The following is a 230,686-nucleotide window of genomic DNA, read 5'->3' as shown; positions in this document are numbered from 1 at the left end:
AGGTGACAAATTGCTCGGCGGCCTGCGTTTCCTCTTCGGTCTGGCCGGTAGTGATCGTCAAAGAAGTGATCATGCCGTACACGGCTGATGATTTTTCCGTCGGGACAACGAACCCCAGGTTGGCCGGATTGCCATCTTTGAAGACCGCGGGCAGGATATAGGTAGAGTAAACGGCCATAGGCGCAGAACCGTTCATGAAGGCGTCTTTGATCTCCATGACATCATTCGAGCCCGGCATGGTGTTCGCGGCCAGTGCCCTATAAAACTCCAGCGCTTTCGACATCTCAGGGGTATCGATTTTCACGCTGCCGTTTGCATCAAAGACGTTGGCCCCTCCTGACAAAGCAAATTGCGAGAAAGCCTGCTCCGTCATGACGCTTTCTGCGGTTGGAAGCGCGATACCGTAATGTTTTTTAGCCGGATCGTTGAGCGCCTGACTGGCTTTCAGCAGTTGCTCCCAGTTGTGCGGCTCTTCAATACCCGCTGCCGCGAGCGCATCTTTGTGATACCAGACGCCGGACAGCCAGGCGCTAACCGGCACCCCCGTCCATGCGTTGCCATCTTCCGTGCGAACCACGCGTAAAATGCCGTCGTAAAATGTCTCCTCGCCCACCGCCTTGACGGCGCGGCCGATGGCGTCACGATCCAGCAACTGCTCTTTATCCATGACTTTGGCGTAGTCATGACTGATCTCTATCACCTCCGGTAGCGCACCGGTACGGGCCAGAGTAATAACCTTGGTGTTATAGGCATCTTCCTCAACGGGTACCTGTTTCACCGTTATAGTCGGGTTCTCTTGTTCGAATTTTTCAATCAATTTCGTGATAACGGCCTGACGCTCCTGTTCTACCGACGAGTGCATAAACTCAATGGTGACCTGAGATGCTTTATCGTCCTTACAGCCTGATAACAGGGCGCACGAAACCAGTGCTGATAACAGCACAATTTTTGGCATTTTTATTTTAGGGTCCTTTTTAGTTTTCTTTAATCCACATTACCTGCCATGGATTGAGGATCAGCTCCGTACCGCTAATATCCTGTCCTGATAATAACTCCTTACCAGAAAGCGTTTGTTCATAAACGGTCTGCATTTTATTGCTAAAATTAAATAATGCTGTAATTCGCTCGCCATTTTCAGCAACACGAATAATTTTAAGAATTTGTTTACCCACTGCGTCGAAAGCAGCCTGACTATCCGGATGGAACGCCCTCTCACCGCGACGAATAGCGATAAACTCACTCAAACGAGAATAAATTTGATAACGAATACTCTTCTTATTATTCAGTTCGCTATCAAGCTGCCCCGCCGTGTATTTTTTCCGGTTAATCGCGCGGTTATATCCGAGGCGTTCGACGCCTTCATAATCGTTCCGCGAACCAAGAATGCTCTGAATATAAACAGCCGGGACGCCTGGGAAACTTAACAACACAGCATGCGCGAGGAGGAACCGTGCAATACGTTCCTCATCTGAACTGTCTTGTAAACTTAACGCATCAAGATAGGTGACATTAATTTCATAAGGGCTTCGCGTTCCGTCAGGATTATTTTTCCAGTTGACCAGCGCGCCTTCCTGCTGAAGATTTTCGACCAACGAGAGGATCTCTGATTCCGGAAGAATACCGCGCAGCGGATTCAAACCGATACCATCATGCGAGGCCAGGAAATTAAACCATGTAGTGTGTGAAGAAGGCAGTGCCAGCGACCCCGCCCATTGGCAAAGTGCTTTCACATCCTGACGATGAACGGCATGCAGCACCAGCGGAGGTAAGGAAAACTGATAGACCATCTGGGCTTCGTTTTCACCATCACCGAAGTAAGAGATGTTGTCTTTGTGCGGAACATTTGTCTCAGTAATGATCACCGTTCCAGGTGCCACGGCGTCCGTAATGGCGCGGAACAGCTGAATAAGGCAATGGGTTTGTTCCAGATGGATGCAGGTTGTTCCCGGGATTTTCCACATAAACCCGACCGCATCCAGACGGATATAACGCGCCCCTTCCATGAGGTAATGGAGCAGAACGTCAACCATTGCAATCAGCACCTGCGGCGAGGCGAAATTGAGATCGATCTGGTCATCGCTGAATGTAGTCCATAAATGACGAACGCTGCCATCATTAAGCGTAAACGGCGTCAACAGCGGTAGAGCGCGTGGGCGCGTCACCGCGGATAAATCGGTTTCCGGGTCGACAGAAATAAAGAAATCTTCATAACCAGGCTTCTGCGCAAGATAATTCGCAAACCATTCGCTTTTCGCTGACATATGATTGCAAACGAAATCAAACATTAAGCTGGCTGACTGTTTTAATTCCGCGACATCGCGCCAGTTTCCCGTTTCAGGTGCAACGGTATGATAATCAATAACGGAAAAACCATCATCTGATGACCAAGGATAGAAAGGTAAAAGATGGACATGAGAAAAAGTACGAGAAAGCCACTCATTATAGAACCGGGTAAATACCGGCAATGCTTTCTCCCCTTTCGCGGAGATCTGATCGGCATAGGTAATCAGAACAACATCTTTTTCATCCCAGCCTGACTTACGCTTCTCCGTAATATTAACCGCCGCCTGTTGAAGCTTAGTTAATAACACGTCAAGGTGTGCATCTGAAAATGATTCACCGTAAATATGATTGATAAGGTATTTAATTTTTGCGTTCACATTATTTTCCATGGTAGCGGTCCCACGGAGTGGCAATCTACTCCCATGAAAAATATCTGTCAACGGACCTGGGGGCTGAAAAAGGCATTCTCAAAGCAGCGCAACGCAGTAATGTGAGCTGCCGCAAAGAAAGAGAAAAAGCAGAGGGGGAATTCATGCCCTCTCTCAGCGCGAGAAAGGGCTTATATGAGCGGGATTAGCGTGAAAAGTAGCGACGTGAAACGCGTTTTGCCAGTTTTTGTAACAGCGGCTCCAGGGCGACCGCCAGCAACATTCTGACCGGCTTACGGGCAACAGACTTGATCGCCCAGCCCGCCACACCAGCCGGACCATAACGTAACGCCGTCATCAGAACCAGTTTACCTGCGATTTTCAGGCCGGGTTTTACCTTCTGACCGGCCTGTTGCCAGTTTTGTTTCATGTAAGTTCTCTCTTAAAGCTGACGGAAACGACTTCTCAGCGTAAAGGTATCGGAGGTGACATAACGTTCCATCTCGCGCAATCGCTTCTCCCCTGCGCTCAGCTGTTCATCCACCGCGTTAAGAAGATCGCTGCTGGTTGGCGTGTTTTCCGCATCCAGCTCACCTTCCGGCATCGGATCAAGTACAAACGACAGAATGATGTAAGCCACCAGTGTAATAAAGGCCAGGCCAAAGAAAATCGACAATACGGTGACCACACGTACCAGTTTTACCGGGACATCCAGATAGTGTGCCAGCCCGGCGCAAACGCCCCGAACCATGCCCTGCTGCGGGATGCGCCACAGTTTTTTATTCAGATTTAGTCCAGCCATTAACGCTCCCTCCAGTTCGGGTGTTCCGCATCCAGGATGGCTTCCAGCGCCTGAATACGTTCGCGCATTTTGTTTGCCTCAGAAGAGAGCTGCGCCAGCCGCTGTTGCTCGCTTTGCGACAGCTCCCCGCGAGAAGAGCGGTTGCTGTAGTGCAGCCATAACCAGATGGGCAGAACAAACAGCACGAAAATTGTCAGGGGTATTGCCAGAAAAAGCGCGCTCATGTGTACTCCTTGTCTTGCGATGCGGCACGCTCAGGTGCCGCAGGATTTATTATTGGTTGTCTTGCTTCATTTTGGCTTTCAGCGCCGCCAGCTGCTCGCTAATTTCATCATCGGCTTTCAGGTCAGCAAACTGCTGATCCAGGGTTTTCTGCTTACCGATGCTGTGGCTTTCGGCTTCCGCTTCCATGTGGTCGATACGACGTTCGAACGATTCGAAACGCGCCATCGCTTCATCCAGTTTACCGCTGTCCAGCTGGCGACGCACGTCGCGGGACGAACTTGCAGCCTGGTGGCGCAGCGCCAGCGCCTGTTGACGTGCACGGGTTTCGCTGAGTTTGTTTTCAAGCTCACCAATCTCTTTCTTCATACGCGTCAGAGTATCATCCACCAGCGTCACTTCATGTTCCAGCGTGGCAACCATATCGGTCAGCTTCTGCTTCTCAATCAGCGCAGCGCGGGCCAGATCTTCTTTATCTTTGCGCAGCGCCAGTTCAGCTTTTTCCTGCCACTCGTTAAGCTGGGCAGTCGCCTGCTCGATACGACGCGTTAACTGCTTCTTCTCTGCCAGCGCGCGGGCGGAGGTGGAGCGTACTTCAACAAGCGTGTCTTCCATCTCCTGAATCATCAGGCGCACCAGCTTCTGCGGATCTTCTGCTTTCTCCAGCAGCGAGTTGATGTTGGCGTTCACGATGTCGGCAAAACGAGAAAAAATACCCATAATTCAATCCTCATAGTTCTGTTATCGGGCGATGCCCTGCTGAGTAGTTAATACAAATCCCATGCCAACTTTTTATCTTATTGATTTTACTGAGTGTGATTGATATTTATCCATCCAGCGGCTATTCTCACCTGGTGAATATCACTAAGGAGTGGTTAATTTCATCATGGCTGAATATAAAGACAATTTGCTTGGCGAGGCAAACAGCTTCCTGGAAGTGCTTGAGCAGGTATCGCGCCTGGCGCCGCTGAATAAACCGGTGCTCATTATCGGTGAGCGCGGAACGGGTAAAGAACTTATCGCTAACCGTCTGCACTTTCTGTCTGGCCGCTGGGACGGGCCTTTTATTTCGCTTAACTGCGCGGCGCTGAATGAAAATCTGCTCGACACGGAGCTTTTCGGTCATGAAGCCGGCGCGTTTACTGGCGCACAAAAACGGCACCCCGGTCGTTTTGAACGTGCCGACGGCGGAACGCTCTTTCTCGACGAGCTGGCGACCGCGCCAATGCTGGTGCAGGAAAAGCTGCTGCGCGTCATTGAGTATGGCGAACTGGAACGCGTTGGCGGAAGTCAGCCGCTTCAGGTTAACGTTCGCCTGGTGTGCGCCACTAACGCCGATCTGCCCGCGATGGTGGCAGAAGATAAATTCCGCGCCGACCTGCTGGACCGGCTGGCTTTCGATGTCGTCCAGTTGCCGCCGCTGCGTGAGCGGCGCAGCGATATCATGCTGCTGGCCAATCAATTTGCCATTCAGATGTGCCGGGAACTGGGCCTGCCGCTCTTTCCGGGCTTCAGCGAACAGGCCACCGAGACCCTGCTCGGTTACCACTGGCCGGGGAATATCCGTGAACTGAAAAACGTGGTGGAACGGTCTGTTTACCGTCATGGCAGCAGCGAGACCGAACTGGACAACATTATTCTCGATCCGTTTCGGCGCGAGGTTAAACAGCCCCTTGCTCCGGCGGCGCGCCAGCATGATCCGGCGTTGCCGCTCGATTTACGCCAGTTCCAGCATCAGCAGGAGCAGCAACTGCTGGAACGGAGCCTGAAAGAGGCGAAATATAACCAGAAACGGGCAGCTGAACTGCTGGGTCTGACCTACCATCAGTTAAGGGCATTGCTCAAAAAACATCAAATGCGCTGACATTATCAGCACTTACCCCCAGACATTTTTACGAAGCAGGCGTAAGTGCGATACACTTTGCAGATCGAATCTAAAAACCTTAAAAACTATGCGCCTGGTTTTATCATCCCTTTTTGCACTCGGTCTATTCAGCAATCTGGCCTTTGCTGCGCCCGATCGTACTGCGCCTCCTGATATTCGTGATAGTGGTTTCGTCTATTGCGTCAGCGGGCAAGTTGATACCTTTAACCCGCAAAAGGCGGGGAGCGGCGTGATTGTTGATACGCTGGCCGCACAGATTTACGATCGCCTGCTCGACGTCGATCCTTATACCTATCGGCTGGTTCCAGAGCTTGCTGAAAGTTGGGAAGTGCTTGATAACGGCGCCACGTACCGCTTCCGTCTACGCGATGATGTGGCTTTTCAGCACACCCCGTGGTTTACCCCAACCCGAAAGCTCAACGCGGATGACGTGGTTTTCACCTTCCAGCGCATCTTTAACCGCAACCATCCGTGGCATAACGTCAACGGCGGAAACTTCCCCTACTTCGACAGTCTGCAATTCGCGGACACGGTCAAAAGCGTTCGTAAGCTGGATAACCGCACGGTTGAGTTTCGCCTGACGCGCCCGGACGCCTCATTCCTCTGGCACCTGGCGACGCACTACGCGTCCGTCATGTCAGCCGAATACGCGGATCAGCTGACGATAAAGGATCGTCAGGAACGTCTCGATCGTGAGCCTGTGGGCACAGGACCCTTCCAGTTAGCTGAGTACCGCGCCGGACAATACATTCGCCTGCAACGACACGATCATTTCTGGCGCGGCAAACCGCTGATGCCGCAGGTTATTGTCGATCTGGGTTCAGGTGGAACAGGTCGCCTCTCCAAACTGCTGACCGGTGAGTGCGACGTTCTTGCGTGGCCTGCGGCCAGCCAGTTGACTATTTTGCGCGACGACCCCCGCCTGCGCCTGACCCTACGCCCGGGAATGAACATCGCCTATCTGGCGTTTAACACCGATAAGCCACCGCTGAATAATCCGGCCGTGCGCCATGCGCTGGCGTTAGCGATCAACAATCAGCGTCTGATGCAGTCGATTTATTACGGCACCGCGGAAACCGCCGCCTCTATTCTGCCCCGCGCCTCCTGGGCCTATGACGGCGAGGCGAAGATCACGGAATATAATCCGGCGAAAGCGCGCGAACAGCTTAAAGCACTGGGGGCAGAAAACCTGACGCTTCAGCTGTGGGTACCCACCAGCTCTCAGGCGTGGAACCCTAGCCCGCTGAAAACCGCCGAACTGTTGCAGGCAGATATGGCCCAGGTGGGCGTGAAGGTGATCATCGTTCCTGTCGAAGGCCGTTTCCAGGAGGCGCGTCTGATGGACATGAATCACGACTTAACGCTGGCTGGCTGGTCTACCGACAGTAACGACCCGGACAGCTTCTTCCGTCCGCTGCTGAGCTGTGCGGCGATCAACTCCCAGACCAACTACGCGCACTGGTGTAACCGGGAATTTGATGCTGTGCTGCAAAAAGCCCTCTCATCTCAACAGCTTGCTTCACGCATTGAGGCCTACGATGAAGCGCAAAATATTCTGGCCAGAGAGCTTCCCGTGTTGCCGCTTGCCTCTTCCCTGCGCCTTCAGGCCTACCGTTACGATATAAAAGGGCTGGTACTCAGCCCGTTTGGTAACGCCTCCTTCGCGGGCGTGACTCGTGAGAAAGAACAAGAGGTGAAAAAACCATGATTATATTTACCTTGCGGCGGCTGCTGTTACTGCTGGTCACCCTGTTCTTCCTGACCTTTGTCGGCTTTAGCCTTAGCTACTTTACGCCGCACGCCCCGCTTCAGGGCTCATCCCTCTGGGACGCCTGGCTGTTCTGGTTTAACGGCCTGTTGCACTGGGATTTTGGCGTGTCCAGCATCAACGGACAGCTCATCTCTGAGCAGCTGAAGATGGTTTTCCCGGCCACCATGGAGCTGTGTATACTCGCCTTTGGCTTTGCACTCATGGTGGGGATCCCGGTGGGGATGCTGGCGGGAATTTATCGCAATAAATGGCAGGATAAATTCATCAGCGCGCTTGCCTTAATTGGCTTTTCCATCCCTGTTTTCTGGCTGGCGCTGCTGCTTACCCTTTTCTTCTCACTGACGTTAGGCTGGCTTCCGGTGTCTGGCCGTTTCGACCTGCTATATAACGTGCAAACGGTGAGCGGCTTCGCCATCGTTGACGCCTGGCTTTCCGATTCAGTCTGGCGCGACGAAATGATCGTGAGCGCCCTGCGCCATATGGTGCTGCCAGTGCTCACGCTGGCCGTCGCACCGACGACCGAAGTGATCCGCCTGATGCGCATCAGCACTATCGAAGTCTTCGATCAAAACTATGTGAAAGCCGCCGCCACACGCGGACTGTCTCGCCTGACGATTCTACGTCGCCATGTGCTGCACAATGCGTTGCCGCCGGTAATCCCACGGCTTGGGCTGCAATTCTCAACCATGCTGACGCTGGCGATGATCACCGAGATGGTTTTCAGCTGGCCGGGCCTTGGACGCTGGATGATCAACGCCATTCGCCAACAGGATTACGCTGCGATCTCCGCCGGAGTGATGGTGATTGGCTCGCTGGTTATTATTGTTAACGTTGTTTCCGATATTTTGGGTGCCATGGCCAACCCGTTGAAGCATAAGGAATGGTATGCCTTACGATAACGTCTACAGCGAAAAGCGCACGCCTGGTGCGCTACGCACCGTGTGGCGTAATTTCTACGGCGACACCACGGCGATGATCGGCTTTTACGGCTGCATTGGCCTCGTGTTGCTGTGTGTTTTTGGTTCGTGGTTTGCCCCGTATGGCATCGATCAGCAGTTCCTTGGTTATCAGCTTTTACCGCCATCGTGGTCGCGTTACGGGGAGGTTTCGTTCTTCCTGGGGACTGATGATCTCGGACGCGACGTGCTAAGTCGTTTACTGAGCGGCGCCGCACCTACGGTAGGCGGCGCGTTCGTGGTCACCCTTGCCGCCGCGATATGCGGCCTTGCGCTGGGCATTTTTGCCGGCTCTACCCACGGGCTGCGGTCTGCCGTGCTTAACCATATTCTTGATACCTTGCTCTCGATTCCTTCGCTGTTGCTGGCGATTATCGTCGTGGCCTTCGCGGGGCCGCACCTCACACATGCGATGTTCGCCGTCTGGCTGGCCATTCTGCCGCGCATGGTGCGATCGGTTTACAGCCTGGTTCACGACGAACTGGAGAAAGAATATGTCGTCGCCGCCCGTCTGGACGGTGCCACCACGTTTAATATTTTGTGGTTTGCCGTGCTGCCTAACATTGCCGCCGGGCTGGTGACGGAGATCACCCGCGCCCTGTCGATGGCGATTCTTGATATCGCAGCGCTGGGCTTCCTGGACCTGGGCGCACAGCTCCCCTCCCCGGAATGGGGCGCAATGCTCGGCGATGCGCTGGAGCTGATTTACGTTGCGCCGTGGACGGTCATGCTGCCGGGCGCGGCCATTATGGTGAGCGTTCTGCTCGTTAACCTGCTTGGCGACGGGATCCGCCGCGCAATCAATGCGGGGGTGCAATAATGCCGTTACTTGATATCCGCAACCTCACGATCGAAATTAAAACGGGCGAAGGCTGGGTTAAAGCGGTGGATCGCATCAGTATTACGCTCGCTGAGGGCGAAATACGCGGGCTGGTGGGCGAATCGGGTTCCGGTAAGAGTCTAATCGCCAAAGCCATTTGCGGCGTGGCAAAGGACAACTGGCGGGTGACCGCCGACCGTATGCGTTTCGACGACATCGATCTGTTGCGTCTCTCCCCGCGCGAACGCCGTAAACTGGTGGGCCATAACGTCTCGATGATTTTTCAGGAGCCGCAATCCTGTCTCGATCCGTCCGAGCGCGTCGGGAAACAGCTGATGCAGAATATCCCCGGCTGGACCTATAAAGGCCGCTGGTGGCAGCGTTTCGGCTGGCGTAAACGCCGTGCCATTGAGCTATTGCACCGTGTGGGGATCAAAGACCATAAAGACGCGATGCGCAGTTTCCCCTACGAACTGACCGACGGTGAATGCCAGAAAGTGATGATTGCTATCGCCCTGGCCAATCAGCCGCGTCTGCTGATTGCGGACGAACCGACGAACGCGATGGAGCCAACGACTCAGGCGCAGATTTTCCGCCTGCTCACGCGTCTGAACCAGAATAACAACACCACCATTTTGCTGATCAGCCATGACCTGCAAATGTTGAGCAAGTGGGCGGATAAAATTGACGTGATGTATTGCGGACAAACGGTAGAAACCGCGCCAAGTGAAGACCTGGTGACGACGCCGCATCATCCCTACACGCAGGCGCTGATCAGGGCGATCCCTGATTTCGGCAGCGCAATGCCACACAAGAGCCGTCTGAATACTCTGCCTGGCGCGATTCCGCTGCTGGAATCGCTGCCCATTGGCTGCCGTCTGGGTCCACGTTGCCCGTATGCTCAGCGTAAATGCATTGAAACACCGCGCCTGACAGGGCCGAAAAATCATCTGTTTGCCTGTCATTTCCCGCTGAACATGGAGAGAGAGTGAAATGGTCGAAACCTTACTGGAAGTACGTAACCTGAGTAAGACCTTTCGCTATCGCACCGGCCTGTTTCACCGTCAGACCGTCGAGGCTGTTAAACCCCTGAGCTTTACGCTGCGCGAAAAGCAGACGCTGGCGATTATCGGTGAAAACGGCTCGGGCAAATCGACCTTGGCAAAAATGCTCGCGGGTATGGTCGAGCCGAGCGGCGGTGAAATACTGATTGACGATCATCCTCTGGAATTTGGGGACTACTCTTTTCGCAGCCAGCGCATTCGGATGATTTTTCAGGATCCGTCGACGTCCCTGAACCCGCGCCAGCGTATTTCCCAGATCCTGGATTTCCCGCTGCGGTTGAATACCGACCTGGAGCCGGAAGCGCGTCGCAAACGGATTGTCGAAACCCTGCGTCTGGTAGGCCTCCTGCCCGACCATGTCAGCTATTACCCGCACATGCTGGCCCCTGGCCAAAAACAGCGTCTCGGACTGGCCCGCGCGCTGATCCTGCGCCCGAAGGTCATTATCGCCGACGAAGCGCTGGCGTCGCTGGACATGTCGATGCGTTCGCAACTCATCAACCTGATGCTGGAGCTACAGGAAAAGCAGGGGATATCGTATATCTACGTGACTCAGCACCTGGGCATGATGAAGCACATCAGCGACCAGGTGCTGGTGATGCACCAGGGAGAAGTCGTTGAGCGCGGCAGTACCGCTGACGTGCTGGCCTCCCCGCTCCACGACCTGACAAAACGCCTGATTGCCGGACACTTTGGTGAAGCATTGACGGCCGATGCGTGGCGGAAAGATCGTTAGCCGTTGCGTAACCCGCTTGCCAGCAGAGTAAACACCTCAATGGCATGCGGCAGCGTCTTCTGCGGCTCATCACTCGCGGCAATCATCAAGGCAGCATTCAGCGCAACGCCGTTCAACAGATGGGCTGCGACTTTCGCATCCATTTTTTTAAGCACGTTGCGTTCGATTAATTTTTCGATGGTCTGGCGGGTCGACTCAAGACAACTGTTCTGGCTGGGCCATTGCGCCGGATCGCCCAGAACGGCCGGACCGTCAAGAAGCACGATACGCTGAACTTCCGGAACGAGCGCCATGTTGATGTAGGCGATACCTTCCGCCAGCAGTCGCTCCCAATCATCGTCTGTGGCCGCGGCAACGGCTTTCGCGTTGCCCGCCATTTCGCTGTCTATCTGCGCGACCACCGCCGCCAGTAACCCTTTCTTATCTCTGAAATTATGATACAGCGCACCGCGCGTTAACCCCACGCTTGCCGTCAGTTCATCCATCGACGCTGCAGCAAAGCCTTTCTCAGCAAACGCCTTTCGCGCCGCATGAATCAATTTTTCGCGATTTTCCTGAGCTGTTTCAGCACGACGTTTTGTAGCCATAGAACTTCCTATAAAAGCGATATTTTTAATTTGACATACGAGGCGTATGTGAATTACATTTTTTCACATACATTGCGTATGTTACTTCTCTTAAGTAACCACAACAACGTCTCTGACAGAAAAGGAAATGCCATGCATCCACGTAATCCTGTCTTCCCTGCCAATCGACATGCCCTTTATGAGGAGCATGGCTATTCGGCTGCTATTCGCTCTGGCGATCTGTTATTTGTTTCCGGTCAGGTCGGCAGCCGCAGCGATGGCACGCCTGAACCTGATTTCGCCGCTCAGGTGCAGTTGGCATTCGATAATTTACAGGCGACTTTGGCCGCCGCAGGATGCACTTTTGACGATCTAATTGATGTCACGACGTTTCATACCGATCCAGAAAACCAGTTCCCCGTCATCATGGAGGTGAAGAAACTGGTGTTTCCACAGCCACCTTACCCAAACTGGACGGCTATCGGCGTTAACTGGCTGGCCGGATTTGATTTTGAAATTAAGGTTATTGCCCGAATCCCCTCGCCAGCGAATTAATATCCGGCCGTCTTAGCGTGAAGCTTCTGGCCAACCTCTGGTTGGATGAGGCGAACCCAGCACCTGGTGATATACTGCTGGAATACACACGAAATAGCCTGATAAAGAGTCAGTTCAACGTCTTTCGTGCGCCCAGTCACGGCACGTGAGCGAGAAATATCGTGACACAAGGGGCTGTGAGTGGGCTATAATTTCGAGCTAATTTCGAATGATTTTGAAATACTGCCTGTAACGCTATGAATTACAAGGCAAAATAAGCAATGAATATAAGGATTAAAGCTATGGGTTTTCTTTCCGGTAAGCGCATTCTGGTAACTGGCGTTGCCAGCAAACTGTCCATCGCATACGGCATCGCACAGGCTATGCATCGCGAAGGCGCTGAGCTGGCGTTCACCTACCAGAACGACAAGCTGAAAGGCCGTGTTGAAGAATTTGCCGCGCAGCTGGGTTCCAGCATTGTTCTGGAATGTGACGTTGCACAAGACGAAAGCATTGATGGCATGTTTGCTGAACTGGCAAAAGCATGGCCGAAATTCGACGGTTTCGTTCACTCCATCGGCTTCGCTCCGGGCGATCAGCTGGACGGCGACTACGTGAACGCGGTTACCCGTGATGGCTTCAAAATCGCTCATGACATCAGCTCCTACAGCTTCGTTGCGATGGCAAAATCCTGCCGCGCGATGCTGAACCCGGGCGCAGCCCTGCTGACCCTGTCCTACCTGGGCGCAGAACGCGCTATCCCTAACTACAACGTTATGGGTCTGGCGAAAGCGTCTCTGGAAGCCAACGTGCGCTATATGGCGAACGCAATGGGTCCTGAAGGCGTGCGTGTTAACGCAATTTCTGCGGGTCCAATCCGTACTCTGGCCGCTTCCGGGATCAAAGATTTCCGTAAAATGCTGGCACATTGCGAAGCGGTTACCCCGATTCGTCGTACTGTTACCATCGAAGATGTGGGTAACTCTGCGGCATTCCTGTGCTCTGACCTTTCCGCGGGTATCTCCGGCGAAGTGGTTCACGTGGACGGCGGCTTCAACATCGCTGCCATGAACGAGCTGGAAATCAAATAAGTCTGTTACTCTCTTCCCGCCTGGGAAGAGAGTTTTCTCCCCTCCCCGCGCTTCGTTATTCCGTTCTGCTATTTGTTATCACCTAACAATATTTTTCCCCTCATCCGCCTTACGCCAGGATATTGATCGCCATTTTGAGATCAAGGAACGCCCATGGAACAACGCCGTTTTTCCGGCAAAGGCCACTGGTATCACGAAACCCAGTCGAATCATTCGCAGACGGACGTTCTGCCGCTGGTGCCTGAAGCCGCTAACGTCGACGATCGTTTTTTGCTCGATTTAGCCCTGCCTGACGACATTGCCGCAAGCTGTTGTGGGTGGCTTACGCCAGCCCGAACCTTGTGCCGCCTCTTATTCCCGCTCGATACTCCCGTAAACCGTCTGCACACGCTTAGCGCCTACGACAGACTGAGCACGGCGTTGACGGTTTCCCAGGCGTGTGGCGTCCAGCGGCTCTGTAACCACTACGCGGCGCTCCTCGCCCCCCTTCCGGGCCCCGACTCTTCCCGGGAAAGCAATCGACGCCTTGCAGAAATCACTCAGTATGCCCGCCAGCTGGCGAGCTCCCCGGACGTCATTGACGATAAAGCGCAAACCCAGCTTGATGAGGTGGGACTGACAACGTATGACATTGTGCTTATCAACCAGATCATTGGCTTTACTGGTTTTCAGGCGCGGGCGGTTGCAGTGTTTCAGGCGCTGCTTGGCCATCCGGTACGCTGGCTACCGGGACACCACATTCAGCCCCATACACTACCGCTGAGCTTTACCCGATGGACAGCCACCCAGCCCGTAGTCGAACTAAAATATGCCAGTGCGGTTCAACTTGAGGCGCTCTCACGCTGGCAGGCCGAACCTGCGCTTTCAGCGCTCACGCCGGTTCTCTGCCATGAGCCGATGCTGCTGAATCTGACGGGCGAGATACTGGTTAACCACCCACAAAGCGAAGCCCAGCCATCTGCATCGCTCTCAGCCGCCCATACGCTGCTGCTTACGTCTCCCGATCGTTTTAGCGCCGCCCAGTTAACGCCTCTCACGGAGGCCGGTATCCCACCGGGCAAGGCAATTAACCTGTTAACCCACGGCGCTTTTAATGGCTGGCTGGACCGTCTTCGCGTGGCGCTTGGCAAAGAGGAATAACCACACGCTTTACCTAAAGAGCGCTTGCTGTAGCAGTGAGAATCGCGTAAAACTGTCAGCCGCTCAATGGCTACGAAAATAGAACATTATGTTTCAGGACAACCCGCTGCTAGCGCAGCTTAAACAGCAACTACATTCCCAGACGCCCCGTGCAGAAGGGGTCGTAAAAGCCACGGAAAAGGGCTTTGGCTTTCTTGAAGTTGACGGACAGAAGAGCTACTTCATTCCGCCTCCTCAGATGAAGAAAGTGATGCATGGCGACCGCATTTCGGCCGTTATTCAAACCGAAAAGGAACGAGAGTCTGCCGAGCCGGAAGCACTGATCGAACCTTTCCTGACCCGCTTTGTCGGGAAAGTGCATAAAAAAGACGATCGTCTTTCTATCGTACCGGATCATCCTCTCCTGAAAGATGCCATCCCTTGCCGCGCTGCGCGTGGCGTTGAGCATGACTTTGTCGAGGGTGACTGGGCGGTTGCCGAAATGCGCCGTCATCCTTTAAAAGGCGATCGCGGTTTCTACGCCGAGCTGACCCAGTTCATCACCTATGGCGACGACCATTTCGTCCCATGGTGGGTGACGCTGGCGCGCCACAACCTCGAAAAAGAAGCGCCGGATGGCGTAGCGACCAAAATGCAGGACGAAGGTCTTGAGCGTCGCGATCTGACAGCGCTGGACTTTGTCACCATCGACAGCGCCAGCACCGAGGATATGGACGATGCGCTGTATGCCGAAGAGGCAGCGGATGGCAAAATGCATCTGACCGTCGCCATCGCCGACCCTACCGCATGGATTGTCGAAGGCAGCAAGCTGGACGAAATGGCCAAAGTGCGTTCGTTCACCAACTACCTGCCGGGCTTCAACATCCCGATGCTGCCGCGCGAGCTTTCCGACGATCTCTGCTCCCTGCGTCCCCATGAAGTGCGTCCGGTACTGGCCTGCCGCATGACCATCGCGGCTGACGGTACCATTGAAGAAGATATCGAATTCTTCGCCGCCACCATCGAATCCAAAGCCAAACTGGCTTATGACAACGTGTCCGACTGGCTGGAAAATACCGGCAGCTGGAAGCCTGAATCCGATAATATCGCTGCGCAAATTCGTCTGCTGCATCGCGTCTGCCAGAGCCGCAGTGAGTGGCGCCAGACCCACGCCCTGGTATTTAAGGACCGCCCGGACTACCGCTTTGTGCTGGGGGAAAAAGGCGAAGTGCTCAACATCGTCGCCGAGCCACGCCGTATTGCCAACCGTATCGTTGAAGAAGCGATGATCTCCGCCAACATTTGCGCCGCACGCGTGCTGCGCGACAAGTTAGGCTTTGGCATTTACAACGTGCACACCGGCTTTGACCCGGCTAACACCGAAGCGCTGGCCGCCCTGCTCAAGACCCATGACGTCCACGTCGATCCGGAAGAGGTGCTGACCCTGCCAGGCTTCTGCAAGCTGCGCCGCGAGCTGGACGCACAGCCGTCAGGTTTCCTTGACAGCCGCATTCGCCGCTTCCAGTCCTTTGCGGAAATCAGCACGGAGCCAGGCCCGCACTTCGGTCTCGGTCTTGAGGCTTACGCCACCTGGACCTCCCCGATCCGTAAGTACGGCGACATGGTTAACCATCGTCTGCTGAAAGCGATCATCAAAGGGGAATCTGTTGCCCGGCCACAGGATGAGACTACGTTGCAGATGGCAGAGCGTCGCCGTCTGAACCGTATGGCGGAGCGTGATGTAGGCGACTGGTTGTACGCGCGTTTCCTGAATGATAAGGCAGGGACTGACACCCGTTTCCCGGCTGAAATCATTGACATCAGCCGCGGCGGTATGCGCGTGCGTCTGGTGGATAATGGCGCCGTTGCCTTTATTCCTGCCCCGTTCCTGCATGCCGTTCGCGACGAACTGGTTTGTAGCCAGGAAAACGGGACCGTGCAAATTAAAGGCGAAACGGTTTACAAAGTCACTGACGTGATTGATGTAAACATCGCTGAAGTCCGCATGGAAACCCGCAGCATTATCGCGCGCCCTGTCGCCTGATAACCGCGTAGACTCCCGGCCGTTCCGTTCAGGGATGGCCGGGAGTTCTCCTAAGCATTATCTCTCGCAAAATCATCGTTTTTTCTCACACTTTTCTGTTTCCTACCGCCACATTTCGCCAGAATTATCTACAGTAAAAAGAGCCGTCATAGTCGACTGCAAATGAATAATTTGTGCGCTACTCAGCAGCCGCGGGAGAAAACGGGATGGACGATCTGGAGCAGAATTTGCTGTTTCGTTACATGGGTACGCATAGCCCCTGGTGGCGACTAACAGCAGACAGCAATGCTCTGCATCTTGCTGCCAGTGAAAGCGCTGACATCGTTCAGGTGGTTGCGCTGGACGATGAGCAGGCTGCTCTGATTCGCCAGCTCACCGTTATCACCGCCAGCATTGCCATGACCCTTCCCTTGTATGGTTTGGACGTTCCCGTCCATCTTGTCGGTCGTAAAATTAACAAAAATGAGTGGGCGGGAACGGCATCAGCATGGAACGACACGCCTTCCGTGGCGCGCGATCTGGCGCAGGGACTCTCCTTCGCCGAACAGGTGGTGTCCGAAGCTAACTCCGTAATTGTCATCCTCGACCAGAACGGGAATATTCAGCGCTTCAACCGTTTAAGTGAAGAATATACGGGCCTGAAGGAACAGGAAGTCATCGGGCAAAACGTGTTTAAACTGTTCATGAGCCGCAGCGAAGCCGCGGCCTCAAAACGCAACATCACCGGTTTTTTTCGTAACGGCAGCTCCTACGAAGTCGAACGCTGGATCAAGACCCGCAAGGGGCAACGCCTGTTTCTCTTCAGAAATAAATTCGTTCACAGCGGCAGCGGGAAAAATGAAATTTTCCTCATCTGTTCGGGTACCGACATCACGGAAGAGCGTCGGGCCCAGGAGCGCCTGCGCGTTCTCGCCAATACGGATACGATTACCGGTTTGCCTAACCGAAATGCCATCCATGAGCTGATCTCCGACGCCATCACCTCCCGGGGTGAAACGCAGGTGGGCGTGGTTTATCTCGATCTGGATAACTTTAAAAAAGTGAACGATGCCTATGGGCATATGTTTGGCGACCAGCTGCTACAGGCCGTTGCGCTGGCGATCCTGAGTTGCCTGGACGACGGACAAACCCTGGCGCGCCTGGGTGGGGATGAGTTTATCGTGATGGCCACCGATACCTCGCAGGGCGCGCTGGAAGCTATGGCGTCGCGCATTCTGACCCGACTGCGGCAGCCTTTCCGCATCGGGCTGATTGAGGTTTACACCGGCTGCTCGCTTGGTATCGCGCTTGCGCCCCAGCACGGTAACGATCGGGAAAGCGTCATTCGCAATGCCGACACCGCCATGTACACCGCCAAGGAAAATGGCCGGGGTAAATTCTGCGTCTTCTCGCCAGAGATGAACCAGCGCGTATTTGAATATCTGTGGCTGGATACCAACCTGCGTAAAGCGCTGGATAACGATCAGCTGTTAATTCACTACCAGCCAAAAATGACCTGGCGCGGCGAAGTCAGAAGTCTGGAGGCGCTGGTGCGCTGGCAGTCGCCGGAGCGTGGCCTGATCCCGCCGATGGAATTTATCTCCTATGCGGAAGAGTCAGGGCTGATAGTGCCCCTTGGCCGCTGGGTTATGCTCGATGTGGTGCGCCAGGTGGCAAAATGGCGCGACAAAGGGATCAACCTGCGCGTCGCGGTCAACGTTTCCGCCCGTCAGCTGGCGGATCAGACCATCTTCAGTGACCTGAAGCAGGCGCTGAAAGACCTGAATTTTGAATACTGCCCGATTGACGTGGAATTGACCGAAAGCTGTCTCATCGAAAATGAAGAGCTGGCCCTGTCAGTGATCCAGCAATTTAGCCGCCTGGGGGCGCAAATTCACCTTGATGACTTTGGTACGGGGTACTCTTCCCTGTCGCAGCTGGCGCGCTTCCCTATCGACGCCATCAAGCTTGACCAGTCCTTCGTCCGGGATATCCATAAGCAGTCCATTTCACAGTCGCTGGTGCGCGCGATAGTCGCCGTGGCACAGGCGTTGAATCTGCAGGTCATTGCTGAAGGGGTGGAGAGTGCAAAAGAAGACGCCTTTCTGACGAAGAATGGCGTCAACGAACGGCAGGGTTATCTTTTTGCTAAGCCCATGCCCGCAGCCGCATTCGAGCGATGGCTAAAGCGCTATCAGGCCAGGAATGTCCGTTAGCTGGCTTTGCGTAAGCCCGTCGCCTGATGGCGATTTTGCAGCATAACCAGCCGCTCCATGTAGGCGATATCCTTCGGTTCAAGGCAGAAGGCGGCATCCACCCAATCCTCTGTAATGTCCATCAACTCGCTTCGCGGAAGTGGCAGAACACGCGTACGCGCGCGCAGCATGGCCCTTACGCCGTTCAGCTTCGGCTGTAGCGTGTCGATAAACGTCCGTACCGAAACATAGCTCTGTAACGGCTCGAATAAGAGATCCACAAGACCGTGCTGTTCATACCATTCCGCCGTATGCGACTCACCTTTATAGATCAGCGCCTCTGCCATTTTCATGCCGGCACGACGCGCCACCAGTGAATAACCGCCCATGCCCGGGAACAGATTGAACGCGATTTCCGGAAAGCCTAATCGGGCATCGCGCTGGGCCAGAATGAAATGATGCGCGAGCGCGGCTTCAAACCCGCCCCCTAACGCGCTTCCTTCCACCATCGCCAGCGTGACAGCACCGGTATCGAACCCTCGTGAGGCGGCATGAACGCAGTCCACACAGGCCCGGGCATAGGCGCGTAACGCTTCGCGTCGGTTGTTTTTGATGCACTCAACGAAGAATTGTAAATCACCGCCGGTATTGTAGATGTCAGGGACCAGCGATCCGGTGACCCAAAAATCAACGACATATCCGGACTGGCGAACCAGCCAGGAGAGATTCATGATCTCCTCGATCAGCGCATGATTGAAGCAAGGCCGTGGCGTGGCACGTAACATCATCCACACCGTGCGCCGTTCGGCCTCATAATAAGCCGCCAGTTGAGTGAATCGTTCAGCATCAGTAAACAATGTGCAGGTTGTCTGGTTGATAACTGTCATAGTCGAATTCCTCTTATAAAAAAGCGCGTTGCGCGCAGTTTTAGACTAATCCACCCCTACAACCCGCAGCATACGGGGGTTAAATTTGTCACTTTCATTTATGAACTTTGGTTATTGCATTTTTTACCTTCTCTTTTGAATCAATTTTCTGCATCATTGATAATATTAACTTTTCGCTTCAGGGTGAGCTTATGTCTAACATTGATGCAACAGCCGTGGCACAGCGTATTGATACTGTGCTGGATATTCTTGTCGCGGGCGATTATCACTCTGCTATCCGTAATCTTGAGATCCTCAAGTCTGAACTGCTGGCTGAGAACGGCACTGATAACGCATCAGAATCCACTCAACCAAAAGCCCCGTGGGAAGTGTAACCACGTCGTTTTCGCCCTTGCCTTTTAAATGGATGCTATGAATTCCCGACAACAAATCATTTTGCAGATGGTGATCGATCAGGGACGCGTAAGCGTAGTCGATCTCGCTAAAGCTACCGGCGTTTCTGAAGTCACCATTCGTCAGGATCTGAATCTTCTGGAAAAACAGAGCTACCTGCGGCGTGCGCACGGATATGCCGTTCCACTGGACAGCGACGACGTTGAAACCCGCATGATGAACAATTTTGCGCTCAAGCGGGAACTGGCGGAGTTTGCTGCATCCTTAGTGAATAACGGTGAGACCGTCTTTATTGAAAATGGCAGCAGTAACGCCCTTCTGGCGCGCACGCTTGCCGATCAAAAAGACGTTACCATCATTACCGTAAGCAGCTATATCGCCCATCTGTTGAAGGAAACTCGCTGCGAGGTCATTTTGCTGGGCGGCATTTACCAGAAGAAAAGCGAAAGCATGGTGGGGCCATTAACGCGTCAATATGTTCAGCAGGTTCACTTCAGTAAGGCATTCATTGGCATTGACGGCTGGCAGCCCGACACCGGCTTTACCGGTCGCGACATGATGCGTTCAGACGTGGTGAACGCCGTACTCGCCAAAGAGTGTGAAGCGATTGTGCTGACCGATAGCTCTAAGTTTGGCGCCGTACACCCTTATACGATGGGTCCGGCTTCGCGCTTCAGCCGTGTGATCACGGATGAGCGTTTACGCGAAGAATATCGCCAGCAATTAGAACAAGACGGCCTGACTGTCGATATTGTGAAAAAAACGGCCTGATTATCCTGCTGCGCCCGAATAATGGGCGCACTTAAACCTTTCTCTGAGAGTATTCCGACCCTTCCTTTAAGAGTTTTTACCTGTTGAAACTGTTCTAAACACGTAAAATTAATATTAGCGATATAACAGGAAGTGACTATCACCTGCGTGATGATGTAACGCCTGCGCGACCAGCTTTCACGGGAACAGAATTTAAGTATGGATATTGTCTATACTTAAAGTGCATTCCTTTCCGTGAATCGATAATTCAGGAGAAAGTATTATGACCTTTACCAGCAAAAAATTAGCCGCCGCTGTTCTGGCAATCACTGTAGCAATGTCTCTGAGCGCTTGCTCTAACTGGTCTAAACGTGACCGTAACACCGCGATTGGTGCCGGTGCTGGTGCGCTTGGTGGTGCAGTATTAACGGATGGTAGTACGCTGGGTACATTAGGTGGTGCTGCCGTAGGTGGTATTATCGGTCACCAGGTGGGCAAATAATCACCATAACGGCTCTCACCGGTATAATAATATATTTTGTATTTTCAGGTCTGACTTACGCACGTAAAAAAAAGAGCCACGGCAATGTCCGTGGCTCATTTATTTTAACCGCCCGCCAGTTTGACTTTCATACCTTTGGCTTCCAGGAGCGTTTTAATTAAATCCCGCTTATCGCCCTGAATCTCAATTATGCCGTCTTTTACTGCCCCACCGCATCCGCACTTCTTTTTAAGCTCAGCGGCGAGCTTTACCAGCTCTGCATCATCCAGATCAATGCCGGTGATAAGGCAAACGCCTTTCCCTTTTCTGCCACTGGTCTGGCGCTGAATACGTACGATTCCATCGCCTTTCGGACGTTCAGCTTTCTCTTTTGGCTCTTCAATGCGCCCGGTATCTGTTGAATAGACCAGACGAGTGTTGGCATCACGCATTATGCCCCCTTTTTCAGTGATGCATTAATCGCTTTCAGAGTCTCTGCCGGATGAGCGGATTGCGTCACCGGGCGACCAATTACCATATAGTCTACCCCCGCGCTCAGCGCCTGCTCTGGCGTCATGATGCGTCGCTGATCCCCTGACTCGCTGCCTGCCGGACGGATACCTGGCGTCACCAGTTTAAATTCGCGGCCTAACTCAGATTTGAAGCGAACCGCCTCCTGAGCTGAACAGACCACGCCATCAAGCCCACACTGTTGTGTGAGGCGCGCCAGACGCTCCGCATGTTCGGCAGGTGACAACGTCACACCCAGGTCACGAAGGTCAGATTCATCCATACTGGTCAGCACGGTGACGGCGATAAGAAGCGGAGCGTCATTGCCAAACGGCACCAGCGCTTCGCGCGCAGCCGTCATCATACGTGCCCCACCGGAGGCATGAACGTTAACCATCCACACACCCAGTTCAGCCGCCGCAGCAACGGCGTGGGCAGTGGTATTCGGAATATCGTGGAATTTCAGGTCGAGGAAAACGTCGAAACCACGCTGGTGCAGATCGCGGACGATTTGCGGACCGAACAGCGTAAACATCTCTTTGCCTACTTTAAGACGGCAATCCCGGGGATCAATACCATCAACAAAGGCCAGTGCGGCGTCACGGTTATTGTAATCCAGAGCAACAACTACAGGAGAATCGGTAACTACGCGGGAAGTGGAGGAAGTAACAGACGTCATGACCAGCCCTTTTCGTCTATGGGCGCGCAGCGGCGCGGAACAGATAAACGGCGTGCATTCTACCTGCCCTCGGGGTAAATGAACAGAATCGAATGCTTTTCCTGCTGAACCACAGACCGCACGGTGCTGAAAGAAATAATGCACTCTTTAGTATGTTGTAACTAAAATGGAGTGTTTTAAAAAATCACTGCCCGTCCAGACCACGAATTGGCTTGATGGTGGACCAGGCCCGGCAGGAAGGGCAATGCCAGTAGAGCGAATAGGCGGTGAAGCCGCATTTCTGGCAGCGATAGCGCGGCTTGCTCCGCACCTGTTCACCGACCATGTCTCGCAGCACCATCAGGCTCTCTTTAGCGCGCCCTTCTTCTGCATCGTTAAGATGATAATCCATCAGCTTGTGGAAGACGCGCATCGTCGGATGGCGCTGCAACTGACGGGTAATGTATACCTGGGCGGTATCACTCCCTTCGTGCTCTTCGACGACATCCGACAGCATCAGCTCGGCTGTGGCACCGGTGTTTTCTTCAACACAGCGGCGCAGGAATGCAACCCACTCGTCCTGCTTACCTAACTGCTGATAGCAGGTTTGCAGCATTTCCAGCGTTTCGCTGACCAGCTCTTTGTCCTGATCGATAACGCGAAGCAGGCTTTCCACGGCTTTGGCGTAATCACCATTAGCCATAAAGACCCGCCCCATCATTATCGAGATGCGGGCGCTGTTGCGATCGGCCGCGGCGCCTTTTTTTAGCAATGCCATGGCCTTATCCATGTCATCGCTACCCATTTGCTGAAGGGCCAGCTCGCAGTAAAAATGGGCAATTTCGACGCGCTGTTTATCTTTGCCGAGTTTGACCAGCCGTTCGGCGGTATCAATCGCTTTTTGCCAGTCGCTGGTTGCCTGGTAGATTTGCAGAAGTTGCTGAAGCGCACCGATACGGAAATCGGTCTCATCCACCAGCTGAGAGAACATATCTTCTGCGCGATCGTACAGGCCCGCCGCCATGTAATCTCTGCCCAACTGCTGCACGGCCAGCAACCGTTGCTCATAGGTCAACGATGCGCTTTCCATCAGGGTCTGGTGGATACGGATGGCACGGTCAACCTCTCCGCGCGAGCGGAACAGGTTTCCCAGGGTGAGATGCGCCTCTACGGTGCCGGTATCCTCTTTGAGCATGTCGAGGAACAGATCGACCGCTTTATCCTGCTGATTGCTCAGCAGGAAGTTCACCCCCGCAACGTAGTCACGGGAGAGTCGGTTTGCTTCATCCTGTTTTGTTTGTTGCGCGCTTCTGCGGCCCATATACCAGCCATAGGCTGCGGCGACAGGCAAAAGCAGAAACAACAACTCCAGCATATTCGATTATTCCTTGACTACCGGCACACCAGAGCTCGCCGGAATGTCAGTCGCAGGCGTAAGTTGATGTTCAAGTCGTTTAATTTTACGTTCAGCGCGAACAAGGGAAACACGAACCTTAAGCCAGAACAGGCCACATACAAGCCAGCCGATGACAAAACCCGCTGCGAATAACACAGCCAGCAGGCTCGACACCCGGTACTCGCCCTGCGCCAGCAGATAGTTGAAACTTACCTGTTGATCGTTTTGCGCGCCCAATGTGACTGAAATGACAAAAATCGCCAACACCAGTAAGAAAATGAGTAAATATTTCACATGACTTCCCGTTATGTGGTTCGAGCGTATAAAGCGTGTTCAACTCACTGCAATTAGCCTTATAAGCTACCATTTTAGTGGCGGGCGCGAAACGGAAAAAGTAATGCGCCCTTCATGGATTTATGGTCAAAATGCGGAATATCAAGCTTCAGGTTCCGCCTGACTCCCTTTCGGCTATTTCTTCCTTCTCTTCCTGCGGTGGCGTCAGAGGCCCACAGAAACGTTGTGCAAGCCAGGTCGCCAGCGTAACCAGTACCCACGAAATCAGCGTAGCCACCACCAAATCACGCGGCCAGTGCATCCCCAGCAGCATCCGGCTGCCCATTACGCCTGTCGCCCAGACCAGCAAAATCGCAATCGTGAGGGTACGTCGACGTGGCCAAAGCAGCCCCACGCCGAGTAGCGCCCAGCTGGCAGCAAACATCGTATGTCCGGAAGGAAACGCAAAGCCGGTCTCTTTTTGCCAGTGTTTGCGTAAAAATGTCGGGATATCCTGCTGTTCCGCAAGCTGTTCTTTCACCAACGCCCCGCGATCCTTACGCTTTAAAGTGTAGAACTCATCTACCGGAATATGGTGCGTTTTTTCCAGCCAGATAACAAAGGGACGGGGTTCCTGCACGCGATCTTTCACCCACGACTTCACCCCCTGCCCGACAAGAATGGCGCCTCCGAGAATGGCAAATAATACCAGCGCCGCGCGAAGACGAAAGCGCAGGCACCACAGGAACCAGGCACAGAGCAGCACGTGCGTAATAATCCCCCAGGGCTGGGTGACCGTCTCAGTTATCCAGTATAAGGCTTTCAGCCACGTCTCGTTTTGTCCGGGCTTCCACATCCAGCCGGAGAACCAAACGATCAGGGGTATAACAAGCAATACGGCGGCGCCTGCGGCCGTGCGTCTGGCAATTGAAAGCATGTCCTCTCCTTTTTCACTAAGCACCACAATCATAACTGAATTTCCACCTTCTGGTGGATATGTCGGATCGTGCGTTTAACGTCCGTATAGCGTGGTGGTGATTAGGTGAAGTAGCCGGGCTTGTGGCAAAATAGTCCAATACAGAAAGCAAAATGGGGCAAAGGCACGAAACGTGTCAGCCTGATATGGAGAATCACATGCAGCTTAAACGTGTGGCAGAAGCCAAACTGCCAACCCCATGGGGCGATTTCCTGATGGTGGGTTTTGAAGAACTGGCAACCGGACAAGATCACGTCGCCCTGGTATACGGTGACATTTCGGGGCAGACGCCGGTACTGTCCCGCGTTCATTCTGAGTGTCTGACCGGTGACGCGCTCTTCAGCCTGCGCTGTGACTGCGGTTTCCAGCTCGAAGCCGCTCTTTCTCATATCGCAGAGGAAGGACGTGGCGTGCTGCTGTATCACCGCCAGGAAGGACGCAATATCGGTCTGCTGAATAAAATCCGCGCCTACGCGTTGCAGGATCAGGGCTATGATACCGTCGAAGCAAACCATCAGCTCGGCTTTGCTGCTGACGAGCGCGATTTCACCCTCTGCGCAGATATGTTCAAGCTGCTGGGCGTGGACGAAGTGCGTCTGTTGACCAATAACCCGAAAAAAGTGGAGATCCTCACTGAAGCGGGCATCAATATCGTTGAACGCGTGCCGCTGATTGTTGGCCGCAATCCGAAAAACGCGCACTACCTCGATACCAAAGCTGCAAAGATGGGGCACCTGCTGAGCGAGTAAACGCAAAACGCCCGGCACTTCTGCCGGGCGAGTTTTATCAGTCCAGCATCTTTCGAATCACATAATGTAAAATGCCGTCGTTCTGGTAATAGGTTAGCTCTGTTGCCGTATCAATACGACACCGACAATCCAGCACTTCTGTTGTACCATCTGCCCGCGTTAACTTCACCGGAACGGTTTTACCCGGTTGCAGATTTTGCAGACCGCTGATATCAATCTGCTCTTCCCCGGTCAGACCCAGCGTTTTACGCGTTATGCCCTGCGGGAACTCCAGCGGCAGGATCCCCATCCCGATCAGGTTTGAGCGGTGGATACGTTCAAAGGATTCGGCAATCACCACGCGAACCCCGAGCAGACGTGGACCTTTAGCCGCCCAGTCGCGACTGGAACCAGAGCCGTACTCTTTACCGGCAATAACGGCCAGCGGCGTACCCTCCTGCTGATACTTCATGGCTGCGTCATAAATTGAAATGACCTCTGTATCTGGCAGGTGGCGCGTCATGCCCCCTTCCACGCCCGGGACCATTTCATTACGAATGCGGATGTTGGCAAATGTCCCGCGCATCATCACTTCGTGGTTACCGCGGCGCGAACCGTAGGAGTTAAAATCGCGACGTTCCACGCCACGGCTTTGCAGATACCGACCTGCCGGACTGTCCGCTTTGATGCTCCCCGCTGGTGAGATATGGTCAGTGGTGACGGAATCGCCCAGCATCGCCAGAATGCGCGCGCCGTGAATATCTTTCAGCGGTGCAGGCTCCGCCAGCATCTCATCGAAGAAGGGCGACAGGCGAATATAGGTGGAATCATCCTGCCAGTCATAGGTATCGGAACCCACCACGTCGATCGCTTTCCATTCCGCTGTACCTTCGAACACTTCCGCATACTCTTTGCGGAACATCTCGGTGGAAACTTTCTCTACCGCGCGCGCAATTTCACGCGATGATGGCCAGATGTCTTTCAGATAGACAGGTTCATTTTTGCGATCGTGACCAATCGGATCGGTCGCCAGGTTAATGTTCATGTTTCCGGCCAGAGCATAGGCTACAACCAGCGGCGGCGAGGCCAGCCAGTTGGTTTTCACCAGCGGATGAATACGCCCCTCAAAGTTTCGGTTACCGGAAAGTACCGCGCCAACGGTCAAATCACCCTGCTTGATCGCCACTTCAATAGGCTCAGGCAGTGGACCAGAGTTACCGATGCAGGTCGTACAGCCGTAACCCACCAGATTAAAGCCCAACTCGTCGAGGTACGGCGTGAGTCTGGCCTGCGCCAGGTAATCGGAAACCACTTTCGAACCAGGCGCCAGGGACGCCTTAACCCACGGCTGTGGCTTGAGTCCCAGTTCTACCGCTTTTTTCGCCAGCAGCCCGGCAGCCATCAACACACTCGGGTTGGACGTGTTGGTACAGGAGGTGATAGCGGCGATCACCACGGCGCCGTCAGGGAGCTGATACTGATGCCCGTTCAGAACATAGTCCACCGGACGGTGATCTTTTTGCGCGGCGTTAACCTCCAGCTCATTGCTGGCGGCAAAGGCTTTCGGAACGTTGCTCAGGGCAACGCGGTCCTGCGGTCGTTTCGGCCCTGCGAGGCTTGCCTCAACGGTGCCCATATCCAGTTCCAGCGTGCTGGTAAATACCGGCTCGTCACCCGGGTTACGCCACATGCCCTGCGCTTTGGTGTAGGCCTCTACGAGCGCCACCTGCTCCTCGCTGCGACCACTGAGGCGCATATACTCAAGCGTAACGCTATCAATCGGGAAAAAGCCGCAGGTCGCACCATATTCCGGCGCCATGTTGGCGATGGTGGCCCGGTCCGCCAGCGGCAGTGAATCCAGACCATCACCATAAAATTCAACGAATTTACCCACCACGCCATGCTTACGCAGCATCTGGGTGACCGTCAGAACCAGATCCGTGGCGGTAATGCCTTCGGACAATTTACCGGTCAGCTTAAAGCCCACCACATCGGGAATGAGCATCGATACCGGCTGGCCGAGCATGGCCGCTTCCGCTTCAATACCACCGACGCCCCAGCCCAGAACGCCAAGGCCGTTAATCATGGTCGTGTGTGAATCGGTGCCCACCAGCGTATCCGGGTAAGCCACCCACTCTTTATCCTGCAATTCACTCCAGACGGCTTTGCCGAGATATTCCAGGTTGACCTGGTGACAAATGCCGGTGCCTGGTGGAACAACGCTGAAGCGGCTGAACGCCTGCTGACCCCATTTGAGGAAGACATAGCGTTCATGGTTACGTTCCATCTCCAGACGGACGTTTTCACCGAAAGCATCGTCGTCACCAAAGTGATCGACGGTGACGGAGTGGTCGATGACGAGGTCTACCGGTGAGAGCGGGTTCACCTTAGCCGTATCGCCCCCGAGACGCTTAACAGCTTCACGCATGGCGGCCAAGTCCACAACCGCCGGCACGCCGGTGAAATCCTGCATCAATACCCTGGCCGGGCGGTAGGCAATTTCTTTGTCTGCGTGAGCATTTTTCAGCCACCCTGCCAGAGCCTGGATATCCTCCTCGGTAACCGAGTCGCCATCTTGCCAGCGCAAGAGGTTTTCCAGTAGTACTTTCAACGACTTGGGTAACCGCGAAATGTCCCCAAGCGTCCTGGCAGCCAGCGGTAAGCTGTAGTAGCGCCAGGTTTTATTTTCCGCCTGTAATGTGTCCTTACTGGCTTCGCGTAGGGTTAACGACATAAGCTCCTCCTTAAAAACAGGGATGTCCTGACAATCATCAGGGCTGTAATTAAAGATAACACAAAGATGTCGTAACGTTTTGATAACAACCCAAATTGATAAATTTAGGAATGGTCCAACGCGAGGGATTAAACAAAAAACCCCGCCGTGGCGAGGTTTTACGATTTAGTGTAAGGCCAGCCAGAGGAGCTGACACCAGAAGAGGATCGACGCTGAGAATACGCCGAGCCATGACCAGTATTTTACGGTTGTCATGTTATTCATCATAGGGACACCAGACTTTAATTATTTAAGGATGCGAGGTCTGCCCTCGTTCTATATTGCTGATGTGTATTTATTAAGGAGTACAAAAGTGCACAGTCTTTATTCAGACTATTTGCATCATTACGCAAAAATCAAAATTATTGTTTTTTGGGTTCGTCTTCTGCGAACACATCAATAAAGGCCTGCTGCTGTGGCGTCAGTTGCCAGGAGGCTGGCACGCTGGTTCCTGGCGCCTTACGCGCTTTGTGAGCATTGTCACGAAGCTGACACATCTCTTTTCTCGCGTCAGTACGCACCGTCATGACCATATTCAACCCCAATATTTCCAGACGAGAAGAGCAACAACCACCCAGAACAGGGCAGAGCCGAGAAAGACCGCCAGCCAGGCTTTACGCTTAAGCGCGGGATCCCTTTGCGGTTCTTCACTTCCTGACGGCATTGCTAACCTCATACAATCGATATCGCTTATCATTTAGAGACCAAACAATTGGCACAAGTAATCATCTGATGAGATAAATCCTAAAGAAACTTTAGCCGAAAAGCCAGTGAATTTACGAATCTGAGCCTGGGAAAATTCAATCTTTTGACCAGAAATAAATAATTGAAAAGAATAATTTGCACACCTGTAAATTAGTTTCTACTTTTGTCGCAAATTTGCGACAGTAAAACCCTATTCATCAAATGGGTTATGACGATATATGACAGTAGGCGCAGATGAGGTTAATTCTAATTTAGATTTAAAGGGGGAAACCGGTATCTTTCCAGAAGAGAAAGATACCGGGTGTAATTATTTGGCAGGAAGTTTGATGTCTTTAAACATCTCTTCGATGTCTTCATTGGAGCGTAACGCCACGGCCGTGTCGACCACGTCACGTGTTAAATGCGGTGCGAAGCGCTGAATAAAATCATACATATAGCTGCGAAGGAACGTGCTGCGACGAAAACCTATCTTGGTGGTGCTGTGGCTGAAGATATCATGAGCGTCCAGACGCACCAGATCCGGGTCTGATCCAGGATCCACCGCCATGCTGGCAATAACGCCTACGCCCAGACCCAGACGCACGTACGTTTTAATGACGTCCGCATCCGTTGCAGTGAAGACGATCCGTGGCGTTAATCCGGCGCGGTTAAAGGCGGTGTCTAGCTCAGAACGGCCCGTAAATCCGAACGTATAGGTAACCAGCGGGTATTGCGCCAGCTCTTCGATTGTCACTTCGCCCTTCCCCGCCAGCGGATGATCGGGGGTCACGACAATAGAGCGGTTCCAGTGGTAGCACGGGAGCATGACCAGATCATCGTACAGATGAAGAGCTTCCGTCGCGATGGCAAAATCAGCATTGCCTTTAGACACGGCCTCTGCGATTTGCGTCGGTGAGCCCTGATGCATATGCAGGGAAACGCGGGGATAGCGTTCGATGAAACCTTTGATCACCCCGGGAAGCGCATAACGCGCCTGCGTGTGCGTGGTGGCAATATAAAGGGAGCCTTTATCCGGCCAGGTATGTTCCCCGGCGACGGATTTAATGGCGTCGACTTTGGAAAGCACTTCTCGTGCGATGCGAATGATTTCCTGCCCTGCCGGCGTGACCTGAGTCAGGTGCTTACCGCTGCGGGCAAATATCTGAATACCTAATTCATCCTCCAGCATACGCACCTGCTTACTGATGCCAGGCTGCGAGGTATAAAGACCTTCTGCGGTGGAAGAGACATTGAGGTTATGATTGACGACCTCAACGATATAGCGAAGCTGCTGTAATTTCATGCCAGACCATCCGATTTAGCGCATGCGTCAATCGCTTAATACGATTTGATAATAAGAAACGGGTTAACTATAACCACTATATCATTTATAGCCAGGCTGTATAGTACGGAACAAAAAATAATAACAACGTAATAAAAAAGGGCCGGAATTCCGGCCCTTTCAAAGGTAAGTTACGGTAAGTGAAGATTATTTTTTACCTTCAACCCATTTCCCGTCGACAAAGAAGGCTGACCAACCGGTCGCTTTACCCTCTTTCTCTGCCGCCACGTACTGCTGCTTCGTTTTACGGCTAAAGCGCACCACGGTTTTGTTGCCTTCCGGATCCTGCTGTGGCGCATCGGCCAGGTAACGCAGTTTCTCCGGCAGACGGTCGCGGAAGCGGTACAGCTCTTCTACCAGCGGCGCACGGGTTTCGCGCGATTTCGGGAAGGTGTTGGCCGCCAGGAATACCCCGGCAGCGCCGTCACGCAGCACGAAATACGCATCTGACTTCTCGCACGGCAGCTCAGGAAGCGGAACCGGATCTTCCTTCGGCGGCGCAACTTCACCGTTACGCAGGATCTTACGCGTGTTTTTACAGTCGTCGTTGGTACATGCCATGTACTTACCGAAGCGTCCCATTTTCAGGTGCATTTCGGAACCACATTTCTCACACTCAACGATCGGACCGTCATAGCCCTTAATGCGGAACTCACCTTCTTCGATCTCATAACCGTCGCAGGTTGGGTTATTACCGCAAACGTGCAGTTTACGTTTTGGATCGATCAGGTAGCTGTCCATCGCCGTGCCGCATTTCTTACAGCGGCGCTTGGCGCGCAGTGCGTTGGTCTCCGCATCGTCACCTTCCAGCACGTTGAGAACTTCGTTCTCCGGCACGAGGTTGATGGTGGTTTTGCAACGCTCTTTCGGCGACAGCGCATAACCAGAACAGCCGAGGAACACGCCCGTGGTTGCGGTACGGATCCCCATTTTACGGCCACAGGTTGGGCAGTCGATGCTGGTCAGTACCATCTGGTTAGGCAGCATGCCGCCTTCTTCAGGATCTTTCTCAGCTTTCTCAAGCTGGTTGGTAAAATCGCTGAAGAAGCTGTCGAGAACTTTCTTCCACTCGGCCTTATGGCTGGCAACCTCATCGAGACTGTCCTCCATCTGCGCGGTGAAGTCATAGTTCATCAACTCACGGAAGTTAGCTTCCAGACGGTCGGTAACAATCTCACCCATTTTTTCAGCATAGAAACGACGGTTCTCAACGCGAACGTATCCACGATCCTGAATGGTCGAAATGATTGACGCATAGGTAGACGGGCGACCGATGCCGCGTTTTTCCAGCTCTTTTACCAGCGACGCTTCGCTGAAACGCGCAGGCGGCTTGGTGAAGTGCTGGGCCGGTACCAGATCAACCAGCGACAGCTCGTCGCCTTTGTTGACGGAAGGCAGCGTTCTGTCTTCATCACCTTTACGCAGCGCAGGCATCACTTTTGTCCAGCCGTCGAAACGCAGAATGCGGCCGCGCGCTTTCAGGCGGAAATCACCCGCGCCAACGGTCAGGGTAGTGGAGTCGTATTTCGCTGGCGTCATCTGGCAGGCCACGAACTGGCGCCAGATCAGCTGATACAGCTTCTGGGCGTCCGCTTCCATATCTTTAAGAGATTCCGCCAGAACGGAAACATCAGAAGGACGGATCGCTTCGTGCGCTTCCTGAGAATTCTCTTTGCTGGCGTACTGATTAGGACTGTCCGGCAGGTATTTCTTACCAAAGTTGTCCTCGATATAGCCACGCACCATGCTGACAGCGTCCTGGCTCAGGTTGGTGGAGTCAGTACGCATGTAGGTGATGTAACCCGCTTCATACAAACGCTGGGCCATCATCATGGTTTTCTTCACGCCGTAACCCAGACGCGTACTTGCCGCCTGCTGAAGCGTTGACGTGATAAACGGTGCGCCAGGCTTGCTGCTGGTCGGTTTGTCTTCACGATCCAGCACCTGATAACGCGCTTTTTCCAGCAGCGCTACGGCGGCCATGGTCTGATCGCGATTTTCAGGACGGAACGGTTTGTCGTTGTGGTGGCTCACCTGCAACGGCAGCGCATCGCCGCCCGGCGTGGTGACATTCGCATCCACTTCCCAGAACTCTTCCGGGACAAACGCTTTGATCTCGCGTTCACGTTCGACAACAAGACGAACAGCCACAGACTGCACACGCCCCGCAGACAGGCCGCGAGCGACCTTTTTCCACAGCAACGGCGAAACCATGTAGCCTACAACGCGGTCCATAAAGCGACGCGCCTGCTGAGCGTTAACACGGTCGATATTCAGTTCACCCGGCTTTTCAAACGCCTGACGAATCGCATTCTTTGTAATTTCGTTAAACACTACACGGCTGTAGCGTTTGTCATCACCCCCAATCACTTCCCGCAGGTGCCATGCGATGGCCTCCCCTTCGCGGTCAAGGTCGGTTGCGAGATAAATGTGGTCTGCTTTTTCAGCAAGCTGTTTCAGCTCGTTAACGACTTTTTCTTTGCCTGGCAGCACTTCGTATTGTGCATCCCAGTTGTGCCATGGGTTAACACCCATGCGGTTGACAAGCGCGCTACGTTCATCCTTTTTAGGCTTTTTAGCCCCTTTGGTGGAGGTAGAGTCTGCGCTCTTTTTGCTGGCTGAGCCACTTGTCGGCAAATCGCGAATGTGACCAACGCTGGACTTAACCACGTAGTCATTGCCCAGATATTTATTGATCGTTTTGGCTTTTGCCGGGGACTCAACGATGACGAGAGCTTTACCCATATTCACCTTTACCTAATTTAATTCTTCCAGGAATACGCCGCACGTTGATTTCCCTTCCGCTGACGACGAGCCATTGATATTGCGACGTCGTCAGGGGATATCAACCCCTTTGTCTTACCGAACGTCAGTATGGCGACATCCAGGTCATTGAGTTTTCGGGTATTTTTCTCACATCAAAGTTCATTCGTGACGAATTCCCGGTCGAATGTCAAGCAATTCTGTTGCCAGAATGACGAAAGCGCACACTGTACCTGATAAAATTCGTTACGCAACTTTATTAGCATGCAAAAGCAAATCCCGCCAGCCAGCCCCTGTTCCTTATACCCGTGGATAGCAGGGAAAATTTGCCCCCGAAGCGACCCAGGCGTAGACTATTGTCACTGTTTAAGGAGTGGAATATGCAGAATACGACCCAACCCATTGACCGAGCTTCACTGCTTATCGAAGCAAACAAACTCATTCGCGACCATGAAGACACCCTGGCGGGGATTGAAGCGACTGGCGTGGAACAACGTAATGGCGTGCTGGTGTTCAGCGGTGAATACTTCCTTGATGAACAAGGGTTACCAACCCCGAAAAGCACCGCCGTGTTTAACATGTTTAAATACCTGGCGCATACCCTCTCAGAGAAGTACCACCTGGTCGATTAAAACGAAAACGCGAGGCATCTGCCTCGCGTTTTTCTTTACAGCAGCGGCTTTTGTCCGCGCTGCAACCAGCGTATCAGCAGGCGATCCGCGCTTTCTGCCGCACTATTGGTTAAACGGTCGAGCAGGCGCTTACGTCGGGTGAAGCGCACCCCCACCAGCTCACGACCTTCCATCAGGTTGAGCAGGAGGTCGTCGCTGGTACCCACTTCATCCACCAGCCCTTTCTCCTGCGCCTGCGTGCCGTACCAGTGTTCGCCCGTAGCCACCTGCTCAATGTCCAGCGTTGGGCGCATGCGGTGCACGAAATCCTTGAACAGATGGTGGGTTTCGTTCAGATCTTCCCGGAACTTCTGCCGTCCCTCTTCGGTATTTTCGCCGAGCAGCGTCAGCGTACGTTTGTACTGACCCGCCGTATGCAATTCGATGTCGATCTCTTTATTTTTCAGGAAACGATTGAAGTTAGGGATCTGCGCAACCACCCCAATCGAGCCGATAATGGAGAACGGTGCTGCGACGATTTTATCCGCCACGCACGCCATCATATAGCCGCCACTCGCCGCGACCTTATCTACCGCCACGGTGAGCGGGATCTGTTTATCCCGCAGACGTTGTAACTGCGAAGCCGCCAGTCCATACCCATGCACTACGCCGCCCGGGCTTTCAAGGCGTACCACCACCTGATCCTGGGCTTTCGCCACGGCCAGCACCGCTGTCACTTCCTCACGCAGAGAGGAGACTTCATGCGCATCCATGCTACCTTTAAAATCGAGCACATAGACGCGCGGTTTTGCGTCAGCCTGTGGCGTGGCGAGCTTAGCTTTCGCCTTCGCGGCTTTGGCGTCCTGCTTATGTTTTTTCTTCTGGGCTTTTAGCCACAGCTTCTGTTGATGATCGTCAAGCAGCGCCAGAGACATCTCTTCCCGCATCTCTTTATACTGCTCGCTCAGGCGGGTAATGCGTAACTCACCACGCTGACGCTTACGCTGCGTCAGGTTGACAATCAGGACGGCAATCACCGCGACAGCAATAACCACCGTAGCGATTTTGGCCAAAAACAACCCATACTGAGAAAGTAATTCCACGCGTTCCACCTTGATTTAACCACGAATCTTTCACGCCAGTGTACAACAGCCCTGCGCAGGCGTCTCGCTCTGGACATTAGCTCTGCGAGGCGGCTTCAGGAATCCCCCGTTTTTGGTTTAAATCTTTGCAAATTGTTAATTTCCCAGCGTTCTGTCCTGTAGACTGATTGAATTCTGACGCGGTTTCGGGCATAAAGCCGAAAAGTCATAAATAAAGGTGCAAGTCACGCCCAATGCGCCTGAGGAGCCACCGTGCATTATCAGCCACAAAAAAACCTTCTACAGAACCGCATCATTCTGGTTACCGGTGCCAGCGACGGGATTGGTCGCGAAGCGGCGCTGACTTATTCTGAATACGGTGCGAGCCTTATTCTGCTGGGACGTAATGAAGAAAAGCTCAAAGCCGTTGCCCGTGAAATCGAAAACGCCGGCGGTACCCCCACGCCCTGGTATACGCTCGATCTGCTGACCTGTACGTCAGCGTCATGTCAGGCCCTTGCCCAGCGCATTAGTACGCATTATTCGCGTCTGGACGGCGTACTGCACAACGCGGGGTTACTGGGCGAAGTGCGCCCGATGGATGAACAGGATCCGGAGATTTGGCAGCAGGTGATGCAGGTTAACGTCAACGGGACGTTTTTCCTGACCCAGGCCTTGCTTCCTTTATTACTTAACTCAGATTCCGGTTCGCTGGTGTTTACCTCCTCCAGCGTGGGGCGTCAGGGTCGTGCGAACTGGGGGGCTTACGCCGCCTCAAAATTTGCCACCGAAGGAATGATGCAGGTGCTGGCCGAAGAGTATCAAAACCGCCATCTGCGGGTTAACTGTATTAACCCTGGCGGTACGCGCACTAAAATGCGTGCCAGCGCGTTCCCGACAGAAGATCCGCAAAAGCTAAAAACCCCGGCCGATATTATGCCTCTTTACCTGTGGCTAATGGGTGACGACAGCCGTCGTAAAACCGGAATGACATTCGATGCTCAGCCAGGCCGCAAACCGGGGATATCGCAATGAGTGAAGACCGTCATCAGCAGCGCCAGCAGCGTCTGAAAGAACAGGTTGATGCACGCGTGGCGGCCGCTCAGGACGAGCGCGGGATCCTCATCGTGTTCACCGGCAACGGCAAAGGCAAAACCACCGCCGCATTCGGTACCGCCACCCGCGCAGTCGGGCACGGTCAGAAAGTGGGCGTGATCCAGTTTATCAAGGGTGAATGGCCCAACGGCGAGCGTAATCTGCTCGAACCGCAAGGTGTTGAGTTTCAGGTGATGGCGACCGGTTTTACCTGGGATACCCAGAACCGGGAAACAGATACCGCAGCCTGCCTCGCCGTCTGGGAGCATGCCAAAAGAATGCTCTCTGACCCGTCGCTGAACATGGTGTTGCTGGATGAGATCACCTATATGGTGGCCTATGACTACCTGCCGCTGGAAGCCGTGCTGGAGGCCCTCAGGAACCGCCCTGCACACCAGACGGCGATCGTCACGGGGCGCGGGTGTCATCGGGACATTCTGGAGCTGGCCGATACCGTCAGCGAACTGCGTCCGGTTAAGCATGCGTTCGATGCGGGTATCAAAGCGCAAATAGGGATTGATTACTGAAGAAAAAAGCCCGGTATATTCACCGGGCTTTTAGATTAACCATTGTTATTACGGCTGCCAGAGCGGCGATTGCTGCTAACCTGGCTGTGACGTTTAACCGCACGGCGGATCTGGTTCGCCTTCATACGACGACGATCTTTCTCTACCGCCACTTTCGATGTGGTTTCTGGCGTCAGGCCAACCAGATCGCGCAGGTAGTTAGTTTGCGTCAGATCCAGCTCGGTATAGCCGCCACGTGGCAGGCCTTTCGGCAGCAGGATGTCGCCATAGCGGACACGAATCAAACGGCTTACCTGGACACCGACCGCTTCCCACAGACGACGCACCTCGCGGTTACGTCCCTCTGTCAGGGTAACGTTGTACCACTGGTTAATGCCTTCACCACCGGTAAACTTGATGGTTTTGAACGCCGCTGGGCCGTCTTCCAGCTGAACGCCACGCGACAGATCGCGCAGTTTGTTCTCATCAACCTGGCCGAAAACACGAACGGCGTATTCACGCTCCACTTCACGACTCGGGTGCATCAGGCGGTTTGCCAGTTCACCATCGGTGGTGAACAGCAGCAGGCCACAGGTATTCACGTCCAGACGCCCTACGGCAATCCAGCGGGCGCCACGCAGTTTTGGCAGACGGTCGAACACCGTCGGGCGGCCTTCCGGATCGTTGCGGGTACACAGTTCGCCTTCCGGCTTGTAGTAAGCCAGTACGCGGCAGATCTGTTCAGCAGACTCTTTCACGGAGATAAGATGGCCGTCAATGCGGATCTTCAGCCCCGGTACGATTTCAACGCGGTCACCGAGCGTGGCGATTTTACCGTCCACACTCACGCGGCCTGCTTCAATAATGGCTTCGATTTCACGGCGCGAACCGTGGCCGGCACGCGCCAGCACTTTCTGTAACTTCTCGCTCATTGAGCTTCCTCAGGTGTCGCCTTCACAGGCGTCGAATCAGGTCAAAAACAGGGCGGCGCCCTGCTTTGATGGCCGCGTAGTATATCTGCTTACACCCTTACAAGAAAGGCTTAACATCGCCCACGCCTTCACGAATCACTTCTGGCGCGTCTTCGGTGAGATCCACCACGGTGGTCGGTTGCTGGCCTAGATAGCCGCCATGAATAATCAGCTCCACCACTTTCTCCAGACGATCTTTGATCTCTTCCGGGTCGGACTCGGTAAACTCACTGCCCGGCAGCATCAGCGAGGTAGACAGCATCGGCTCGCCGAGGGTTTCCAGCAGCGCCTGGGCAATCGGGTTCGACGGCACGCGCATGCCGATGGTTTTACGTTTTTCCTGCAACAGACGACGCGGCACCTCTTTTGTCCCTTTCAGAATGAAGGTGTAGTTTCCCGGCGTGTTGTTTTTGATCAGGCGAAAGGCCACGTTGTCGACATACGCATAGGTCGACAGCTCAGAGAGATCGCGACACATTAGGGTGAAGTTGTGGCCGTCCGGCAGCTGGCGGATGCGACAGATGCGCTCCATCGCCCCTTTATCCTCGATTTTACAGCCCAGCGCGTAGCCAGAATCGGTTGGGTAGACAATAACGCCACCTTTACGGACGATTTCCACAGCCTGATTAATCAGACGTGGCTGTGGGTTATCCGGATGGATATAGAAAAACTGACTCATACTTCCCTCTCTTCAATTTGCTGTGGCTGTTCCCAGAGCTGCCAGACGGGCTCAACGCCAGCGGGTAACCAGAGCTTGCGCCCCAGTTCAATCCACGCGCAGGGCTGATGGAAATCTGAACCCTGTGACCCAAGCAGGCCAAACTGACGGGCGTAGGTCGCGAGCTGCGAACGCTCATTGGGTGCCTGCTGACACTGGGCAACTTCCATCGCCTCACCGCCGGATTCGGCAAAGTGGGCCAGCAGCCTTTTCAGCCATTTAGCAGAAAGATTATACCGCCCCGGATGGGCCAATACGGCCTTACCACCAGAATGATGAATCACATCAATAGCTTGTTTTATTGTACACCACTGGGGAGGAACGTATCCGGTTTTCCCGCGAGCCAGATACTTTTTAAACACATTCGCCATGGTCGTCGCTTTACCGGCGTCAACCAGAAAACGGGCGAAATGGCCGCGCGTGACCGCCCCACCGTTCGCCAGCTTGCGCGCGCCTTCCAGCGCACCGGGGATATGCGCCTTCTCAAGACGTTCGCCTATCAACTCCGCGCGTTGATTGCGTCGTGCTTTTTGTTCTTGCAAAAATGCGCACATTGCCGGATGTTCTGTATCAATATTCAGGCCAACGATATGAATTTCGTGGTTTTCCCAGAGCGTGGAGATCTCGACCCCGGGCACCAGATTTAGCGCCAGCCCGCTTCGGGCAATCTCGGCGCGCGCGGCGGGGATGGCGTCTGTTGTGTCGTGATCGGTTATTGCCAGCGTGCCGACACGCATTTCAACGGCGCGATGGACCAGGGCTTCGGGCGTCAGCAAGCCATCTGAAGCCTGCGTATGGCTGTGTAAATCATAAATTACGGCGTAGGTGGTATCGCTCAAAGCACTTCCCATAACAGTCTGGAGACATCCGAAGCACCTATGATACCGACTTACCGCGAAATACTGAAATCAGGGGTTGACAACACGCCATCGAACTAGTTAACTAGTACGCAAGTTCACACGAGAAAGGTATCTGAAAATGACAGCACATTTCGCTCTGCACGGTTGGTGGCGTACTTCCTGATCTTCGGGCAGTGTCACGCGTCTGCGAAAAGCAAACAGATACCCGGCCCGCTCCCAAGCGGGCTTTTTTTTGAACAGAATATGAGAATAACAACATGCAAACAGCCAAACCCCACCTCGAACTGCTGACCTGCGAGGCGGCCTATCGCCATAACCCTACCGCGCTCTTTCATCAGGTGTGCGGTGCACGTCCTGCGACGCTGCTGCTGGAATCTGCTGATATCGACAGCAAGGACGATCTCAAAAGCCTGCTGCTGGTTGACAGCGCGCTGCGCATTACCGCATCGGGTGACACTGTCACTATTAAGGCGTTATCCGAGAATGGCGCGTCGCTGCTGCCGCTGCTGGATGCGGCTCTGCCTTCAGGTATTGAAAATGAGCGTCATCCGGACCTGCGAATTCTGCATTTCCCGCCGGTAAGCCAGTTGCTGGATGAAGATGCCCGCCTCTGCTCACTCTCCGTTTTCGACGCCTTCCGCCTGCTGCAAAATCTGGTCAAAGTGCCGGAAGATGAGCGCGAAGCAATGTTCTTTGGCGGGCTGTTTGCTTACGACCTGGTTGCTGGCTTTGAAGATTTACCGGAAACCGAGCAGGGTAACCGCTGCCCGGACTACTGCTTCTACCTGGCCGAAACCCTGATGGTGATCGACCATCAGAAAAAATACACCCGCATTCAGGCCAGCCTGTTCACGCCATCTGTGTCTGAGAAAAATCGCCTCGCGCAGCGCATCGGCCAACTGCAACAGCAGATGTCAGAAGCACCGCCCGCGCTCCCGGTGCAGCGTGTTGAAAAGATGACCTGCGAGGTGAGTCAGACCGACGATCAGTACGGCGCGGTGGTGCGTCAGATGCAAAAAGCGATTCGTGCCGGGGAGATTTTCCAGGTGGTGCCGTCCCGTCGCTTTTCACTGCCCTGCCCGTCGCCGCTGGCGGCTTACGATGTGCTGAAAAAGAGCAACCCAAGCCCGTACATGTTCTTTATGCAGGACAATGATTTCACCCTGTTCGGCGCGTCACCGGAAAGCTCCCTCAAGTACGACGCCACCAGCCGCCAGATTGAGATCTACCCGATAGCGGGCACCCGTCCACGCGGCCGTCGTGCCGATGGCTCCCTGGACCGCGATCTCGACAGCCGCATCGAACTGGAAATGCGTACCGACCACAAAGAGCTCTCCGAACACCTGATGCTGGTTGACCTGGCACGTAACGACCTGGCGCGTATTTGTACGCCGGGCAGCCGCTATGTGGCAGACCTGACCAAAGTCGACCGCTACTCCTTCGTCATGCATCTGGTATCCCGCGTGGTGGGTGAGCTGCGCCACGACCTCGACGTCCTGCACGCCTACCGCGCCTGCATGAACATGGGCACGTTGAGCGGCGCGCCGAAAGTCCGCGCCATGCAGCTGATTGCCGAAGCTGAAGGCCGCCGTCGCGGCAGCTACGGTGGCGCGGTGGGCTATTTCACCGCTCACGGTGACCTCGATACCTGCATCGTGATTCGCTCCGCCTACGTTGAGGACGGCATTGCTACCGTCCAGGCCGGGGCCGGGATTGTGCTGGATTCTGTTCCGCAGTCGGAAGCCGACGAAACCCGCAGTAAAGCGCGCGCGGTACTGCGCGCCATTGCTACCGCACACCATGCACAGGAGATTTTCTGATGGCTGACATTCTGCTGCTCGATAATATCGACTCCTTTACCTACAACCTGGCAGATCAGCTGCGTGCGAATGGGCACAACGTCGTCATCTATCGCAACCACGTTCCGGCCCAGACGCTGATTGACCGTCTGGCGACCATGCAAAACCCGGTGCTGATGCTCTCCCCGGGGCCAGGCGCACCGAGCGAAGCGGGCTGTATGCCTGAGCTGTTGACCCGTATGCGCGGCAAGCTGCCGATTATCGGCATCTGCCTCGGCCATCAGGCGATTGTCGAAGCCTACGGTGGTTACGTGGGTCAGGCGGGGGAGATCCTGCATGGTAAAGCGTCAAGCATTGAACATGACGGTCAGGCGATGTTTGCCGGTCTGCCGAACCCGCTTCCGGTGGCGCGTTACCACTCACTGGTCGGCAGCAATATTCCGGCCGGGCTGACGATTAACGCCTCGTTTGAAGGGATGGTGATGGCGGTGCGTCACGATGCGGATCGCGTCTGCGGGATGCAGTTCCACCCGGAATCTATCCTGACGTCTAACGGCGCGCGCCTGCTGGAGCAAACGCTCAACTGGGCGCTGCAAAAGCTGGAGCAGACCAACACCCTGCAACCGATTCTGGAAAAACTGTATCAGGCCCAGACCCTGAGCCAGCAGGAGAGCCACCAGCTTTTCTCCGCCGTCGTGCGCGGCGAGCTGAAGCCTGAGCAGCTGGCCGCTGCGCTGGTGAGCATGAAAGTGCGCGGCGAAAGCCCGCAGGAGATCGCCGGTGCGGCAACCGCGCTGCTGGAAAATGCCGCCCCGTTCCCGCGCCCGGACTATCCGTTTGCCGATATCGTTGGGACCGGTGGCGACGGCAGCAACAGCATCAATATTTCGACCGCCAGCGCCTTTGTGGCGGCGGCATGCGGACTGAAAGTGGCGAAGCACGGCAACCGCAGCGTGTCCAGCCGTTCCGGATCGTCCGACCTGCTGGCGGCTTTCGGTATCAACCTGGACATGAACGCCGAGCGTTCCCGTGAAGCGCTGGATGACCTGGGCGTCTGTTTCCTGTTTGCGCCGAAGTATCACACCGGTTTCCGCCACGCGATGCCCGTTCGCCAGCAGCTTAAAACCCGGACGCTGTTTAATGTGCTCGGTCCACTCATTAACCCGGCGCACCCGCCGCTGGCGCTGATTGGCGTTTACAGTCCGGAGCTGGTCCTGCCGATTGCGGAGACGCTGCGCGTCCTCGGTTACCAACGCGCCGCCGTGGTACACAGCGGCGGGATGGATGAAGTTTCCCTGCATGCGCCCACGCTGGTGGCCGAACTGAATAACGGCGAAGTGCTGAACTATCAGCTTGAGGCCGCTGATTTCGGGTTGACCCCGTACCATCAGGACGCCCTGGCGGGCGGCACGCCGGAAGAAAACCGTGACATTCTCACGCGCTTATTACAAGGTAAAGGTGAGGCCGCCCATGAGGCCGCCGTGGCGGCCAACGTAGCCATGCTGATGCGTTTACATGGCGAGGAAGATCTGAAAGCCAACGCCCAAAAAGTTCTGGACGTACTGCGCTCCGGTGCAGCTTACGATCGCGTTACCGCACTTGCGGCAAGAGGGTAAATAATGCAGACCGTTTTAGCGAAAATCGTCGCCGATAAGGCCATCTGGGTGGAAGCCCGTAAGCAACAGCAGCCGCTCGCCAGTTTTCAGAATGACGTCGTTCCGAGCAGCCGTCGTTTCTATGATGCCCTCCAGGGCGCGCGTACCGCGTTTATTCTGGAGTGTAAAAAAGCGTCTCCGTCCAAAGGCGTGATCCGTGACGATTTCGACCCGGCGCGTATTGCCGGTATCTACAAGCATCATGCGTCTGCCATTTCTGTGCTGACGGATGAGAAATATTTCCAGGGCAGCTTCGATTTTCTGCCCGTAGTCAGCGGCATCGCGCCGCAGCCGATTCTGTGCAAAGACTTTATTATCGACCCGTATCAGATCTGGCTGGCGCGCTTTTACCAGGCCGATGCCTGCCTGCTGATGCTCTCCGTGCTGGATGACGAACAGTATCGCCAGCTCTCCGCCGTCGCGCACAGCCTGAATATGGGCGTGCTTACCGAAGTGAGCAACGAAGAGGAGCTGGAGCGCGCCATCGCGCTGGAAGCCAAAGTGGTCGGCATTAACAACCGCGACCTGCGCGACCTGTCGATTGACCTCAACCGTACGCGCCAGCTTGCGCCGCGTCTGGGTGCGGGCGTCACGGTGATCAGCGAATCCGGAATCAACAGCTACGCTCAGGTGCGCGAACTCAGCCACTTTGCCAACGGTTTCCTGATCGGTTCCGCGATGATGGAACACGACGATCTTAATGCGGCCGTGCGCCGCGTGCTGCTGGGTGAGAACAAAGTTTGCGGCCTGACCCGTGAACAGGATGCGCAGGCGGCGTATGAGGCGGGCGCAATCTATGGTGGTCTGATCTTTGTTGAGTCCTCTCCTCGCGCCGTTAATGAAGAACAGGCGCGCAAGGTGATTGCGGCTGCGCCACTGAGCTACGTGGGCGTGTTCCGCAATGCGGATATTAACGACGTTGCGGCGAAAGCGGACGCGTTATCCCTGAGCGCGGTTCAGCTACATGGCGATGAAGATCAGACATACATCGATGCACTGCGACATGTTCTGGCACCTCAGGTTCAGATCTGGAAAGCGCAAAGCGTTGGCGCCATCCTGCCCGCGCGTAACCTTACGCATGTTGATAAATACGTGCTCGACAACGGCCAGGGCGGTACGGGGCAGCGTTTCGACTGGTCACTGCTGCGTGGTGAAGTGCTGGACAATGTCCTGCTGGCGGGGGGATTAAGCCCCGATAACTGTGTGGAAGCAGCCAAAACCGGCTGCGCCGGCCTCGATTTCAATTCAGGCGTAGAGTCCCAACCGGGCATAAAAGACGCCAGCAAGCTGGCATCGGTATTTAAAACTCTGCGTGCATATTAAGGAAGAGAAGATGACGACATTACTTAACCCGTATTTTGGTGAGTTTGGTGGGATGTACGTCCCACAAATCCTGATGCCCGCGCTGCGCCAGCTGGAAGAAGCGTTCGTGAGCGCGCAGAAAGATCCGGCGTTTCAGGCGGAGTTTACTGACCTGCTGAAAAACTACGCCGGTCGTCCGACGGCGCTGACAAAGTGCCGCAACCTGACCGAAGGCACTAAAACTACGCTGTATCTTAAGCGTGAAGATTTGCTGCACGGTGGCGCGCATAAAACTAACCAGGTGCTGGGCCAGGCGCTGCTCGCGAAGCGGATGGGTAAAACCGAAATCATCGCCGAAACCGGCGCGGGGCAGCACGGTGTGGCCTCAGCGCTCGCCAGCGCCCTGCTCGGCCTGAAATGCCGCATTTACATGGGGGCGAAGGACGTTGAGCGCCAGTCGCCAAACGTGTTCCGTATGCGTCTGATGGGGGCGGAAGTGATCCCGGTGCACAGCGGTTCTGCCACGCTGAAAGATGCCTGTAATGAAGCGCTGCGCGACTGGTCTGGCAGCTACGAAACCGCCCACTATATGCTCGGTACCGCGGCAGGCCCGCACCCGTTCCCGACCATCGTGCGTGAATTCCAGCGCATGATCGGTGAAGAGACTAAAGCGCAGATCCTCGAAAAAGAGGGTCGCCTGCCGGATGCGGTGATCGCCTGCGTTGGCGGCGGATCTAACGCCATCGGCATGTTTGCCGATTTTATCGACGAAACCAGCGTTGGGCTGATTGGCGTTGAGCCTGCCGGCCACGGCATTGAAACGGGTGAGCACGGTGCGCCGCTGAAGCATGGCCGCGTGGGGATCTATTTCGGCATGAAGGCCCCGATGATGCAGACCGATGAAGGGCAGATTGAGGAGTCTTACTCAATTTCAGCCGGGCTGGATTTCCCGTCCGTAGGGCCGCAGCACGCGTTCCTCAACAGCACCGGCCGCGCGGATTATGTCTCCATCACTGATGACGAAGCGCTGGAGGCCTTCAAAACCCTGTGCCGCAATGAAGGGATCATCCCGGCGCTGGAGTCTTCCCACGCGCTGGCACACGCGCTGAAAATGATGAAGGAAAACCCGGAAAAAGAGCAACTGCTGGTGGTAAACCTTTCCGGTCGCGGTGACAAAGATATTTTCACCGTTCACGATATTCTGAAAGCACGAGGGGAAATCTGATGGAACGCTACGACAACGCATTTGCACAACTGAAAGCCCGCCAGGAAGGCGCTTTCGTTCCCTTCGTGACGCTGGGCGACCCCGGTCCGGAGCTGTCGCTGAAGATTATCGATACCCTGATTGACGCCGGTGCCGACGCGCTGGAATTGGGGATTCCGTTCTCCGATCCGCTGGCGGATGGCCCGACCATCCAGAACGCGACGCTTCGCGCGTTTGCTGCGGGCGTGACGCCGGGCCAGTGCTTCGAAATGCTGGCGGCGATCCGCCAGAAGCACCCGACCATTCCGATCGGCCTGCTGATGTACGCCAACCTGGTGTTCAGCCGCGGTATTGATGCGTTTTACGCAGAGTGCGCCCGCGTGGGCGTTGACTCCGTGCTGGTGGCTGACGTGCCCGTTGAAGAGTCTGCGCCGTTCCGTCAGGCGGCGATGCGCCACAACGTCGCGCCGATTTTCATCTGTCCACCGAATGCCGATGACGATCTGTTGCGCCAGATTGCCTCTTACGGACGGGGTTACACCTACCTGCTCTCCCGTGCGGGCGTCACCGGTGCGGAAAACAAAGCCGCGCTGCCGCTGCATCATCTGGTGGAGAAGCTGGCAGAATACCATGCTGCACCGCCGCTTCAGGGCTTTGGGATTTCCTCTCCGGATCAGGTTACTGCGGCGATTGACGCGAAAGCCGCCGGGGCCATTTCCGGTTCGGCTATCGTGAAAATCATCGAGAAGAATGTGGATAAGCCAGAGCAGATGCTGGCTGAGTTACACGCATTCGTCACATCCATGAAAGCGGCCACACACAAGGCGTAACCGTTAACACCGTCTGGCCCCGGCGTCAGGCGGTTTTCCCTTATCTCTTCCTGAAAGAAGCAGGTCAAAATTGATCCTGTCGATATTTTCGGTGTGAATGACTTTTCAAACTTTCGCGTAAGCGTATGATCTGGGCTCTTTTTAGCGTTACCCTTCTGAGTTCAGAGGTTATTCATGTCCTGGCATTCCTTCAAACAGACTTACCTGGTTAAGTTCTGGTCACCTGTTCCGGCCGTTATCGCGGCAGGCATTCATGCCGAAGAGTGGGGTTACTTCAAACTGATCCATCTTGAGGGCACACCGCTGACCCGCATCGACGGGATGATGATCATTGGCATGTTTGGCGGATGTTTTGCGGCCGCGCTGTGGGCCAACAACGTTAAGTTGCGCATGCCGAAAAGCCGCATCCGCATTATGCAGGCCGTAGTCGGCGGTATCATTGCCGGGTTTGGCGCCCGCCTGGCGATGGGCTGTAATCTGGCCGCGTTCTTTACCGGTATTCCGCAGTTTTCGCTGCATGCCTGGTTCTTTGCCGTCGCCACCGCCATAGGCTCATATTTCGGTGCAAAGTTCACCCTGCTGCCACTGTTCCGCATTCCGGTGAAAATGACGAAAGTTAGCGCTGCATCTCCGTTAACGCAAAAACCCGATCAGGCGCGTCGTCGCTTCCGCCTCGGTATGCTGGTCTTTTTTGCTATGGTTGCCTGGGCGATTTGCACGGCGATGAATCAGCCCAAACTCGGTCTGGCCATGCTGTTCGGCGTCGGCTTTGGTCTGCTGATTGAACGCGCGCAGATCTGCTTTACCTCCGCGTTTCGCGATATGTGGATCACCGGACGTACCATGATGGCGAAAGCCATTATTGCCGGGATGGCCGTGAGCGCGATCGGGATCTTTAGCTATGTTCAGCTCGGCGTTGAGCCGAAAATCATGTGGGCCGGTCCTAATGCGGTCATTGGCGGGCTGCTGTTTGGTTTTGGCATCGTACTGGCGGGCGGGTGCGAAACTGGCTGGATGTATCGCGCCGTGGAAGGCCAGGTGCATTACTGGTGGGTTGGTCTGGGTAACGTGATTGGCTCAACCCTCCTGGCGTACTACTGGGATGACGTCTCTCCAGTACTGGCAACCAACTGGGACAGGGTCAATTTGCTGAATACCTTTGGTCCACTCGGGGGGCTCATGGTGACCTACGCCCTGCTGCTTATCGCCTTCTTACTGGTTATTGCGCAAGAAAAGCGCTTCTTCCGGCGTGCCACCGTCAAAACTGAAACTCAGGAGAATGCCGCATGAAAGAGATCGTGCCTGATTATCGTCTCGATATGGTGGGTGAACCCTGCCCTTACCCGGCCGTTGCCACGCTTGAGGCGTTACCGCAGCTTAAGAAAGGTGAAATTCTGGAAGTGGTGAGCGATTGCCCCCAGTCGATCAATAACATTCCGCTTGATGCCAAAAATCACGGCTATACCGTGCTGGATATCCAGCAGGACGGACCAACGATTCGTTATTTAATTCAGAAGTGATTTCACGGTCGAAAAAGGCCTCTCAGAGGCCTTATCTAGTTTACTGGCTTTGGCCACCGTCGTCGTCTGAGTTTCGGCAGGCATGAATGAGTGGTGAGACGTGTTCCGCAAACGGAACAGATAGCACCGTGAGGTAGGCTATGTGCTGGGCTGAACGTCGTGAACTGAAACTGTTTACCTGCACAAACAGGACACTCAAATTTGATGTTGGGGATATCCCCTCCAGCCAGGTATGTGGAACAACCACCATACAGCAATCCCCGGCTGACCGGGGATATATCTTCTGTCAGAAACGGTAACCCGCTGAGAACATAAATACCCACGGATCCAGACGGGTACTGATACTCTGCTGCTCACCGCTAGCTTTAAAGCGCACATCCGTATCAATGTCCATATACCAGACCGAGGCGTTGATCAGCCAGTCACGGTTAATCAGATAATCCAGACCAACCTGCCCCGCTATGCCCCACGAGTCTTTCAGGCTGAGATCGGATAGCCCAGCCTCTTTACCGGTATCGTTAAATTTCTCATCAAAGAAGGTGGTGTAGTTAACGCCTGCACCAATATAAGGGCGTAACTTGCTGCTGGAATCGCCGAAGTACCACTGCGCCATCAGGGTTGGTGGTAAATGGTGCACCGTAGCAATGTCCCCGGTCGGCCCTAAACCGACGCGGTGACGGAATGGCGTGGCGGCCAGAAGCTCAACGCCAATGTTATCCGTAGCCATATACGTGAATGTCAGGCCTAACTGGGTGTTATTGCTAACGTTAAACCCGCCCATACCCAGTACATTGTCGGAACCTTCCGTTGGACGCACCGTTGCCGAACCGGCACGAATAAAGAATTCACCTGCTTCATGCGCGTACGCGCCGCCAGAGAGACTGCTTAAGATAAGGGCTGCCACCGCTAATTTTTTCATATCCGCTCCATCGTTGTGGTTTTAATTGCGGAGGAGAATATACTCACAAATGAGTAATAAGTGATCTAACACAGATCACATTAAAACCAGTAAGTTAACATTCATTGATCTAGGTTAATTTTTGGTGACGCCTCATAAAGCAATAAGTTGTTACCGCGTCAATTTTTGGCATTTCATAGTTAAAAAATTTTCTGTTTTTCCTCTCTTGCGCTTCCTGTAGCGGCTGGATAATTTATCGCTCTCACAATCTGATTTGATGCGTTCTACTTTTGCAGGTGTGCCATGAGTGATCATAACCCGTGCATGACGTGCGGAGCCTGTTGTGCGTATTTTCGAGTCTCTTTCTACTGGGCTGAAGCCAGCGATGGCGGCGGCACCGTTCCGGTTGATCTCACTGAACCCTTGACCCCTTTCCTGCGTTGCATGCGCGGCACCAACCAAAAACAGAGCCGCTGTGTGGCACTGCAAGGTGAACCTGGGGTATCCACCCGCTGTTCCATTTACGCGGATCGCCCCAGCCCGTGCCGCACTTTCGCGATGTCAGGAGAGGATGGACAGGTCAATGAGGCATGCAATCGCGCCCGCGCCCGCTATGGATTACCGCCGCTTTACAAAGATATGCTTTTCCATACAAGCCTTGATGCTGCCACCAGCGTGTTATCCGGTGTACAATTGCCGGCTAATTAACACCTGCAATACTCAAGGAGAGTGCATGTCTATCACGGCGAAGTCTGTCTACCGTGACACGGGAAATTTTTTCCGCAATCAGTTCGTTACTTTTTTACTGATCGCGTTGTTGTGCGCCTTCATTACGGTGGTGCTGGGTCATGCGTTCTCACCCAGTGATGAACAGATTGCCTCGCTGAGCCAGGGGGATCATCTTGCAGGCAGCGCAGGGTTATTTGACCTTGTGCAGAATATGACGCCAGAGCAACAGCAAATCTTGCTGCGTGCATCTGCGGCATCTACCTTCTCGGGGCTAATCGGCAACGCCATTCTGGCAGGTGGCGTGTTGCTGATGATCCAGCTGGTGTCTGCCGGCCAACGCGTCAGCGCGTTACGTGCCATCGGGGCCAGTGCTCCGGTGCTGCCGAAACTGTTTATCCTCATCTTCCTGACCACGCTGCTGGTCCAGATGGGGATAATGTTGGTTGTCGTTCCGGGCGTGCTGCTGGCTATCGTGCTTTCATTTGCGCCAGTAATGGTTGTGCAGGACAAAATGGGTATTTTCACCGCCATGCGCAGCAGTATAAGGCTCGCGTGGGCGAATATGCGTCTGGTCGCCCCGGCCGTTATCAGCTGGTTGCTGGCCAAGACTCTACTGTTGCTGTTTGCGCCGAATTTTGCGGTATTAACGCCAAACGTCGGCGCGGTTGTCGCCAATACGCTGAGCAATCTGATTTCAGCTGTACTGCTGGTCTATTTGTTCCGCCTGTACATGTTAATTCGTCAGTAACCGGGATCGCAGAATGAAGCAGTTTCTTGATTTTTTACCGCTGATCGTATTTTTCGCTTTTTATAAGTTGTACGACATCTATGCCGGCACGCTGGCGTTGATTGTGGCAACGGCTGTGGTGCTGATTTACAGCTGGGTTCGCTATCGCAAAGTTGAAAAGATGGCGCTCATCACTTTCCTGATGGTGGCGGTGTTTGGTGGTCTGACGTTGTTCTTCCACAATGATGAATTTATCAAATGGAAGGTCACAGTGATTTACGGCCTGTTTGCGGGCGCGCTGCTCATCAGCCAGTGGGTGATGAAGAAGCCGCTGATCCAGCGCATGCTGGGGAAAGAACTGACGCTGCCGCAGGCTGTGTGGGGGCGTCTGAATATCGCCTGGGCGCTATTTTTTATTCTGTGTGGTCTGGCGAATATCTATATCGCATTCTGGCTGCCGCAGAATATCTGGGTCAACTTCAAGGTGTTTGGCCTGACGGCGCTGACCCTTATCTTCACCCTGCTCAGCGGCGTTTATATTTATCGCCACATGCCGCAGGATGACAAGCACTGATCCTTCTGGCCAGATCGTCACGCGGTCTGGCCTCTTTTCCCGCCTTCCCTTTTCTCCACAACCTTCCTGCGAAAATGTCTGAATCATGAAGATTTTATGGAGATTGCTGTCGCTTTATTGTAATGAGAATCACTATCATTAATATTCTTCATCGCATTTTTAACAAATGGAAATGAGTTGATGAATAACATAATAAGATTTGCCCCGGCTACACTTACGCTCGCCATTTTTTCAACGCTATACCAGAGCGCGCACGCAGCGGAAGATCCTCTCGCCGATGGTGAAACAATGGTCGTTCAGGCAACCGCTGAAGAGGCCCTAAAGCAACAGCCGGGGGTTTCCATCATCACGGCAAAGGACATAGAAAAGGATCCACCGGTTAACGATCTTTCGGAAATTATTCGCAAAATGCCCGGGGTTACCTCACCGGAAACAGCGCGACAGGCAGTCGTGGTAACAACCGTCAGATCGACATCCGCGGTATGGGGCCAGAGAACACGCTGATTCTGATTGACGGTGTGCCGGTGACGTCACGTAACTCGGTGCGCTACAGCTGGCGCGGGGAGCGCGACACCCGCGGGGACACCAACTGGGTTCCGCCAGAGATGGTTGAGCGTATTGAAGTGCTCCGGGGACCAGCTGCCGCCCGCTATGGTTCGGGGGCTGCCGGCGGCGTCGTCAACATCATTACCAAACGCCCGTCCAACGACTGGCACGGCTCCCTCTCCCTGTACACTAACCAGCCTGAAAATGATAAAGAGGGGGCGACGAAACGCGCTAATTTTGATCTGAGCGGCCCCCTCGCGGGCGATGCGTTAACGATGCGCCTGTACGGGAACATCAACAAAACCGACGCAGATGCTCAGGACATCAACACCGCGCAAAACGGCTCTTACGCCGCTGGGCGAGAGGGCGTACGTAACAAGGACATTAATGCCCTGCTCTCCTGGAAACTCACGCCACAGCAGATTATCGATTTCGACTACAGCTACAGCCGCCAGGGCAATATCTACGCGGGTGATACTCAATACAGCAACAGCAACGTCAGCCCTGACGGTCTGGTGTCGTCCCTGTATGGACACGAAACCAACCGAATGTACCGCCAGTCTTATGGCATTACGCACAACGGCATCTGGGACTGGGGTCAGTCAAAGTTCGGGGTTTATTATGAAAAGACCAACAACACCCGACTGGAAGAAGGCTCTACGGGCAAAGTTGAAGGGATGATCAATAGCGATAAATACGATACCAGCCGGCTGGAGTCATACCGTTCAACGGGTGAACTGAACATTCCTTTCTTCTGGCTGGTCGAACAGACGCTAACCGTGGGTGCAGAATGGAACCGTGATGAACTGAACGATCCGGCCTCAATGCAGTCGACAAATGTGTCGGGAGAAGTGATTAACGGCGTTCCCGGCACGGCTTCTGAGCGCAACAGCAAAAACAGCGCTGACCTCACCGGCATCTATCTTGAGGACAATATTGAAGCGCGTCAGGGCACCAACCTGATCCCAGGGCTCCGCTTTGATTATCACAATCAGTTTGGCAGCAACTGGAGTCCGAGCCTGAACCTCTCTCAGGATTTGGGTGACATGTTCAAGGTTAAAGCGGGTATCGCTCGGGTATTTAAAGCGCCAAACTTGTATCAATCCAGCGAAGGCTATCTGCTTTCCACCCGCGGTAATGGCTGCCCGAATAACGTTTCCGAAGGAAGCTGTTATCTGTTAGGTAACCCGGATCTGGATCCGGAAATCAGCGTGAACAAAGAGATCGGCCTGGCCTTTGCCCTGGAAGGCTACGAGGCTGGAATTACCTGGTTCCGCAATGATTACAAAAACAAGATCGTTTCAGGAACGGATGTGCTGGGGCAGACAAGCAGCGGCGCAAATATCCTGCAATGGGAGAACGGCGGTAAGGCCGTTGTTGAAGGTCTGGAAGGCAACCTCACCGTCCCTGTTATTCGCGACACGCTAACCTGGCGTACTAATGCGACGTATATGATTCAGTCTGAAAGTAAAGACACCGGTAATCCGCTGTCGATTATCCCCAAATATACCGTCAACACCATGCTGGACTGGGAGGTTAACAGCAAGCTTTCAGCCAACGTAAGCTGGACGATGTACGGCCGCCAGAAGCCCAGAGAAAACGCTGAAATCCGCAAAGAGGAAAATGCGATGTCCAACAGAGAGATCGGCGCGTATTCCATCGTGGGTATCGGCAGTAACTATCAGCTGACCAAAAACCTGCGCCTGAATGCCGGCATCAGCAACCTCTTTGACAAGCAGATTTACCGTGAAAATGACGGTGCATCTACCTATAACGAACCGGGCCGCGCCTATTACGCTGGCGTAACCATGTCCTTCTGACCTTCAGGCGCCCGCGCTGCGGGCGCTAACCCTATTCTCTCCAGCCAGAAATCATAGTAGCATCCCGCCTGAAGTCTTCAGTTACGAGTTTAAAAACAATGACAACAAATGACGCCCCACAGGGCGAACTGGTTTTACGCACACTGGCAATGCCTGCGGATACGAATGCCAATGGCGATATTTTTGGCGGCTGGTTAATGTCGCAGATGGATATGGGCGGTGCAATCCTGGCAAAAGAGATTGCACACGGGCGCGTGGTAACCGTCCGGGTCGATGGCATGACCTTCCTGCGCCCCGTCGCGGTGGGGGACGTGGTGTGCTGTTACGCACGCTGCGTAAAACGCGGCAATACGTCTATCTCCATTAACATTGAAGTATGGGTGAAAAAAGTCTCTTCTGAACCGATTGGTCAGCGCTATAAGGCGACGGAGGCCCTGTTCATCTACGTGGCAGTGGATAGCGACGGTAAGCCCCGCCAGCTCCCACGGAGCTGATCCTCAGGTAAAAAAAAGCCTCCTTGCGGAGGCTTCTTTTATTCCATCTGTGCCCCGCCGTTCAGGCGGAAGACAATGTTCACAATCAACCCATTGCCGGGTTTACCGGCTTCATAGCGCCACCTGCGCATGGCCGATTTAACTTCACGTTCAAACATATTCGCCGGCTGTGCGGACAGGATTTCCACGTTATCGACACGTCCATCGGCCGTAACGTCGAATTTCACCCGTACACGCCCTTCAATACGTAACGCCTGAGCACGTGCCGGGTACTGCGGCTGGTTACGGCTCAGCGCGCGCGGCCCTGCTGGCGCCGTTACCGTCGGTTTTGTCGCGGTCGTGGTGTTATTCATCAGCGGACGTGACGGGGCGGCATTTTCAACCGGCTGCGTGGCGCGTGGCTCAACCGGACGCACTTCGCGTTTCGGCCGCTCTTCCACCTTTTTGACCGGCTTGGGTTTTGGCTTCGGCTTAGGTTTCGGCTCCGGCTTATGGATCACCACCGGCGCTTCTTTCGGCGGTTCAGGAACCGGCTCTGGCTCTGGCTCGGGTTCAACAACGGGCTGTGGCGGCGGCGGCGCAACCTGCGGCGGCTCAAGATCCGCAGGCGATACCATGGTCACAGAAATTGGCTGCGCTGGCGCTGGCATTTCAATAACCTGATGAACCGAGGTATAGAGCAGACCCGCCACGACAGCACCGTGAATAACGACGGAAAGCAGCGTCGGCCATGGAAAGCGGCGAGGTAAATCAAGGGTCATTGTATTTGAGCTATTCGGCATAGTAGCATAAGACATACGTTTAATAGGCTTTTAGCTAATTGATAATCATTTGCGTCAGAGTGTACCACCATGCGCCAAGTAATAACATACCTTCGATTCAGCAGTAAGCCACAAGAGCGTGGTGATTCTATACGCCGCCAAGAAGAACTTTTCGACCGCTGGTTAAAAAGCAATCCAGATGCAACAATCGCAGATAAGTTTATGGATGAAGGGCAATCGGCCTATCACGGAAAACATCTAAAAGGCGATTTTGGTCGAATGCTACAAAGCATTCAGGATGGCAAATACCCATCAGGCCAAACAGTTTTGCTGGTCGAATCTGAAAATCGTCTTAATCGCCAATCAGCACGGAAAACGGAAAACCTCGTAGACCTCATAACGGGTAAAGGCGTTGATGTGATTTGTCTGGAATCAGGCAAGGTGTACAACTCAACCAATATTGATGACCTTGATACTTCTATACAATTAAAAATCGCTGCTCATATCGCCCATCAGCAATCCAAAGAAAAATCAATCAAGGTAAGTGCAGCATGGGAAAACAGGGCAAAACTTGCGCTTTCCGGTGAACAGCAGTTAACAAAGATGGTTCCTGGATGGATTGACCCTGATACCCGTAAACTCAACGAACACGCGCAGACGATAAAGACAATTTTCTCGCTTCTGCTTGCAGGTGAATCCCTTCACAATATCGCTCGTTACTTACAGGCACACAAAATAAAGTCCTTCTCTCGTCGTAAGGACGCTAACGGATTCAGTGTCCACTCAGTGCGAACAATACTGACCTCAGAATCAACTGTAGGCACACTGGCGGCGTCTAAACATAACGACCGCCCTGCTATACCCAGCTATTACGAGGCCGCTGTAGATATCGCCACGTTTAATCAGGCTCAGGAAATACTTTCGAAGAACAGGAAAGGCCGAACCCCTGCCAGTGATAACCCTGTCACCATAAACTTGTTCAAAGGGCTTATGCGCTGTAAGTGTGGGGCATCAGTGCATCCAACTGGAGTCAAAAACACGTATCAAGGGGTATATCGTTGTAATAATACCGTAGATGGTCGCTGTAAGGTTCCCACTATGAAACGTAAGCCATTCGACAGATGGATGATTGAGAACATTGTGGGGCTTCTTGAGCGCTCTGGTGATAACGACACTGCAAAGCACATAGCAGAACTCAAATACCAGATTGAAATGCTGACCAAGCGGATTAAAAAGGCTGCAAACCTCTTACTTGAACTGGACGACGTGCCAGAACTGAAAGAGCAAGCAAAAGAATTGAGCCACCAGCGCCAGCAGAAACAATCCGAACTCGACTCACTTTCACATCACGAGTCCTTGAGTGATAAAGCCTTGCCACAGCTTGCAGAGATTGACCTGACTTCAAAGACCGGACGTGTCGAAGTTCAACTAATACTGTCAAAGTACATTCAGACAATCGAAGTACAGCATGAAATGATTGTCATCACCCTTCGCAATGGCAATGTCATTGGCTGTTCACGTTCACTGGAACCTGTCATGAGCAAAAAATTAGTCAAAGAAGTTATGAAGAATACGACAGTCGATATTATTGATGTCGTTAGTTCTGACAAGGACTTTCGGCATTCAGGAAGGAGTGTTACAAAACGAGCTTAACTCACCTATCTATTCTTAACAGCGATACGAAAACTTTTTGCACTCCCACTTAATGTGTGCGCGAAATCACTCAAAATCCATCAGATATTCAAGAGGCCAAAACTCTCAAAACCCCCTATTTACTAAGTTCGTAAAGCGAACGCTGCACATTTCACTAAACCCAGCAATACCAAGGCTCTCAGCCATTCCAATCATTTAAAAGTGGGACAAAAAGTAGGACAAACAGTGTTTTTGTGAAGCATTTTGTTTAGCTGGTGGGTAGCTCATGGAACAGTGATTCCGATAAGGGAGCGAGCGACCGCCCAAGGAGGAGCCGAGGAAGCGACGACACAGTAGAGAAAATAGCCTTAACACATATCACCTCAAAACGCCAATGAATTATTGACTAAATGTTACAAAAGTTATACAATAAGTGTATGAAAAGTTATTAAGGAATCCTATGAATGCCTCGTTGTCCCCATTGTGGCAATGAGTTCTCAGGACGTGCTCGATACTGCTCGGAACGCTGCAAGAAAGCAGCAGCACGAGAGGCAAAATCCGCAGCAACCCTAACACATATCCGCCACTGCCCACTTGTTGATACCATTGTTCGTCACGCTCTAAGAGATGGCGTTAACACAATGTCAATCGTCGCTGGCGTGAAACTCGAAGAACTCAACTACCACTTAACCCATATCCGTAATCAGCGCTACGCTACCGGATGCAAGCTCCAGTTATCACATTTCATCAGTGCAATCGACCAAGGTCAGCTATCACCCGACAATCTCGGATTATGGCCTGATTGGTTAAACCAAAAGCTGGGTAAGCGCTCATTGCAAATTGGCGTAAAAGTACCAGACAAACACTGGAACAATGCCAACCTCCAGTGCTACACAGCAGACGAAGCCTACAACCTTCTCGACAAGATGCACGGTAAAACCCTGCGAAAATTAGCCCTCAGTGGTGAGCTTCAAGCGCCGTATCGAATGGATAGCTACAACCACCTTGTGAACCGAGGATACGCAGGCTCTTTCACTACCGTTCACCGTCTGCGTGCAGAAGATTTTGAAGCGCTATGTCTTCGCTACAACATCAAACCACCAGCAGTAAATGAGCTGAAACCAGATACGTTTGCCCTGCGTGAGCTACTCAAACATGAGCTTGTACGACAAGCCAGGCTCTACCCCAAGATTTACCCAAAGTTAAAGCCATTCTTACACGGTCTCAGTGATTTTCACGATGTAGTAGCCGTCGATATTTTGGCACTTGCAACGATTCACGACTTCACAGAGGCGAAGCGATTAATGAACAACTACAACCCACACGAGCATGACCTACAGTCACCAAGTGACGACCAGCCCTACGCAGTAGAAACGGTACGCTGGAAAGATACAGACGGCAGATGGAACACCACAGAGATTCCTCACCCTGATTTTTACAATTACAACCCTATGGACTTTTGATAATGAACGCTGACACATACCCATTACAGCCCACCCCGAACGTGTGCCACTTTATCAAGGCCGTTCGAGCCGGGACACATCCTCGTGACGCTGCAAAACAGAATGGTTTCTCCGTACCGGAAGCAAACCTTATCCGCAAACTTGCAGGTCTACCGATTACTCGCCATGCACCAGATATTGCCGAACAGGTGATTGCCCTGCGTGCAACGGGTATCACGTACCGCCAGATTGCAGAACAGCTAAACATTTCTCAACCATATGTTAACCACATCCTCCACCAGCACAGAGGAACCATCCAGTGATTGAGAAGCCATGCGCACTTACAACGACAACGCGGTAAATATCATCGCAAATACTACCCATCTCACCATGTTAATAAAAAGAAATTCTTATTTCTGGCAAAGGCATATCCGAAAGGCACTAAAAATGACTACTGAATCAACAACAGCAACAACAACCGACACACCCGAAGTTATCCAGTCAGAAGCAATTGACTACCTTCGAGCAGTCCTGACACGTGATACCAAAACTCTCCGCACAAAGTACGGTGTACCTGATACGGAGTCGGCAGCCATCTCCCTTGCAGAACAAACTCAGGTCGCCTGTAAACTTCTGGCAGCCCATAACGCAATTGTGACGAGCAAGAGCAAACGTCAGCCCGCAACCGGGGCTGAACCCGTAGCAACATCACCAGTAATTCCTGTTAAGCGCCCACAGTTTCACACGACGATTAAATCAGCACACAGCGCAATCACTCAAAACAATGCGGCGTAATTCAACCGACAATCACCTCAATGTCCGTTCGAAATGCCTTACTAAATCGAATACCCAAAACTTCTTATTAATCCATTCGATTTGCCTTGCCTTTAGCTTTAACGAACGATACTATCACCACTACAAATCGAACGAGGTAAATAGAACGAAATGGCACACATCGGTTACATTAGAACATCAACCACGCAGCAGCAGACAGACCGCCAATTGGCAAACGTTACTCTGGACAAAACATTCACGGAGCAGATAAGCGGCAAGGACACCAATCGCCCACAATTGCAGGAAATGCTCTCCTATGTTCGCGAGGGAGACACCATCCACGTTCACGACTTATCACGCTTAAGCCGCTCGACTCTCGATACGCTGGCGCTGGTGGGTGAACTAAACAATAAAGGCATTAAAGTTCATTTCCACAAAGAGGGCATCATTACAGGTGACAATTCACCAATGGCTGAAATGATGTTGACCATCATCGCAGCAGTAGCGACAGCAGAGCGCAAATTGTTACTTGAGCGACAGGCGGAAGGTTACGCCGCAGCAAAAGCAGCAGGACGTATAACGGGGCGTGGGAACAGTAAGAGCATTAATCGCACAGCAATTCATGCAGATTTTACTCATGGCTTATCAATCAATGCTATAGCGAAGAAGTACAGTATCAGCACCAGTACAGCAAAGAGAATCAAGGATACAATGTGACTATCATTGCCAGTTCACCTGTTTCCAATGACGGGCTAACATCTTCACTATCTGCGCAGATATTTTGACTGCTTTTGCCAAGTACCTGACCCCGCTTCTCGCATCACCTTAAGCAGATTGCCAGATACTTTCCAAAAACAGACATGTCCATTTACCGACTGCGACTGCATTTTTTTCAAAAAAAAATAATATTTACATGTTCGAGCCAAAGCGAAGTCAATGGAGCAAGGCATATGAGCATCAACTGCCCAAATACGCGGTGATTAGCTTAGCCAGTAGACCTACCGCTACTGCCCCACCAACTTTCAGGCCTCCTTGCATAGCTTTAACAGAGACCTTACCTACCCACTCCGAAATCTTTGGACTGAACCCAGTACTTGTTAACGGTTGTTCGCTGGAATCGATGGCTTCATGCAGTTCATCTACCTCTCCATCAGTAACGCCAATCTTCTTTAACTCGTTTCTAAGTTCGTCAAACGAGCCAATCGACATCGTATTTTCCTGCGCAACATCTCCCGTAGAAGAACCGAGCACACCATTGTTATTGATTACCGCGCCGTTAAAATCATTTTTAAATACCATACCTGCTAATTCCCTCTCTCTTAAAGAAAAAGTAACTCCTTCACCAAGAATCCCTTGCTTCTCTAAATCCAGCGACCAATTGAGAATCCGACCTCTGACAGTAGAAAGGATACTGCTTAGTGATACCGCGCTAAACCGCCAAGAGACTTTAAAATTCGCTGGCGCAGTACTCCCCGCATACAGCATTTCTCTAAGCATTTCTGGCATACGAATTTCTAATCTACCGGAATCTGCCACATGTTTTTCAACATTGGCGATAGACTCCTGGACGTAGATTGTTGTGAATTCATACAAAAGATTGTCTGGCGTATCGCCAAAGCTAATTGGAATCCAACCAACATATGGATTGAATGCTTGTGGTTGATTAGAGAATCTCCTGTAAGGCGGAACTTCTGCACGGGACGGGTACCCGCCAAGCTCAAATTCAATCCACTCAGTTAGGTCTTCAAGCCCAAGTTTTGACGCAACCAGTTTTGCCTTCATCAGCAAGCCGCTAATGCTGGAAGAGTCATCAATTGCTTCAGCCTGAAGTTGATACACAAGCGATGTTGTCACTTGAAATTACTCATTAATAATGACAGAAGACATTATGATACAGCCTTTTCCCTACATTATTTAATGATAGATGCCACAAGTTATGAAGAGGTGAACAGAATGAACATCTGAACCGAATAGACTGCATACAATAGTCATCGAAGTCATAATCATCAACGTTAAAAAACCGAACCTCGATTTTAAATGCAAATAGCAATCATATTCAATAAGACACTTTGTCCTGGCGCAATTTAAGCGTATAAGAGGGCAAAAAAGGGGCATCCAGATCAGGGTTTTAACATTGTTATTATCTTTACATTGCAGTCATTTGTGCTTTCACATAACGTAAATGTCACTTTTACCGGTTAAGGAGCTTTGCCGTGCTTTATGTGATTTACGCTGAAGATGTACCTGATTCTCTGGAAAAACGTCTTTCCGTTCGCCCTGCCCATCTGGCGCGTTTACAGCTGCTACAGGATGAAGGTCGGTTGCTGACCGCAGGCCCGATGCCTGCCGTTGACAGCAACGATCCGGGAGCAGCGGGTTTTACCGGCTCCACGGTGATTGCCGAGTTTGAATCTCTGGAAGCCGCGCAGGCCTGGGCAGAAGCAGACCCGTACGTCGCAGCCGGCGTGTACGAGAAAGTCACGGTTCGCCCGTATAAAAAAGTGTTCTGAAATGAAAGGCTCCCTCGGGAGCCTTTTCTTCATTCAGTGCAGCGACGCCAGCCTCGCCGCAAATCCAACAAACAGCAGGCCTATCAACCCGTTCCCCAGCTTCGCCAGTTTCTTTTTGGTTTTCAGGTAACGCGTGACAAACGCGCCTGAGAAAATCAGGAAGCTCATGTACATGAAGCTGATCAGCTCAAGCGTTGTGGCGAGGATCAGGAACGACGTGCCGGTATTCTTCGCATTGACATCAATGAACTGCACGAAGAACGAAACGTAAAAGAGAATCGCTTTCGGGTTCGTCAGGCTCAGCACCAGCGAACGCTTAAGGATCGCGCTTGCCGGTTCGGCGCTACTTACGTGCGCATTTTTTTGACGTGTCATAACGGACCAGAGCATTTTTCCGCCGAGCCACAGCAGATAAAACGCCCCAAGATAGCGGACAATATTAAATAATACCGGAGTGGTCTGGATCAACGCGGCGACGCCCGCCCAGGCCAGAAACATCAGCACGGCATCACCAATAAACACACCGGTGGCTGCCAGATAGCCTTTCTTAACGCCGTGGCCAATCCCTGTTTTCAGCACAAACAAGGTGTTCGGTCCTGGAACCAGCACGATAAAAAATGCGCCGACAACATAGGTCCAGAAATTCAGTACACCAAACTCCGCAAACACGTCTCACTCCTTTTGCTCAAAAACAGCGGGGATACCGGTAATAACGGTATCCCCTGAATCAGTTGCGCTATTGTACGCCGTTATAGCCATCAAGATAAGTCGCGGCCAGTTCGTTACCAAATAATATGGCGTCTTTACTGTCCATGTCCGAAGACCATTTATCCTTCGCGTTGCCTGCGTACAATTCCTGCGACTTCGCATTTTCTTTCAGCTGATCGCGAATGCTTTGCGCGTATTCACTGGCTTCAGCCTGAGTCCGCCCTTCCGCACGGTCAGCTTTGCCCCGGGCATAAAGCTCGCGGAACTGCGCTACGTTCAGGTGATAATTTTTCTGCACGCTGGAGGTGTAATTGCCGCCAGTAAAGCTGGACTGATGCGACACGAAATAAAACGCGTGCCGTTCGGGTGAGGTTTTGCTACTGGCACAACCGCTTAATACTGCAATCCCGAAGAGTGCTGCCATCACTTTTACGTTCATCCTTTTTTCCTTTAATAAAGCCAATGTATTCCCCACGCAAAAACATAATCTGCCAATGAGGAAAATGACGAAAGTCCTAAACCTTCCCTGAGCGCATCCAGCGCCAAAAGTGCAATAAAAATCCAGAGATAAGGATTCATCTTTTAATATCATGACGTTATGGGGACGTAGTATATCGTGGAAAGCAGACGGGAGGAGACTGCAAAAATTGATAGTCTGGATGTTTAATGGGCACCTTTACGGTGCCCCTCATGCTTTTCAGATATCCTGGACCGCGAACAGCAGCGCGTTACGGTGTCTGTTCAGGCCACATTTTCTGATGGCGTGGATACGCATATTGCGGCGGGATTGTGCTTCCAGCCAACGAGCCTTACGACGACTCACCTGTCGCAACATGCGCCAGCGCCCTACTTCAGTTCTACTGCGCTTCATGTCTACAACTCTTTCTCTAACAGAGATGCCATTATATGCTTAAGCAGGCGGCAAACCAGCGCTTTTATCTGCCGTTTTTATTTGCCAGATGAATCCTGATGCGTAAACTCATAACAATACGCTTTCAAAAGGATTTTTTATTTATGACAACCTTCTACACCGTGGTGAGTTGGCTGGTCATTTTAGGATACTGGCTGTTAATTGCCGGGGTGACGTTGCGCATTCTGATGAAACGCAGAGCGGTACCTTCCGCCATGGCCTGGCTTCTGATTATCTACATTCTGCCGCTGGTGGGCATCATCGCCTATCTCTCTTTCGGTGAACTTCATCTGGGTAAACGCCGGGCCGAACGCGCCCGTGCCATGTGGCCCTCCACGGCAAAATGGCTTGCCGACCTTAAAGCCTGCAAGCATATCTTCGCCGAAGAGAACAGCAGCGTGGCCGCATCTTTGTTCAAGCTGTGCGAACGCCGCCAGGGCATTGCTGGGGTAAAAGGCAATCAGCTGCAACTGATGACCTCTTCCGATGACGTGATGCAGGCGCTGATCCGTGATATCCAGCTCGCCCGGCATAATATCGAGATGGTGTTTTATATCTGGCAGCCGGGCGGCATGGCGGACCAGGTCGCCGAATCGCTGATGGCCGCTGCACGTCGCGGTATCCACTGCCGCCTGATGCTGGACTCCGCCGGCAGCGTGGCCTTTTTCCGTAGCCCGTGGGCAGGCATGATGCGCAACGCCGGTATCGAGGTGGTCGAGGCGCTGAAAGTGAATCTTATGCGCGTCTTTCTGCGCCGCATGGATCTTCGTCAGCACCGGAAAATGGTCCTGATCGATAACTATATCGCCTACACCGGCAGCATGAACATGGTCGACCCCCGCTTCTTTAAACAGGATTCCGGCGTGGGGCAATGGATCGATTTGATGGCTCGCATGGAAGGCCCGGTGGCAACCTCTATGGGCATCGTCTATTCGTGCGACTGGGAAATTGAAACCGGTAAACGCATTCTTCCCCCGCCGCCGGATGGCAATATCATGCCGTTTGAGGAAGCCAGCGGGCACACTATCCACACTATCGCCTCCGGTCCTGGCTTCCCGGAAGATCTGATCCATCAGGCACTGCTTACTGCCGCGTACTCAGCGCGGGAATATCTGATCATGACCACGCCCTATTTCGTCCCCAGCGACGACCTTCTGCACGCCATCTGTACAGCGGCACAGCGCGGAGTGGATGTGAGCATTATTATGCCGCGCAAGAACGATTCGCTGCTGGTCGGGTGGGCAAGTCGCGCGTTCTTTAGTGAGCTGCTGGCCGCGGGCGTTAAAATCTATCAGTTCGAAGGCGGTCTGTTACACACCAAGAGCGTGCTGGTAGACGGAGAGCTGAGCCTGGTGGGTACCGTCAACCTCGATATGCGCAGTCTGTGGCTGAATTTTGAAATAACGCTGGTCATTGATGACGCCGGTTTCGGCGGCGATCTGGCGGCGGTTCAGGATGATTATATCTCCCGCTCACGCCTGCTGGACGCCAGACTGTGGGCGAAACGTCCGCTGTGGCAGCGAATTGCCGAACGACTGTTTTACTTCTTTAGTCCGTTGCTGTAAAACGTGCCCAACGATGTTTAACAGGTAGTCATCATGGAAATGGATCTGAACAATCGCCTGACCGAAGACGAAACGCTCGAACAGGCCTACGATATTTTTCTCGAGCTGGCGGTCGATAATCTCGACCCTGCTGACGTCATTCTTTTCAACCTGCAATTTGAAGAGCGTGGCGGTGCTGAGCTGTTCGATCCGTCTGAAGACTGGGCCGAACACGTCGATTTTGATCTCAACCCGGACTTCTTCGCTGAGGTGGTAATTGGCCTGGCAGATGAAGACGGCGGAGAAATTAACGACATCTTTGCCCGCGTCCTGCTGTGCCGCGAGAAAGACCATAAGCTGTGCCATATTCTCTGGCGCGAATAATAAAAAAGGCTGCCCGCGCAGCCTTTTTTATTTAATCCGGCAAGGCATTTCCACAGCGGTGACAAAACCGCGCCCCGGGTTCATGATTTCCCTGCTGACAATTCGGACATTTGCGTTGCTGCTTGCTGTTCTGGAAGGCGCTGCTCATATGGGTGGTAATTAGCCCCGTCGGTATCGCTATCACCGAATAACCGATCAGGATAAGAACCGATGCCACAATACGTCCGAGCGGCGTATGCGGGGTAATATCGCCATAGCCCACGGTGGTCACCGTGACGATAGCCCAGTAAACCGACGCATTAAGCGTGGTAAACCCGTATTTTGGCCCTTCGATTAAATACATCAGGGAGCCAAAAACGATCATCACGATAGCAATAAATGAATAGAAGAGAATAAGCTGGTGGCGGGCGCTGACAATGGCGACCCAAAAAACCCTCAGCGACGGCATAAAGCGCAGCAGCTTCAGAATTCGTAACACACGAATCGCCCGCATTGCGCGCCAGGCAAACACATAATTCAGGCTGATCTCAGGCCACAGCCACATGACATACAGCGGCAGGATAGTGGCTAAATCAATAAATCCCCAGAAGCTGAAAACGTATTTCGCCGGATTTGGCCAGCTAATGACCCTCAGCACATACTCTGCGGTAAACACCAGCGTGACGATCAATTCCAGCCAGACAAAAACGTGCCACTCCTCATACGTCATGTGGTACTGCGTTCCGGCACCGGATTCGATAAAGATAATAATGACGCTAATCAGCGCAAATAAGCCACACAGACCCTCGAAACGGCGACCGGAAACCGTTTCTGGATCAAATAAAAGGTGATAAAGCCGCTGACGGGCCGACGTGAATAATCGCGACACATTAACCTCGAAAAAATAAGGGCTGACATCATGTCAGCCCTTGCGATTATAACGGGTCTACTTTCAGGCAGGAAACCGCATGTCGGAAACTGCCCTCCAGAACCGGCCGTGTTTTTGCACATTCCGGCCCGGCTATTGGGCATCGCGTACGGAATACGCAGCCTGAAGGCGGGTTGATTGGCGAAGGCAGTTCACCTTCCAGAAGCTGAATGGTTTTATTTTTTTCCAGATCGGGATCCGGAACGGGAACCGCAGACATCAGCGCTTTGGTATAAGGGTGCAGCGGATTATGGTACACCTCATCATACGTGCCCAGTTCCACGGCGTGGCCCAGATACATGACCAGCACACGGTCTGAAATGTGTTTTACCACCGCCAGATCGTGGGCGATGAAGATCAGCGACAGCCCCATTTCCCGTTGCAGTTTCTGTAGCAGGTTAACCACCTGAGCCTGGATGGAAACGTCCAGCGCCGAAACCGGCTCATCACAGATAATCAGTTTCGGTTCAAGGATCAACGCGCGTGCGATACCGATACGCTGGCACTGACCGCCGGAAAACTCGTGAGGGTAGCGGTTGATGAGGTTAGGCAACAGACCCACCTTCAGCATCATCGCTTTCACCCGATCGCGAACTTCCTGGCGAGGCATCTTCGGATGATAGGTGCGCAGCGGCTCGGCAATGATTTCGCCAATGGTCATACGCGGGTTCAGGGACGCCAGAGGATCCTGGAAAATCATCTGGATATCACTGCGCACATTGCGCCATTCATCCGGCTTCATCCCCAGCAGATCTTTGCCAAGCCAGGCCACTTTCCCGTCGGTGGCTTTCACCAGGCCGATGATCGCACGCGCAAACGTCGACTTGCCGCAGCCGGATTCGCCCACCACGCCCAGGGTCTCCCCTTCGTACAGGCGTAGCGTGACGCCATCCACCGCTTTCAGGGTTTTGGCAGGCTGCCAGAACCACTGTTTACCGTCTTTGATATCGAAATGGACCTTCAGGTCAGCGATTTCGAGCAGCACATTTCTTTTTTCGTCGATTGCGTTCATACCAGCTCCTCCAGCGGCTTAAAGCAGGCGCGTAGACGGCCTGGGGCAAACGCTTCCAGCGGCGGTGCGCTGTTACAGATTTCCATCGCATGCGGACAGCGTGGCTGGAACGGGCAGCCTTTTGGCAAACGCAGCAGGTTTGGCGGGTTACCCGGGATAGTCAGCAGCGACTCCCCTTCCGCATCAAGACGCGGAACGGCATTCAGCAGCCCGATAGAGTACGGATGGGCTGGCTGGTAGAACACATCGCGAGCATTACCGTATTCCATCGTGCGGCCTGCATACATGACTAACACTTTGTCGCAGATCCCGGCAACGACGCCTAAATCGTGGGTGATCATAATGATGGCGGTGTTGAACTCGCGCTTCAGCTCGTTCAGCAACGTCATGATCTGCGCCTGAACGGTCACGTCCAGGGCGGTGGTTGGTTCATCAGCGATCAGCAGTTTTGGCCGACAAAGCAATGCCATCGCGATCATGACGCGCTGGCGCATACCGCCGGAGAATTCGTGCGGATACATGCGCATGCGCTTGCGTGCCTCAGGCATTTTCACCGCATCCAGCATTTTGACGGACTCTTCAAACGCTTCGGCTTTGCCCAGCCCCTTGTGGAGCATCAGCACTTCCATCAGCTGTTCACCCACCCGCATATAGGGGTTTAGGGAGGTCATCGGATCCTGGAAAATCATTGAAATCTGCTCGGCGCGCAGCTTGTTCAGCTCATGTTCCGGCAAATTCAGGATCTCTTTCCCGTTAAACGTCGCCGAACCCCCTATCACGCCGTTTGACGCCAGCAGGCCCATCAGTGCGAATGCGGTCTGGGATTTACCGGAACCGGATTCGCCCACAATGCCCAGCGTTTCACCGGCACGCAAGTCGAAGTTGAGATCGTTAACGGCAGTCACATCACCGTCGGGGGTTTTAAACGTCACGCGGAGGTCTTTAACGTCCAGCAGTGCGCTGGTCCGCTGTTGCGCCTGTGGCGCGGTTGCCGTTTCAATAATGGTCATGACGGCGCTCCTTAACGGTCTTTCGGGTCGAGGGCATCACGCAGGCCATCGCCGATAAAGTTGAAACAGAACAGGGTGACGACCAGGAAGCCCGCCGGATACAGCAGTAACCACGGTGACACTTCCATGGAGTTTGCGCCGTCACTTAACAGAGCGCCCCAGCTACTCAACGGCTCTTGCGTACCTAATCCCAGGAAGCTCAGGAAAGATTCAAACAAGATCATACTTGGCACCAGCAGGGAGGCGTACACCACCACCACGCCCAGCACGTTAGGAACGATATGACGCACCACAATATTGGCGGTAGAAACGCCGCCAACCTGTGCGGCTTCGATAAACTCCTTACGTTTGAGGCTCAGCGTCTGGCCGCGCACAATACGCGCCATATCCAGCCAGGACACCATCCCGATCGCCACGAAGATCAGCAGGATATTTTGACCAAAGAAGGTCACCAGCAGAATGACGAAGAACATGAACGGGAAGGAGTTCAGGATTTCTAGCAGACGCATCATCACGGAGTCCACTTTCCCGCCGAGGTAACCGGAAAGCGAACCGTAAAGCGTGCCGACGATCACCGCCACCAGCGCCGCCGCGATGCCAACCATCAGGGAGATACGGCCGCCAATCGCCACACGCACCAGCAAATCACGCCCGGAGGAGTCGGTACCGAAATAGTGCCCGGATTCCATATCCGGCGCGCTGGACATCATGCCCCAGTCCGTATCGAAATAGGTGAACTGAGAGAGCATTGGTGCCAGGGTTACGAACAGCGCGATAAGCACCAGCACGACCAGGCTGGCAACGGCGGCACGGTTATGCATAAAACGACGGCGGGCGTCTTGCCAAAGGCTACGACCTTCGACCTCCAGCTTTTCACTGAAGTTTTCCAGCGCCTCGCTGTTTTTCTTACTCAACATCATGGCGTGCTCCAGTTAGTAACGGATTTTCGGATCGATAACGGCATACAGCACATCGACAACGGCATTAAACAGAATGGTCAGCGCGCCCACGAGGATCGTCAGGCTCAGCACCAGCGAATAGTCACGGTTAAGCGCCCCGTTAACAAACAACTGCCCGATGCCCGGCAGGCCATAAATGGTTTCAATCACCATTGAACCCGTAATAATGCCGACGAATGCAGGACCCATATAGGAGAGCACCGGTAACAGTGCAGGCTTGAGAGCGTGACGGAAAATAATCCGGCGCATCGGCAACCCTTTCGCTCGGGCGGTACGGATAAAGTTCGAGTGCAGGACTTCAATCATTGAACCACGCGTAATACGGGCGATACTGGCAATGTAGGCCAGAGATAATGCCACCATCGGCAATATCATGAACTTCAGCGCCCCGCCATTCCAGCCGCCCCCGGGCAGCCATTTAAGGGTTATCGCGAATATCATGACCAGCAACGGCGCGACAACGAAGCTGGGGATAACCACCCCGGTCATTGCGACCCCCATTACGGCGTAATCCCATCGGGTATTTTGTTTTAGTGCGGCGATAACGCCCGCAGTGACACCGAGAACAACGGCCAGGATAAATGCAGCAGCCCCTAATTTAGCCGATACCGGGAAGCTGGACGCCACCAGGTCGTTAACGGAATAGTCTTTATATTTGAATGACGGACCAAAATCACCGTGTGCAAGTTGCTTCAGATAGTTGAAGTACTGCGTGGTGATAGGATCGTTTAAATGGTATTTCGCTTCGATGTTGGCCATAACTTCTGGCGGAAGCGTGCGTTCACCGGTAAAAGGACTGCCCGGCGCAAGACGCATCATAAAGAAGGAAATTGTAATTAGAATAAATAACGTTGGAATCGCTTCAAGACAGCGACGCAGGATAAATTTCAACATTGCCCGTACCTTCTGGCGTGTGCCTGATGAATGTTACAAAATAGACACAGTGGGGCAAGCTCGCTCGCCCCACGTATTGCCATTAATGCTTGATAATATAAAGATTCTTAACGGAAATATTATCCAACGGGTCTTTACCGGTATAACCCCCTACCCATGGTTTCACGAGGCGGGCGTTAACGTAGTAGTAAACCGGAACGATCGCAGAGTCTTTATCGAGCTGTTGTTCTGATTTCGCGTACAGATCGGCGCGCTGGGCGTCATCTGCCACTTTCAGGGTATCGCCAATCAGCTTATCAAACGCCGGGCTCTTATAGTGTGCGGTATTGTTCGAACTGTCGCTGAGCATGGTGTTCAGGAATGAGGTCGGTTCGTTATAGTCCGCACACCATCCTGCACGTGCCACGTCAAAGGTTCCCTGATGGCGCGTATCGAGGAAGGTTTTCCATTCCTGATTTTCCAGCTTCACGTTCACGCCGAGATTTTTCTTCCAGATTGACGCGACGGCAATAGCCAGTTTTTTATGCAGATCGGAGGTGTTGTACAGCAGACTAAACGTTAGCGGCTTGTCGGCGGTATAGCCCGCTTCAGCCAGCAGCTTTTTCGCTTCTTCATTACGTTTTTCCTGGGACCATTTGAACCATTCAGGTTCAACCAGCTTCATACCGTCGGTGTAAGGCGGGGTGTAGCTGTAAGCCGGCAGGTCGCCCTGATTCTTCACTTTATTCACGATAATGTCGCGATCCAGAGCCAGCTTCAGTGCGGTACGAACACGTACGTCGGTGAACGGTGCTTTCTGGTTGTTAATTTCATAATAGTAGGTGCACAGATACGGATCGACGTGAACTTCTTTCGGGATCTCTTTTTTCAGCTTCTGGAACAGTTCAATCGGCATGTTGTTATAGGTCATGTCGATTTCGCCGCTGCGGTAGCGGTTTACGTCCGTTACCTCAGAAGAGATTGGCAGGTAGGTGACCTGATTGATAACCGTCTTGGCATTATCCCAATACTGCGGGTTGCGCTCCAGCACCATACGCTCGTTAACGACCCAGTCCTTCAGCTTATATGCACCGTTGGTCACGATATTCGCAGGCTGCGTCCATTTTTCACCAAATTTTTCTACCGCGGATTTTGGTACCGGAGAAACGGACGGGTGAACCAGCAACTTATAGAAGTACGGAACAGGTTCGCTCAACGTCACTTCAAAAGTGTTGGCATCGATGGCTTTTACGCCCAGGTCGGTTACGGGCTTTTTACCCGTGATGATGTCATCAATATTGGCGATATGGCCATACTGGAGGTAACTCGCGTACGGGGAGGCGGTATTCGGATCCGCCAGACGCTGCCAGCTATAGACGAAATCTTCGGCGGTAACCGGCGTACCGTCAGACCATTTGGCATCTTTACGCAGATGGAAGGTCCAGACTTTAAAATCTTTGTTGTCCCATTTTTCCGCCACGCCCGGAGCCGGGTGGCCGTCTACGTCAGTCACCAGCAGACCTTCAAACAGATCGCGGTTAACGTTAGACTCTGGAACACCTTCAATTTTGTGCGGATCAAGAGACTGCACTTCCGCACCGTTATTACGTACCAGCGTTTGCTTCTCAGCCAGCTGAACACCAGCAGGAACGTCCGCAGCCATTGCAGCGTTGCCCGCGATTAGCGCAGTTAAAATCCCCGCCGCTACCAGACTTTTTTTTGTGATGATGGACATTGTGTTGATACTCCACTCATTATTATGACTGGCCTTCGCCAGTTGTGTAATCCCCTGTTGGGGCCTGTACAGCGCAGGAGTTTTTTTTGCTGCTGTCAGGTTCTTTTTTTACTTCTTGCTATCATCGACTTCATTATTACTGACCGCTCGTACGGCGATCTTGCGTCGATTCTTTACACCTCTCCCCTGTCAGTGAGGTGTGCTGGAAAGCTTAAGTGAGGTCTATATGAAAATAGTTCTCATCAACTTGTTTAATGCCGCAAAATATAAGGCCGGAAAGTACCAAATGGTGCCAACTCTCGCCAATACATTTTGCAAATTTGTTAAGCATTTCTCTTTTACGGAGTCAGGCGTAGCTATGCCGCCGACCACCTTTCACGCCAAAAACAAGTAAAACCCTTACAATACATTCAGTTGTAGAGTTCTCTCGTGACTGGTGCGATGACATGACAAATTCGAACGATTTTTCACGAAAATTTAACATCTGGTTATTATTTAGCACATTCGTCTGGGTCAGCGTCGAAATTACTAATATCATTTCGGTTATCTGTCAGCAAGCCCCAGAGTATCATGTGAGTAAAATAACAGAGCGTTTGAAGGATTTATGGGCAGAGAAGCAAACTGAAAATAAACAACCTCTTGAAAATCAACAAAAGAGGGTTATTAGTAGAACTTATTATGGCTGGTGCGTATTTCAACTTTATTTATATGATTTGCTGATATTCACGTAAAAAAACGGAGCCGCTGGCTCCGCTCTTTCAAACGAAAGTCAGTGTACTAATCCGGGGAATATACTTTTTATACCGGTAACGATAAATTCGATGCCTAACGCCATTAATAACAGACCCATGATACGGGTAATCACGTTGATGCCCGTTTGTCCCAGCAAGCGAACCAGCCATGGCGCCATACGAAATACGCCCCAGCAGCAAAGTGCGAACAGGGCAATGGCGACAGAGAAGCCAATCAGGTGCATCAGGCTGTGATAGCGTGTTCCCCATACAATGGTAGAGCTGATTGCCCCCGGGCCCGCCATCAGCGGCAGTGCCAGTGGCACCACGCCGATGCTCTCGCGGATAGCTGTCTCTGATTTTTCCTGCTTATTCTGTTTATCCTCCCCCAGCTTGCCGCTGATCATCGACATGGCAATCGTCACCACCAGGATCCCGCCTGCTATTCGGAACGAATCAATCGAGATGCCGAAGACCTGAAGAATGGCGTCCCCCAGATAAAGAGACGTAAGCAAGATAATCGCCACCGACAGGTTTGCCGTCAGGTTGGTTTTATTTCGCGCGGCAGCTGTCTGATAACTGGTCATACTGATGAAGACAGGGATAATCCCTACCGGGTTGACCAGGGCAAACAAGCCAATAAAAAACTTGAAATATGTAGGGAAATCAAAGAGCGTTTGAATCACATTAAGCTCCGCAATTGAGCATGGTCAGGGAGAGACAGCGTGTAATGATAAATCCGCGCTGAAGATACGCTTTTTAGCCGCACACTTCACCAGAAATCTGTTCTAAAACGTTATCAATTCATGATGTTAAACATTTGTATAATCAATGATAGCGCCACTTCCAATAGTTACTTAATTATTTAACACTGGAATAATTAGCACAAAATAACCCTGCTGAAAGGTATCAGCTTAGGACAAAATTGATCTCGATCATAATTTTCGTACTCAGAAGTGAGTAATCTTGGTTACGCCGCCAGGGAGATCACCTATCAAAAAGGTATGATGCTAAGGTAAGGCTCTTTTAGTAAATTAGTGAGCGGAAGCAGTGAGTAATCCTTTGTTTTACTGTGTGTTACGCAAGTGGGATCGGCTCTGACTATACTGTCAGACGTATCGAGCGCTGGTTTACTAAAAGAGTTTAAACATTATCAGGAGAGCATTATGGCTGTTACCAATATCGCTGAACTGAACGCCCTCGTCGAGCGCGTGAAAAAAGCCCAGCGTGAATATGCCAATTTCACCCAAGAACAGGTTGATAAAATCTTCCGCGCGGCCGCTCTGGCTGCTGCAGATGCTCGAATCCCTCTCGCTAAAATGGCCGTTGCCGAATCCGGTATGGGTATCGTTGAAGATAAAGTGATCAAAAACCACTTTGCTTCAGAGTATATCTACAACGCCTATAAAGATGAGAAAACCTGCGGTGTGCTGTCAGAAGACGACACTTTTGGCACCATCACTATCGCTGAACCCATCGGCATTATTTGCGGTATCGTTCCAACCACTAACCCAACCTCTACCGCCATCTTCAAATCTCTTATCAGTCTGAAAACACGTAACGCAATCATTTTCTCCCCGCACCCACGTGCGAAAGACGCCACCAACAAAGCAGCGGATATCGTGCTTCAGGCTGCCATTGCTGCGGGTGCGCCAAAAGATCTGATCGGTTGGATCGACCAGCCTTCTGTTGAACTGTCCAACGCCCTGATGCATCACCCGGACATTAACTTAATCCTGGCGACCGGCGGTCCTGGTATGGTTAAAGCAGCATACAGCTCCGGTAAACCAGCCATCGGCGTAGGCGCAGGTAATACCCCTGTTGTGATCGACGAAACGGCAGATATCAAGCGTGCAGTTGCCTCTGTGCTGATGTCGAAAACCTTCGATAACGGCGTTATCTGTGCATCTGAACAGTCTGTTGTCGTGGTTGATTCGGTATACGACGCCGTTCGTGAACGTTTCGCCAGCCACGGCGGCTACCTGTTGCAAGGTAAAGAACTGAAAGCCGTTCAGGACGTGATTCTGAAAAATGGTGCACTGAACGCAGCTATCGTAGGTCAGCCAGCGTATAAAATCGCTGAACTCGCCGGCTTTAGCGTCCCTGCTACCACCAAGATTCTGATTGGTGAAGTGAAAGTCGTTGATGAAAGTGAGCCGTTTGCTCACGAAAAACTGTCCCCGACACTGGCAATGTACCGTGCGAAAGATTTCGATGACGCGGTAGAAAAAGCAGAGAAGCTGGTGGCGATGGGCGGTATCGGCCACACCTCTTGCCTGTACACCGACCAGGATAACCAGCCAGAGCGTGTTGCTTACTTCGGTCAGAAGATGAAGACGGCACGTATCCTGATCAACACCCCTGCTTCTCAGGGTGGTATCGGTGACCTGTATAACTTCAAACTCGCACCTTCCCTGACTCTGGGTTGTGGTTCCTGGGGTGGTAACTCCATCTCTGAAAACGTTGGTCCAAAACACCTGATCAACAAGAAAACCGTTGCTAAGCGAGCTGAAAACATGTTGTGGCACAAACTTCCGAAATCTATCTACTTCCGCCGCGGCTCTCTGCCAATCGCGCTGGACGAAGTGATTACTGATGGCCACAAACGTGCGCTCATCGTGACTGACCGTTTCCTGTTCAACAATGGCTATGCAGACCAGATCACCTCTGTTCTGAAAGCTTCTGGCGTCGAAACTGAAGTCTTCTTTGAAGTTGAAGCTGACCCAACCCTGAGCGTTGTACGTAAAGGCGCTGAACTGGCTAACTCCTTCAAACCTGATGTGATCATCGCACTGGGTGGCGGTTCCCCAATGGACGCCGCGAAAATTATGTGGGTCATGTACGAGCATCCGGAAACCCACTTCGAAGAACTGGCGCTGCGCTTTATGGATATCCGTAAACGTATCTACAAGTTCCCGAAAATGGGCGTGAAAGCGAAAATGATCGCCGTCACCACCACTTCCGGTACCGGTTCAGAAGTGACGCCATTTGCTGTTGTGACTGATGACGCAACGGGTCAGAAATATCCGCTGGCTGACTACGCACTGACGCCAGATATGGCTATCGTTGACGCCAACCTGGTCATGGAAATGCCGAAATCACTGTGTGCGTTCGGTGGTCTGGATGCGGTAACTCACGCCCTGGAAGCTTACGTTTCCGTACTGGCTTCTGAGTTCTCTGACGGTCAGGCTTTACAGGCACTGAAACTGCTGAAAGAAAACCTGCCAGCTTCTTACAACGAAGGTTCGAAAAACCCTGTAGCTCGTGAACGTGTACACAGTGCGGCAACCATCGCGGGCATTGCATTTGCTAACGCCTTCCTGGGTGTCTGTCACTCCATGGCGCACAAGCTGGGTTCACAGTTCCACATTCCTCACGGTCTGGCGAACGCCCTGTTGATCAGCAACGTTATCCGCTATAACGCCAACGACAACCCAACCAAGCAGACTGCATTCAGCCAGTACGACCGTCCGCAAGCTCGTCGTCGCTACGCTGAAATCGCAGACCACCTGGGTCTGAGCGCACCGGGCGACCGTACTGCAGCGAAGATCGAGAAACTGCTGGCATGGCTGGAAAGCCTGAAGGCTGAACTGGGTATTCCTAAATCTATCCGCGAAGCAGGCGTTCAGGAAGCTGACTTCCTCGCTCACGTAGATAAGCTGTCTGAAGATGCATTCGATGACCAGTGTACTGGTGCTAACCCGCGCTACCCACTGATTTCCGAACTGAAACAGATCCTGCTGGATACCTATTACGGTCGTAACTTCACTGAAAGCGATGTCGCTGCCGTAAAAGTTGACATCCCCGCAGTTGTAAAGGCTGACAAGAAAGCGAAGAAAAATGCTTGATTGACAGTGTGAAAAAAAACCCGCCGCTGGCGGGTTTTTTTATATCTGAGGATCCGTAAGACATTTTTTTTATTTGCGATTGTCGCCCTGTAACGCCGTCAGCGAGCCTACAGCCAGCGCCTCTTTATAATGCTTGCGGCAGACCGAGACATAACGTTCATTGCCCCCTATCACCACCTGCTCGCCATCAGCATAAGGCTTACCCGACTGGTCCAGGCGAAGAACCATACTTGCCTTGCGGCCACAAAAGCAGATAGTTTTCAGCTCAACCAGCTTATCCGACCAGGCGAGCAGATACTGGCTACCGGCAAATAACTCACCGCGAAAGTCAGTGCGTAATCCATAGCAAAGAACGGGAATATCCAGCTCATCAACGACCTCTGAAAGCGCATGGACCTGCTCGCGGGTCAGGAACTGGCTTTCATCTACCAGCACGCAATGGACAGGCTTAGAGGCATGCTGGGCACGAATGTCCTCAAGCAGGTCCGTTTCAGGGTTAAACAGCCTTGCAGGCGACGAGAGCCCTATTCTTGAGCTTACCTTCCCTGCCCCAAAGCGATCGTCGATTTCGGCGGTATAAACAACGGTACGCATCCCCCGCTCCTGATAATTGTATGAGGATTGCAGTAACGCCGTCGATTTCCCTGCATTCATTGCCGAATAGTAGAAATAAAGTTGTGCCATTGGCCGAAGAACCCTAATCAATGTGTAATATTCCCGATGGATCATTGTACCATATTTTGTATTGTCATCAGCGGCGGGCTGCGTGCTCCAGGCTGTTCTGCACCAATAAACTCTTCGTTGATAGCGCAAAATAATGCGTTAAAACAGACAGTAAAGGCTTTTAGCACGGACAATAAGGCGAGCTCGACACCGGAGATAACACTTCTTTTTATAGTGGCTTCTGCAATCTTTAAAATTCACTATTTATTAACTATTCTTCTGTTCGCTGCGCTTAGCCGGAGTAATACGAAAGGCTGATATTTATCAACCGCAACTATAATTCCTGAGGTAAAAGTCACAAAACAAACATGCAAATGACGCGCTTTTGCCGTTTGAAACGATATCTCATCGCCCCAGCAAACAATGAAATTTAAGTTAGCGTAATTAATAATAGCGTCATTAATTTTGTATTTTTTGAATTCCTTACATTCCAACCTATTGCACAAGTGAAATTAACGCTCTATTATTAGGACAACAAACCCACCCCCATTATAAGTTTGAGATTACTACAATGAGCGAAGCACTTAAAATTCTGAACAACATCCGTACTCTTCGTGCGCAGGCAAGAGAATGTACCCTCGAAACGCTTGAAGAGATGCTCGAAAAATTAGAAGTTGTCGTTAACGAACGTCGTGAAGAAGAAAGCGCAGCAGCGGCTGAAATCGAAGAACGTACACGTAAACTGCAACAGTATCGCGAAATGCTGATTGCCGATGGTATCGATCCAAACGAATTGCTGAACAGCATGGCTGCGGCTAAAACCGGTACCAAAGCAAAACGCGCAGCACGTCCTGCTAAATATAGCTACATCGACGAGAACGGCGAAGAGAAAACCTGGACCGGCCAGGGTCGTACTCCTGCTGTAATCAAGAAAGCTATGGACGAACAAGGTAAACAACTGGATGACTTCCTGATCAAGGATTAATCTGGAAAGATTCTGAAAAATCCCGCTTAATGCGGGATTTTTTATGCCCATAATATTCCCCAAACATCTCCTTACATTCTGTCATATTGCCTGGCTCACTATTTAACGTCCTTGACAATCTCCAGCCAATTACGGATCGACAGGCATAAAAAAACCGGTGGGCATCGCCACACCGGTCTTGTTCACTGGTCCGTGAGTTTATTACTTAATACCCACGCTACCTTTGAGCCAGGCTTTAAATTCTTCACCCAGGCTGTTATGGCGAATGCCATATTCGACGAATGCCTGCATATAACCGAGCTTATTACCGCAGTCATGGCTCTTACCTTTCATATGGTAGGCTTCCACGGTCTCTTTCTCGATCAGCATATCGATAGCATCCGTCAGCTGGATTTCATCGCCCGCACCCGGAGGCGTTTTGGCCAGCAGCGCCCAGATTTCAGCACTCAGTACGTAACGGCCAACGACAGCAAGATTAGACGGCGCGACGTCCGCTTTAGGTTTTTCAACAACGCCAACCATTGGTACGCTTTCACCAGGTTGCAGGGCAACACCTTTGCAGTCAACCACACCGTAAGCAGTCACATCGTCGACTGGCTCAACCATAATCTGGCTGCTGCCGGTTTCGTCGAAGCGTTTAATCATTTCCGCCAGGTTTTCCTGGGAAAGATCGGACTCATACTCATCAAGGATCACGTCTGGCAGAATAACCGCGACCGGCTCATCACCCACTACCGGATGTGCACACAATACTGCGTGCCCCAGGCCCTTCGCCAGGCCCTGACGAACCTGCATAATGGTAACGTGTGGAGGGCAAATAGACTGCACTTCCTCCAGCAGCTGGCGCTTTACGCGTTTTTCCAGCATTGCTTCGAGTTCGAAACTGGTATCGAAATGGTTTTCGATAGAGTTTTTAGATGAATGCGTCACCAGTACAATTTCGGTGATACCTGCCGCAATACACTCATTCACGACATACTGGATTAATGGCTTATCAACCAGAGGCAGCATCTCTTTTGGGATTGCCTTCGTCGCTGGCAACATCCTGGTACCCAATCCCGCCACCGGGATAACGGCCTTTCTGACTTTCGAATTTAGGGCAGCCATTGAAATTCTCCTGAACTGTTCAAGTTTTGAACTTTTATGCATTGAATAACGCGTTGAGTATACAGTCTCAGCCACTAATACGGGTCTGAAAAGAACGCGTTGCCGATCAATTAAGACAAATACGCATGAAACTTGCAGCGATAGTAGCACTGTCAGCAAAAACACAGGTAAAGCAATCTGGAAAAAAAAATCTGACTGCTTACTCCGTGGACAACATTAAGCGTAACCGCCCACCGGCACCCCAAATTTGGCACTGCCAGGAGGTGCAGCGATGGCTAATTTGATTAAGGTAAGTATTACCCAACGTTCCCAACGGCACACCGTTACTCACCTGTATATGGTGTTCGCCGGTATTCAGCGTGGCATTTAATCCAGCAGAGACCAGAATAAGGTTATTCAACCCGCTGTGATAATAGCCAACCAGAAGCGGGAACTGCCCCGGCAAATTGGCCTGGCGAAAAAGTTGGTTGACCTGTTTTAGTAAACTGCCTAACTCAGGAAGTCGTTGCCCCTGATGGGATAATTGTTCCTGTAGCAATCCATTAAACAGCGCACGGAGTAATAAGGCCGCCAGAACGCCGTTATCTCCCGCTCGGGTAACATCCAGGCAATAAAAAGCGAGGTCGGAATCTGATAGCGGCGCAATATCCAGCACCAGTCCAGGCTGGTCAGCCGCTACCAGCTGGCGATAATTTACTCTGCAATGAGAGATATTTTGCTGCACCGGCGGCTGAAGTTCCTGAAGCAGCTTCGCGGCCGCGAGCGGATTACTGACTAAAGCATCCCAGTCCTGGAAAAGACGTTCTTCTTCTTCCACCCGGGAATTAAACATATTGGGATACAGGCAGGCCAACACCGTTTCACGCAGTCGGTTTAAATCTTTAACCGGTTTGAGCAGGATATCCTGCACACCCAAACGCAACGCCTTAGCAATATCCGCCATATTTTCGGTTGCCGAGATCACCAGTATCGGTGTCTGATAACCTTCGTTACGCAGATTTTCCACCAGCATTAATCCGTCCATGCGCGGCATCTCGAGATCGCAGATCATCAGATCAGGCGCCATGCTGGCCATTTTTTCCAGTGCCTCGACGCCATCTTCGGCAAGGGACGTGGTTGCACCCAGTGAGGATAACCACGAATCCAGTAGCGATCGGAAAACGGGCTCGTCTTCTACTATCAAAATATGTTTTCCGGCCAATGGCTGTGTCATGGTTCCTCCCCTGGCTGACAGTTACTCAATAGTGGCATGCTATTGGTACTATCGCCTGTCAGATTTTGCTGAAGTAATCAAAAAAGTGCTTAACGTGCTGTACGCACAAAAGGCAACAGTTCATCTATTTTCTTTTCGACGGCTAACGAGCCCGCTGCTATGGCGGCCTCAGCCCGGTGGAAATCAAGGGTAGAGATTTGTGGACAATAGGGCTGAATAAGAATATCCGGAGGATCGCCAGCCATACGGTTTCGCTTCAGGCGATTCTCAAGAATTTGAATGGAGGTCGTCATGATTTCAATGGCGTTCGGCGCGGTCACCGTGCGACGGGCAGTCAGGCGCCCTATTCTGCCGCGTAAACGCGCATGCCAGGCAAGTTTCTCTTCTTCCGCATCATCGCTCTGAAGATTAACCGGCATCAAATCCTGCTGCATAAGGTGAGCGTCGTGCTGTAAATCCACTGCAATGACGATATCTGCCCCCATGGCGCGCGTCAGAGAGATGGGCACAGGATTCACCACACCGCCATCAACGAGCCAGTAGCCATTATGAGGCACAGGCGCCATTAACCCAGGCATGCTACAGGATGCGCGAACGGCGAGATGAATATCCCCTTCGGTGAGCCATAACTCCCTGCCCGTACTGAGGTTGGTTGCAACGGCGCCGAAAGGCATTTGGCAGTGGCTGAAGTCAGCGAGGGGCATTATCTTACGAAACTGATTGAATACGCGTTCGCCGCGCAGCAGGCCGCCACGCTGCCAGGAGAGATCCATCAGGCGCAGTACATCCCAGTAACTAAAGGAGCGCACCCAGCTTTCAAGCTGCGGGAGCTTACCGCAGGCGTACGCGGATCCGACCAGCGACCCGATAGAACATCCTGCGACAATATCAACGTCAATCCCCATCTGGTTTAAGGTATTGATAACGCCAATATGTGACCAACCCCGGGCTGCACCTGAGCCCAACGCCAGTCCAATTTTTACCTTTCTCATTAGCCCTGTTTTACTTCCCCTGGATTCCCGACATAGCGTCAACGCACCTGCTCAGTTAACATATTGCTACCTTAAGCGTTTAACGCCTTATTTTTTGTTCCAGGAAGAGAATCGTGTCTCAACTCTGCCCCTGTGGTAGCGCTCTGGAGTATAGCCTATGTTGCCAGCGATATCTTTCTGGCGAGCAGGTTGCACCAGACCCGTCACACCTTATGCGCTCGCGGTATACTGCTTTTGTGATCAAAAACGCAGACTACCTGATTAAAACCTGGCATCCGTCCTGTGATGCTGCCGATTTTCGGCAAGAGATTGAAGCCGGATTTGCCAACACCGTCTGGCTGGGCCTTACCGTCTTTGATGCCGCTCCCGGCCGCGATGCCAACGAGGGCTATGTCAGTTTTGTCGCCCGCTTTAGCGAACAAAACAAACCCGGCGCCATCATTGAACGCTCACGGTTCTTAAAGGACAGCGGGCAATGGTATTATATTGACGGCACACGTCCGCAATTCGGTCGTAACGATCCCTGCCCCTGTGGTTCAGGAAAAAAATTTAAAAAGTGTTGCGGCAGTAATGCCTGACAACTCAGATTTCGCAAATACATAAACAGGATTTCCCGGCGATGCAATCATTACAACGTAAAGTTCTGCGCACTATCTGTCCCGATCAAAAAGGACTGATCGCACGAATTACCAACATTTGCTACAAGCATGAACTGAATATCGTGCAGAACAACGAGTTCGTTGACCACCGTACCGGTCGCTTCTTTATGCGTACCGAGCTGGAAGGTATTTTCAACGACACAACCCTGCTTGCCGATCTGGACAGCGCCCTGCCGGAAGGCTCGGTGCGCGAGCTAAACCCGGCGGGTCGTCGCCGCATTGTCATTCTGGTCACCAAAGAGGCGCACTGCCTGGGCGATCTGCTGATGAAAGCCAACTACGGTGGCCTGGACGTCGAAATTGCCGCCGTCATTGGCAACCACGAGACGCTGCGTACGCTGGTTGAACGTTTCGACATTCCGTTTGAACTGGTCAGCCATGAAGGTCATACCCGCGAAGAGCACGACAACCTGATGGCTGCTGCGATTGAAGCGCATAACCCGGACTACGTGGTGCTGGCAAAATACATGCGCGTGCTGACGCCATCCTTCGTGGCGCGCTTCCCGAACAAAATTATCAACATCCACCACTCCTTCCTGCCAGCCTTTATTGGCGCGCGTCCGTACCACCAGGCGTACGAGCGTGGGGTGAAGATCATTGGCGCAACCGCGCACTACGTGAATGATAATCTGGACGAAGGCCCAATCATCATGCAGGACGTGATCCACGTGGATCACACCTACACGGCAGAAGATATGATGCGAGCTGGCCGTGACGTTGAGAAGAACGTACTGAGCCGTGCGCTTTATCAGGTACTTGCTCAGCGCGTCTTTGTGTACGGCAACAGAACGATTATTCTTTAATCCTTCGGAAAATGAATTGATTAGCTTTACGCCTTTACGGATAAAAAGCAGGCAAACAGCTTCATTTTCCTAAAGGAATGCTTTACAGGGGCGTCTCATTTGATATGATGCGCCCCGCTTCCAACAGGAAGCAGGCCAGTTAAAAGCATTACCCCGTGGTGGGGTTCCCGAGCGGCCAAAGGGAGCAGACTGTAAATCTGCCGTCATCGACTTCGAAGGTTCGAATCCTTCCCCCACCACCATCTCCAGCTTTACCTCAAAATATGAATTACCCCTGGTGGGGTTCCCGAGCGGCCAAAGGGAGCAGACTGTAAATCTGCCGTCATCGACTTCGAAGGTTCGAATCCTTCCCCCACCACCATCACTTCCAGATTCTTTAGCACTCTCCAAAAGCACAATGCCCTATGGTTCTCCCATGCGGGGAAAGATGAGAAGCTTCGACCAGGGTTCGATCCGAGCATAGTGAATTCCGTAGGCCGGGTAAGGCGCAGCCGCCACCCGGCATCCGCACGAAACCCTGGTTCCAGGACAAAAAAAACCCCGCAAATGCGGGGTTGTATCAATACAGCGAATCAGCGACGAGTACGCACGATCTGATATTTGCGCGTCAGGTACTCCACCGGCGCACTCCAGATGTGCACCAGGCGAGAGAACGGGAACAGCACAAACAGGGTCATACCCAGCACCAGGTGAACGCGGAAGATGAACGCCACGCCGTCCAGATGCTCAGAGGCACCACCGCGGAAGGTCACGACAGACTGCGCCCATCCCACCAGCTTCATCATCTCGCTGCCGTCCATATGCTGCGCAGAGAATGGAATGGTCAGCAGACCCAGCGCACACTGCACCATCAGCAGGGAGAGGATCAGGATGTCCGCTCCGGTCGTGGTAGCCCGCACGCGTGGGCTGAACAGACGGCGTTTCAGCAGCAGCAGCCCACCCACCAGGGTCATCACGCCGCAGGCGCCACCGGCGAGCATCGCCATCTTCTGCTTCACTTCAATCGGCAGCCACGCTTCGTACATCCAGTGCGGCGTCAGCATCCCCAGGAAATGACCGGCGAAAATACCCAAAATCCCGATGTGGAACAGGTTTGACGCCAGGTTCATCCCTTTACGATCCAGCATCTGGCTGGAGGCAGCACGCCAGGTGTACTGGCCATAGTCATAACGCAGCCAGCTTCCCACCAGGAACACGGTGCCCGCGATATACGGGTAAATGTCAAAGAAGAACATATTCAGGAAGTGCATTAGTGCTGTCCTCCGTTAGAGATATTCAAATATTGCGGAGCCACCGCTCCGGCAAAACGACGCTGATGCGCGGAGATTTCAGATTCGCCACAGCTCTGGTCAGCAAAGAATTTCACCTGTTCTTCTTCCCAGACGGCATCCAGTGCTTGTGGGGTGTCGTCACGGGCTTCATCCGCAATTTTTTCCGCCACTTTTTGACTATCAACCGAGGCGTTAGCCAGTTTCACCAGCAGATCGAACAGGACTGCATAGCTGCTCTCACGTTGCTGGAGACGCGCGCCGAGCAACGCCAGAATAGGAGCAATGTCCTGCAACCCGCCCAGCGCTTCCTCTTTCGGCAGCTGCGCCAGATATTCCAGGTACAGAGGCAGGTGATCCGGCAGCTCGCGGCTGTCGAGTTGCAAACCGTGCTGCTCGTACTGGGCCATCAGATCCACCATCGCCTGACCACGGTCGCGGGATTCTCCGTGAACGTGTTCGAACAGCAATAGAGACGTGGCACGACCACGGTCAAACAGCTGGCTGTAGTCCGCCTGCGCATCAAGAAGATCGCGCGCCAGCAGGTCGCGGAGGAAAATGCCCAGCGTCTGGGCATCCTCTTTATCCAGGTTTTCAGATGACGCGAGTGCATCAAAGAGTTCCTGCTGATGCTGCACAAGCGCAGCATCAGGGTACTCGAGCAGACGCGAAACAATGACGAGTTCAATCATTGGTGCGGCTCCGTTTTGCTGGTCACATCCATCGCGTCGATGCGGCGGCTGTTGAACAGGTTGAATTTGCTGTCTGACCCGTGGCAACCGTCGCCAAAGGTAAAGCCACACCCACTTTTCTCCGGGAAGGCCTCGCGAGCCAGCTCGCGGTGACTGCTCGGCACCACGAAACGATCTTCGTAGTTAGCGATTGCCAGATAGCGGTACATCTCCTGCGCCTGCGCTTCGGTCAGGCCGACCTCTTCCAGCGCGCGGGTATCGTTAACGCCGTCAACGGTTTCCGCACGTTTGAAGTGACGCATCGCCAGCATACGTTTCAGCGCCAGCAGCACCGGCTGGGTATCCCCTGCGGTGAGCAGGTTGGCCAGATACTGAACCGGAATACGCAGGCTTTCCACGTCCGGCAGAATGCCGTTGCTGCCCAGTTCACCTGCGTCAGCCGCAGACTGAATCGGAGACAGCGGCGGCACGTACCAGACCATCGGCAACGTGCGGTATTCCGGGTGCAGCGGCAGCGCCAGCTTCCAGTCCATCGCCATTTTGTACACCGGGGACTGCTGTGCGGCGTCAATCACGCTCTGCGGAATACCGTCTTTCAGCGCCTGCTCGATCACCTTCGGATCGTTCGGATCGAGGAAGACGTCCAGCTGACGCTGATACAGATCTTTCTCGTTCTCGGTGCTTGCGGCATTTTCAATCGCATCCGCGTCGTACAGCAGCACGCCGAGGTAGCGGATACGCCCTACGCAGCTCTCAGAGCAGACGGTCGGCATACCGGCTTCGATGCGCGGATAGCAGAAGATGCACTTCTCTGACTTACCGCTCTTCCAGTTGAAGTAGATTTTTTTGTACGGGCAGCCGGTGATGCACATACGCCAGCCGCGGCACTTGTCCTGGTCGATCAGCACAATGCCATCTTCTTCACGCTTGTAGATGGCGCCGCTTGGGCAGGTCGCCACGCACGCCGGGTTAAGGCAGTGTTCGCACAGGCGCGGCAGATACATCATGAAAGTGTTTTCGAACTGGCCGTACATCGCCTTCTGCATGTTCTCGAAGTTCTGGTCTTTGGCGCGTTTTTCGAACTCGCCGCCCAGAATTTCCTCCCAGTTTGGACCGCTGGTAATTTTGTCCATGCGCTTACCGGTGATCAGCGAGCGAGGACGGGCGATCGGCTGGTGTTTGCTTTCCGGCGCGTTGTGCAGGTTCTGATAGTCGTAATCAAACGGCTCGTAGTAATCGTCGATGCCCGGCAGATGCGGGTTAGCAAAGATTTTACCGAGCAGCATCGCACGGTTACCCATGCGCGGTTGCAGTTTGCCGTTGATTTTACGGATCCAGCCGCCCTTCCACTTCTCCTGGTTTTCCCAGTCGGTCGGGAAGCCGGTGCCCGGCTTACTTTCCACGTTGTTGAACCAGGCGTACTCCATACCTTCACGGCTGGTCCAGACGTTTTTACAGGTGACTGAGCAGGTATGACAGCCGATGCATTTATCCAGATTCAGCACCATGCCGACTTGTGAACGAATTTTCATTTTACGCTCTCCTGTACCTGGTCATTACCTTCGCCATCTAACCAGTTAATATTCTTCATCTTACGTACCACCACGAACTCATCGCGGTTTGATCCTACAGTGCCGTAGTAGTTAAAGCCGTAGGCCAGCTGGGCATAGCCGCCGATCATATGCGTCGGTTTCGGCGTAATACGGGTCACAGAGTTGTGAATACCGCCGCGCTGCTCGGTGATCTCTGAACCCGGCAGGTTAACGATACGTTCCTGCGCGTGGTACATCATGGTCATCCCGGCTGGTACACGCTGGCTCACCACCGCACGTGCCGTCAGGGCTCCGTTGCTGTTAAACACTTCGATCCAGTCGTTATCTTCGATACCCAGATCTTTGGCGTCCGCTTCGCTCATCCAGACGATCGGCCCCCCGCGCGACAGCGTCAGCATCAGCAGGTTGTCGCTGTAGGTGGAGTGGATACCCCACTTCTGGTGCGGCGTCAGGAAGTTCAGCGCCTTCTCAGGGTTACCGTTTGATTTCGCCCCCATCACCGCTTTCACGGAGCGGGTATCGATTGGCGGCCGGTAAACCAGCAGGCTTTCACCGAAGTCACGCATCCACTGGTGATCCTGATACAGAGACTGACGGCCAGAGAGCGTGCGCCATGGGATCAGCTCGTGAACGTTGGTGTATCCGGCGTTATAGGACACATGTTCATCTTCGAGGCCAGACCAGGTCGGGCTGGAGATAATCTTGCGCGGCTGAGCCTGAATATCGCGGAAGCGGATTTTCTCTTCTTCTTTATTCTTCGCCAGATGCGTATGGTCACGGCCGGTAAATTCACTCAGAGCCGCCCACGCTTTCACCGCCACGTGGCCATTGGTTTCCGGTGCCAGGGTCAGGATCATTTCCGCTGCATCAATTGCCGTGTTCAGCATTGGCTGGCCTTTGGCCGGGCCGTCTGCTTTGGTGTAATTGAGCTTGCGCAGCAGGTCCATTTCGCTCTGGGTGTTCCAGGCGATGCCTTTACCGCCGTTACCGATCTTCTCCATCAGCGGACCGATAGAGGTAAAGCGCTCGTACGTTGCCGGGTAATCACGTTCAACCGGAATAATGTGCGGCGCGGTCACGCCCGGGATCAGATCGCATTCGCCTTTTTTCCAGTCCTTAACGTCAAGCGGCTGCGCCAGTTCGGCAGCGGAGTCGTGCTGGATTGGCAGCGTCACCACGTCGGTCTCTTTGCCCAGGTGCCCTACACAGACTTCGGAGAATTTCTTCGCGATGTCTTTATAGATTTCCCAGTCGCTTTTTGATTCCCACGCCGGGTCAACGGCCGCAGACAGCGGATGAATAAACGGATGCATATCCGACGTATTCATGTCGTCTTTTTCGTACCAGGTGGCGGTAGGCAGCACGATATCGGAGTACAGGCAGGTACTGGACAGACGGAAGTCCAGCGTTACCACCAGATCCAGCTTGCCGTCCAGACCGTTGTCTTTCCATTCAACTTCTTCTGGCTTCACGCCGCCCTGCTTGCCGAGATCCTTACCCTGAATACCGTTTTCGGTACCGAGCAGGTATTTCAGCATGTACTCATGGCCTTTACCGGACGAACCCAGCAGGTTGGAGCGCCAGATGAACAGGTTACGCGGATGGTTTTTGCCGTTCTCAGGCTGTTCTGCCGCAAAACGGATTGAGCCATCCTTCAGCGATTTCACGGCGTAGTCCACCGGTGACATGCCCGCTTTCTTCGCCGCTTCCGCAATGCGCAGCGGGTTAGTGCCCAACTGTGGTGCAGACGGCAGCCAGCCCATGCGTTCAGCGCGCACGTTGAAGTCAATCAGGTGGCCGCTGTAGCGGGATTTATCCGCCATCGGCGACAGCAGCTCCTGCGCGGTCACCGTCTCGTAGCGCCACTGGCTGGAGTGGTTATAGAAGTAGGAGGTGCTGTTCATGTGACGAGCCGGACGCTGCCAGTCAAGGGCAAACGCCAGCGGCTGCCAGCCGGTCTGCGGACGCAGTTTTTCCTGGCCCACGTAGTGCGCCCAGCCGCCGCCGCTCTGCCCGACGCAGCCGCAGAAGATCAGCATGTTGATCAGGCCGCGATAGTTCATATCGAGGTGATACCAGTGGTTCAGACCGGCACCGACGATGATCATGGAGCGACCGTGAGTTTTGTCTGCGTTTTCCGCAAATTCGCGGGCGATACGGGTGATTTGGGCGCGTGGGACACCGGTGATCTGCTCCGCCCAGGCTGGTGTATAAGCCTTCACGTCGTCATAGCTGGTCGCGCAGTTTTCGTCGTTCAGACCGCGCTCCAGGCCATAGTTCGCCATGGTCAGATCGTAGACCGTAGTGACCAGAGCGGTAGAACCGTCCGCCAGTTGCAAGCGCTTAACCGGCAGTTTGTGCATCAGAACGTTTTGCAGCTCAACCTTGTTGAAGTGCTCGGAACCTTCACCACCAAAGTACGGGAAGCCGACATCGGCGATTTCGTCCTGGCTGCCCAGCATGCTGAGGCGAAGTTCTGTCTCTTCACCCGTGGTGCCGTTACGCTGTTCCAGGTTCCATTTGCCTTTTTCGCCCCAGCGGAAGCCGATAGAACCGTTTGGCGCCACCAGCTCGCCGTTGCTGTTGCAGGCGACCGTTTTCCACTCCGGGTTGTTTTCCTGACCCAGCGCATCCACAAGATCCGCAGCACGCAGCATACGGCCAGCGGCGTAATAGCCGTCACGCTCTTCAAGCATCACCAGCATTGGCATGTCGGTGTAGCGACGCACGTAATCGGTGAAATACTGGCTTGGCTTGTCGAGGTGGAATTCACGCAACATGACGTGGCCCATCGCCAGCGCCATGGCGGCATCAGTACCCTGTTTCGGTGCCAGCCACAGGTCGCACAGTTTGGCGATTTCGGCGTAGTCCGGGGTCACGGCAACGGTTTTGGTCCCTTTGTAACGTACTTCGGTAAAGAAGTGCGCATCAGGGGTACGGGTCTGCGGAACGTTAGAGCCCCAGGCGATGATGTAGCTGGAGTTGTACCAGTCAGCGGACTCCGGCACGTCGGTCTGTTCGCCCCAGGTCTGCGGCGACGCTGGCGGCAGGTCGCAGTACCAGTCGTAGAAGCTCAGACAGGTACCGCCGATAAGTGAAAGGTAGCGCGCGCCGGAGGCGTAAGAGACCATCGACATTGCCGGGATTGGCGAGAAGCCTGCCACGCGGTCAGGACCGTAAGTTTTCACGGTATAGACGTTGGAGGCCGCAATCAGCTCGTTCACCTCTTTCCAGGAAGAACGAACGAAACCACCGCGACCACGCGCCTGTTTGAAGCTTTTCGCTTTGTCGGCGTCCTCGATGATGGATGCCCAGGCATCAACCGGATCGCTGTGCTGCACTTTCGCTTCACGCCACATTTTCATCAGGCGTTTACGCATCAGCGGGTATTTCAGACGGTTGGCGCTGTAGAGATACCAGGAGTAGCTGGCCCCACGCGGGCAGCCGCGCGGTTCATGGTTCGGCATATCCGGACGGGTACGCGGATAGTCGGTCTGCTGCATTTCCCAGGTCACCAGACCGTTTTTAACGAAAATCTTCCAGCTACATGAGCCAGTGCAGTTTACACCGTGGGTAGAACGGACAACTTTGTCATGCTGCCAGCGTTGACGGTAACCGTCTTCCCAGTCCCGGTTGGTATCCAGAACCTGGCCGTGCCCATCGGCAAAAGTTTCACCCTTCTGTTTGAAGTAGCGAAACCGGTCCAAAAATTTGCTCATCGGGTATCTCCTGTGTGGAGCCTGTGGCTCTCTAAATCGACATTGCTGATTTGCAGCGAAGGTAACGCTATGAAAGATGGTGAGAATTGATAACGATCAAGACGGAGGGGGTCTCTGAGGGGGGGTATTAGATCAAATACCACCAAAGCGGTAGCTGTTAATATTTTTTAACTTAATGATTTATATGGATATATTTTATTTATCGTACAATAAGCGGAGCAAAATTTAACATCTTAGGTATTAAGGGGTAGAGACACCTGTAAAGCGATGGCGATCACAGCGTTACCTGTGTGCGACTACGGGAAACGCTATTAGTATGTTGTAACTATTAAGCGATTAAAAAAAGCGCGGCACTCAGGCCGCGCAAACGGATAATCAAGCTTACTTGTTTTTCTTGGTATTACGGCCATATACCAGCCAGGTGATGACCACACAGGCGATATAGAAGACGAGGAATACCTTCATCGCACCCGCCGGAGAGCCGGTCAGATCCAGTGAGATACCGAACGCTTTTGGAATAAAGAAGCCGCCAATCGCGCCAATCGCAGAGATAAACCCAAGCGCCGCAGCGGTATCGGTGGCGGCTTCACGCATCGCCTGCTCGTCGCTCCCGCCCTGCGCTTTCACGCGGTCCATGGTCAGCTTGCGGAAGATGACAGAGATCATCTGGAAAGTAGACGCACTGCCCAGCCCGGCGGTCAGGAACAGCACCATGAAGACGCCGAAGAAGGCAAAGAAGTTACCTCCCTCACCACCCGCAGGCAGCGTCAGGAACAGTAGCGCACAGAAGATGGCCATCAATACAAAGTTCACCAGCGTAACGCGCGTTCCACCCAGACGGTCGGAGATCATCCCGCCCAGCGAACGTGCCAGCGCACCAATAAACGGACCGAAGAAGGCAAACTGAAGGATCTGTACGTCCGGGAACTGGGTTTTCGACAGCATGGCAAAGCCTGCGGAGAAACCGATGAACGAGCCGAAGGTCGCCAGATACAGCAGTGCCATTACCCACAGGTGGCCACGTTTCAGAACCGGCAGCTGCTCGCTCAGGGACGCTTTGGACGCGGACAGGTCGTTCATGAAGAACCATGCCGCCAGGGTAAAGACCACCAGGAACGGTACCCAAATCCAGGAGGCATTTTGCAGGAACAGCACTGAACCGTCGGGCTGCGTCACACCGCCGCCGCCAAACGCCGCGAAGATGGAGACCGAGATCGCCAGCGGAGCAATCAGCTGCATCACGCTCACGCCCATGTTACCCAGACCGCCGTTAATGCCCAGCGCACCACCCTGCTTCGCTTTCGGGAAGAAGAAGCTGATGTTTGCCATACTGGACGCAAAGTTCGCCCCCGCAAAGCCGCACAGCAGAGAGATAATCACGAACACGCTAAACGGTGTAGAGGTATCCTGCACCGCAAAACCGAGCCACACGCACGGCACGATCATGATCCCGGTACTGAAAGCCGTCCAGCGACGACCACCAAAGACCGGCACCATAAACGCGTAAGGAACGCGCAGCAGTGCGCCTGAAAGCGACGGCAACGCAGTCAACATAAACAGCTGATCGGTGGTAAAGGTAAAGCCCACTTTTGGCAGGTTAACCGCAACCGCACTGAACAACATCCAGACGCAAAACGCCAGTAACAGACATGGCACGGAAATCCACAGATTACGACTTGCTATACGGTGGCCGCGCTGTTGCCAGAACGCCGGATCCTCTGGACGCCAGTCTGTAATAACGGCACCAGTTTCCCTTTCGGGAGCGGAAGAGTGACTCATAGACACCTCTGATTCTCGAATGATGCTGCAAACATTAGGGCTTTAGGGCGGCGGTAAGTTGATATAAATCAAAGGAAAAGTGGGAGGTTTTGCGGCGAAAAAAAAGCCATCACTCTTAATGAGTAGATGCAAAACGTAAAAAAGGTGTGGTTTTTCACGGTGCTGACGCATCCCTGCTTCGTCCACCCACTAACCGTTACCTCTCTGGCAATTTAGAGGTAATCCTTTATTGGTATGGGTATACTCCAGGGTATGCACCAGAATAGCGCCATTCCTGCAATCAGGTCACGTCAGGAGCCCGGCAACTCTATGTTAAAAAGATGTTTATCTCCGCTGACGCTGGTTAACCAGCTGGCGCTTATTGTTCTGCTGTCCACCGCTATCGGTGTGACCGGCATGGCTATTTCTGGCTGGCTGGTACAGGGTGTGCAGGGTAATGCGCATGCCATCAACGAGGCAGGCTCGCTACGTATGCAGAGTTACCGGCTGCTGGCGTCGGTGCCGCTGACGCAGGCTGACCAACCGCTTATCGACGAAATGGAGCGTACCGCATTCAGCCATGAACTGGAAAGAGCCGCCATTCGTGACGGCCAGCAATCTCAGCTTAAGGCGCTTCAGGGCTACTGGCATACCCAGCTGGAGCCCGGGTTAAAGCGGGCGGAAGACCGGGAAACGGTCGCCCAGGATGTCGCCGGGTTTGTGTCACGCATCGATCATCTCGTCTCCTCGTTCGATCGCACCACAGAGTTACGCATTGACCGCGTGGTGATGGTTCACCGCGCAATGGCGCTGTTTATGGGTTTGCTGCTGATTTTCACGGTTATCTGGCTGCGTGCGCGGTTGCTTAACCCCTGGAAGCAACTCCTGGCGATGGCCCGCGCCGTCACACAGCGCGATTTTACCCAACGCACGCACATCAGCGGGCGCAACGAAATGGCGATGCTCGGCGAGGCGCTCAACACCATGTCGGCGGAACTATCTGAAAGCTACGCGGTACTGGAAAAACGCGTCCAGGAGAAAACCGCCGGGCTTGAGCAGAAAAACGAGATCCTCTCTTTCCTCTGGCAGGCGAACCGTCGCCTGCATATGCAGGTACCGCTTTGCGAGCGTCTCTCGCCGGTACTGAACGGCCTGCAAAACCTGACTCTGCTCCACGATCTTGAGCTACGGGTTTATGACGTTGAAGATGAGGAAAACCATCAGGAATTTACCTGTCAGTCGGACGTCTCCTGCGACGATAAAGGGTGTCATCTGTGCCCGCGCGGCTTGCCGCCGCTTACCACCAGCGGCACGACCCTCAAGTGGCGGCTGATGGACAGCCATACCCAGTACGGTATTTTGCTGGCCACCCTGCCCGCCGGACGTCACCTGAGCCACGACCAGCAGCAGCTGGTCGATACTCTTGTAGAGCAGCTCACGGCCACGCTGGCGCTCGACCGTCACCAGGAAAAACAGCAGCAGCTGATCGTGATGGAGGAGCGCGCCACCATCGCTCGCGAGCTGCACGACTCCATCGCCCAGTCCCTCTCCTGCATGAAGATGCAGGTGAGTTGCCTGCAAATGCAGGACGAAGGCATGCCCGAGAGCAGCAAACAGCTGCTCAGCCAGATCCGCAACGAGCTTAACACCTCGTGGATTCAGCTTCGCGAGCTGCTGACCACCTTCCGTTTACAGCTCACCGAGCCGGGGCTACGCCCTGCGCTGGAGTCCAGCTGTCAGGAATTTAGTGCCAGGCTGGGCTTCCCGGTGAAGCTGGATTACCAGTTGCCACCGCGTTTTGTCCCCTCTCACCAGGCGATCCATTTGCTGCAAATTGCCCGTGAAGCCCTGAGCAACGTGCTCAAGCATGCCGAGGCGACGGCCGTCACGGTCACCGTCAGCTGCCAGGATAATCAGGTGAAGCTCAGGGTTCAGGATAACGGCCGCGGCGTGCCGGAAAATGCCGAACGAACGAACCATTATGGTTTAATCATCATGCGAGACCGCGCGCAAAGCCTGCGCGGTGATTGCCAGGTTCGCCGGGGAGAGTCAGGTGGCACCGAAGTCGTGGTCACCTTTATACCCGAAAAGCCCCTCATAACTGCTCAAGGAGAAAACCATGACTAATCAGGAACCGGCATCTATCCTGTTGATTGACGATCATCCGATGCTGCGCACTGGCGTTAAACAGCTTGTCAGCATGGCGCCCGATATCACCGTCGTCGGGGAAGCCAGCAACGGCGAACAGGGTATTGAACTTGCCGAATCGCTCGATCCTGATTTGATCTTGCTCGATCTCAACATGCCGGGCATGAATGGCCTGGAAACCCTCGACAAGCTGCGGGAGAAATCCCTCTCTGGCCGGGTGGTGGTCTTCAGCGTCTCAAACCATGAAGAAGACGTGGTCACCGCCCTCAAGCGGGGGGCAGACGGCTATCTGCTGAAAGATATGGAGCCGGAAGATCTGCTCAAGGCGCTGCAACAGGCTGCCGCAGGCGAGATGGTGCTGAGTGAAGCGTTAACGCCGGTACTGGCCGCCAGCCTGCGTGCGAACCGCGCCACGTCTGACCGTGACGTCAGCCAGTTGACCCCGCGCGAGCGCGACATTCTGAAGCTGATTGCTCAGGGTCTGCCGAACAAAATGATAGCCCGCCGTCTGGACATCACCGAGAGCACGGTCAAAGTGCATGTCAAACACATGCTGAAGAAAATGAAGTTAAAATCCCGCGTCGAAGCCGCCGTCTGGGTGCATCAGGAGCGCATTTTTTAACTTACTCATCCGGCAGCAACTTCCACCGTGGATCGTCGGCAGGCATTGCGACGAGCGGTTGCACCACGGAAAGCGTGATCTCATTGGAGGAGACACGCTGCCCATCCTTATCTTCCACCACGGCCGTAAGCCGCCATTCGTTTTTCGCCCCTTCCGCGTCGTTCCAGGCGGGCATGATTATGCTCCAGCCATCGCTGCTGTTGCTGTTTGCCGGTGAGGTCAGGCTGAGCGCCTGGGTATCACCCAGCCAGTGGATCTGACGGATACCGTGCGTGCTGCGAATTTGCAGCTTCAGCATCACAGTTTCGCCTGGCTTAAGATCCCACGGCGGCGTGGCCAGATAGACCGAGAGGGTTTTACGCTGACGGAATTCCATCACGGGCAGATTATCACGCTCAGGTGAATCATAGCGGCTGCCCCGCAGCGAGCGCGTCGCCGCCACTTCCCCGGCGGCAAGCTGTTTCGCCAGCGGCACGCCAAAGCGATAGTTGAGCTTCAGCCCGAGGTTATTCTGGCTAACGCCGCTCTCCCCCTGCTTATGGGCAGCCGTCAGGGTGACCAGCGGAACGGGGGTATAATTCAGCCCCAGGTTGACCGCAACCGGGTTGTGATACCCCGTACCGCTGTTAAACAGATCGACGTTATCGCCAAAATACTGTTCAAAGCTGACGCTGGTGTTCAGGTGATGAAACCAGGGAAGCCAGGCTTTGGCCGTTACGTCGTACCCGCGCGCCATGCGCTGCTCCCGGATGTCGGAACGCGGCTGCCAGCCAGCGAACGGCTGGTAGTAATTGGCCGACAGGCGAAGGTTTTCGCCCCACGCCTCTGCGCCCAGTCCGGCACGTTGCAGGTTGTCTTCCAGCAGGTTGTCGTAAAAGGTGTTGTAGCCCAGCAGCCAGTTTCCGGCAACCCAGCGCTGCCCGATCCCGACGTTGCTCACCAGCCCGTCTGTCTGCTGCGTCAGGCCAAGCTGGCTCCAGCTCAGATAGCGGGTGTTGTCGCTCCAGGGGATAAACCAGCTTCCGCTGCTGCCGTTAAAGTTACCGTCGTCATCCACCAGTACATTGACATTGGCGTTACCCCAGGGGGAAAGCCAGGATTCAATCTGCTCGTTGACTTCCCCGCTGACGGCATCCCGCACCTTGCCAAACGCGAACTGTCGCGCCTGCTGCCCGGCCGTCAGGCCGTTATCGATCATACTGGCTTCACCGAAGGCCTTTGCCATTTCAGCCAGGTGCTTTTCGCCTTCGGTAGTCGGTTGCGCCATACCGAGATCCGGCAGACTATCGCCGTTGTTATCAAACGGATTTTGCGCCTGCTGCACAAAGGATTTCGGCGCACCGTGAACGGCTCCAGCCGTAAAAAGGGGGAGTAACAGCAAAAAACGGATGCGGGACGATACAGCCTTCAACGTCGTCAATCAGAACCTGTGTTTATGAACAAACACTTATTATGTTAACGCCATAAGCACTGAAAACCAGTCTTAACAGAAATTTCAGGAATATCCTGAACAGAATTGTCGGGTGGCGGCTTCGCCTTACCCGGCCTACAAATTCGTGCCGGTGCGAAGCCGCCACCTGACGCCTTTACACTATTATCCCAACAACCCTTTCAGCTCCGGCAGGCAGGAGCCGCAGTTCGTACCGCAACGCAGCTTCACGCCCAGCGCTGCGGCAGAATTACAGCCTCCGGCTATCGCCTTACGTATCGTATTTTCACCCACGCTAAAGCAGCTACAGATAATTCGCCCGGGATCGGCATCTTCGCCCGGCCGTTGTCCGTGCAGCAGCGCGTGGCGTTCAGCGAGTTGTACGGGCGCAGCAGCAAAGGCTTCTTCAATAAACGCATGCGCCAGCGCCGGCAGCGTATGGCCCTCCCAGTAGCCCAGCATCAGCTCGCCGTGATGCCAGGCGAGCACGCTGCTGCGTTCTCCCGTCTGTGCCACCTGTAACTGCCAGCCCCGACCGCTGGCGTACGCCATGACCCACGACAGCAACGGCTGCTCCCCCGCCACCGTCAGACGTGAGGCTTTACGCCACCAGCATACCGACGGCGGCAGCGCTGGCAACTCGCGGGCATACAGCTCCCCCTGCCAGGCGGGTAGCCAGGGCAGGATCCTCACCGCGGTTTGTTTACTCTCCGGCTGGCCGGACCAGGCATCAACCCGCCCTTCCACCAGCGCGTTGACCTTCCCCTGCCGGGCAAACTGCGCGTTCCAGTGCATCGGCGCAAACAGCTCGCCCGCACGCTGTGCGGTAGAGATACGTACTCTGGCAACCATGACCCCGCGCGGGGAACTTATCCGCGCCAGCTGGCCGTCAGTCAGCCCCGCGCGCGCCGCATCGGTTGCGTTCATCTCAATAAAAAGCTCATCGATATGCTGCATCAGGCGCGGAACATACCCCGTGCGCGTCATGGTGTGCCACTGATCGCGGATCCGCCCGGTATTCAGTATCAAGGGGTACAATTCGTCGACGCCTGCCCCATGCGAGGAAGGATCAACCGGTACAAGATTTCTTTGCGGGAAATCACCGGCATGCCACTGATAAGGCGCCAGCTCGTCCCACGCCTCTCGCGACAGCGACGCCAGTTCGCGCAGGTTTAGCGCCCGTTCGCCGTTATTTTCAAACGCCGTCAGCGCCGCATGTTCACAAAATATCTCATGAGGGTGTTCCCAGGCGAAGGCATCGCCATAACCGAGCTGCTCTGCGATCCGGGCGATGATCCACCAGTCCGGTCTGGCCTCGCCCGGCGCAGGCAGAAACGCGCGCTGGCGCGAAATACGCCGCTCGGAATTGGTCACCGTTCCGTCTTTTTCGCCCCAGCCCAGGGCGGGAAAACGGATATGAGCAAACCGGCTGGTGTCCGTCTCCTGCATCACCTCAGATACTATGACCAGCGGGCAGGCTGCCAGGGCCTGGCACACCGCGTGGCTGTCGGGAAGTGACACGGCAGGATTGGTGCCCATGATCCACACCGCCTTCACCTCGCCGCGGGCAATCGCGTCAAACAGCTCTACCGCCATCAGCCCCGGCGTTTGTGCCAGCCGCTCGGTTCCCCAGAAACGCGCCACGCGCGAAAGATCGTCCGGCTCGAAGTTCATGTGCGCCGCCAGCTGGTTCGCCAGCCCACCCACTTCCCGCCCGCCCATGGCGTTTGGCTGTCCGGTCAGCGAAAACGGGCCGCAGCCCGAACGGTTGAACTTCCCGCTGGCAAGATGCACGTTAATGATGGCGTTACACTTGTCGCTGCCGCTGGAGGACTGGTTGATCCCCATGGTGTAGAGCGTGATCGCGCGTGGCGCAGTGACAAACCAGTCGTAGAAGGTGCCAATCTCGTCTGAAGGCAGATCGCAAAACGCGGCCACGTGAGGAATCGGCCACTCGCCGCTCCCCTGAATCAGATTGAGCAACCCCACAAACAGCCCGGCATCGCTGCCGGGCTTAAGCGCCAGATGCAGGTCAGCGACATCGCAGGTGGCGGTTTTGCGCGGATCGATCACGACCACTTTCATCTGCGGGTTGCTGCGTTTTGCCTGCACCAGCCGCTGATACAGCACCGGATGCGTCCAGGCCGCGTTTGAGCCAACGAGTACCACCAGATCGCTGTTTTCCACGTCCTCGTAGCTGCACGGCACAATGTCTTCACCGAAGGCGCGTTTGTAGCCCACCACCGCTGACGACATGCACAGCCGCGAGTTGGTATCAATGTTCGCCGCCCCGATAAAGCCTTTCATCAGCTTGTTGGCCGCATAGTAATCCTCGGTCAACAGCTGGCCGGAGGCATAAAACGCCACCGCCTGCGGCCCCCATTCGTTGATGATCTTCCGTAGCCGCTCGCCCGCTTCACCCAGCGCCTGCGGCCATGCCACCTCCATGCCGTCAACAACCGGGCGCAGCAGACGTCCCTGCAACCCCGTCGTTTCCCCAAGGGCAGATCCTTTTACGCACAGGCGACCAAAGTTCGCCGGATGAGTTTCATCCCCACGAATGCTTACCGCGCCATCTTCCACACTGGCGACCACGCCGCAGCCCACCCCGCAGTAAGGGCACGTTGTACGGGTTTCCGTCATGAGGCCTCCGCACGCATCACCAGCTCTTGGCTTCCAACCCAAACCTTGCCGTTTTCAATTTTTACCGGCCAGGCGCGCACCACGGGTTCGCCGTTCTCCACCTGACATCCATCGCGCAGACGTATGCGCTGCTTGTAAAGCGGGGAAATCACCACCGGCTCGCCCGCTGCATCGCCAAGGATGCCGCGCGAAAGCACGTTCGCGCTGCTGCCCGGCTCCAGGTCGTCCAGGGCATAAACGGACGTTCCAAAGCGGAACAGCGCAATCGGTTTTCGGCCAAGCCGCGCGCCGATGCCCGCCTGCTCGGGGATATCATCGATGCCGCAAATTTCCTGCCAGCGCTTGCTCTCCGCCGCGGCAGGGACATTCACCGCGGTGCGGAACAGCGCCAGGCGATCAGGATCGTTGAGGGTGGTTTGCCATTCGCACTGATAGGTCTCCACCACCCGGGCCATCTCCTGCTCCAGCTCGTGGGCGATCCCAAGGCTGTCGTTCAGGATCACCTCGCGCAGATAGTCGAGGCCGCCTTCCAGGTTATCCATCCAGGTACTGGTGCGTTGCAGACGATCTGCCGTGCGAATGTAGAACATCAGGAAACGGTCAACGGTGCGGATCAGCGTTTCGTCGTCCAGATCGCTGGCAAAGAGATCCGCGTGGCGCGGCTTCATCCCGCCGTTGCCGCACAGATAAAGGTTCCAGCCCTTGTCCGTGGCAATCACCCCCACGTCTTTGCTCTGCGCCTCTGCGCACTCACGGGTACAGCCGGAGACCGCCATTTTGATTTTGTGCGGCGCACGTAACCCCTTGTAGCGATGCTCCAGTTTGACCGCAAGGCCGGTGGAGTCCTGCACGCCATAGCGACACCAGGTCGACCCGACGCAGGATTTCACCGTGCGCAGGGATTTACCGTACGCATGACCGGTCTCAAACCCGGCCTCCACCAGCGCCTGCCAGATTTCCGGCAACTGTTCGAGCGTGGCGCCAAACAGGTCAATACGCTGTCCGCCGGTGATTTTGCTGTAAAGGCTATAGCGTTTCGCAATCTGGCCGATGGCGATCAGCCCGTCGGCCGTCACTTCCCCGGCAGGCATGCGCGGCACGATGGAATACGTTCCGTCCTTCTGAATATTGGCAAAGTAGCGGTCGTTGGTGTCCTGCAGCGGCAGATGCGCCGGTTTCAGCAGGTATTCGTTCCAGCAGGAGGCCAGCACTGATCCCACCAGCGGTTTACAGATCTCACAGCCGTGCCCTTGTCCGTAACGGCTGATAAGCTGGTCGAAGGTCCGGATATGGTTGACGCGCACCAGGTGGTATATCTCCTGACGCGAGTACGGGAAGTGCTCACAGATATCTTTTTTCACCTCCACGCCCTGCTCCGCAAGCTGGAACTCCATCACCTGCTTCACCAGCGCGCTACAGCCTCCGCAGCCGGTCGCCGCTTTGGTGCACTGCTTAATGGCGCCGATATCCGTTGCGCCCGCGCTTACCGCCTGGCAGATATCCCCTTTGCTGACGTTATGACACGAACAGATCTGCGCGCTTTCCGGCAGCGCCGCCACGCCCAGCGCTTTCGGCGTGCAGCCTGACGACGCGGGTAAGATCAGCGTTTCCGGCTCTTTTGGCAGACTGATGCCGTTAAGCATCATCTGCACCAGCGTGGCGTATTCGCTGGCATCGCCCACCAGCACGCCACCCAGCAGGGTTTTGCTGTCGTGACTGACCACAATTTTTTTGTAGATTTGCTGCGGCCCGTGCGTCCACTGGTAGCTCAGCGCCCCCGGCGTGCGCCCGTGGGCATCGCCAAACGACGCCACATCCACACCCAGCAACTTGAGTTTGGTACTCATATCCGCGCCGGTGAAGCGCTTCTCCTCACCCGCCAGCACAGCGGCAGTCACGCGCGCCATCTGGTAGCCCGGTGCCACCAGGCCAAAGATTTTCCCCTCCCACAGCGCGCATTCCCCGATGGCAAGCACGTCCGGATCGGAGGTCCGGCAGCCGTCGTCAATACAGATCCCGCCGCGCTCGCCAATAGCCAGCCCGCTGCTGCGTGCCAGCGCGTCCTGCGGACGAATACCGGCAGAGAAGACGACCATGTCCGTTTCCAGCTGTTCACCATCGGCAAAACGCAGCACCAGCCCGTCGTCTGCGGTGGCAATCTCCGTCGTCGATTTACTGGTGTGTACCCCTACGCCCAGCGCCTCAATTTTCCTGCGCAGCATTGCCGCACCGTCGCTGTCGAGCTGCACCGCCATCAGGTTCGGCGCAAACTCCACCACGTGGGTTTCCAGCCCTAGCTGCTTAAGCGCATTCGCCGCCTCCAGCCCCAGCAGGCCGCCGCCAATTACCACGCCGCGGCGAGAGCCTGCCGCATGGGCCGCAATGTTGTCCAGATCGTCGAGGGTGCGGTAGACAAAACAACCCGGCAGATCGCTGCCCGGAACGGGCGGTACGAACGGGTACGAGCCGGTCGCCAGCACCAGCTTATCCCAGTGGGTTTCATGGCCGCTGGCGGTACGCACAACGTGTGCATCACGATCGATAGCGACAATCTGCTGCGAGAGGCGCAGTTCAATGCCGTTATCGGCAAAGAACTCCCCCGCCACCAGCGAGAGCGAGTCCGCGCTGCGTCCGCCAAAATATTCCGACAGATGCACGCGGTCATAGGCCGCATAGCGCTCTTCGCCAAAAACAATAATCTGATACTGCTGATGCAAATTGCGGTTAACGCAGTCTTCGAGGAAATGATGGCCGACCATACCGTGCCCAACCACCACCAGAGTAGGTTTTGTCATAGCGTTCTGTCCTGCAACCTGCGGTTGCGTTGTGAAACGATCGAACAGCCAGTCCGCGTGGGCGGGCGCAGCCGTTGCCAGTAAATCGGTAAAGGTTGCCGCGCTGCGGCAGTCACCCAGCAGCAGCACGCCAGCCAGCGTCCCCTGATGGATCAGTAAACGTCGATAGTGACGGGTCAGCGGATCCCATGAACTCCATACCACATCGTCCGCCTGCGCCGTCGCGCGTCCGAGGCTGAACAGCTCCACGCCGGTCACCTTAAGACGCACGCCGTTGTCGGTCCGGGTAAACGGCGCGGTGATCTCCCCGGCCAGCCGCGCGGCGAGAATATCCGCCTGCGCCAGACAAGGGGCGACCAGGCCAAATGTCTGGCCGTCAATTTCACAGCACTCGCCGATGGCGTAGATATTCGGCACGGAGGTTTGCATCTGGTGATCCACCACGATGCCGCGCGCGCAGTGAATGCCGCTGGCTTTTGCCAGCGCAACGTTGGGTTGTACACCCGTGGCCAGCACCACGCGCGCGGCGGTGACGCTGTGCCCGTTGAGTAGCGTCACGCTCTTGCCGTTAATCGCCGCGATGCCAGAGGCGAATTCACAGCTAACACCCCGCGCCGCCAGCGCCTCTTCAAGCAGCAGTCCCGCCTGCTGATCCAGCTGCTGTTCCATCAGCCAGGGACCACGATGGATAAGCGTGACGTTGTCACCGTTGCGCGCCAGCGCTGCCGCTGCTTCCACGCCAAGTACGCCACCGCCCAGCACTACCGCCGGACCGGAGAGGTTCTGGATGGCGCGGGTCTCTGCCAGGGTGCGAAAGGTGAACACATGCGGCGCATCGCCGCCGGGGATCGGCGGCACTACAGGGGTAGACCCGGTGGCAAACACCAGCGCATCCCAGCCCAGCGTGCGAGCAGAGGTACGCACTTTACGCGCGTTAACGTCTACTGCGAGCACCGTTTCTCCTCGCAGCACCGTCACGCCTCGTGCCGTGTACCAGTCTTCATCGTGCAGACAGATGTGCTCCGCCTGCTTTTCACCACTCAGCACCGGCGAAAGCTGGATGCGGTTGTACGCCTGCTCCGGCTCGTCACCGATGACGGTGATAGCAAAACGACCGGGCACACGCCCGGTGAGCGATGCAATCAGCCGGGTTGCCGCCATACCATTACCGATAATGACCAGTCGCATCGTGCCCCCTCATTACGCCGCTTTCGGCTGTTTTTCGTAGAGGAAATGGAGGATCTGCTGGCGCATGTGGTGATAGCGGCTATCGTCCGCCAGCTGCACCCGGTTGCGCGGGCGCGGCAGATCGACGCGCAGGATCTCACCCACGGTGGCCGCCGGGCCGTTGGTCATCATCAGTACGCGGTCAGAGAGCAGTACCGCCTCGTCCACATCGTGGGTGATGAGCACGATGGTGGTGTTCAGCGCCTGCTGGATCTGCATCACCGAGTCCTGAAGATGGGCACGCGTCAGCGCATCGAGCGCGCCAAACGGCTCATCCATAAGCAGCACTTTCGGCTTCATTGCCAGCGCCCGGGCAATACCGACGCGCTGCTTCATACCGCCGGAGATCTCCCCGGGGCGCTTATGCAGCGCGTGGCCCATCTGCACCCGGTCGAGATTGTGCTCAATCCACTCTTTGCGCTCGGCCTTACTCATGGTGCGACGGAAGACCTGATCCACCGCCAGCGCCACGTTGTCGAAGCAGGTTAACCACGGCAGCAGCGAATGATTCTGAAACACTACCGCACGCTCAGGCCCCGGCCCGGCGATTTCGCGGTTGTCGCAAATCAGCCCGCCTTCCGTCGGCAGCGTGATCCCGGCGATCAGGTTTAACAGCGTCGACTTGCCGCAGCCGGAGTGACCAATCAGACTGACGGTTTCGCCCTCGTGGATATCAAAAGAGACGTTTTGCAGCGCCAGAAACTCGCCGCTGGCGGTGGAAAAACGCTGGCTCACGGCCTGGACCTGAATTAAAGGTTTCATCTTCACTCCTTATTTTTCCTGCCAGCTAAAGCGACGGGCGATCAGCATCAGCCCCTGCTCCAGCAGCAACCCGACCACGCCAATGATGACGATGGCGATGAGAATGTTTTCAACGTTGAGGTTGTTCCATTCATTCCAGATCCAGAAGCCAATGCCTAAACCTCCGGTGAGCATCTCGGCGGCGACAATCACCAGCCAGGCAATGCCAATGGAGAGACGTACCCCGGTCAACACCGCAGGCAGCACGGCGGGGAAAAGAATGCGGCGCATGATGGTCCACTCTGAGAGTTGCAGCACCCGGGCCACGTTGAGGTAGTCCTGCGGAATACGGCGCACCCCTTCGGCGGTGTTAATGACCATCGGCCAGATGGAGCAGATGAAAATGGTCCAGCTCGACGCGGGCTCCGCTTTCTGGAACAGCAGCAGGCCGATAGGCAGCCAGGCCAGCGGGCTGACCGGACGCAGGAGCGCGATCAGCGGGTTGAACATGCGGGAGAAAAAGGTGAAGCGCCCAATCAAAAAGCCCAGCGGAATGCCCGCCAGCGCCGCCAGACCGAAGCCGATGGCGACGCGTTGCAACGACGCCAGCACGTTCCAGCCAATGCCCATATCGTTTGGCCCGTCGCGATAAAACGGATCGGCAAACAGGGTCATGGCCGAATCGAGCGTGCTGAGCGGCGTCGGGAAACCTTTACTGTTTATCGCCGCCAGCTGCCAGAGCACCACCAGCAGACCGAGACCGAGCAGCGCCGGGATGACGCGCTGTAAAAACTCATTCATCCGACGCGTAAACGCTGGCGCACGACGGCGAACCTGTAGCGGAGGCAGGACAATCACTTCCCCGCTCTCTGACTTCTCTTGTGGTTGCGTATTTTGCAGATGCTGCATACTCAGGCCCCTTTACGGTGAATGGCGAAGCGGTTGGCGTACCCTTCCGGATCGGTGCCGTTCCAGACGGTGCCGTCCATCAGGGTACTGCTGCGATACGGTGATGACGGTGTGGACATGCCGCCCACGGCGGTCGCGGCATCCTGCCAGACCGCGGTCTGGTTAATGCGCTGTGCGATGCCCGCATAATCCGGCGCGGCGTTGAGCAAGCCCCAGCGACGGAACTGGGTTAAGAACCACATGCCGTCGGAGAGATACGGGTAGCTCACGGCACCCTCGTTGAAGAAACGGATCGGGTGCGCATCCTGCCAGCGCTGACCGAGCCCGTTGTCGTATTCGCCGAGCATGCGTCCGGTGAGGTACTGTTCCTTGCAGTTGAGCCATGCGCGGCGCGAGAGGATCTGCGCGGTTTCACGTTTGTTTTCCGCTGACGCCTCGATCCAGCGCGCGGCTTCCATCACGGCGCTCACCAGCGCCCGTGCGGTGTGCGGATTTTTCACCACCCAGTCGCGTCGGGTGCCGAGGATCTTTTCCGGGTGATCGGCCCAGATGGACTGTGACGTGGCGGCGGTAAACCCGATGCGGTCGTTAATCGCCCGCGCGTTCCACGGCTCGCCGACGCAGAACCCGACCATGTTGCCGATGCGCATGTTCATCACCATCTGTGGCGGCGGGACCACCACAGTGCGCACGTCGTCAAACGGGTTAATGCCCGCACTGGCCAGCCAGTAGTAGAGCCACATAGCGTGTGTCCCCGTCGGGAAGGTATGCGCGAAGGTGTAGGTTCCCGGTGCCTGCTGTGTAATCAGCTTTTTCAGCCCGTCGAGATCACGAACGCCCTTCTCCGCCAGATCGCTGGAGAGCGTAATGGCCTGACCGTTCTGGTTGAGAGTCATCAGGTTCGCCATCTGCTGCGGCTTGCCCGCGATACCCAGCTCCAGTCCGTACAGCAGGCCGTAAAGAATGTGTGCGGCGTCCAGCTCCCCTGCCACCAGCTTGTCGCGCACCGCCGCCCAGCTCGCCTCTTTAGTAGGTACAATGGTAATGCCGTGTTTTTTATCGAACCCTTTCAGGGCCGCGATAACCACTGGCGCGCAATCGGTCAGGGGGATAAACCCGATACGCACGGTATCCTGCTCCGGCTTATCTGACCCCGCCGCCCATGCGGCCTGCATGACACCCGGCAACAGCATCGCACCACTCGCCAGCATGCTGGCCTGCAATAAACGCCGTCTCGACAAATCCGCCATAATTGCTCCTGAAAAAAGGCAAAAAAAAGCGCCCGACGGTGCTGAAGCACCGCTGGACGCCTTTATCCCGAAGACGTATGCACCGCCGTTGGCGCATCGTCAAAAATAGTTAATCTGTTAATGCAAAGGTGATGCCAGCTTTTTAACCCCGGCGTTACGGGGTTTCTGCAAGGAGAGCGCTCTTTTACGCACCTCAATCAGGCATTAAAGGCCCACTGACTGTGCAACTACTCCCCAGGGGGTACCTTCCACAGATTTTTCACCGTAAGGAGCGCACGGGCGATATCCACCATGCGTTGGTTTTTATCCATCGCCATTTTGCGCAGGGCTGTCCACGCCTGCTCCTCGCTCATGTTCTGATGCGTCATTAGCACGCTTTTGGCTTTGTCGATGGTCTTGCGCTCCTCCAGCGTGTCGCGCAGGGAAGCAAGTTGACGGGAGAGTTGCTCAATTTCGCGCGCCTGCTGGCGCACCAGCGGCAGCAGTGGTCTATCCGGAAATCGCGCCAGGATATCGTCGTACTCATCGTCTACGTGCAGGTTTTCGCTATAGCGACGCTCCTCAACTGCCGTCATCAGATCGGCAATGGCCACCTCCTCCAGCGTGCGCAGATGCTCAAGACGCGCGGTTTGCAGGGCAAACCATTTGAGAGCGGTATCGCCATTATCTGCCGGAGGCTGGCGGGTGCACGCTTCACGCCTGAGTTTTTCAGTCTCCAGACCCGGCTGACAGTTGAGGGTAAACGTCTCCTGCACGTCTGGAGTGCAATGGGAGATAAAAACCTCAAAGCAGGCCTGCTGGCCATCAATGCGATCCACCAGCCGCTGGCGGGTTTCATCGTCAAAGAATCCCTGGGTGAAACCAATAGCCCCCAGCGCCCGCTCTTGTCCCACAAGTTCTTTGCCCTGCATCAGGCTGTAAAGGGCCACAAATCGGCCCGCGATGTGCGGATCGTCAATGCTGTCGCTGAGTTGAGGTACGATATTGAGCAGATGACGCAGTATGCGGCTGTAGTGTTCCATCGCCTGCGGCGCGGTGACGCGTTGACCTGTAACGCCATCACGCAGCACCGTCAGCGTTTCAAGGCCGTGCAGTGCGCTGGCGATACGTTCGCAAAGGGCGCTGCCCGGCAGCGGTTCGCTAAACAGGAGGTGCAATGCAGCAAGGTTTTCATCCACCAAAGCCCTGCTGGCCTTGCATTCAGGCCCGTACAATTTACCCTGCGAGCAGAGCCAGACATTTGACGCACCGCGTTCGCACTGTAGCATATGCACCAGTCGACTGATGCCGTTCACCAGTGCGCCCAGCTGCGCTAATCTGCCGAGCTGTTCCTCCCGCAGCATTCTTGCACGCTGGAACCATTCGGTCGCGCCAGGCGAACTGCCAGCCACTATCGTCATCGTTTCTCTCTCCGATACATATTCTTCGGTATGAGAAGCAATATTCGTGCCTTTTCAAAGAACAGGAGTCAACATGCAGAAGATTGTGATCGTCGCCAACGGTGCGGCCTACGGCAGTGAATCCCTTTTTAACAGTCTGCGCCTGGCAATCGCGCTGCGCGATAAGGAGAGTGAGCTGGAGCTGCGCCTCTTTTTGATGTCCGATGCCGTCACGGCCGCGCTGAAGGGGCAGAAACCCGCTGAGGGCTACAACATACAACACATGCTGGAGATCCTGACCGCGCAAAACGTTCCGGTCAAGCTGTGCAAAACCTGTACCGACGGTCGCGGCATTACCGGGCTGCCCCTGATTGATGGCGTGGAAATTGGCACGCTGGTTGAACTGGCTGAATGGACTCTTACCGCTGATAAAGTATTAACTTTTTAATAATAAATCGCCAAAAATATTATTTTCTTATGGACGCGGTTTCAGCATCAAGTTTACCTGCGCCATTGCCGATAGGCATGGAAACAACACAGCAGGTATTACACTTATGTTCAGATCCATTCGCGCCCGCATCATTGCGGCGACGACAGGCTGTATGGTCGTCGCCCTTCTTCTTAATACCATTATCAACTTTCAGGTCACGCGCCAGGATAATCAGCAGTCGCAGCGCGATATACTGACCAGCACCAGCGCCAGCCACAATATGGCGATTGCCGACTGGGTCAAAAGCAAAATGACGGTGATTGCCTCCGCGCAGAGTATCGCGCTGGCTGACGATCCGGTTCCGGTGTTTAAGCAATTAGCCCAGGCGGGCGGCTTCACCAACGTCTACGCAGGCTACGCCAGCAAGACGGCGAAATTCTCCGATCCTGCGGGGGTCCCGGCGGATTATGACCCAACCATTCGTCCCTGGTATCAGCAGGTGGTGAGCACGGACGGCCCGGTTGTGACGGCGCCCTACGTTGATGCCGGGACCGGGAAGCTGGTGGTGACGTTTGCCGTACCGGTGAAGGAGAATGGTACTCTGAAAGCAGTGGTAGCGGGCGATGTCGCCATGGATAGCGTGGTGGCGAACGTGCGCGGGATCCACCCAACGCCTGCCAGCAGCGGGTTGCTCCTGAACAGCGACGGCACGGTTATTGCCGCCAACGAGCCGACCCTGACGCTGAAGCCGTTTACCGGGACGATCAAAGGCATCGACCTTGCGGCGCTGAAGAGCGGTAATCCGGTCGACGGGACACTGAATGATGAGGAAAAAACCTTTATCGCCTCAGCCGTGCCGGGCACGAACTGGCTGCTGGTCGTCGCCCTCGACAGCAGCGACGCCACCTCCGGCATGCGTTCCTTGCTGAAAGCGTCGGCAATCTCGCTGGTGATTCTGGCGCTTCTGAGCGGCGCCATTGTCCACCTCCTGATAGCCCGCCTGCTTAAGCGCCTGTCCGACATTCGCGACGCGATGCACAGCATTGCCAACGGCACCAACGATCTGTCCCAGCGTCTGCCGGATAGCGGTGATGACGAAGTGGCGCAAATTGCGCAGGCGTTTAACGCCTTCAGCAATAAGCTCTCGGTGGTGATGGTCCAGCTTCGCGACGCCAGCGCCTCAGTGAAAAACGCCGCGCAGGAGATTGCGGCAGGCAACCAGGATCTCTCCGGACGTACCGAGCAGGCCGCGTCCAGCCTGCGTGAGACCGCCAGCGCCGTGGAAGAGATAACCGCCTCCGTTACCCAGTCGAATGAATCGGCCGAAGAAGCCAATGACCAGGCCAGTAAAGCCTCTGCGGCCGCAGCGCGCGGCGGCGAAGTTGTCTCGCAGGCAATCAGCACCATGCAGTCCATCGAAGTGGCTTCTGCAAAGATTGGCGATATCACCAGCGTGATTGACGGCATCGCCTTCCAGACCAACATTCTGGCGCTTAACGCCTCCGTCGAAGCGGCTCGTGCCGGTGAGCAGGGCCGTGGGTTCGCGGTCGTTGCGGGGGAAGTGCGTAATCTGGCCAGCCGCAGCGCTCAGGCGGCGAAAGAGATCAAATCCCTTATTGACTCCACTACCGAAAGCGTTGCAACCGGCTCCCGGTTTGTGCACCTTGCGGGCGACAGCATGGATGAGATCCGCGCCAGCGTCGGGAGCGTGTCTGGCATTATGCGTGAAATATCTATTGCCACCCGCGAGCAGATGAAAGGCATCCATGAAATTAACCACGCGGTGACTCACCTGGATCGCATGGTGCAGCAGAACGCTGAACTCGTTGTACAGTCTGCTGCGGCGGCCAGCGCGCTGCAAAGCCAGGCGGGCGACCTTGCTGAGACCGCTGGCCATTTCCGCATATAATTTTTCCCGGACGCGCGTTAAGCAGGGAAAACGCGCGTTGGCTGAAAGGTTTCAGAAATTTTGTCATTTTTGTTTAATCGTTGCGCCATTTTTTGATCGAAATCAGCATCACCTACCTTCCCCTTTGGTGTTATGCAATGAGTAAATTGTGAACAACATCACGCTCGGGATGGGCAAAAACGACGGGGTATAAAAAATGGCACGAGTTAAAACGAGTCTGAAACTGTTTGGCGGGGATACGGTAGTGGTGCGTTGCTCAGAACGTTGCCGCATCCATCTGATGAGTACAAAAGGGCAAAAGCAATCGCAGGCAGATATCCTTACCGTCCAGGATGATAAGGCCTGGCTGACGGTGCCTTACACCGGCACCTGGGATGTGCTGATCGACAGCCACAGCCAGTCGCTCGAACATTCCGTAAGTTACGTGGCAGCATAACCATAAACGCCCGGCCAGCCGGGCGTATTATCAGGCAAAACCCGGGCGCAGCGTATTGCTGAGCGGGTTCCCTTCCAGCAGCGCTTTAACCTTCACCACCAGCTCACTCAGACAGTCGTCCTGCATACCGAGACGCGTCAGCTCCTGATCGAGCGAGAAAAGGTACTGGGCGTTAGTGCCCAGCGGTCCACTGGCGGCGGCAATCAGCGGGGCAATCACCTGGGTTCGGGTGTCGGCTTCATACAGCGGGTGCCGCGGATCCATAATGAACACCAGCGCGTTGACGGTGCGGCCGTCGTCCAGTTCCAGCTTGCACCAGCTGGGCATATAGCAGCCGGTGATCATCTCGCGCTTCCACAGCAGCGTCAGCTCATCTTCCAGCGTGGTATCCGGCAGCCGGTATGCCACGCCCGTGGTGCGCCCGCCCTCTTTTAGTGCAAGCATACGTCCAGGCTGACACGCGCTGCCGCGTCCGGCGGTCAGGCGCAAACAGAAGGCGCGGTGCCAGCCAGGCAGCGTTCCGGTTGCCGATTCAACAAACTCGAGCGCCGGGTTCCACATCAGAGAGCCGTAACCAAAAATCCATACCGGGCCATCATCCGGGCGGCAGGCCAGCGTTGCCGCAAGCGACGCCGCACGTTGTTCAGCCGACCACAGAAGCGATTCCTCAATAGCACCAAATGCCGTCTTACAATCTGCCTTCATCAAGAAATCACGCGTTAACACATTCCACCTCCGCCACTGCATGCTTCCTTGCGACATCTTTAATGCGCCTTCCCGGCATTCTGTGCTGTTCATTTTAACAGCAGTTGAGCAACGATAAGCAATTCGCGGGCCAGATGCAATACAGCGGCAGTTCAACCGCCTGAAATGTCAAAATGGAGGCAGCGTATTATTCGGCAGCTATTTCTTTTTGTGCCATTTGTCATCATCCCCTTTCTCATAGTCATTTTTTACGGCGGCCCAGGCCACTTTATGCGCCGTCTCTTCACGGCTGGCATCGTCCCGGCGATCTTCTTTATCTTTGTATTGATCCCAGGCGCTGTTAAAGGCTTCTTTATAGATATCCTGAGCGTGGGCAGGCAGTACGTTTTGCACGTTATCCGGTAATTCGCTTTTCGATTTGTATGGCATCGCTAACCTCTCTTTTGGCTAAAAGATAAGTGTGGACGACGATACGCCAGGGTGCCAGCCGACAGCGAGAAATGAACTATTTAAGAGTGCAAGGCATTGTTATTAAATTATTATTTTGTGTAAATGAGGCATTATAAGCTTCAGGAAGAAAAATCCCATTAAAGGGTAAAATTAAGTAAAAAATACAGGGTATTTAACCGTTTTCTGTTAATTTAACACCCTCAAAATCTATCTATAATTACAAGCACCTGCACTGTTGGAGAAACACATGACAGCAACACACGAGGCGGTAAAGACCCGCCACAAGGAGACCTCTCTCATTTTCCCGGTTCTGGCACTGGCTGTGCTGCTCTTCTGGGGAAGCAGTCAGTCATTGCCAGTGGTTGTGGGGATCAATATTCTGGCTCTGGTGGGTATTTTAACCAGTGCATTTAGCGTGGTACGCCATGCGGATGTTTTAGCCCACCGTCTTGGAGAGCCGTATGGGTCATTAATTTTAAGCCTTTCGGTTGTGATTCTTGAGGTCAGTCTAATTTCCGCATTAATGGCCACCGGCGACGCCGCACCAACGTTAATGCGCGATACGCTCTACTCCATCATTATGATTGTTACCGGCGGCCTGGTCGGTTTTTCGCTTTTATTAGGTGGCCGCAAATTTGCCACCCAGTACATGAACCTTTTTGGCATTAAACAGTATCTGATCGCCCTGTTCCCGCTGGCGATTATCGTGCTGGTATTCCCGATGGCATTGCCGGGCGCAAACTTCACCACCGGCCAGGCGCTGCTGGTGGCGCTGATTTCCGCGGCAATGTACGGCGTGTTCTTGCTGATCCAGACCAAAACGCACCAGAGCCTGTTTGTTTACGAGCATGAAGACGACGGCGACGATGATGACCCGCATCACGGTAAGCCGTCGGCCCACAGCAGCGCGTGGCACACGGTTTGGCTGATCGTGCATCTGATTGCGGTAATTGCGGTCACCAAGATGAATGCTAACCCGCTGGAGGCGCTGTTAACTGAACTGAACGCGCCGGTCGCCTTTACCGGTTTCCTGGTAGCCCTGTTGATCCTGTCGCCAGAAGGCCTGGGAGCGCTGAAAGCGGTGCTCAATAATCAGGTGCAGCGTGCGATGAATCTGTTCTTTGGCTCCGTTCTGGCGACCATCTCCCTTACCGTTCCGGTGGTAACGCTTATTGCCTTTATGACGGGGAATGAATTGCAGTTTGCGCTGGGTGCACCAGAGATGATTGTGATGGTAGCGTCGCTACTCCTGTGCCAGATTTCCTTCTCAACCGGCCGCACCAATGTGCTGAACGGCGCGGCGCATATGGCGCTGTTTATTGCGTATCTGATGACGATATTTGCGTAATTTTTTTGCCGGGTGGCGCTGCGCTTACCCGGCCTACGAAACCCGTAGGCCCGCGCAAGCGTAGCGCCGCCGGGCAAAGAAAAACCCGCCGAAGCGGGTTTTTTATTAGTTGCTGGTATCCAGCTCGTCGAAGCTCTTCACCAGATCGTCAATCGCTTTAATCTGTTTCAGGAATGGCTCCAGCTTATCCAGCGGCAGCGCGGATGGACCGTCGCATTTCGCGTTAACCGGATCCGGGTGCGCTTCAATGAACAGACCCGCCAGGCCGGTTGCCATACCGGCGCGCGCCAGTTCGGTCACCTGCGCACGACGCCCGCCAGACGCGGCGCCAAACGGGTCGCGACATTGCAGGGAGTGGGTCACGTCGAAAATCACCGGAGACTGGTTAGAGACGTTCTTCATTACGCTGAAGCCCAGCATATCCACAACCAGGTTGTCATAACCGAAGTTTGAACCACGGTCGCACAGGATCACCTGGTCGTTACCACCTTCGATAAACTTATCGACGATGTTACCCATCTGGCCAGGGCTCACGAACTGCGGTTTTTTCACGTTAATCACGGCACCGGTTTTCGCCATCGCTTCTACCAGGTCAGTCTGGCGCGCCAGGAACGCCGGAAGCTGAATCACGTCTACCACATCAGCCACGGGCTGTGCCTGAGACGCTTCGTGCACGTCGGTGATCACTTTCACGCCAAACGTCTGTTTCAGCTCCTGGAAAATCTTCATCCCCTCTTCCAGGCCCGGGCCACGGTAGGAGTGAATGGAGGAGCGGTTGGCTTTGTCAAAAGAGGCTTTAAACACGTACGGGATGCCCAGCTTTTGGGTCACGGTCACGTAGTGTTCGCAGATGCGCATAGCGAGATCGCGGGATTCCAGCACGTTCATACCGCCAAACAGCACAAACGGCAGGTCGTTTGCCACGTTGATATCACCAATGCTAACCACTTTTTGTTTCATAGGATCGCCTTATTCAGGTGTGAATCGGAATTAAGATTAATGCAGTGTAATGTGTTTATGCGCGATCGCGTTGATCTGCGCGCGGATCATCTCGCTGATCGGGTCTTCCGGACATTGTTCGACGAAATAATTTAAATCATTCAGCGCCACGTGCTCGCAGTCGAGCTGCGCATAAATCAGGCCGCGGTCGCGGATTTCGTACGGATCTTCCGGATTGAACTGCAACAGCACTTCGCTTGCGCGCAGGGCCAGCTCCATCTGACGCTCTTCCATCAGCGCAGACTTCAGCGTATCCAGGAGCTTGCGGATCACTTCAGCGTTATCGGCTTCATCGAGATCTTCATTGAACAGCTCAGCTATCGGGCTGATGTTGCCTTTCAGCCAGACGTCCAGCGTATGCTCATCCAGCGTGTCGCCGTTAAACGGATTGATTAACCACATCTCACCGTCCAGCCACTCCGCCCGCAAAATCATCTGCGTGGGGAAAATGACCGGCACCAGTGGAATATCCAGTCGGTGCGCAACCCACAGTAAAATGGCGCCCAACGCGACGGCGCTACCCTGTCGATTTTTCAGCACCTGGTCCAGCCACAGTGCGTCAGACAGGCGATACACGCCTCGCGTGTCGCAGAAACCCCATTCGCCGTAGAAAAGCTCAATCAGCTTCTCTAATTGCCAGTCTTGCGGACGTGCCTGATTGATCTCTTCGCGCGCCAGGCTGACCAGATTTTCCAGTTCAGCGTAAACGTACTGTGATGTGAAATCGTCGCGGATCATCTCTGAAATCAGGATCATACCATCGCATAGCGGCACTTTGTTAAATTCGAAATCGGCTAAGGACCTCATGACTTACCCCAGTAACGGTATTCTTGTGGTGGCGAGTTTAATGATGATGTACAGCACCACCAGACCCAGCAGAAAGGCGATAAACCCTGTCTGCTGGCTGCGCGGACGATGACGCCCAAGCGCGATAAAACCCAAAACGATGTAGATGATAACGCCAAACAGCTTTTCAGTCAGCCATAGGCCTTTATCAGTAAATGGCAGATAGCCGGTCTTCCACATTAACCCGGCTCCGGAAAGGAACAGCACTGTGTCTATACCGTGTGGGGCGATACGTACCCAGCGGGCGTTAATCAGCGGATTATTGCTGTAGCGCCACCAGTAGCGGACAATGAAAAAGCCGATGGTCAGGGCAACGGAAACCAGGTGAACGGAGATTAGCAGCGTAAACAGGCTCATGACCACTGCCCCAGCGTCAGACGTTCATTGCCGCCGTAATCCCGGCAGGTTTCCACGGCGGCGTATCCGGCACGCGTAAACAGTGCTCGCACCGCCTCTCCCTGCGTCCACCCATGTTCCACCAGCAGCCAGCCACCGGGAAGCAAATGTTGCCGTGACGTTGTCACAATGTGATCGAGATCCGCAAGTCCCTGATTCGCAGCGACCAGCGCGGTCAACGGTTCAAAACGCACGTCGCCCTGCGCGAGATGCGGATCGTCTTCGTCGATGTAGGGCGGATTGCTGACAATCATTTCGAACATGCGGCTTTCAAGCGCGGCAAACCAGCTGCTTTGCAGAACGGAAACATTGTTCAGCCTCAGCCGTTCAACGTTGCGCCGCGCGAGGGCGACCGCATCAGGCATCACGTCTACCGCCGTCACGATACAGTCCGGCCGCTCGCTGGCAAGCGCCAGCGCAATCGCGCCGGTGCCGGTACCCAGATCGAGGATCTGACACGACTGCGCCGGTAACCGCGCCAGCGCCTGCTCCACCAGACACTCGGTGTCCGGGCGCGGGATCAGCGTGGCCTCTGAGACGTACAGCGGAAGTGACCAGAACTCGCGCTCGCCAACCAGATGCGCCACCGGCTCGCCGGTTTTACGGCGGGCGAGCAGTGCCCCCAGCTGCGATAGCTGTTCAGCTGTCAGTTCGGTTTCGCCGAAAGCCAGCAGATACGTGCGGGCTTTACCCGTCACATGCTCAAGCAGAATTTCGGCGTCCCGCTTCGGGCTTTCACTTTCTGAAAGTTCACGGGCCGCCTCACGTAACCAGCGCTGAAAATCCATTAATCCTGCTCGGACAGCGCCGCCAGCTGGTCGGCCTGGTATTCCTGCACGATAGGCTCAATCAGCATATCGAGCTTGCCTTCCATTGCCTCATCCAGACGGTAGAGCGTCAGGTTGATGCGGTGGTCGGTTACGCGCCCCTGCGGGAAGTTATAGGTGCGGTTACGATCGCTACGGTCGCCGCTGCCCAGCAGGTTACGGCGGGTAGAGGCTTCCGCCTGCTGGCGTTTCGCCATTTCCGCCGCGTGGATACGGGCACCCAGCACGGATAACGCCTTAGCTTTGTTCTTGTGCTGGGATCGCTCGTCCTGACACTCAACCACAATCCCGGTGGGCAGGTGAGTAATACGGATAGCGGAGTCGGTGGTGTTAACGTGCTGACCACCCGCCCCTGAAGAGCGGAAGGTGTCGATGCGCAGATCCGCCGGGTTGATATCCGGCAGTTCCGCTTCCGGCAGCTCGGGCATGACCGCCACCGTACAGGCCGAAGTGTGAATGCGTCCCTGAGATTCTGTCGCAGGCACACGCTGCACGCGGTGACCACCGGATTCAAACTTCAGCCGACCATAAACGCCGTCGCCGCTGATTTTGGCGATAACCTCTTTGTAGCCGCCATGCTCGCCTTCGTTGGCGCTCATGATCTCTACGCGCCAGCGGCGTGATTCCGCATAACGGCTGTACATACGGAACAGATCTCCGGCGAACAGCGCCGCTTCGTCGCCGCCGGTACCGGCGCGGACTTCCACAAAAGCGTTACGCTCATCGTCCGGATCTTTTGGCAGCAGAAGGACCTGAAGCTGCTGCTCCATCTCTTCTGACCGTGCTTTAGCGTCCTGCAACTCTTCCTGGGCCATCTCGCGCATTTCAGGATCGTCGAGCATCATCTGCGCGGTTTCGATATCTTCCTGGACCTGTCGCCAGTCGGTAAAGCATTTTGAAACATCACTTAGCTGCGCGTATTCACGCGACAGCGCGCGAAAACGTTCCTGGTCGGTAATGGTCCCGGCATCGCCGAGCAGCGCCTGGACTTCTTCATGGCGCTCGTGCAGAGCTTCCAGTTTAGCGACGATAGAAGGCTTCATAGGCGTAAATGCACCTTGTCTTAGAAAATGGGTATAGGGCGCTATTCCAGCCCGAGGCTGTTGCGCAGAATAGTCAGGCGTTCATCGTCCCCGTCACGGGCAGCCTGCTGAAGAGATTTGGTTGGGGCATGGATCAGGCGGTTGGTCAGTTTCCAGGCTAAATCCTGCATAATCGCCTGCGCGTCGCCGCCCTGTTCAAGGGCCGCTAACGCTTTGGCCGTCAGGTCATCACGCACCTGCTCCGCCTGACCGCGGTATTCGCGGATGGTCTCGCTGACGCTTTGCGCGCGCAGCCAGGCCATAAATTCGCTGGTTTCCTGTTCAACGATGGTTTCCGCCTGCACAGCCGCCGCCTTACGCTGGGCAAGGTTGTGCGAAATGATGCTTTGCAGGTCATCCACGCTGTACAGGTAGGCGTTCGCCAGTTTGCCCACTTCCGGTTCGACATCACGCGGAACGGCGATATCCACCAGCAGCATCGGCTGATTGCGGCGGGATTTCAGCGCACGCTCGACCATCCCTTTCCCGATAATCGGCAGCGGGCTGGCGGTAGAACTGATAATAATGTCCGCCTCTTTCAGACGTTCATCGATGTCGCTCAGCGCAATCACCTCAGCGCCCACTTCATCTGCCAGCACCTGCGCACGTTCGCGGGTGCGGTTGGCGATGATCATCTTCTTCACCTTGTGTTCGCGAAGATGGCGCGCCACCAGCTCGATGGTTTCGCCCGCCCCCACCAGCAGTACGGTGACGGTCGACAGCGATTCAAAGATTTGACGGGCAAGAGTACAGGCCGCGAAAGCAACCGAAACCGCACTGGCGCCAATGTCGGTTTCGGTTCGCACACGCTTCGCCACGGAGAATGACTTCTGGAACATTCGCTCCAGTTCGCTGGCTTTCAGATGCCCTTTCTGGGAATCCGCGAAGGCTTTTTTCACCTGGCCGAGGATCTGCGGCTCGCCCAGCACCAGCGAATCCAGACCGCTGGCCACACGCATCAGATGGCTGACCGCATCGTTATCCTGATGCCAGTACAGGCTGTTGCGCAGCTCTTCTTCGTTGAGGTTGTGATAGTCACATAGCCAGCGGATCAGCGCCTCGTGCAGGTTGTCCTGCTCTTCCACGCTTAAATAGAGCTCGGTACGGTTGCACGTCGACAGCACCACGCCACCCTGCACCATCGGCTGTGCAAGCAGGCTATCCAGCGCCAGGTCGAGCGTATCCGGCGAAAACGTAACGCGTTCTCGCAGTGAAACCGGGGCCGTTTTGTGGTTAATACCGAGTGCTAATAGGGTCATGTTGAGCGGGAGTAGTACCAGCGTTAATAAGGTTAGCAGGACGCATCATACAGGATGCGCGAGATCAATAAAAGAGACTGCCCCCTTTCGGAGTAATAGCTTACGCCGCGCTTTGAGATAATTTGAACGTAGACGGTGGCACCCTTCAACGCTAGCATTAACAGTTATAACTGCAACGTATCTCAAGGATTTGTCATCATTATGACCCGAATGATTCGCCTGCTGCCTCTGGCGGCCCTGGTTCTGACCGCCTGTTCCGTTCATCAGCCGAAAGGCCCGGGCAAAAGCCCCGACTCACCGCAGTGGCGTCAGCACCAGCAGGATGTGCTGAAATTAAGCCAGTACCAGACCCGCGGTGCATTTGCATATCTCTCTGACGAACAAAAAGTTTATGCTCGCTTCTTCTGGCAGCAAACGGGGCAGGACAACTATCGCCTGCTGCTGCTCAACCCGCTGGGCAGCACCGAGCTGGAGCTTAACGCGAAGCCTGGCGAAGCGCAGATCACCGATAACAAAGGCCAGCACTACACCGCGACCGACGCCGAAGAGATGATTGGCAAGCTGACCGGGATGCCGATTCCGCTCAATAGTCTGCGCCAGTGGATCCTTGGCCTGCCGGGTGACGCCACCGACTATACGCTTGATGACCAATACCGTCTGAGCCAGGTTAACTACACCCAGGGCGGTAAAACCTGGAAAGTGGTGTACAGCGCGTATGACAGCAAGACTCAACCATCGCTGCCGTCCAATATGGAGCTGATGCAGGGTAGCCAGCGTATCAAGCTGAAAATGGATAACTGGATCGTTAAATGATGACCCACTGGCCCTCTCCCGCAAAACTGAACCTGTTTCTCTACATTACCGGGCAGCGCGCTGACGGCTATCACACCCTGCAAACCCTGTTTCAGTTTGTCGACTACGGCGACACGATCTCAATCGAACCGCGTCAGGACGGGCAGATTTGTCTGCTGACGCCAGTCGACGGCGTGGCGCATGACGATAACCTGATCGTGCGCGCTGCCCGCCTGCTTATGAAAACGGCGTCGTCGTCGGATCGTCTGCCAGCGGGAAGCGGTGCGGATATCCGTATCGACAAACGCCTGCCGATGGGCGGCGGTCTTGGCGGCGGTTCGTCAAATGCTGCGACCGTTTTGGTGGCGCTTAACCATCTGTGGGGCTGCGGTCTGACAACGGACGAGCTGGCAGCGTTAGGGTTGACGCTGGGCGCCGATGTACCAGTGTTTGTGCGCGGCCACGCGGCGTTTGCTGAAGGGGTGGGCGAAATCCTCACGCCGGTCGATCCGCCGGAAAAATGGTATCTGATCGTTCACCCTGGCGTGAGCATTCCTACCCCGGTCATCTTTAAAGATCCTGACCTGAAAAGAAATACCCCGGTACGGTCAATAAAAACGTTATTAAATTGTGAATTCAGCAACGATTGCGAGGATATCGCAAGAAAACGTTTTCGCGAGGTTGATGCGGTGCTTTCCTGGCTGTTAGAATACGCGCCGTCGCGCCTGACCGGTACAGGGGCCTGTGTCTTTGCTGAATTTGACACCGAATCCGCCGCCCGTCAGGTGCTTGAGCAAGCGCCGGACTGGCTGCATGGTTTTGTAGCACGCGGGATGAACACCTCCCCCCTACAGCAGGCCATTCTGGCGCAGACTGAGTTTCGGTGACAACGTCACCCTGTTCCAGACGTTGCATCGCGCTCTTTAATACACCGCCTGGATAGCGTTTGCTTAGGCCCCGCAGTTTGCGGCGAACGCTATCCACCACTGGACGCATGCCTGAGGTTCTTCTCGTGCCTGATATGAAGCTTTTTGCTGGTAACGCCACCCCGGAACTAGCACAACGTATTGCCAACCGCCTGTACACTTCCCTCGGCGACGCCGCTGTAGGTCGCTTTAGCGACGGCGAAGTCAGCGTACAAATTAACGAAAATGTACGCGGTGGTGATATTTTCATCATCCAGTCCACCTGTGCTCCAACGAACGACAACCTGATGGAATTGGTTGTTATGGTCGACGCGCTGCGTCGCGCTTCTGCTGGCCGTATCACTGCTGTTATTCCTTACTTTGGCTATGCACGTCAGGACCGTCGCGTCCGTTCCGCGCGTGTGCCAATCACCGCTAAAGTTGTCGCAGACTTCCTCTCCAGCGTCGGCGTTGACCGCGTACTGACAGTCGACCTGCACGCAGAGCAGATCCAGGGCTTCTTCGACGTGCCGGTTGATAACGTTTTCGGCAGCCCAATCCTGCTGGAAGACATGCTGCAACTGAATCTGGACAACCCGATTGTGGTTTCTCCGGACATCGGCGGCGTGGTACGTGCTCGTGCTATCGCGAAGCTGCTGAACGATACCGACATGGCGATCATCGACAAACGCCGTCCGCGCGCTAACGTTTCTCAGGTGATGCACATCATCGGTGACGTGGCTGGCCGCGACTGCGTGTTGGTGGACGACATGATCGATACCGGCGGTACGCTGTGTAAAGCCGCTGAAGCGCTGAAAGAGCGTGGTGCGAAACGCGTATTCGCTTACGCGACTCACCCGATCTTCTCCGGCAATGCGGTAAACAACCTGCGTAACTCCGTCATCGACGAAGTTGTGGTGTGCGATACCATTCCACTGAGTGACGAGATCAAAGCGCTGCCAAACGTGCGTACGTTGACTCTGTCCGGGATGCTGGCCGAAGCGATTCGTCGTATCAGCAACGAAGAATCCATCTCTGCAATGTTCGAACACTGATCGAACACGGCCAAAAAACCCGCTACGGCGGGTTTTTTTGTTTATAGTATTTATTTGTATGACTTATGCCTCCTTCACCTGCCATTCATATGACAGATGATGCGCATACGGATGATAGATAATTGTGAAAAACGTAACCTCCTCACATGTTCTGCCCTTTCGCGCCCTCATCGACGCCTGCTGGAAAGAGAAATACACGTCGTCACGCTTTGTTCGTGACCTGATAGCCGGGATCACCGTCGGGATTATTGCCATCCCGCTGGCGATGGCACTGGCGATTGGTAGCGGCGTCGCGCCGCAGTACGGGCTGTACACCTCAGCCGTTGCGGGGATTGTGATTGCGCTGACGGGCGGGTCCCGCTTCAGCGTCTCCGGCCCAACTGCCGCCTTTGTGGTGATCCTCTACCCGGTTTCCCAACAGTTTGGTCTGGCAGGCCTGCTGGTTGCCACCCTGATGTCCGGCATCTTTTTAATTCTGTTCGGTCTGGCCCGCTTTGGTCGCCTGATTGAATATATTCCCCTTTCCGTGACGCTGGGGTTCACCTCGGGGATTGGGATTACCATCGGGACCATGCAGATTAAGGATTTCCTCGGCCTGCAAATGGCCCATGTTCCGGAGCACTACTTACAGAAAGTGGGCGCGCTGTTTATGGCGTTGCCGACGGCCAACCTGGGCGATGCAGCCATTGGCATCGTTACCCTCGGCACACTCATCGTCTGGCCTCGCTTAGGCATTCGTCTCCCGGGGCATCTCCCCGCTCTGCTGCTGGGCTGCGCGGTGATGGGCGTCGTCAACCTGCTCGGTGGACAGGTCGCCACCATTGGCTCCCAGTTCCACTATGTTCTGGCGGATGGCTCACAGGGTAACGGTATTCCGCAGCTGCTGCCGCAGCTGGTTCTGCCGTGGGACATGCCGGGCTCCAGCTTCACCCTGAGCTGGGATTCCCTTCGCGCTCTGCTGCCTGCCGCGTTCTCCATGGCAATGCTGGGCGCGATTGAATCCCTGCTCTGCGCCGTCGTGCTCGACGGCATGACCGGCACTAAGCACAAAGCCAACAGCGAACTAGTCGGTCAGGGCTTAGGGAACATCGTTGCACCGTTCTTCGGCGGTATTACGGCTACGGCTGCGATTGCCCGTTCCGCCGCGAACGTACGTGCGGGCGCGACATCACCGGTTTCCGCGGTCATTCACTCCCTGCTGGTGATCATGGCGCTGCTGATCCTTGCCCCACTGCTTTCATGGCTTCCGCTCTCTGCCATGGCTGCGCTGCTGCTGATGGTGGCCTGGAATATGAGTGAGGCGCATAAGGTGGTGAATCTGCTGCGCCGTGCGCCGAAAGATGACATCATCGTGATGCTGATCTGCATGTCGCTGACCGTGCTGTTTGATATGGTTATCGCTATCAGCGTCGGCATAGTGTTGGCCTCGCTGCTGTTTATGCGCCGCATCGCGCAGATGACGCGTCTCTCCCCGGTTAACGTTGAGGTGCCTGAAGATGTGCTGGTGTTGCGCGTGATTGGCCCGCTGTTCTTCGCCGCGGCGGAAGGTTTGTTCAGCGATTTGGCGTCCCGCATCGCGGGCAAACGGATTGTGGTGCTGAAGTGGGATGCCGTCCCGGTGCTGGATGCCGGCGGTCTGGATGCCTTCCAGCGCTTTGTTGCCCGCCTGCCGGAAGGCTGCGAGCTGCGGATCAGTAACCTCGAATTCCAGCCCCTGCGCACCATGGCGCGCGCGGGCGTACAGCCGATCCCTGGCCGATTGTCCTTCTACCCTAACCGTGAAGCTGCATTAGCGGATCTGTGAGTCATCTGATGCAGAGATACGTCTTTGCATCATCACCCCGATCGCCTGCTGGAGCCATTCAAGCACGGCAGGCGTCATCCACGTGCCTTTCATCAGATGCGGCTCCTGCTGCATGGCGAGACGAAATTTTTGCTGGGTCTGCGGGTTTGTTCCCGCATAGGACTGGAATAAAACCAGCCACTTTTCTGCCAGCTTTTGCGCATCGTCAGAAGCGGGACTGAGATTATCCCGCTGCGCCTGATGTAGCTTTGCCACCAGCGGCGGCCACTCCATCATCCGGTCAAAGTAGTGCGCCCGGGTAAAGGCCATCTCTTCGGCAGTGAGATATTGCTCCCAGATGCTGAGCTTTGATTCGGCAAACGCCCGCGTGATGTAATCCGTAATCTCCGGTGTAATGCCGGTTTGCTCCTGCATCTGCGGCTCCACGCTGTGCATTTCGTTCAGACGGGTCAAAAATTCCGGTTTGCCTGCGGTATCCTGTTCCAGGCGTTCCATCCACCGTGAAGCCAAATCGGTCGCCCGCGCGTCCGTGACGCTGACGTTCTGTTCCAGTAAATGTTTAACCTCCGTCACCAGACCCGACCAGATATCCGCCAGCGCCTCTTTCTCTACCGCAAACGGCAGTTGCTGCAACTCTTCTTTGCTAAACCAGCGATCGTACATATTCATTAACTCCAGAGTCTGTAGCCAGGATTCCAGATCCGGCGTCGCATCGTCGGTCAGCCCGGTACGCAATTCCACCAGCCGGTTGCGCAGCGTATGGATGCTACGCAGGTGCTTGTCCAGCAAAGTGATTTGCCCGTCGAGTAATTCCGCTAATGACAGCGAACGCTGTTCCAGAAAATCCCTGATTTCGGCAAGCTCCAGCCCGGCTTTTGCCAGCGTCTGGATCATATGCAGACGCTGCACATCCGCCAGGTTATAAAGCCGGTAGCCTGCCGCGCTTCTGGCAGAAGGTAACAACAGCCCTGTTTGCTCGTAGTGATGCAAAGTCCGCACGGTGATCCCAGCACGTTTCGCCAGTTCACCCACCTGAATCAACATAACGGCTCCTTTTGTTCTGCCAGTGTTGCTACTCTGAAGCCTTACGTTACGTGAGGGTCAATGCGTCATGCAAAAAAAAACGACTTCAGATGAAGTCGTTTCGGTGTTCTTTATGGGGCACTAGCCGTGCTTATGCTGGTCGCGGCGGCATCGTTTATCGTAATGGCGCACCCACCAGTATTTATCGCAGACTTCCTCATGTCCGCTCACGCGCGCCCCGGCGAGCCACAATACCGCACCGAGGAAGATACTCAGCACCGCGCCATGCGCAAAGTATTGTGGGAGGTCAAGCTGCGGTAATTGGTTTAAAATTGAATAACCGACACCGGCGACCATCACGAACAGTCCCAACCCCATTAGCACGTTACCGAGCATTGAAGCGTTTTTGCGTTTCATATGTCACCTCCGGAACTTTGGGTTGTCAGGGGAAAAACCCCTTCTCCTTGTGTGTAAAGTATAGACAACGCCACTTATATGAGTTGCGTGAATGATCACATTTACAGATAACTCCCGGACAAAAATTTACAAATAAGACATTGAACAGCTTGAAATTCTAATTGTTCAAAGAAGAAATTATTCGCATTTCGGTGTACAGCAGGCAGAACTTTGTCAAGCGGCGCGCCAGACAGTAAACTACGCGCCAGATCTGGAACCCATTAGGAAGTAAATCGTGACGATTAAACTGATTGTCGGCCTCGCCAATCCGGGCGCAGAGTATGCCGCAACCCGCCATAACGCCGGTGCCTGGTATGTTGATCTGCTGGCGGAGCGTTTGCGCGCTCCCCTGCGTGAAGAACCCAAGTTTTACGGGTATACCTCACGCATCAATCTTGCGGGTGCCGACGTGCGGTTGCTGGTGCCAACCACCTTTATGAACCTGAGCGGCAAAGCCGTGGCGGCCATGGCAACGTTTTATCGCATCAATCCGGATGAGATCCTGGTGGCCCACGACGAACTGGACCTACCGCCAGGCGTGGCGAAGTTCAAACTGGGCGGCGGTCATGGCGGCCACAATGGTCTGAGAGACATCATCAGCAAACTGGGTAATAACCCTAATTTCCACCGTTTGCGCGTGGGAATCGGCCATCCGGGCGATAAAAACAAAGTTGTTGGTTTCGTACTGGGTAAACCACCGGTTTCTGAGCAGAAGTTGATTGACGAAGCGGTGGACGAAGCGGCCCGCTGCACCGAGATTTGGCTTCAGGACGGCCTGACGAAAGCCACCAATCGACTGCACGCTTTCAAAGCGCAATAATCGGCGCCATGGGGCTTTTTTACCGCGCGTCGCGCGGGTTACGTGTATAATAGGCGTAGTTATTTACTTTTCTTCAATCGGTTATCGTTAACGGATTGATTATCAAGATATTAAGGTGATTTAGAAATGGGATTCAAATGCGGTATCGTCGGTCTGCCAAACGTGGGCAAATCCACCCTGTTCAACGCGCTCACCAAAGCAGGTATTGAAGCGGCGAACTTCCCGTTCTGTACCATCGAGCCGAACACCGGTGTTGTTCCTATGCCCGATCCGCGTCTGGACCAGCTCGCGGAAATCGTGAAGCCGCAGCGCATTCTGCCAACTACCATGGAGTTCGTGGACATCGCGGGCCTGGTAAAAGGCGCATCCAAAGGTGAAGGCCTGGGTAACCAGTTCCTGACCAACATCCGTGAAACCGAAGCGATCGGCCACGTTGTGCGCTGCTTCGAGAACGACAACATTATCCACGTTAACAACAAAGTGGATCCGGCTGACGACATCGACGTCATCAACACCGAGCTGGCCCTCTCTGACCTCGACACCTGCGAGCGCGCCATTCACCGCGTGCAGAAGAAAGCCAAAGGCGGCGACAAAGACGCGAAAGCGGAACTGGCTGCGCTGGAAAAATGTCTGCCACAGCTGGAAAACGCCGGCATGCTGCGCGCGCTGAAAAACCTGACTGACGAAGACAAAGCGGCGATCAAATACCTGAGCTTCCTGACCCTGAAGCCAACCATGTACATCGCCAACGTTAACGAAGACGGTTTCGAGAACAACCCGTACCTCGACAAAGTACGTGAAATTGCCGCGGCTGAAGGTTCTGTGGTGGTAGCGGTTTGCGCGGCCGTTGAATCTGATATCGCCGAGCTGGACGATGCCGACCGTGAAGAGTTCATGGCCGAACTGGGTCTGGAAGAGCCGGGCCTGAACCGCGTGATCCGCGCGGGCTATGAGCTGCTGAACCTGCAAACCTACTTCACCGCTGGTGTAAAAGAAGTGCGTGCATGGACCATCCCTGTCGGTGCGACTGCGCCTCAGGCGGCTGGTAAGATCCACACCGACTTCGAGAAAGGCTTCATTCGTGCGCAAACCATCGCGTTTGAAGACTTCATCACCTACAAGGGTGAGCAAGGCGCGAAAGAAGCAGGCAAGATGCGTGCGGAAGGGAAAGATTATATCGTTAAAGATGGCGACGTAATGAACTTCCTGTTCAACGTCTGAGTCGTCTTGAATAAAAAAAATCCACGCTTTGGCGTGGATTTTTTTCGTTCTTATTTAGTTATTATTAACGTTAAAAAACACCTTCTTTGAGTGGATTATCTTTTTTTCCGCCCCAAGGGTCGTCTAATAAAAACTTAGCTGTGACAGTGTCTTTTTCCGGCACAAGAGTGAAATTGTAATAAATTTCATCCCCTTCACAAATCTCATAATAGAGCGAATACGTTTTGTTGGTTACATTTATGTTTATGTCAAATTTCTCTGTCGCAGAAGCCACCTGAAGCTTATTTTTATCTGTAATAAAAAATGGCACTACAATGCAGCGTTGAGCATATTCATCTAAATTAAAAGTATTTTCTATTTTAATATTTACGTTTGCTCCAAATGCGTCCTCAGGTAAAGGATCAAAAATAACATAATCTTTATGAATCACAGCGCCTTGAGATACATTACCTTTACCCCACTGGCTCAGTTTTTCATCATAGTCTCGTGATCGTAGCAATATTTGACGATGTGAAATCAGTAGGTCAACATGTTGACTATATCTATGCCTCATTATGTAAAAAAGACTATTTTTCATATTCTTCTATCGTTTTTGTTGCTATGTACATATCTTCTCTTTGAGGATTGATTGACCATAAAGATAGCGATTATTACGCAAGGATGCCCCCATAACTGAAGTTGACAAATGCTAATTGAGTAAAAAATTCGTTGTAATTATGCTATATAAATAAAAACGAGCGGTTTGTCACCGAGTTTAGCAATGAAATTAACTATACAACAATAGTTACGTACAAAATAAAACAATAACTATTTTAAAATATTAATTAATTACAACTATAGAATATAGTAAGCTACAATTTCAACGCTATCAATTATACAACTCCTGATTTTTTGGCTGTAAAATATCCCCCCTGCATAAAACTATTAATCCTTTGAAAAAAAGGGCTTATTTTTCCCTTCTCTAGTCTGAGTGGCAACAATAACTTCATAAGCATCTCTTTCACTTCTTTGTGCTTTCAATGCTTCTTCGGATGTAATTTTCGACTCTTTATCAATCATAGCAATAGTTCCAGCATCATATCGGATAAAATATTCATTATCTCTTTTAATTATGTCAATGCCAAAACCAGTAAAAATAACTTCACTCATTTTTCGTACCTCTATTTGTTTATAATCGGTGTAATCAAAGCATCACCGACAGGCGTTTGATCTATTACGGCTTCAGGGATCCCTCCTGACGTCTTACCTCCAGGAACCCAAAAATCATTAGCCCCTCCCTCGTTGCCTGAAGGCATCCTAAGCCCTTGAGGTTTAAGGATATCTATTCGGACCGGTGAATCGCCAAGATCTCCAGGGTCTAATCCTAACATTTTCTCTAACTTCCCGACATCTCCGCCAGCTTTCTTAATAATGTTATCAGCAACTGATTTTGGCATCACAAAATGACCAGATGGAGGGCCAATCTCAGCTCTATTCACTCCCCATGCAATTTTAGAAATACCATCATTAAATAAAGCAAGATGTTGCTTAACATAAGAAGGGTCTAGATAGTTCGTTGGGTTTGGTCGATTGGGCTTCGTCGTGCCTTTTAAAGAATTATACGCCTTTGCTGCCCAAGCCCTACTTGAGAAAACCCCTTTTGTTTTATTCTGGAAATCATTCCAGCTATTTCTGCACGATAACCCCCACGGATCCACCCACCCCAGCGCATTCGGCGCATACTGGTAAAGGTTTATTCCCCCCGCCAGCCCTATCGGGTCCTGCTGCGTAAACCGTCCGCAGTCCGGGTCGTAATACCGGAACAGATTGTAGTGCAGCCCTGTCTCACGGTCCAGGTATTGCCCCTGCATGCGCAGGTTCTGAGAATATCCTGATACCTGCGTTTCGCTTTCCCGCAGCAGTTTGCCCCAGGCGCTGTTCACCCCTTCCCAGCGCACCTGCCCTTCGCTATCAGTCATCCGCTCCGGTGTGCCGTTGGGCTGACAGTGGAACCAGAAGATTTCCGGGGCATCAACGCCGTCAATTCGTGCCAGCGGATCGTAGCTGTCCTGATCGCTGTAGACGTAGGTCAGCGGCACGTCCCCGTGCACCTCCTGCAACAGCCGGAACCCTTCCCAGACAAACCGGGTGGTGACCGGCCTGCCGGTTGGCTGGCCGCCCAGCATCTGGCGGCGCGTTTTGCTGATGCGTCGCCCGAGCGGATCGTAGCGGAAGCTGACCTCCGTCTGCGGTCTGTTGCGGTCCTGTGGCTGGCTGATGACCTCCGTCAGGCGGTGCTCGCCGTCGTAGCGGTAGTGCCAGCGGGTCTGTCCGTTATCCTTCTCCATGGTGCGTTCGTGGACGTCATAGCGCCAGCGAATGCCGTTCAGCTGCGTCAGGCGGTTGTGCGTGACCTTCTCAGCAGAGCCTGCGTGCGGGTTACCGGTAGTATCCCAGCGGTGCAACCAAGAGCACTGAGAATTACCGGTAACTATATCCCGGCGATGCAGGCGGCCAAGACGGTCATATTCGCTGCGGGTAGACAGCCCCCCTGCGTGCGCCTAGAGCAAGGGCTTATACGTGCTCAAGCTATAATGTATAAGGACTCCACGCCGACAAGGATAAGCAAGGCACGAAAGTAGCGGACAAGATGGTTGTGGAAGGGGAAAATTACTTCTTACAGATTTCTATGAGATAATTTTTTATTTAACTTTTAATCGCTTTGAACAAAAAACGCCCCCCATGCGTGTTTTTAGTTCTCTATTATAATTGGCTAAAGTTAACTTTTACAAAGAACCTCATTGAGCGACTTATTTTGGTTTGTAGTAAAAAACCATCCTTATTACTGATCGACAGGTAATTATTAAAAATGAGGCCAATAATTTAGCTTTTCTTTTTTTCAATGGCTATTAAAATTTCATAAGCATCCTTTTCACTCATTTGAACTTTTTTGGCCTCATCAATGCTCAATTCTTCTTCCTCTTCTTTCATAACTATCCCCCCTGAATAAAACCTAATAAAAAAACGCCCTTCTCTTTCGATAAGGATTACTCCATAATTATTAAATATTATTTTATCCATTGCGCCTCCTTTTTTTAATTTTTCAACGGTGTGATCTTTAATTGATTTAGCGGAGTAGGATCTATGGCCGCCTCTGGGATACCACCTGAAGTATATCCTCCCGGCAACCAAAATTCATTTGCTCCTCGTTCATTTCCTGTTGGCATTCTTAAACCTGTCGGATTATTAATATCAACTCTTAAAGGAGCGTCTCCGAGATCACCTGCATTTAACCCTAACAATCTTTCAAGCTTTGGAATGTTCCCACCCGAACGTCTAATTAAGTCATCAGCAACGGTCCTTGGCATAACAAAGTGGCCTCCTGGAGGACCTAAATGACTAAATTCAGGATTAATACCCCAAACGAACTTAGTAACCCCTCCCTTGAATAGTTCTAAATGCCTACTAATTTTTCCTGCATCGAGGTACGTCGCCGGATTAGGGAAATCTGGCTTTGAAATTCCATGAGTAGCTCGGTAGGCCCGTGCAGCATGACCTCTTGTAGCAAAAGCACCTCGAGTTTTGCTCTGGAAATCATTCCAGCTATTTCTGCACGATAACCCCCACGGATCCACCCACCCCAGCGCATTCGGCGCATACTGGTAAAGGTTTATCCCCCCCGCCAGCCCTATCGGGTCCTGCTGCGTAAACCGTCCGCAGTCCGGGTCATAATAACGGAACAGATTGTAGTGCAGCCCTGTCTCGCGATCCAGGTATTGCCCCTGCATACGCAGGTTCTGGGAATATCCTGATACCTGCGTCTCGCTTTCCCGCAGCAGTTTGCCCCAGGCGCTGTTCACCCCTTCTCAGCGCACCTGCCCTTCGCTATCCGTCATCCGCTCCGGCGTGCCGTTGGGCTGACAGTGGAACCAGAAGATTTCCGGGGCATCAACGCCGTCAATTCGCGCCAGCGGATCGTAGCTGTCCTGATCGCTGTAGACATAGGTCAGCGGCACATCCCCGTGCACTTCCTGCAACAGCCGGAACCCTTCCCAGACAAACCGGGTGATGCCAGTGAGTCTGACAGTTAACCATCACCACGATGCGGCCGTGGATATCATAACGCCAGCGAATGCCGTTCAGCTGCGTCAGGCGGTTATGGATAATATTCTCAATCCCCCCTTAGAGCAGGTTCTACTAAGCGGCAAGCGGATGGCGAATAAAATCAAGAGAGGGGAATCAGGCGAAATGCGTGGCATATAAAATAAAATCCATAAATACCTAGGATATATTTTACATCTTTTATTTTTGGAGGGTTACCTTTCCTCTATATGGTACGTATCTTTATCACTCCAATATATAATCTTGTAATTGCCGAAATTTATGCCTTGATCTTTGTAATATTCCATCACTTCTGATGGATACCAACCATTCCCATATAAAAAAAGAGCACCCTCGCTAATTAGAATTCTAATAATTCTCTGCTTATCCAGATCATCGCTTACAGGCCTAACCATAAACTCATCTAATAATGAAAAACCTAATACCTGCATTTTTTTAATAAAATGCTGACCAAAAGCCCGGGTTTTTATAAGGTTCCCAGCTATATCAATAACAATAATCGCTTCATTTGGCATCTTATTCAATTTACATTCACCCTTATAGCTACTGGAGTTGATGTTGGTACGGAATTTATCACCATTTCTGGAGCCCCACCAGGTAAATGTTCACCCGGGCCTAAGAAATAATCATTACCACTTAATGGACTTCGTGGCTGCATATTAGAGATTCCGCCAATCTTTCTGATATTAAATCCTTCACTTAGTGAACCTGGATATAACCCCATATCTTTTTCAATTATTAAGGAAAGAGACTTAGATATAGTTACATCTCCGTCTTCAATGCCATTGAAATATTTCAACGCTCCTTTTTTGTCCGTAATGAACGTACCATCGCGACCAATTGCAGGATATTGGTCCCAACTTTTTGGACTAATATTATATCCTACATCATCCTTTAGCATTTTCGCTTGTCGCGCTCTTGCGCTTTTAACCTTACATAATCCAAGCGGGTCAATGTACTTGAGCGCATTCGGCGCATACTGGTAAAGATTTATCTCCCCCGCCAGCCCTATCGGGTCCTGCTGCGTAAATCGTCCGCAGTCCGGGTCGTAATACCGGAACAGATTGTAGTGCAGCCCTGTCTCGCGGTCCAGGTATTGCCCCTGCATACGCAGGTTCTGGGAATATCCTGATACCTGCGTCTCGCTTTCCCGCAGCAGTTTGCCCCAGGCGCTGTTAACGCCTTCCCAGCGCACCTGCCCTTCGCTATCCGTCATCCGCTCCGGCGTACCGTTGGGCTGACAGTGGAACCAGAAGATTTCCGGGGCATCAACGCCGTCAATACGCGCCAGCGGGTCGTAGCTGTCCTGATCGCTGTAGACGTAGGTCAGCGGCACTTCTCCGTGCACTTCCTGCAACAGGCGGAACCCTTCCCAGACAAACCGCGTGGTGACAGGCTTACCGGTTGGCTGGCCGCCCAGCATCTGGCGACGCGTTTTGCTGATGCGTCGTCCGAGTGGGTCATAGCGGAAGCTGACCTGCGTCTGCGGTCTGTTGCGGTCCCGCGGCTGGCTGATGACCTCCGTCAGGCGGTGCTCGCCGTCGTAGCGGTAGTGCCAGCGGGTCTGGCCGTTATCTTTCTCCACGGTGCGTCCGTGGACGTCATAGCGCCAGCGAATGCCGTTGAGCTGCGTCAGACGGTTGTGCGTGACTTTCTCAGCAGCCCCCTCAAGCGGGTTACCGGCCGCATCCCAGCGCCACTGCTCCTGACCGGGCAGCGTGCCGTCCTGAACGAGTAGGCGCCCTGCGCTGTCGTACTGCCAGCGGTACCAACTGAACGGGTTATCGTCCCGCTCTTCGCGGACCAGGTTATTGCGATAGTCGTAATCCCAGCGGCGGGACCAGCGGCGCGGCGACGGGCGCTGGGCATTGCCGGTAAAAACGTCCCGGCGATGCAGTCGACCGAGACGGTCATATTCGCTTCGTGTGGTCAGCAGCCCCTGCGTACGGCTGGTTTCACGGTGAAGTTCGTCGCGGGTAAAGTCGGAGACCGAGAGCTTATCAAGCGCGATGCTGAGCAGATGCCCGCTGCCGTAGTAGAATTGTTTCAGCTCCCGGCCATCGGGCAGCGTGACGGAGGTGCGGTTACCGAGGGCGTCATACTCCCACGCCAGCTCTCCGTGTTCGCCCGTTTCGCGCGTGACGCGTCCAAGCGCGTCATACTCAAACACAAGCTCCTGCTCGGCTTCGGCGCTCCAGGCATCGGCTGAAAGCGTAGGATGCAGCCCAATCCGGCTCAGAAGGCCGGACGGGGTGTAGTGGTAGCGGGTCTGCCCTTCCGGCGTGGTGCGGGCGACCAGTTGGCCGCTCGCGCTCCAGGCAAAGGCATGGGTAATGGCCTCCGGATGTCCGGCGGCAAAGGTGCGCGCTATCGTACGCCCGCAGGCATCGTAGCGATACTGCGAGGCCACGCCATCCAGCCCTACCTCTTCCAGCAGCAGCGAGTCCGCACCCCAGCGGAACTGGTACGCTTCGCCGTTTTCGTTTTCCAGGGCAATCAGACGCCCGCGGCTGTCCCAGCGGCGGCGCACCTCTTCACCCTGCGTATTACGGGTGGCGGTTAAGCGCCCTGCCTCGTCGTATCTGAACTCGCTCTCTTTCCCGTCGGCGCCCGCATGCTTCACCGGCAGACCACGTTCGTTCCATTTGAGCGACTCTGTCCACCCTTCCGGGCGATCGAGCTGCACCGGACGCCCCGCGGCGTCGTAGCGGTAACGCGTCTCTTCGCCGTCGGCGCTTATCTCAGCCACCAGCCAGCCCAGCGGATGATAACGGTATTGTGTCACACGGCCCGAACAGTCCGTAACACGCACCATCTGCCCGGCCTCGTTGTACTCCTGGTAGCGGCTGTTGCCGGCGGCATCAACTTCTTCCACGACCTGACCAAACTCGTCCCGACGAAGCAGCGTGGTCTGCCCCATCGGATCCACCACGCACTTCAGCCCGTGATGTTCGTCATACAGGAAACGGGTGGCGCTACCGTCGGCTTCGATGATGGAGGCCGGAAGCGCACGGTGCTCCAGCCAGGTGGTGGTGCGGGTATTGCTGTCGGCGTCGATCTCCTGCACCCGGTTACCCATGTCGTCATAGACGAAGGTAACGGCATTACCGAGCGGATCGATGCGGCGCGTGAGGAGTTCGTTGTCATCCCACTCGTAGCGCCAGTTCTCACCGCGCTCGTCAACGTAGCGAACAATCAGGTTTTGCGCGTTCCAGTAATGCTTTCGCGTCTGACCGTCGTAGTGATCGACGGTCGTCAGCCCGGCGGCTAAATCGTAGCTAAAGCGACAGCCGTCGCCGGTGCTGGTGCGGTTTTCCACCACGCGCCAGTGGTCGAATTTTTGCCAGCGGTATTCACTCTCCAGACCGCCCGGCAGACGGTGCCAGACCATCAGGCCATCATCGTTATAACGGTATTCACGGGTTACCACGCCGGAGGCATCCGTTGCGCTGGCCAGCTGGCCGCGCACGTCGTACCCCCACTGCATCAGCGGCCATGTCTGGTTGCCGTCGAAATGGCTCGCCGAGGTAACGCGCTGCGGGAAACGTTCATTTTCATAGCGCAGAGTGACGTCGATCGCCCGCGGCTCATCGTGCAGACCGACCAGCCGCCCGTGTTCATCCCACGCCGTCAGCAGTGCGTTGCCGTATTCGTCGCTGAGGGAGGCCAGGCGCAGGATTGAGGAGTTCGCCCGGGTTGGTTTATACAGACGCCACACCGCGCCGTCATCGTCGGCAATCGCCACGTCGCCGCTCTCATTGCGGCGGATGATAATGCCTTCGCTGATGCTGTAAAACGCGCGGTCGACCGGCGGCAGTTCAAAGCTCAGCTCGCGCCCGGTTTCATCGAACCAGGTGGCGTTGTTTTCTTCCAGCGTCAGATAGCTGTCAAAGGTGGTAGCCCAGCCCAGACCAAACAGCCCTTCGCGGGTGGTCAGGCTGTTGTAGCTGCGCTGCCAGCGCAGCGGGAAGCGCCCCGGCAGCGAGAAATCGAGTTCGTCGTCGTCATTCAGCACCTTCACACCGGTAGCGGCGTGAACCGGGTGCGAGGAGCCGAACACGGCGTTGACGGCCATATCGGCCAGCATCCCGCCACCGGCAGCAGCCAGCGCGCAGGGCATGTTTTTCAGGATCTTGCCCGGACGCCCGCGCAGCAGGGAGAGCGCAATCATCCCCAGCGCCAGGCCCGGCGTTTTGCCGCTTTTAATATCTCGAACCGTGAGGGTGTCGCCGCCGATGATCACGTTCGGGGAGACGTCGTCGGAAACGGTGCCTTCGCAGGTGGTGCGATCTTTTGCACGCACCGCGGGCTGCCCGTTGATAAAGACGCTTTTCGAGCCTTCCGCCAGATACTGCGGCCCGGAGTGTTTCTCGCACGCCACCTTGTCTTCTTCCAGCGGCGAGGTCCCGGCAGCGGCAGAGGCCACGCTCGGCTGCCACATTTCGCTGCCGAACTGTCCGGCAGCGGCAAGCAGCATGCCCGCGTAGTCGGCAAAGCTGCCCGGAGACTGCGGCTCAGGGGAAGGAGTATCGGCAGGCGTCAAGGTCCCGGCTGCGCGTGCAGCGGGGATCGCATTGGTAAGAACGTTGCTGGAACCGGTAGTGATCTTACCCGCAGGCGACGGCGGGAAAAGCGCGTTGCCCAGCCCTTCAGCGGTGTTGCTGATATCGTCGGTGATCCCCGCAACGTTCGCCAGGACACCCCCAATAATGCCGCTCAGCAGACAGCTGGATCCGATCGCCGCCACGCCTGCGGCTGCCGCCCCGGCTCCCAGCAGTGGCGCCGCCACGGTAGCTGCTGCCCCCACCGCCGCGCCAATCACCGCATAGGCGGCACCTTCCGCCACAATGCTGGTTATATCAGCAAAAATGCTGGAGTGAATAATCTCGTCGCCCTTACGGGCCGCGTTGTTATCGCTCATGCCTTACACATTCCGGTTGTCGTTTAGCGTCAGACTTTGCTTCAGTGCGCTCCAGCGCGCCTCGTCCTCTTCCGTAAAGGCTTTTAAGGCCGAGAGGGTAAAAATCATCAGTACCGGTTTGTCCGGCGTCTGCACGGCAAGCTGTTTTTGCCACAGGCGCTGGCCGTTACGGTCAAAGGTGGTCTCAACTTCCAGCCCGTTAATTTTTCCGTCAGGCCCGGCTTTTACGTGCTGAAATTCGCTCTGGGCGATCTCACCCATCTGAGAACGCAGCACATCCCACTGGCGGTGAAACTCTTGTTCGTAATCGCTACCATCCGGGATGACGCCGCGGCTGACCACTACAGATAACCCGCTTTCGTCATCGCGAATAATGTTCATGCTGTTATCCTGCCAGGCAGCAGGGAAAAGGGAAAACGAACCTTCCTGGAGGGTGTATTTCATAAGTGAACTCGGGATGATTAATATTGTGAGAAACAAAAGAGGCCAATCCGTGCTGGCCTTTTGGCTGGCTGTATAGTTATTTAAGCCACTGGCCTGACTGTTCGACTAAAACATGACTGCCTTTGCTGACAACCAATTTCACAGGTGCATACGTTACGGTGTAAACGGACTCGCCATTCTTGTACGTTGAGCCGATTATTTTACCTGCGGAGTCGTGCAACGTTTTTCCCCTTAAGGAGATCGTACTGTTATCGCTTTTGCGCACGCCGAGATAGACCATCTGGTCACATTCGCTATCAAAATGACCGCACTTATTTATAAGAGAAATAGCGAACCTTTCGGTGTCCAGTTTTCTGGTTTCAGCGTTTTGAACCGAAGCGGCTTTACGTAACTTATAACGCTGCGGAGCATAATCATTTCCTTTTTGAGGAGGCGTTACCAGACTCCATTCCATTTCACTCCCCTTTATTTCCAGAACAGCTCGTCCGTTTGCGCCGCCAAACGATGAGTTGAACTCTACATTGGCACGATTGCCAGCGATCGTACCGCTAAGATTTCGCTCATAATTTTCCGGACAATCTATGCGGTTGCCTCTCAGGAAGATATAGCAATAAGACCCGGTGATACGGTTGCCAGATTCAGCTAACCGCAGGGTTAACGTCGAGTCGTTGCCAACCCCGCCTGCCCAAACCCCGTCAAACACAGGTCTCAATTGGCTGTTCGTTGCAAACTGCATCGTATTGAACCTGCAGCCCATTGATGGATATCAGCATTAATACCCGGGCTAGTACCAGAGGATTGGTAATGGATTACGTCCGACTCCGAAACCACCCAGGCCGCAAAGATTTTGCCGTCAGGATTGATAACCAGCACGGATGCATTCTCCTGATAGAGATCTTTTAACCAACCTTCAACAAACAATCCGCCACCTGTGGTGGTATGCGGTTCACCGAAGGCATCAAAGTTATCAATTAAGGTCTGGTAATGATTTCCCAGCAGCGTCCTGAGATTGTCTGTCACTTCCCTGTCGTTAACGATGCGATTGACCGTATCGAGCTTATCGTATTGCGATAATTCAAGTGCCGATGACGTTTCAACGACGCCTGTCAATAAAGCGGTGAACAATACGACTTCCAGATATTTTTTGGTCATAATTTATTCTGAAGTACCATTTTCGTAATACATGGTTATTTGCACAACCTTACTGTATTTCACCTCAAAAAGAGTAATTTTTTACCCAATTCATAGGAAACCCACTGCTCCCCTGAATCATTTTCGACCTGACCATCGCCGTATGCATTGTTCAATTCTCTGGTTGTTGAACCCACCTGAACTCCACGCAGCGTTGAAATATCTGAGGCAGCCAGCGTAACCTGGGAGACGATATAATCGTCAACGCTTCTTTCTGCTTTATCCCACCAGAGATAAGAACTGTATATTTCGACCCAGCCTTTTGATGCTGGTAGAATTTATAGTTTGTTCCATCAAAAGGAATCTCACCGATAAAACAGCCTTCCACCGGAACGTCAATTTTACGGGCAATATCAGGCGTCCATCTGTCGCCCAAGGCGACAGGCTGGTCGTTGATCTGCACGGAAAAATCCTGTTTTGTCAGAATGGATGACATAGTCTGAGCGAAAACTTCATAACTGTTCAGAAATGTTGATATCAGGGCAAAAAAAGACAGGCAGAAAGGCGTATTTTCACGGTTATCGTCATTTACCATGATACATATTACACTTCTCACCACATCAATAAGTGGTGAGTCAAGGAATCAGTTTTTTTAGTCTGCGCTAATAACGACCACACCCAGGCAGTCAGGGTTTTTAACCGTGAAACTGAAGCTCACTTTTTGACCATTCAAATCCTTTGGCGCTGTATAACTCGTCACTTCGCTCTCCGAGCGGCCTCGTGGATAATCAGTTAACGTCAGCTGCGGATAATGCTTTTTAACGGTATCGAGTGTGATGCACTGGCCTGACGGCGAAAAATTCAGTAACGGTGCCATACCTTCACTTTCTTTGCTTAAACGTAAATCAATTGCAGTAATGTTCGTTCCATCCGCCAGTTGGATATCGTCGGCATTGTAGAAATTGATATATTCATTCTGTTTCGTTAGCTTGAATGACAACGGAGCGTTATCCAGACTGTTAACGGACAACGTTTTGAGTGATGCGCTCATTTCTGCAATGAACTGCCAAAGATCCTGTTTTTGCATGTTACCTCCTGCCATTCCCGTCGTTAATAAAGCCGCAAACACCGCACCCGTTTTTATACTATGGATAATTTTTATCATACCAACCGCCATAATAATCTTCGTAATATTGCCCTGTGGTAGACGTTTGTTCGCCTTTGCCAAAGATACGGCCTATCTGCGTACGCGCTTCACTTTCCTTTATAGCCCCGCGTTCGAGAGAATCGTAGATTCGATTATATTGTGACTGATTTGCCGGATTGCCTGCAATACCTATATCCCCTCCCTTATTGGCCAGGATTTCACGCTGCACCCGGATATTATTCAGTGTTGCAGCGCCTTCATCACTAAGTGCACTGTTCAGGTAGGCATCGCGCGATGAAACATCAATGTTAGGTTCATATAACGCGTGGCCACTTTCATGCGACAGAGACTGAACAACAGCCTTCGGATTACCAAGCTCATTTTTATCAACGGTAATAACTCGCGTTTGACGATTAGCAAACGTTCCCTTGCCTGCTTCACCCTCTTCGAATGTCCAGCCTCGTTTCTTTAAAGTCGCAATGTCATTTTTCATGGTTGGTGATTTGTCTACAAGACCATCCACATCCTTACCATATCCGCTTGAAGGCACACCTGATGATGGGGGTGTTGCAGTTTTAGAGGTTTCGGCAGGCGCGCTTGCAGCCGCACCTGCCTTACTCTCCTTTCCCGGCGCAAACTTCTCCTGCACCGCCGCATCAATATCCCCTTTATGCCCCGATCCCGGTGCCGTTGTGCCCGGCTTGGTTCCCGAGGTATTCAGATGCAGCTTGCCGCCCGTGGTGATATAGCCGTCCCCTTCAACGAAGAAATTGAACTCTTTGCCAATCAGGTTAATTTTGCCGTTAGCGTTAAGCTCAATAGCACTCTCACCCGAGACCAGCCGCAGCTTGGTCCCGGAAGCAATGACATACTGCTCTACCGCTGCATCCAGCTTGCCTTTTCCCGTCAGGATCTCGGTTCCGCCTTTCACGGCCTGGATCTGGTTCGCTTCAACACGATGCAGCTCATTTTTCTTCACGTAATGGCTGCGTGCGCCCCCGACGCTGTGCGTTTCATCATTTTTAACGCTGGTGTCCATATTACGCTCAGCCTGGATCCACACCTGCTCTGCGCCCGCCTTGTCCTCAAAGCGCAGGGCGTTGGCGTTGTCCACGGAACCGTCTTTCGTGCGGCTCATAAAGCCCATCTGCGTCGCCGCAGCCGGCAGCGCCCACGGTGGCATGCTCGCCTCGTTATACACGCGGCCGGTGATAATCGGTCGGTCCGGGTCACCGTTGATAAAGTCCACCACCACCTCGTCGCCGACGCGCGGGATCTGCACCCCGCCGTAGCCCTGGCCCGCCCAGGCGCTGGAGACACGCACCCAGCAGGAACTGGTGTCGTCACCCTTCGCCAGACGGTCCCAGTGGAACTTCACCTTCACGCGGCCATATTTGTCCGTCCAGATACTCTCCCCCTGCGGCCCCACGACTTTCGCCGTCTGCGGGCCGTAGGTCCGCGGCCACGCCGTGCTCTGCGCCGGACGGTACGACACCGACGCCGGGATTACGGTGAAATCGGTGCGGTGAATGGTTTCACCTTCGCCGCTGGCGTAGCGGTTCTCCTCGAAGTGATACCCCGCCGCCGTCACCAGATACTCGCCGTTATCGCTGAAGAATGGCGCGTTGGTCAGGGTAAAGATGTGGCCCGGCGCAATGCCCGCCGCCGTGGCCGTCGCCTGAATCTGCTGATGCTCCACCTGCCAGCGCTCCTGACGGATACGGGCGTAGAACTCCGCATGGCCTGTCTCCACAAAGCGCCCCGGCCAGTCGTACACGTCGATGCTTCCCGGTTTCGGTGACGCCGGGTTCTGCTGCGCCTGGAAAAGCCACGCGTTCGGCTTGCGGAAGTCGTAATCATCGAGGCTGTAAATCCCCGGCGTCACGCTGTCCTCCAGCGCCCACTGGCTGATGCCCTCTTCATCCGTACTGCCGCCGGACGGCGTCTGATGGTAAGGAATGACCTCATAGCCGCTGAACGGCTGATGCTGCGTCGCGGCGTCGGTCAGTACCAGGGTGTGCTTGTCCGCCTCGTGGCTGAAGTAGTACGCAATCCCCTCCAGCTCCATCAGGCGGCTGATGAAGTCCAGGCTCGACTCCTGATACTGCACGCAGTAGTCCCACACCCGGTAGCTGCCGGTGAGTTTGTCTTCGAGGTTAACCTGATGCTCACCCAGCAGGGTTTTCACAATCTGCGGTACCGTCTGGCCCTGGAAAATCCGCAGGTTACGGTCGCGCTTCATCGGCCACAGGTCCGGCTCCACCGTCAGCTGGTAGACCGCATAGCGGGTGCCCGTCAGCTCCACGGCACTCACCGCCACGCGCGTCACCTTGCCGTTGATATAGCGGGGGGTAAGCAGGTTCTGGGTGGGGATGGTCACCGTGACCGGCTGACCGAGCAGCCTGCTGCGGTCAATGCGCGCATCCGTGCCGAGCAGGGTCAGCGTCAGCGCGAACGACTCCGACATCGCCTCGCGGCCGGAGAGTTTCCAGAAAAGCAGCCCCTCAACCGGGAGCTGAACGGTAATTCGGTTGAGCATAATCTTTATTCCGTAATGGTTTATGCTGAGAGTATTTTTAACGCAAGGTTTTTTTAAACGTGAATGTTCTGGTTGTTGGCCGTCTTACTCTTTAACCGGGGGCCATTCCCCTTCATATTTATAAATCCACAGGGAATAGATTTTCAGAAACTCTGACAAAAAGAACAAAAAGCCATTTAGCCAGACATTCATCACGCCCGTGAAACTTAACACCAGGGGAAAAAGGGAAACTGAGTAGCGAAATCCAACCAGACGCAGTATTTCCTGGTAGAGCGCCAGTCTTCTCGCGTATAAATTCCGGGCGAAGAAGCACCATGCTGAGGCAATAAAAGAGAGCAACAACAAGAAATCGAGAATAAAGAAAAGAATAACCAGAGCGCTATACCCACCAGCAGACAGCGTGTTCACAACCGTACTGAAGGCGTGTATATCGGAAATAAAAGGGATTCTGTCATGTCGCACGGACTGGGCACAATAGAGCACAATGGCCAGGGCATCCATGCATCCCCAGAAAACGAAAACCTTATCTCTGGCGTTCATGACAGTTGAGCAATCACTTAACCGGCGCGGGTGGCCATTCGCCCCCCTTCTGGATGAGCTTCTCTTTTATTTCGTTTAATTTCTCGTATTGCTCACTGCCTCGGTCAAGTCCATTCAGCGCGTCCGCGAGCGCATTGCTCATCGACCAGCCATTTTTGGCCTTAATTGACGGATCCGCTCCCCGATCGAGCAGCAACAAGACATGATCGTAAGCCTGGTTATCCAGCGCATCAAACACCAGCGTTTTACCCAGTGAGTTGGTTGAGTTGACGTCAGCACCGCGATCGAGCATGGCTTCCAGCGTCTCTGTATTTTTCGCTTTAAGCGACTGGAAGACGATCGGTTCGTGGAAAACCTTATCTTTCACGTTGGGTGAGAGGCCACCGTCCAACATCGCGTCGATCCAGTCCGCACTGTCTCCCTTTAGGGCAAATTCAGCAGGACTGCTTTTTCCCTGCGGTCGAGGCTGGAGCGGATCTGCGCCATCCTTAACTAGCAACGTAATCACCTTTAAATGGCTCGACGTTTTTTTATCATTAATTGCGTTGCCAAGGGCCCAGAAAAGCAGGGTCATATCCTGCTTTCCTGGTTGATTAAGGTCGCTGTCTGGCGCAAGCGTCTTCACCGCATCGACGTCGCCTTCCTCAATCGCTTTCGCCAGTTCAAGCTGCTGGCCGCTGAAGTAGTCCTGTGGATTAAGGTCCATATCCTGCTTACACCCCTGAATCATGAATAAAAAACATAACGCGACAAAAGCCATCAACCCTTTTTTCACAATCGACTCCCGATTATCGAAATATCCTCATCCTTCTGTTGCTCTATGCAATCAATCGCTTGATTAATTCCGTGGCGGTCCAGCGCGCTTCCGGTTCCACCGGGAAGATCATGGGGTATTCCGGCAGCATTAGGGCTCAGCGCAGAGATTTCCTCTTTGAGGATCCACGAAGGGACATGCCCTTTCATCGTTTTCAGATCTTCCCAGGGGTTAACTTCCTGAATCTTCGTCAGCAGTTCACCTTCAACCCGATACGCCTGGATATTATCCGTACTGCCTAATATCTTACCGCCGTATTTTTCTACGGTTCCGGCATTTAGGCCGGCGGCGTTAAACGTCCACCCCGCTTTCCCGCTGCCCATAGAGGTTGCAGAGGCGAGACCACCGCCAAGGGAATGACCGGCAATATCAATATTCTGCCCTGACCTTGCCAGCTCCTTACCGATACTCACGGCCTTTTTATAATAATCTGAAGCCATACCCATGCCCTGTGAGAAGTTATTCGACCAGTCAGCCCCGTTTACCACCGGCGCCAGTTCCCCTTTGGTCAGTAGAGAGGAGACATTCTCAGACAGAGAGGCGAAACCAGGCTCGCGCGATCCCCTGAATACCAGCGTGGGGTTCATATCTGCACCAAACACTTCCGGCTTCGGTTGATAGACGCGCGCCAGAAAATTGGGGGACGTATCATCGTCAAAGAGCATGGATTTGTTCAGCCCGAACTTTCCTAACAGCGCATCGTCATTACTGATATCTGTCCATCCCTCCGGCACGTCCGGTGTGGTTTCGAGCGGGTTCACGGTCTTATAAATATTTTCCGCAAGCTTCGCTTTTTCCACCGCGATATTATTCGCTGCCAGACGTTTTGCGGCGATCTGGGCATCCGGATAAAGGCTATTGCTCCCCTTCGCAATCAGATCCTTACGCGCCTGCCAGCGTTCTGCTTTGGTCATCTTCTGAAGCTGCCCGGCATAGGTTTTACCGTCCTTGCCGGGAGTAGGTTCATCCTGCACCTGTGCCGTTTTAGATTTCACTACCTGTTTTGGCAGTACCGTTGGCGCAGGGCGAGATCCGTACGTTCTCACCATGGTTTCGTAGCGGTCAACAATCGTACTCACCGGATACCAGCCCAGGCCGACCAGCGAGGCAGCCTGGAGTTGCCCTTTGGCGTTGATATAAAAAATTTCCGTTACTGATGACCAGTCACGAAAACTTTCGTCAATGGCAACCACTCTGCCCATCTCTAAATCCTGCGCGATCAGCGTGCGGGTATTGCGCCCGGACTGATAAGGATTCGCACCGGTGATCGTGCGCAGCAGATCGTAGCGCGTGAAGAGCGAGCGCAGCGAATGGTCGGGAACCGACATAATCCACTGTCCGGCAACGGACGGGCGGATTATTTTCGCAAACAGCGCTGGCGAGACGTTCTCGTGGAACAGATAGACAAACTTGATGTTATACATTCGCTCCGTCCTGTTACCCGCAGGCTTACGGATTCACCAGCCAGGTGCCTGGCTTCGCAATATCCAGCGTCTGGGTACGCGTTCTTCCATTGCCTTCCAGTTCAATGCGGGTCTCGCCTGCAGGCAGTTTCAGCGATGCGTAACCGTTATTGCCCGGACGCAGCGCTTTCGGCTCGCCGTTCACCTTCAGCGTCTCGCCATCAAGCATGCGGATATAGACCAGCGCGACCGGGCTGGCGTCGACAGGCGACGCACTCTGCTGCGCCGTAGCAGGTGGCGCTACCGGCTCGCTCACGTCGGCCGTTGCCGGTCTGGTTTCCGCTGCGGCGGAGTTTTCAGCCGGAGGGCTCACGGCAGGGGTTTGCGCCGTCTGCGCTGGCGTTTCCTGGCTGCCGCCGCCGAACAGCATCGCACCGGCAACCACCCCAACCAGCACGCCCGCGGCCACCAGCCCCGGAAGCTTGTAACGTCGCCAGTCCAGCGCGGAAGCAGATGTCTCCTCTTCCACCGGCACCAGCATCGTGCCGGTCTTCTTCGCGGTCAGCACCTCGTCGATACCGGCGACGGGCATCTCGATCAGCGCCGCAAACTCTTCGATGGATTGCGGACGGTCTTCCATATGCAGCGCCAGCGCCTTGTCGATGGCCTGAAGCAGCGGAATGGAATACCCCTGCGGCATCAGCTCCACCAGTGGTTTGCAGGTGTCCTGAATCGAACGCACCACGCTGACCGGTGGCGGAGAGCCAACGATAAGGGTGCGCAATACGGCGCCGAGCGCGTAGATATCCGTCCACGGCCCCTGCTCGCTTTCATTGTCGTCGGTATACTGCTCGATAGGCGCGAACCCCGGACGCAGCATGGTTTCCGTCTCATCCGAGAGATTACCGATGGTGCGGCGCGCCGATCCGAAATCAAGCAGCACCGGCAGGCCGTTATCCTGAATCTGAATGTTATCCAGCGAGATGTCGCGGTGCAGGTAGCCCTCATCGTGGATCGTTTTGATGGCGCCGAAGAGCATTGGCAGCATGCGGCGGATCCACGCCTCGTTAATCAGCTCCGGTTTCTCTTCGCGCAGACGCGACAGCGTGGTGCCGCTGTAAAACAGCGTCCCCATATAGGCCGTGTCGTTTTGCACCCAGAAGCGCAGCACGTGCAGCAGGTTCGGGTGGTTAAAGCGCGCCAGCAGGCGGGCTTCCTGGATGAAGCTGTTCAGACCGGCAGAAAACGCTTTGCCGAAGCGCTCGCTGCGCAGCACCAGCGTCATATCCTCGCCGCGCACGGCGAGGGAGGAAGGCATAAACTCTTTGATAGCGATAGTGCGTTCGAGCTGGTGATCCCAGGCGCGATAGACGATGCCGAATCCGCCGCCGCCAATCACCTCTTTTATCTCAAACTCATTGAAACGGTACCCGACCGGGAGCGCGTTTGGGACAGTCCGATTGTTATCATTATCCGTCATCTTTTACAGTTCTCTTGATGATTATTACGCGGCAAACTGACAGTGGAACTCGCCCTGCTCGCAGGTGACATGCAGACGTCGGTATTGCTCGTCGCTGCGGCTGGCGGTAAGTAAAATCTGGCTCATCTGAGGCAGCAACGTATTGGTCAGAATCGCATCCACCATACGCCCGCCCGACTCAACCTCGGTACAGCGCTGAACAATCTGTTCGACCACGCTGTCGTCAAATTCAGAAATAATATTGTGATTCTCTTCCAGACGACGCTGAATGCGCCTGAGCTGAAGACGCACAATCTGCCCCAGCATCTCGTCGCTCAGAGGGTAATACGGCACCACCAGCAGGCGGCCCAGCAGCGCAGGTGGGAACACCTCCAGTAGCGGCTGGCGCAGGGCGCCACTTAACGCATCAGGATCCGGCATCAGTTCCGGGTCGGCGCACATGGCTGCGATCAGCTCGGTACCGACATTAGAGGTCAGAATAATAATAGTGTTACGGAAATCAATGTGACGCCCTTCACCGTCCTCCATCCAGCCCTTGTCGAAGACCTGGAAGAAGATCTCGTGCACGTCCGGGTGCGCTTTTTCAATTTCATCCAGCAGCACCACGCTGTAGGGACGGCGGCGCACGGCCTCGGTTAAGACGCCGCCTTCACCATAGCCCACATAGCCCGGAGGCGCACCTTTTAACGTCGAAACGGTGTGCGCTTCCTGGAATTCACTCATGTTGATGGTAATGACGTTCTGCTCGCCGCCGTAAAGCGACTCCGCCAGCGCCAGCGCGGTTTCGGTTTTGCCCACGCCGGACGGCCCGCAGAGCATAAATACGCCGACCGGTTTGTTCGGATCGTCAAGCTTCGCCCGCGAGGTTTTTACCCGACGGGCAATCAGATCCAGACCGTGACGCTGACCAATAACCCGCTGGTTCAGCGTATCAGCCAGGTTCAGCACCGCGTCGATCTCATTTTTCACCATCCGGCCCAGCGGGATCCCGGTCCAGTCTGAGACCACCGCAGCCACCACGTTTTCATCGACCGCGGCAAACAGCAGCGGTTCGTCACCCTGTAAGGTCTTCAGCGCCTGCTGCTGTTCTGCCAGCTGGCCGCGCAGTTCAGCCGTATCCTCATCACTCGCCGCAAACAGTGCGGCACGCAGACGGATAATTTCCTGCACCCGCGTGCGCTCTTCTTCCCAGCGACGAGCCAGGGCCTCGCGTTGGGTTTCGAACGCGTCACGTTCGGCGCTTAATGTCGCCACGCGCGCCGGATCGCCCGCCCCCACGCGCGCTTCACGTTCGGCAATCTCCAGCTCCACGTCCAGGGCCGCCAGATGACGCAGGCAGTCTTCCAGCTGGGCAGGCGGCGCGCTCTGGCTGACGGCCACGCGCGCGCAGGCGGTATCCAGCAGCGCCACCGCTTTATCCGGCAGCTGACGCGCAGGAATATAGCGATGCGACAGTTTCACCGCCGCGCTGACCGCTTCGTCGAGGAGTAAAACCTGATGATGAGTTTCCAGCGGCGACACGGTGCTGCGCAGCATCAATACAGCTTTCGCTTCATCCGGCTCGTGAACCTGTACGGTCTGGAAACGGCGGGTCAGCGCCGGATCTTTCTCAATGTATTTTTTGTATTCCGCCCAGGTGGTCGCGCCGATGGTGCGCAGTTGCCCACGCGCCAGGGCAGGCTTGAGCAGGTTAGCGGCATCGCCGGTACCCTGCTGGCCGCCAGCGCCAATCAGGGTGTGGATCTCATCGATAAACAGAATAATCGGCGTGGCGCTGGACTGCACCTCGTTAATCAGCGCCTGGAGGCGCGCCTCAAATTCCCCTTTCATGCCCGCTCCGGCCTGAAGCATGCCGATATCCAGCAGCCACAGCTGAACGTTTTGCAGCGGCTCAGGCACGTCGCCGTCAGCGATACGCAGCGCCAGCCCTTCCACCACTGCCGTTTTCCCGACGCCAGCTTCCCCGGTCAGCAGGGGGTTGTTCTGGCGACGACGCATCAGAATATCGACCATCTGGCGGATCTCTTCATCGCGCCCCACCACCGGGTCAATTTTCCCATCCCGGGCGCGCGCCGTCAGATCCTGACCATACTGCGCCAGCGTGCCCTGCGCAGCCGGTACTGCCCCGGCAGCTGCGTCCGCAGCGGCGGCGGCCTGCTGGCTCTCTTTGCTGCTGGCGCAAATAGCGTCGAACTGTTCGATCAGCACCTCGACGTTAAGACGGGTGAACTGCGCCGAAATACTTTTCAGCACGTTAGCCAGATTCCACGTTTTCAGTATGCCGATCAACAAATGGCCGCCGCGGATGCGGCTGACGCCAAACTTCAGCGAGCCGTAGACCCAGGCGCGCTCGACGGCGCTGTCGATATGCTCGGAAAGGTCAGAGACGGAACTCGCGCCACGCGGCAGGGCATCCAGCGCCGCCACGATATCGCGCGTCAGCTGCTGTTCATCAAGGGCGAAGTGACGGATGACCTGTTGCAGATCGCCATCCTGCTGCTGCATCAGCTGATGCAGCCAGTGCACCAGCTCAACGTACGGGTTGCCGCGCAGCTTACAGAAGGCAGTCGCGCTTTCCAGAGAGGTAAATAACAGCGTATCCAGTTTGCCGAAAAGCACGGCACGGCTAATTTCTGACATGTTAGTTTCCATTAACAATGATTCGGTATACGGAAGGATTATCGCTCTGCGCGATACACCAGATCGCCACGCGGAACAGGCTGAGGCTGAAGGCCCAGCCAGGTGTTGTACCCTAATCGCCCGGCGCTGCCGAGCGTGGTGCCCTGCACCGCATCGGCGCGCAGGATCACCCGTGTTTCCCATTCAAATTCCACCCCGGCGTACTGTCGCACCCAGTCGCGCAGCTCGGTGACCCACCCTTCACCCGGCAGAAAACGGTTGTATTCGTCTGCGCTCAACGGGCCAATCTCAAGACGAAATTTATGCTGCACGTCGCGTACCGCAATGCCGAGAAAAGCGGACTCCCCCATGCGCGGCAGGCGACGCCCCTCACCCAGCTGTGCCTGCTCCCGCGTTGAGAGCGGCATCCACTGCGGTACATTGGCCACCAACCTGACCGGAATGTTGAAATAGTTGCGCAGGATCTTCTCCAGCCCTTCCGGGTCCCGCCCATGGCGGGTCAGGTGACCGGCGTGAGTAAAGCGGGCATGCGGGCTCAGGCTGCCTTTCGACATCTGGCCGGGCTGACCCATGCCAATCAGCGATGCAAGATACCCTTCGAAGCGCCTGTTGTCGTCGCGATCCAGTGAAACGGCAGGCTGCGCGTCCGCCCAGGCGCGGTAAAACAGCAGCGTCAGGCGGTGGTGAAAGAGGTCGGCAAACGCGCTGAGGCTGTGATCCTGATGATGATGAATACGCTCGCGGGCATACTCGGTCATGTGCACCGGCAGTGGGCCGTTAGGACCAAACAGGCCGAAGCTCAGAATGGAAACCTCATGCAGTCCGTTCTCTTCCCGCTGCCGGACCTCGGCAACCGTTGACGGCGCAAACCCCATTGAAGGCTGCTGACCAATACGCAGCGGCTCAAATTTAGGCAGCGGCGCGCGCCCCAGCGGGTAACGTTCTCCGCCCTGGGCATCAATACGTCTTAACAGCTGAAACAGATCGTAGCGCCACGGCGTCTCGCGCACTCCGCGCCAGAACGCATCGGGCAGCGGCGTCAGGCGATGCACGCGCAGCGTTGCAGGGGCAACTTCACTCATACCAGCGCCCTTTTACCCATGCGCGGCGCCCAGTAGCCAATTTCGCCGCGCTGCTGGCTCTTGAGCGTGAACTCCGTAAAGCTGTTGATGGAGACCAGGCGGGCAAAAAGGCGTTCCAGCACGCTGCCGAAAAGCCACGGGCTGGCACCGGAAAAGGCGCGTTCGTCCACCGTCAGGGTGATGCCGATCCCGCGGGCGAACACCACCGGGCCGGGTTCCGGCACGCGGCGGTGCACCGGCTCCAGCACGCAGTGACGAACGCCATCCACCTGACGGGCAACCGGCGTCTCGGCGAGGTTAGCGTACAGCCCTAACAGCTGACGCAGCGCGGCAGCGCCCTCTTCGTTTTCGCTGTCCATCAGGCTGAGGTAGTTCATTTGCAGCTGGCTGATGAGCCGCCAGGTACTGAACCCTTCCGCCAGCGCCGGACGCGGCGGCGTCGGGCCTTTACGCAGGGTTAACGCCTTCACCGGCATGGAGTCGGCCATAATAAACTGCCCAAGCTCCTGCTGGAGCATCAGCGGCAGGTCGCGGCTGGTACACAGCACCTCGGCGGAAATGTAGCGCAAATTCTCCTGCCACGGCGCGTGCTGCGCATCCACCAGCGAGACGAAGACCTCCGAGCCGATATAGCCCGTGCGGGTGCCGTAGCGCAGCGCGTGTTCAGAGAGGACGCGCTGTTCACGGCGCAGGGAAAAATAGGCGCCGTAGTTGCCCGCGTCCCCGCTCCAGGTACTCCAGAACGGACGAAACGTCTGGTCGTCCCGCTGACCATCCGCACTGGCATAGATTTTTTTCACAGCATAAATTTCATAATCCAGCGGGCGGATGTTATCCACCACCAGATGGTATTCATGCTGGCTTTCGCTCAGCTTCTGCCGGGCCGCCACTTTCGGGAACAGGTTGATCACCGGGGTACAGTGCAGCGCCATGTGGCTGGCATCCACCACGCGCTCCAGCTGATCGTCGCTCTTGTCGAGCAGAATGAAGATATCAAACGCTTTTTCGTCTTCGCAGCGCTGGATCAGCTTGCCCAGCCCGCTCAGGCTGATGAAACGAAAACGCGCCGGGAACGCAAAGTACTCCTGCAACAGGCGATAGCCGTCGAAGTTACGCAGATCGTCCGGGAGCAGCGCCTGATCCGCATCAAAGCCTTCCTGACGCAGGGCGTCAGACGACAGCAGCTGGCGCTGGGGCTGCTTGCTGACCGTCTGGCAGACAATACCCGCGTGGTGCTCCATCACCAGCTCCATCAGCTTCAGCGCCTCGATGTCCGGGCCGCTCAAGAAGAACTCCAGGCGGTCAAAATCCAGATGCCCGAGATGCTGCGGGCCATCGCAGGCAATGCGGATCCGTAAGGCGCTGCTGATCCCCCGCTGGCTCAGGCCGAGCTGGGCCAGCGGCAGATCGGCGGGAACGCCGCCCAGCTCGATCCGCTCAATTTTTAACGGCAGCAGGTTGACCTCGTGCGCCGTGGTATAGCTGCACGTAACGCCGGTTTTTTTCAGCGCCAGGCTGTCCATCATGGTGCCGCGCGGCACAATAAAGCCTTTGCTCAGGTCGCCCCGGCTGCTGTCGGGCTGAATTTCAGCGATCGCCATCGACGGCGTAGGCGCCAGATAATTTGGCGCAATCATCTCCAGCATACGCTGTGAAAAGCGTGGAAATTCGGCGTCCATTTTCATCTGCACGCGGGAGGTCAGGAAGGCGAAACCTTCCATCAGGCGCTCTATGTACGGATCCGCCACTTCGATGCCGCGCATGCCGAGCCGCCCCGCCACTTTTGGGTAGCGTTCGGCGAACTCCGCGCCCATCTCGCGCAGATAGGCCAGTTCACGGTTGTAATATTCGAGCAGTTTGCTTTCCATAATTACCCCGCATCCTTCAGTTCAAAATGGCCGTTCTCAAGATCGACGTCGGTGCGAAAGAGAAACTCCAGCGGATACGGTACGCACCACAGGCGGCCTTTGATTTCGATAGACAGCACGTTGTGCAGATCTAATGAGGAGGTATCGGACACGCAGCGAACCTGAAGCCCCTGCGGCAGGATCCGCGGTTCAAAGTTAATAATCGCTTCGGTGAGCTTGCGCTGAATGTCGTGCCATTCGATATCGGACATTCTTTTCCCCGCCAGCGGCGCGACGCCAAAGTTAACGACAGAACGGCTCACCTGCGTCAGACCACTCAGATCGCTGGAGGCATCGTGGTTAATGGTGTTAAACAACCACTGTAAATCCCGCAGGACGTTACGACGCAGCGCGGCGTGTGTAATCAGATTACTGTTGGCGGACTCGCGTTTTTTTTCCGGATCGTTATCCGTCAGGCGATCCAGCAGTGACGGCTGCATTTTGTCGCGCGCCCCCACTTTCTCCTGCCTGCTGCGGGCCTGCCAGCCGCTGCGCAGCAGATCGCCTTCGCCAGCGGGATTACTCATCCGCGCCATCCGCGGCGAACGTCACCAGGCTCAGGGTGAGCAGCGGGCTTTCGCTTTGCTCGCTCAGCCAGGCTTTCTGCCCCATGCCTTCATACAGGGTGCCGTCATCGTCGAGTGGAAGCCACTCGGTGGTGCGCCCCAGCTTAACGCTGTCTGGCGCTCCGTCAGCAAACGGATAGCGCGCCGGGATCTGACACACCTGCTCGGTGCCGTCCGTGAGGCGGACCAGCGCATGACGCCACACCAGATCGGTCACGCTGGCCGGAGCCTGAAAACGGATCGTGTCGATGGCGCAGAACGGCACCCAGAAATAGCGGCCGTTGACCAGGGTTTCACACACCGGCCCCAGACGGGCATCGCCGTCCATCAGCCATTCAAAGGTGTGGCTCTCTTCATTCTCCAGCGTGACCTGCCCGCGGCTTGCCGGGGCCTGTTCGAGTGCCGCCAGGCGCAGCGTTTGCGCATGCCCTGCGCTTTCGGTCAGCGCCTGGGCTAACGTCGTCAGCCACGGCCACTGCGCCTCGGGCATTGCCGGTCGTACCTCTCCCGCGAACACGCGCGCCCGCTGCTGTTCACCCTGAATGGCCTGCTCCAGCAGCGTCACGGTTGGTTTTGCCTGCGGCTTCAGCGCCAGCCAGCTTTTCAGCTGGGTCAGGGCGCGCGCCCAGTTGCCGCTGAGGATCAGAAACTGCACAAACGCAGCGCGCAGATCGGCATCCGCCGGACGAGCTTTGATTTCGGCTTCCAGGCGAAGCAGCGCGTCGCTAATCGACTCACCCGCCAGACGTTGATAAAGCGTATTCATAGCCCCTCCTTCAGTCGCCGCGCGCCAGGCGCCCACAGCCGGATCGCGTAGCTGCGGACGCAGCGTGTCAATCAGAACAACGTTCAGCTCCGCGCCCGGTGTAATCCATGCGCTCCAGATCTTCTTCACCTCTGCGATACGCGCCTGGAGTCTGGCGTCGTCGCTGGCGATCTCACGGGTGATTTCCACCGCCACCGTGCCGTTGCTCTTCCAGCCGTTCAGGGTGCTGTCGTACGGCAGGATCATCCAGCTCTGATCGCTGTTCGGGGTGCTGAAGACCATGCGCTCTTTGTTAACGGAGGTAATCAGCGCCTTTTCAGGATCGACCGCGTTGTTCAGTCCCATCACCGGGAAGCCGTGAATGTAGGTGACCGGAATCGCTTTCTGCGTCCCGTTACGATTCTGCGTCACCACGGTGTGGCCGCTGAGCCAGCTGCCGTTGCCGCAGCGAGTGGTGTCGGAATCGGGAATAAACAGCGCTGGCGCGGAGGAACCGCCCTCCCAGAAGGTGCGCAGGTGGCAACCGTCCTGAAGGGTGAACTCCTGCCATGGCGTACGATCTGCCGCCACGGTGTGCGTCTCCGGATTCTGGTCAGGCGGTAGCAGCGCGCCTGAGGTGGTGGTCGTTGCCGCCGCCGTTTCCTGCTGTTTCACCACCAGCGCCCAGTCCTGCGCTTTAGCCGCTGTGCCCCGGGCAAGCGCCGTGCCTTCCGGATCGTTAAGCGTCCAGTTCAGGGTATTCAGTTTGCTACACTGATGCTCCAGCAGCGAGCCAAGGCGCGGTACGAAGTTTTCCAGCACCGAAACCTCTTTCTTGCCGTTCGCCACGATACGCAGCGCCACGTCCGCCTTACACCAGCTTTGCGGCGTATTATCTTTAATGTTGTCGATCCAGATATCCAGCTTCTGCGCAGGAGACTGCACGATGCGGAAGTTTTCAGCCTGTGCGGTGGTCGCCACCGTCAGAAGAGCCAAACCCGATAGCCAAAGTTTCATATCAATCCTTGTGTGTCTAATCAGTTCCGCAGGGAAGAAATTGTGCTGCGTCAGAGAGCGTATGCAGCAAAGTGGTGTCCTGAGGGTTGCCCATCCACACCGCCACGGCGGTATAGTTATCCTGAGCTTTGCCCTCCTGTTCAGCATTCTTTTGAATGATTTGGTTCATCAAGGTCAGCCACTCTTGTGGCGTATTGACCATGTGCAGCGACTGTTTCATCTGCTCTTCGCTGACGCCGTGCCAGAAACCGTCGGTGCAGAGTAAAAACGCATCACCGTCTTCAACCTGCACGACATCGCTGTAGCTCGCTTCCGGTCCGCCATTCTCAATACCCAGCGCCAGATACAGCAGGTTGCTGTTGAGATCGTCGGTCTGATGCCCGGCATCTTTCATCTGCTGCACCAGGCTGTGGTCGGTGGTGACGTGCCACAGCCAGCCGCGGCGAAACAGGTACAGGCGGCTGTCTCCAGCGTGAGCCCAGTAAGCCAGACGGTAATCCCTGTCGATAAACAGGCTGACCAGCGTGGTACCCATCCGGCGATAGTCCTGCACGGCCTGTTGTTCGCTGAGGATGGTGCGGTTCGCCGTTTGGACGTAGTCACGAATATGCTGCGCATTCAGGTGCTTGTCGCCGTCAAAGCGGGAAATAATGCTGTTGCGGGCCAGCTCAGCGGCCACCTCGCCGCCCGGCAGGCCCGCAATGCCGTCACAGACGACAAAGCAGGCTGAACGTTCCCCGATGGTTTCTCCCGTCTGATCCTGGTTGCTGGCGCGCGTCCCCTGGCGGGAGAGAGAAGCCGTTGCGATATTCATTTTTCTTCGGATCCGCTTTGTGAGTCTTTGTACTGATTGACCTCCATGTCATAGGCATGGAGGAAGGCTTCGCCAAACAGGGTATGGAAGTCGTCCTCGATCTCGCCCGCCGTCTCGCCATAGCTGCGAACAAAATAATCCCACAGCGCGGCTTTACGGCTGCCCGGCAGCGCCAGGCGTGACGTCATTCCGTTCTGTTTCGCCTGCTCTTCCAGCTGTTCCGGGTTAAAGGATTGCAGCATGGCGGCGATAATGGCGCGGATACCGGAGATCATCCCCAACTGGTGCGCCTGCAGATCGATCAGCGCATCACGCACCGATTTGGTCGGCGGCATAAAGCCCGGCATCGGCGTGCCGAACATCTGGATCAGGACCGTTTTACCGGTTGGCAGCAGCTTGAACGGGTTGTTGGCATCGTCAAGCACCATGGTCATATCGGCCTTCACCCCGCGCTTGAGAATGGAGCGCGAGGAGAGCAGCGCCACGGTCCCCTGCGAGAACATGCCCAGGATCTGCCCCAGCTGACGCATATTTTCCCGGTCAAACTGCGGCACCGGCTGCATTTCGCTCAGGCCCATGCCCTCCAGCAGCGCCTCCAGCAGTTCGCCCTGAAGCACCTCGCCCCGCTCGCCGGTCTGCGCGGAGGCAGCAGGCGAAGCAGCGTTTTTAACCGGGTCGATACGCAGGCGGCCTTTAGGCGCCTGCGCGTTGCTGCGCGCCACGGCCTGCGGCGTTGGCATGGTGAAGCCAGCGTAATCGGGACGCGCGGGCTCCTCTTCCGCGCGCGGCGCATCCTGTGGTTCAGTCGGTTCCGGATCGAACAGCGGTGAGCTGACCAGCGCATCCTCTTCCTGTGCGGCTTGCGGTTCAGGCTTTGGCTCCGGCTTATCAGCCACGATTTCATCCGGATGGGTTAACGGCGCGCCGCCCATCAGGCCGAGAGGGTCATCGTGACGCGCGGCAGGTGCGCTCGCCGACCCGCCAAACAGGGCTAACGGATCGAGTTCGTCCGCCGCCTCTTCCTTTGGCTGGGCAGGTTTGCTTTCGTCCGGCTGTACCAGCGTTGAAGGGGTAACATCGTCAAAGATGCTCTCTTTTTTAAACAACGCTTCATCGCTGAACAGGGTGTCCGGGTCAACGTTTTTACGTTCAAGCGACGGTTCGGCGTCGTTAAACATTGCCAGCGGATCTTCGGCATTCCGCTCCGGGGCCGCAGGCTGGGAGAACGGGTCGTGGGAGGCCGCGGGCTGTGGTTTTGCCCGGTTGCTGGAGATGCTGTCGGAGATGGAAAACTCCTGCATCAGGCTGTCCCAGATTTCCGACGGCACGGCCGTAGGTTCAGCTTTTCCGCGAGGCGCGGCGCTGGCCGGTTTCGGTTGTGCCGCCGGAGCAGGTGTCGCCGCTGGGCGCGCCTGCTGCATGCTGGCCGCCATGCGGCTTACGGGCTGGGTGTCATGAATGAGTTCGCTGACTTCAATGCGATAATCATCAATACCGAGAATATCCCCATCCTGAAGCTCAACCTGACGCCCACGCTCCAGCGGAATATCATTCAATACCACGCGGGTGACGCTGCCACGGTTCGTGACGCGACATTCGCCGCTGGCGTCGACGTGAACGATGGCCTGCAAACGCGAGATGGTGCGATCGTTGTCCGGCAGCACCAGATTGTTATCCGTACCGCGCCCAATGGTGCCGCCCGGGGCATAAAAATCACAGCTGCTTTGCGGCGGCTGATGACCGGGTTTCGTAGAAATAATCGTGAATCGCATGGCGTATTCCTGCTGGTATGATTAGCGCTCAAACGCTGCCGCTCTCGGGGGTGAGAACGGCGGGGTTTGGGGGTTAAGGGCTGATTAAAGCTATTTGACTACATTCAGGAAAATAATGCCGATAAGCAGCCATAGCGTAAAAAGTAAGGCCTGAACTTTATAGCGTCGATGCAGTTTTAATATCCAGCCGATTCTCTCTTCCGGTAAAGCCTGAACGAATTTATAGGCATCATCCTGAACATTTCTGTCTTTGGTAAATTTCATCTTCACGCCTTTGCGAAGACGAACAAACCAGATTATTTTTTGATAGTTCGCCAGCGAGCCAAAAAAAGATGCGTAATTTGTCACCAGATCGAGATCGTAGCCTTTTTGGCGATATTCTGAAAGAAGCTGATTATATTCGGCCTCGTGTTTTTTAAAATAAAGAGAACTGATGAAGTCCATAATTACGACAAGTAAAAATAAAACAACGATCAGAAATAAAAGAATATTTTCTACATTCACCATAGTTTATCCATGACATATTCAGTTGCTCCACCGGCAACTTCGCCACCAATGTATCCACCCGCAGCGGCGCCTACCACAGAACACGCGAGCAACCCTACACCACCTGTTGCCACGCCCAATGCAACACATACGCCAGCCCCAGCCATGGCACCATATTTTCCGCCATAAATCCCGCCCGCAAGACTGGCGCCAAATTGACTGTACTTCTTAACGGCGACTTTGGAACAACTCTGCTCTCTACCTACTGTACAGGCATCGTAAACTTCATTGGTTGTGTTTGCTCCAGCGAAGCCGATAGCAAGCCATCCTCCCATTTTCAGAAAACGGGCAGCTTTTGATGCATTGTCTACATATGTTGAATACCCTCGTATTGAGGCAACACCCGCAGTACTCCATTCGTGGACAATTGACCTGCTTGATAAACCTAAAGCGTGCTTGATTTCTTCATAAGGTTTCAGTTTCAGCGTTAGTCTGGACAGCTTATTTAATAAAACGTCCAGCTCAGAAAAAAGTTTTTGCCTCTCAACAAAAAACTGCTGCCCGATCAATGTGCCTTGCGTTCTGTATTGATTTTGATAAGCCAGTTCGATAGCTTTTAATTTCTTTTCTATTTCGCTAAAGTACCTTTCACCTGCATCAGCAACCACCCCGAGAGATTTATCCATAAAATTAGTTAATGCTGCGATGGTACTAAAATGCTTGTTAAAGAAATTAGCTTCATCTGTATTCAGTTCTGCCAATGCTCCATTAACCTTTTGCTTTGCATTTTGTAATTGTTTTAGCTGAACTGCATTTTCAGCACCCGGAGCATTAAGGATCAATATTTGCCCGGGTTTTAACCACCGTGTGTCCCTGTTCACTTGCATAAAATAACGTGCCGCTTCACTGTCTGGTTTATTGAACAGTAGTCTTGCCTGGAAATCTAACGTACCAGCCTGCTGAACAACACAATAACCAGGAGCAACCGTTGATTTTACACTCATATTGACATCCCTTTGCAAACGAAATTAAGTCTCTGTAAATAATGACCGGGGAAAACTCCCCGGCCATACGGGCAATTACGCTTCTTTGTTCTCTTTGATGTTCCAGCCAGCGCTGCTTTCAGCACCTTTACCACCGGCAGTGGTCTGCTCCCAGTACTGCTGTTTCACTTTCGCAGCCTGGAATGCATAGGTCACGCCAACGGTATCGCCGTTGTCGGCACCGGTGTACTGAACGGAAGTCACGAGAACGTCTTCCAGGGTGATGCGGGTATATTCAACCTGCTGACCACCCGCTTTGCAGACGGACAGTTCAACTTTGGTCAGGTGCTTACCGCTTGCGCAGTGTTTCAGGATTGCTGTAGTGGATTTGTCGATCAGAGCGTTAACGTGCAGATCGTTAAAGTTAACCTTACCGGCACCGCCGCCGCCACCAACGCTCATATTACCCGGCTGGGACGCGCCCCAGGAGAAGGAGGTAATATCAGTCCAGCCGGTGTGGTTAGAATCTTTAGATTCGCCCGTAACACCCTCGACCTTCAGAAACATATCAATAGCCATAATATCTACTCTTCGTGGATGAACAATATTGCTTTCGAAAAAGCCCTTATATGGCAAACAGGAAAGCATGGGGCTGAATAAAACCGTCCATATTTTACCTCTGCCTCATATCAAACGACCCGTGTCATTTGACAGTCTTACATTCCCCCTGAATGAACGGAAAGAATGTGAAGTCTTTTACTACGGCGGATTATCCTGAATCCAGGTACGATCAGGATCGCCAATGATGAGCTGCGGAACCAGTTTATTCAGTTCGTCGCTATGATAAAGACGTAGACAATTTAAGGTTACGCCTTTTACATCAGGTTTGCGCTCCGAGTGGAAACCATTAATTTGGTTTTTATACTTCCCAATAATGGCGTTAACTTTGTCAGTACCGTTTTCAGCATCAAACGGCATCCACTCAATAAATGCACTCGCACTGCGGGCCGCATCAGCAGAAAATTGACTGCCTTTATCTGCAACCTGCGCAAGGCAGCGCGCCAGGACCAAATCTTTTACCACCTGCCGGTATGTTTGCTGCTGATAAAAATCAACGTAAGGGTTGTCACCGCGAGCAGAAAAAGATAAGCAAGTGAGCAAAAGAAATGCGGCCTTTAGAAACCTGAATATAATTATTTTAATTCCCAAAACCAGATTTCCTGACAGTACGGAAAGCAATCGGAGTTACATATAAACGAATTATTACTCAGAGGCTCGATAAGGTCGATATGACCACCCCCATACCCATCAATTTTATTGAAGAAAACAACACCTTTTCGGCCCAACATTGAGCGTGCACCAGCCTCGCGGTCTTTAAAGATTTCTGCCTTGCCAAACACATGGGATTTATAAAGCTGATCGGCAAGTAATTTTGCGCCAGGCTCGATTGTTTTTCCCTTATAGGGACCGGTCTTTATGGGTAAACGCCCTGTAAATTCAACATTGCATTTTAACAATGCCAGGCTCATTCTTACCGCACAGGTATTTTCGTATGCCGGTTGTTGCTTGATAATCGTCGAATAATCGTAGCCAATTTCTGAAAAAACCTGTTCACCCGAGGCAAAACCCGCGCGTGTGTGATTTGAAGAGTGATGCTGACGTTTAAGTTGTTCGTATAATGGTCTCATCTGTCACTCTCCTTTTTTGCACGGGCGTAATTCTTTCATGCCGTCAATGATGATTTTTGAAGCGCGTTCCTCGCCTTGCTGTTTCGATAAGTCCGCAAAACGAGAATAGAGAAACTCATGTATTGTATTTGGCAAAAAAGGCCTGCCCTTGCACCATGCAGTGCCCTCAGACGCGTCGACTACGCCGAGAAGATACATATTTGCCTTAATGCGTTCACGTTCATTCGTTTTCGACAGCCAGGCTTTAGCAAAACGCTCTGCACTCAGATTTAAATCGTACCCTGTTAACAGCCTCGGATCGCGTTGGAAGTTTGATGTGTCATCCTGAGGCAATGCTTCCGCTTGAGGGTATTTGTAATTTCCTGCGTCCGCGCTTGCGAGAGTAGAAACTGCCAGCAAACTGGTCGCGATCAAAAGTATATGTTTCACCGTCTATCCTTATTCACTGACAGAAACAAGCTAAGCTCTTCCGCTCAAATTGCCGGCCCCTTCGGGCCGGCAATCATCATTACGCGTCCTTCGTCTTCAGCGACGGCAGTTTAGATACCAGACGCAGGGAAACGGTCAGGCCTTCCAGCTGGTAGTGTGGACGCAGGAAGAACTTCGCGGCGTAGTAGCCCGGGTTGTCTTCAATTTCCTGCACCTGCACTTCCGCAGCCGCCAGCGGTTTGCGGGACTTAGTTTCCTGGGAGGAGTTAGCCGGGTCGCCGTCCACGTAGTTCATCACCCAGTCGTTCAGCCAGCGTTCCATCTCTTCGCGCTCGCGGAAGGAGCCGATTTTGTCGCGCACGATGCACTTCAGGTAGTGAGCAAAACGACAGCAGGCGAACAGGTAAGGCAGACGGGAGGCCAGACGCGCGTTAGCGGTGGCATCCGGGTCGTGATACTCGGCCGGTTTTTGCAGGGACTGCGCGCCGATGAAGGCGGCGAAGTCGGAGTTTTTGCGGTGAACCAGCGGCATAAAGCCGTTTTTCGCCAGCTCGGCTTCACGACGATCGCTGATGGCGATCTCGGTCGGGCATTTCATGTCCACGCCGCCGTCATCGCTCGGGAAGGTGTGGCACGGCAGGTTTTCCACCGCCCCGCCGGACTCCACGCCGCGAATCGAGGTGCACCAGCCGTACTCTTTGAAGGAACGGTTGATGTTGGCGGCCATCGCGTAAGCCGCGTTCGCCCAGGAGTAGCTGTTGTGGTTCGCACCGTCGGTCTGCTCTTCAAAGTCAAAGCTGTCGACCGGATTGGTGCGAATGCCGTACGGCAGACGCGACAGGAAGCGCGGCATGACCAGGCCCAGATAACGGGCATCTTCCGATTCACGCAGTGAACGCCAGGCGGCGTATTCGGTGTTCTGAAAGATTTTTGTCAGGTCGCGCGGGTTAGCCAGCTCCTGCCAGGACTCCATCTGCATCACGCCCGGCGCGGTGCCGGTAATGAACGGACAGTGGGCCGCAGAGCCGATGCGCGCCATCTCGCCCAGCAGCTCAACGTCCTGCGGGCTGTGGTCGAAGTAGTAGTCGCCTACGATGCAGCCAAACGGCTCGCCACCGAACTGGCCGTACTCCTGCTCGTAGATTTTTTTGAAGATCGGGCTCTGGTCCCAGCCCACGCCCTTGTAGCGCTTCAGGGTGCGGCCCAGCTCCTGCTTGGAGATGCTCATAAAGCGGATCTTCAGCATCTCGTCGGTTTCGGTGTTGTTCACCAGATAGCTCAGCCCGCGCCAGGCGCTCTCCAGCTTCTGGAACTCCTCGTGGTGAATGATCTGGTTCACCTGCTGTGAAAGCTGCTCGTCAATACCGGCAATCAGGTTCTGAATGGTGCGGTAGGTATCGTTTGAGAAGGTCACGGTGTTTTCCAGCGCCTGCTGCGCCAGGGTTTTTACCGCGCTTTCTACGGCAGAGCGCGCCTGATCGGTTTTCGGGCGGAACTCTTTATTCAGCAGCGCGCTGAACTCGTCCTGGCTGAAGGCCTGGCCCGCCTGCTGATCGTGTTGTTGAGTCTGGTTGCTCATCGATTATTCCTCGCTACCTTTCGCACTTTCGTCATTTTTTGGCATCTGGCTCAGGGATTTGAGCAGCGTCGGATCCTGAAGGATTTTTGCAATCAGCTCTTCCGCGCCGTTTTTGCCGTCCATGTAGGTCAGCAGGTTAGAGAGCTGGGTGCGCGCTTCCAGCAGCTTGTTCAGCGGCTCTACTTTGCGGGCTACCGCGTCCGGCAGGAAGTCGTCCATACTGTCAAAGGTCAGATCGACGTTGAGCTTACCTTCGCCGGTCAGGGTGTTATCCACCTGGAACGCCACGCGCGGCTTCAGCGCCTTCATGCGTTCGTCGAAGTTGTCGATGTCGATTTCAAGGAACTTACGCTCGTCGACGGCTGGCAGGTTTTCCACCGGCTTGCCAACCAGATCGGCCATAACGCCCATCACAAACGGCAGCTGAATTTTGCGTTCTGCGCCGTAGATCTCTACGTCATATTCGATCTGCACGCGGGGAGCACGGTTGCGTGCGATGAATTTCTGTCCACTGTTACTCATTGCCATGATGTTCTCCATCAAAGATGCGCGGTGAAGGTGAAACGGCAGACTCCATGCCTGTCGTCATAATGCCAGGACGCGTCATTCGCGGCGTCCAAAGATGTTTTCCAGTTGGTTAACGCCGTCTGGCGCCAGGTCGCGAATAATGTCCATAAAGTTGAGTTCAGACAGCCGCTGCACCCGTTCAATCATCAACGGTGCGGGGTGGCTGGGTTCGTACTGCGCAAAATACTGTTTCGCTTTTTCCAGCATCAGCTGCGCGTCGGCGCGGCTGGTCACCTGCACGCTGCGCCAGTCCGTCACCTGCTGAACGGGCGACGCGGTCACCGGCTGCGGCTCGGCGTGCTGCTCAGCCTGCGCGTCACGGTTCGGCAGCAGCTTGCTGATATCGGTCACCTGACAGGCGCTCGAAACCTGCCCGACGGTTTTCAGCAGCTGTTCCATCTCCGGTACGCCACTTTCCCCGAGATAGCCGGTAAGCAGTTCGCGGATGGCGAGCAGGCGTTCGTTGATCACGATTACCGCTTCGGTGCCGGGCTGATCGCCCCGGGCCAGCTCATCGATCAGTCGTGGACGACCGCCCGGATAATCCGGACACTCTGTTTTACTGCCGTCAAGCAGCGCCTGGGCGTCACGGAGCGAAATCTCATCGCCGTTAGAGCGGAGCAGTGAGGCGTTACGCACCGCGACCGTCAGGTCAGATTTATCGCTCAGCCCGGCGAGGGCGTTAATGCGGTAGAACGGATCGGTTTCGCCATACTCTTCCAGCAGCGGGTAAAGTTGCTCCCAGTAACGGGAGAGGGCTTCCTGCACCAGCAGTAGCCCGTCGGCGTAACCTGCCAGCCCGCGACGACGCGTCCAGGCATGGGTTAACGCCAGCATGACGCGAAGATCTTTGGTGCGGCCCAGCAGGCTGGTGGCGAGTCTTTCCACCGTGTTCCAGTCGGCAGGCTCTGCCGGAATGATGGTGTCGCCAAACTGCTGTTCGGCTTTGCCCTGACTGGCCTGCCCCATGGCCTGGAAATCAGCGTCGTACTCCAGGTTTTCACCGCAGGGGTTATCGGGGCTTATCGGCGCGAGAAATTCATCGATATTCATAAGATCCCTGCTTATTCAAACATAGGCGGGTAAAGACCGTGGCGGCCCGGACGGGCGCCGCCTGCCGGATCGAACAGCAGCGTAAAGAGCTGCCCGGTGAAGTTTCCGCTGTGGACGTGGGTGTAAAGCGGATAGCCGTCGCAGCGGTTTGTCCACCAATAGCTGGTCTGGCGCAGCGGATCAAAACACTCCGCCGCCTGCGGCCAGCCCAGCGTGCTCTGACCCTCGTCGTCATAGCCAATCACGTCGAGAATGTCGGAACGCTTTTGCGGCTCAACCGGCTGGGGCGCCGGGATGGTCATCAGCATTTCATCCAGCTGGGAGGCAGAATAGCTGTTACGCACCGCGTGCAGCCCCAGACGGCCAAGCTGCTGGTACCAGCTTTCAGCCTGCCCGAGCAGACGGGATGACCACTCGGTCGGGGTGAAACTCAGTTGCAGGCATACCGGATAGTGGCGGCCTACGCTGTCACGGCCCGGCAGCAGGCAGCCCATTTGAATCATCTGGCTACCAAGCATCGGCGGGACGACAAAGTTCCACACCGGGGCTTTAGAAAACGGGCGCTCGCCGCTGCGCTGCTCTTCCTGTTGCCAGGCCAGCAGGCCGACCTGAAACCAGTGCGACCACTGGCGTTGCAGGGTATCCGGAAAGCGACGCTGCAAAAAATCTCCGGCGCTGGGTAATTTGCCATACCAGCTATAACGGTTCATCGCAGGGGTATTCGTCATACGGCTGTCCTTGCGGTTATGGGCATGAGAAACGGGGAAGCTGGAACGGGTTACGGATGCTGTTCGGGGCAAACTCCAGCGTGACCTGATGTCCGTCGACGTTGAAGGTGGCCTGACGGCTCAGGCTACCCGCGCCAGGGCTGGTGCGCGCCTTGTCGAAAAAGCGGTTGAGCGCCCAGGAACCGTTGGTCACCAGCGTTGCGGTGCTGCCATTGGCAAGACCGAGCTGCATACGCACCTGGTTCGTCCCGCCCGGCCCCGGCCAGGTCATGATCTGCACCGCCTGCGGACCGTGGCTGTAGCGCAGCAGTTGGCCGTCCACGTCCAGCGTCAGGTTCAGAATGGTATTGTCCATACGCACGGTGCGCACCGTCACCTTGAAGGATGGCGTGGTCGCGCCGTTTGCGAAGAAGGCATCGCGGACAGACTGCGCCTGCTGGAACGGACGCAGCAGCCCTTCACTGCCCGGCAGCGTTTTACCGTCGATGCCTGGCATAAAGCGCCAGTTCGCCTGGGTGGTGTCCACCTTGTTGGTCAGGTTGTCGCGGAAAAAGGTGTCCATCAGTCCGGTGCCCGGCGCGAACATGCGGGCGAGATCGTCCGGCGTCACCTCAGTGCTGGCGCTGCGCACCAGCGGATAACGCCCGGCAATCGCCTGACGGCAGAACCCACCCACTTCCACGTTAATGCGCTTACGCACGTTCTCCAGATCGCGACGCTGAGTGTCGCTGCTGGCGCCGACGGCCATATTGCTGAACATGGTTTGCAGCCCGCCCGGCAGACGTCCCGCGCTGGCTTGCAGGCGGCTAATTGCATCGCCGCCCGGCGCAGGCATACCGCTGTTGGCTGCATCCTGAACGGCGGTCAGGTAGCGATAAAGCTCGTCAACCTGCTTAAGAAAATCATCAAAGACGATGGTCTTACCGCCCTTCTCCAGCGGCTGCGCCAGCTCAATCATCGGCGCATAGTGGTCGGTCACCAGTTGCTCAGGCGCCTGCGTCACAACCGCGCCCTGCGTCGGGGCATTGTCACCGTTGCTGAACAGCGCTTCCAGCGTGCGGGTGGCGCGGTTGCTTTGGTCTTCCGCTTTCTGCGCATCTTCCGGCGCAGGCGCAGTGCGCGACAGGGTCAGCACCTTGCTCAGGTTAAGTACCAGACGGCGCAGCGGCGAATTGGTGCCTGAAAGCAGGCGCGCGGTGTTGATACGCTGGGAAAGATCGGCGCTGTTGTTGAGCTGAATATCAGCGAGAAAGCGATCCCAGTTAACGATAAAGTCGCGCATGTAGAGCTGACGCACGGCGTTGTCGATCTGCTGTTTATCTTCCTGGGCAGTGGTCGCTCCCAGTACCCAGGCATCGTCCTCGTGCAGGGCAGTGGTCACGCTGTCGATCTGGTCGTTGAAGCTTTTCCAGTAGCCGTCCGGCGTGTAGAGGCCCGGTACGCCCTCACTCACCGGCTTGCCGCTTTTGCGCGAAAACACCAGCTCGCTCTGCGGGCCGCCGAGATCAGAAAGCGAAACCGGCTTCAGGTTCTCATCATGCTCCAGCAGACGTTTCAGGCGGCCATATACACGTGTTGAGAGCGGCTGCTGGTTGATCAGCGCCCTTTCACGGGCCACCAGATCCTCATCCTGCGCATACGGTGAAGCCTGAATTTTTGGCTCCAGCAGCTGCGTCAGGTGCCATTCCAGCTCCTGAAGCTGCGCCTGCGTCACGTTCTGCGGCAGGTTGCGTTGCAGGTTGAGCATCACCCACGAGTGCAGGAATTTACCGTCATAATGCTTAGGCTGGTAGAGCATCTGATAGGCTTTCAGCGCCTCATAGCTGTACTCCACGTCGCTGCCGTTGTCGTTGCGCAGCCAGGTGGTAATGTGCATCGCCACGGCAGGCAGCAGCATCTGATCCAGCGCCTTCTGATACAGAGACTGCGAGGCATCGCTGACGTCATCCCCGCGATAAAGCCCCATGCGGCGGGAAACCGGCGGGTTGTTAACGTCGAAGGCATCGCTTTTCGGCAGATCCACCAGGCTGTTAAGCAGCGGCAGAAGCGCAAACAGATCGCGCTGGGGCTGGTTTTGCAGCGCCTTGCTCTGCTGCTCCAGCATCGGCACTTTTGCATCTACCTCTTCCAGATAAGCTTTATTTTTGGCGTAGCTGGTCAGCCACAGACCACCCAGGATCACCAGCAGGGCCAGCAGCGCCGCGTAGCCGGACCACATCACGGCGCGGTTGCGCAGCTCCCACCAGCGGTTTTCCCCGGCGATGCCCGCTTCCTGGAAAATCACGTTTTGCAGCAGATTTTTAATGAAGAAGCTTTGGCCCTTCGCGCCCGGGATCGGCGCCTCTTTGCTTACCGAATCCCAGCGCGTGCTTTCCTCCCCTTCAGGTAAGGAGAGCGCGCGGTTCAGCTCGCCCATCACGCGGTCAAACGGCATCCCTTCCTGGGTGCCGCTGGCAAAGTAGATGCCGCGCGGCGAAAATTCGGTTTCGAAGTTTGAGCGGGCAAAGACCGTGCTCAGGTAGTCTGCCAGCAGCGGACGCAGCGCGGCGAACTCCTGCGGGAAGAGATAGGCTTCCGCACGGGTTTTGGCGTCATGCTCTTTAAGCATGGTTTCCGGCAGGCCAGCATCCAGACGCTGTTGCAGCAGGGAAAATTCCTGCTGGAAGTTGCCCATCAGGTCGTAATCGGCGTGTTTGGTCTGCTCCCACGGCAGCGTAAAGCCCCAGATCTGATCGCGCTGGGCTTTGTCGTAATCCGCAAACCAGGCGCGGAAGCCTTTAAGCAGATCCGCTTTGGTCACCATCACATACACCGGGAAGCGAATACCCAGCTGTTCATGCAGCTCGGAGAGACGCTGGCGCAGGTTGACCGCCTGCTGGCGGGAGGCCTCAGCGGACTGCGAAAGCAGGTCGGAAATGCTGATGGTGATAATCACGCCGTTGATGGGCTGGCGACGGCGGTATTTACGCAGCAGGTTGATAAATTCCAGCCACTCCCCGGCGTCCTGAACCTGCTCGCTCTCCTGAGTGGTGTAGCGCCCCGCGGTATCCAGCAGAACCGCCTCGTTGGTAAACCACCAGTCACAGTTACGCGTGCCGCCAATGCCGCGCAGCGCGGTTTTACCGAAGCGGTCCGCCAGTGGGAATTGCAGCCCGGAGTTGGCCAGCGCGGTGGTTTTACCTGAACCCGGCGCGCCAATAATGACGTACCACGGCAGCTGATAGAGGTACTGCGTACTGAAGCGCTGCGTCCACTGCGCGCCATGTCCCGCTTTGCTGAAGTGGGCTTTTTTCAGCATCTGGGCGGCTTCATCGAAACGCCCGGCAAGGATCTGCTCCTCGCTGTTCAGACGTTTCTGCGGATCGGCCGCCTCCGGGCTGGTGGTATTTTCGTTAAGCTTGTCCATCAGCTTACGGTTCAGCCAGGCGTTATACAGCCGCGGCAGAATGTGGCTCTGGGCCCAAATCAGGTAGACCACCGCAATGCTGATGACGCGGTTCTGCTCTGATTCAAGGGGCCGGGTGTCCACGATGGACAACAGCGGGCCAATCATCCAGATGACCGCCGCGAGCGCCGTTACGCCCAGGAAGCTCCACAGAATGCGATTGGTCAGTATAGAAAGTAGAGTAGTCAGCATCCTTAGTTTCCTTGCGGCAATCCGTTCAGCTCGGCCTGGGTATTGTCAGGCGATACCAGCAGCGTAATCTCCACGCGGCGGTTACGGGCGCGATTTTCAGGCGTCGTGTTAGGCGCTACCGGGTTGATCTCGCCCCGCCCTTCGGCTTTGACGCGCTCAGGCTGCGAGAGGCTACCCTGGAGCTGTTTTTGCACCGAACGGGCGCGCTCAAGCGAGAGTTCATAGTTAGAGGCGAAGCGTGCGCTGCGGATCGGCACGTTGTCGCTGTACCCCACCACCAGAATTTTGCCGCTGACGTTATTCATCGCCTGGGCGATGCGGTCGATGACCGGCTCATAGCGATCGCGCACCACCGTTGAGGCCGAGGCAAAGAGTCCGTCCCCTTTCAGGATCACCACGCTGCGATCCGCCTCATCCTTAACGGCCACCAGACCGGCATCAATTTCCGGTTTCAGGAAGCCGCGCAGGTTCAGTACCGCCGGTAGCTGACGTGCAGGTTGCCGGATCGTGGTTTCCGGCAGTTGGGACTGGTAAATTTTCGCCAGCACCGGGCTGGTGTTATCACCGAGACGCCAGTTCAGCACGATATAGAACAGGCAGGCGATAAAGCCGACCAGCGCCACGCACGCCCAGAGTGGAATCATCGGCCGCCAGAGCTTGCGCAGAACGGGGCGATCTTCCGGGTGCGGCGAGAGCGGCGGCGGGTAGCTGCCGCGAACGCCACGGATCATCTGCCACAGGCGCTGTTTGATGGTTTCAAGCTGGGTCCGGCCATTGTCCAGCACGCGGTAGCGGCCTTCAAAGCCGAGCAGCAGACAGTAGTTGATCATCTCCAGCAGCAGAATGTGTTCGCGCGGATTCTGCGAAAGACGTGCCAGCAGCTGGAAAAACTTCTCGCCACCCCAGGTTTCGTTATGAAACGTCACCAGCAGACCATTGCTTGACCAGACGCCGCTGCTTCCCCAGGGGGTCAGAGCGGCGGCTTCGTCCAGCGCCGTGCAGAGGCAGTAGCGCGCGCCGACAATCACTTCATATGGTAAGCCCGCCTGCTGGCATCGCACCTCGAAACGGCGAATTTCGTCAATCAGGCGCTGGCGCAGCCCGACCTGATCGTCGTGGGAAACCGAATGACGGATTTGCGGAATCGCATTGAGCAGCGGATTGGCGGCCGCCACCAGCTGATTGTTCCCACTGGCTCCGGTAAACAGGGCATCACTGCCGGTATCCTGTCGTTCCTGCATATTAAGCGCTCGCTTTATTATTCTGTCGGGCTACGGATGGCCCAGAACTCCATATCGAGACCCGGGAATTCCCCTGCGAGATGCAGCGCGAATGCCCCAGACTTGTCCATCTCGTGCCACAGTTCGCTGCCCCTCTCGAGCTCGAAATAGCTGTAGCCTGCATGCCACGGGATCTGCGGCGGCGCGACGGGCATTGCCCGAAGCATGATGCCCGGCAGCTGGAGCTGAACCAGATCGCGAATTTTCGAGACTGGCGCAACCTTCATCTGGGCAGGGAAATGGGTTTGCAGGTGTTCGCCGGGGACATTGGCTTTTACCGCCAGCACGAAGCCAAATTCGCGGACCATGCTGGTCTCCGGCACGGTGGCGATGTTAAGACCGTGAGAGCGTTCGTGCAGCGGCAGCTGGATGGCATGATCTTCCATGACCAGCGACAGCCCCTGACGCAGCATCAGCATCAGTTTGCCGAAGCAAAGGGCGAGATCGTCATGGTCGTATACCGGCAGTACGCTCTCTGCGGTACGCTGCGGCGTCCAGGTGGCGAGTTCCGTGGCAAACGGCAGCCAGCTTCGCCAGAGCGCTTCAGGGTGAAGCAGCGGCAGCGTTTTTAAATGTGAGATGTCGCCAAGGTGGCGATTGATCAGCGAAAGAAGCGTGAACTCAACCATCTCGGACGTATTGAAACGCCCCGGCTGGCGCAGGCGGCCGCCGATCTGCTGGCTACGCTGCACCAGCAAGCCGTGCAGGTCATTGATCATGCCGTACAGCTGCGGGCTGTTATTGGCGTTCAGCATTGGCGGGATGTAGCTGTTATCCAGCCGCACGTGGTTGTCGTTGCGCTTTTCAGCGACGCACGCCACGCCGATGGCGGTCCATTCTGCCGTCAGATCTTTCTCCAGCATCAGGGTCAGACGCAGGCGGCCAAACTGAACCGTCGCTTCCCCGACCGACATGGCGTTGTCGTCTTCTACCTCTTGTTCAAACGTAATAAAACGCGCCAGAGAAGAGTGCTCCTCGCTGAAAATCACCTCTTCACGTCCACCGCGACGAACCGGCAGCGCAAGCACCACCTTTTCATTGGTAAGATTATCGGGGATTTTTAGCGGGGCCGGACCGTTGCGGTCGCTGCGCACCTGGAAAAAGGTGCCGTCAGGGAGCAAACCGCTACAGTAGCTCAGGGCAATACAGCCCTGGCGAAGCATCGCTTCATCCAGCTCAAGGTCGAGAAAGCCCCAGAGATACGAACGCTGCAAGGCCCCCCACTCACGAACGTGGTTGAGGAGGTAACTTTCTGTCCGCTGAAAATGGTGGGGACGCAGGAACATGCCCTCGGTCCAGACGACCTTTTCTGCTTTCGTCATGATGATCTCTTTCCTGTAATGAAGGGCGTTACTGGTTGATGACCCGGATACCATTTACGTCAAGGAAGACGCTGGCCTGGAGTTCATCTGCGGACCATTTCCAGAACTGGTAAATCGCGTTTTCGCCTGGAACAGGCAAAGGAAGTGAGACGCGCCATTTTTTGCCGTCCAGTGCCTGGTATTCCGCCATTACGCCGATATAGCGCGCTTCCGGTGAGCTTTGACCGCTCAGGGTTTTCGAAAGCTGGCCCGGCATCAGGAAGAACACATCGCTGTTCAGCAGATTCGCGCCAAGCGTGGCTGACGCGTTGTTCTGTAAGGAGTAGAAGTCGCTGGACATGAAATCCGCATCGGATTTCAGCAGCAATACTCTGACCTTAAGCGGTGCAGAATCATTGATTTGAGGATGAGCCTGAAACTGAAGATTGTAGCGGGAGGGGTCGCTGTGTGAAGACGACGTACAACCACCGATCAGCGCGAGAATCAACGCAAAAAAAGGGAACCACATCCGATGGAAATTTTTATTATTCATAAAAATATGCTCGTGAAACCCGTTTAGTTCAGGATCCAGGTACCGTTCGCGCTGTCTTTGCAGGCTTTGCTGTTGCCATCGACATCAACACAGGTGGTTTTCTTGCGCGCTTTAGGGCGCAGTGCCTGTTTACGCACGGTGGCTTCGTACTGGTCGGCCTTGATCACGGCACGCATCGGCACGTAACCAATCAGCTGTTCACTCCCTTCATCGGCCAGCGCCATCCAGAAATGTTCAACCTGCCCCAGCACGACGTAAGTTTTTCCGGTCTCAAGCGTACGGATCACTTTTCCACCGTAGTCAGGACGGCTCATCAGGGATGCCGGGTACATAGCACGATACGGTTCATTCACCTGAGTGAACTCCGCCGGAGGGGTAACAGCGTGACGGTGCGTCAGCGTGATGCCATTAACCTGGCTGGTCACAATCGTATCATCGGTGATCGCTGGTTTTTGCGGCGCCTTACAGCCCGCCACCGCCATAACAAACAGAAGTGATAACAATACACGCAGTTTCATATGCTTTTCCGTAGCGATATTTAGAGGATGAAGAGAGGGGATAAAATTTGACTTAGGTGCTATTGTTAAAAATAGTCAGGTTTTTCCGGGGCGTTACTATTATTTGGGCATAGCTACCGCACGAGCCTTCGAGAATAAGGCCCAGCGTAATCCTGACATATTTTGACAAACGGTAAACAAGTTTACATGAGCTTATCGCCTTTTCAATATTTCCTTTTTCGCTACTGCTGATTCATGAGGCATTCGCCTCACTCTGAGATTAATCTGAAAAATAGAGAAATCGCGCAATTAACTGATTTAAAGACAAAAAAACCCAAAAGAGAACCATTATCACTAACGTAATACCACTATTTCTGCCACTACCATAATTAGTAGAACGGAGAATTTTTCAGTTGCATATGAATATATCTCACACGAATTATTTGTTGTATCGATAGCAAATCGTCAATACTCAGGACGATGTCCCATCAAATTAAGAAAACACAGTAAGGATGAAAAAATTAATTTCACGCCGCAAATTAACTTTATGCTCTCCCCCCTTCTTAAGATAATTTTCTTTCGTCTGGGCCGTATGAATAATTAAGCCTGACTACACTCTTGCTCGCCAAAGCATTGCTCAAAATATAACCCACCCTTTCCAGGTAATGAATAAAGACGCTGCTTTCGACAGGCGAACTTCATTTGGCATTTTACCGTCACTACACTATTGCTTGCTTTCCACCACTCCGACGATTTATTACAAACATGATGAAAATTTGTTATGAGTTCTTTGCTTTCCCGCACCATAGCTTACAGGCCGAGCGGTAAAAACAGGTTAAGTGGGTATCAAAATATGTGCCGTTGCCGGCATCGGGGTTGACCATAACCGTGCTCGGTAACTGTCAACGTCCTCCACTTGACTTATATTGTAAGAAAGGTACTTTTCAGGACATGAAGAAGATCCTGATAATTGTTCCTGATGGTGGCATGTTGTTTGAAGCCGCCGGTATAGCCGACATTCTGATGCAGGCCAACCGTCTGCACCCGGACGGTCTGGCGCAGCCCCGCTACCGCATCATTATTGCCACTACCCAGCCTCACCTGGTGATCCATGGCCAGTCCGGCTTAAATCTGCTGGCGGACTATCGCCTGCCGGAGCTGGATCCGCGCGAGCCGCTGGACACGATTATCATCACCGGCCGTGGCATGAATGAGCAGGAAAGCACTGCGGTGGTGGACTGGCTGCACCTGGCCGCGCCGCATGCGCGACGCGTCGCCTCTGTCTGCGGCGGGGCCCTGCTGCTGGCACAGGCCGGACTTCTCGATGGGCGCCGGGCAACGACCCACTGGCGGCTTCTGGAAACGTTGAAAACCCGCTATCCTGCGGTCAACGTTGAGGGCGGCCCGCTCTATGTTCAGGATGGTCCCGTCTGGACGTCCGGCGGCGTCAGTTCCGGGTTTGATCTGACGCTGGCGCTGGTGGAGGATGATTACGGCTTCACCCTCGCCCGCAACGTGGCGCAGGATATGGTGATGTACCTGCGCCGGCCTGGCGGCCAGCTACAGTTCAGCCGCTATAATCTGGAGCAGTCCGGCGCGACCGGACCGGTTAGCGAACTGCAAAGCTGGATCCTGCAAAACCTCACCGCAGATTTGTGCGTCGAAAGGCTGGCCGAACGGGTCGCCATGAGTCCGCGCAATTTCACCCGCGTGTTCACGCGTGACGTCGGTGTACCTCCGGCCCGTTATGTCACCGAAGCGCGCCTGGCCGCCGCACGACAGCTTCTGGAGCAGACCCCGTATCCGCTTGAGGTCATTGCCGAAAAAAGCGGGTTTGGGACCAGCATCAACCTGCGCCGCGTTTTTGAAAAGCAGCTTCATCTCACGCCGGGCGAATATCGCCAGCGCTTCCACTGCCGCAGAATGGCGTAATCTGATCCTTTTTTGTCATTTACGCCAACCGACCTGACACCTACAGTAACTCCAGACAACACAGATAAGGAGTGCATCATGGTTAAGGTCGGTATTAACGGTTTCGGCCGTATCGGACGTAATGTCCTGCGCGCGGCGCTGGGCAATCCGGATCTCAAGATTGTGGCCATTAACGATCTGACGGACAGTAATACCCTCGCCCATCTGCTGAAATATGACTCTCTGCTCGGCACGCTACCGGTACCTGTGGAAGCGGCGGACGGCGCGCTACAGGTTGACGGGCAACGCATCACCGTATTCAGTGAACGCGACCCGGCAAACATTCCGTGGAAAGACGCTGACGTTGAGGTGGTAATCGAAGCCACCGGTTTCTTCACCGAACGTGATAAAGCGGCGGTGCATATCACGAGCGGCGGCGCAAAACGCGTCATTATTTCCGCCCCCGCTAAAAATGATGATCTTACGGTGGTAATGGGCGTGAACCACACGCTGTACGATCCGGCCCAGCATTTTGTGGTCAGTAACGGGAGTTGCACCACTAACGGTCTGGCGCCAGCGGCGCAGGTGCTGCACCAGCAGTTTGGCATTGAACACGGGCTGATGAACACCACGCATGCCTACACCAACAGCCAGGCGCTGCATGACCAGCCAGAAAAAGATCTGCGCGGCGCGCGTGCGGCAGCATTATCGATTGTGCCTTATTCCAGCGGCGCGGCAAAAGCGCTCGGGAAAGTGATCCCCGAACTGGACGGTAAACTCACCGGGTATTCCCTGCGCGTGCCGGTGCCAGTGGTGTCGATTGTCGATTTGACGGTGACGCTGAGCCGCAACGTGACCGCCGAAGAGGTGAATGACGCGTTCCGTCAGGCTGCCGGTAGCGGGCCGCTGAAAGGCATCCTGGGCTACAGCGATGAACCGCTTGTCTCCAGTGATTATCAGGGCGACCCGCGCTCATCCATTATCGACGGGCTTTCAACGCTGGTGATTGGCGGGAATATGGTGAAGATCCTGTCGTGGTATGACAACGAGTGGGGCTTCTCAAACCGTCTGGTGGATTTGGCGGTGCTGATGGATAAAAAAGGGTTGTAGGGCTTAAGCCGGGTGGCGTGAAGCTTACCCGGCCTTTCCGTGGTGTGGTTAAAAATTAAGTAATCCAACCCTGGTGTAGTGAAAGCGCACCCGAATTATCTGGTTATGCGAAAAATGGGACATTCAACACGCGAAGTTATCGATATTCGTCTAAGGTTTTCAGGTAATTGACAACAGCGGTCACGCTGCTCAGTGAAGACAGGAGACGAACCGATGATAAGACCTCGCGCACGACGCCCCGCTTTTTTACCCCTTGCGTTGGCAGGCGCACTACTCGGTGTTACCGCATTTGGTTATGCTGAAGACCAGCCAACGAGCCAGCAAAGCTCACCTGATATTCTTCTTGGCCCCCTCTTTAATGACGTTCAGAGCGCCAAACTGTTCCCGGATCAGAAAACCTTCGCGGATGCCGTTCCCAAAAGCGACCCGCTGATGATCCTGGCGGATTACCGGATGCAGCATACCCAGTCCGGTTTTGACCTGCGTCACTTCGTGGAGATGAACTTTATCCTGCCGAAGGAGGGTGAGAAATATGTTCCCCCTGAGGGCCAGAGCCTGCGGGAACACATAGACGATCTGTGGCCTGTGCTGACCCGCACCACCGACAAAGCGAACAAATGGGACTCCCTCCTGCCTCTGCCAAAACCCTATGTCGTGCCGGGAGGACGATTCCGCGAAGTCTATTACTGGGACAGCTATTTCACCATGCTGGGGCTGGCCGAGAGCGGCCACTGGGATAAGATCGGCGACATGGTGGACAACTTCGCATACGAGCTTGATACCTGGGGCCATATCCCTAACGGTAACCGCAGTTACTACCTGAGCCGCTCTCAGCCGCCGTTCTTTTCTTTGATGGTGGAACTGTTGGCCACGCATGACAGCGACGCGTTGAAGAAATACCGTCCGCAGATGGAGAAGGAGTATGCCTACTGGATGGAGGGGGCTGATGGGCTCCAGCCTGGTCAGGCAAACAAACGCGTAGTGAAGCTGGATGACGGCTCCCTCCTCAACCGCTACTGGGACGATCTGGACACGCCACGCCCTGAGTCGTGGCTGGATGACGTGACCACCGCCAAAAATAACCCTAACCGTCCGGCCACCGAGATTTACCGTGATCTGCGCTCTGCCGCGGCCTCGGGCTGGGATTTCAGCTCCCGCTGGATGGACGATCCCCAGAAGCTGGGTACCATCCGCACCACCAGCATCGTGCCGGTGGATCTGAATGCGCTGATGTTTAAGATGGAAAAACTGCTGGCCCGTGCCAGCCAGGAAGACGGGGATACCGCAAGCGCAAGTAAATATGACGCGCTGGCCTCCGCACGTCAGAAAGCCATGGAGAGCCACCTGTGGAACGATAAAGAGGGCTGGTATGCGGATTACGATCTGAAAACCAGGAAGGTGCGTAATCAGCTGACTGCCGCGGCCCTCTTCCCGCTGTATGTGAAGGCCGCATCACAGGATCGCGCCGATAAAGTGGCCGCAGCCGCATCGTCGCGCCTGCTGAAACCGGGCGGTATTTCTACCACCACCATCAACAGCGGTCAGCAGTGGGATGCGCCGAACGGCTGGGCGCCGTTGCAGTGGGTAGCGGTGGAAGGGTTGCAGAACTATGGTCAGCAGAAAGTGGCGATGGACGTGACCTGGCGTTTCCTGAAAAACGTTCAGCATACCTACGATCGCGAGAAGAAACTGGTTGAGAAGTACGATGTCTCTTCGACAGGTACCGGCGGTGGCGGCGGTGAGTATCCGTTGCAGGACGGTTTCGGCTGGAGTAACGGTGTGACGCTCAGGATGCTGGACATGGTCTGCCCGAAAGAGAAGCCGTGCGACAGCGTACCGGAGAATCAGCCTGCGGCAAACGATGATGTTGCACCTGCTAAACAGGCGGCGCAGTAGCGCCCCTCACCCTAACCCTCTCCCCAAAGGGGCGAGGGGACTGTTCAGTGCGGTAGCGCCACCGGGCTTTTTTCAGAAGCTGTAGTTCGCCCCGACCTGGAAGGTGCGGTCGCGGCCTATCCAGCAGTTGGTCGCGTCATAGCAGGTGAGCGTCTCTTTGTTGGTGACGTTCTGCGCGCTCGCTTTCAGCGTCAGCCCCTCCAGCGATGGCGCCAGTTCGCCCATGCGGTAAGATGCCGCCAGATCGTACTGCGTCGTACCGCCCAGCTTGCCTGCATCATTGGCTGGCGAGATCTCCATCGGCCCGGTGTAGCGTGCACCAGCCCCCAGCGTTAACCCTCTCAGCGGCGTGCTGTCAAAGGTGTAATCTCCCCACAGATTAAAGGCGTTCTCAGGGACCTGCGTCGGTCGTTTGCCCTGGTACTTGTCATCTTCGGTATTGATGGCGTGGGTGTAGGCATAATTGGCAATCAGCGTCAGGTTATCCGTTGGACGACTAATAGCGGAAAGCTCCGCGCCTTTCGATTCCACTTCCCCGGTCTGTCGGTAGTTGAGGAAGCCCGGATCGCTGGTCACTACATTTTTCTGACGAATGTTAAACACCGAGGCGGTGAAGGTAGTTGCATATTCCGCCAGCAGATATTTCACCCCACCCTCCACCTGCTTACTGGTGGTGGGCTTAACGTCTTTCGCGGTCAGCGTACCCTGCGGCGATACCGGTGCGAAACCTTCCGAATAGCTGATAAACGGCGAGAGACCATTTTCGAAGGCATAAAGCGCCCCCAGTCGTTTGGTGAGGCGATCCTGCGATACCCAGGCTTTGTCACCGTTTTGCAGATAGTTGGTGGTGACGGAACGGTAGTCGTCAAAGCGCAGGCTGGCCAGCACGTTAAGCCCGCCAAACGCAATCTGATCCTGAAGGTAATAGCCATTCTGCTGATAGCCGAGACGGTTTTTCTGCGCTGTTTCAAGCCCCAGCGCATCGTTATCGATCTGCGAGTGATCCGGATTGCGCATATCGATACCCGGTGTGGACGAGGCGTAACGATAATGGAAGTGAGAGTTCAGCTTCTGGTAGTCAAAGCCCGCCAGCAGATGATGTTGCCAGTCCCCCAGCGCGACGGTTCGGGTAACCTGATTATCAATGTTGAAGCTCTGCAAATCTTCATCCGTGGTATAGGCGAAGCGGTTAAGCTGGTAGACCTCGCTGCCCGTCCCGGTGGAATAGGCGCTGCGCTGGTGGGTATCCACGTCAAAGTAGCGCGCTTTCTGGTTAAAGCCCCAGCCACTGTCAAACTCATGTTCAAAGCTGTAGCCCAGCATCCACTGGCGCTGTTTGAAGCCGCTCCACTCATCCCCGGCATAGTCACGACGATCGGCGTATTTAGACCGCAGATAGCTTAGCGGCATCGGATCAGACGGCGTCAGGCTCGGCGTATTTTGCGCCAGCGCGTCAATGGTCAGGCGCGTTTTGTCATCCGGCTGCCAGGTCACGGAGGGGGCCACCAGATAGTTTTCATAGCGCGTGGTGTGCGCCTGTTCGTCACTTTCCGTCGCTTTGCCCAGCAGACGATAGTTCCAGTCGCTGTTCGCGATCTGCCCCGTGGAATCCAGGTACCCCTCTTTCAGATTGCGGTTTCCGGTATTAAAGCCCAGTTCCGTTTTCGCCTCTTTCTGCGGCTTTTTACTCTGAATATTGACCAGCCCACCCGGGGAGCCGCCGCCATACAGCACGGATGACGGCCCCTTCAGGATATCGACGCTCTCAATCAGCAGCGGATCGATTCGCGCTTTGGTGTTCCCGGTGACGTTATAGGGAAGTTGCAGGCCGTTGTAGAACTCCTGATCGACGTTGAACCCGCGGATTTTGTACTCGCTCATGTAAGAGGTGCTCCCGCGAACCTCCGTGGAAACGCCCGGCGCATAGCGCAGGATCTCGTTTACCGAACTGGCGTGCCGCTGCTCAATCTCTTTAGCGGCGATGGTGTTGATCACCTGCGGCGTTTTACTTTCCGCGACGGCTGATTTCGTGGCGCTATTGGTCCAGGCAGGGAGCGCGCTGCCCTGCTCTGTAGCGGTTACCACGATGGTGGGTTCTTCTGCGAAAGCCTGTGTCTGCAATGCCAGCGTGACGGCGCCTGCCAACGCGCATAACGCAAAACGTGAGGTGCTCATAGTGTCGTCTTATTATTAGATGATATTGGGAACGACAATTATTATCATTTTTATTACCGAATCAATATCAGCGGAGAAAAACAGATCGTTTGTATTAAGTTTCATGCCAGCGTGCCGATAACCCAGAGACAGTCTGTCATCTATCGAGGAGCCATCTGGCGTGAGTAGCTACAGTGAGCAGTTCCTGAAACAAAATCCGCTGGCTGTATTAGGGGTGTTACGCGACCTGAAAAAGGGCGAGGTGCCGCTGCGCATCAACTGGTCAACCAGCCAGTTTATCAGCAAGATCCTGGACGTGACGGCAGAACACCTGATCGTGGATCTGGGTAGCCAGAGCGATGAAAACCGTGCCGCGCTACAGGCAGAAAACCTCTCGGTGATGGCCGAAACGCAGGGGGCTAAAGTCGAGTTTATACTGCCTCGCCTGACCACGATCGTGTACCAGGGTTTGCCTGCGTTTATCACCCCCCTGCCCGCTAATCTCTGGTTCGTGCAGCGCCGCGAGTATTTTCGCATCAGCGCCCCGCTTCACCCGGCCTACTTCTGTAAGGCGAAAATGCCGGACAAAAAAGAGATCCGCTTTCGTCTCTTCGACCTGTCGCTGGGCGGCATGGGAGCGTTGATGGATATGCCGAAGCCGGAAGGGCTGGTGGAAGGTATGCGTTTTAGTCAGATCGAGCTGGATATGGGCGGATGGGGACGCTTCTGGTTTGACGCCCAGCTGATTGCCATCAGCGAGCGCAAGGTGGTGGACGGCAAAAACGAAACCATTACCACGCCGCGACTGAGTTTTCGCTTTCTGAATGTCGGGCCAGGCGCCGAGCGCGAACTACAGCGCATCATTTTTTCACTGGAGCGTGAAGCGCGGGAACGCGCGAATAAAGTGCGCTGAAAGGCGTCGGGCAGCGTGCTGCCGCCCGACAAAGACGTTACATGGCGTCCATTGCTTTCTGTACTTTCCAGATATAACGTGGAGCCTGTGCTGACGGATGATTCTTCACAACGTGTTCGAAGAATTCATCTTTATCCATATCGTTAATTTCTTCTATCGCCTCTTTACGATCGGATGAGAAGGTTCGGAGCAGCGCGCCAGCTCCGTTAACGTACGACACCACCAGCGCATATTGCATCACTTCCGGATCGTCAATCCCCTTCAGAATGCCATGCTCCAGAATGCTCAGGTAAGCGGTTCCCATAGAGATATTACGTTCCGGGTTTTTCAGCTCGCTGGTGGATGGCTGTCCCTTCCAGCCCATGTAGCGATAGACCTCTCTTCCCGCCGTAGAGGCTTTTAACTGCATCAGCCCCACCGCATTCGATTTACTCACCAGCGTCGGATTACCGCCGGACTCCACGGCGATGATCGCGGTGATCAGGCGCGGGCTCACGCCCCAGGCCTTCCCGGCTTGTTCGCTGATCGGCATCCACTGCATGGCCCGCTTTACCGGGACTTCAGGATTCCAGGGGGGATTTTTATAATCATGTTTTGAACTACAGCCAGCGAGCAACACAATCAAAAAAGCAAACCATCTCAATTTCACGTCATCTATCCTTATAGCCGGTCATCGCGGTACGTCGCCCCTTGAAGCAGGCGGCGTATAAGCGGCATGATATAGACAATTAGATTCTCATTCAGCAAGGAATTGCCATGCCTCAGTTTCATCTCATCGCACCGTCGGGCTACTGCATCAACCAGGAGGCGGCACAGCGGGGCGTTCAGCGCCTGCTGGAAATGGGCCATCAGGTAGAAAATCAGACAATTATCCCCCGCCGCATGCAGCGTTTTGCCGGTACGGAGGCGCAGAGACTGAGCGATATCAACAGCCTGGCAACGCTGGAAGGTGAAAACACTATTGTGCTGGCCGTGCGCGGCGGCTATGGCGCAAGCCGGCTGCTGGAGAGCATCGACTGGGCCGGGCTGGCCGCACGCCAGCAGCAGGATCCGCTGTTAATCTGCGGACACAGCGATTTCACGGCGATCCAGCTCGGCCTGCTGGCGTTGCATAACGTCATTACCTTTAGCGGCCCGATGCTGGCCGGCAACTTTGGTGCGCCGGAGCTGGATGCGTTTACGCAGGACCATTTCTGGCGCGCCCTGCAAAACCCGACGTATACCGTCGAGTGGCAAGGCAACGGACCGCACTGGGAATGTGAAGGGCAGCTGTGGGGCGGAAACCTCGCGATGCTGGTATCGCTGATTGGGACACCGTGGCTGCCGCAGATCGAGGACGGCATTCTGGTGCTGGAAGATATCAACGAACACCCGTTCCGCGTCGAACGCATGCTGTTACAGCTTTATCACGCCGGGATCCTGGATCGGCAGTCGGCCATTGTGCTGGGCAGTTTCAGCGGGTCAGCCCCCAACGATTACGACGCGGGCTACACGCTGGAGACGATGGTCGATTTCATTCGTTCCCGGCTGGATATTCCGGTGATCGCCGGTCTGAATTTCGGCCATGAGCAGCAAACCGTTACCTTGCCACTGGGTGCCCGGGCGCACCTTGCACACGGTAATTCAGGCAGTCGGTTAACAATCAGCGGTCATCCGGTCTTAAAGGCATAAAAAAGCCGTTATTCCCCCTCAATAAAACGCAGATACAGTTGTTAATATGTTAGGGTTTTAATAACAGCGTTCACATTGAGGTGGGAGTAAGACGACATTGAGTGCCACAGCGATAATCAGTCTTTTCATTCTGGGTTCCATCCTGGTAACCTTCAGCATTTTATTAAGTTCATTTTCATCGCGCCTTGGCATACCTATTCTTGTCATTTTCCTGGCTATCGGCATGCTGGCGGGGGTTGACGGAATCGGCGGTATCCCCTTCGATAATTACCCTTTCGCCTATATGGTAAGTAACCTCGCGCTGGCGGTGATCTTGCTGGACGGCGGCATGCGCACCCAGGCAAGTTCGTTTCGCGTTGCCTTAGGCCCGGCGCTGTCTCTGGCTACCGTCGGCGTGCTAATCACCTCCGGCCTGACCGGTATGATGGCAGCCTGGCTGTTTAACCTCGATATGATGGAAGGCCTGCTTATTGGCGCGATTGTCGGCTCTACCGATGCGGCGGCGGTGTTCTCGCTGCTCGGCGGCAAGGGGCTGAACGAGCGCGTTGGCTCCACGCTTGAGATTGAATCCGGCAGCAACGATCCGATGGCGGTGTTCCTGACCATCACCCTGATTGAGATGATCCAGCAGCACGAAACTGGCCTGAGCTGGATGTTCGCCTGGCACATCCTCCAGCAGTTTGGCCTCGGGATTATCATTGGTCTCGGCGGCGGTTACCTGTTACAGCAGACAATCAACCGTATTACGCTGCCTTCCGGCCTTTACCCGCTGCTGGCCCTGAGCGGCGGGATCCTGATCTTTGCCGTCACCACCGCGCTGGACGGCAGCGGTATTCTGGCGGTTTACCTCTGTGGATTCCTGCTGGGCAACCGACCGATTCGTAACCGTTATGCGATACTGCAAAACTTTGACGGGCTGGCCTGGCTGGCACAGATCGCCATGTTCCTGGTGCTGGGCCTGCTGGTGACGCCTTCCGACCTGCTGCCTATCGTCGTGCCAGCGCTGCTTTTGTCGGCCTGGATGATCTTCATCGCCCGTCCGCTGTCGGTGTTTGCCGGGCTGCTGCCGTTCCGCGGGTTTAACCTGCGTGAGCGGATATTTATCAGTTGGGTGGGGCTGCGCGGCGCGGTGCCGATTATCCTGGCGGTTTTCCCGATGATGGCCGGGCTGGACAACGCTCGTCTGTTCTTCAACGTCGCCTTCTTCGTGGTGCTGGTATCGCTGCTGTTCCAGGGGACGTCGCTGGCCTGGGCGGCGAAAAAAGCCAAAGTGGTGGTACCGCCCGTTGGCTGGCCGGTCTCCCGCGTGGGGCTGGATATTCACCCAGACAACCCGTGGGAACAGTTTGTCTATCAGCTAAGCGCCGATAAGTGGTGCGTGGGTGCTTCGCTACGCGATCTGCATATGCCCGCTGAAACGCGCATTGCCGCCCTGTTCCGGGATAACGCCCTGCTTCACCCGACCGGCAGCACGCGGCTGCGAGAGAATGATATCCTCTGCGTGATTGGCCGCGAGCGCGACCTGCCTGCCCTTGGCAAGCTGTTCAGCCAGTCGCCCCCGGTGGCGCTGGATCAGCGTTTCTTCGGCGATTTTATCCTCGAAGCCAGCGCCCGCTTTGCGGATGTGGCGCTGATTTATGGCCTGGAGGGAGGACTGGAGAATCGCGATAACCAGCAAACACTGGGCGAGATTATTCAGCAATTATTAGGGGCTGCACCGGTCGTCGGTGACCAGGTGGAGTTTGCCGGGATGGTCTGGACGGTGGCCGAGAAAGAGGATAACGCGGTGCGCAAAGTCGGCGTAAGGCCGATGGAGGAGGAGGCGGAGTAGCTGCTTTTTTGCCGGGTGGCGCTAACGCTTACCCGGCCTACGTTCGGGCTTTTGTAGGCCGGGTAAGGCGAAGCCGCCACCCGGCACACACATGTTACACCGTCACAACAGGCACTCTTGACGCCAGCGCGCACATCAGTTCATACCCGACAGTGCCCGCCGCAGCGGCCACATCATCAATTTTAACCTCGTTGCCCCACAGCTCAACCGGTGAGCCGATCCCCGCCTGAGGACATGGCGTCAAATCAATAGCCAACATGTCCATTGAGACGGTGCCTACCGTGCCCGTACGCACGCCATCGACCCACACCGGCGTACCGCTCGGGGCGATGCGCGGATAACCATCTGCATAGCCCCCCGCCACGATACCGATACGCTGTTCGCCCGCTGCCCGATAGCGGCTGCCATAGCCCACCGTATCGCCCGCTTTCAGGGTTTGCACGCCGATAATTTCGCTTCGTAACGTCATCACCGGCTTCAGGCCGCTGTTGGCGATATCCTGCCACTGACCTGAGGGTGACGCGCCGTACAGAACGATCCCCGGGCGCACCCAGTTGTAATGCGCCTCGGGATGCCAGAGCGTTGCCGCTGAGTTCGACAGCGAGCGCGGACAGTCCAGCCCTTCTGCCGCCTGCTCAATGCGGACCATAGCATCGGCAATGCCGTCCGGCTTTTCCGCATCGGCAAAATGCGCCATCAGCGTCATCTCACCGACGTTTTTCAGCGCACGAAGCTGCTGCCAGACCGTGTGCACACGTTCAGGCTGGAAGCCCAGACGATTCATACCGCTGTTCACTTTGAGATAGATATCCAGCGGGGCATGCAGCTTCGCGTCCTGAATGGCCTTGATCTGCCAGTTACTGTGAACGCTGGTCGTCAGGCGGTACTTATCCAGCAGAGGCAGATCTTGCGCATGGAAGAATCCTTCCAGCAGCAGGATCGGTCCTTTCCAGCCGCGCTCACGCAGCAGGATGGCCTCTTCCAGATTCAGTAAGGCAAAACCGTCGGTGGCGCCGAGCGCACTCCAGATACGGTCGATACCATGACCGTAGGCGTTGGCTTTCACCACCGACCAGACACGAGAACCCGGCGCAGCACGACGAACAATTTGCAGGTTATCCTTCAGCGCCTGCAAATCCAGCTGGGCCAGAATGGGACGGGACATGACGACTCCTTAATTATGCGCGCCGTGCAGGTGTTGTGGACGCGAGGGGGTAAACCCTGATTGATAGCGTGCGGCGCTTAAATCGTCAAACGGAATTGCCGGCGTCCGCCCGGAAATCAGGTCGCTAAGCAGCTGGCCCGAACCGCAGGCCATGGTCCAGCCAAGCGTACCGTGGCCGGTATTTGTCCACAGATTTTTGTAAGGCGTACGGCCCACAATCGGCGTGCCGTCCGGGGTCATTGGACGCAGGCCGGTCCAGAACGTCGCCTGCTCAATGAAACCGCCGCGCGGGAAGAGATCGCCGACGACCATCTCCAGCGTTTCACGACGTGGTTTGAGCAGTTCGGTATTGAAGCCCACGATTTCCGCCATGCCGCCGACGCGGATCCGGTTATCGAAACGGGTGATGGCGATTTTGTAAGTTTCATCAAGAATGGTTGATACTGGCGCGCCGCTGTCCTCTTTCACGGGAATGGTCAGGGAGTAGCCTTTTAGCGGATAGACCGGGATATCCAGGATCCCTTTCAGCATCGCGGTAGAATAGGATCCGAACGCCATCACGTAAGCATCGGCTTTGATCACCTCTTCTCCACACTTCACGCCGTAAATCTTCTCCCCTTCCGACAGCAGCTTGTCGACAGAGGTGTTGAAGCGGAATTTCACCCCGGCCTGCTCACACATGCGCGCCAGACGCTGGGTGAAAAGCTGGCAGTCGCCGGTTTCATCGTTCGGTAAACGCAGGCCGCCCGTCAGCTTGTGCGCGACCTCGGCAAGTGCTGGCTCCACCTGGGCAAGTTGGCTGGCTTCCAGCAGCTGATAGGGTACGCCCGCATCTTCAAGCACGGCGATATCGCGGGTCGCGTTTTCGTACTGTTGCGCGGTACGGAACAGCTGAAGTGTGCCGCCCTGGCGCCCTTCATATTCGATCCCCGTTGAGGAACGCAGCGCTTTCAGGCAATCGCGGCTGTATTCTGCGAGGCGCACCATGCGCCCTTTGTTCTCCATGTAGTGGCGGGTATCGCAGTTGCGCAGCATCTGCCACATCCACTTAAGCTGGAACTGCGTGCCGTCAAGGCTTATCGCCAGCGGCGCATGTCGCTGAAACATCCATTTGATCGCCTTCAGCGGAACGCCCGGGGCCGCCCACGGCGCAGCGTAGCCCGGGGAGATCTGCCCCGCATTCGCCGCACTGGTTTCCAGCGCCGGACCGGATTCGCGATCGATAACGGTAACCTCATGTCCCGCCTGACTTAAATACCAGGCGCTGGTTACGCCAACGACACCACTTCCCAGTATGACAACACGCATAGCCACTCCATTATGAGCAAAAGAACAATCATCTAATTACAGATTGATAACCTAGCTGAAAATATTATTCAACATATGACTTTTTTATGGTGACTCAACTCACATATCCCGCTGTATCAGGGGATAGCGCTTATTTGGGATCTCCTGCTGCGCGTTATTTTTAACCAGTAGAAAATTCTGCGAGCACCGCTTTTTTTGCCGTATCGAAAACGGGAAATCGCAAAGAAAAAATTTCTGCGCCCCGCGTATTTGAATGGGGTGATCTATGCTTGAAAGGAGGCTCTCCAGTCAGAGAGAGCGACCAACAACGAGGGCGCGCTAATGGCTACACTAGATTCCATGTCAAGGGACAGCACCCGTCTGAGCGATGGACCCGACTGGACCTTCGAGTTGCTGGATGTCTACCTGGCGGAGATCGACCGGGTGGCCAAACTCTATCGTCTGGACACCTATCCCCATCAGATTGAAGTCATCACCTCGGAACAGATGATGGACGCTTACTCCAGCGTCGGGATGCCGATTAACTATCCGCACTGGTCGTTTGGTAAAAAATTCATTGAAACGGAGCGACTGTATAAGCACGGACAGCAGGGGCTGGCGTATGAAATCGTTATTAACTCTAACCCGTGTATTGCCTATCTGATGGAGGAGAACACCATTACCATGCAGGCGCTGGTGATGGCGCACGCCTGCTATGGACATAACTCGTTCTTCAAAAATAACTATCTTTTCCGCAGCTGGACGGACGCCAGCTCCATCGTCGATTACCTGATCTTCGCCCGCAAATACATTACCGACTGCGAAGAGCGCTACGGCGTGGACGAGGTAGAGAAGCTACTGGACTCCTGCCACGCGCTGATGAATTACGGCGTTGACCGCTATAAGCGTCCGCAGAAGATCTCATTGCAGGAAGAGAAAGCCCGGCAGAAGAGCCGCGAGGAGTATCTGCAAAGCCAGGTGAATATGCTGTGGCGCACCCTGCCGAAACGTGAGGAGGAGAAAACCGTCGCCGAGGCACGGCGTTACCCTTCCGAGCCGCAGGAAAACCTGCTCTACTTTATGGAGAAGAACGCCCCATTGCTGGAGCCGTGGCAGCGTGAGATCTTGCGCATCGTGCGCAAAGTGAGCCAGTATTTCTATCCTCAGAAGCAGACCCAGGTGATGAACGAAGGCTGGGCGACCTTCTGGCACTACACCATTCTTAACCACCTGTATGACGAAGGAAAAGTCACCGAGCGGTTTATGATGGAGTTTCTGCACAGCCACACCAACGTGGTATTCCAGCCAGCGTATAACAGCCCGTGGTACAGCGGCATTAACCCGTACGCACTCGGCTTTGCCATGTTCCAGGATATCAAGCGTATCTGCCAGTCGCCCACCGAAGAGGACAAATACTGGTTCCCGGATATTGCCGGTTCTGACTGGCTGGAAACGCTGCACTTCGCGATGCGTGATTTTAAGGATGAGAGCTTTATCAGCCAGTTCATGTCGCCGAAGATCATGCGTGATTTCCGCTTCTTCACCGTACTGGATGATGACCGCAACAACTACCTGGAGATCTCTGCGATCCACAACGAAGAGGGCTATCGTGAGATCCGCTCGCGCCTGTCGTCTCAGTACAACCTGAGCAATCTTGAACCGAACATTCAGGTCTGGAATGTGGATCTGCGCGGTGACCGCTCTTTGACGCTGCGCTATATCCCTCACAACCGCGCGCCGCTGGATAAGGGGCGTAAGGAAGTGCTGAAGCATGTGCATCGCCTGTGGGGATTTGACGTGTCGCTGGAGCAGCAGAATGAAGATGGCAGCGTGGAGCTGCTGGAGCGGTGCCCGGCGCGGTTGAATACGTTGTAGTTTTTTTACCCGGTAAGCGAAGCGCCACCGGGGGAAAAAAACCTCTCAATCGAGAGGTTTTTTATTTCAGCGACTCTGAATCGCTAAATCACCCGGCAGGGTTTTCTGCATTCGGTGCCAGATTTCACCGGAGTCGTGGCCATAACGACGCACCGTTTCATAGACCTGATCGTGCAGCCCTTCGGTGCAGAGCTTGCTCAGTTTATGGTAGAAGCCGAGCGCCAGGCTGCGGGCTTCAGGGTTGGCAAAGTAGTGACGACCAATGCGTGTATATAATCCTTTCATTCCATTCAGGATCAGACCGTAAACCGGATTGCCGGAAGCAAACGCCAGACCGCGGAACACGTTGTAGTCGAGGGTCGCAAAGGCGTCCGCGTGGTCTTCCACCTCATTGGCGGTGGCAAGCACCTTCAGCGCATCTTCAGGATGCTGACGAAACGCGGTGCGGATGAAAATGGTAGCGATGTTGGTGCGCACCGAAAGCAGATTGTCAATCAGCTGCGGTACGCTTTCGTGATCGAGACGCGCCAGCGTTTCCAGAATATTCAGCCCGGACGTTTCCCAGAAGTTATTCACCTTAGTGGGTTTGCCATGCTGTATCGTCAACCAGCCATCGCGCGCCAGACGCTGGAGCACTTCTCGCAGCGTGGTACGGGTGACGCCAATCAGTTCAGAGAGTTCGCGTTCAGCAGGTAGAATTGATCCCGCAGGGAAACGATTATTCCAGATGCTTTCAATGATGTACTCTTCCGCGAAACCCGCCGGGCTCTGCGCCTTAATGACCATAGTGAGATTTCCATTACACAGCTTTAGCAAATTGCACTCATCATACCAGAGGCGCGCAGAGGCAGATAGCGCAGCAGAGACAGAAAAGAGGGATCGCCGTTTCATTTTTATGAAATTTACAAAATGGCTTTATCCCCCTCTCCGCCGCCGTTTTTGCGTATACTGATGTCTTGTCTTATTTGACGGGGAAAGGACGTCTGTCGTGGAAATTTCATTTGGGCGCGCGCTGTGGCGCAACTTTTTAGGTCAGTCACCTGACTGGTACAAACTCACTCTACTGGTATTCCTGGTCGTTAATCCCGTTATCTTTTTGCTGGATCCCTTCGTTGCCGGGTGGATGTTGGTCGCCGAGTTTATCTTTACCCTGGCGATGGCATTGAAGTGCTATCCGCTGCTGCCCGGCGGGCTGCTGGCGCTGGAAGCCGTGGTCATTGGAATGACCAGCGCGGAGCATGTTAAAAACGAGATTGCGTCGAATCTTGAAGTCCTGCTACTGCTGATCTTCATGGTGGCGGGGATCTACTTTATGAAGCAGCTTCTGCTGTTTATCTTCACCCGTCTGCTGCTGAGCATTCCGTCGAAAACGCTGCTCTCGCTGGCGTTTTGCCTTGCCGCGGCTTTCCTCTCTGCCTTCCTGGATGCGCTGACGGTTGTGGCGGTGGTGATCAGCGTCGCCGTCGGCTTTTACGGTATTTACCACCGGGTCGCCTCGTCTCGTCCTGGCGATAACTTACAGGACGACAGCCACGTTGAGGCGCACAACCGCGATGTGCTCGAGCAGTTCCGCGCGTTTCTGCGCAGCCTGATGATGCATGCGGGCGTGGGGACGGCGCTGGGCGGCGTGATGACAATGGTTGGAGAGCCGCAAAACCTGATTATCGCCAAAGCGGCTGAGTGGCATTTTGGCGAATTTTTCCTGCGCATGGCGCCGGTCAGCGTGCCCGTTTTGATCTGCGGCTTAGCGACCTGCGTGCTGGTCGAAAAATTCAACCTTTTTGGGTATGGCGCGAAGTTGCCCGATCAGGTCCGTCAGGAGCTGCATAAGTTTGACGAGCAGAGCCGCAAACAACGCACGCGCCAGGAGACGCTGCGCCTGATTGCACAGGGCATCATCGGCGTGTGGCTTATCGCTGCGCTGGCCTTCCACCTTGCCGAGGTGGGGCTGATTGGTCTGTCGGTAATTATTCTGGCAACCAGCCTGAGCGGCGTCACGGACGAACATGCTATCGGAAAAGCCTTTACCGAAGCGCTGCCGTTTACCGCCCTGCTGGCGGTGTTTTTCGCCGTCGTGGCGGTGATTATTGACCAACATCTGTTCGCGCCAATCATCGCGTTTGTGCTTCAGGCCACGCCAGATTCGCAGCTAACGCTGTTCTATTTGTTTAACGGTCTGTTGTCTTCTATATCCGATAACGTCTTTGTCGGGACGGTATACATCAATGAGGCCAAAGCCGCGATGGAGCAAGGGATTGTCAGCAGTGAACAGTTCGAGCTGCTGGCGGTGGCGATCAACACTGGAACCAACCTCCCCTCCGTGGCAACCCCGAACGGTCAGGCGGCCTTCCTCTTCCTGCTGACCTCGGCGCTGGCGCCACTCATACGACTTTCTTATGGAAGAATGGTCTGGATGGCGCTGCCGTACACGCTGGTGCTTACCCTTGTTGGTTTGCTGTGCATCAAAATTACTCTCGTTCCCTGTACGCAATGGTTGTTGCAAGCAGGTATACTTGCGGCGCATTAAAATTCGTTTACACTGCGCTGTCTAAGCATGTTCCAGGGAAATGATTATGTTGCGATTTTTGAACCAGTGCTCACGCGGTCGCGGAGCGTGGTTGTTGATGGCCCTGACCGCCTTTGCGCTGGAAATGGTCGCGCTGTGGTTTCAGCATGTAATGGGGCTGAAACCTTGCGTCCTGTGTATTTATGAGCGTTGTGCGCTGTTCGGCATTATGGGCGCGGGTCTGGTAGGTGCGATTGCACCTAAAACACCGTTACGCTATGCCGCAATTGCCATCTGGCTGTACAGCGCCGGGAAAGGGATTGCGCTTGCCTGGGAGCACACCCAGATGCAGCTTCACCCGTCGCCGTTTATGACCTGCGACTTTGCCGCCCGCTTCCCGAGCTGGCTGCCGCTGGATAAATGGCTGCCGCAGGTGTTTGTGGCCTCCGGTGACTGCTCTGTACGCCAGTGGGAGTTTCTGACGCTGGAGATGCCGCAGTGGCTGGTGGGCATTTTTGTCGCCTACTTCGTGGTAGCGCTGCTGGTGCTGATTGCCCAGCCGTTCAAGCCAAAGAAACGCGATCTTTTTGGAAGGTAAAAGCAAAACGGCAACGTCAGTTTTGTAGGTCGGGTAAGCGCAGCGCCACCCGACAAAATTGCGCACAATAAAAAACCCGCCTCGGCGGGTTTTTTATTATCACCGATTAGGGTGATTCATAATGTGGTCTTCCCAGTCCTGCACCTCGGACTCTTTCACCGCAATGTGGCGCACGGAAATACGCTCGCCGTGCATCGCCGCTTTCGACCCCGTCAACAGCGGATGCCATGTGGGCAGATCTTTACCTTCCGCCAGCAGGCGATACGCGCAGGTATGCGGCAGCCACTCAAAGGTCGGCAGATTTTCACGGGTTAACTTGATGCAGTCCGGCTCATAGTCGAAACGGCGCTCGTAGTTGCGGCACTGGCAGGTTTTGATGTTTAACTGCTTGCAGGCTACGTTGGTGAAATAGATCTCGTCCGAATCTTCATCCATCAGCTTATGCAGGCAGCACTGCCCACAGCCGTCACACAACGATTCCCACTCCGCGTCGGTCATGTCGTCGAGAGTTTTGCTTTGCCAGAAAGGAATGTCGTTCATCGGGATGTCCACACGTCAAAATAGAGCGCACCTTATAACGAGTCTGGCACGTTGATGCAAGTTTTGCCGCCCTTTTCAGGCGGCAAGGTGCTTTTACAGCACGCGGGTTTTCAGCGACAGGCCGTTAAAACTGACGTCCAGCTCGTCGCCACTGTGCAGCGGCCCCACACCTTCCGGAGTGCCGGTAAGGATCACGTCGCCGGGTTTCAGGGTGAAGAAGCGGCTCATGTAGGCAATCAGCGGAACGATCTTATGGATCATGTCAGCGGTCGTCCCCTGCTGGCGGATCTCGCCGTTGACCTTCAGGCTGAGGGGCGTATTCTGTGGATCGTCGGTAAATTCACTCACCGGAACGAAACCGGAAATCGGGCATGAATTGTCAAAGCCCTTGGCTTTTTCCCACGGCTGCCCCGCTTTCTTCATTTTGCTCTGGACGTCGCGCAGGGTCAGGTCGAGCGCGACACCGTAACCCGCAATCGCTTTCTCTACATGCTCTTCGGTCGCCTGGCGCAGCGTCGCGCCGATCAGCACCGCCAGCTCCACTTCATGATGCACCGAGCCCAGCCCCTGCGGCAGAACCAGCGGCTGGCGAATATCGCACAGTGCAGTTTCTGGCTTAATAAACAGAACCGGCTCATCCGGCACGGCGCTGCCCATCTCCTGAATATGTTTTGCATAGTTGCTGCCCACGCAGATCACTTTGCTGACGGGATAATCCAGTAATGCACCTTGCCAGTTATGATGTTGATACATGGTCGACCCCTAATCGGTTGATGAGTTGTTCCCGGAATGACCCGGGCTTATTTCTTTCCGCTCACCTCAAGATGCTGTTTTAATAAATTCTCCGGTGGCGGCGGAAGCTGTAAATAATAGCCCTGCTCGGTTAACGCCTTTTTGACTTTCTCCAGATCGGCGTTCACCAGCTTCTTACGGCCGTCCAGCGGCAGCAGCATCGCCAGCTGCGGTCGGCTAAAGCTTTTCATTAATTCCTCAGGCACGCGGGAAAAATCGTCTTTCTTTTCGACATAAAGGTAGGTCTGGTCGCGGCTGGTACTTCTGTAGATCACACAAAACATGTTTTTACTCTGAATTAATGGGTGGTTGCTTGCCTCAATATACTCCTGACTATAACATGCCTGATACTCTTCGGAATATCGCGGCGATGTGTTGCGGTTAATAGCAAATTGAGTAAGGCCAGGATGTCAAATACGCCCATCGAGCTTAAAGGCAGTAGCTTCACCTTATCAGTGGTTCATTTGCATGATGCAAAACCCGAGGTTATTCGTCAGGCGTTAGAAGACAAAATCGCGCAGGCTCCCGCTTTTCTTAAGCATGCTCCTGTTGTCGTCAATGTAAGCGACCTTGAGGGGCCGGTTAACTGGAAGCGACTCCAGCAGGCCGTCGTCTCCACGGGGTTGCGCATCGTGGGTATAAGCGGCTGTAAAGACGCAGAGTTAAAAGCCGAAATTGAACGCGCGGGTTTGCCCTTGTTAAACGAGGGTAGAGAAAAATCCCCGCGCGCAACGCCTGCAACCGTTCCCGCTCCCCCGCCTTCGGCGCAAAATGTAGCCCCAGTCACAAAAACGCGATTGATTGATCTGCCGGTTCGTTCCGGTCAGCGCATTTATGCGCCAAACTGTGATCTGATTGTTACAAGCCACGTCAGTGCGGGCGCAGAACTGATTGCAGACGGCAATATTCACGTTTACGGTATGATGCGTGGGCGTGCGCTTGCGGGCGCCAGCGGCGATCGAGAAGCACAAATTTTTTGTACTCACCTGACGGCAGAACTGGTGTCTATCGCAGGTGAATATTGGCTGAGCGATAAAATCCCAGCCGAATTTTATGGCAAAGCGGCTCGTCTGCAGCTGGCAGATAACGCTTTGACCGTTCAACCGTTAAATTGATCCCTTTTAACAAGGAATTTCTATGGCACGCATTATTGTTGTGACTTCGGGTAAAGGAGGCGTTGGCAAGACCACCTCCAGCGCGGCCATCGCTACTGGTTTGGCCCAGAAGGGAAAGAAAACCGTCGTAATCGACTTCGATATCGGTCTGCGTAACCTGGACCTGATCATGGGTTGCGAGCGTCGCGTGGTGTATGACTTCGTGAACGTCATTCAGGGCGATGCCACGCTTAACCAGGCGCTAATTAAAGATAAGCGTACCGAGAACCTCTACATTCTCCCGGCGTCCCAGACCCGTGATAAAGACGCGCTGACCCGTGAAGGCGTGGAAAAGGTGCTCGACGATCTGAAAAAGATGGAGTTCGACTTCGTGGTCTGCGACTCCCCGGCCGGTATCGAAACCGGCGCGCTGATGGCGCTCTACTTCGCGGATGAAGCCATCATCACTACTAACCCGGAAGTCTCGTCAGTACGTGACTCCGACCGTATTCTCGGCATTCTGGCCTCGAAATCTCGTCGCGCGGAAAATGGCCAGGAGCCGATCAAAGAGCACCTTCTGCTGACCCGCTACAACCCGGGTCGGGTGAACAAAGGTGACATGCTGAGCATGGAAGACGTGCTGGAGATCCTGCGCATCAAACTGGTTGGCGTGATCCCGGAAGATCAGTCCGTATTGCGCGCCTCTAACCAGGGCGAGCCCGTGATCCTGGATACACAGGCAGACGCGGGTAAAGCGTATGCGGATACCGTTGACCGTCTGCTGGGAGAAGAACGTCCTTTCCGCTTCATTGAAGAAGAGAAGAAAGGTTTCCTCAAACGCCTGTTCGGAGGATAAGTTATGGCATTACTGGACTTTTTTCTCTCGCGGAAAAAAAGCACCGCCAACATCGCAAAAGAACGTCTGCAAATCATTGTGGCGGAACGTCGTCGTAGCGACGCCGAACCGCACTACCTGCCGCAGCTGCGCAAAGACATTCTGGAAGTGATCTGCAAATACGTGCAGATTGACCCGGAAATGGTCACCGTTCAGCTGGAGCAAAAAGACGGGGATATTTCGATTCTGGAGCTGAACGTGACGCTTCCGGAAGCGGAAGAGTCGCGTTAATCCGTTTGTGGTTTTGTAGGCCGGGCAAGCATCGTACCGCCCGGCAATTTCCCCGGTGGCGCGACGCTTACCGGGGCTACAATTCTTTAGCGCGGATACCCTTCCAGCAGGGTATTCAGGCGTTCAGCCATCAGTTCCCCCCGCCATCCGGCGACCAGTTCAGGTAAACCATTTTGCGGTTTCAACTTCCAGTGCCAGTTCAGCAGCTGGTTAATCTGACGACGTGAAGCCAGCAGTTCGGCACTCAGTTTGCTTTCCCCCGCCACCGTCTGCACCAGCGCTTTGATATCTTTGAACGCCTTGCGGTAGCCCGGCATATCCATCAGGTTAAGCAGTGGTTCTGGCAGTGCGTCCTCCGGCAGCTGCTGAGCTTTCTCTACCAGCGCGAGCAGCGTTTTACCGTGGAAACGGATCTCACTCCCGGAAAGGCCAATGCTGTCCAGTTCGCCAAGGCTACCCGGCATATAGCGCGCCACCGCCCACAGGTGTTCTTCACGCACCACGAAGTTAACCGCCAGATCGCGCTCACGCGCTTTACGCAGCCGCCAGTCAGCCAGCAGTTGCAGACAGGCCAGTTGACGGGTGCGCAGCTGCCAGGCGTTAGTGATGTCACGCCAGGCCTCTTTCGGATCAACCACTTCCTGACGACGCTGCTGCGTCATGCGGCACTCGTCCAGGGCGGCAGACAGCCAACCGGACGCCTCAGCCTCTTTCATAAGCTGGCCAGCAATCGGCAGCAGGTAGAATACATCTGCCGCGGCGTATTCAAGCTGACGCGCCGTCAGCGGGCGCGCGAGCCAGTCGGTACGCGATTCGCTCTTATCCAGCGTCAGACCGGTGTACTCTTCCACCATCGCCGCGAAGCCCCAGGAGAGCGGACGACCGCTGAACGCCGCGAGGATCTGGGTATCAATCAGCGGCTGCGGCATGATGCCAAAGGTGTTGAGAAAGACTTCCAGATCTTCACTGCCGGCGTGCAGATATTTGGTCACGGCGGTATCAAGCAACAGCTCGCGCATTGGCGCCCAGTCGGTAATGCCGAGGGGGTCAATCAACGACACGTGTTTGCCGTCATACATCTGGATCAGGCCCAGCTGCGGGTAGTACGTGCGGGTACGGACAAATTCCGTATCCAGGGCGATAGCGGGGAAATCACGCGTCACCTCGCACAGCGAAGCCAGCTCGTCGTTGGTAGTGATCATCTGGTAATTCAAATCGGACTCTCTTTTGTTTGCGCCCATAAAAAACGCCGGCTTAACCGGCGTCTGGGCGATTAACGTGAAGCTCAGGCCTTATTGTCCACTTTGGCACGGGCTTCGTCACGTAATTCTCGTCGTAATATCTTCCCGACGTTGGATTTCGGCAGCTCATCGCGGAATTCCACCAGCTTCGGCACTTTATAGCCCGTCAGCTGCCGGCGACAAAACGTTATCAGCGCTTCCTCGGTAAGAGAAGGATCTTTCTTGACCACAAATATCTTCACCGCTTCACCACTGCTGCCGGAAGGAACCCCCACCGCTGCCACTTCCAGCACGCCGCTGTGCTGCATCACCACGTCTTCGATTTCGTTCGGATAGACGTTGAAACCGGATACGAGGATCATGTCTTTCTTGCGATCGACGATACGCAGAAAACCTTCGTCATCCATCACCGCGATGTCGCCGGTGTACAGCCAGCCGTCTTTGATGATCTCATCCGTGGCATCTGGGCGCTGCCAGTAGCCCAGCATCACCTGCGGCCCTCTGACGCACAGCTCGCCCGGTTCGCCGTGAGGCACTTCGTTACCCTCATCGTCCACCAGTTTAGCTTCCGTCGACGGGACCGGCAGACCGATACTGCCGCTGTGGTAGTCGATGTCATGCGGGTTGACGCTGACCAGCGGGGCGCACTCCGTCAGACCATAGCCTTCCAGCAGATACTGTCCGGTGAGTTTTACCCAGCGCTCGGCAACCGCCTGCTGAACCGGCATCCCGCCGCCCGCAGAAAGATGCAGCGTGGAGAAATCGAGCTGCTGGAACTCTTTATTGTTAAGCAGCGCGTTAAACAGGGTGTTCACGCCGGTCATGGCGGTGAACGGGTATTTCGCCAGCTCTTTAACCAGCCCCGGAATGTCGCGCGGGTTGGTGATCAATACGTTTTGACCGCCAAGCTCGATAAACAGCAGGCAGTTCATGGTCAGCGCAAAAATGTGATACAGCGGAAGCGCGGTGATCACAAGCTCCTTGCCCGGGTGCAGCAGTGGCCCGTAGGTGGCGTTCACCTGTTCAAGGTTCGCCAGCATATTACGATGGGTCAGCATCGCCCCTTTAGCCACGCCGGTGGTACCGCCGGTGTATTGCAGGAACGCCAGATCTTCTGACACGATCTCCGGCTTAACGTACTGCATCCGGTAGCCCGCATGCAGCGCGCGGCGGAAGGAGATGGCATCCGGCAGGTGGTATTTCGGCACCAGCCGCTTAACGTATTTCACGACAAAGTTGACCAGCGTACCTTTCGCGGTAGAGAGCTGGTCGCCCATGCGCGTCAGGATGACGTGCTTAACCTGGGTTCTTTCAGCGACTTTTTCCAGCGTGTGGGCAAAGTTGGAGACAATCACAATCGCCGCCGCACCGCTGTCATTCAACTGATGTTCCAGCTCGCGTGGGGTATAGAGCGGGTTAACGTTAACCACAATCATCCCCGCCCTGAGGATCCCGAACAGCGCCACCGGGTATTGCAGCAGGTTTGGCATCATCAGCGCGACGCGGTCCCCTTTCTGCAAGCCCAACCCTTCCTGTAAATAGGCCGCAAACGCCCGGCTGCGCTCTTCCAGCTTACGGAAAGTCATCACTTCGCCCATATTCACAAATGCGGGCTGGTCAGCGTAGCGCCGTACCGAGTGTTCAAATAATTCAATCAGGGATTGATAACGGTCAGGATTGATCTCCGCAGGGACATCCGCGGGATAACGGTTAAGCCAAACCTTTTTCAATGCATCACCTCTGAAATGAGTGTTCGTCGTCATCACAGCCCCGATAATAAACAGTTTGTTAACATTATATTAACTCAGCGTACCAGTTTATTAATTGTTCAGATTGCAGGTTGCGAAGCGCGTCACTCTTTTTTTTCGTTTTATCCGTAAAAAAACAGAGACAGCGGCTGAGCCGCTGTCTCTTTCCTAACAATAACAGTAAGTTACTCAGTTACGATTGTTTGAACCTGTGCAGGGCCTGGATTGTACCAACCCCAGCCACCGTAGCCGTAACGATACGGATGTGGACCCCACATCCACGGATCGATTGGCTGTGGCGGCATCACCACCTGCTGGGTGATACGCCAGCGTTTGTAACCGTTCACCTGCATGGTCATAAATTTGTATGGTGTATTGCCGATTTTCCCCGCCACTGAACCGGTAATCGGACCGACGACGGTCACCAGCTGCCCGCGGAAATCTACCGGATCGAGGAAGCCGCTGACGTCAGCGTAGATCCGCCCGCGCGAGGCTTCACCCAGAACAGGCCGTGCGCCGCTGTCCAGTGGAACGGTGGCAATCTCCAGCCGGGTTTTCCCCTGCTGGTTTAGCACTTCAACCACCTTGCCGCCAAAGCGCGCTTCCTGCCCGACATACAGCTCCGGAGCATTCATCACGCGTACCAGATCCTGCTGTGGCGTCGGGCTGGTGCCCTTGATCGCATCAGGAACGGTGACGCACCCGCTCAGTGCTATGGCAACCGCGCCTGCCATAAAAAAGCGTACAACTTTAGTCTGAACCGCCATGATGCGACTCCTTTTTCTCAGTTCCTGTTACTGAGATTCACTCGCGGCCAGGAAGTTTCTTCCATGCGACGGTGTTTCGTAAATAAACCGGCTCGGCGTGTTCAACGGCCACGGTTTTTCCTGCGGCAAGCTGCTGACAGGCAACAGGCAACATATCTTCGGCGGCAGGCAGGAGCATGTTACCATCCACCAGCGTAAGGCCGGTGTCCTTCGCCATCTCAGGCCATGCCGGCCAGCCGGTTCCGACCGTCGCCCACTCACCGGTGAGCTGTTTCAGGCGCTCGGTGACGGCTTCAGGTTTAAGCACGGCTTCCGACTCTTCGCCGTGCCAGACGCCGTTTTCGTCACGGGTGTACTCCGCCCAGTAGACTTCACCCATGCGGGCATCAATCGCGGCCAGCACGCGGCTGGCGCCGGTCATGCGCCAGGCACCCTGAGCCATGGTCGCAAGCGTTGAAACGCCGATCATCGGCAGGTCAGCGCCCAGCGCCAGCCCCTGCGCAATGCCAATCCCGATACGTACGCCCGTAAAGCTGCCCGGGCCACGGCCGTAGGCCAGCGCGTCGAGGTCAGTCAGGGCGGTGTTGCCCTCGGTTAAAATGGTTTTTACCAGGGGCAGAATACGTTGGGTGTGTTCCCGTGGGCACTCTTCGAAATGAGCAAAAGTCGTACCGTCGTTCCACAGGGCAACGGAACAGGCCTCTGTCGCGGTATCAATAGCCAGAATTCGCATCAGTCGTCGCGCTCTCGCAATGGTCAGTCACAAAATGGCGCGCATCTTAACACACTCCGGGAAGAATTACTCCGCCGTCGGGTTCGCCAGGAAGCGGACCGCGCGTTTAATATCCCGTGTGCGCGGCGCAGGCGGCAGGCTGGCGAGGAAGGTGGCGCCGTAGGGGCGCATCACCAGGCGATTGTCGCAGATCACCAGCACTCCGCGGTCGGTGACGTCGCGTATCAGTCGCCCTACCCCCTGTTTAAGCGTGATAACCGCGTCCGGCAACTGGACGTCGTCGAACGGATCGCCCCCGCGCAGACGGCAGTCCTCCATGCGTGCTTTCAGGAGCGGATCGTCCGGCGATGTGAATGGCAGCTTATCGATAATCACCAGCGAGAGCGTATCGCCGCGCACGTCCACCCCTTCCCAGAAGCTGCTGGTCGCCACCAGCAGGGCATTACCGGCGCTGACAAACTGCTGGAGCAGCTGGCCTTTGCTGGTTTCCCCCTGCAACAGCACCGGCAACGTCATGGTCGCGCGGAACTGCTCGGCCAGATCGCGCATCATGGCGTGAGAGGTGCAGAGCATAAAGCAGCGTCCGTTGTTGGCCTCAATCATCGGCTTTAGCATGGCCGCCAGATGGCGCGCCGCCCCTGGCTGGTTAGGCAGCGGCAGATTGCGTGGCACGCACAGCAGCGCCTGTTTCTCATAGTCGAACGGGCTTGGGAGGAGTAAGGATTCAGCCTGCTCAATGCCGAGACGCTCGGTAAAGTGGTGCAGATCGTCGTTGACCGACAGCGTGGCCGAGGTAAAGACCCAGGTGCCGGGCTTTTGCGCCATCACCTCTTTGAATTTATCGGCAACGGTCAGCGGCGTGAGCGCCAGGGTAAAGTGGCGCGAGGTACATTCATACCAGTAGCTGTAGCCCGGCTGGTTGATCTCTTTCAGCCGCTTCAGCCGCCCACGGTAGAGCGTGGCCCGCTCGAAGGCGGCGTCCAGCAGCGCTGAACGTCCGAGGGACAGCTTCGCCACGTCGTAACAGAGTTCAAGGGCATCATCGAGCAGCAGCAGCGCGCGCTGGATATTTTTGTCCGCGAGCAGTTCGCGCAGGTTGCCGCGATAGCCCGGCTCGCCAAGCTGTAAGCGGAAATCCTGTGCGCATTGCGCCAGGCGGTCCGCGCACTTCTGCAACTGCTGGGTATCTTTGAGCTCGGTGCGATAGGCAATGGTAATATCTTTCGCCAGATCCTGAAGCTGACGGCTGGAGAGCGACTGGCCAAAATACTGGCTGGCGATGTCCGGTAGCTGATGGGCTTCATCGAAGATCATCACCTCCGCCTCCGGGATCAGCTCGCCGAAACCACTGTCCTTGACCACCATATCCGCAAGAAACAGGTGATGGTTCACCACCACCACGTCGGCGTCCATCGCCGTTTTACGCGCTTTCACCACAAAGCAGTCTTTATACAGCGGGCAGTCGCTGCCGAGGCAGTTGTCGTTGGTGCTGGTCACCAGCGGCCAGGCCGGGGAGTCTTCCGGCACGCTCGCGCAGGTGCTGATGTCCCCCTCCTCCGTCTGGTTGGCCCAGGCGCGCAGGACGATCACATCGCTGAGTGTTTGTACCGGCAGGTCACCGCCCGCCAGTGCCTGCTGTTCGAGACGCTCCAGACACAGATAGTTAGAACGCCCTTTCAGCAAGGCCAGACGCCCTTTGTATTTCAGCGCTTTCGCCACCGTGGGTAAATCGCGGCTGTAGAGCTGATCCTGGAGCGCTTTTGATCCCGTAGAGATGATCACCTTTTTTTTCGCCCGCAACGCAGGAGCGAGGTAAGCGTAGGTTTTCCCCGTACCGGTGCCGGCCTCCACAACCAGCGGCTGCGCCTTGTCGATGGCGTGCGCGACGGCATGCGCCATCTGACGTTGGGGTTCGCGCGGTTTAAAACCGGGAATTGCCTGTGCTAACTGACCTTCAGGGGAAAAATCGTCTGCCACGGTGTTCTCTCACTGTATTTTTGCACAGGGATTATGTCAGCCCCTTCTCTCCGGTGCCACCCCAAATAGTGACGACGGCGGAACAATATGGCAGTCTTGCCGCCTGACGATGAAAGATAACGAGGATACGTTTATGACAATTACGCGCATTGATGCCGAAGCCCGCTGGTCTGATGTGGTGATCCACAACCAGACGCTGTACTACACCGGTGTCCCTGCCAATCTGGACGCCGACGCCTTCGAGCAAACCGCTAACACCCTGGCGCAGATCGACGCCGTACTGGAAAAACAGGGCAGCGATAAATCCCGCATTCTGGACGCGACGATTTTCCTGGCGAATAAAGACGACTTCGCGGAGATGAATAAAGCCTGGGATGCGTGGGTAGTGGCGGGTCACGCGCCTGTACGCTGCACCGTACAGGCCACGCTGATGAAACCGGAGTATAAGGTGGAGATTAAGATTATCGCGGCAGTTTAAGCCCGGTTATTCATCTTCATCTTCAAATCGCGCCACTATCCGCTCGCCGGTATGACTGGCGCGAATTTCCTGAGCGACGACGGTGATCGCTTCTCCGCTGCTCATACCCTGGCCCATCAGTTCCTGAATCCGCTCTACCGCTTTCTGCTGTTGGTCATGACTGAGAGAAGGTAAACCTGCAAACATCGTTAACTCCTGCTAAATTATTCGCGCTAATTATTTCACGCTACCCGGTAGTATGCCATACATGAACATGCGCTTCCCCACTGTTATGACCTTACCCTGGCGTGCAGACGCCGCCGAGTTCTGGTTTGCCCGTCTGAGCCACCTTCCTTTTGCCATGCTGCTGCACTCCGGGCATGCGGATCACCCCTATAGCCGCTTTGATATTCTGGTGGCCGACCCGGTTAAAACGCTGACTACCGATGCGCTGTCACCCACGGACGATCCGCTGATGCGGCTTCAGAACGAGATCCATGCTCTGGGCTTATCTGCCACGCCGGATCCGGATCTGCCTTTCCAGGGGGGCGCGCTGGGCCTGTTTGGTTACGATTTGGGTCGCCGTTTCGAAAAGCTGCCCGAGCATGCGCAGGCGGATATTTCCCTGCCGGATATGGCGGTCGGGCTGTATGACTGGGCGCTAATCGTGGATCACCGTAAGCAGACGGTTTCCCTGCTTAGCCACCGAGACGTGCAGGCGCGTCTGGCCTGGCTTGAGGCGCAACGGCCCGCCACAGCGGAACACTTTATGCTGACCTCTGGCTGGCACTCGAACATGAGCGCGGCGGAATATGCGGAAAAATTCTCTCGCGTGCAGGCGTATCTTCACAGCGGCGACTGTTATCAGGTCAACCTTGCCCAGCGTTTCCAGGCGGCGTACCGGGGAGACGAATGGCAGGCATTTACCCGCCTCAATGCCAGCAATAAGGCCCCGTTTAGCGCATTTTTACGCCTTGAACACGGCGCCATCCTCAGCCTTTCGCCTGAGCGTTTTATTCATCTGGCTGACGGTATTATTCAGACCCGCCCGATCAAGGGCACCCTGCCGCGCCTTGCCGATGCTAACGCCGACCGCCAGCAGGCGGAGACGCTGGCGGCCTCGCCGAAAGATCGCGCTGAAAACCTGATGATTGTCGATCTGATGCGCAATGATATTGGCCGCGTCGCCGAGCCGGGCAGCGTGCGCGTGCCGGAGCTGTTCGTTGTGGAACCTTTCCCGGCGGTGCATCATCTGGTCAGTACTATCACTGCACGCCTGCCGGCCTCGCGAACCGCCTGCGATCTGCTCCGCGCCGCGTTTCCGGGCGGCTCCATCACCGGCGCGCCGAAGGTCCGCGCGATGGAGATTATCGACGAACTGGAACCGCATCGCCGCAACGCCTGGTGCGGCAGCATCGGCTATGTGAGCCTGTGCGGAACCATGGATACCAGCATCACTATTCGCACCCTGACGGCCTGCGACGGTAACCTTTACTGTTCCGCAGGCGGCGGCATTGTAGCCGACAGCCAGGCCGGGGCGGAATATCAGGAAACCTTTGATAAAGTGAATCGTATCCTGAAACAACTGGAGAACTCACGTTGAAGAAAGACAACCTGACGCTGGATGATTTTCTGTCGCGTTTTCAGCTTCTGCGGCCTCAGGTTAACCGCGCCGCGCTGAATCAACGTCAGGCGGCGGTGCTGATCCCGGTCGTGCGTCGTGAACAGCCGGGTCTGTTGCTTACCCAGCGCTCACCGCATATGCGAAAACACGCCGGTCAGGTTGCGTTTCCGGGCGGCGCGGTGGACAGCACCGATGCTTCCCTGATTGCCGCCGCGCTGCGCGAAGCGCATGAGGAGGTGGCGATCCCCCCGGAGGCGGTCGAGGTGATTGGCGTGCTGCCGCCAGTGGACAGCGTAACCGGTTTTCAGGTTACGCCGGTCGTCGGCATTATTCCGCCCGATCTTCAGTATCACGCCAGCGTCGATGAAGTTTCAGCGGTGTTCGAAATGCCGCTTGAAGAGGCCCTTCGTCTGGGCCGCTATCATCCTCTGGATATTCACCGCCGCGGGCACGATCATCGGGTCTGGCTGTCGTGGTATCAGCATTATTTTGTCTGGGGCATGACGGCAGGCATCATTCGTGAGCTTGCACTACAAATCGGCCTGAAGCCTTGACTATACTTTACATTCCACCCTTTTCTGGCAGGTTTGCGATCGGCGTCGCGCTATTAGCTAAACCATCGTTAACCATTAGTTTAATTCATGTGAATAGTTAAGCCGAGGTTAGTGTTCCCTCTTACACTATGCGCAGTTATAACATCGTTACTGGAACCCCAGTACCCTGTCAGGAGTGTGAAAGTGATTAGTATATTCGACATGTTCAAAGTGGGGATTGGTCCATCTTCTTCCCACACTGTAGGGCCGATGAAGGCCGGTAAACAGTTCGTCGATGATCTGGTCGAAAAAGGATTACTGGAAAGCGTTACCCGTGTCGCCGTAGACGTTTACGGTTCACTGTCATTAACGGGTAAAGGCCACCACACCGATATCGCCATTATTATGGGTCTGGCGGGCAATATGCCGGACACAGTTGATATTGATGCCATTCCGGCATTTATCCGCGACGTGGAAACGCGCGGTCGTCTGCTGCTGGCTAACGGTCAGCACGAAGTGGACTTCCCGCAGGATGACGGGATGCGTTTTCGTAGCGACAACCTGCCGCTGCATGAAAACGGTATGACCATCCACGCCTGGAGCGGCGAAAAAGAGATCTACAGTAAAACCTACTACTCCATCGGCGGCGGCTTTATCGTTGACGAAGAACACTTTGGCAAAGAGAGCGCGGGCGATGTGAATGTGCCCTATCCGTTTAAATCTGCCACCGAGATGTTGGCCTATTGCAAAGAGACCGGTCTCTCCCTCTCCGGCATGGTGATGCAGAACGAACTGGCGCTGCACAGCAAGAAAGAGATCGAAGACTATTTTGCTAACGTGTGGCAAACCATGCGCGCCTGTATTGACCGCGGGATGAACACCGAGGGGGTTCTGCCTGGGCCACTGCGTGTGCCACGTCGTGCCTCTGCGCTTCGCCGTATGCTGGTCACCACCGACAAATTCTCCAATGATCCAATGAATGTGGTTGACTGGGTGAACATGTTTGCGCTGGCGGTTAACGAAGAGAACGCAGCGGGTGGTCGCGTGGTGACGGCGCCAACCAACGGCGCGTGCGGTATCGTTCCGGCGGTGTTGGCCTACTACGATCACTTTATTGAGCCCGTGACACCGGAGATCTATATCCGTTATTTCCTCGCGGCAGGCGCTATCGGCGCGCTGTACAAGATGAATGCCTCCATCTCCGGTGCCGAAGTAGGCTGTCAGGGTGAAGTGGGCGTGGCCTGCTCTATGGCGGCGGCCGGTCTGGCGGAACTGCTGGGCGCAAGCCCTGAGCAGGTGTGCGTGGCGGCGGAAATCGGCATGGAGCACAACCTCGGTCTGACCTGTGACCCGGTTGCCGGCCAGGTGCAAGTACCGTGCATTGAGCGTAACGCCATCGCCTCCGTCAAAGCGATCAACGCCTCGCGTATGGCGATGCGCCGTACCAGCGAGCCACGCGTGTCACTGGATAAGGTTATTGAAACCATGTACGAAACCGGCAAGGACATGAACGCGAAGTACCGTGAGACTTCGCGCGGCGGTCTGGCCATTAAGGTGCAGTGCGACTAAACCTTCCTTTTCGCCCATCTGCAACAGATGGGCGAATTTTCCCACCGCCTCTCGTCGCTTCACGTATTCCCCACTACACTGTCACTGTTGCGTCTGGCTTTTCCGGCCGGTGCTTATCAGGCGACTGTTCATGCAAACTGCACAAACGATCATTAAAGACTATCGCCGAAAACGCGTTATCGTCTGTGTTACGGTTGCGCTCGTTACGCTCGTCCTGACGCTGGGCATTCGCTTTATTTCACAGCGCAACATTAATCAGGATCGGATCCACGACTTTACTCACCACACAGTGCGTGCGCTTGATAAGGTGCTTCTTGCGTTAGAAACCCAGCGTGAAACTCTACGTTTTCTGGTTGATATGCCCTGCGCTGAAGCGAATCCGATTCTGCGAAAACAGGCGGCGATCCTCCAGACCGTGCGCTCCATCGCCCTCGTCAAAGACGGAATACTGTATTGCTCGAGCGTATTTGGCAGCCGAAATATGCCCGTCAGTGACATTGAGCCGATGCTTCCGTCCAGTGAACCCAGGCTGATCTTGTTGACCGATCGGTGGCTGTTAAAGGGCAGTCCGGTACTGATTCAGTGGTCACCCCTTGCGGGCGACGGCAGTGACGGGTTGATGGAGGTAGTGAATATCGATCTCATCACCAAAATGATTCTGGAGCCACAGCGGCCACAAATCACCGACGTGGTCCTGAGAGTAGGCGATAATTTTCTCCGCGACGGGCAGCAGGTGACGAATACGCCGACCTTCGATGAACACGCCTCCCTGCTGGAACAGTCTTCACAGCACTACCCTTTCAGCGTCACGGTCAGCGGCCCTGGGGCAGGCCAAATGGCATTGAAAAATCTGCCTACCCAGCTACCGCTGGCGTTGATGCTCAGTTTACTGATGGGCTATATCGCCTGGCTTGCCACGGCGCGACGCATAAGTTTCACCTGGGAAATTAATATGGGGATTGCTGCCCGGGAGTTTGAACTCTTCTGCCAGCCGCTGGTAAACGCCCGCACCCGGGAATGCGTTGGCGTCGAGATCCTCCTGCGCTGGAACAACCCGCGTCAGGGCTGGATTTCTCCCGATGTCTTTATCCCCCTGGCTGAAGAACATAGCCTGATTGTTCCGCTTACCCGCTACGTCATCAGCGAAACGGTGCGGCAGATAGGCTTTTTCCCGGCCTCACGGGATTTCCATATTGGCATCAACGTGGCCGCCAGCCATTTTCGCCGCGCTGCGCTGATCCGGGATCTCAACCGCATCTGGTTTAAGGCGAACCCTGTTCAAAAGTTGATTGTAGAGTTAACCGAACGCGATGCGTTGCTCGATGTGGATTACCGCATCGTGCGGGAGCTGCATCGCAAAGGGGTGCAGCTTGCGATTGATGATTTTGGTACGGGCAATAGTTCTCTTTCGTGGCTTGAAAAACTTCACCCGGACGTGCTGAAAATTGATAAATCCTTCACCACCGCGATCGGCACCGACGCCGTGAACTCAACGGTAACGGATATTATTATTGCGCTGGGCCAGCGGTTGAATATTGAACTGGTTGCAGAAGGGGTTGAAACCGAGGAGCAGTCACGCTATTTGCGCCGCCACAGCGTACATATTTTACAGGGGTACTTGTATGCGCGGCCGATGCCGCTGCGGGAGTTTCCGAAATGGCTGGCGGAAAGTAACCCTCCGCCAGCCCGTCACAACGGACACATCGTGCCTTTATTGCCGTTACGCTAGATAGCGTTACTCTTCTTCGTCGTGTACAGAGTGCTCTTTAACAATACGAACCATATCAACGCGATAGTCGTTGGCTTCAACGATGGTAATTTGCAGCGGCGGCAGCTCAAGCACATCACCGATACGCGGGATCTGCCCGTTAACGGCAATCACCAGCCCCGCTACCGTGGCGATGTCTTCATCGTCATTGACCACGTTTTCGACGCCCAGCGTGTGCGAGAGCGCGTGCAGGTCGGTGGTGCCTTTCACCAGCCAGCCGTCACCGTCGGCAACGATTTCTGGCGTTTCATCCGCATCAGGGAATTCACCGGCAATGGCTTCCAGCACGTCCAGCGGCGTTACCAGACCTTGTACCACACCAAATTCGTTGGTGACGATAACAAAGCTCCCGCGAGCACGACGCAACACGCCCAGCAGGTTAATCGGATCCAGCGTCTCCGGCACCACGATGGCAGGCGACGCGGCCGCTACGGCCTCGACGTTGACGCCCTCTTCCAGCGCCACGAGCATCTCTTTCGCGCGCACCACACCGATGATCTCATCCAGCTCGCCCCGACAGACCGGGAACAGGCTGTGCGGCGAGGAGAGCAGCTGCTGGCGAATTTCGTCGACGCTCAGGTTGGCGTCCACCCAGCTGATTTCACCGCGCGGCGTCATAATGCCGCGCAGGGAGCGGGAGGCCAGCGAAAGCACGCCGTTGATCATGTAGCGTTCTTCTTCCACAAACGCGCCTTCCGGCACCGGAACCGGGTTACGGTTCTCGTTATCCGCCTGCACGTTCACCTGACGACGCCCGCCCATCAGGCGCAGGATCGCATCGGCGGTACGCGCGCGCAGCGGCTGATTCGACTGCTGCTTAATGAAGTTACGGCGCGCAATCTGGTTAAACAGCTCGATCAGAATCGAGAAGCCAATCGCGGCGTACAGGTAGCCTTTCGGTATATGGAAACCAAAACCTTCTGCCACCAGGCTCAGACCAATCATCAACAGGAAACTCAGACACAGCACGACGACCGTCGGATGTTGGTTGACGAAACGCGTCAGCGGTTTCGACGCCAGCAGCATTACCGCCATCGCAATCACAACCGCCGCCATCATCACCGGCAGATGGTTCACCATGCCAACCGCTGTAATCACCGCATCCAGTGAGAAGACCGCATCAAGCACCACAATCTGCAGGACCACCACCCAGAAGCTGGCATACCCCTTACCGTGGCCATCATCATGCTGCCGGTTCTCCAGCCGTTCATGCAGTTCTGTTGTAGCTTTGAACAGCAGGAAAAGCCCCCCCACCAGCATGATTAAATCGCGGCCGGAGAAGGTGAAATCCATGACGGTGAACAGAGGCTTAGTCAGCGTAACCATCCACGAGATCACGGACAGCAGGCCCAGTCGCATGATCAGCGCCAGCGAGAGGCCGATCAGACGGGCTTTATCACGCTGTTTCGGCGGCAGCTTATCCGCAAGGATGGCAATAAACACTAGGTTATCAATACCGAGAACGATCTCCAGCACGACCAGCGTAAGCAAGCCTACCCAGATTGACGGGTCCATTAAGAATTCCATGACACGCTCCTGCTAAAGGAATGACAAAACGGTGCCCCGCTAATTTCGGGCATTTCAAAGGGAATGGGGGTCGATGCGTGGCGAAGGTCGCCGGTGAATAAGGCGCGGGATGGCCTGGAAGATGACTGACGTCGGTGACGGTCCATATAGTGGGCTGTAGCCCTATACTCCTGAATAATTAAACGGACGCTAAACATATCAGAGACAATGGGTTTTTAGCAAAGATTTACGTTCCTTTGCAAACTTCTGTAACACACGTGGTTTATCTTACAGAAAAATCTGTAAGGCGTAGCTAAATTACGGATCTTCATCACATAAATTATTTTTTCACTATCTAAAATAATTCGCGGAAGTCTTGGTTTTTTAGAACTCTAACCCTTATCTGAATCGATTCGGTTCGCCAATACGATTCTCAGTACGCCTGCCTGGCAGACGTATAAATGATAATAATAGGAGGTAGCAAGTGACCATTGCTATTGTCATAGGCACACATGGTTGGGCTGCGGAGCAGTTACTCAAAACGGCAGAAATGCTGTTGGGCGAGCAGGAAAACGTCGGCTGGATCGATTTCGTTCCCGGTGAAAACGCCGAGACGCTGATTGAAAAGTACACTGCTCAGCTTGAGAAGCTGGATACCAGCAAAGGCGTGCTGTTTCTCGTGGATACATGGGGCGGCAGCCCGTTCAACGCTGCCAGCCGCATTGTTGTCGATAAAGAGCATTATGAAGTCGTCGCCGGGGTGAATATCCCAATGTTGGTGGAAACCTTCATGGCGCGTGACGACAACCCAGGCTTTGACGAGCTGGTGGCGCTGGCGGTGGAAACCGGTCGCGAAGGCGTGAAGGCGCTGAAAGCACAGCCGGTTGAAAAACCTGCCCCTGCCCCTGCTGCACCAAAAGCCGCGGCACCGGCGAAGCCAATGGGTCCCAACGATTACATGGTTATCGGCCTTGCGCGTATTGATGACCGTCTGATCCACGGCCAGGTGGCGACGCGCTGGACCAAAGAGACCAACGTACAACGCATCATCGTGGTCAGTGACGAAGTGGCCGCCGACACTGTCCGTAAAACCCTTCTTACCCAGGTTGCACCGCCGGGCGTCACCGCGCACGTCGTGGATGTCGCCAAAATGATCCGCGTTTACAACAACCCGAAATATGCGGGCGAACGCGTGATGCTTCTGTTCACCAACCCGACAGACGTTGAACGCATTGTTGAAGGCGGCGTGAAAATCACCTCCGTTAACATTGGCGGTATGGCTTTCCGTCAGGGCAAAACGCAGGTCAACAACGCGATTTCAGTGGATGCGAAAGATATCGAGGCCTTCAACAAGCTGAATGCACGCGGTATCGAGCTGGAAGCCCGTAAGGTTTCCACGGATCAGAAACTGAAAATGATGGATTTGATCGGCAAAGTGGGGAAATAAGCCCGGGCCGGTTTTTCATATAGAGCTTATGTAATAGGAGAAGTGCAATGGAGATTACTACTCTTCAGATTGTGCTGGTGTTCATCGTCGCGTGTATTGCGGGTATGGAGTCCGTACTTGATGAATTTCAGTTCCACCGCCCTCTGGTGGCCTGTACGTTGATTGGCGCCGTTCTCGGTGACATGAAAACCGGTATCATCATCGGTGGTACCCTGGAAATGATCGCCCTCGGCTGGATGAACATCGGTGCGGCAGTTGCGCCAGATGCCGCGCTGGCGTCCATTATTTCGACCGTTCTGGTTATCGCCGGTCATCAGAGTATCGGTGCCGGTATCGCGCTGGCCATTCCACTGGCCGCGGCAGGCCAGGTGCTGACCATCATTGTTCGTACCATCACCGTTGCCTTCCAGCACGCGGCGGATAAGGCGGCCGATAACGGCAACCTGACAGCGCTCTCCTGGATCCACGTCTCGTCCCTGTTCCTGCAGGCGATGCGTATCGCTATTCCGGCCGTTATCGTGGCGATTTCCGTTGGGACCAGTGAAGTTCAAAGTATGCTGAACGCCATACCAGAAGTGGTCACCGGCGGTCTGAATATCGCGGGCGGTATGATTGTGGTCGTAGGTTACGCGATGGTCATCAACATGATGCGCGCAGGCTATCTGATGCCGTTCTTCTACCTTGGCTTCGTTACCGCTGCATTCACCAACTTCAACCTGGTTGCGCTGGGTGTGATTGGTGCGGTGATGGCGATTCTTTATATCCAGCTCAGCCCGAAATACAACCGTGTCGCGGGTGCCCCTGCGCAGGCTGCTGGTAACAACGATCTCGATAACGAACTGGACTAACAGGTGAGCGAAATGGTTGATATGACAAAAACTACCACTGAGAAAAAACTCACTCCGGGTGATATTCGTGGCGTGTTCATCCGTTCTAACCTGTTTCAGGGTTCATGGAACTTCGAACGTATGCAGGCGCTCGGCTTCTGCTTCTCCATGGTGCCGGCAATCAAACGCCTGTATCCGGAAAACAACGAAGCACGCCGTCAGGCAATTAAGCGTCACCTGGAATTCTTCAACACTCACCCTTACGTAGCGGCGCCTGTTCTGGGCGTAACGCTGGCGATGGAAGAGCAGCGTGCAAACGGGGCTGAGATCGACGATGGTGCTATCAACGGTATCAAAGTCGGTCTGATGGGGCCGCTGGCAGGCGTGGGCGACCCGATCTTCTGGGGTACCGTGCGTCCGGTCTTTGCGGCACTGGGCGCCGGGATCGCCATGAGCGGCAGTCTGCTTGGTCCCCTGCTGTTCTTTATCCTGTTCAACGCGGTGCGTCTGCTGACCCGCTACTACGGCGTGGCATACGGTTACCGTAAAGGGGTGGATATCGTTAAGGATATGGGCGGCGGCTTCCTGCAAAAACTGACTGAGGGGGCGTCAATCCTCGGCCTGTTTGTAATGGGGGCTTTGGTTAACAAGTGGACGCACGTGAACATCCCGCTGGTGGTATCGACGATCACCGGTCAGGATGGTCAGACGCGCGTCACCACCGTGCAGACCATTCTGGACCAGCTGATGCCTGGCCTGGTACCGCTGCTGTTAACCTTCGCCTGTATGTGGCTGCTGCGTAAGAAAGTGAACCCGCTTTGGATCATCGTTGGCTTCTTCGTCATCGGTATCGCGGGCTACGCCGTCGGCCTGCTGGGTCTGTAATAAAATGCGTTACCGACCGGGGGCTTGCCCCCGGTCTTTTTATCTGGAGGATGAATGACTGTCACGGACACCGTACTGGTTTTATTTATTGTTGCCCTTCTGGCTTACGCGATCTATGACGAGTTCATTATGCCTCGCCGCCACGGCGAGACGCTGCTGACCCTTCCCCTCTTACGCCGTGGGCGCATTGATGCGTTTATCTTCGCCGGTCTGGTAGTCATCCTGATTTACAATAATGTGACCAGCCACGGCGCAATATTAACCACATGGTTATTATGTGCGCTGGCATTAATGGCGATTTACCTGTTCTGGATCCGCTCGCCAAAACTCATTTTTAAAAAACACGGATTCTTCTTCGCCAATGTCTGGATAGAATATAACCGCATTAAAGAGATGAATTTATCCGAAGACGGAGTTCTGGTGATGCAATTAGAACAACGCCGCCTGCTCATTCGCGTCAAAAATATTGACGACCTGGAAAAAATCTACAAATTACTCCTTAAAACTCAATGAATTAATTTTATAGCATCGGCTATGTATTGTATTATTCTCAAACCAGCAATATAGCCGATGCTATATCTCCCCTGCGAATTAACTTATATTTATTAACGATACTTTTACGCATAAACCTAAATGAAAATCGTTATCAATATAGTGGCTATATAAAGCCACCTTCGTTGTTGTTTTATATTCTCAAAATATGTTAAGGTTGCGCCCGTCGTTGGGGAGTAGCCGATTTCCTGCCTGCGGGAAATGTACGTGTCAACATACTCGTTGCAAAACGTGGCGCGTACGGATCGTTTTCAGCACACTTACTGTGCCAAAAGCGATCAGGCGAGACCATAGATACATCAACTGCTGTTTACTGGGGGCAGTGATGTGTCATATGGATATCCCCGGTCTGGACGCACTTATGAATATCTCCGCTACGATCCTTCTGGCTTTTGGCATGTCCATGGACGCATTTGCCGCCTCTATCGGTAAAGGTGCCACTCTCCATAAACCTAAATTTTCCGAAGCCCTGCGCACCGGTCTCATCTTTGGCGCAATCGAAACGCTGACGCCGCTTATTGGCTGGGGTCTGGGGATGCTCGCCAGCCAGTTTGTGCTGGAGTGGAACCACTGGATCGCCTTCGTGCTGCTGGTGTTCCTCGGCGGACGCATGGTAATTGAAGGTTTTCGTGGCAACAGCGATGAAGATGATGCGCCGCTGCAACGCCACGGCTTCTGGCTTCTGGTGACAACCGCTATCGCAACCAGCCTGGACGCAATGGCCGTCGGTGTCGGTCTGGCGTTTTTGCAGGTCAATATTATCGCCACCGCGCTGGCGATTGGCTGCGCCACGCTGATTATGTCAACGCTGGGGATGATGGTGGGGCGGTTCATTGGCCCGCTGTTAGGCAAACGCGCCGAAATTCTGGGCGGTATCGTGTTGATCGGAATTGGTGCCCAAATACTCTGGGCACACTTCGCGGGTTAATCTTCGCGCTGCCAGCAATGGATGCTGAAATCCGTCTGGCAGCGAAATTCTGTCTGTGCTGCCAGCGTTTCCCACACCTCTGGTTTTGCCCGCCACGCAAACGGCGTCATTTGCAGTAACGCCACCGCTTCACTTCCCTGTAACGTCATCTCATACGCCACTGACTGCGCCTGCTTTAACGCGAAGCCCGCCAGCTGTTCAGAGTGCGGCGCATGCAGGTGAACTTCATCATAGATCAGCCCTTTTAGCTCCAGCAGATGACGCGGTCCCGGCGTAACGGTGATAACCCACCCGCCGGGCTTAACGACGCGCGCCAGCTCCTCTGCCTTGCACGGGGCATAGATACGCACCACGGCGTCCATACTCGCTTCCTCAAACGGCAGGCGGTGGCTGGAGGCCACGCAGAACGTTACCGGTGAGTAGCGTTTTGCTGCTGCACGGATAGCCACTTTCGACACGTCCAGCCCGTAAGTTTCGGCGCCCTTCCCAGCCGCGACGTCAGCAAACGTGGCGGTGTAGTAGCCCTCGCCGCAGCCGATATCCAGCATGGCGGATGCGCCTTCTGTCAGATATTGACGGAGTAAGTCGACAACGGCATCCCTGAGCGGTTGATAGTGCCCGGCGTCAAGAAACGCCCGGCGCGCCTGCATCATCTCCGCGCTGTCACCCGGATCCCGGGAGCGCTTGTGCTGTACCGGCAGAAGATTGACATAGCCCTCTTTAGCCCGGTCAAACTGATGTCCCAGTGGACAGATAAACGTTTTCTCCGCGCGCGTCAGCGGCGCGTGGCAAAGGGGACAACTGAAAGACATGACAGCTCCAGGGCGAAAACCAAAAGGCGAAGTGTACCGCTATTCGCCAGGGTTATAAACGGCTGGGTGACGCATCACGATCAGATGGTCAGAATCTGCCGGCAGCCCGTCTGGCTTCACGTTTTCCAGGCGCAAGACGTTACCCATAATTTCGCTGAACACGGGCGCGGAAACGGCCCCGCCGTAGTAGGCTCCGTTTTTCGGATCGTTGATCACCACCACCAGTGCAAAACGGGGATCGCTGGCGGGCGCAACGCCTGCTGTGTAGGCGACGTATTTATCCACATACTTACCGTGTTCATCGATTTTTTTGGCCGTCCCGGTTTTAATCGCCACACGATAGTTACGCACCGCCGCTTTGATCCCGCCACCGCCGGGTAACGCGACGCTCTCCATCATGTGTTCCACCTCGTGAACAATCTCCCCGGGCATCACCCGTTTGCCAATCACGGGGGGATCGATACGGGTGATGGACAGAGGCCGTTCAATGCCATAGCTACCGATGGTGGCATACACATGCGCCAGTTGAAGGGGGGTAACCATCAGGCCATACCCAAAGGCAAAGGTCGCCCTGTCTAACTGACTCCAGAATTTTCGCTGCGGCAGTAAACCTGAGCTTTCTCCCGTTAAGCCAAGCCCGGTACTCTCGCCAAAACCAAAGTTTTTATAGGTATCAAGTAACCGTTGCACGGGCATCGCGAGAGAAAGACGGGATACGCCCGTGTCGCTGGATTTTTGCAGGATCCCGGTCATGGTCAGCTCGGGGTAGTAGCCCACATCGCGAATACGATGGCCATCAATGGTGTAGGGATGCGTGTCTATCACGCTGTCAGGCTGCACCAGCCCCTGCTGTAGCGCCGTCATCAGCACCAGAGGCTTAACGGTCGAACCCGGTTCAAAGGTGTCGCTGATCGCGCGATTACGAAAGTCATCCAGCGTTGCCCCTTCCCGATTGTTGGGGTTGAAGTCAGGGAAGCTCGCCATCGCCAGAATTTCGCCCGTCTGGATATTAATCAGCACCGACGCGCCTGACTCGGCTTTATTCCACGCCACGGCATTATCCAGCGCGTCTTCGGTGATAGTTTGCAGGCGTTCATCGATACTAAGCTGGATATTATGTGCCGGTACGGGCGCCACCTCCGTGAGGTTCTCAACCACATGCCCGTAGCGATCTTTCCTGACCAGCCGCACGCCTGCCTTCCCGGTGAGCTGCGTGTTAAAGCTTTTCTCGACGCCCTCAATACCCTGACCATCAATATTAGTGAAGCCAATCAGGTTTGCCGCCACGTGTCCGGCAGGATAAAAGCGGCGGGACTCATCGCGTAGGTTGATACCGGGAAGATGCAGCTTATCAATCCACTTTGCCTGGGAGGGATCAACCTGACGAGCTAGATAAATGAATCGCCCGTGCGGATTGCTGTTTATTCGCGATGCGAGCGTGCTCAGAGAAAGGTGTAAAGCATTTGCCAGGGCCTGCCAGCGCGAATCAAAGCCGATCCCCCCTTTATCAAGCACAGTTTTAGGATCGGCCCAGACGGCCTGAACAGGTACGCTTACCGCAAGGGGACGCCCTTCACGGTCAACAATCATCCCGCGCGGGGCGTCTATCGCCACTTCGCGCAGAGAACGCATATCCTCCTGCTTCACCAGATTATCCGGTTTGATAATTTGTAGCCATGCCACGCGGCCTAACAGAAAAGCAAGGCTACAAAAGATGGCGAGACACAGAAGTGCAAAACGTGCCGGTGTAAAGTTTCCGTTGGCCGTTATTGTCTTTTTTTTCACTTTAACCCCAGGGCTGTTAATCAACGCCCTGATTTAACGGGAAAAAGGGGTAATAAGGCGGGAAAACAATGCTAATAATCTCGCGGGTTTGCAACAAGATAATAACAGAGGAGGAATACGTAACATTTTGAAAAATAAGTGAATAAAAAAGCCCCGCATCGGCGAGGCTTATGTCTGAGATCGAAGCGCTAAGCGCTTCAGTCAGCAGTGATTCGATCAGATAGCAGTTACGTTAACCGCAGCTGGGCCTTTCTGGCCGTCCTGAATTTCGAACTCAACGTTCTGGCCTTCAGCCAGAGTTTTGAAGCCGTTACCCTGGATTGCAGAGAAGTGTACGAACACGTCTTTGCTGCCGTCAGCAGGAGTAATGAAACCAAAACCTTTAGACTCGTTGAACCACTTAACTTGACCTTTAATCTTTGCCATTTGCAAAATTCCTTAGAGTGTTTTCTTAGCCCGCAGGCTTTAACATAGATAAAACTGAGACATTACTGCTTGAGGCACTAATATAAGGTTCGGCAGAGAAGCGGTATTCAACGACAACGTGTTTACTCAGGACTTCTTTACTGAAAATGCCACACATAAACAGAACTGTACCTCGTTTGACCCAAAACGTGTTATCACACACAACGTTTAATATGGCAAGCCATTTTTAAACGTGTCTCGATCCGCCGCACAAATTCAGGCGTTACTCCATAACAATCTGCACAGTTATGCGAATTGTCAAATGAAGCGCCACCTGACCTCACCGCCCACAGGGTGCGCTGGCGCGCCCTGTAATCAAAGACTTTTTAAACATAGCTCAATCATTTCAAAGCGTCCATCCCAATCCCTGATTTTCTTTAAAGGAATGACTGAGTTAGAACATTTTGTGAAAAGTTATGCTGAAAACATCGCAATGCACCAGAGGGTGACAGTGAATAAACGAGGTTAAATACATTTTGCTAACTGTATTAAAATCCACCATTTAATAAGCGTTATTCTGCACCAAAATAATGAAATTTTTATGACTCTGCCTCAAAACAAGGCAAGCAAAACGTTTCGATAAAAATAAAACACTTCAGGAAAGTTAAAGCTCACAATTTATTCAACGAAACGGTATGGCTTGTATAAGGATAAATATTCGCCAGTTTTCAGTATACTGAAACAGTAGTTAACTGCTGCTTAATTATATGTTGGGATGTTATGGGTTACATTTGATAAGGGAGGATATTTACGCCGTACGTCAGGCCACCTCCCCGTTCCGGGCAGACTATCGTTCGGCCACCAGGCGAATGAACTCTTCCTCGTCTTGTTTTTGAGCATCAGCTTCCTTCGGCACCGCTTTCTCCTCCGGCTCGTTGGCTTCGCACAGACGACGCAGCAACGCAGTCTGCCGTTTCTGCTGATCGAGCAATGCTTCCAGCAGCTCAATCTGCTCGTTTGTGCGGGAGCTGGCGCGATTAACGAAGAACCACAGCACCAGTCCAACGACCAGCACCACTAAAGACATTACCAGGGATGCAATGCTCAGCAGCCCCGAATTCATTAACTCACCCATTTCACCACCTCAGTAAAAACAGTCATTTTACCACTGCAGCCACGTAAGGACATCGCTCAGTGCAAAAATAGCCACTACCAGGGGATAAACTTATTGATTGAACAAATGCCGCTAAAGAACTGTACATCCTGATCGCACATCACATTGATAGTCTGCGTCCACAGCACCACGCATGCTATCAGCACTATAATCAGAATTACCCAGCGTATTTTTTTCACTCCACACTCCGTCTTATGACCTGATGTAGCCAGGTTATCACGGCTATCTTAAACAGGGGCTAACTGTACCTTCAACAGACGCTTTTCGGAATCGTGCACTTGTTTCACTGCGTAAACCCGTTACGCTTACTCCATGACAACAAAGAAAAAAGAGGCATCGATGCGTTTACTCGTTCGTACGATAATTGTACTGGCACTTGTGTGGATCGGCCTGCTGTTAAGTGGGTATGGCGTATTAATGGGAAGCAAAGAGAATGCCGCGGGTTTGGGTATTCAGTGTAAATATCTCACCGCCCAGGGGGTAAGCACGGCTCAGTACATCCATTCCGACAGCGGGATCATCGGGTTAACCAACTGTCCTGTGCTGCGTAAATCATCTGTTGTGGTGGATAACGGCTAATCAGAGCTAAATTTCGCTTACAAAAACGCCGCAAGAGTGCGGCGTTTTTATTGGAGGCATTGATCAGAACGGGTATTCGTTATAGCCCATTTGCTCTGAAATTTTGCGCGCTGCGGTATGCAGAATTGCCACATACTCATGAAGACGCTCTTCGGAGAAACGCAGCGTTGGGAAAGAGATGCTCAGTCCCGCAATGACAACGCCGAAGCGGTCAAACACCGGCACACCGATGCAGCGCAACCCTTCTTCCTGCTCTTCGTTATCTTCCCCATAACCCTGCTCACGCACTTTATCCAGCACGCTCAGTAGTTCATCCGTACTGGTAATCGTGCGATCGGTGCTGCGTTTGTATTCCACACCGTCAAGGATTTGCTTAACCTCTTCACGATCGCGCCAGGCCAGCAGGACTTTACCAATTGCGGTACTGTACAGCGGGTTACGACGACCGATGCGTGAATACATGCGCAGGTTGTACATGGAGTCAATTTTGTGGATGTAAACGATGCTGTCTTCATCCAGTGCGCCGAGGTGAATGGTCTCTTTCGTCAACCGCGAAAGTTCACGCATCTGAATGTCAGCGCTGCGGATCAGATCCACGTTCTGCAAGGCGCGGGCGCCCAATTCAAACAATTTCAGGGTCAGAGAATATTTTTCTGATTCTCCTTCCTGCGCGACATAACCCAATGATTTCATCGTCTGCAAAAAGCGATAAACGGTGCTTTTCGACATCATCACACGCTGCGACAACTCTGTAATACCAATTTCACGCTCTTCTCCGAGCGCCTGCAAGATGCCAAACACCTTCAGCACGGAAGAAACAGAATCTGGCTGCTTATCCAAATCTGCGATTGCCATTTATCACCTCATGGAGAGTGTTTTATAAAAATCAGAACCGGTTTTTATTATAAATTCGTGTGATGCGCGCTGCAATCTATCTGGGTTTACTTCGTTACAAATCTGCGACATAAAACCGAAATAACGATGCTAAAATAGTTACTCTGAAAATAATTTCACACTGAGTCATTCTTTTCCCATGCAAAAAAACGTTTCTGATGGCCTGCCCTTACCACAGCGGTACGGGGCAATTGCCACTATTGTCATCGGCATTTCGATGGCTGTCCTTGACGGTGCGATTGCCAATGTGGCTCTTCCTACCATTGCCAAAGACCTTAATGCTTCTCCGGCAAGCTCCATCTGGATTGTGAACGCGTACCAGATAGCGATTGTGATTTCCCTTTTGTCACTCTCTTTCCTGGGCGATATGTTTGGTTATCGCCGGGTTTATCTGTGCGGGCTGGTGGTCTTTACTCTCACCTCGCTCTTCTGTGCCCTTTCCGATTCACTGCACACCCTTACGCTTGCGCGTATCGCACAGGGTTTTGGCGGTGCGGCGCTAATGAGCGTGAACACGGCCCTGATACGGCTTATCTATCCTCATCGCCATCTGGGGCGCGGCATGGGCATTAACTCCTTTATTGTGGCCGTGTCGTCCGCCGCCGGGCCGACGATCGCCGCCGCCATTCTGTCCGTAGCCTCGTGGCAGTGGCTGTTTGCCATTAACGTGCCGCTGGGCATTGTGGCGATCTTCTTCGCCCTGCGCTATCTTCCGGAAAATGGTCCGAAAAACACCATGCCACGTTTTGACCTGCCCAGCGCTGTGATGAACGCGCTGACCTTTGGCCTGCTGATTACTGCGCTGAGCGGATTTGCGCAGGGACAGTCTTTGTCGCTCATTGCCGCAGAAATCGTTGCCCTGCTTATCATCGGCTTTTTCTTTGTACGACGCCAGCTGGCGCTGCCCGTGCCGTTACTGCCGGTCGATTTGCTGCGTATTCCGCTGTTTTCGCTATCAATTTGTACCTCCATTTGCTCGTTCTGCGCCCAGATGCTGGCGCTGGTTGCGCTGCCATTCTTTTTGCAGAGCGTGCTTGGCCGTTCGGAAGTGGAAACAGGCTTGCTGCTCACACCCTGGCCTTTGGCAACCATGGTGATGGCCCCGCTGGCCGGGTACCTTATTGAGCGCGTTCATGCCGGACTGCTGGGGGCTATCGGGCTGATCGTCATGGCAGCAGGACTGTTTGCGCTATCGCTCCTGCCCTCCTCGCCGGGGGATCTGGATATTATCTGGCGCATGATCCTTTGCGGGGCAGGTTTCGGTCTGTTCCAGTCACCTAACAACCACACAATTATCACCTCTGCCCCACGTCATCGCAGCGGTGGCGCCAGCGGGATGCTGGGTACGGCAAGACTATTAGGGCAAAGCACCGGGGCCGCAATGGTGGCGTTGATGTTTAACCTTGCCGGGCAAAATGCGACACACGTTGCGCTGATTACCGCAGGGACACTGGCGACCCTCGCGGCTATCATTAGCGGCCTTCGTGTGACCCAGCCAAAGGCGCAGGCATAAAAAAACCGGGCGGAGATTGTCTCCTGCCCGGTTTTTTTTCATCCGGCGGGTATTACTTCAGGTATTCGCCGCTTCGCAGCGCTTCAATACGTTTATCCAGCGGCGGATGTGACATAAACAGCTCGCTCAGCGACTTTGATTTACCATTGATACAGAAGGCCATCATGCTGTTTGCTTCCTGCGGCTCGTAGCTGGTTTTCAGACGTTGCAGCGCAGCAATCATCTTCTCACGACCCACCAGTTTCGCAGAACCGGCATCCGCGTGGAACTCACGATGACGGGAGAACCACATGGTAATGATGCTTGCCAGGATACCGAACACCAGCTCCAGCACCATTGAAACAGCAAAATAGATCAGCGGGTTACCGTTGCTCTCTTCACCCTCATCACGGTTGCCACCCATAAATCCGGCAGCAATCTGCGCCAGAATACGGGAAATAAAGATAACGAAGGTGTTCACCACGCCCTGGATCAAGGTCATGGTGACCATATCGCCGTTAGCGATGTGGCTGATCTCGTGAGCAATAACCGCTTCCGCTTCGTCACGGCTCATGTTTTGCAGCAGACCGGTACTGACGGCCACCAGGGACGCGTCACGACGCGCACCGGTAGCAAACGCGTTGATATCCGGCGCGTGGTAGATCGCCACCTGCGGCATGGCTATGCCCGCCTGCTTTGACTGCTGAGCAACCGTGCTCATCAACCACTGTTCCATATCGTTACGCGGCTGCTCAATAACTTCACCGCCCACGGATTTCAGTGCCATCCACTTCGACATCAGCAGTGAAATGAAAGAGCCGCCGAAACCAAACAGCAGCGCCATAATCAACAGACCCTGAACGCTGCTCGACTGAATTCCCGTCAGGCTTAGCACCAGCCCGAATACCACCATCACCGCCAGGTTGGTGAGCAGGAAGAGCGCGATTCGCATCATAATATTCTTTTAACCTCAGTTTAACAAAACGCACTATGCGATTACCCACATCGTATGGGTATTGCGGCTATTTTCAAGCATCCAGACGGCGTAAGTCACCAGAAAGACACAACTTTACACAATTGGAAATCTGCCTGACGGAAGGATGAGGAACAAAAAGAAACAGGCACAATTTCTTGTGCCTGTTGGGGGATTATTTTGTCGGAGCAGGTTGTACGGCAGGTTTCTCTTTTTCCAGCTTCGCGAGATCAAGCGCGATATGCACCGTCTCGTCCAGATACGGATCGGGCTCCTGGTAATCCTTAGGCAGATCGTCCAGTTTTTTGAGCAGAGGCTTGCCTTCACGTTTGAAGCGATCGTTGATACGCGCCAGACGTGTCGCGTCATCTTCATTGTTCTCTTTCTCACGCTGGGCGTAGTTCAGAGAGACAATGTTCCGTTTCGCTTTCAGAGCGTTGAAACGCGCGATGTCCTTCATGATGTACTGGAATTCCGGATCCTTCCCGATGCGGTCGTTGTGATTTTTCAGCAGTTCCGGACCGAACTGTTTCATATCACCCGATTTCACGAATGTCGCGGCATCAATGCTATCCCACGGCAGCGCGTTATCTTCAAACTTCTCGCCCGTTTCCGTCTCTTCGGTACCTGTCGGCATCATGATGTCCGGCGTCACGCCTTTGCGCTGCGTACTGCCGCCGTTAACACGGTAAAACTTCTGAATGGTGTACTGTACTGAGCCCAGCGCCGGCCATTCAGGGCGCAGCATCTGGTCGTAAATACGGTTCAGAGAGCGGTACTGCTGAACGGTGCCCTTGCCAAACGTCGGTTCGCCGACGATTAACGCCCGGCCGTAATCCTGCATGGCAGCAGCGAAGATTTCCGATGCAGAGGCGCTGAAGCGATCGACCAGCACCACCAGCGGACCCTTATAGTAGACCACGCCATCGGTATCGGCATCTTCACGCACTTTACCGTTGTTATCGCGCACCTGAACCACTGGGCCAGACGGGATAAACAGCCCGGAGAGCGAGACGGCCTCGGTCAATGCCCCGCCGCCGTTGCTGCGCAGGTCGATGATCACACTGCTGACATTCTGCTTTTCAAGCTTCTGGAGCTGCACTTTTACATCATCGGTCAGGCCAACGTAGAAGCCAGGGATATCCAGAACGCCAACCTTCTCTTTACCCACGGTTTTCACCGACATTTTCACCGCGCGATCTTCCAGACGGATACGCTCACGGGTCAGAGTAACGATACGGGTTTTGGTCCCCTTTCCGGCTGGCAGGATCTCCAGGCGAACTTTGCTGCCCTTCGGCCCTTTGATCAACGCAACTACGTCATCAAGTCGCCAGCCAATCACGTCCACCATGCTCTTTCCGGTTTGACCTACACCGACAATACGGTCGCCTACGCTGATCGCTTTGCTTTTCGACGCAGGGCCACCGGCCACCATGGAGTTGATAACGGTGTAGTCATCATCCATCTGAAGCACAGCACCGATACCTTCCAGAGACAGGCTCATTTCGGTATTGAACTGTTCGGTGTTACGTGGAGAGAGATAATTAGTGTGCGGATCAATTTCGTGCGCAAACGCGGTCATCGCCAGCGAGAAAACATCTTCACTGTTGGTCTGCGCCAGACGACGAATTGCGAATTTGTAGCGACGGTTTAACGTCTCACGGATCTCTTTCTCGTCTTTGCCTGTGAGCTTGAGGCTCAATTCGTCATATTTGACTTTTCCGTCCCACAGCGCATTCAGTTCAGCCTCATCTTTCGGCCATGGCGCTTTGCTGCGGTCCAGATTAAAGGTGTCGTTGCCGGTGAAGTCCATCGGACGTTCCAGCACTTTCAGCGCGTATTGATAACGCTCAAAACGGCGCTTTTGCGATAAGTTGTACAGATCGTAGAAAAGATCCAGCTTTCCGGAGCGCAGCTCATCACCCACTTCGGATTTGCGTTTAGCGAACTGTTCGACATCGCTGGCCAGCAGTACGTTATGGCTGTAATCCAGCAAGTTCAGATAACGGTCAAAGATTTTGGCCGAAAAGGCCTGATCGAGATCGAACTGACGATAGTGCGAACGAGTAAAGCGCGAAGTCACGCGCTCACTCACCGTCGCGTGCTGAGTCTCTTCCTTGAGAACCGGAATTTGATCAACACGCGTAATATCGTCCACAGCGAAAGCGTGGCCTGTTATAGCAAACAGGCCAGCCAGCGCGGTGAGCTTAAAAAAAGTGTTCATGCCAGGCTCGGCCTCCGTTTCAGAACAACAAGTGTTCTGCGCGTACAATCATTGACATACCAGAAGTCAGCTGTACACGAACGCCATCTTTGGTGATTTCCAGTACGGTGGCATCCATCGCATTGTTACCCGCTTTAACCTTCAGAGACTGACCTACGCTCAGGGCGTTGATGTCCGAAACTGGGGTGTGGCGCGGCTCTTCGCGCGGCGCACGTGGGGCTTTAGCTGCTGGTTTGTCAGCACGCGGTTTGCGATCGTTATTTTCAGTACGACGCGGTGCCGGACGCGGTTTACGCTCGCGACGAGGGGCGTCTTCCTGACCGTTTGCCGCTGCGGCTTCGCGTTTTTTGGCCTGCTGTTCAGCACGCTGTGCCTGAACGCGAGCTTTGGCTTCTTCAAGCTGCTTACGCGCATGTTCTACGTGCTGCTCGTCCAGCTCACCACACGGGTTGCCGTCAAGGTCGACACGGGTCGCACCCGGCTTGATACCGTACAGGTAACGCCAGCTCGAGGTATAAAGGCGCAAGGCAGAACGAAGCTGCGTTTTGCTGAGGTTCATCTCCCCCTCAACGCGCGCGACCAGATCCTGAAAGATACCGACTTTCAGAGGACGCGCTTCACCTTCAGCGCTGAAGCACTGCGGGAAACGCTCGGCCAGAAATGCGATAACTTCTTTACTGCTATTCAACTTAGGTTGATTTTCCATGAAATTTCCTGATTACAACGGACGTTGCCAACAAGCGCAGGCATGAACAGGCGACATTATAATGACGCTATCAGTAAATGCTACGTTATCCGTTGATTATCCTGCGACGCTCGCAAAGAATTTATGATAATCGGTCTCTGCCAGAACATTTTCCAGGTTTGCGGCCAACGCGCGCAGCCCCTGCTCATCCTCGGCAGTAAAGCGGCTGAAGACCGTGCTGTCGATATCCAGAACGCCAATAATCTGATTTTTAACCACCAGCGGCAGTACGATTTCAGAATTGCTGCTGGCATCGCAGGCAATGTGGCCGTCAAACGCATGTACATCTTCGACACGCTGAACCTGACGGGTCGCCACTGCGGTACCGCACACGCCGCGACCTACCGGGATGCGTACGCAGGCGAGTTTCCCCTGGAAAGGCCCCAGCACCAGCGTGTCGCCTTCCAGCAGATAAAAGCCCGCCCAGTTCACGTCAGAAAGGCGTTCGAACAGTAACGCACTGGTATTTGCCAGAGTGGCTAAGAAACTGGTTTCCCCTGCCATTAATGCCTTAAAATCGCGATTCAGATCCGCGTAGAATTCTGTTTTGTTCATTATTCAATCACTTAGTTATCTTACATAATTACCGCATAGCCTATTAAAATAAGCATTAAATGCGCTCATGCTCAAGATGAATCCGTTCATGAGTTATTATAACTTTCAACAATACTTATCTGTGTGCGACTGATGGCCCTAAAAACACCCCAAATTACGCCGACAAGAAAGATCGTTGTCCGTACGGTAAGCCAGGCTCTGCCTCGTGCACATTATCAGCGTTGTCCCCAGTGCGATACGCTTTTTATGTTGCCGAAGATGAAATCGCACCAAAGTGCTTTTTGCCCTTGCTGCGATGCCAAAATTCGCGATGGCCGGGACTGGTCATTGACGCGTCTGGCGGCAATGGCGGTTACCATGCTGCTGCTGATGCCGTTCGCCTGGACCGAGCCGCTGTTAAAGCTCTACCTGCTTGGCGTGCGTATTGACGCTAACGTATTGCAGGGGATCTGGCAGATGACGCGCGAGGGCGATCCGCTCACCGGCGCTATGGTGCTGTTCTGCGTCGTCGGCGCACCGCTGGTGCTGGTCGCGGCAATTGCCTACCTGTGGTTTGGCAACATTCTGGGGATGAACCTGCGCCCTGTCCTGCTCATGCTGGAAAAGCTCAAGGAGTGGGTGATGCTGGACATCTATCTGGTGGGCGTCGGCGTGGCCTCCATTAAGGTGCAGGATTATGCGTTTTTACAACCCGGCATTGGCCTTTTTGCGTTTATTTCACTGGTCCTGCTGAGTATTTTGACCCTGATTCATCTGAATGTTGAACAGCTTTGGGAGCGATTTTACCCTCAGCGTCCCGCGACCCGGCCTGATGAAAACCTGCGCGTCTGCCTGGGGTGCCATTACACCGGTTTTCCGGATAAACGCGGGAGGTGTCCTCGCTGCCACATTCCGTTAAGATTGCGGCGCAACAACAGCCTGCAAAAATGCTGGGCGGCGCTTATCGCCTCACTGATATTTTTATTCCCGGCCAATATGCTGCCTATCTCCGTAATTTATGTGAACGGCGCCCGACAGGAAGATACTATCCTTTCGGGGATTATCTCTCTGGCGCACAGTAACGTGGGGGTTGCCGCCATTGTGTTCATCGCCAGTATTCTGGTGCCCTTTACCAAAGTGGTGGTGATGTTTACGCTACTTATCAGCATTCACTTTAAATGCGAACAAGGACTACGCACCCGCATCCTGCTTCTGCGATTCGTGACCTGGATTGGTCGCTGGTCGATGTTGGATCTGTTCGTGATTTCGCTGATGATGTCGCTCATCAATCGCGATCAGTTACTTGCTTTTACCATGGGACCCGCAGCTTTTTATTTCGGCTCTGCGGTGATATTGACTATTCTTGCAGTGGAATGGCTGGACAGCCGCTTACTTTGGGACGCACATGAGTCAGGAAACGCCCGCTTCGCCGACTGAAGCGAGAATTAAAACAAAACGCCGCATTTCGCCATTCTGGTTGCTGCCTGTCATCGCGCTGATGATCGCAGGCTGGCTTATCTGGACGAGCTATGAAGATCGCGGAAGTACCATCACGATTGATTTCCAGTCTGCGGACGGCATTGTCGCCGGACGTACCCCCGTTCGCTTCCAGGGGGTGGAAGTGGGTACCGTGCAGGATATTTCCCTCGGCAAAGGGCTGAACAAAATCCAGGTCCGGGCGAGCATTAAGTCTGACATGCAGGATGCCCTGCGCGCCGAAACGCAGTTCTGGCTGGTCACGCCTAAAGCCTCCCTGGCCGGCGTTTCCGGGCTGGATGCGCTTGTGGGCGGTAACTATATCGGCATGATGCCTGGCAAAGGTGAGCCACAGGATCACTTTGTTGCGCTGGATACCCAGCCGAAATATCGGCTGAATAACGGCGATCTGATGATCCACCTCCGCGCGCCGGATTTGGGCTCGCTGAACAGTGGTTCTCTGGTCTATTTCCGCAAAATTCCGGTTGGCCGCGTTTACGACTACGCCATTAACCCGAACAAAGATGGCGTGACCATTGATGTACTGATCGATCGCCGTTTTACCAACCTGGTAAAAAAAGGCAGCCGCTTCTGGAACGTCTCCGGCGTCGATGCTGACCTGAGCTTAAGCGGTGCGAAAGTGAAGCTTGAGAGCCTGGCGGCGCTGGTGAATGGCGCTATCGCCTTCGACTCACCTACTGACTCCAGCCCTGCCGCCGCAGAGGATACCTTTGGTCTGTACGCCGACCTGGCACACAGCCAGCGCGGTGTCATCGTCAAGTTGACCCTGCCGGATGCCAAAGGCCTGAAAGCCGGTTCGACCCCGCTGATGTACCAGGGTTTAGAGGTCGGGCAACTGACAAAATTAACCCTCAACGCGGGCGGCTCCGTTACCGGCGAAATGACGGTGGATCCGAGCGTTGTGGACCTCCTGCGGGAAAAAACACGCATCGAGCTGCGTAATCCGAAGCTCTCCCTCAGCGACGCCAGCATCAGTTCCCTGCTGACGGGAAGCACCTTTGAGCTGATCCCCGGTGAAGGTGCACCGAATAAAAACTTTGTCATCGCGCCGGCGGATAAAGCTCTGCTGCAAAAACCGGGCGTGTTGACGGTTAAGCTGAATGCGCCGGAAAGTTATGGTATCGAAGCCGGTCAACCGCTAATCCTGCACGGTGTGCAGGTGGGTCAGGTTCTGGAACGAAAGCTGACGGAAAAAGGGGTCTCCTTCTCCGCCGCCATCGATCCGCAGTACGGCAACCTTGTGCACGGCGACAGTAAATTTGTGGTGAACAGCCGGGTCGACGTGAAGGTGGGTCTGGACGGCGTTGAGTTCCTCGGCGCCAGCGCCAGCGAGTGGGTTAACGGCGGGATCCGCATTCTGCCGGGCAGCAAAGGCGCGCTGCGTGAGAGCTATCCACTGTTCGCCAATCTGGACAAAGCCATTGAAAACAGCCTCGGCGACCTGCCGACCACCACGCTGACCTTAAGCGCTGAAACGCTGCCGGATGTCCAGGCAGGCTCCGTCGTGCTTTATCGTAAGTTTGAGGTCGGAGAAGTGATCACCGTTCGTCCTCGTGCGGACGCGTTTGATATCGAACTGCATATCAAGCCGGAGTATCGCAAGCTGCTCACGCCAAACAGCGTGTTCTGGGCTGAAGGCGGCGCGAAAGTGCAGCTCAACGGCAACGGGCTGACCGTACAGGCGTCTCCCCTCTCCCGTGCCCTGCGCGGTGCGATCAGCTTCGATAACCTGAGCGGCGCGGGCGGCAACATGCGTAAAGGTGACAAGCGGATCCTCTTCCCGTCTGAAACCGCGGCGCGCGCCGTCGGGGGACAGATTACCCTGCACACCTTTGATGCCGGTAAACTGGCAGAAGGCATGCCTATCCGCTATCTCGGAATTGATATCGGGCAGGTTCAGAAGCTGACGCTGATCACCGCGCGCAATGAAGTTCAGGCTACCGCCGTGCTTTATCCGGAATATGTACAGACGTTCGCCCGGGCAGGCTCGCGCTTCTCGGTGGTTACGCCGCAAATTTCTGCCGCAGGGGTTGAGCATCTCGACACCATACTTCAGCCGTACATTAACGTTGAACCGGGTCGGGGCAACGCGCGTCGTGAGTTTGAGTTGCAGGAGGCGACCATCACCGATTCCCGTTATCTGGACGGTCTGAGCATTGTGGTTGAAGTACCGGAAGCCGGTTCGCTGGGCATCGGTACGCCGGTCCTGTTCCGCGGTATTGAAGTGGGGACAGTAACAAGCCTGACGCTGGGTAATCTGTCCGATCGCGTGATGGTCGGCCTGCGCATCAGCCAGCGTTATCAGCATCTGGTTCGCAACAACTCAGTGTTCTGGCTCGCTTCAGGCTACTCGCTGGACTTCGGCCTGACCGGTGGCGTGGTCAAAACGGGGACCTTTAACCAGTTCATTCGCGGCGGCATTGCCTTCGCGACGCCGCCTGGCACGCCTCTGGCGCCTAAGGCGCAGGCAGGAAAACACTTCCTGCTGCTGGAAAGTGAACCGAAAGAGTGGCGCGAATGGGGAACGGCGCTGCCGCGTTAATCTCGCAGGCTCCGGTGTCAACGCGCCGGAGCCTTTATGTTACACTGCGCGCCTGAATGTTTCCCTGTGGTGTGCCCGTGGCTCAAAACTCCGTATTTCTTCCTGAACAATTCCTCGCACAGATGCGCGAGGCGCTTCCTGCTCATCTCTCTTTCGACGATTTCGTCGCCGCCTGCCAGCGCCCTTTGCGTCGAAGTATTCGCGTCAATACGCTGAAAATCAGCGTCGGAGCGTTTCTGGATCTCGTCTCCTCCTACGGCTGGCAGCTGACGCCGGTGCCGTGGTGTGAGGAAGGGTTCTGGATCGAGCGGGATGACGAGGAGAACCTGCCGCTCGGCAGCACCGCCGAGCACCTGAGCGGGCTGTTTTATATTCAGGAAGCCAGCTCCATGCTGCCGGTTGCCGCGCTGTTTGCCGACGGAAACCAGCCTGAGCGGGTGATGGATGTCGCGGCGGCGCCGGGCTCTAAAACCACGCAAATTGCCGCCCGGATGAACAACCGCGGCGCGATCCTCGCCAACGAATTTTCCGCCAGCCGCGTCAAAGTCCTGCACGCCAATATCAGCCGCTGCGGGATCCACAACGTCGCGTTAACACACTTCGACGGTCGCGTGTTTGGCGCTGCCTTGCCGGAAGCTTTTGATGCCATCCTGCTCGACGCGCCCTGCTCCGGCGAAGGCGTAGTGCGTAAAGATCCTGATGCGTTAAAAAACTGGTCCGTTGAAAGCAACCTGGAGATCGCCGCCACGCAGCGTGAACTGATCGACAGTGCGTTTCATGCCCTGCGCCCCGGTGGAACGCTGGTTTACTCCACCTGCACGCTGAACCGCGATGAAAACGAGGACGTCTGCCTGTGGCTCAGGCAACGCTATGCGGATGCCGTCGAGTTTCTGCCGCTGGACACCCTCTTCGATTCGGCCAGTCACGCGGCCACCCCTGAAGGCTTCCTGCACGTCTTCCCGCAGATTTACGATTGCGAGGGGTTCTTTGTCGCACGACTGCGTAAAACCCGCGCCGTCGATCCGCTGCCTGTCCCTAAGTTTAAGGTCGGCAACTTCCCATTCGCGCCGGTCAAAGGCCGTGAGGCGGCACAGGCGCAAGCGGCTGCCAGCAAAGTGGGACTGCACTGGGATGAGAGCCTGCGCCTCTGGATGCGTGACAAAGAGCTGTGGCTGTTCCCGGTCAACATCGAACCGCTGATTGGTAAGGTGCGTTTCTCCCGCCTCGGTATTCGCCTGGCGGAGATCCACAACAAAGGCTATCGCTGGCAGCACGAAGCGGTCATTGCGCTGGCAGGCAATGAGAACACCTTCGCCCTGACGCATCATGAAGCGGAAGAGTGGTATCGCGGTCGTGACGTTTACCCGGAAGACGGCCCGTCACAGGATGAAGTCATCGTGACGTATCAGGGCTATCCGCTCGGGCTGGCGAAAAAAGTCGGCTCGCGGCTGAAAAACAGCTATCCGCGTGAACTGGTACGCGATGGTCGCCTGTTTACCGGTAACAGCCGCACTGACTGAAAAAACGCATTTTTTTACTGGCGATTTCGCTCTCCTTGTCTAGGATCAAAAATGGATGACTGCACTGGTCATACCAGATTTTGGGCAACAAACCGGAGAGCATTATGACGAAAACCAGCGTACGCATTGGCGCTTTTGAAATCGACGACGCTGAATTGCGCGGCGAAGCACAAGGCGAACGAACGTTAAGTATTCCCTGCAAATCCGATCCGGATTTGTGCATGCAACTGGACGCCTGGGATGCAGATACCAGCGTCCCGGCGATCCTTGATGGGGAACATTCCGTTCTGTACCGTGAACATTACGACAGTAAAACCGATGCCTGGGTCTTGCGTCTTGCATAACCCAAAGAGAACCCGCCCGAAGGCGGGTTATTTATTACTGAAGCTGCGTCAGCGTCAGAAAGCCCCCGAACACCGCTCCCGTATCAATGTAGTGCAGATTGTTGAAATCGTAGCGCTTGTCCACAGGCGTATGTCCGAACCAGAAGTGATCCGCACCGCTAATGCCCTGCCCTCTACCCACCATAAAGCCCATTAACCGGTCGCGATCCCACAGCACCCGCTGGGCATCTACCGGCTTATGCCAGGCATATTCGGCGGCGGGATAATCCGCATGAGCAATCACGTTCAGACCGTTTTTGCAGGTTATTTCAATAATGTGCGGTAAGTCCCGACACGCGTCGAGTAAATCCTTCGCCTGCTTTTGTTGAGCGACCGTAAGCCCGGTAAACCAGTTACCGCCATTTATCGACCAGAGACTAAAATCATTATTTTCAAGCGCATCTAACGCCATTTGCTCGTGATTACCGCGTACCGCATAAAACCACTTTTCCTGCATCAACTGTAAACATTTCACGCTGTCGGGACCGCGGTCGATAATATCCCCCACCGAGATAAGCAGATCCGCATCAGGATTAAAATGCCGTCGTTTAAGCTCATCCATAAGCCACTGATAGCAACCATGAATATCGCTGACAACCCAGACATGACGCCAGTGTTCTCCCTCTATTTTCTGATACATAACGCCTCCTGTAAGAAGTATAGCTGCCACAGAAAATGTCATGCGCTGGCGTTGGATATCGCGAATCCAAACAAACCATAAACCAGCCGGAAATAAAGATCGCTGCGCTATTAATCCCTTATTCCCTGGCCTTTAAAATAATGCGGAATAAAAAGAGGGTTTTTCACGTGTCAAACATACACCTGCAAAACGATGTTTTTTATCCGCATCGCACAAATATTATTTCTGAACTGGTGAGAGGGAAACGCGTTCCCGGCCCAATCTGGCACAAACGTGATTACCGGTTAAAGTTCCTTCTGCGCTCGCTTTTATTCTGGTCCTCCACCCATCGCATGCTGGAGGCGCTATCCGGGCGCGATGATTTCGACAGGCTGCTCACCTCTCAAATTACCTTGCCGAGTAAAACTCACCGCCAGTATCTGATGCGTGGCCTGAACTCAAACGACCGGGCCGATGCTATCGTCAGCCACTATCAGTGGATTGATAGTCTGACAAATACCGCCCTCGCCCACGCGCTGACTAATCCGCAAGAGGTGCCGGTTGTCCGGTTCGAGGCAAAAAACGGCGAAATCTATACCGTCCACGCCTCGTCCGCAGGTAAGGCTGAACGTGAAGGCGAAAGCACGCTTTGGCTGCATGACAATGACAACACGCTGCTTGCCAGCCTGACGTTCTGTGTCGCACGCAGTAACGGCCGTATGGTGCTGGTGATCGGCGGCCTCCAGGGTCCCCGTCGTCATGTTTCACGGGAGGTGATTAAGCAGGCTACCCGTGCCTGCCATGGGCTTTTCCCGAAACGCGTGCTGATGGAGGTGATCTTCCAGCTTGCCTCACGCTCGAACATCAGCGCGATTTTTGCCGTCAGCGATGAAGGCCATGTTTTCCGCGCGCTGCGCTACCGTCTGAGTAAAGGGCGTCATTTTCACGCCAGCTACGACGAGTTCTGGGAAGGCCTGAACGGAAAGAAACTCTCCCCCTTCTGCTGGCAGTTGCCGCTCCAGATGGAGCGTAAAGCACTGGAGGAGATTGCCAGCAAAAAACGCGCCGAATACCGTCGCCGCTTTGCGTTACTTGATGATATTGCGGCTTCCGTACATGCGCGCATTGATCCCGCAGTCGTCTCAGGCAAAATACAAACAAAAATTTAACAAAACAGCCAAAAAGGACTGGACTTACGCCTGCCGGGTTGTGGTATGTTTGAAGCAGGCGCACAGGAAGTGAACCTTCTGCTGAGACGAAAACCGGATTTTATCGTTTATTTTCATGCAGATAAAAAGAGACCGAATACGATTCCTGTTTCCGATTCAACCAGTCCTTTTTGAATTTATTCAAAAACTTACATATCAGAAACCCGTTAAAAACGGGTTTCAATGCTTACCAATTCATCCATTCAAGATCAAACCGTTGCCATCTTTTTCGAGTGGGCGACGAGTGAACTTCGGGATCGCTTCGATCCGAAATACCCCCAACTTTGCGTAGCTCCTTCCAGTTTCGCAACATGCAGCTTTACGCCTACCTCTGCCATCAGCATAATCACCACCGATCCGATTGTAAGACTTAACCAGCGCGCGCTACTTTTTCTCCCTGCCCTATACTTTCAGTCTGACTGACTGGAGGTTTCTATGTGTGGACGCTTTGCACAAGCCCAAACCCGTGAAGACTATCTGGCATATCTTGCCGATGAAGGCGATCGCGACATTGCATATGACCCGGAACCAATTGGCCGGTACAACGTGGCGCCAGGCACTAAAGTGCTGCTGTTGAGCGAACGCGACGAGCAGCTGCACCTAGATCCGGTTTTCTGGGGCTACGCACCTGGATGGTGGGACAAACCGCCATTAATTAACGCGCGTGTAGAAACCGCAGCCACCAGTAGAATGTTCAAGCCTCTCTGGCAGCATGGCCGGGCGATCTGTTTTGCGGATGGATGGTTCGAATGGAAGAAGGAAGGCGACAAGAAACAGCCCTACTTCATTCACCGCGCCGACGGCCAGCCAATATTCATGGCAGCGATCGGCAGCACGCCACTTGAACGCGGCGATGAAGCAGAAGGTTTTCTGATTGTGACGTCCGCAGCTGATAAAGGCCTAGTCGATATCCACGACCGCCGTCCACTTGTTCTTTCACCGGAAACTGCACGCGAATGGATGCGCCAGGATATAGGCGGAAAGGAAGCTGAAGAGATAGCTGCCGATGGTGCTGTGCCCGCCGACAAGTTTATCTGGCACGCCGTTACGCGTGCCGTGGGGAATGTTAAGAATCAGGGACCGGAGCTGATCCAGCCGCTTTCTTGAGCCTGGTAATCATATCGGTAATCCGTCATCTATTGCGCGGTTGATGAAGAACGTCACTCGGCCAAGAACTTCGACCTCTTCGAGTGCGTTTCCCTCTATCGCCTCACCATCATCTGTAATGAGCGCCTTGCCCATCAGCTTAGCAAACTGCGTATGACCGTCGCAAAGGATAAGTAACACATCGCCGGGTGTTCTTTTCACAACTGGCTCAATGACTGCAAATCCTGAATCAGTTTCAAGCACCCTACTTTCTGCCCCGATGTTGCAAATCACCTCGGGTGAAAGTTGGCGCTCGACATAATCGCTTGCAGGTGATGCAAATCCCATTATTGGACCCTCCCCATGTTACGCAGGATCCAGTACCTGTCGTCGCTACCGTCTGTCGTCTTGTCAGCAAAGTCTTTTTGGTATCGCTCTATCCAGGCATTCGCTTCTTCTCGCGTGTAGTGCCAGTTGAACTCCCGCAATTTCTCTATGAATGCGTCTGTGCTCAGATAGCGATAGCCCTTGGGGTTTAACTCTATGGCCGCAACAAACGCGGCATGAATGTCTGCTGTGCGTGGCATAATCACCTCACAATATAACTGTATGTATATACAGTATCGTCAAATATGAGGGTCGATCAAGTTTCACAGTGGTGCTAAACTTCAGACCTTTCCGAATTGACTGATTTATATAATGTTAAAGCTCTTTGCTAAGTACACATCAATAGGTGTTATCAACACGCTCATTCACTGGGTTGTGTTCGCCGTTTGCATCTACGCATTCCATACAGGTCAGGCACTTGGCAACTTTGCCGGATTCGTTGTGGCTGTGTCTTTCAGCTTCTTTGCAAACGCCAGGTTCACGTTTAAGTCTTCGACAACCACGATGCGCTACATGCTGTATGTAGGGTTTATGGGATCCTTGAGCGCAGCTGTTGGTTGGGCTGCCGATAAGTCCGGTATGGCTCCAATTGTGACTCTCATTCTCTTCTCCGCTATCAGTCTGGTGTGCGGCTTTATCTATTCAAAGTTCATTGTCTTTAGGGATGCGAAATGAAAATTTCTCTGGTCGTTCCGGTATTTAATGAAGAAGATGCTATTCCAATCTTCTACAAAACCGTGCGGGAGTTTGAAGAGCTACAACAGCATGAAGTAGAGATAGTCTTTATCAACGACGGCAGTAAAGATGCGACAGAATCAATAATAAATGCGCTCGCTGTGGCCGATCCGCTTGTCATTCCTCTTTCCTTTACCCGCAATTTCGGTAAAGAACCTGCGCTGTTTGC

The 230,686-nt window shown here is 54.7% G+C and carries 213 protein-coding genes, 2 tRNA genes, 6 pseudogenes and 1 other annotated feature (1 of these 222 cut by a window edge); of the genes and pseudogenes, 89 read left to right on the top strand and 132 right to left on the bottom strand.

The genetic code is table 11. From position 1 onward, the window contains the following. The 6 genes from ACOT0L_RS06975 to pspA all read right to left on the bottom strand — a co-directional run. Positions 1 to 955: the 5' portion of an ABC transporter substrate-binding protein gene (locus ACOT0L_RS06975; RefSeq protein WP_421637254.1), read on the bottom strand. The gene continues 332 nt to the left of window position 1, outside the view; only the first 955 of its 1,287 coding nucleotides appear in the window; the start codon lies at positions 953 to 955; the stop codon falls past the left edge of the window. A 19-nt stretch (positions 956 to 974) separates the two neighbouring features. Further along, entirely contained in the window at positions 975 to 2,672 is a 1,698-nt protein-coding gene (locus ACOT0L_RS06970) for a sugar phosphorylase (protein ID WP_045308902.1), read from the bottom strand. Positions 2,673 to 2,856: 184 nt separating this feature from the next. Then, complete coding sequence (gene pspD / locus ACOT0L_RS06965) at positions 2,857 to 3,081, bottom strand: phage shock protein PspD (protein ID WP_006810818.1); 225 nt, start codon at positions 3,079 to 3,081, stop codon at positions 2,857 to 2,859. Positions 3,082 to 3,093: 12 nt separating this feature from the next. Then, the gene (pspC, locus tag ACOT0L_RS06960; protein ID WP_006810819.1) at positions 3,094 to 3,453 is read right to left on the bottom strand and encodes an envelope stress response membrane protein PspC; all 360 of its coding nucleotides are present in this window, start codon (positions 3,451 to 3,453) and stop codon (positions 3,094 to 3,096) included. Next, positions 3,453 to 3,677 carry an envelope stress response membrane protein PspB gene (pspB, locus tag ACOT0L_RS06955; protein WP_022648304.1) on the bottom strand — a complete coding sequence of 75 codons (225 nt, stop codon included), beginning with the start codon at positions 3,675 to 3,677 and terminating at the stop codon, positions 3,453 to 3,455. The genes pspC and pspB overlap by 1 nt, the downstream gene beginning before the upstream one ends. A 49-nt stretch (positions 3,678 to 3,726) precedes the next feature. Further along, positions 3,727 to 4,395: a phage shock protein PspA gene (pspA, locus tag ACOT0L_RS06950; protein ID WP_022651342.1), complete on the bottom strand. Its 669-nt coding sequence runs from the start codon at positions 4,393 to 4,395 to the stop codon at positions 3,727 to 3,729. Positions 4,396 to 4,546: 151 nt separating this feature from the next. On the opposite strand from pspA, the gene pspF reads away from it, so the two are divergent. From pspF to sapF, 6 genes are all read left to right on the top strand, one after another. Next, positions 4,547 to 5,539 (top strand): phage shock protein operon transcriptional activator, encoded by a 993-nt coding sequence (gene pspF, locus ACOT0L_RS06945; protein WP_185817702.1) that lies wholly within the window; start codon positions 4,547 to 4,549, stop codon positions 5,537 to 5,539. 88 nt (positions 5,540 to 5,627) lie between these two features. After that, on the top strand, positions 5,628 to 7,268 hold the full coding sequence (gene sapA, locus ACOT0L_RS06940) for an ABC transporter substrate-binding protein SapA (protein WP_126502865.1): 1,641 nt from the start codon (positions 5,628 to 5,630) through the stop codon (positions 7,266 to 7,268). Then, on the top strand, positions 7,265 to 8,230 hold the full coding sequence (gene sapB, locus ACOT0L_RS06935) for a putrescine export ABC transporter permease SapB (RefSeq protein WP_022648308.1): 966 nt from the start codon (positions 7,265 to 7,267) through the stop codon (positions 8,228 to 8,230). The genes sapA and sapB overlap by 4 nt, the downstream gene beginning before the upstream one ends. Then, the gene (sapC, locus tag ACOT0L_RS06930) at positions 8,217 to 9,107 is read left to right on the top strand and encodes a putrescine export ABC transporter permease SapC (protein WP_006810824.1); all 891 of its coding nucleotides are present in this window, start codon (positions 8,217 to 8,219) and stop codon (positions 9,105 to 9,107) included. The genes sapB and sapC overlap by 14 nt, the downstream gene beginning before the upstream one ends. Further along, on the top strand, positions 9,107 to 10,099 hold the full coding sequence (sapD, locus tag ACOT0L_RS06925; protein ID WP_003856840.1) for a putrescine export ABC transporter ATP-binding protein SapD: 993 nt from the start codon (positions 9,107 to 9,109) through the stop codon (positions 10,097 to 10,099). The genes sapC and sapD overlap by 1 nt, the downstream gene beginning before the upstream one ends. A gap of 1 nt (position 10,100) precedes the next feature. Continuing rightward, positions 10,101 to 10,907: a putrescine export ABC transporter ATP-binding protein SapF gene (gene sapF / locus ACOT0L_RS06920; RefSeq protein ID WP_003856838.1), complete on the top strand. Its 807-nt coding sequence runs from the start codon at positions 10,101 to 10,103 to the stop codon at positions 10,905 to 10,907. On the opposite strand, the gene ACOT0L_RS06915 is transcribed toward sapF, so the two are convergent. Continuing rightward, entirely contained in the window at positions 10,904 to 11,494 is a 591-nt protein-coding gene (locus ACOT0L_RS06915; RefSeq protein WP_022648309.1) for a TetR/AcrR family transcriptional regulator, read from the bottom strand. The genes sapF and ACOT0L_RS06915 overlap by 4 nt on opposite strands. Before the next feature lie 132 nt (positions 11,495 to 11,626). Between ACOT0L_RS06915 and ACOT0L_RS06910 the strand changes: the two genes are divergently transcribed. From ACOT0L_RS06910 to pdeR, 5 genes are all read left to right on the top strand, one after another. Next, the gene (locus ACOT0L_RS06910) at positions 11,627 to 12,028 is read left to right on the top strand and encodes a RidA family protein (RefSeq protein WP_045308900.1); all 402 of its coding nucleotides are present in this window, start codon (positions 11,627 to 11,629) and stop codon (positions 12,026 to 12,028) included. Positions 12,029 to 12,309: 281 nt separating this feature from the next. Continuing rightward, positions 12,310 to 13,098 carry an enoyl-ACP reductase FabI gene (fabI, locus tag ACOT0L_RS06905; RefSeq protein ID WP_003856831.1) on the top strand — a complete coding sequence of 263 codons (789 nt, stop codon included), beginning with the start codon at positions 12,310 to 12,312 and terminating at the stop codon, positions 13,096 to 13,098. A 153-nt stretch (positions 13,099 to 13,251) separates the two neighbouring features. Then, positions 13,252 to 14,238, top strand: a complete 987-nt coding sequence (locus ACOT0L_RS06900; RefSeq protein ID WP_023300250.1) for an oxidoreductase — start codon at positions 13,252 to 13,254, stop codon at positions 14,236 to 14,238. Positions 14,239 to 14,326: 88 nt separating this feature from the next. Further along, positions 14,327 to 16,261 (top strand): exoribonuclease II, encoded by a 1,935-nt coding sequence (locus tag ACOT0L_RS06895; RefSeq protein ID WP_126502866.1) that lies wholly within the window; start codon positions 14,327 to 14,329, stop codon positions 16,259 to 16,261. Between the two features lie 206 nt (positions 16,262 to 16,467). Continuing rightward, complete coding sequence (gene pdeR, locus ACOT0L_RS06890) at positions 16,468 to 18,456, top strand: cyclic di-GMP phosphodiesterase (RefSeq protein ID WP_032624132.1); 1,989 nt, start codon at positions 16,468 to 16,470, stop codon at positions 18,454 to 18,456. On the opposite strand, the gene ACOT0L_RS06885 is transcribed toward pdeR, so the two are convergent. Beyond that, a complete protein-coding gene (locus ACOT0L_RS06885) occupies positions 18,453 to 19,322 on the bottom strand; it encodes a crotonase/enoyl-CoA hydratase family protein (RefSeq protein WP_022648314.1) in 870 nt (289 codons plus the stop codon). The genes pdeR and ACOT0L_RS06885 overlap by 4 nt on opposite strands. A 191-nt stretch (positions 19,323 to 19,513) precedes the next feature. Here ACOT0L_RS06885 and ACOT0L_RS06880 point away from each other — a divergent pair, with 191 nt between their 5' ends. The 3 genes from ACOT0L_RS06880 to osmB all read left to right on the top strand — a co-directional run bounded on the left by ACOT0L_RS06880 (position 19,514) and on the right by osmB (position 20,967). Then, positions 19,514 to 19,696, top strand: a complete 183-nt coding sequence (locus ACOT0L_RS06880; protein WP_022648315.1) for a hypothetical protein — start codon at positions 19,514 to 19,516, stop codon at positions 19,694 to 19,696. 37 nt (positions 19,697 to 19,733) lie between these two features. Further along, positions 19,734 to 20,486 carry a DNA-binding transcriptional regulator YciT gene (locus tag ACOT0L_RS06875; RefSeq protein WP_126502867.1) on the top strand — a complete coding sequence of 251 codons (753 nt, stop codon included), beginning with the start codon at positions 19,734 to 19,736 and terminating at the stop codon, positions 20,484 to 20,486. 262 nt (positions 20,487 to 20,748) lie between these two features. Further along, positions 20,749 to 20,967, top strand: a complete 219-nt coding sequence (gene osmB / locus ACOT0L_RS06870) for an osmotically-inducible lipoprotein OsmB (protein WP_003856823.1) — start codon at positions 20,749 to 20,751, stop codon at positions 20,965 to 20,967. 104 nt (positions 20,968 to 21,071) lie between these two features. On the opposite strand, the gene yciH is transcribed toward osmB, so the two are convergent. From yciH to pgpB, 5 genes are all read right to left on the bottom strand, one after another. Beyond that, a complete protein-coding gene (yciH, locus tag ACOT0L_RS06865; protein ID WP_046619721.1) occupies positions 21,072 to 21,398 on the bottom strand; it encodes a stress response translation initiation inhibitor YciH in 327 nt (108 codons plus the stop codon). Then, positions 21,398 to 22,135: an orotidine-5'-phosphate decarboxylase gene (gene pyrF / locus ACOT0L_RS06860; protein ID WP_022648318.1), complete on the bottom strand. Its 738-nt coding sequence runs from the start codon at positions 22,133 to 22,135 to the stop codon at positions 21,398 to 21,400. Before pyrF ends, yciH begins: the two co-directional genes overlap by 1 nt. A gap of 184 nt (positions 22,136 to 22,319) precedes the next feature. Next, a complete protein-coding gene (gene lapB, locus ACOT0L_RS06855) occupies positions 22,320 to 23,489 on the bottom strand; it encodes a lipopolysaccharide assembly protein LapB (protein WP_003856819.1) in 1,170 nt (389 codons plus the stop codon). 6 nt (positions 23,490 to 23,495) lie between these two features. Further along, positions 23,496 to 23,804 (bottom strand): LapA family protein, encoded by a 309-nt coding sequence (locus ACOT0L_RS06850; protein ID WP_006810839.1) that lies wholly within the window; start codon positions 23,802 to 23,804, stop codon positions 23,496 to 23,498. A gap of 148 nt (positions 23,805 to 23,952) precedes the next feature. Beyond that, the gene (gene pgpB, locus ACOT0L_RS06845) at positions 23,953 to 24,720 is read right to left on the bottom strand and encodes a phosphatidylglycerophosphatase B (protein WP_032622464.1); all 768 of its coding nucleotides are present in this window, start codon (positions 24,718 to 24,720) and stop codon (positions 23,953 to 23,955) included. Positions 24,721 to 24,917: 197 nt separating this feature from the next. Here pgpB and ribA point away from each other — a divergent pair, with 197 nt between their 5' ends. Continuing rightward, complete coding sequence (ribA, locus tag ACOT0L_RS06840) at positions 24,918 to 25,508, top strand: GTP cyclohydrolase II (RefSeq protein ID WP_013096372.1); 591 nt, start codon at positions 24,918 to 24,920, stop codon at positions 25,506 to 25,508. A gap of 37 nt (positions 25,509 to 25,545) precedes the next feature. Here the strand turns inward: ribA and acnA are convergent, their stop codons facing one another. The 6 genes from acnA to topA form a co-directional block, all read right to left on the bottom strand. After that, positions 25,546 to 28,221, bottom strand: coding sequence for an aconitate hydratase AcnA (gene acnA / locus ACOT0L_RS06835; RefSeq protein ID WP_023306390.1), 2,676 nt, complete (start codon positions 28,219 to 28,221; stop codon positions 25,546 to 25,548). A 165-nt stretch (positions 28,222 to 28,386) separates the two neighbouring features. Next, positions 28,387 to 28,485: a small membrane protein YmiC gene (ymiC, locus tag ACOT0L_RS06830; protein WP_032103392.1), complete on the bottom strand. Its 99-nt coding sequence runs from the start codon at positions 28,483 to 28,485 to the stop codon at positions 28,387 to 28,389. A 137-nt stretch (positions 28,486 to 28,622) separates the two neighbouring features. Beyond that, positions 28,623 to 28,787, bottom strand: a complete 165-nt coding sequence (locus ACOT0L_RS06825) for a hypothetical protein (protein WP_162200559.1) — start codon at positions 28,785 to 28,787, stop codon at positions 28,623 to 28,625. A gap of 8 nt (positions 28,788 to 28,795) precedes the next feature. Next, positions 28,796 to 28,936, bottom strand: coding sequence for a YmiA family putative membrane protein (locus ACOT0L_RS06820; RefSeq protein ID WP_096168876.1), 141 nt, complete (start codon positions 28,934 to 28,936; stop codon positions 28,796 to 28,798). 336 nt (positions 28,937 to 29,272) lie between these two features. Continuing rightward, the gene (cysB, locus tag ACOT0L_RS06815) at positions 29,273 to 30,247 is read right to left on the bottom strand and encodes an HTH-type transcriptional regulator CysB (RefSeq protein WP_126502868.1); all 975 of its coding nucleotides are present in this window, start codon (positions 30,245 to 30,247) and stop codon (positions 29,273 to 29,275) included. 186 nt (positions 30,248 to 30,433) lie between these two features. Continuing rightward, positions 30,434 to 33,031 (bottom strand): type I DNA topoisomerase, encoded by a 2,598-nt coding sequence (gene topA / locus ACOT0L_RS06810; protein ID WP_022648322.1) that lies wholly within the window; start codon positions 33,029 to 33,031, stop codon positions 30,434 to 30,436. A 398-nt stretch (positions 33,032 to 33,429) separates the two neighbouring features. Between topA and ACOT0L_RS06805 the strand changes: the two genes are divergently transcribed. Next, positions 33,430 to 33,681 (top strand): YciN family protein, encoded by a 252-nt coding sequence (locus ACOT0L_RS06805; protein ID WP_003856804.1) that lies wholly within the window; start codon positions 33,430 to 33,432, stop codon positions 33,679 to 33,681. 35 nt (positions 33,682 to 33,716) lie between these two features. Here the strand turns inward: ACOT0L_RS06805 and sohB are convergent, their stop codons facing one another. Further along, on the bottom strand, positions 33,717 to 34,763 hold the full coding sequence (gene sohB / locus ACOT0L_RS06800) for a protease SohB (RefSeq protein ID WP_126502869.1): 1,047 nt from the start codon (positions 34,761 to 34,763) through the stop codon (positions 33,717 to 33,719). Positions 34,764 to 35,015: 252 nt separating this feature from the next. Between sohB and ACOT0L_RS06795 the strand changes: the two genes are divergently transcribed. Next, positions 35,016 to 35,777, top strand: coding sequence for a YciK family oxidoreductase (locus tag ACOT0L_RS06795; protein ID WP_022648324.1), 762 nt, complete (start codon positions 35,016 to 35,018; stop codon positions 35,775 to 35,777). Next, a complete protein-coding gene (gene cobO / locus ACOT0L_RS06790; RefSeq protein WP_045308895.1) occupies positions 35,774 to 36,364 on the top strand; it encodes a cob(I)yrinic acid a,c-diamide adenosyltransferase in 591 nt (196 codons plus the stop codon). Before ACOT0L_RS06795 ends, cobO begins: the two co-directional genes overlap by 4 nt. 35 nt (positions 36,365 to 36,399) lie before the next feature. On the opposite strand, the gene rluB is transcribed toward cobO, so the two are convergent. The 3 genes from rluB to rnm form a co-directional block, all read right to left on the bottom strand. Next, positions 36,400 to 37,275 carry a 23S rRNA pseudouridine(2605) synthase RluB gene (gene rluB, locus ACOT0L_RS06785; RefSeq protein ID WP_003856794.1) on the bottom strand — a complete coding sequence of 292 codons (876 nt, stop codon included), beginning with the start codon at positions 37,273 to 37,275 and terminating at the stop codon, positions 36,400 to 36,402. A 97-nt stretch (positions 37,276 to 37,372) separates the two neighbouring features. Beyond that, positions 37,373 to 37,993: an L-threonylcarbamoyladenylate synthase gene (locus tag ACOT0L_RS06780; protein WP_003856793.1), complete on the bottom strand. Its 621-nt coding sequence runs from the start codon at positions 37,991 to 37,993 to the stop codon at positions 37,373 to 37,375. After that, positions 37,990 to 38,871 (bottom strand): RNase RNM, encoded by an 882-nt coding sequence (rnm, locus tag ACOT0L_RS06775; protein WP_032622438.1) that lies wholly within the window; start codon positions 38,869 to 38,871, stop codon positions 37,990 to 37,992. Before rnm ends, ACOT0L_RS06780 begins: the two co-directional genes overlap by 4 nt. A 139-nt stretch (positions 38,872 to 39,010) precedes the next feature. Here rnm and trpL point away from each other — a divergent pair, with 139 nt between their 5' ends. The 8 genes from trpL to yedF all read left to right on the top strand — a co-directional run bounded on the left by trpL (position 39,011) and on the right by yedF (position 47,202). After that, positions 39,011 to 39,055 carry a trp operon leader peptide gene (gene trpL, locus ACOT0L_RS06770; protein ID WP_071524153.1) on the top strand — a complete coding sequence of 15 codons (45 nt, stop codon included), beginning with the start codon at positions 39,011 to 39,013 and terminating at the stop codon, positions 39,053 to 39,055. Then, positions 39,032 to 39,126 (top strand) — a sequence feature (Trp leader region). It overlaps the preceding gene by 24 nt. 23 nt (positions 39,127 to 39,149) lie before the next feature. After that, on the top strand, positions 39,150 to 40,712 hold the full coding sequence (locus ACOT0L_RS06765) for an anthranilate synthase component 1 (protein WP_063841848.1): 1,563 nt from the start codon (positions 39,150 to 39,152) through the stop codon (positions 40,710 to 40,712). Then, positions 40,712 to 42,307, top strand: coding sequence for a bifunctional anthranilate synthase glutamate amidotransferase component TrpG/anthranilate phosphoribosyltransferase TrpD (trpD, locus tag ACOT0L_RS06760; RefSeq protein WP_022648332.1), 1,596 nt, complete (start codon positions 40,712 to 40,714; stop codon positions 42,305 to 42,307). Before ACOT0L_RS06765 ends, trpD begins: the two co-directional genes overlap by 1 nt. A 3-nt stretch (positions 42,308 to 42,310) precedes the next feature. Then, positions 42,311 to 43,669, top strand: coding sequence for a bifunctional indole-3-glycerol-phosphate synthase TrpC/phosphoribosylanthranilate isomerase TrpF (gene trpCF / locus ACOT0L_RS06755; RefSeq protein WP_032624116.1), 1,359 nt, complete (start codon positions 42,311 to 42,313; stop codon positions 43,667 to 43,669). A 10-nt stretch (positions 43,670 to 43,679) separates the two neighbouring features. Next, positions 43,680 to 44,873, top strand: coding sequence for a tryptophan synthase subunit beta (gene trpB, locus ACOT0L_RS06750; RefSeq protein WP_003856780.1), 1,194 nt, complete (start codon positions 43,680 to 43,682; stop codon positions 44,871 to 44,873). Beyond that, positions 44,873 to 45,682, top strand: a complete 810-nt coding sequence (trpA, locus tag ACOT0L_RS06745) for a tryptophan synthase subunit alpha (protein ID WP_022648335.1) — start codon at positions 44,873 to 44,875, stop codon at positions 45,680 to 45,682. The genes trpB and trpA overlap by 1 nt, the downstream gene beginning before the upstream one ends. A 174-nt stretch (positions 45,683 to 45,856) precedes the next feature. Further along, complete coding sequence (yedE, locus tag ACOT0L_RS06740) at positions 45,857 to 46,972, top strand: selenium metabolism membrane protein YedE/FdhT (RefSeq protein ID WP_126502870.1); 1,116 nt, start codon at positions 45,857 to 45,859, stop codon at positions 46,970 to 46,972. After that, positions 46,969 to 47,202, top strand: coding sequence for a sulfurtransferase-like selenium metabolism protein YedF (yedF, locus tag ACOT0L_RS06735; protein WP_003856774.1), 234 nt, complete (start codon positions 46,969 to 46,971; stop codon positions 47,200 to 47,202). Before yedE ends, yedF begins: the two co-directional genes overlap by 4 nt. A 286-nt stretch (positions 47,203 to 47,488) precedes the next feature. Here yedF and ompW read toward each other — a convergent pair whose 3' ends face one another. Next, entirely contained in the window at positions 47,489 to 48,121 is a 633-nt protein-coding gene (gene ompW, locus ACOT0L_RS06730) for an outer membrane protein OmpW (protein ID WP_126290896.1), read from the bottom strand. Positions 48,122 to 48,403: 282 nt separating this feature from the next. Between ompW and ACOT0L_RS06725 the strand changes: the two genes are divergently transcribed. The 5 genes and pseudogenes from ACOT0L_RS06725 to yciA all read left to right on the top strand — a co-directional run bounded on the left by ACOT0L_RS06725 (position 48,404) and on the right by yciA (position 52,990). Next, positions 48,404 to 48,808 carry a YkgJ family cysteine cluster protein gene (locus tag ACOT0L_RS06725; protein ID WP_017384228.1) on the top strand — a complete coding sequence of 135 codons (405 nt, stop codon included), beginning with the start codon at positions 48,404 to 48,406 and terminating at the stop codon, positions 48,806 to 48,808. A 25-nt stretch (positions 48,809 to 48,833) separates the two neighbouring features. Next, entirely contained in the window at positions 48,834 to 49,577 is a 744-nt protein-coding gene (locus ACOT0L_RS06720; RefSeq protein ID WP_023300270.1) for a YciC family protein, read from the top strand. Between the two features lie 13 nt (positions 49,578 to 49,590). Further along, positions 49,591 to 50,130: a septation protein A gene (locus tag ACOT0L_RS06715; protein ID WP_003856762.1), complete on the top strand. Its 540-nt coding sequence runs from the start codon at positions 49,591 to 49,593 to the stop codon at positions 50,128 to 50,130. A 180-nt stretch (positions 50,131 to 50,310) separates the two neighbouring features. After that, positions 50,311 to 52,496: pseudogene (locus ACOT0L_RS06710) on the top strand (TonB-dependent siderophore receptor). 98 nt (positions 52,497 to 52,594) lie between these two features. After that, entirely contained in the window at positions 52,595 to 52,990 is a 396-nt protein-coding gene (yciA, locus tag ACOT0L_RS06705) for an acyl-CoA thioester hydrolase YciA (RefSeq protein WP_022648341.1), read from the top strand. A 38-nt stretch (positions 52,991 to 53,028) separates the two neighbouring features. Here yciA and tonB read toward each other — a convergent pair whose 3' ends face one another. Beyond that, a complete protein-coding gene (tonB, locus tag ACOT0L_RS06700; protein WP_032619568.1) occupies positions 53,029 to 53,751 on the bottom strand; it encodes a TonB system transport protein TonB in 723 nt (240 codons plus the stop codon). 90 nt (positions 53,752 to 53,841) lie between these two features. Here tonB and ACOT0L_RS06695 point away from each other — a divergent pair, with 90 nt between their 5' ends. The 5 genes from ACOT0L_RS06695 to ACOT0L_RS06675 all read left to right on the top strand — a co-directional run bounded on the left by ACOT0L_RS06695 (position 53,842) and on the right by ACOT0L_RS06675 (position 58,316). Then, positions 53,842 to 55,404: a recombinase family protein gene (locus ACOT0L_RS06695; RefSeq protein ID WP_126502871.1), complete on the top strand. Its 1,563-nt coding sequence runs from the start codon at positions 53,842 to 53,844 to the stop codon at positions 55,402 to 55,404. 620 nt (positions 55,405 to 56,024) lie between these two features. Beyond that, positions 56,025 to 56,846 (top strand): hypothetical protein, encoded by an 822-nt coding sequence (locus ACOT0L_RS06690; protein WP_126502872.1) that lies wholly within the window; start codon positions 56,025 to 56,027, stop codon positions 56,844 to 56,846. Between the two features lie 2 nt (positions 56,847 to 56,848). Then, on the top strand, positions 56,849 to 57,148 hold the full coding sequence (locus ACOT0L_RS06685; protein WP_126502873.1) for a helix-turn-helix domain-containing protein: 300 nt from the start codon (positions 56,849 to 56,851) through the stop codon (positions 57,146 to 57,148). Between the two features lie 10 nt (positions 57,149 to 57,158). Beyond that, the gene (locus tag ACOT0L_RS06680) at positions 57,159 to 57,620 is read left to right on the top strand and encodes a hypothetical protein (protein ID WP_126502874.1); all 462 of its coding nucleotides are present in this window, start codon (positions 57,159 to 57,161) and stop codon (positions 57,618 to 57,620) included. A 150-nt stretch (positions 57,621 to 57,770) separates the two neighbouring features. Next, on the top strand, positions 57,771 to 58,316 hold the full coding sequence (locus ACOT0L_RS06675; protein WP_126502875.1) for a recombinase family protein: 546 nt from the start codon (positions 57,771 to 57,773) through the stop codon (positions 58,314 to 58,316). A gap of 240 nt (positions 58,317 to 58,556) precedes the next feature. Here ACOT0L_RS06675 and ACOT0L_RS06670 read toward each other — a convergent pair whose 3' ends face one another. Further along, the gene (locus tag ACOT0L_RS06670; protein WP_126502876.1) at positions 58,557 to 59,453 is read right to left on the bottom strand and encodes a hypothetical protein; all 897 of its coding nucleotides are present in this window, start codon (positions 59,451 to 59,453) and stop codon (positions 58,557 to 58,559) included. A 359-nt stretch (positions 59,454 to 59,812) separates the two neighbouring features. On the opposite strand from ACOT0L_RS06670, the gene ACOT0L_RS06665 reads away from it, so the two are divergent. Further along, on the top strand, positions 59,813 to 60,109 hold the full coding sequence (locus ACOT0L_RS06665) for a YciI family protein (RefSeq protein ID WP_003856755.1): 297 nt from the start codon (positions 59,813 to 59,815) through the stop codon (positions 60,107 to 60,109). A gap of 33 nt (positions 60,110 to 60,142) precedes the next feature. Here the strand turns inward: ACOT0L_RS06665 and leuE are convergent, their stop codons facing one another. From leuE to ACOT0L_RS06645, 4 genes are all read right to left on the bottom strand, one after another. Further along, on the bottom strand, positions 60,143 to 60,778 hold the full coding sequence (gene leuE, locus ACOT0L_RS06660; RefSeq protein WP_063147217.1) for a leucine efflux protein LeuE: 636 nt from the start codon (positions 60,776 to 60,778) through the stop codon (positions 60,143 to 60,145). A 67-nt stretch (positions 60,779 to 60,845) separates the two neighbouring features. Then, positions 60,846 to 61,256, bottom strand: coding sequence for an Exc2 family lipoprotein (locus ACOT0L_RS06655; protein ID WP_022648348.1), 411 nt, complete (start codon positions 61,254 to 61,256; stop codon positions 60,846 to 60,848). 11 nt (positions 61,257 to 61,267) lie between these two features. After that, complete coding sequence (locus ACOT0L_RS06650) at positions 61,268 to 61,396, bottom strand: KPN_01571 family protein (RefSeq protein WP_209662595.1); 129 nt, start codon at positions 61,394 to 61,396, stop codon at positions 61,268 to 61,270. Positions 61,397 to 61,514: 118 nt separating this feature from the next. Continuing rightward, a complete protein-coding gene (locus ACOT0L_RS06645; RefSeq protein WP_017384232.1) occupies positions 61,515 to 61,688 on the bottom strand; it encodes a YciY family protein in 174 nt (57 codons plus the stop codon). A gap of 143 nt (positions 61,689 to 61,831) precedes the next feature. On the opposite strand from ACOT0L_RS06645, the gene cls reads away from it, so the two are divergent. Together cls and ACOT0L_RS06635 are read left to right on the top strand one after the other, a co-directional pair. After that, entirely contained in the window at positions 61,832 to 63,292 is a 1,461-nt protein-coding gene (gene cls, locus ACOT0L_RS06640; protein ID WP_022648349.1) for a cardiolipin synthase, read from the top strand. Between the two features lie 33 nt (positions 63,293 to 63,325). Further along, positions 63,326 to 63,655, top strand: a complete 330-nt coding sequence (locus ACOT0L_RS06635) for an HI1450 family dsDNA-mimic protein (RefSeq protein ID WP_006810881.1) — start codon at positions 63,326 to 63,328, stop codon at positions 63,653 to 63,655. A 31-nt stretch (positions 63,656 to 63,686) separates the two neighbouring features. Here the strand turns inward: ACOT0L_RS06635 and ACOT0L_RS06630 are convergent, their stop codons facing one another. From ACOT0L_RS06630 to ACOT0L_RS06600, 7 genes are all read right to left on the bottom strand, one after another. Continuing rightward, complete coding sequence (locus ACOT0L_RS06630) at positions 63,687 to 64,523, bottom strand: ion transporter (protein WP_003856745.1); 837 nt, start codon at positions 64,521 to 64,523, stop codon at positions 63,687 to 63,689. Between the two features lie 46 nt (positions 64,524 to 64,569). After that, complete coding sequence (gene oppF / locus ACOT0L_RS06625) at positions 64,570 to 65,574, bottom strand: murein tripeptide/oligopeptide ABC transporter ATP-binding protein OppF (protein WP_022648351.1); 1,005 nt, start codon at positions 65,572 to 65,574, stop codon at positions 64,570 to 64,572. After that, positions 65,571 to 66,584: an ABC transporter ATP-binding protein gene (locus tag ACOT0L_RS06620; RefSeq protein ID WP_017384234.1), complete on the bottom strand. Its 1,014-nt coding sequence runs from the start codon at positions 66,582 to 66,584 to the stop codon at positions 65,571 to 65,573. The genes oppF and ACOT0L_RS06620 overlap by 4 nt, the downstream gene beginning before the upstream one ends. Before the next feature lie 11 nt (positions 66,585 to 66,595). After that, a complete protein-coding gene (gene oppC, locus ACOT0L_RS06615; RefSeq protein ID WP_003856740.1) occupies positions 66,596 to 67,504 on the bottom strand; it encodes an oligopeptide ABC transporter permease OppC in 909 nt (302 codons plus the stop codon). A gap of 12 nt (positions 67,505 to 67,516) precedes the next feature. Next, on the bottom strand, positions 67,517 to 68,437 hold the full coding sequence (gene oppB / locus ACOT0L_RS06610) for an oligopeptide ABC transporter permease OppB (protein WP_003856738.1): 921 nt from the start codon (positions 68,435 to 68,437) through the stop codon (positions 67,517 to 67,519). An 82-nt stretch (positions 68,438 to 68,519) separates the two neighbouring features. After that, entirely contained in the window at positions 68,520 to 70,151 is a 1,632-nt protein-coding gene (oppA, locus tag ACOT0L_RS06605) for an oligopeptide ABC transporter substrate-binding protein OppA (protein WP_023300277.1), read from the bottom strand. Between the two features lie 769 nt (positions 70,152 to 70,920). Continuing rightward, a complete protein-coding gene (locus ACOT0L_RS06600) occupies positions 70,921 to 71,568 on the bottom strand; it encodes a YchE family NAAT transporter (RefSeq protein WP_017384236.1) in 648 nt (215 codons plus the stop codon). A gap of 480 nt (positions 71,569 to 72,048) precedes the next feature. On the opposite strand from ACOT0L_RS06600, the gene adhE reads away from it, so the two are divergent. Next, the gene (gene adhE / locus ACOT0L_RS06595) at positions 72,049 to 74,730 is read left to right on the top strand and encodes a bifunctional acetaldehyde-CoA/alcohol dehydrogenase (protein WP_032624107.1); all 2,682 of its coding nucleotides are present in this window, start codon (positions 72,049 to 72,051) and stop codon (positions 74,728 to 74,730) included. 69 nt (positions 74,731 to 74,799) lie between these two features. On the opposite strand, the gene tdk is transcribed toward adhE, so the two are convergent. Continuing rightward, positions 74,800 to 75,414 (bottom strand): thymidine kinase, encoded by a 615-nt coding sequence (gene tdk / locus ACOT0L_RS06590; protein ID WP_032622434.1) that lies wholly within the window; start codon positions 75,412 to 75,414, stop codon positions 74,800 to 74,802. Between the two features lie 550 nt (positions 75,415 to 75,964). Here tdk and hns point away from each other — a divergent pair. Beyond that, a complete protein-coding gene (hns, locus tag ACOT0L_RS06585; RefSeq protein ID WP_003856724.1) occupies positions 75,965 to 76,378 on the top strand; it encodes a histone-like nucleoid-structuring protein H-NS in 414 nt (137 codons plus the stop codon). 201 nt (positions 76,379 to 76,579) lie between these two features. On the opposite strand, the gene galU is transcribed toward hns, so the two are convergent. The 3 genes from galU to rssA all read right to left on the bottom strand — a co-directional run bounded on the left by galU (position 76,580) and on the right by rssA (position 79,690). Further along, entirely contained in the window at positions 76,580 to 77,485 is a 906-nt protein-coding gene (gene galU / locus ACOT0L_RS06580; RefSeq protein ID WP_022648355.1) for a UTP--glucose-1-phosphate uridylyltransferase GalU, read from the bottom strand. A 199-nt stretch (positions 77,486 to 77,684) separates the two neighbouring features. Next, positions 77,685 to 78,698 carry a two-component system response regulator RssB gene (gene rssB, locus ACOT0L_RS06575; RefSeq protein ID WP_003856721.1) on the bottom strand — a complete coding sequence of 338 codons (1,014 nt, stop codon included), beginning with the start codon at positions 78,696 to 78,698 and terminating at the stop codon, positions 77,685 to 77,687. Between the two features lie 89 nt (positions 78,699 to 78,787). Next, a complete protein-coding gene (gene rssA, locus ACOT0L_RS06570) occupies positions 78,788 to 79,690 on the bottom strand; it encodes a patatin-like phospholipase RssA (RefSeq protein WP_022648357.1) in 903 nt (300 codons plus the stop codon). Positions 79,691 to 79,803: 113 nt separating this feature from the next. Here rssA and ACOT0L_RS06565 point away from each other — a divergent pair, with 113 nt between their 5' ends. The 4 genes from ACOT0L_RS06565 (at position 79,804) to ACOT0L_RS06550 (ending at position 81,513) form a co-directional block, all read left to right on the top strand. Then, entirely contained in the window at positions 79,804 to 80,268 is a 465-nt protein-coding gene (locus tag ACOT0L_RS06565; protein WP_022648358.1) for a YchJ family protein, read from the top strand. A gap of 41 nt (positions 80,269 to 80,309) precedes the next feature. After that, positions 80,310 to 81,152 (top strand): formyltetrahydrofolate deformylase, encoded by an 843-nt coding sequence (gene purU, locus ACOT0L_RS06560; protein WP_003856715.1) that lies wholly within the window; start codon positions 80,310 to 80,312, stop codon positions 81,150 to 81,152. A gap of 157 nt (positions 81,153 to 81,309) precedes the next feature. After that, positions 81,310 to 81,394, top strand: a tRNA-Tyr gene (locus tag ACOT0L_RS06555). Between the two features lie 34 nt (positions 81,395 to 81,428). Further along, positions 81,429 to 81,513 (top strand) — tRNA-Tyr (locus tag ACOT0L_RS06550). Positions 81,514 to 81,724: 211 nt separating this feature from the next. Here the strand turns inward: ACOT0L_RS06550 and narI are convergent. The 5 genes from narI to ACOT0L_RS06525 form a co-directional block, all read right to left on the bottom strand. Next, a complete protein-coding gene (narI, locus tag ACOT0L_RS06545; protein WP_126290891.1) occupies positions 81,725 to 82,402 on the bottom strand; it encodes a respiratory nitrate reductase subunit gamma in 678 nt (225 codons plus the stop codon). Next, a complete protein-coding gene (narJ, locus tag ACOT0L_RS06540) occupies positions 82,402 to 83,112 on the bottom strand; it encodes a nitrate reductase molybdenum cofactor assembly chaperone (RefSeq protein WP_126502877.1) in 711 nt (236 codons plus the stop codon). Before narJ ends, narI begins: the two co-directional genes overlap by 1 nt. Further along, the gene (gene narH / locus ACOT0L_RS06535) at positions 83,109 to 84,644 is read right to left on the bottom strand and encodes a nitrate reductase subunit beta (RefSeq protein WP_032624103.1); all 1,536 of its coding nucleotides are present in this window, start codon (positions 84,642 to 84,644) and stop codon (positions 83,109 to 83,111) included. The genes narJ and narH overlap by 4 nt, the downstream gene beginning before the upstream one ends. Then, a complete protein-coding gene (locus ACOT0L_RS06530; RefSeq protein WP_126502878.1) occupies positions 84,641 to 88,384 on the bottom strand; it encodes a nitrate reductase subunit alpha in 3,744 nt (1,247 codons plus the stop codon). The genes narH and ACOT0L_RS06530 overlap by 4 nt, the downstream gene beginning before the upstream one ends. A gap of 381 nt (positions 88,385 to 88,765) precedes the next feature. After that, positions 88,766 to 90,163, bottom strand: a complete 1,398-nt coding sequence (locus tag ACOT0L_RS06525) for a NarK family nitrate/nitrite MFS transporter (protein WP_022648363.1) — start codon at positions 90,161 to 90,163, stop codon at positions 88,766 to 88,768. 309 nt (positions 90,164 to 90,472) lie between these two features. Between ACOT0L_RS06525 and narX the strand changes: the two genes are divergently transcribed. Next, positions 90,473 to 92,269, top strand: coding sequence for a nitrate/nitrite two-component system sensor histidine kinase NarX (gene narX, locus ACOT0L_RS06520; protein WP_126502879.1), 1,797 nt, complete (start codon positions 90,473 to 90,475; stop codon positions 92,267 to 92,269). Further along, complete coding sequence (gene narL / locus ACOT0L_RS06515) at positions 92,262 to 92,912, top strand: two-component system response regulator NarL (protein WP_003856701.1); 651 nt, start codon at positions 92,262 to 92,264, stop codon at positions 92,910 to 92,912. Before narX ends, narL begins: the two co-directional genes overlap by 8 nt. A gap of 1 nt (position 92,913) precedes the next feature. Here the strand turns inward: narL and ACOT0L_RS06510 are convergent, their stop codons facing one another. The 7 genes from ACOT0L_RS06510 to nasR all read right to left on the bottom strand — a co-directional run bounded on the left by ACOT0L_RS06510 (position 92,914) and on the right by nasR (position 105,306). Further along, complete coding sequence (locus ACOT0L_RS06510) at positions 92,914 to 94,332, bottom strand: YchO/YchP family invasin (protein ID WP_126502880.1); 1,419 nt, start codon at positions 94,330 to 94,332, stop codon at positions 92,914 to 92,916. A 174-nt stretch (positions 94,333 to 94,506) separates the two neighbouring features. Then, positions 94,507 to 96,984 (bottom strand): nitrate reductase, encoded by a 2,478-nt coding sequence (locus ACOT0L_RS06505; RefSeq protein ID WP_126502881.1) that lies wholly within the window; start codon positions 96,982 to 96,984, stop codon positions 94,507 to 94,509. Beyond that, entirely contained in the window at positions 96,981 to 100,967 is a 3,987-nt protein-coding gene (gene nirB / locus ACOT0L_RS06500; protein WP_126502882.1) for a nitrite reductase large subunit NirB, read from the bottom strand. Before nirB ends, ACOT0L_RS06505 begins: the two co-directional genes overlap by 4 nt. Positions 100,968 to 100,979: 12 nt before the next feature. Further along, positions 100,980 to 101,768, bottom strand: coding sequence for an ABC transporter ATP-binding protein (locus ACOT0L_RS06495; RefSeq protein ID WP_042715167.1), 789 nt, complete (start codon positions 101,766 to 101,768; stop codon positions 100,980 to 100,982). Positions 101,769 to 101,777: 9 nt separating this feature from the next. After that, entirely contained in the window at positions 101,778 to 102,656 is an 879-nt protein-coding gene (gene ntrB / locus ACOT0L_RS06490) for a nitrate ABC transporter permease (RefSeq protein WP_022648369.1), read from the bottom strand. Between the two features lie 2 nt (positions 102,657 to 102,658). Next, positions 102,659 to 103,906 carry a CmpA/NrtA family ABC transporter substrate-binding protein gene (locus tag ACOT0L_RS06485; RefSeq protein ID WP_022648370.1) on the bottom strand — a complete coding sequence of 416 codons (1,248 nt, stop codon included), beginning with the start codon at positions 103,904 to 103,906 and terminating at the stop codon, positions 102,659 to 102,661. 227 nt (positions 103,907 to 104,133) lie between these two features. Continuing rightward, positions 104,134 to 105,306: a nitrate regulatory protein NasR gene (gene nasR, locus ACOT0L_RS06480; protein ID WP_045308278.1), complete on the bottom strand. Its 1,173-nt coding sequence runs from the start codon at positions 105,304 to 105,306 to the stop codon at positions 104,134 to 104,136. A gap of 73 nt (positions 105,307 to 105,379) precedes the next feature. Between nasR and ACOT0L_RS06475 the strand changes: the two genes are divergently transcribed. The 3 genes from ACOT0L_RS06475 (at position 105,380) to ACOT0L_RS06465 (ending at position 108,060) form a co-directional block, all read left to right on the top strand. Next, positions 105,380 to 105,733 (top strand): DsrE/DsrF/TusD sulfur relay family protein, encoded by a 354-nt coding sequence (locus ACOT0L_RS06475; protein WP_023300288.1) that lies wholly within the window; start codon positions 105,380 to 105,382, stop codon positions 105,731 to 105,733. Positions 105,734 to 105,839: 106 nt separating this feature from the next. After that, positions 105,840 to 107,624: a methyl-accepting chemotaxis protein gene (locus ACOT0L_RS06470; protein ID WP_023306429.1), complete on the top strand. Its 1,785-nt coding sequence runs from the start codon at positions 105,840 to 105,842 to the stop codon at positions 107,622 to 107,624. Between the two features lie 196 nt (positions 107,625 to 107,820). Then, a complete protein-coding gene (locus tag ACOT0L_RS06465) occupies positions 107,821 to 108,060 on the top strand; it encodes a hypothetical protein (protein WP_015570352.1) in 240 nt (79 codons plus the stop codon). A gap of 30 nt (positions 108,061 to 108,090) precedes the next feature. On the opposite strand, the gene ACOT0L_RS06460 is transcribed toward ACOT0L_RS06465, so the two are convergent. After that, complete coding sequence (locus ACOT0L_RS06460; RefSeq protein WP_017384255.1) at positions 108,091 to 108,786, bottom strand: gamma-glutamylcyclotransferase; 696 nt, start codon at positions 108,784 to 108,786, stop codon at positions 108,091 to 108,093. A 177-nt stretch (positions 108,787 to 108,963) separates the two neighbouring features. Beyond that, positions 108,964 to 109,194 carry a putative cation transport regulator ChaB gene (gene chaB, locus ACOT0L_RS06455; RefSeq protein WP_003856674.1) on the bottom strand — a complete coding sequence of 77 codons (231 nt, stop codon included), beginning with the start codon at positions 109,192 to 109,194 and terminating at the stop codon, positions 108,964 to 108,966. Positions 109,195 to 109,462: 268 nt separating this feature from the next. Between chaB and chaA the strand changes: the two genes are divergently transcribed. Then, positions 109,463 to 110,563 carry a sodium-potassium/proton antiporter ChaA gene (gene chaA / locus ACOT0L_RS06450; protein ID WP_003856672.1) on the top strand — a complete coding sequence of 367 codons (1,101 nt, stop codon included), beginning with the start codon at positions 109,463 to 109,465 and terminating at the stop codon, positions 110,561 to 110,563. A 105-nt stretch (positions 110,564 to 110,668) separates the two neighbouring features. On the opposite strand, the gene kdsA is transcribed toward chaA, so the two are convergent. Genes kdsA through hemA form a run of 6 tightly spaced genes read right to left on the bottom strand, consistent with a single transcriptional unit; the run spans position 110,669 to position 115,972 of the window. Beyond that, positions 110,669 to 111,523, bottom strand: coding sequence for a 3-deoxy-8-phosphooctulonate synthase (gene kdsA, locus ACOT0L_RS06445; protein WP_022648375.1), 855 nt, complete (start codon positions 111,521 to 111,523; stop codon positions 110,669 to 110,671). A gap of 36 nt (positions 111,524 to 111,559) precedes the next feature. Next, on the bottom strand, positions 111,560 to 112,369 hold the full coding sequence (gene sirB1 / locus ACOT0L_RS06440; RefSeq protein ID WP_022648376.1) for an invasion regulator SirB1: 810 nt from the start codon (positions 112,367 to 112,369) through the stop codon (positions 111,560 to 111,562). Between the two features lie 3 nt (positions 112,370 to 112,372). Further along, positions 112,373 to 112,765: an invasion regulator SirB2 gene (sirB2, locus tag ACOT0L_RS06435; protein ID WP_022648377.1), complete on the bottom strand. Its 393-nt coding sequence runs from the start codon at positions 112,763 to 112,765 to the stop codon at positions 112,373 to 112,375. Next, positions 112,762 to 113,592 carry a peptide chain release factor N(5)-glutamine methyltransferase gene (gene prmC / locus ACOT0L_RS06430; protein WP_126502883.1) on the bottom strand — a complete coding sequence of 277 codons (831 nt, stop codon included), beginning with the start codon at positions 113,590 to 113,592 and terminating at the stop codon, positions 112,762 to 112,764. Before prmC ends, sirB2 begins: the two co-directional genes overlap by 4 nt. Beyond that, the gene (prfA, locus tag ACOT0L_RS06425) at positions 113,592 to 114,674 is read right to left on the bottom strand and encodes a peptide chain release factor 1 (RefSeq protein ID WP_368994973.1); all 1,083 of its coding nucleotides are present in this window, start codon (positions 114,672 to 114,674) and stop codon (positions 113,592 to 113,594) included. Before prfA ends, prmC begins: the two co-directional genes overlap by 1 nt. 41 nt (positions 114,675 to 114,715) lie before the next feature. Then, positions 114,716 to 115,972, bottom strand: coding sequence for a glutamyl-tRNA reductase (gene hemA, locus ACOT0L_RS06420; RefSeq protein ID WP_003856666.1), 1,257 nt, complete (start codon positions 115,970 to 115,972; stop codon positions 114,716 to 114,718). Between the two features lie 201 nt (positions 115,973 to 116,173). Between hemA and lolB the strand changes: the two genes are divergently transcribed. The 4 genes from lolB to dauA all read left to right on the top strand — a co-directional run bounded on the left by lolB (position 116,174) and on the right by dauA (position 120,528). After that, on the top strand, positions 116,174 to 116,785 hold the full coding sequence (lolB, locus tag ACOT0L_RS06415; RefSeq protein WP_126502884.1) for a lipoprotein insertase outer membrane protein LolB: 612 nt from the start codon (positions 116,174 to 116,176) through the stop codon (positions 116,783 to 116,785). After that, entirely contained in the window at positions 116,782 to 117,651 is an 870-nt protein-coding gene (gene ispE, locus ACOT0L_RS06410) for a 4-(cytidine 5'-diphospho)-2-C-methyl-D-erythritol kinase (protein ID WP_023300294.1), read from the top strand. The genes lolB and ispE overlap by 4 nt, the downstream gene beginning before the upstream one ends. A gap of 125 nt (positions 117,652 to 117,776) precedes the next feature. Further along, positions 117,777 to 118,724, top strand: coding sequence for a ribose-phosphate diphosphokinase (prs, locus tag ACOT0L_RS06405; protein ID WP_003856663.1), 948 nt, complete (start codon positions 117,777 to 117,779; stop codon positions 118,722 to 118,724). Positions 118,725 to 118,848: 124 nt separating this feature from the next. Further along, positions 118,849 to 120,528 carry a C4-dicarboxylic acid transporter DauA gene (dauA, locus tag ACOT0L_RS06400; RefSeq protein ID WP_023306435.1) on the top strand — a complete coding sequence of 560 codons (1,680 nt, stop codon included), beginning with the start codon at positions 118,849 to 118,851 and terminating at the stop codon, positions 120,526 to 120,528. Here the strand turns inward: dauA and ACOT0L_RS06395 are convergent. Beyond that, the gene (locus ACOT0L_RS06395) at positions 120,514 to 121,572 is read right to left on the bottom strand and encodes a MerR family transcriptional regulator (RefSeq protein ID WP_126502885.1); all 1,059 of its coding nucleotides are present in this window, start codon (positions 121,570 to 121,572) and stop codon (positions 120,514 to 120,516) included. The genes dauA and ACOT0L_RS06395 overlap by 15 nt on opposite strands. A gap of 120 nt (positions 121,573 to 121,692) precedes the next feature. After that, positions 121,693 to 121,968 carry a stress-induced protein YchH gene (gene ychH, locus ACOT0L_RS06390; protein ID WP_022648382.1) on the bottom strand — a complete coding sequence of 92 codons (276 nt, stop codon included), beginning with the start codon at positions 121,966 to 121,968 and terminating at the stop codon, positions 121,693 to 121,695. A gap of 274 nt (positions 121,969 to 122,242) precedes the next feature. Here ychH and pth point away from each other — a divergent pair, with 274 nt between their 5' ends. Together pth and ychF are read left to right on the top strand one after the other, a co-directional pair. Further along, positions 122,243 to 122,827 carry an aminoacyl-tRNA hydrolase gene (gene pth / locus ACOT0L_RS06385; RefSeq protein ID WP_126502886.1) on the top strand — a complete coding sequence of 195 codons (585 nt, stop codon included), beginning with the start codon at positions 122,243 to 122,245 and terminating at the stop codon, positions 122,825 to 122,827. A gap of 126 nt (positions 122,828 to 122,953) precedes the next feature. Beyond that, complete coding sequence (gene ychF, locus ACOT0L_RS06380; RefSeq protein WP_003856650.1) at positions 122,954 to 124,048, top strand: redox-regulated ATPase YchF; 1,095 nt, start codon at positions 122,954 to 122,956, stop codon at positions 124,046 to 124,048. Positions 124,049 to 124,118: 70 nt separating this feature from the next. Here ychF and comJ read toward each other — a convergent pair whose 3' ends face one another. The 40 genes and pseudogenes from comJ to ACOT0L_RS06180 form a co-directional block, all read right to left on the bottom strand. Further along, the gene (gene comJ / locus ACOT0L_RS06375) at positions 124,119 to 124,625 is read right to left on the bottom strand and encodes a competence protein ComJ (RefSeq protein ID WP_260473305.1); all 507 of its coding nucleotides are present in this window, start codon (positions 124,623 to 124,625) and stop codon (positions 124,119 to 124,121) included. A gap of 347 nt (positions 124,626 to 124,972) precedes the next feature. Then, positions 124,973 to 125,197, bottom strand: coding sequence for a hypothetical protein (locus ACOT0L_RS06370; RefSeq protein ID WP_023330151.1), 225 nt, complete (start codon positions 125,195 to 125,197; stop codon positions 124,973 to 124,975). 11 nt (positions 125,198 to 125,208) lie between these two features. After that, positions 125,209 to 126,579: pseudogene (locus ACOT0L_RS06365) on the bottom strand (RHS repeat domain-containing protein); the annotation flags it as partial. A 331-nt stretch (positions 126,580 to 126,910) separates the two neighbouring features. Further along, positions 126,911 to 127,108, bottom strand: a complete 198-nt coding sequence (locus ACOT0L_RS06360) for a hypothetical protein (RefSeq protein WP_126502888.1) — start codon at positions 127,106 to 127,108, stop codon at positions 126,911 to 126,913. A 14-nt stretch (positions 127,109 to 127,122) separates the two neighbouring features. Further along, positions 127,123 to 128,209, bottom strand: a pseudogene (locus ACOT0L_RS06355) (RHS repeat-associated core domain-containing protein); the annotation flags it as partial. 134 nt (positions 128,210 to 128,343) lie between these two features. Beyond that, on the bottom strand, positions 128,344 to 128,664 hold the full coding sequence (locus ACOT0L_RS06350) for a hypothetical protein (protein ID WP_232934624.1): 321 nt from the start codon (positions 128,662 to 128,664) through the stop codon (positions 128,344 to 128,346). A 5-nt stretch (positions 128,665 to 128,669) separates the two neighbouring features. Further along, positions 128,670 to 133,070 carry an RHS repeat-associated core domain-containing protein gene (locus ACOT0L_RS06345; RefSeq protein WP_260473307.1) on the bottom strand — a complete coding sequence of 1,467 codons (4,401 nt, stop codon included), beginning with the start codon at positions 133,068 to 133,070 and terminating at the stop codon, positions 128,670 to 128,672. Between the two features lie 3 nt (positions 133,071 to 133,073). Further along, positions 133,074 to 133,514 carry a DcrB-related protein gene (locus ACOT0L_RS06340; RefSeq protein ID WP_126502889.1) on the bottom strand — a complete coding sequence of 147 codons (441 nt, stop codon included), beginning with the start codon at positions 133,512 to 133,514 and terminating at the stop codon, positions 133,074 to 133,076. A gap of 76 nt (positions 133,515 to 133,590) precedes the next feature. Beyond that, entirely contained in the window at positions 133,591 to 134,250 is a 660-nt protein-coding gene (locus ACOT0L_RS06335) for a hypothetical protein (protein ID WP_260473308.1), read from the bottom strand. After that, positions 134,223 to 134,666, bottom strand: a complete 444-nt coding sequence (locus ACOT0L_RS06330; RefSeq protein ID WP_227414793.1) for a hypothetical protein — start codon at positions 134,664 to 134,666, stop codon at positions 134,223 to 134,225. Before ACOT0L_RS06330 ends, ACOT0L_RS06335 begins: the two co-directional genes overlap by 28 nt. A gap of 151 nt (positions 134,667 to 134,817) precedes the next feature. Next, positions 134,818 to 135,240, bottom strand: coding sequence for a hypothetical protein (locus tag ACOT0L_RS06325; RefSeq protein ID WP_227414794.1), 423 nt, complete (start codon positions 135,238 to 135,240; stop codon positions 134,818 to 134,820). Positions 135,241 to 135,297: 57 nt separating this feature from the next. Further along, positions 135,298 to 135,810 carry a hypothetical protein gene (locus ACOT0L_RS06320; protein ID WP_260473309.1) on the bottom strand — a complete coding sequence of 171 codons (513 nt, stop codon included), beginning with the start codon at positions 135,808 to 135,810 and terminating at the stop codon, positions 135,298 to 135,300. Further along, positions 135,791 to 138,331, bottom strand: a complete 2,541-nt coding sequence (locus tag ACOT0L_RS06315; RefSeq protein ID WP_126502890.1) for a type VI secretion system Vgr family protein — start codon at positions 138,329 to 138,331, stop codon at positions 135,791 to 135,793. Before ACOT0L_RS06315 ends, ACOT0L_RS06320 begins: the two co-directional genes overlap by 20 nt. A gap of 84 nt (positions 138,332 to 138,415) precedes the next feature. Continuing rightward, the gene (locus ACOT0L_RS06310) at positions 138,416 to 138,832 is read right to left on the bottom strand and encodes a hypothetical protein (RefSeq protein WP_022648397.1); all 417 of its coding nucleotides are present in this window, start codon (positions 138,830 to 138,832) and stop codon (positions 138,416 to 138,418) included. 52 nt (positions 138,833 to 138,884) lie between these two features. Continuing rightward, complete coding sequence (locus ACOT0L_RS06305) at positions 138,885 to 139,646, bottom strand: ankyrin repeat domain-containing protein (protein WP_023300316.1); 762 nt, start codon at positions 139,644 to 139,646, stop codon at positions 138,885 to 138,887. Beyond that, positions 139,643 to 141,109 (bottom strand): phospholipase, encoded by a 1,467-nt coding sequence (locus ACOT0L_RS06300; protein WP_126502891.1) that lies wholly within the window; start codon positions 141,107 to 141,109, stop codon positions 139,643 to 139,645. The genes ACOT0L_RS06305 and ACOT0L_RS06300 overlap by 4 nt, the downstream gene beginning before the upstream one ends. A gap of 25 nt (positions 141,110 to 141,134) precedes the next feature. Next, the gene (locus ACOT0L_RS06295) at positions 141,135 to 142,568 is read right to left on the bottom strand and encodes a serine/threonine protein kinase (RefSeq protein WP_022648400.1); all 1,434 of its coding nucleotides are present in this window, start codon (positions 142,566 to 142,568) and stop codon (positions 141,135 to 141,137) included. A 24-nt stretch (positions 142,569 to 142,592) separates the two neighbouring features. Further along, entirely contained in the window at positions 142,593 to 145,208 is a 2,616-nt protein-coding gene (gene tssH / locus ACOT0L_RS06290; RefSeq protein WP_045621071.1) for a type VI secretion system ATPase TssH, read from the bottom strand. Between the two features lie 38 nt (positions 145,209 to 145,246). Continuing rightward, a complete protein-coding gene (gene tssG / locus ACOT0L_RS06285) occupies positions 145,247 to 146,290 on the bottom strand; it encodes a type VI secretion system baseplate subunit TssG (RefSeq protein ID WP_022648402.1) in 1,044 nt (347 codons plus the stop codon). Next, positions 146,287 to 148,158, bottom strand: a complete 1,872-nt coding sequence (tssF, locus tag ACOT0L_RS06280) for a type VI secretion system baseplate subunit TssF (RefSeq protein ID WP_022648403.1) — start codon at positions 148,156 to 148,158, stop codon at positions 146,287 to 146,289. Before tssF ends, tssG begins: the two co-directional genes overlap by 4 nt. Positions 148,159 to 148,160: 2 nt before the next feature. Next, positions 148,161 to 148,724 (bottom strand): type VI secretion system baseplate subunit TssE, encoded by a 564-nt coding sequence (tssE, locus tag ACOT0L_RS06275; RefSeq protein ID WP_015570336.1) that lies wholly within the window; start codon positions 148,722 to 148,724, stop codon positions 148,161 to 148,163. After that, positions 148,717 to 149,529: a type VI secretion system accessory protein TagJ gene (locus tag ACOT0L_RS06270; RefSeq protein ID WP_022648404.1), complete on the bottom strand. Its 813-nt coding sequence runs from the start codon at positions 149,527 to 149,529 to the stop codon at positions 148,717 to 148,719. Before ACOT0L_RS06270 ends, tssE begins: the two co-directional genes overlap by 8 nt. A 15-nt stretch (positions 149,530 to 149,544) precedes the next feature. After that, positions 149,545 to 150,525: pseudogene (locus tag ACOT0L_RS06265) on the bottom strand (hypothetical protein); the annotation flags it as partial. A gap of 16 nt (positions 150,526 to 150,541) precedes the next feature. Further along, on the bottom strand, positions 150,542 to 151,339 hold the full coding sequence (locus ACOT0L_RS06260) for a PP2C family protein-serine/threonine phosphatase (RefSeq protein ID WP_022648406.1): 798 nt from the start codon (positions 151,337 to 151,339) through the stop codon (positions 150,542 to 150,544). Further along, complete coding sequence (gene tagH, locus ACOT0L_RS06255; RefSeq protein ID WP_126502892.1) at positions 151,336 to 153,111, bottom strand: type VI secretion system-associated FHA domain protein TagH; 1,776 nt, start codon at positions 153,109 to 153,111, stop codon at positions 151,336 to 151,338. Before tagH ends, ACOT0L_RS06260 begins: the two co-directional genes overlap by 4 nt. A 90-nt stretch (positions 153,112 to 153,201) precedes the next feature. Beyond that, entirely contained in the window at positions 153,202 to 153,618 is a 417-nt protein-coding gene (locus ACOT0L_RS06250) for a hypothetical protein (RefSeq protein WP_063148591.1), read from the bottom strand. Beyond that, positions 153,612 to 154,601 carry a hypothetical protein gene (locus ACOT0L_RS06245; protein ID WP_015570333.1) on the bottom strand — a complete coding sequence of 330 codons (990 nt, stop codon included), beginning with the start codon at positions 154,599 to 154,601 and terminating at the stop codon, positions 153,612 to 153,614. Before ACOT0L_RS06245 ends, ACOT0L_RS06250 begins: the two co-directional genes overlap by 7 nt. Positions 154,602 to 154,676: 75 nt before the next feature. Then, positions 154,677 to 155,159 carry an Hcp family type VI secretion system effector gene (locus ACOT0L_RS06240; protein ID WP_014884229.1) on the bottom strand — a complete coding sequence of 161 codons (483 nt, stop codon included), beginning with the start codon at positions 155,157 to 155,159 and terminating at the stop codon, positions 154,677 to 154,679. Positions 155,160 to 155,339: 180 nt separating this feature from the next. Next, positions 155,340 to 155,789, bottom strand: coding sequence for a T6SS amidase immunity protein Tai4 family protein (locus ACOT0L_RS06235; RefSeq protein WP_063148589.1), 450 nt, complete (start codon positions 155,787 to 155,789; stop codon positions 155,340 to 155,342). After that, entirely contained in the window at positions 155,774 to 156,268 is a 495-nt protein-coding gene (locus tag ACOT0L_RS06230; protein WP_058646894.1) for a T6SS effector amidase Tae4 family protein, read from the bottom strand. Before ACOT0L_RS06230 ends, ACOT0L_RS06235 begins: the two co-directional genes overlap by 16 nt. A gap of 3 nt (positions 156,269 to 156,271) precedes the next feature. Then, the gene (locus tag ACOT0L_RS06225; protein WP_126502893.1) at positions 156,272 to 156,697 is read right to left on the bottom strand and encodes a Rap1a/Tai family immunity protein; all 426 of its coding nucleotides are present in this window, start codon (positions 156,695 to 156,697) and stop codon (positions 156,272 to 156,274) included. Between the two features lie 79 nt (positions 156,698 to 156,776). After that, the gene (gene tssC / locus ACOT0L_RS06220; protein ID WP_006810956.1) at positions 156,777 to 158,276 is read right to left on the bottom strand and encodes a type VI secretion system contractile sheath large subunit; all 1,500 of its coding nucleotides are present in this window, start codon (positions 158,274 to 158,276) and stop codon (positions 156,777 to 156,779) included. Between the two features lie 3 nt (positions 158,277 to 158,279). Continuing rightward, positions 158,280 to 158,804, bottom strand: a complete 525-nt coding sequence (tssB, locus tag ACOT0L_RS06215) for a type VI secretion system contractile sheath small subunit (protein ID WP_022648413.1) — start codon at positions 158,802 to 158,804, stop codon at positions 158,280 to 158,282. A gap of 75 nt (positions 158,805 to 158,879) precedes the next feature. After that, a complete protein-coding gene (gene tssA / locus ACOT0L_RS06210) occupies positions 158,880 to 159,896 on the bottom strand; it encodes a type VI secretion system protein TssA (protein WP_023306457.1) in 1,017 nt (338 codons plus the stop codon). 11 nt (positions 159,897 to 159,907) lie between these two features. Beyond that, positions 159,908 to 160,624, bottom strand: a complete 717-nt coding sequence (tagF, locus tag ACOT0L_RS06205) for a type VI secretion system-associated protein TagF (RefSeq protein WP_045308303.1) — start codon at positions 160,622 to 160,624, stop codon at positions 159,908 to 159,910. 16 nt (positions 160,625 to 160,640) lie between these two features. Beyond that, positions 160,641 to 164,261, bottom strand: coding sequence for a type VI secretion system membrane subunit TssM (gene tssM / locus ACOT0L_RS06200; RefSeq protein ID WP_023306458.1), 3,621 nt, complete (start codon positions 164,259 to 164,261; stop codon positions 160,641 to 160,643). A 2-nt stretch (positions 164,262 to 164,263) separates the two neighbouring features. Continuing rightward, on the bottom strand, positions 164,264 to 165,502 hold the full coding sequence (locus tag ACOT0L_RS06195; protein WP_022648416.1) for a DotU family type VI secretion system protein: 1,239 nt from the start codon (positions 165,500 to 165,502) through the stop codon (positions 164,264 to 164,266). A 17-nt stretch (positions 165,503 to 165,519) separates the two neighbouring features. Beyond that, entirely contained in the window at positions 165,520 to 166,863 is a 1,344-nt protein-coding gene (gene tssK / locus ACOT0L_RS06190) for a type VI secretion system baseplate subunit TssK (RefSeq protein WP_022648417.1), read from the bottom strand. 28 nt (positions 166,864 to 166,891) lie between these two features. Continuing rightward, positions 166,892 to 167,395: a type VI secretion system lipoprotein TssJ gene (gene tssJ, locus ACOT0L_RS06185; protein ID WP_023306460.1), complete on the bottom strand. Its 504-nt coding sequence runs from the start codon at positions 167,393 to 167,395 to the stop codon at positions 166,892 to 166,894. A 23-nt stretch (positions 167,396 to 167,418) separates the two neighbouring features. Then, on the bottom strand, positions 167,419 to 167,913 hold the full coding sequence (locus ACOT0L_RS06180; RefSeq protein ID WP_006810964.1) for a hypothetical protein: 495 nt from the start codon (positions 167,911 to 167,913) through the stop codon (positions 167,419 to 167,421). A gap of 930 nt (positions 167,914 to 168,843) precedes the next feature. On the opposite strand from ACOT0L_RS06180, the gene ACOT0L_RS06175 reads away from it, so the two are divergent. The 3 genes from ACOT0L_RS06175 (at position 168,844) to ACOT0L_RS06165 (ending at position 172,809) form a co-directional block, all read left to right on the top strand. Further along, positions 168,844 to 169,824: a GlxA family transcriptional regulator gene (locus ACOT0L_RS06175; RefSeq protein WP_023300337.1), complete on the top strand. Its 981-nt coding sequence runs from the start codon at positions 168,844 to 168,846 to the stop codon at positions 169,822 to 169,824. A gap of 78 nt (positions 169,825 to 169,902) precedes the next feature. Continuing rightward, complete coding sequence (gene gap, locus ACOT0L_RS06170; protein ID WP_126502894.1) at positions 169,903 to 170,913, top strand: type I glyceraldehyde-3-phosphate dehydrogenase; 1,011 nt, start codon at positions 169,903 to 169,905, stop codon at positions 170,911 to 170,913. 213 nt (positions 170,914 to 171,126) lie between these two features. Further along, positions 171,127 to 172,809 carry an alpha,alpha-trehalase gene (locus ACOT0L_RS06165; RefSeq protein ID WP_126502895.1) on the top strand — a complete coding sequence of 561 codons (1,683 nt, stop codon included), beginning with the start codon at positions 171,127 to 171,129 and terminating at the stop codon, positions 172,807 to 172,809. A 72-nt stretch (positions 172,810 to 172,881) separates the two neighbouring features. Here ACOT0L_RS06165 and ACOT0L_RS06160 read toward each other — a convergent pair whose 3' ends face one another. Next, the gene (locus tag ACOT0L_RS06160; protein ID WP_126291725.1) at positions 172,882 to 174,984 is read right to left on the bottom strand and encodes a TonB-dependent siderophore receptor; all 2,103 of its coding nucleotides are present in this window, start codon (positions 174,982 to 174,984) and stop codon (positions 172,882 to 172,884) included. A gap of 160 nt (positions 174,985 to 175,144) precedes the next feature. Here ACOT0L_RS06160 and ycgR point away from each other — a divergent pair, with 160 nt between their 5' ends. After that, on the top strand, positions 175,145 to 175,876 hold the full coding sequence (ycgR, locus tag ACOT0L_RS06155) for a flagellar brake protein YcgR (RefSeq protein ID WP_022648423.1): 732 nt from the start codon (positions 175,145 to 175,147) through the stop codon (positions 175,874 to 175,876). Between the two features lie 37 nt (positions 175,877 to 175,913). Here the strand turns inward: ycgR and emtA are convergent, their stop codons facing one another. Next, positions 175,914 to 176,525: a membrane-bound lytic murein transglycosylase EmtA gene (gene emtA, locus ACOT0L_RS06150; protein WP_022648424.1), complete on the bottom strand. Its 612-nt coding sequence runs from the start codon at positions 176,523 to 176,525 to the stop codon at positions 175,914 to 175,916. A 107-nt stretch (positions 176,526 to 176,632) separates the two neighbouring features. On the opposite strand from emtA, the gene ldcA reads away from it, so the two are divergent. Further along, positions 176,633 to 177,547 carry a muramoyltetrapeptide carboxypeptidase gene (ldcA, locus tag ACOT0L_RS06145; protein WP_126502896.1) on the top strand — a complete coding sequence of 305 codons (915 nt, stop codon included), beginning with the start codon at positions 176,633 to 176,635 and terminating at the stop codon, positions 177,545 to 177,547. A 97-nt stretch (positions 177,548 to 177,644) separates the two neighbouring features. Beyond that, positions 177,645 to 179,312, top strand: a pseudogene (locus ACOT0L_RS06140) (potassium/proton antiporter); the annotation flags it as partial. A gap of 160 nt (positions 179,313 to 179,472) precedes the next feature. On the opposite strand, the gene dadX reads toward ACOT0L_RS06140, so the two are convergent. Continuing rightward, positions 179,473 to 180,543: a catabolic alanine racemase DadX gene (gene dadX / locus ACOT0L_RS06135; protein ID WP_022648427.1), complete on the bottom strand. Its 1,071-nt coding sequence runs from the start codon at positions 180,541 to 180,543 to the stop codon at positions 179,473 to 179,475. A 9-nt stretch (positions 180,544 to 180,552) separates the two neighbouring features. Next, on the bottom strand, positions 180,553 to 181,851 hold the full coding sequence (locus ACOT0L_RS06130) for a D-amino acid dehydrogenase (RefSeq protein ID WP_022648428.1): 1,299 nt from the start codon (positions 181,849 to 181,851) through the stop codon (positions 180,553 to 180,555). 321 nt (positions 181,852 to 182,172) lie between these two features. Between ACOT0L_RS06130 and ACOT0L_RS06125 the strand changes: the two genes are divergently transcribed. Then, positions 182,173 to 183,705: a SpoVR family protein gene (locus ACOT0L_RS06125; protein WP_022648429.1), complete on the top strand. Its 1,533-nt coding sequence runs from the start codon at positions 182,173 to 182,175 to the stop codon at positions 183,703 to 183,705. Positions 183,706 to 183,771: 66 nt separating this feature from the next. Here ACOT0L_RS06125 and fadR read toward each other — a convergent pair whose 3' ends face one another. Further along, a complete protein-coding gene (fadR, locus tag ACOT0L_RS06120) occupies positions 183,772 to 184,491 on the bottom strand; it encodes a fatty acid metabolism transcriptional regulator FadR (RefSeq protein WP_015570315.1) in 720 nt (239 codons plus the stop codon). 202 nt (positions 184,492 to 184,693) lie between these two features. Between fadR and nhaB the strand changes: the two genes are divergently transcribed. Together nhaB and dsbB are read left to right on the top strand one after the other, a co-directional pair. Then, a complete protein-coding gene (gene nhaB / locus ACOT0L_RS06115; RefSeq protein ID WP_045308313.1) occupies positions 184,694 to 186,232 on the top strand; it encodes a Na(+)/H(+) antiporter NhaB in 1,539 nt (512 codons plus the stop codon). A gap of 46 nt (positions 186,233 to 186,278) precedes the next feature. Next, positions 186,279 to 186,809, top strand: a complete 531-nt coding sequence (gene dsbB, locus ACOT0L_RS06110) for a disulfide bond formation protein DsbB (protein WP_032622423.1) — start codon at positions 186,279 to 186,281, stop codon at positions 186,807 to 186,809. Positions 186,810 to 186,908: 99 nt separating this feature from the next. Here dsbB and ACOT0L_RS06105 read toward each other — a convergent pair whose 3' ends face one another. The 3 genes from ACOT0L_RS06105 to ACOT0L_RS06095 form a co-directional block, all read right to left on the bottom strand. Next, positions 186,909 to 187,349, bottom strand: a complete 441-nt coding sequence (locus tag ACOT0L_RS06105) for a YcgN family cysteine cluster protein (RefSeq protein WP_022648432.1) — start codon at positions 187,347 to 187,349, stop codon at positions 186,909 to 186,911. A gap of 93 nt (positions 187,350 to 187,442) precedes the next feature. Then, the gene (locus ACOT0L_RS06100; protein WP_022648433.1) at positions 187,443 to 188,102 is read right to left on the bottom strand and encodes a fumarylacetoacetate hydrolase family protein; all 660 of its coding nucleotides are present in this window, start codon (positions 188,100 to 188,102) and stop codon (positions 187,443 to 187,445) included. Between the two features lie 47 nt (positions 188,103 to 188,149). Beyond that, positions 188,150 to 188,425 (bottom strand): YcgL domain-containing protein, encoded by a 276-nt coding sequence (locus ACOT0L_RS06095; RefSeq protein WP_126502898.1) that lies wholly within the window; start codon positions 188,423 to 188,425, stop codon positions 188,150 to 188,152. Positions 188,426 to 188,548: 123 nt separating this feature from the next. On the opposite strand from ACOT0L_RS06095, the gene minC reads away from it, so the two are divergent. The 3 genes from minC to minE are packed head-to-tail and all read left to right on the top strand — an operon-like array spanning position 188,549 to position 190,361. After that, entirely contained in the window at positions 188,549 to 189,256 is a 708-nt protein-coding gene (gene minC / locus ACOT0L_RS06090; protein WP_023300345.1) for a septum site-determining protein MinC, read from the top strand. A 22-nt stretch (positions 189,257 to 189,278) separates the two neighbouring features. Then, a complete protein-coding gene (gene minD, locus ACOT0L_RS06085; protein WP_003859938.1) occupies positions 189,279 to 190,091 on the top strand; it encodes a septum site-determining protein MinD in 813 nt (270 codons plus the stop codon). A gap of 3 nt (positions 190,092 to 190,094) precedes the next feature. Next, entirely contained in the window at positions 190,095 to 190,361 is a 267-nt protein-coding gene (minE, locus tag ACOT0L_RS06080; RefSeq protein WP_003859937.1) for a cell division topological specificity factor MinE, read from the top strand. A gap of 86 nt (positions 190,362 to 190,447) precedes the next feature. On the opposite strand, the gene rnd is transcribed toward minE, so the two are convergent. The 5 genes from rnd to ACOT0L_RS06055 form a co-directional block, all read right to left on the bottom strand. Then, on the bottom strand, positions 190,448 to 191,563 hold the full coding sequence (rnd, locus tag ACOT0L_RS06075) for a ribonuclease D (RefSeq protein ID WP_123059168.1): 1,116 nt from the start codon (positions 191,561 to 191,563) through the stop codon (positions 190,448 to 190,450). Between the two features lie 83 nt (positions 191,564 to 191,646). Continuing rightward, positions 191,647 to 193,332, bottom strand: coding sequence for a long-chain-fatty-acid--CoA ligase FadD (gene fadD / locus ACOT0L_RS06070; RefSeq protein WP_074132809.1), 1,686 nt, complete (start codon positions 193,330 to 193,332; stop codon positions 191,647 to 191,649). Positions 193,333 to 193,535: 203 nt separating this feature from the next. Continuing rightward, positions 193,536 to 194,117: a Slp family lipoprotein gene (locus ACOT0L_RS06065; RefSeq protein WP_023306470.1), complete on the bottom strand. Its 582-nt coding sequence runs from the start codon at positions 194,115 to 194,117 to the stop codon at positions 193,536 to 193,538. Between the two features lie 37 nt (positions 194,118 to 194,154). Then, on the bottom strand, positions 194,155 to 194,850 hold the full coding sequence (gene tsaB, locus ACOT0L_RS06060) for a tRNA (adenosine(37)-N6)-threonylcarbamoyltransferase complex dimerization subunit type 1 TsaB (RefSeq protein WP_023300348.1): 696 nt from the start codon (positions 194,848 to 194,850) through the stop codon (positions 194,155 to 194,157). Positions 194,851 to 194,916: 66 nt separating this feature from the next. Continuing rightward, positions 194,917 to 196,827 (bottom strand): ATP-dependent DNA helicase, encoded by a 1,911-nt coding sequence (locus tag ACOT0L_RS06055; protein WP_023303884.1) that lies wholly within the window; start codon positions 196,825 to 196,827, stop codon positions 194,917 to 194,919. A gap of 133 nt (positions 196,828 to 196,960) precedes the next feature. Here ACOT0L_RS06055 and ACOT0L_RS06050 point away from each other — a divergent pair, with 133 nt between their 5' ends. Then, on the top strand, positions 196,961 to 197,305 hold the full coding sequence (locus ACOT0L_RS06050; protein WP_022648440.1) for a RidA family protein: 345 nt from the start codon (positions 196,961 to 196,963) through the stop codon (positions 197,303 to 197,305). Positions 197,306 to 197,311: 6 nt separating this feature from the next. On the opposite strand, the gene ACOT0L_RS06045 is transcribed toward ACOT0L_RS06050, so the two are convergent. Then, positions 197,312 to 197,491 carry a YoaH family protein gene (locus ACOT0L_RS06045; protein WP_022648441.1) on the bottom strand — a complete coding sequence of 60 codons (180 nt, stop codon included), beginning with the start codon at positions 197,489 to 197,491 and terminating at the stop codon, positions 197,312 to 197,314. Positions 197,492 to 197,552: 61 nt separating this feature from the next. Here ACOT0L_RS06045 and pabB point away from each other — a divergent pair, with 61 nt between their 5' ends. From pabB to ACOT0L_RS06025, 4 genes are all read left to right on the top strand, one after another. Continuing rightward, positions 197,553 to 198,887 carry an aminodeoxychorismate synthase component 1 gene (gene pabB / locus ACOT0L_RS06040; protein WP_032622420.1) on the top strand — a complete coding sequence of 445 codons (1,335 nt, stop codon included), beginning with the start codon at positions 197,553 to 197,555 and terminating at the stop codon, positions 198,885 to 198,887. After that, positions 198,884 to 199,462 carry a CoA pyrophosphatase gene (locus ACOT0L_RS06035; RefSeq protein ID WP_022648443.1) on the top strand — a complete coding sequence of 193 codons (579 nt, stop codon included), beginning with the start codon at positions 198,884 to 198,886 and terminating at the stop codon, positions 199,460 to 199,462. The genes pabB and ACOT0L_RS06035 overlap by 4 nt, the downstream gene beginning before the upstream one ends. Positions 199,463 to 199,645: 183 nt before the next feature. Further along, on the top strand, positions 199,646 to 201,010 hold the full coding sequence (sdaA, locus tag ACOT0L_RS06030) for an L-serine ammonia-lyase (protein WP_022648444.1): 1,365 nt from the start codon (positions 199,646 to 199,648) through the stop codon (positions 201,008 to 201,010). 130 nt (positions 201,011 to 201,140) lie between these two features. Further along, on the top strand, positions 201,141 to 202,739 hold the full coding sequence (locus ACOT0L_RS06025; RefSeq protein ID WP_126502899.1) for an EAL domain-containing protein: 1,599 nt from the start codon (positions 201,141 to 201,143) through the stop codon (positions 202,737 to 202,739). A gap of 6 nt (positions 202,740 to 202,745) precedes the next feature. Here the strand turns inward: ACOT0L_RS06025 and yoaE are convergent, their stop codons facing one another. Beyond that, the gene (yoaE, locus tag ACOT0L_RS06020; RefSeq protein ID WP_023300354.1) at positions 202,746 to 204,305 is read right to left on the bottom strand and encodes a CNNM family cation transport protein YoaE; all 1,560 of its coding nucleotides are present in this window, start codon (positions 204,303 to 204,305) and stop codon (positions 202,746 to 202,748) included. Positions 204,306 to 204,768: 463 nt separating this feature from the next. On the opposite strand from yoaE, the gene manX reads away from it, so the two are divergent. The 5 genes from manX to mntP all read left to right on the top strand — a co-directional run bounded on the left by manX (position 204,769) and on the right by mntP (position 208,923). Beyond that, a complete protein-coding gene (manX, locus tag ACOT0L_RS06015; protein ID WP_022651434.1) occupies positions 204,769 to 205,731 on the top strand; it encodes a PTS mannose transporter subunit IIAB in 963 nt (320 codons plus the stop codon). A gap of 47 nt (positions 205,732 to 205,778) precedes the next feature. Beyond that, the gene (gene manY / locus ACOT0L_RS06010; protein WP_022648448.1) at positions 205,779 to 206,579 is read left to right on the top strand and encodes a PTS mannose transporter subunit IIC; all 801 of its coding nucleotides are present in this window, start codon (positions 205,779 to 205,781) and stop codon (positions 206,577 to 206,579) included. Between the two features lie 12 nt (positions 206,580 to 206,591). Continuing rightward, positions 206,592 to 207,443 carry a PTS mannose transporter subunit IID gene (locus ACOT0L_RS06005; protein ID WP_006810994.1) on the top strand — a complete coding sequence of 284 codons (852 nt, stop codon included), beginning with the start codon at positions 206,592 to 206,594 and terminating at the stop codon, positions 207,441 to 207,443. A 54-nt stretch (positions 207,444 to 207,497) separates the two neighbouring features. Then, positions 207,498 to 207,956, top strand: coding sequence for a DUF986 family protein (locus ACOT0L_RS06000; RefSeq protein ID WP_022648449.1), 459 nt, complete (start codon positions 207,498 to 207,500; stop codon positions 207,954 to 207,956). A gap of 400 nt (positions 207,957 to 208,356) precedes the next feature. Beyond that, the gene (gene mntP, locus ACOT0L_RS05995) at positions 208,357 to 208,923 is read left to right on the top strand and encodes a manganese efflux pump MntP (RefSeq protein ID WP_032622454.1); all 567 of its coding nucleotides are present in this window, start codon (positions 208,357 to 208,359) and stop codon (positions 208,921 to 208,923) included. On the opposite strand, the gene rlmA is transcribed toward mntP, so the two are convergent. From rlmA to mgrB, 6 genes and pseudogenes are all read right to left on the bottom strand, one after another. Next, complete coding sequence (gene rlmA, locus ACOT0L_RS05990; protein WP_126502900.1) at positions 208,920 to 209,735, bottom strand: 23S rRNA (guanine(745)-N(1))-methyltransferase; 816 nt, start codon at positions 209,733 to 209,735, stop codon at positions 208,920 to 208,922. The two genes, mntP and rlmA, sit on opposite strands and share 4 nt — an antisense overlap. A gap of 39 nt (positions 209,736 to 209,774) precedes the next feature. After that, positions 209,775 to 211,520 (bottom strand): peptidoglycan glycosyltransferase FtsI, encoded by a 1,746-nt coding sequence (gene ftsI / locus ACOT0L_RS05985; protein WP_126502901.1) that lies wholly within the window; start codon positions 211,518 to 211,520, stop codon positions 209,775 to 209,777. 216 nt (positions 211,521 to 211,736) lie between these two features. After that, positions 211,737 to 211,946 carry a transcription antiterminator/RNA stability regulator CspE gene (gene cspE / locus ACOT0L_RS05980; RefSeq protein WP_001062678.1) on the bottom strand — a complete coding sequence of 70 codons (210 nt, stop codon included), beginning with the start codon at positions 211,944 to 211,946 and terminating at the stop codon, positions 211,737 to 211,739. A 12-nt stretch (positions 211,947 to 211,958) separates the two neighbouring features. Beyond that, positions 211,959 to 212,103: pseudogene (locus tag ACOT0L_RS05975) on the bottom strand (DUF2627 domain-containing protein). A gap of 669 nt (positions 212,104 to 212,772) precedes the next feature. Next, on the bottom strand, positions 212,773 to 213,060 hold the full coding sequence (locus tag ACOT0L_RS05970) for a YebO family protein (protein ID WP_023300358.1): 288 nt from the start codon (positions 213,058 to 213,060) through the stop codon (positions 212,773 to 212,775). A 74-nt stretch (positions 213,061 to 213,134) separates the two neighbouring features. Then, a complete protein-coding gene (gene mgrB, locus ACOT0L_RS05965) occupies positions 213,135 to 213,278 on the bottom strand; it encodes a PhoP/PhoQ regulator MgrB (RefSeq protein ID WP_003859906.1) in 144 nt (47 codons plus the stop codon). Between the two features lie 160 nt (positions 213,279 to 213,438). On the opposite strand from mgrB, the gene ACOT0L_RS05960 reads away from it, so the two are divergent. After that, the gene (locus tag ACOT0L_RS05960) at positions 213,439 to 213,678 is read left to right on the top strand and encodes a YobH family protein (RefSeq protein ID WP_022648454.1); all 240 of its coding nucleotides are present in this window, start codon (positions 213,439 to 213,441) and stop codon (positions 213,676 to 213,678) included. 63 nt (positions 213,679 to 213,741) lie between these two features. On the opposite strand, the gene kdgR is transcribed toward ACOT0L_RS05960, so the two are convergent. Next, positions 213,742 to 214,533, bottom strand: coding sequence for a DNA-binding transcriptional regulator KdgR (gene kdgR / locus ACOT0L_RS05955; RefSeq protein WP_022648455.1), 792 nt, complete (start codon positions 214,531 to 214,533; stop codon positions 213,742 to 213,744). A 178-nt stretch (positions 214,534 to 214,711) separates the two neighbouring features. Here kdgR and ACOT0L_RS05950 point away from each other — a divergent pair, with 178 nt between their 5' ends. Further along, positions 214,712 to 216,085: an MFS transporter gene (locus tag ACOT0L_RS05950; RefSeq protein ID WP_126502902.1), complete on the top strand. Its 1,374-nt coding sequence runs from the start codon at positions 214,712 to 214,714 to the stop codon at positions 216,083 to 216,085. 52 nt (positions 216,086 to 216,137) lie between these two features. On the opposite strand, the gene htpX is transcribed toward ACOT0L_RS05950, so the two are convergent. From htpX to ACOT0L_RS05930, 4 genes are all read right to left on the bottom strand, one after another. Then, positions 216,138 to 217,019, bottom strand: a complete 882-nt coding sequence (htpX, locus tag ACOT0L_RS05945; protein ID WP_003859899.1) for a protease HtpX — start codon at positions 217,017 to 217,019, stop codon at positions 216,138 to 216,140. A 193-nt stretch (positions 217,020 to 217,212) separates the two neighbouring features. After that, positions 217,213 to 219,261, bottom strand: coding sequence for a carboxy terminal-processing peptidase (gene prc / locus ACOT0L_RS05940; protein ID WP_003859896.1), 2,049 nt, complete (start codon positions 219,259 to 219,261; stop codon positions 217,213 to 217,215). Positions 219,262 to 219,280: 19 nt separating this feature from the next. After that, entirely contained in the window at positions 219,281 to 219,967 is a 687-nt protein-coding gene (gene proQ / locus ACOT0L_RS05935) for an RNA chaperone ProQ (RefSeq protein WP_003859895.1), read from the bottom strand. A 96-nt stretch (positions 219,968 to 220,063) separates the two neighbouring features. After that, a complete protein-coding gene (locus ACOT0L_RS05930) occupies positions 220,064 to 220,561 on the bottom strand; it encodes a GAF domain-containing protein (protein WP_006811006.1) in 498 nt (165 codons plus the stop codon). 132 nt (positions 220,562 to 220,693) lie between these two features. Between ACOT0L_RS05930 and yebS the strand changes: the two genes are divergently transcribed. The 4 genes from yebS (at position 220,694) to ACOT0L_RS05910 (ending at position 226,443) form a co-directional block, all read left to right on the top strand. Continuing rightward, complete coding sequence (yebS, locus tag ACOT0L_RS05925; protein WP_022648459.1) at positions 220,694 to 221,977, top strand: membrane integrity lipid transport subunit YebS; 1,284 nt, start codon at positions 220,694 to 220,696, stop codon at positions 221,975 to 221,977. Further along, the gene (locus tag ACOT0L_RS05920; protein ID WP_126502903.1) at positions 221,946 to 224,579 is read left to right on the top strand and encodes a PqiB family protein; all 2,634 of its coding nucleotides are present in this window, start codon (positions 221,946 to 221,948) and stop codon (positions 224,577 to 224,579) included. The genes yebS and ACOT0L_RS05920 overlap by 32 nt, the downstream gene beginning before the upstream one ends. 56 nt (positions 224,580 to 224,635) lie before the next feature. After that, the gene (gene rsmF, locus ACOT0L_RS05915; protein WP_126502904.1) at positions 224,636 to 226,099 is read left to right on the top strand and encodes a 16S rRNA (cytosine(1407)-C(5))-methyltransferase RsmF; all 1,464 of its coding nucleotides are present in this window, start codon (positions 224,636 to 224,638) and stop codon (positions 226,097 to 226,099) included. A gap of 104 nt (positions 226,100 to 226,203) precedes the next feature. Further along, entirely contained in the window at positions 226,204 to 226,443 is a 240-nt protein-coding gene (locus ACOT0L_RS05910; protein WP_006811010.1) for a YebV family protein, read from the top strand. A 34-nt stretch (positions 226,444 to 226,477) separates the two neighbouring features. On the opposite strand, the gene pphA is transcribed toward ACOT0L_RS05910, so the two are convergent. Then, entirely contained in the window at positions 226,478 to 227,122 is a 645-nt protein-coding gene (gene pphA, locus ACOT0L_RS05905; RefSeq protein ID WP_045308320.1) for a protein-serine/threonine phosphatase, read from the bottom strand. 167 nt (positions 227,123 to 227,289) lie between these two features. Between pphA and ACOT0L_RS05900 the strand changes: the two genes are divergently transcribed. Beyond that, positions 227,290 to 228,270 (top strand): VirK/YbjX family protein, encoded by a 981-nt coding sequence (locus ACOT0L_RS05900; RefSeq protein ID WP_022648463.1) that lies wholly within the window; start codon positions 227,290 to 227,292, stop codon positions 228,268 to 228,270. A gap of 474 nt (positions 228,271 to 228,744) precedes the next feature. Then, complete coding sequence (locus tag ACOT0L_RS05895; RefSeq protein ID WP_126502905.1) at positions 228,745 to 229,416, top strand: SOS response-associated peptidase; 672 nt, start codon at positions 228,745 to 228,747, stop codon at positions 229,414 to 229,416. Positions 229,417 to 229,425: 9 nt separating this feature from the next. Here the strand turns inward: ACOT0L_RS05895 and ACOT0L_RS05890 are convergent, their stop codons facing one another. Next, entirely contained in the window at positions 229,426 to 229,743 is a 318-nt protein-coding gene (locus ACOT0L_RS05890) for a hypothetical protein (RefSeq protein ID WP_023300365.1), read from the bottom strand. Next, on the bottom strand, positions 229,743 to 229,982 hold the full coding sequence (locus ACOT0L_RS05885; RefSeq protein ID WP_126502906.1) for a hypothetical protein: 240 nt from the start codon (positions 229,980 to 229,982) through the stop codon (positions 229,743 to 229,745). The genes ACOT0L_RS05890 and ACOT0L_RS05885 overlap by 1 nt, the downstream gene beginning before the upstream one ends. Before the next feature lie 112 nt (positions 229,983 to 230,094). Here ACOT0L_RS05885 and ACOT0L_RS05880 point away from each other — a divergent pair, with 112 nt between their 5' ends. Both ACOT0L_RS05880 and ACOT0L_RS05875 read left to right on the top strand, forming a co-directional pair. Continuing rightward, entirely contained in the window at positions 230,095 to 230,457 is a 363-nt protein-coding gene (locus ACOT0L_RS05880) for a GtrA family protein (RefSeq protein WP_045332015.1), read from the top strand. Further along, positions 230,454 to 230,686, top strand: a 233-nt coding sequence (locus tag ACOT0L_RS05875) for a glycosyltransferase (protein ID WP_421637253.1), incomplete at its 3' end; no start/stop codon positions are given. The genes ACOT0L_RS05880 and ACOT0L_RS05875, both read left to right, overlap by 4 nt.

This window comes from Enterobacter cloacae complex sp. XAL002 (genome assembly GCF_049236805.1).
Lineage (GTDB): Bacteria > Pseudomonadota > Gammaproteobacteria > Enterobacterales > Enterobacteriaceae > Enterobacter > Enterobacter intestinihominis.
This window is presented reverse-complemented; position numbering and strand designations above follow the sequence as displayed.

Excerpts from the sequence above, each read along its gene's own strand:
- ACOT0L_RS06895 (WP_126502866.1), top strand. The coding sequence starts at position 14,327 with ATGTTTCAGGACAACCCGCTGCTAGCGCAGCTTAAACAGCAACTACAT.
- ACOT0L_RS06175 (WP_023300337.1), top strand. The coding sequence starts at position 168,844 with ATGAAGAAGATCCTGATAATTGTTCCTGATGGTGGCATGTTGTTTGAA.
- kdsA (WP_022648375.1), bottom strand. The coding sequence starts at position 111,523 with ATGAAACAAAAAGTGGTTAGCATTGGTGATATCAACGTGGCAAACGAC.
- narL (WP_003856701.1), top strand. The coding sequence starts at position 92,262 with ATGACTAATCAGGAACCGGCATCTATCCTGTTGATTGACGATCATCCG.
- ACOT0L_RS06395 (WP_126502885.1), bottom strand. The coding sequence starts at position 121,572 with ATGTTGATTCAGGTGGGTGAACTGGCGAAACGTGCTGGGATCACCGTG.
- purU (WP_003856715.1), top strand. The coding sequence starts at position 80,310 with ATGCAATCATTACAACGTAAAGTTCTGCGCACTATCTGTCCCGATCAA.
- ACOT0L_RS06470 (WP_023306429.1), top strand. The coding sequence starts at position 105,840 with ATGTTCAGATCCATTCGCGCCCGCATCATTGCGGCGACGACAGGCTGT.
- ACOT0L_RS06370 (WP_023330151.1), bottom strand. The coding sequence starts at position 125,197 with ATGAGTGAAGTTATTTTTACTGGTTTTGGCATTGACATAATTAAAAGA.
- ACOT0L_RS06315 (WP_126502890.1), bottom strand. The coding sequence starts at position 138,331 with ATGCTCAACCGAATTACCGTTCAGCTCCCGGTTGAGGGGCTGCTTTTC.
- topA (WP_022648322.1), bottom strand. The coding sequence starts at position 33,031 with ATGGGTAAAGCTCTCGTCATCGTTGAGTCCCCGGCAAAAGCCAAAACG.
- ACOT0L_RS05930 (WP_006811006.1), bottom strand. The coding sequence starts at position 220,561 with ATGAACAAAACAGAATTCTACGCGGATCTGAATCGCGATTTTAAGGCA.
- fabI (WP_003856831.1), top strand. The coding sequence starts at position 12,310 with ATGGGTTTTCTTTCCGGTAAGCGCATTCTGGTAACTGGCGTTGCCAGC.
- minC (WP_023300345.1), top strand. The coding sequence starts at position 188,549 with ATGTCAAATACGCCCATCGAGCTTAAAGGCAGTAGCTTCACCTTATCA.
- ACOT0L_RS06780 (WP_003856793.1), bottom strand. The coding sequence starts at position 37,993 with ATGAGTCAGTTTTTCTATATCCATCCGGATAACCCACAGCCACGTCTG.
- tdk (WP_032622434.1), bottom strand. The coding sequence starts at position 75,414 with ATGGCACAACTTTATTTCTACTATTCGGCAATGAATGCAGGGAAATCG.
- ACOT0L_RS06320 (WP_260473309.1), bottom strand. The coding sequence starts at position 135,810 with ATGATAAAAATTATCCATAGTATAAAAACGGGTGCGGTGTTTGCGGCT.
- ldcA (WP_126502896.1), top strand. The coding sequence starts at position 176,633 with ATGCCTCAGTTTCATCTCATCGCACCGTCGGGCTACTGCATCAACCAG.
- ACOT0L_RS06885 (WP_022648314.1), bottom strand. The coding sequence starts at position 19,322 with ATGACAGTTATCAACCAGACAACCTGCACATTGTTTACTGATGCTGAA.
- ychH (WP_022648382.1), bottom strand. The coding sequence starts at position 121,968 with ATGAAACGCAAAAACGCTTCAATGCTCGGTAACGTGCTAATGGGGTTG.
- ACOT0L_RS06820 (WP_096168876.1), bottom strand. The coding sequence starts at position 28,936 with ATGAGGTTAGCAATGCCGTCAGGAAGTGAAGAACCGCAAAGGGATCCC.
- ACOT0L_RS06915 (WP_022648309.1), bottom strand. The coding sequence starts at position 11,494 with ATGGCTACAAAACGTCGTGCTGAAACAGCTCAGGAAAATCGCGAAAAA.
- ymiC (WP_032103392.1), bottom strand. The coding sequence starts at position 28,485 with ATGAATAACATGACAACCGTAAAATACTGGTCATGGCTCGGCGTATTC.
- sirB2 (WP_022648377.1), bottom strand. The coding sequence starts at position 112,765 with ATGAGCCTGTTTACGCTGCTAATCTCCGTTCACCTGGTTTCCGTTGCC.
- ACOT0L_RS05960 (WP_022648454.1), top strand. The coding sequence starts at position 213,439 with ATGCGTTTACTCGTTCGTACGATAATTGTACTGGCACTTGTGTGGATC.
- ACOT0L_RS06645 (WP_017384232.1), bottom strand. The coding sequence starts at position 61,688 with ATGAAGCGCAGTAGAACTGAAGTAGGGCGCTGGCGCATGTTGCGACAG.
- rnd (WP_123059168.1), bottom strand. The coding sequence starts at position 191,563 with ATGATCACTACCAACGACGAGCTGGCTTCGCTGTGCGAGGTGACGCGT.
- rlmA (WP_126502900.1), bottom strand. The coding sequence starts at position 209,735 with ATGTCTTTCAGTTGTCCCCTTTGCCACGCGCCGCTGACGCGCGCGGAG.
- ACOT0L_RS06065 (WP_023306470.1), bottom strand. The coding sequence starts at position 194,117 with ATGGCGGTTCAGACTAAAGTTGTACGCTTTTTTATGGCAGGCGCGGTT.
- ACOT0L_RS06295 (WP_022648400.1), bottom strand. The coding sequence starts at position 142,568 with ATGACGGATAATGATAACAATCGGACTGTCCCAAACGCGCTCCCGGTC.
- pabB (WP_032622420.1), top strand. The coding sequence starts at position 197,553 with ATGAACATGCGCTTCCCCACTGTTATGACCTTACCCTGGCGTGCAGAC.
- ACOT0L_RS06875 (WP_126502867.1), top strand. The coding sequence starts at position 19,734 with ATGAATTCCCGACAACAAATCATTTTGCAGATGGTGATCGATCAGGGA.
- tonB (WP_032619568.1), bottom strand. The coding sequence starts at position 53,751 with ATGACCCTTGATTTACCTCGCCGCTTTCCATGGCCGACGCTGCTTTCC.
- hemA (WP_003856666.1), bottom strand. The coding sequence starts at position 115,972 with ATGACCCTATTAGCACTCGGTATTAACCACAAAACGGCCCCGGTTTCA.
- pphA (WP_045308320.1), bottom strand. The coding sequence starts at position 227,122 with ATGTATCAGAAAATAGAGGGAGAACACTGGCGTCATGTCTGGGTTGTC.
- yebS (WP_022648459.1), top strand. The coding sequence starts at position 220,694 with ATGGCCCTAAAAACACCCCAAATTACGCCGACAAGAAAGATCGTTGTC.
- ACOT0L_RS06005 (WP_006810994.1), top strand. The coding sequence starts at position 206,592 with ATGGTTGATATGACAAAAACTACCACTGAGAAAAAACTCACTCCGGGT.
- ACOT0L_RS06250 (WP_063148591.1), bottom strand. The coding sequence starts at position 153,618 with ATGGTGAATGTAGAAAATATTCTTTTATTTCTGATCGTTGTTTTATTT.
- ACOT0L_RS06360 (WP_126502888.1), bottom strand. The coding sequence starts at position 127,108 with ATGGATAAAATAATATTTAATAATTATGGAGTAATCCTTATCGAAAGA.
- sapB (WP_022648308.1), top strand. The coding sequence starts at position 7,265 with ATGATTATATTTACCTTGCGGCGGCTGCTGTTACTGCTGGTCACCCTG.
- ACOT0L_RS06050 (WP_022648440.1), top strand. The coding sequence starts at position 196,961 with ATGACAATTACGCGCATTGATGCCGAAGCCCGCTGGTCTGATGTGGTG.
- ACOT0L_RS06345 (WP_260473307.1), bottom strand. The coding sequence starts at position 133,070 with ATGAGCGATAACAACGCGGCCCGTAAGGGCGACGAGATTATTCACTCC.
- pspA (WP_022651342.1), bottom strand. The coding sequence starts at position 4,395 with ATGGGTATTTTTTCTCGTTTTGCCGACATCGTGAACGCCAACATCAAC.
- cysB (WP_126502868.1), bottom strand. The coding sequence starts at position 30,247 with ATGAAATTACAGCAGCTTCGCTATATCGTTGAGGTCGTCAATCATAAC.
- ACOT0L_RS06675 (WP_126502875.1), top strand. The coding sequence starts at position 57,771 with ATGGCACACATCGGTTACATTAGAACATCAACCACGCAGCAGCAGACA.
- ACOT0L_RS06765 (WP_063841848.1), top strand. The coding sequence starts at position 39,150 with ATGCAAACAGCCAAACCCCACCTCGAACTGCTGACCTGCGAGGCGGCC.
- adhE (WP_032624107.1), top strand. The coding sequence starts at position 72,049 with ATGGCTGTTACCAATATCGCTGAACTGAACGCCCTCGTCGAGCGCGTG.
- ACOT0L_RS06525 (WP_022648363.1), bottom strand. The coding sequence starts at position 90,163 with ATGAGTCACTCTTCCGCTCCCGAAAGGGAAACTGGTGCCGTTATTACA.
- oppF (WP_022648351.1), bottom strand. The coding sequence starts at position 65,574 with ATGAACGCAATCGACGAAAAAAGAAATGTGCTGCTCGAAATCGCTGAC.
- narX (WP_126502879.1), top strand. The coding sequence starts at position 90,473 with ATGTTAAAAAGATGTTTATCTCCGCTGACGCTGGTTAACCAGCTGGCG.
- ACOT0L_RS06000 (WP_022648449.1), top strand. The coding sequence starts at position 207,498 with ATGACTGTCACGGACACCGTACTGGTTTTATTTATTGTTGCCCTTCTG.
- pyrF (WP_022648318.1), bottom strand. The coding sequence starts at position 22,135 with ATGACGTCTGTTACTTCCTCCACTTCCCGCGTAGTTACCGATTCTCCT.
- chaA (WP_003856672.1), top strand. The coding sequence starts at position 109,463 with ATGACAGCAACACACGAGGCGGTAAAGACCCGCCACAAGGAGACCTCT.
- lolB (WP_126502884.1), top strand. The coding sequence starts at position 116,174 with ATGACCCGAATGATTCGCCTGCTGCCTCTGGCGGCCCTGGTTCTGACC.
- ACOT0L_RS06505 (WP_126502881.1), bottom strand. The coding sequence starts at position 96,984 with ATGACGGAAACCCGTACAACGTGCCCTTACTGCGGGGTGGGCTGCGGC.
- narI (WP_126290891.1), bottom strand. The coding sequence starts at position 82,402 with ATGCACTTCCTGAATATGTTCTTCTTTGACATTTACCCGTATATCGCG.
- ACOT0L_RS06910 (WP_045308900.1), top strand. The coding sequence starts at position 11,627 with ATGCATCCACGTAATCCTGTCTTCCCTGCCAATCGACATGCCCTTTAT.
- gap (WP_126502894.1), top strand. The coding sequence starts at position 169,903 with ATGGTTAAGGTCGGTATTAACGGTTTCGGCCGTATCGGACGTAATGTC.
- ACOT0L_RS06805 (WP_003856804.1), top strand. The coding sequence starts at position 33,430 with ATGCAGAATACGACCCAACCCATTGACCGAGCTTCACTGCTTATCGAA.
- prfA (WP_368994973.1), bottom strand. The coding sequence starts at position 114,674 with ATGAAGCCTTCTATCGTCGCTAAACTGGAAGCTCTGCACGAGCGCCAT.
- cls (WP_022648349.1), top strand. The coding sequence starts at position 61,832 with ATGACAACCTTCTACACCGTGGTGAGTTGGCTGGTCATTTTAGGATAC.
- minD (WP_003859938.1), top strand. The coding sequence starts at position 189,279 with ATGGCACGCATTATTGTTGTGACTTCGGGTAAAGGAGGCGTTGGCAAG.
- ACOT0L_RS06160 (WP_126291725.1), bottom strand. The coding sequence starts at position 174,984 with ATGAGCACCTCACGTTTTGCGTTATGCGCGTTGGCAGGCGCCGTCACG.
- tssE (WP_015570336.1), bottom strand. The coding sequence starts at position 148,724 with ATGAGTAATCCCGCTGGCGAAGGCGATCTGCTGCGCAGCGGCTGGCAG.
- ACOT0L_RS06180 (WP_006810964.1), bottom strand. The coding sequence starts at position 167,913 with ATGAAACTGCGTGTATTGTTATCACTTCTGTTTGTTATGGCGGTGGCG.
- ACOT0L_RS05880 (WP_045332015.1), top strand. The coding sequence starts at position 230,095 with ATGTTAAAGCTCTTTGCTAAGTACACATCAATAGGTGTTATCAACACG.
- tssF (WP_022648403.1), bottom strand. The coding sequence starts at position 148,158 with ATGGAAAGCAAACTGCTCGAATATTACAACCGTGAACTGGCCTATCTG.
- tssK (WP_022648417.1), bottom strand. The coding sequence starts at position 166,863 with ATGACGAAAGCAGAAAAGGTCGTCTGGACCGAGGGCATGTTCCTGCGT.
- tssB (WP_022648413.1), bottom strand. The coding sequence starts at position 158,804 with ATGGCAATGAGTAACAGTGGACAGAAATTCATCGCACGCAACCGTGCT.
- oppB (WP_003856738.1), bottom strand. The coding sequence starts at position 68,437 with ATGTTGAAATTTATCCTGCGTCGCTGTCTTGAAGCGATTCCAACGTTA.
- proQ (WP_003859895.1), bottom strand. The coding sequence starts at position 219,967 with ATGGAAAATCAACCTAAGTTGAATAGCAGTAAAGAAGTTATCGCATTT.
- trpCF (WP_032624116.1), top strand. The coding sequence starts at position 42,311 with ATGCAGACCGTTTTAGCGAAAATCGTCGCCGATAAGGCCATCTGGGTG.
- ACOT0L_RS06900 (WP_023300250.1), top strand. The coding sequence starts at position 13,252 with ATGGAACAACGCCGTTTTTCCGGCAAAGGCCACTGGTATCACGAAACC.
- sapC (WP_006810824.1), top strand. The coding sequence starts at position 8,217 with ATGCCTTACGATAACGTCTACAGCGAAAAGCGCACGCCTGGTGCGCTA.
- ACOT0L_RS06240 (WP_014884229.1), bottom strand. The coding sequence starts at position 155,159 with ATGGCTATTGATATGTTTCTGAAGGTCGAGGGTGTTACGGGCGAATCT.
- ACOT0L_RS05885 (WP_126502906.1), bottom strand. The coding sequence starts at position 229,982 with ATGCCACGCACAGCAGACATTCATGCCGCGTTTGTTGCGGCCATAGAG.
- ACOT0L_RS06720 (WP_023300270.1), top strand. The coding sequence starts at position 48,834 with ATGTCTATCACGGCGAAGTCTGTCTACCGTGACACGGGAAATTTTTTC.
- dadX (WP_022648427.1), bottom strand. The coding sequence starts at position 180,543 with ATGTCCCGTCCCATTCTGGCCCAGCTGGATTTGCAGGCGCTGAAGGAT.
- ACOT0L_RS06340 (WP_126502889.1), bottom strand. The coding sequence starts at position 133,514 with ATGAAATACACCCTCCAGGAAGGTTCGTTTTCCCTTTTCCCTGCTGCC.
- cobO (WP_045308895.1), top strand. The coding sequence starts at position 35,774 with ATGAGTGAAGACCGTCATCAGCAGCGCCAGCAGCGTCTGAAAGAACAG.
- tagH (WP_126502892.1), bottom strand. The coding sequence starts at position 153,111 with ATGCGATTCACGATTATTTCTACGAAACCCGGTCATCAGCCGCCGCAA.
- ACOT0L_RS06100 (WP_022648433.1), bottom strand. The coding sequence starts at position 188,102 with ATGTATCAACATCATAACTGGCAAGGTGCATTACTGGATTATCCCGTC.
- ACOT0L_RS05895 (WP_126502905.1), top strand. The coding sequence starts at position 228,745 with ATGTGTGGACGCTTTGCACAAGCCCAAACCCGTGAAGACTATCTGGCA.
- acnA (WP_023306390.1), bottom strand. The coding sequence starts at position 28,221 with ATGTCGTTAACCCTACGCGAAGCCAGTAAGGACACATTACAGGCGGAA.
- ACOT0L_RS06715 (WP_003856762.1), top strand. The coding sequence starts at position 49,591 with ATGAAGCAGTTTCTTGATTTTTTACCGCTGATCGTATTTTTCGCTTTT.
- ACOT0L_RS05890 (WP_023300365.1), bottom strand. The coding sequence starts at position 229,743 with ATGGGATTTGCATCACCTGCAAGCGATTATGTCGAGCGCCAACTTTCA.
- sapF (WP_003856838.1), top strand. The coding sequence starts at position 10,101 with ATGGTCGAAACCTTACTGGAAGTACGTAACCTGAGTAAGACCTTTCGC.
- pspB (WP_022648304.1), bottom strand. The coding sequence starts at position 3,677 with ATGAGCGCGCTTTTTCTGGCAATACCCCTGACAATTTTCGTGCTGTTT.
- ACOT0L_RS06125 (WP_022648429.1), top strand. The coding sequence starts at position 182,173 with ATGGCTACACTAGATTCCATGTCAAGGGACAGCACCCGTCTGAGCGAT.
- yciA (WP_022648341.1), top strand. The coding sequence starts at position 52,595 with ATGACAACAAATGACGCCCCACAGGGCGAACTGGTTTTACGCACACTG.
- yciH (WP_046619721.1), bottom strand. The coding sequence starts at position 21,398 with ATGCGTGATGCCAACACTCGTCTGGTCTATTCAACAGATACCGGGCGC.
- ACOT0L_RS06300 (WP_126502891.1), bottom strand. The coding sequence starts at position 141,109 with ATGTATAACATCAAGTTTGTCTATCTGTTCCACGAGAACGTCTCGCCA.
- ACOT0L_RS06165 (WP_126502895.1), top strand. The coding sequence starts at position 171,127 with ATGATAAGACCTCGCGCACGACGCCCCGCTTTTTTACCCCTTGCGTTG.
- ACOT0L_RS06530 (WP_126502878.1), bottom strand. The coding sequence starts at position 88,384 with ATGAGCAAATTTTTGGACCGGTTTCGCTACTTCAAACAGAAGGGTGAA.
- tagF (WP_045308303.1), bottom strand. The coding sequence starts at position 160,624 with ATGACGAATACCCCTGCGATGAACCGTTATAGCTGGTATGGCAAATTA.
- pgpB (WP_032622464.1), bottom strand. The coding sequence starts at position 24,720 with ATGCTTTCAATTGCCAGACGCACGGCCGCAGGCGCCGCCGTATTGCTT.
- ACOT0L_RS06105 (WP_022648432.1), bottom strand. The coding sequence starts at position 187,349 with ATGAACGACATTCCTTTCTGGCAAAGCAAAACTCTCGACGACATGACC.
- fadR (WP_015570315.1), bottom strand. The coding sequence starts at position 184,491 with ATGGTCATTAAGGCGCAGAGCCCGGCGGGTTTCGCGGAAGAGTACATC.
- rluB (WP_003856794.1), bottom strand. The coding sequence starts at position 37,275 with ATGAGCGAGAAGTTACAGAAAGTGCTGGCGCGTGCCGGCCACGGTTCG.
- ACOT0L_RS06970 (WP_045308902.1), bottom strand. The coding sequence starts at position 2,672 with ATGGAAAATAATGTGAACGCAAAAATTAAATACCTTATCAATCATATT.
- prmC (WP_126502883.1), bottom strand. The coding sequence starts at position 113,592 with ATGGATTTTCAGCGCTGGTTACGTGAGGCGGCCCGTGAACTTTCAGAA.
- ACOT0L_RS06025 (WP_126502899.1), top strand. The coding sequence starts at position 201,141 with ATGCAAACTGCACAAACGATCATTAAAGACTATCGCCGAAAACGCGTT.
- ACOT0L_RS06270 (WP_022648404.1), bottom strand. The coding sequence starts at position 149,529 with ATGAATACGCTTTATCAACGTCTGGCGGGTGAGTCGATTAGCGACGCG.
- trpA (WP_022648335.1), top strand. The coding sequence starts at position 44,873 with ATGGAACGCTACGACAACGCATTTGCACAACTGAAAGCCCGCCAGGAA.
- ACOT0L_RS06130 (WP_022648428.1), bottom strand. The coding sequence starts at position 181,851 with ATGCGTGTTGTCATACTGGGAAGTGGTGTCGTTGGCGTAACCAGCGCC.
- ACOT0L_RS06685 (WP_126502873.1), top strand. The coding sequence starts at position 56,849 with ATGAACGCTGACACATACCCATTACAGCCCACCCCGAACGTGTGCCAC.
- osmB (WP_003856823.1), top strand. The coding sequence starts at position 20,749 with ATGACCTTTACCAGCAAAAAATTAGCCGCCGCTGTTCTGGCAATCACT.
- ACOT0L_RS06695 (WP_126502871.1), top strand. The coding sequence starts at position 53,842 with ATGCGCCAAGTAATAACATACCTTCGATTCAGCAGTAAGCCACAAGAG.
- tssJ (WP_023306460.1), bottom strand. The coding sequence starts at position 167,395 with ATGAATAATAAAAATTTCCATCGGATGTGGTTCCCTTTTTTTGCGTTG.
- ACOT0L_RS06620 (WP_017384234.1), bottom strand. The coding sequence starts at position 66,584 with ATGACCATTATTGAAACGGCAACCGCGCCACAGGCGCAACAGCGGACC.
- ACOT0L_RS06335 (WP_260473308.1), bottom strand. The coding sequence starts at position 134,250 with ATGCAGTTTGCAACGAACAGCCAATTGAGACCTGTGTTTGACGGGGTT.
- rssB (WP_003856721.1), bottom strand. The coding sequence starts at position 78,698 with ATGACACAGCCATTGGCCGGAAAACATATTTTGATAGTAGAAGACGAG.
- tssC (WP_006810956.1), bottom strand. The coding sequence starts at position 158,276 with ATGAGCAACCAGACTCAACAACACGATCAGCAGGCGGGCCAGGCCTTC.
- sapD (WP_003856840.1), top strand. The coding sequence starts at position 9,107 with ATGCCGTTACTTGATATCCGCAACCTCACGATCGAAATTAAAACGGGC.
- oppA (WP_023300277.1), bottom strand. The coding sequence starts at position 70,151 with ATGTCCATCATCACAAAAAAAAGTCTGGTAGCGGCGGGGATTTTAACT.
- sirB1 (WP_022648376.1), bottom strand. The coding sequence starts at position 112,369 with ATGAGGTCCTTAGCCGATTTCGAATTTAACAAAGTGCCGCTATGCGAT.
- tsaB (WP_023300348.1), bottom strand. The coding sequence starts at position 194,850 with ATGCGAATTCTGGCTATTGATACCGCGACAGAGGCCTGTTCCGTTGCC.
- ACOT0L_RS06095 (WP_126502898.1), bottom strand. The coding sequence starts at position 188,425 with ATGTTTTGTGTGATCTACAGAAGTACCAGCCGCGACCAGACCTACCTT.
- yoaE (WP_023300354.1), bottom strand. The coding sequence starts at position 204,305 with ATGGAATTCTTAATGGACCCGTCAATCTGGGTAGGCTTGCTTACGCTG.
- yedE (WP_126502870.1), top strand. The coding sequence starts at position 45,857 with ATGTCCTGGCATTCCTTCAAACAGACTTACCTGGTTAAGTTCTGGTCA.
- tssM (WP_023306458.1), bottom strand. The coding sequence starts at position 164,261 with ATGCTGACTACTCTACTTTCTATACTGACCAATCGCATTCTGTGGAGC.
- narJ (WP_126502877.1), bottom strand. The coding sequence starts at position 83,112 with ATGATTGAACTCGTCATTGTTTCGCGTCTGCTCGAGTACCCTGATGCT.
- manY (WP_022648448.1), top strand. The coding sequence starts at position 205,779 with ATGGAGATTACTACTCTTCAGATTGTGCTGGTGTTCATCGTCGCGTGT.
- ACOT0L_RS06725 (WP_017384228.1), top strand. The coding sequence starts at position 48,404 with ATGAGTGATCATAACCCGTGCATGACGTGCGGAGCCTGTTGTGCGTAT.
- tssG (WP_022648402.1), bottom strand. The coding sequence starts at position 146,290 with ATGAGTGAAGTTGCCCCTGCAACGCTGCGCGTGCATCGCCTGACGCCG.
- dsbB (WP_032622423.1), top strand. The coding sequence starts at position 186,279 with ATGTTGCGATTTTTGAACCAGTGCTCACGCGGTCGCGGAGCGTGGTTG.
- galU (WP_022648355.1), bottom strand. The coding sequence starts at position 77,485 with ATGGCTGCCCTAAATTCGAAAGTCAGAAAGGCCGTTATCCCGGTGGCG.
- ACOT0L_RS06310 (WP_022648397.1), bottom strand. The coding sequence starts at position 138,832 with ATGGATGCCCTGGCCATTGTGCTCTATTGTGCCCAGTCCGTGCGACAT.
- trpD (WP_022648332.1), top strand. The coding sequence starts at position 40,712 with ATGGCTGACATTCTGCTGCTCGATAATATCGACTCCTTTACCTACAAC.
- chaB (WP_003856674.1), bottom strand. The coding sequence starts at position 109,194 with ATGCCATACAAATCGAAAAGCGAATTACCGGATAACGTGCAAAACGTA.
- ACOT0L_RS06350 (WP_232934624.1), bottom strand. The coding sequence starts at position 128,664 with ATGCCAAATGAAGCGATTATTGTTATTGATATAGCTGGGAACCTTATA.
- ACOT0L_RS06825 (WP_162200559.1), bottom strand. The coding sequence starts at position 28,787 with ATGACGGTGCGTACTGACGCGAGAAAAGAGATGTGTCAGCTTCGTGAC.
- ACOT0L_RS05910 (WP_006811010.1), top strand. The coding sequence starts at position 226,204 with ATGACGAAAACCAGCGTACGCATTGGCGCTTTTGAAATCGACGACGCT.
- ACOT0L_RS06330 (WP_227414793.1), bottom strand. The coding sequence starts at position 134,666 with ATGACCAAAAAATATCTGGAAGTCGTATTGTTCACCGCTTTATTGACA.
- tssH (WP_045621071.1), bottom strand. The coding sequence starts at position 145,208 with ATGTCAGAAATTAGCCGTGCCGTGCTTTTCGGCAAACTGGATACGCTG.
- comJ (WP_260473305.1), bottom strand. The coding sequence starts at position 124,625 with ATGAAAAATAGTCTTTTTTACATAATGAGGCATAGATATAGTCAACAT.
- prc (WP_003859896.1), bottom strand. The coding sequence starts at position 219,261 with ATGAACACTTTTTTTAAGCTCACCGCGCTGGCTGGCCTGTTTGCTATA.
- nasR (WP_045308278.1), bottom strand. The coding sequence starts at position 105,306 with ATGACGATAGTGGCTGGCAGTTCGCCTGGCGCGACCGAATGGTTCCAG.
- mntP (WP_032622454.1), top strand. The coding sequence starts at position 208,357 with ATGAATATCTCCGCTACGATCCTTCTGGCTTTTGGCATGTCCATGGAC.
- tssA (WP_023306457.1), bottom strand. The coding sequence starts at position 159,896 with ATGAATATCGATGAATTTCTCGCGCCGATAAGCCCCGATAACCCCTGC.
- ACOT0L_RS06245 (WP_015570333.1), bottom strand. The coding sequence starts at position 154,601 with ATGAGTGTAAAATCAACGGTTGCTCCTGGTTATTGTGTTGTTCAGCAG.
- pspC (WP_006810819.1), bottom strand. The coding sequence starts at position 3,453 with ATGGCTGGACTAAATCTGAATAAAAAACTGTGGCGCATCCCGCAGCAG.
- htpX (WP_003859899.1), bottom strand. The coding sequence starts at position 217,019 with ATGATGCGAATCGCGCTCTTCCTGCTCACCAACCTGGCGGTGATGGTG.
- ACOT0L_RS06260 (WP_022648406.1), bottom strand. The coding sequence starts at position 151,339 with ATGAATATCGCAACGGCTTCTCTCTCCCGCCAGGGGACGCGCGCCAGC.
- ispE (WP_023300294.1), top strand. The coding sequence starts at position 116,782 with ATGATGACCCACTGGCCCTCTCCCGCAAAACTGAACCTGTTTCTCTAC.
- ACOT0L_RS06635 (WP_006810881.1), top strand. The coding sequence starts at position 63,326 with ATGGAAATGGATCTGAACAATCGCCTGACCGAAGACGAAACGCTCGAA.
- cspE (WP_001062678.1), bottom strand. The coding sequence starts at position 211,946 with ATGGCAAAGATTAAAGGTCAAGTTAAGTGGTTCAACGAGTCTAAAGGT.
- kdgR (WP_022648455.1), bottom strand. The coding sequence starts at position 214,533 with ATGGCAATCGCAGATTTGGATAAGCAGCCAGATTCTGTTTCTTCCGTG.
- ACOT0L_RS06195 (WP_022648416.1), bottom strand. The coding sequence starts at position 165,502 with ATGCAGGAACGACAGGATACCGGCAGTGATGCCCTGTTTACCGGAGCC.
- hns (WP_003856724.1), top strand. The coding sequence starts at position 75,965 with ATGAGCGAAGCACTTAAAATTCTGAACAACATCCGTACTCTTCGTGCG.
- ompW (WP_126290896.1), bottom strand. The coding sequence starts at position 48,121 with ATGAAAAAATTAGCGGTGGCAGCCCTTATCTTAAGCAGTCTCTCTGGC.
- ACOT0L_RS05920 (WP_126502903.1), top strand. The coding sequence starts at position 221,946 with ATGAGTCAGGAAACGCCCGCTTCGCCGACTGAAGCGAGAATTAAAACA.
- rsmF (WP_126502904.1), top strand. The coding sequence starts at position 224,636 with ATGTTTCCCTGTGGTGTGCCCGTGGCTCAAAACTCCGTATTTCTTCCT.
- ACOT0L_RS06690 (WP_126502872.1), top strand. The coding sequence starts at position 56,025 with ATGTCAATCGTCGCTGGCGTGAAACTCGAAGAACTCAACTACCACTTA.
- trpB (WP_003856780.1), top strand. The coding sequence starts at position 43,680 with ATGACGACATTACTTAACCCGTATTTTGGTGAGTTTGGTGGGATGTAC.
- sapA (WP_126502865.1), top strand. The coding sequence starts at position 5,628 with ATGCGCCTGGTTTTATCATCCCTTTTTGCACTCGGTCTATTCAGCAAT.
- pspD (WP_006810818.1), bottom strand. The coding sequence starts at position 3,081 with ATGAAACAAAACTGGCAACAGGCCGGTCAGAAGGTAAAACCCGGCCTG.
- ACOT0L_RS06325 (WP_227414794.1), bottom strand. The coding sequence starts at position 135,240 with ATGGTAAATGACGATAACCGTGAAAATACGCCTTTCTGCCTGTCTTTT.
- oppC (WP_003856740.1), bottom strand. The coding sequence starts at position 67,504 with ATGATGTTGAGTAAGAAAAACAGCGAGGCGCTGGAAAACTTCAGTGAA.
- yedF (WP_003856774.1), top strand. The coding sequence starts at position 46,969 with ATGAAAGAGATCGTGCCTGATTATCGTCTCGATATGGTGGGTGAACCC.
- ntrB (WP_022648369.1), bottom strand. The coding sequence starts at position 102,656 with ATGCAGCATCTGCAAAATACGCAACCACAAGAGAAGTCAGAGAGCGGG.
- ACOT0L_RS06475 (WP_023300288.1), top strand. The coding sequence starts at position 105,380 with ATGCAGAAGATTGTGATCGTCGCCAACGGTGCGGCCTACGGCAGTGAA.
- ribA (WP_013096372.1), top strand. The coding sequence starts at position 24,918 with ATGCAGCTTAAACGTGTGGCAGAAGCCAAACTGCCAACCCCATGGGGC.
- nirB (WP_126502882.1), bottom strand. The coding sequence starts at position 100,967 with ATGCGACTGGTCATTATCGGTAATGGTATGGCGGCAACCCGGCTGATT.
- ACOT0L_RS06045 (WP_022648441.1), bottom strand. The coding sequence starts at position 197,491 with ATGTTTGCAGGTTTACCTTCTCTCAGTCATGACCAACAGCAGAAAGCG.
- ACOT0L_RS06880 (WP_022648315.1), top strand. The coding sequence starts at position 19,514 with ATGTCTAACATTGATGCAACAGCCGTGGCACAGCGTATTGATACTGTG.
- ACOT0L_RS06650 (WP_209662595.1), bottom strand. The coding sequence starts at position 61,396 with ATGAATCCTTATCTCTGGATTTTTATTGCACTTTTGGCGCTGGATGCG.
- ACOT0L_RS06465 (WP_015570352.1), top strand. The coding sequence starts at position 107,821 with ATGGCACGAGTTAAAACGAGTCTGAAACTGTTTGGCGGGGATACGGTA.
- ACOT0L_RS06230 (WP_058646894.1), bottom strand. The coding sequence starts at position 156,268 with ATGAGACCATTATACGAACAACTTAAACGTCAGCATCACTCTTCAAAT.
- narH (WP_032624103.1), bottom strand. The coding sequence starts at position 84,644 with ATGAAAATTCGTTCACAAGTCGGCATGGTGCTGAATCTGGATAAATGC.
- minE (WP_003859937.1), top strand. The coding sequence starts at position 190,095 with ATGGCATTACTGGACTTTTTTCTCTCGCGGAAAAAAAGCACCGCCAAC.
- ACOT0L_RS06485 (WP_022648370.1), bottom strand. The coding sequence starts at position 103,906 with ATGGCGGATTTGTCGAGACGGCGTTTATTGCAGGCCAGCATGCTGGCG.
- pdeR (WP_032624132.1), top strand. The coding sequence starts at position 16,468 with ATGGACGATCTGGAGCAGAATTTGCTGTTTCGTTACATGGGTACGCAT.
- ychF (WP_003856650.1), top strand. The coding sequence starts at position 122,954 with ATGGGATTCAAATGCGGTATCGTCGGTCTGCCAAACGTGGGCAAATCC.
- ACOT0L_RS06680 (WP_126502874.1), top strand. The coding sequence starts at position 57,159 with ATGCGCACTTACAACGACAACGCGGTAAATATCATCGCAAATACTACC.
- ACOT0L_RS06495 (WP_042715167.1), bottom strand. The coding sequence starts at position 101,768 with ATGAAACCTTTAATTCAGGTCCAGGCCGTGAGCCAGCGTTTTTCCACC.
- ACOT0L_RS05970 (WP_023300358.1), bottom strand. The coding sequence starts at position 213,060 with ATGGGTGAGTTAATGAATTCGGGGCTGCTGAGCATTGCATCCCTGGTA.
- ACOT0L_RS06655 (WP_022648348.1), bottom strand. The coding sequence starts at position 61,256 with ATGAACGTAAAAGTGATGGCAGCACTCTTCGGGATTGCAGTATTAAGC.
- rssA (WP_022648357.1), bottom strand. The coding sequence starts at position 79,690 with ATGAGAAAGGTAAAAATTGGACTGGCGTTGGGCTCAGGTGCAGCCCGG.
- ACOT0L_RS05950 (WP_126502902.1), top strand. The coding sequence starts at position 214,712 with ATGCAAAAAAACGTTTCTGATGGCCTGCCCTTACCACAGCGGTACGGG.
- lapB (WP_003856819.1), bottom strand. The coding sequence starts at position 23,489 with ATGCTGGAGTTGTTGTTTCTGCTTTTGCCTGTCGCCGCAGCCTATGGC.